The sequence below is a fragment of the Amycolatopsis sp. CA-161197 genome, from assembly GCF_050942255.1.
GTDB lineage: Bacteria > Actinomycetota > Actinomycetes > Mycobacteriales > Pseudonocardiaceae > Amycolatopsis.
Genome location: NZ_CP192059.1, coordinates 1,973,562 through 2,202,155, shown reverse-complemented (window position 1 = coordinate 2,202,155; position 228,594 = coordinate 1,973,562). Strand labels below are relative to the sequence as shown.

Sequence of the window (228,594 nt, the reverse complement as noted above, 5' to 3'; positions counted from 1 at the left end):
TGTCCGAAGTGGACCCCGTGTCGATCGAGCAGACGCAGCGGGTCGGGATGGACCGGGCGCTGGACCTGTACCACTGGTTCGACATGTACTCGCCGGAACTGCAGCTGGACTGAGGCGTCGTCGATGCCGGCTGCCGTCACCCGCTTCTTGCGGAACAGCGGCGCGCCGGGATCGACGATCGCCCGCTCGTTCTTCCGGGCCCAGGCCGCCGCGGATCAACGGCATCGGCGTCAGTCATCTGACGCCGATGCCGTTCGGCCAGAACTCAGAAGCCCGCCGGAACGTGCGGCACGTAGTGCTCCTCCAGCCGCGCCATCTCCTTCTCCGTCAGGCCCAGCTCCACGGCCGCCACGGCGTCCGCGACGTGCCCGGGCTTCGTCGCACCGAAGATCGGCGCCGTGACGGCCGGCTTGTGCAGCATCCAAGCCAAGGCGACCTGCGCGCGGGAAACACCGCGATCGGCAGCGATCTCCGCCACCGCGGAAGAAACCCGGCGGTCGGCTTCCTCCGCCTGTGAGTAGAGCTTCTCCGCGAACCGGTCGTTTTCGCTGCGCTTGGTCGACTCGTCCCAATCGCGCGTCAGCCGCCCGCGGGCCAGCGGGCTCCACGGCAGCACGCCGACGCCCTGGTCGAAGCAGAACGGGTGCATCTCGCGCTCTTCCTCGCGCTGGATGAGGTTGTACTGGTCCTGCATGGAGACGAAGCGGGTCCAGCCGCCGAGGTCGGCGACGTACTGGGCCTGCGCGAACTGCCACGCCCACATCGACGAGGCGCCGAGGTAGCGGACCTTGCCGGCGCGCACGAGGTCGTGCAGGGCCTCCATGGTTTCCTCGATCGGGGTGTTCTCGTCGTAGCGGTGGATCTGGTACAGGTCCACGTAATCCGTGCCGAGGCGGCGCAGGCTGGCGTCGATCTGGGTCATGATGGCGCCGCGCGAGAGGCCGGCGCCATTGGGGCCGGGGCCCATGCGGTTGAAGACCTTGGTGGCGATCACGATCTCGTCGCGCCGGGTGAACTCGCCGAGGAGCTTGCCGGTGATCTCTTCGCTGGAGCCGTCGGAATAGGTGTTGGCGGTGTCGAACGTGCTGATGCCCGCTTCCACCGCCTCACGGAAGAACGGGCGCGAATCGTCGAGACCGAGGGACCACTCGTGGCGGCCGCGATCCGGCACGCCGTAGCTCATGCAGCCGAGGATCACCCTTGAGACCTGCAGGCCGGTCGAGCCCAGCCGGACGTATTCCATCGAAGGCCGCTCCTGTTCTCATCCAAGACATCGAACGCCGACCACCCTAGCGACGCCCCGCGACGCCGTGGCGTCTTTCCACACTGGACAGTCGTCACGTTGCTCGTTGACGGCAACGTTGGTAAGCCGTATTACCAGGTCGCGCGCCCAAGATCCTCGTGCCAAGCTTTCCGGCGTGACCGGAGCCTCCGAATCCGAGATCGTACTGACCCCCCTCGACGAGCCGGCCCTGCACCGGCTGCTCGAGGCCGCGGTCGCCGACGCCCACCCCCTCGAGGTGATGCCTCCGGTGGAGGGCCCGCCGGGCTGGACGCCCGAGCGGCGCGAGGCGTTTCTCGCCTTCCACCGGCGCCGCTGCCTCGACCCGGACACCGCGATCGAAACCACGTGGCTCGTCGAGGTCGACGGCCGCGCGGCCGGTGCGGCGCGCCTGCAGCCCGTGCACGGGCCCACGGCCGTCGAGGTCGAGGCCGGCGTGTGGCTGGGCCGCTCGGTGCGCGGGCTCGGCATCGGCAAGCGCGTGACGGAAGTGCTGCTCGAAGCCGCGCGCGACGGTGGCGCGGCGAGGTTCATCGCCTCGACCACCGTGGACAACGCCGCCGCCCGCCGCCTGCTCACCGGCGCCGGCGCAGACCTCGACGTGCACGGCGCCGACGTGGACGCCCGCCTCGACCTCTGACCGGCCGACCCGGCAAGACGAGCCGTGGCCCGCCTCCCGGATGCGACGGACTTGCCGCAGACTGACCCGTCCAGAGCGGTCCTGCGGCAAGCGTGACCTACCGCCGAACCTCGCTCACCTGCACCGGACGCCCTTCCCGCCGCGACAGTTCGCAAGCCTCCGCGATGTAGAACGCCTCCAGCGCGTCGCCCACGCCCGCGGGGCTGGGCGCCCGGCCGGCGGCGACGTCCAGGAAGGCCGCGAGCTCGGCGGCGTAGGCCGGGCGGAAGCGTTCCATGAAGCCGGGGTAGGCGGGGCCCGGCAGAGGGGCCACGCCGGGCTCCACGGAGTGCAGTGGTGCGCGGTCGTCGAGGCCCACCACGACGCCTGAGCGCGAGCCGAGGGCTTCGAGGCGCACGTCGTAGCCCGCGCCGTTGTAGCGGGTCAGCGAAACGGTGGCGAGGGTGCCGTCGTCGAGGGTCAGGAGGACCGCGGCGGTGTCGACGTCGCCGGCGTCGACGAAGAACTGCTCGCCGCGGTTGGCGCCCAGTGCGAAGACCTGGACGACCTCGCGGCCGGTGACCCAGCGGACGATGTCGAAGTCGTGCACGCCGCAGTCGCGGAAGAGACCACCGGAGTGGGGGACGTAGGCAGCGGGCGGGGGTTCCGGGTCCAGGGTGGTGGCGCGGACGGTGTGGAGCCAGCCGAGCGAGCCATCCAGCACAGCAGCGCGCGCGGCCCGGTAGCCGGCGTCGAAGCGGCGTTGGAAGCCGATCTGGACGGGCACCGGCGAGCCCGCGATGTGGTCGATGACCGCCAGGGTCCCGGTGATGTCGGCGGCCACCGGCTTTTCGCAGAACACCGGCAGGCCCGCGTCGACGGCCTTCATGATCAGGCCGGGGTGGGCGTCGGTGGCCGCGGTGACGACGAGGGCGTCCAAACCGGAAGAGAACAGCTCGGAGATCCCGGAAGCGGCCTCGACGCCGAGTTTCGCGGCCGCGGCCTGGGCGCGCGCGGTGTCGACGTCGGCGACGACCACCGAGGAGACCTCGTCGAAGCCCTTGAGCGTTTCGGCGTGGGCGGTGCCGATCCGGCCGGTGCCCGCCAGTCCCAACCTCATCGTGGAAGCCTCCTGCTCGTGGTCGAGAACGAATCAGTGCGTGGGAAAACCGAGGTCGACGCCGTGGGGCTGCCGCGGCCAGCGTGAGGTCACGGCTTTCGTGCGGGTGTAGAAGCGCACGCCCTCGGCGCCGTGCACGTGCGTGTCGCCGAAGAGCGAGTCCTTCCAGCCGCCGAAGGAGTAGTAGGCCATCGGCACGGGGATGGGCACGTTGATGCCGACCATCCCGACGGTCACCCGGCGCTCGAACTCGCGCGCCGCCAGGCCGTCGGTGGTGAAGACGGCGGTGCCGTTACCGTACGGGTTGGCGTTGACCAGCTCCAGCGCCGCCTCGAACGTCTCCGCACGCACCACCGACAGCACCGGGCCGAAGATCTCGTCGGTGTACACGGTCATGTCCGGCGTCACGTGGTCGAGCAGCGTCGGGCCGACCCAGAAGCCGTCTTCCCGCGCCGCGAGACCACGGCCGTCGACGACCACCGAAGCGCCCGCCTGTTCACCGGCGTCCACATAGGACACGATCCGGTCCCGCGCGGCAGCGGTGACGACCGGACCCATCTGCGACGAAGCGTCGACCCCAGGTCCCGTGACAAGAGAACGGGTCCGGGAAGCGATGGCCGAGACCAGCTCATCGGCCGTGTCCCCCACGGCGACGACCACCGAGATCGCCATGCACCGCTCCCCCGCGCTGCCGTACCCGGCGGACACAGCGGCGTCGGCGGCACCGTCGACGTCGGCATCCGGCAGCACGACCATGTGGTTCTTCGCGCCACCCAGCGCCTGCACGCGTTTGCCCGCCGCCGTCGCGGTCTCGTACACGTGCCGCGCGATCGGCGTCGAGCCCACGAAGGACACGCCGGCGACGTCCGGATGCGTCAGCAGCGAGTTCACCGCCTCGGCGTCACCCTGCACCACGTTGAGCACACCCGGCGGCAACCCGGCCTCGGAGAACAGCTCCGCCAGCCGCACCGACGCCGACGGATCGCGATCCGAAGGCTTGATCACGAACGTGTTCCCGCACGCGATCGCCACCGGGAACATCCACATCGGCACCATCACCGGGAAGTTGAACGGCGTGATCCCGGCGACCACGCCCAGCGGCTGACGCAGTGAATACGCGTCGATCCCGCGCGAAACCTGCTCGGAGTGCTCACCCTTGAGGACCTGCGCGATGCCGCACGCGAACTCCACGACCTCCAGCCCGCGCTGCACCTCACCCGCGGCGTCGGAGAGCACTTTGCCGTGCTCGGCGGTGATCAGCGCGGCCAGCTCGTCGCGATGGGCGTCCACCAGCTGGCGGAACGCGAACATGATCTTCGTGCGCTGCGCCAGCGAGCTCTCGGCCCAGTCTCGCGAAGCCTTCAGCGCCGACGCCACCGCAGTGTCCACATCGGATGAATCGGCGAGCACGACCTGCCGCGCCACCTCGCCGGTGGCCGGCTGGAAGACTTCGCCACGACGGGTCGAGACGCCGGCCGTGCGGGCGCCGTCGATCCAGTGCCGGACGAGTTCGGTCACGAGAGAGCTCCTAGCGAACGGCGGTGGTCGAGCGGACCACCAGCGAGGGGTGCAACAGGTGCCGGACCGGCGTCGTGCGCTCGCCGCGCACGCGCTCCAGCAGCGCTTCGAACGCCAGCCGGCCCATCTCGGTGCGCGGCTGGTCCACAGTGGTCAGTGAGACGTGCCGCAGCGAGGCCAGCGACGTGTTGTCATAGCCGACCACGGACACGTCGCCGGGAACGCGAAACCCGTTGTCCTCCAGCGCGGAGATCGCGCCCACGGCGTTGAAGTCGTTACCGGCCACCAACGCGGTCGGCACCTCGGCCCGGTCGTACGTGCTCAGCAGCTCCAGCACCGCCTTCTCGCCCGCGGTGTCCGTGTGCTCGCTGCGCACCACGATCGGCTCCAGCCCGTGCGCCGTCATCGTCCGCCGGAACCCCCGGCGACGTGCTGCGGCACCGGCCGCTCCCCCGCCGTCGAGGTGCGCGATCCGGCGATGCCCCAGGCCCACGAGGTGCTCGACGGCCAGCGCCGACCCCGCCTCACCGTCGTCGTTCACCGTGTCCACGCCGGCCGCCCGCGAAGTCCGCGACACGAGCACCACCGGGCATTGCCGCGCCGCCGCCTCGATCGCCGACGCGGGCACGACCGGCGACAGCAGGATCAGCCCCGCCGGCCGGAAGGACAGCAGGCTGCGCAACGCGGCGCTCTCCCGCGAGGGCACGCGGCCACCGGTGTTGAGGATGAGATCGAACCCGGCCGCCTGCGCCGCCGCGTCGAGACCCTCGACCACGTCGGCGAAAAACGCGTTGCGCAGGTCGTTCACCATCACGCCGAGCACGGTCGACGTGCGGCTCGCGAGCGAGCGGGCCATCACGTGCGGCGAGTAGCCCAGCTCGTCGGCCGCCTTCAGCACGGCTTCGCGGCGCAGCGCCGAAACATTGGGCGCGCCCCGCATCACGAGGGACACGAGCGCCCGGGAAACCCCCGCCCGCGCGGCGACATCCTCCATGGTGGGCTTCACGATTCGCTTGCCTCTCCGCCGGAACCGGCCGGAAACCGGCCCTTGACTCGGGTGTGGCCGACGCTACAAGCTTAGAGCGCTCTAATCAATAGAGCGCTCCAACGCGCACCGAACGGGCCAACGCCAAGGGTCACCGCACGGAGAGGGTTCCCATGACCGCCACCATCCGCATCGCCGCCGCACCGATCTCCTGGGGGGTGTGCGAAGTGCCGGGCTGGGGCCGGGTCCTCGACGCGCCGACCGTGCTCGGGGAGATGGCGGAGCTCGGCATCACCGCCACCGAGCTCGGCCCGCCCGGGTACCTCCCGCGCGACCCGGCCGAGCTGAAGAAGCTCCTCGGCGGTCACGGTCTCAACCTCATCGGCGGATTCCTCGCGGTGGTGCTGCACGAGAACCCGGAGGCCGCCCTCGCCGAAGCCGAGGACTCCGCCGCGCTCTTCGCCGCGTGCGGAGCCGAGGTGCTCGTGCTCGCCGCCGCGACCGGCCTCGACGGCTACGACGAACGGCCCGCCCTCACCGACTCCGAGTGGGCCACCCTGATCACCACCGCCGGCCGCATCCGCGACGTCGCGGCCGGCCACGGCCTCAAGACCGTCCTGCACCCCCACGTCGGCACCCACGCCGAGACGCAGGCCGAGGTCGAACGGTTCCTCGCCGACTCCGACCTGCCGCTGTGCCTCGACACCGGGCACCTGCTGATCGGCGGCACCGATCCCGTCGAGCTGGCGCGGCGGTACCCGGACCGGATCGGGCACCTGCACCTCAAGGACGTGCGCGGTGAGCTGGCCGAAGCCGTCCGCAAGGGCACCGTCGGGTACACCGAGGCCGTGGGCAAAGGTCTGTACGTCCCGCTGGGTGAGGGTGACGTGGACATCGAAGCCATGGTTCGCTTCGTGCACGAAGCAGGCTACGACGGCTGGTACGTGCTGGAGCAGGACACGGCGCTCGACGAGCGCAGCCCCGTGGACCTGCCGAAGCGGGACGTGGCGGCGAGCCTGGCCTGCCTCGGGGCGATCGTCGGCCGCCTGGCCGGCTGAGTAGACAACGAGGAAGACGAAGCGAGGAGAGACGACGATGTCCCATCGCTTGAGGCGCACGGTTTCGAGGCACACGGTGCCGAAACCGCGCTCGAGGGCCGCCCGGGTAGTGGCGGGGCTGCTGGCCACCGGCCTGCTGCTCTCGGCGTGCACCGGGCCCGCGGCCGAGCCGAAGGCCACGGCCCCCGCCGCGGCGCCGGTGGAGTCCGGACCTCTCAAGGTCGCCGTGATCACCCACGGCACCGCGGGCGACGCGTTCTGGAACGTGGTCAAGAACGGCGCCGAGCAGGCGGGCAAGGACCTGGGTGTGCAGGTCGAGTACGCCTCCGACGGTGACCCGGGCGCGCAGGCCAAGCTGATCGACAACGCCGTCGCCCAGCAGATCGGGGGCCTGGTCGTCTCGATGGCCAACCCCGAGGCCCTGCAGCCCTCGATCGAGGCGGCGGTGCGCGCCGGGATCCCGGTGATCACCATCAACTCCGGCGAGGACAAGAGCGCGGCGTACGGCGCGCTCACCCACGTCGGCCAGAACGAGTCCATCGCGGGCCAGGAAGCCGGGAAGAAGTTCAAGGACCTCGGCAAGAAGAAGCTGCTCTGCGTGATCCACGAGGCCGGCAACGTCGGCCAGGCGCAACGCTGCGACGGCGCGAAGAGCGGCTTCGGCGGCGACGTGCAGACGCTGCAGGTGGACATCTCCAACCCCACCGACGCCGAGTCGCGCATCCGCGGTGCCGTGCAGACCGACCCGTCGATCGACGCGGTGCTGACCCTGAACTCGCAGGTCGCCGCCCGCGCCGTGAGCGCGATCAAGTCGGTGGGCTCGCAGGCGCAGGTCGGCACGTTCGACCTGAACTCCGACGTGGTGGCCGCCATCAAGTCGGGTGACGTGCTCTTCGCCGTCGACCAGCAGCAGTACGAGCAGGGTTACCTGCCGGTCATGTTCCTCAAGCTCTACCGCGACAACGCGAACATCGTCGGCGGCGGCAAGCCGGTGCTCACCGGCCCCGACCTGGTCGACAAATCCACTGTGGACAAGGTCGGCCAGTACGTGCAAAGGGGCACCCGATGACCACCACCACGCTCGACGAACGGCTCGTGAAGCCGACGCTCATGGACCGGCTGGTGGTCCGGCCGGAGATCGGCGCCCTGCTCGGCGCCGCTGTCGTCTTCCTCTTCTTCTCCCTCGTCACCGAAAAGTTCTTCAGCGCCAGCGGCGCCGCGACCTGGCTCGACGACGCGGCGACGCTCGGCATCATGGCCGTGGCCGTCTCGCTGCTCATGATCGGCGGCGAGTTCGACCTCTCGGCCGGTGTGATGACGGCGTCGACCTCGCTGGTCACCGCCATCCTCGCGACCGAGGTGGGCTGGAACGTGTGGCTCGCCCTCCTGGCCTCGCTGGTGTTCGCGCTCGTCGTGGGCGCGTTCAACGGCTGGCTCGTGATGAAAACGGGCCTGCCGAGCTTCATCGTCACGCTCGGCACGTTCCTCGCGTTGCAGGGCCTCAACCTCGGCGTGACGCGGCTGGTCACCGGCACCGTGCAGGTCTCGGGCATGCGCTCGACCGACGGTTACGCGTCGGCCGGATTCGTGTTCGCCTCGACGGTGAACATCGGGGGCACGCCGTTCCAGATCTCCATCGTGTGGTGGATCGGCGTCACGGCGGTCGCCGCGTGGCTGCTGTCGCGTACGCGGTTCGGCAACTGGATCTTCGCCGTCGGCGGCTCGGCGGCCAGCTCGCGCGCGGTCGGCGTGCCGGTGGTGCGCACGAAGATCCTGCTGTTCATGGGCACGGCGCTGGCCGCGTGGCTCGTCGGCTCGATCAACATCCTGCGGTTCGCGAGCGTGCAAGCCAACCAGGGCATCGGGCTGGAGTTCCAGTACATCATCGCCGCGGTGATCGGCGGCTGCCTGCTCACCGGTGGCTACGGCTCGGCCGTGGGCGCCGCGATCGGCGCCCTCATCTTCGGCATGGCGCGCCAGGGCATCGTGTTCGCCGGCTGGGACAGCGACTGGTTCATGCTGTTCCTCGGGATCATGCTGCTGGCCGCGGTCCTGGTCAACAACGCCTTCCGGCGACGCGCGGAAAGGGTCCGGCGATGAACGCTCCCCTGATCGAGGTCAAGGACGTCGGCAAGATGTACGGCAGCGTCGTGGCGCTCCGGGATGTGTCCACTGTGGTCAACGCCGGTGAGGTCACCTGCGTGCTCGGCGACAACGGCGCCGGCAAGTCCACGCTGATCAAGATCCTCGCCGGCGTGCACCAGCACGACCGCGGCGAGTTCCTGGTCGAGGGCGAGCCCGTGCGGTTCACCTCGCCGCGCGAGGCGCTGGACCGCGGCATCGCCACGGTGTACCAGGACCTCGCCGTGGTGCCGCTGATGAGCGTGTGGCGCAACTTCTTTCTCGGCTCCGAGCCGACGGTAGGCGTCGGGCCGTTCCGCATGCTCGACCGGAAGAAGGGCCGCGAGACCACCAAGAAGGCGCTCGCGAACATGGGCATCGACCTGCGCGACGTCGAGCAGCCCGTGGGCACCCTCTCCGGCGGTGAACGCCAGTGCGTGGCCATCGCGCGGGCCGTGCACTTCGGCGCGAAGGTGCTGATCCTCGACGAGCCCACCGCGGCGCTCGGCGTGAAGCAGGCCGGTGTGGTGCTCAAGTACGTGGCACAGGCGCGCGACCGCGGCCTCGGCGTCGTGCTGATCACCCACAACCCGCACCACGCCTACCCGGTGGCCGACCGGTTCCTGCTGCTCAAGCGAGGTGCCGCGCTCGGGTCGTACGAGAAGTCCGAGATCGACATCGCGGAGCTCACGCGGCAGATGGCGGGTGGTGCCGAGCTGGAGGCCCTGGAACACGAGCTGCGCGCGGTGGAGACGTGAGTCTCGAAGCGCTGACCATCGGCCGGGTCGGGGTGGACCTCTACCCCGAGCAGAGCGGCGTGCCGCTGGCCGAGGTCGCCACGTTCGCCAAGTCGCTCGGCGGCACCGCGACCAACGTCGCGGTCGCCGCCGCGCGGCTCGGCCGCCGCACCGCCGTGCTCACGAAGGTGGGGCCCGACGGGTTCGGCGACTACGTGCGCCAGGCGCTCACGGGCTTCGGTGTCTCACCCGAGCACGTGGGCACGTCGCCGGAGCTGCAGACGCCGGTCGTGTTCTGCGAGCTGAACCCGCCGGCCGACCCGCCGCTGCTGTTCTACCGCTCCCCCATCGCGCCCGACCTCACGCTGACCGACGCCGACGTGCCGTGGGATGTCGTGCGCGAAGTGCCGCTGCTGTGGGTCACGGGCACGGGCGTGTCCACGGAGCCGGCGCGCACGACGCAGCGCAAGATCCTCGAAGCCCGCGGGCGGCGCCGGCACACCGTCGTCGACCTCGACTACCGGCCGATGTTCTGGCCGGACGTCGAGACCGCGCGCGAGGAGATCGGCTGGATGCTCGACCACGTGACGGTCGCCGTCGGCAACCGCGCGGAGGTCGAGGTGGCCGTGGGCACGGCGGACCCGGAAGAGGCCGCCGACCGGATGCTGGGGCGCGGCGTGCGCCTCGCGGTGATCAAGAAGGGTGCGGAAGGCGTGCTCGTCGCGACCCCGGAAGGCCGCGCGACGGTGAAGCCGCAGCGCGTCGAGGTGGTGTGCGGCCTCGGCGCGGGCGACGGCTTCGGCGGTGCCCTCGTGCACGGGCTGCTGTCGGGCTGGGAACCGGTGCGCCTCGCGGAGTACGCGAACGCGGCCGGCGCGCTGGTCGCGGCGCGGCTCGCGTGCGCCGACGCGATGCCGACCGCCGCGGAGATCGAGGAGCTGTTGTGACACTGATGCTGTCCGACGAACGCTGGAGCGAGCTGCTGCGCGTGCGGGCCACCGACCCGGGCGCGGTGCGGCGGGCGTACGCGTCGCGGCGGCGGCGCGAGAACCTGTTGTCGGACAAGGGAACCCTGTTCCTCGTGGCCGCCGACCACCCGGCGCGCGGAGCGCTGGGTGTGGGCGGCGATCCCCTCGCGATGGCCGACCGCCGGTCGCTGCTCGAACGGCTGCTCGTGGCGCTGGCCAACCCGTCCGTCGACGGGTTGCTCGCCACCCCCGACGTCGTCGAGGAGCTGCTGCTGCTCGACGCGTTGCACGACAAGGTCGTGATCGGCTCGATGAACCGCGGCGGCCTGGCCGGCGCCGACTGGGAGATCGACGACCGCTTCACCGGCTACCACGCCGCGTCGCTCGTCGACTGCCGGCTCGACGGCGGCAAGATGCTGCTGCGGCTCGTCGACGACGATCCCGGCACCGTCCCCACGCTGCAGGCCTGCGCCGACGCCGTCACGGAGCTCGCGTCTTACGGCCTCATGGCCATGGTCGAGCCCCTGCCGTACGCCCGCGCCGAAGGCCGGCTCGTGCTGCAGAAGGACGCGGCGGCGCTGGCCCGGGCCGTCACGGTGGCGTCGGGCATCGGCGTCACGTCGGCGCACACCTGGCTCAAGCTGCCCTCGACCGACGACACCGCCGTGCTCGGCGCCACGACGCTGCCGGTGGTGATCCTCGGCGGGGTGCCGTCCGGCGATCCGGCCGCCGACCTGGCGTCGTGGGGCCGCACGCTGCGCCACGACGTGGTGCGCGGCCTCGTCGTGGGCCGTACCCTGCTCTACCCGCCCGACGGCGACGTCGGGTCCGCCGTGGCAGCTGCCGCGAAGATCCTGGAGGCCGCGAAGTGAGCGCACTGCACCGTCCACACGGGACACTGGCCGACGACTCCGACCCGATTCTCCTGACGCCCGAAGGGGCCGGGTGGAACCACACCGGCCTGCGGGTGCTCAAGGTCGGCCGCCGGCTGCCCCGGATGATCGAGACCGGCGAGTTCGAGGCCTTCGTGCTGCCGCTGTCCGGCTCCCTCAGCGTGCGGGTCGACGACGAGGAATTCGAGCTCGAAGGCCGCGATTCGGTGTTCTCGCGCGTCACGGACTTCGTGTACGTGCCCCGCGACGCCGAGGTGGTGCTGACCTCACCCACCGGCGCCGAGGTGGCGATGCCGATGGCCCGCTGCGAAAACCGGCTGGAGCCGAGGTACGGCGCGGCCGAGGACGTGCCCGTGGAGGTCCGCGGCTCGGGCCAGGCAACGCGCCAGGTCACCAACTTCGGCGTGCCCGGCGTGTGGGACCACGCGGACAAGCTCAACGCGTGCGAGCTCATCACCCCCGACGGCAACTGGTCCTCGTACCCGCCGCACAAGCACGACGAGGCCGGCGAGTGCGAGGTCGTGAACGAGGAGATCTACTACTTCCGCATCGCCGGGCGCGACGGCGTCACGCCCTCGCGCGAGGGCTTCGGCCTGCACCGCACCTACACGGCCGACGGTTCGCTGGATGAAGACGTAGCCGTGCGCGACGGGGACGTGTTCCTCATCCCGCGCGGCTACCACGGCCCGTGCGTCGCGGCGCCGGGTTACCCGATGTACTACTTGAACGTGCTGGCCGGGCCCGCGGAAGAACGTTCGATGGCGTTCTGCGACGACCCCGCGCACGGCTGGGTCCGCGACACGTGGGCCACGCAGGAGCCGGACCCGCGCTGTCCGGTCACCGATTACGAGGGACGCGCGCGATGAAGCTGACGACGGCGCAGGCGGTGGTGCGCTGGCTGCTGGCGCAACGGTCCGAGACGCTCGACGGGCGCGAGGTGCCGCTGTTCCCCGGCGTCTTCGCGATCTTCGGCCACGGCAACGTCCTCGGCCTCGGCACGGCGCTGGAAGAGCGCCGCGACGAGATCCCCGTGTGGCGCGGGCACACCGAGCAGGGCATGGCGCTCGCGGCCGTCGGCTACGCGAAGGCGACGCAACGGCGCCAGGTCGGCGTCGTGACCTCGTCGATCGGTCCGGGCGCGCTCAACATGGTGACGGCCGCGGGCGTCGCGCACGCCAACCGGCTGCCGGTGCTGCTGCTGCCGGGCGACACGTTCGTCAGCCGCGCGCCCGACCCGGTGCTGCAGCAGATCGAGCCCTTCCACGACGGCACGGCGACCGTGAACGACGCGTTCCGCGCCGTGAGCCGCTACTTCGACCGGATCACGCGTCCGGAGCAGCTGCTCGCGACGTTGCCGCAGGTCGCGCGGGTGCTCACCGACCCGGCCGACTGCGGGCCGGTGACGCTCGCGCTGCCGCAGGACGTCCAGGCCGATACCTTCGACTTCCCGCCTTCGCTGTTCGAGCCTGTGACGCACCGGCTGCCACGCCCGCGCCCGGACCGGCGCGCGGTGACCGAGGCGGCGGGCGTGCTGCGCGCGGCCCGGCGTCCGCTGCTGGTGCTGGGTGGCGGCGTGCGCTACTCGGGAGCGGGCCGCCGTGCGCTGGAGTTCGCCGAGCGGCACGGGATTCCCGTCACGGAAACCACGGCCGGGCGGACGCTGGTGGCGCACACCCACCCGCTGTACGCGGGGCCGCTGGGCATCACCGGGTCGTCTTCGGCGAACGCCGTGGCCGCGTCGGCCGATGTCGTGTTCGCCGTCGGTACCCGGCTGCAGGACTTCACCACGGCGTCGTGGACGGTGTTCTCACCGGAGATGCGGCTGGTCACGCTCAACGCGGCCGCGTTCGACGCGGTGAAGCACGGCGCGCTGGCCGTCATCGGCGACGCCTACGCCGGGCTCGACGATCTGGGGGGACAGCTGGAAAGCTGGCGCGTCGATCCACAGTGGACTTCCCAGGCCGCCGAGGAACGCGTCAAGTGGGACCAGCACATCGACTCCTTGCGTTCTGCCGCCTCGGAGATCCCCAGCTACGCGCAGGTCGTCGGCGTGGTCAACGACCTGTCCGAGCCCCGCGACTACGTGATGACGGCGTCCGGCGGGCTGCCCGGTGAGCTGATCGGCGGCTGGCGCGGCTCGGGCGAGGTGAGCATGGACGTGGAGTACGGCTTCTCGTGCATGGGTTACGAGCTCTCCGGCGCGTGGGGCGCCGCGATCGCCCACGACGGCGGTCTCGTGACGACCCTGCTCGGCGACGGCTCGTACCTGATGCTCAACTCCGACCTGTTTTCCGCCGCGTTCGCGGGCCACCCGCTCGTCGCGGTGGTCTGCGACAACGACGGGTACGCCGTGATCGCGCGCCTGCAGCAGGGCCAGGGCGGCAAGCCGTTCAACAACTTCTACGCCGACTGCCGCACCTCCCACGCCGAGCCGCCGCGCGTGGACTTCGCGCGCCACGCGGAATCGCTGGGCTGCCTCGTTTTCGAGGCCTCGTCGGTCGACGATCTGCGCGACGCGTATGCCAAGGCGCGCGCGGCCGCCGTCGCCGAGCGCCGGCCCGCGGTGGTCGTGGTGCGCACGCTGCCCGCGGCCTGGACGGAAGCCGGCGCGTGGTGGGAGGTCGGCGTGCCCGAGCACCTGGCCGGCCGCCCGGACTTCGACGCCGCGAAGCCCGGGCAGGTCCGCTATCTGAGCCGCTGAGCCGCTAGGCCCAGAGCTTCGCCAACGCGTCGACATCGAGCACCGTGGCGAACTTCGGGAAGATCTGGCCGGTGAGGAACTCGTGGGTGCCGGGCTCCGGGTCGGCGCTGGCGTCGTCGAGCACGAGGATGCGGTAGTCGCGGTCCATCGCCTCGCGCACGGTGCTGAGCACCACGCCGCTGGTGCTGATGCCGGCGAGCACGAGCGTGTCGACGTCGCGGCCGCGCAGCTGCGTGTCGAGGTCGGTGGTGGTGAACGCGCCGACGCGGACCTTGCGCACCGAGACGTCCTGCGGCTGCGGGCTGAGCCGCTCGTCGATCTGGGTGGCCGGGGCGTCGGCGTGCATCACCGCACGGGTTTCGGGCGAAACCATGCGGGCGAACACGCTGGTGGCCGGGATGGCGTCGAACTCGGCGTCGTCGAAACCGACGCGGACCCAGCCGACGTGCCCGCCGTGGGCGCGGACGTCGGCGATGGCGGTGTCGACGCGATCGACCAGCGCCTGGTCGTCGGCGACGCGGCTCACGATGCCGGCCTGGTAGTCCATGACGAGCAGGGCGGTGCGGGCCGGGTCGAGCTGTTCGGTCATTTCCGGGTGCCTTTCGGGATGGGTGGATCGCGCCAGCGTCCGGTCGAGGACGTTGACGAGCAGGAAGACGACGCTCGCGATCACCAGGAACCACGCCAGGTGATGGAGGCCGCCGGTGTCGGCCCGTTGGCCGAAGAATCCGCCTTGGGCGGCGGAGGACACGATGGCGCCGAGGTAGCCGAAGGTGCGCAGCAGACCCGCCGACGCGCCCACGTTCTCCGGATTCGCCTGCCGGTACACGGCGTGCTGCAGCGCGAGGCTGTTGAGCCCCTGCGGGATGCCGAAGATCAGCACGATGCCGACGATCGTCCACAACGGACTGGCCGGCACCAGCGTCAGCAAGAGCACGCACGCGACGAGCTGGGCGACCGACGCGACGACCAGCTTGCCGCGCAAGCCCTGCCGGCGTCCGGTGATCGCCGAGACGACGATGCCGGTTGCGAACATCGGCAGCGTGACCAGGCCGGTGGTGCTCGCCGACAGGCCGCGGCCGTCCTCGAGCCACTGGGTGAAGCCGTAGATGAAGCTGTAGGACACGACGTACGCAAGCAGGGCGCGGCCGTAGGTGAGCAGCAGCGGGACGTTGCCGCCGAGCACCCGCAGGTCGATGAACGGCTTGGGGTGGCGCAGCTCGTGCACCGTGAAGGCCGAGGCGGCGAGCACGGTGATCACGAGCAGGTACCACGAGCCGGCGTGCGGGTTCATGAGGAACAGCAGGAGCGCGACCAGCGTCGTCGCGAACAGGGCCATGCCGGGGACGTCGAGGTTCAGCGTGCCCGGGGCGCGTTCGTCGCGCGGGAACCGCAGCCGGCCGAGCACGAACGCCACGATCGCGATGGGGATGTTGACCGCCAGCGTGGTGCGCCAGCCGCCGAGGCCGATCAGGAGCCCGCCCAGCAGCGGGCCGATCACGGCGATGGTCTGCGTGGCGATCGCGAGGATGGTGAGCACGCCGGCAGGGCTGTCCTTGCCGGTGCGGCGGCCTTCGTCGCGGATGAGCCGCATCGCCGCGGGGTAGCCGGCGCAGGTGCCGAAGCCGAGGATCACGCGGGCGACGATCAGCACCGCCAGGTTCGGCGCCAGGGCGCCGATCACGCCCGCGACCCCGACCAGGGCCGTCGCGGGGAGGAACAGCCGGCGTGGGCCGTAGATGTCGATGAGACGCCCGACCACGGGCTGGCCGACCGCCGTCGCGAGGTAGAGCGCGGAGATCAGCCACGCCGTCTGCGAGGGCGGCGCGCCGAACGCGGCGCCGATCGGCACCAGCGCGACGGAGACGATCGTGGAGTTGATCGGGTTCAGGATCGCACCCGAGACGAGAGGCGCGATGAGCTTGCGGTTGAACCCGTCTTCCGCGCCGAAGCGCTGGCGCGGCTTCACGGGTGCGCTCATTCTTCGACCACGCGCTCCAGCAAGGTCAGCGCCTGGTCCAGCACCCGGCGCTCGGCCTCGGTGAAGCGCTGCTCGAACGCCTTGGCCAGCCACTCTTCCCGGCTCGCGCGGGCCCCCTGGGCGACCGCGCGGCCCTCGTCGGTCAGGAAGAGCAGCTGGCGGCGGGCGTCTTCGGCGTCGGCCTCGCGCCGGATCAGGCCTTGCTCGTGCAGGGCCGCGACCGTCTTGGCCATCGACTGCGGCCGGACCCGCTCCGCGCCGGCCAGCTGGCTGGCCGACGACGGTTCGGAAATCGCCAGCCGAGCCAGCGCCGACGCCTGCGGCGCACTCAGTCCACGGACGGACGACGCGTCCTGCAACCGGCGCCGCAGCCGGCCGAAGACGATCCGCAGCCGCTGGGCCACGGCGTCGGGAGAGGTCTGTTCGTTCACGATAGACAGCCTATACTGATCAGCCTTGGCTGTCGAATTTCTTGATCTACGCCAGCCCCGCGGCTGTCGCGCGCAGGAGCAGGCCGAGCCGAGGTTCGAAGTCGAGGGCGACATGCCCCCAGTCCGGTTCCTGCTCGTAGAGCGTCGCCAGCGTCGGGGTCGGGTGCGAGGCCTGCCACAGGGCGGCCGCGAGAGAGATCGCGGTGGTGATGAGGTTCCGGAGCTGATCGGCGGTCATGGTGCTCGCCCGCTCCAACGCGGTGACGATCCCGGCAGCGGCGGCGAAGGCGTTGGTCTTGTAGGCACGAGCCCGTTCGATGTCGACGTCGCCTTCGAGGTGCATGGCGACGTGACCGAGCAGGTCGCAGAACACCGACAGCGGCGAGAGGGTGTCCGCGAGGACGGCCGCGACCCGGTCCGGCCCCAGCCCGGTTCGGTCGAGGACGGCAGCGGCGACGGCGTCGCGCCACTGTCCCCAGCCACGTTCGGCCAGCTCCAGCAGCAGTTCCTCCTTGTTCGCGTAGTAGCGCCGCACCCCGGTCCGGTGCAGGCCGGCCCGTTCGGTGACCGCGGCGATGGTGACGAACCGCACCCCGCCGAGTTCGAGAGCGACTGATTCGGCAGCGCCGAGCAGGTCCTCGGCCCGCTGCGCCTTGTCTTCGGCCGATCGGGCTCGTTCACGCATGGATCAATTTTAGCGCATCATGGGGTGCGCTAACGCCGTGCGCGGTGCTACGGTCGGCATAGCGCATCACGAGGTGCGTTATGAGTCTTCCTTGAACGAAAGAGGACCTTTCCGTGCGAGCAGTGCAGATCACCGCGTTCGGCGAGCCGAGCGTCCTGTCGGTCGCCGAGTTGCCGGATCCGGTGCCCGGGCCGGGCCAGATCACCATCGACGTCAGCCATGCCGCGGTGGGGCTGATCGACGTGTTCATGCGCCAAGGGCTGTTCGGCGACCGGCCGGGCCTGCCGCGGCCCCCGTTCGTCCCCGGCCTGGAGGTCGCCGGGACGGTCCGCGAACTGGGCGAGGGGGTCACCGGGTTCGCCATCGGGGAACCGGTTGTCTCGATGTCGGCGACCGGTGCGGGCGGGTACGCGTCGATCTCCGTCGCGGACACCGCGCTCGTGGCCTCGACGCAGCGCTACGGCATCGACCCCGCGGTCGCGGTCGCGGTCGTGCCGAACGCGGCGATGGCCCACGTGGCGCTCACCCGAGTCGCTCACCTCGCCGAGGGAGAGAGCGTCCTGGTCCAGGGTGCGCTGGGCGGGTTCTCCGCGGCGTTCCCCGGCATCGCGCGCCGGCTCGGTGCCGCCCGCGTCGTGGGCACCGTCCGCCGCGGCAAGCTCGCCGCGGCCGCCGTGACCAAGCTGCCCTACGACACCATCGTCGACTCCGCCGATCTGTCCGGCGCGCTGGGCGAGGAGAAGTTCGACGTCATCGTCGACCCGGTCGGCGGCGACGTCCGGACACACAGCCTGGCTCTGCTCAAGGCGGGCGGCAGGCTGATCGTGGCGGGCAACGCCGGCGGCGACTGGAGTCACCAGGTCGACACCAACCAGCTGTGGCTGACGGGCACCACGGTCGCCGGCTTCAACGCGGGCGCCTACCTGCCCGCCCACCCGCAGGTCGTCCGGCCGGCATTGGAGGCGGCACTGGCGGCGGTCGCCGCCGGCCTCGGTGAGACCGAGATCGACGTGCTCCCGTTCGCCGAGGCCGTCACCGCACACGAGCGGATGGAACGTCGTGAGCCGGTCGGCCGGATCGTCCTGGTGCCGGGCGACTGACACGCCCGGCCACCCCGCGCGAGGACTCCGGCCGAGCGAGACTCAGCGCGGCCTGATGGCCGAGATCATCGGGAGCACCGCCTTGGCCTGCATGGCGGTCATGTGGTCGAGACCGTCGAGGAGTTCCACCTTCCAGCCGTCCCGCTCGAGGGCCGCGCGGTTTCTCACGAGGGGACCCGCGATGTCGACCGTGACGCCACCCCAGCGTTCGCCGTATTCGATGCGGTCCTCGGCGCCCGCGAAGCACAGGCGGGGACACGTCAGGTGGACGGCGTGGTCGTCGAAGCCTTGCAGGGCTTCATAAAGCGTGACGAACTGGCGGGTCTGCGCCGTGGACATCGTGAAGCCGACGGAGTCCCAGTCGCCCGGCGTCGCGTCGCCGCCTTCGGTGCGGGGCATCGCGTGCGTCGCCCGGGTGACGGCGAGCATCGCGTCGTACGGGCCGTCGAGCGGCGGGTAGCCACCCATCACCAGCGCGGTGAGGCGGTCGGTGCGCAGGGCCAGCTGAAGGCCGGCGAGGGCGAGCCAGGAGTAGCCGTAGTAGGCGAAGCGTTCGGCGTCCACGGCGGATGCGATCGCCAGCAGGTCGGCCGAGATTCCTTCCGGTGTAAGGGTTTCCGGGCGAGGGTGGGCGAGGGTGTGGCCTTCGTAGTCGAAGGCGATCACGCGGAAGCCGGCGAGGCCGTCGATGAGCGAGCGACCCAGCGCGGGGTCGCCGCCCCACTGACGCACGGACTCGGCCTGCTCGCCTTCCAGCGGGCGTGGGTTCACGGGCAGCAGCAACGCCGGTCCGTCGCCGTGCACCTCGACGTCGATCGTGGTTCCGCCGGGCAGCGTGACCATGTCGGCCCCATCTCTTTACGTTGTAAGCGATTGGCGCCGACGATACTTTACGTCGTATCGAGTTGTCGAGTTGTCGAGCTCAGAGGCCGAGGTACCGGCGGATCTCCTGCACGGCGGCGCGTCCGGCGCGGTTGGCGCCGACGGTGCTGGCCGAGGGCCCGTAGCCCACGAGGTGCAGGCGCGGCTCGGCGACCACGCGTGTGCCGTCCATGCGGATGCCGCCGCCGGGCGCACGCAGGTGCAGGGGCGCCAGGTGGTCGATCGAGGCGCGGAAGCCGGTGGCCCAGAGAATGGTGTCCGCGGGTTCGAACGTGCCGTCGGCCCAGACGACGCCCTCGGGCACGAGGTGGTCGAACATCGGCTTGCGGTCGAGGTACCCGGCGGCCTCCGCGGCCCGTACCTCGGGCGTCACGGCGAGGTCGGTGACGCTCACGACGCTCTGCGGCGGCAGCCCCTCGCGCACGCGCCGCTCCACCTTCGCGACGGCCTGGCGGCCCCACTCCTCGCTGAACTCCTCGTCGCGCCACACCGGCGGGCGGCGGGTGACCCAGGTCGTCGACCTCGCGACGGGCCCGATCTCCATCAGCAGCTGGACCGCCGAGATGCCGCCGCCGACCACGACCACGCGACGCCCACGGAACGCCTCGGCGCCGGGGTAGTCGGCGGTGTGCAACTGGCGGCCGGCGAAGCGCTCCTGGCCCGGGTAGTGGGGCCAGAAGGGGCGGTCCCACGTGCCGGTCGCGCTGATCACGGCGCGCGCGGCCCACGTCTCGGCGGGGGTCTCGACCAGCAGGCGTTCGCCGTCCTCGCGGATCGCCGTGACGTCGACCGGGCGGTGCACGGGCAGGTCGAACGTCTTCTCGAAGCGGCCGAAGTACTCGGACACGACCTCACTGGCGGGCCGGGCCGGGTCGGGCGTGCCGAACGCCATGCCCGGGAGGTCGTGGATGCCGTTGACCTTGCCGACGACCAGCGAGGGCCAGCGGTACTGCCACGCGCCGCCGGGGCGTTTGCCGTGGTCGAGGACCACGAAGCCGGTCTCGTTGGCGAGACCCGAACGGCGCAGGTGGTACGCCGCCGACAGCCCCGCCTGTCCCGCCCCGATCACCACGACGTCCGTCTCGTGATCCGCACTCATACAACGTTCAACAACCGCGGGGAACGCGTATTTCGAGCGGTGACTCACACGGCGACGCGGTTGCGCCCGGCGTCCTTGGCTCGGTAGAGGGCGGCGTCGGCGGAGCGCAGCACCTGGTCGAGCGTGTCGCCCGCGTCGGGGTAGCCGGCGACGCCGATGGACACCGACAGGCCGCTGACCTGCACCGTCCCGCCGACCACCACGCTCAGCTCCCCCACCGCGACCCGCACGCGCTCGGCGATGGCGAGCACGGACGTGCCGCCGGTGGCCGGCAGCAGCACCACGAACTCCTCGCCGCCGAAGCGCCCGACGGTGTCGCTCTGGCGCACGGCCTCCGCGATCGCCACGGCGACGGCGGCCAGGACCTCGTCGCCGGTGAGGTGGCCGTAGGTGTCGTTGATGCGCTTGAAGTGGTCGAGGTCGATCATCAGCACGGCGAACTCACTGCCGGGGCCCCGTCGGCGGGCGCGGGTGAACTCGCGCGTGGCGAGGTCGTGCCAGCCGGCAGTGTTGAGCAGGCCGGTCTTCTCGTCCGTGACGGCGGCGACCTGCAGTTGCTGTTTCAGAAGCAGGTAGCGATGCAGCAGAAGCAGCGGCGCCACCACGAAGACGACGAGCACGGGCTGCGCCACGAGCGCGAGCGCGGCGAGGCCGCCGAGGCACAGCGTGGCGATCTCGAAGGCGTTGTCCTCCCACGTGCCGATGAGGTCCGCGGCCTGGCGGCTGCCCGTGTAGAGGTAGATGCCGGCGGCGACCAGCGCCATGTTGACCAGCTCGAACACCGCGGCCGCCGCGACGAGGGCGAGTACGCCGTGCCACGTGTCGAGGTGCGCGTCGTTGAGGTGGTCGATGGTCAGCACGGAGGACGCCGCGAAGCAGCTGAGCATCGCCCACGCCGTGCTGGCGAGGAACCGGTGCGCAGGCCGCGTGCGGACGCTTCGCCAGACTCGCAACCACAGGTGCAGGTAGAGGACGAGCGCCAGCAGCGCCACCCACGCCGGCGGCAACAGGAAGGCGCCCGCGAGGTACCAGACAGAGGTGACGTTGATGTGCGTCTGGCCGCTCATCCACCGCCGCAGCCGCTCGATCCGCCGCGACATCTCCGCCTGCGCGATCCCGAGCACGACGAGCGTCGCGAACCACCCGAACTGCACCGCGCCGCCGAAGTTCGTCGCGAACCCGACCGCCACGGCCACCACGGCGGCCACCTCGCACACCACGGCGTACGCGATCCACCTCCGCCGCGCCACCACCCACATCCCCCACCGCGACGGCAGGCCGTCCCACTCCCGCCACGCCGCCAGCGCACCCCGCACGCCGCGGGGTCCCGCTCCCAGCATCGTGACGCCCCTTCGGCCGACGAGGTGGCCCAGGGTAGCCGGTCAACCCTCCGCCGTCGCCGGACCGGGGGAAATCCCGGAGCCCTTCTGCCCCACGGTCATGGCTGGGGTAGAGCGGGTGGGCAAATTCCGGTTCGTCAGGTGTGCTCGCAGCCCGCCGCCCCTGGTTGTCCACAGCCGAGTCGAGTTGTGGACAACCAGGCGCTCTGTGCCGCTCCGGGCCGGTTTCATCGGGGTGGGCCGATAAAATGGACATGGGCACGCCCCCGGGGAGGGCGGGGCTTTGTCCGCCGGGCCGGGTTAGGGGCGCGGAGCAGGCGCGGGTGTCAGCGGCGGCGCAGGGCTCGGATGATCATGAAGACCGCGAACAGCACCGCGGCGCCCGCGGCGACCGGGATGACGCGTTTGGCCACGGACTTGCCCGCGTAGTCCAGGAGGTCGATGGCTTCGGTTTCGCCGGTCGAGCCCCCGGAGGGGACGCTGCGGAGCTGGGGCTTGGCCGTTGAGCCGGCTTCGGCGCTGTCGGCGGCGGACTGTTCGGCGAGGTCGCTCTTGGCGGTCGCCTCGGCGGCCGGGGCGGTCGCCGCCTGGGTGGTCGATACCGAGCCCGAGCCGGCGGACGCGGCGGCTGGGCCGGGCGTGGCGCCGGCGCCGGAGTCCGCTCGCAGTGAGTCGGCCAGGTTGCCCGCGAAGGTGTCCAGCAGCTTGCCGCCCACCTCCGAGATCAGGCCGCGGCCGAACTGCGCCGGGCGGCCCGTGATGGCGATGTCGCTGGCCACGTCGCCGTGGGTGCCGCCGTCGTCGGTCGCGCGCAGGGTGACCGTGACGGTCGCCGCCGCGGTGCCGCCGCCGCGGGCGTCCTTGCCGGAGGCCTTGATGACGACCTTGCGGGCCGCTTCGTCCTTTTCGAGGAACTCGCCGGATCCCTTGTACAGCAAGGAGATCGGGCCCAGCTTGACCTTCACCGTACCCGTGAAGGAGTCGCCCTCCACCTTGGTGAGCGCGGCCCCCGGCATGCACGGGGCGACGCGCTCGGGGTCGATGACGGCCTGCCACACCTCCTCGAGAGGCGCGGGGACGGTGAATTCGTGGTCGAGCCGCACGGGCCGACCTCCTCTCCTTCGAACCGCAGAACCAAAAGCCAAGAACCGATGAGGCCCACCTTACGACCGTGACGGCCGAAAGGTGGGCCTCGTCGACAATCAGCCTCCGACCGCGGCCGTGAGGGCACGGCCCGTGAGCACCCGCGCGAGGTGCTGCCGGTACTCGACGTCGGAGTTGCCGTCGGCGGCCGGGCTAGTGCCGTCGGCGGCGTGCGCGGCGGCCGCGCGGATCACGTCGGCGTTCGCCGAGGCGCCCACCAGCGCTTGCTCCACCGCGACGGCCCGCACCGGCGTCGAGCCCATGTTCGTGAGCGCCACCCGGGCCTCCTCGATCACGCCGCCCTCGGTGCGGACGGTGGCCGCGACCGCGACGATCGACCAAGCCTGCGCGACGCGGTTGAACTTCTCGTAGTGCGCGCTCCAGCCCGTGTGCTTGGGCAGGCGAACCTCCACGAGCAGCTCGTCGGGCGCCAGCACAGTGGTGAAGAAGTCCTGGAAGAACTCTCCCGCGCCCACCGTGCGCCGGCCGTTCGGTCCGGCGATCACCAGCGAGCCGTCGAGCGCCACCGCCACAGCCGGCAGGTCACCCGCCGGATCGGCGTGCGCGAGCGAGCCGCCGAACGTGCCGCGGTGGCGCACCTGCGGGTCGGCCACCTTGTCGGTCGCCTCCTTGGCCAGCGCCGCGTGCTCGGCGACGAGGGCATCGCGCTGCACGTCGTAGTGCGTGGTCATCGCGCCGATCACGATGGCGTCGCCGTCTTCGCGGACACCGCGCATCTCCGCGATGTTGCGCAGGTCCACCAGGGTGGTCGGCGCGGCGAGCCGCATCCGCAGCACCGGCAGCAGGCTCTGCCCGCCCGCCAGCACCTTGGCGTCCTCGCCCGCGGCGGCGAGCGCCTGCACCGCTTCGTCCACACTGGACGGAGCCACGTACTCGAACGGGGCCGGGATCACTGGGCACCTCCGGAAGCGTCGATCGAACCGAGGCCGCCGCCGGCCTCCGAGCCGGCTCCCCCGGCTCCCGTGGTTCCGTGCTGGATGGCGTGCCACACGCGCATCGGCGTCAGCGGCATTTCGATGTCGTTCACGCCGAAGTGGCGCACGGCGTCGACCACCGCGTTGACCACCGCCGGTGTCGAGGCGATCGTGCCCGCCTCGCCGACGCCCTTGGCGCCGAGCGGGTTCGTCGTCGACGGCGTTTCGGTGCGCGCCGTGGTGAACGACGGCAGGTCCGCCGACGAGGGCAGCAGGTAGTCGGCCAACGTGCCGGTGGTGAGCGTGCCGCTCTCGTCGTGCACGGCCTCCTCGAACAGCGCCTGCGCGATGCCCTGCGCGAGCCCGCCGTGCACCTGGCCGTCGACGATCAGCGGGTTCACGACCACGCCGACGTCGTCCACGCACACGTACGAGCGCAGCTTGATCCGGCCCGTCTCCGTGTCCACCTCGGCGGCACACAGGTGCGTGCCGTGCGGGAAGGAGAAGTTCTCCGGGTCGAACGTCGCGTCGGAGTCGAGCGAGGGCTCGATTCCGTCGGGCAGGTCGTGGGCCGCGAACACGGCCAAGGCGACATCCTGGATCGTCGTCGACTGATCTGTGCCCTTGACCGTGAACTTGCCACCTCCGAACTCCAGGTCGTCCTCGGCGCATTCGAGCATGTGCGCGGCGATCGGCTTCGCCTTCGCCACGACCTTCTCGGCCGCCTTCACGACGGCGATGCCCCCGACGACGAGAGACCGCGAGCCGTAGGTGTCCATGCCCTTGTGGGACGACTGCGTGTCGCCGTGCAGCACCTCGATGTCCTCGAACGGCACACCCAGCTGGTCGGCCACGATCTGGCTCCACGCCGTCTCGTGCCCCTGGCCGTGGGCCGAGGCTCCGGTGGTCACCTCGATCTTTCCCGTGGGCAGCACCCGCAGCTGCGCGTACTCCCAGCCGCCCGCCCCGTAGTCCAGCGAGCCGAGCACCCGCGACGGCGCCAGGCCGCACATCTCCGTGAACGTGGAGATGCCGATGCCGAGCTGCACCGGGTCACCCGATTCGCGCCGCCGCTGCTGCTCGCGCCGCAGGCCGTCGTAGTCGAAGAGCTCCTTGGCCTTCGCGGTGGCGGCCTCGTAGTTGCCCGAGTCGTAGGTCAGCCCGGCCACCGTGGTGAACGGGAACTCCTCGTGCTTGATCCAGTTCTTCTCGCGCAGCTCCATCGGGTCCATGCCGAGCTCGTCTGCGAGCTCGTCCATGATCCGCTCGATGGCGTAGGTCGCCTCCGGCCGGCCGGCGCCGCGGTAGGCGTCGGTGAGCGTGGTCGTGGTGAACACGTTGGTGCAAGCGAAGTGGTAGGCGGGGAACTTGTAGATCGCGTTGAACATGAACGCGCCCAGGATCGGCACACCCGGGCCGACGAGCCCGTTGTAGGCACCCAGGTTCGCGATCAGCTCGACCTTCAGGCCGGTGACCGTGCCGTCGGCGTTCGCGGAGATCGTGATGTCCTGGATCTGATCGCGGCCGTGGTGGGCGGTGAGGATCGACTCGGAGCGCGACTCGTTCCACTTCACCGGTTTCCCGAGCTTCTGCGCCACCAGGACGGCCATCATCTCTTCGGGCAGCACGGCGATCTTGCCGCCGAAGCCGCCGCCGACGTCAGGCGCGATCACGCGCACCTTGTGCTCCGGGAGCCCCAGTGTCAGCGCCGTCATCACCCGCAGGATGTGCGGGACCTGCGTGGCAGACCACATCGTCAGCTGCGCGCCCGTCGGATCGACGACACACGCCCGCGGCTCCATGAACGCGGGAATGAGCCGCTGCTGGCGGAAGCGGCGCTTGACCACGATCTCGGACGAGGCGATGGCGTCCTCGACATTGCCGCCGGTACCCGCCTCGGCCGAGTCGAACGCCCAGAACGCGTTCTTGTTGGTGCCCAGGTCCTCGTGCACGAGCTGCGCGCCCTCGGCGAGCGCGGCCTCCATGTCGAGCACCACGGGCAGCTCGTCGTACTCGACCTCGATGCCTTCGAGCGCGTCGTGGGCTTCGCTGGAGCTGCGCGCCACGACCACGGCGATGCCCTCACCGGCGAAGTTCACCTGGCCATCGGCCAGCACGGGCCGGCGCGGCGCCTTCATGTCCGTCGTGATCGGCCACGCGCACGGCATGCCGATCGAACCGTCCGGATCCAGGTCCTTGGCGGTGTAGACGGCGATGACACCCGGCGAATCCTTGGCCGCCGAAGTGTCGAGGGAGGTGATCTTCGCGTGCGCCATGGGGCTGCGCAGCACGGCGAGGTGCAGCATGCCCGGGAGCGCGATGTTGTCGGTCCAGCGGGTGCGGCCGGTGATGAGCCGCTCGTCCTCCTTGCGGCGACGGGACTTCCCGACTTCGGGTTCGATCGTGGCAGTCATCACTCACCACCCACACCGACGTGCTTGATCTGTTCGGCCTCGGGTCCGGCGCCCGGGCTCATGTGCTTCGCAGCGTCGCGCACGGCGCGCACGATGTTCTGGTAACCCGTGCAGCGGCACAGGTTGCCTTCGAGTCCTTCACGGACGGCCTGTTCGTCTGGATCGGGGTTGTCGGCCAGCAGGTCGATGGACTGCATGATCATGCCCGGCGTGCAGAACCCGCACTGCAGGGCGTGGTTGTCGTGGAACGCCTGTTGCACCGGGTGGAGCCGCCCGTCGCGGGCGAGTCCTTCGACGGTGGTGACCTCGCTGCCGTCGGCCTGGACCGCGAGCACTGAGCAGGACTTCACGCTGTGGCCGTCGAGATGGACGGTGCACGCGCCGCAGTTGCTCGTGTCGCAGCCGACGACCGTGCCCACTTTCCCGACGCGTTCCCGCAGGTAATGGACGAGAAGTGTGCGGGGCTCCACCTCATCGGTGTACTTCGTGCCGTCGACGGTGACGGTGATGCGCATCAAAGGCCTCCAAGAGCAAATGCCCGCCTGACCCGGGTGGGGCCGGCGGGCCGGTTCGGGAACGGCCAAGGTCGATCGTGATCGGCCTCACATGGGAGCCTGCTACTCCTTACGCGCGCGGACAAGTCCGGATGTCGTACATCCGGGCCCTGCTCCCGCATCTGCACGCTTATGTGCAGGGCCATTCCGCAGATGCGGACCTCCGTCCGGGTGATTTTTCCACCCGGCGGCAAAACTCACCCGAGTCTCAGGTGGACGGTCACACCATGGTCGACTTCCGCCTGGACGTGGGGATTTCCGGTCAATCCCCCACTGCTCGCCGCAGTCGCTCGAGGATGGACGGGTTTTTCACCGCATTGTCGGGTCTACAGTGGATCGAATTCCGCAAGTGCGGTTTATCCCGCGTTCTTCCTCCGCAAATGCGGACTCATCAAAAAGTCCCGCACACCGTGGCGTGCGGGACTTTCTGAAAAACACTCAGTTGTGGATCCGGCCGGACAAAGCGGCCAATCGTCGTCCGGTTCCGCTCCAGCGCAGCGAAATGATCTCCGCCGCGATCGACACCGCCGTCTCCTCGGGCGTGCGCGCGCCCAGGTCGAGGCCGATCGGCGACGAAAGCCGTTCCAGCTCGGCTTCCGTGATGCCGGCTTCGCGAAGGCGGACGAAGCGATCGTCGTGGGTCTTGCGGGAGCCCATGGCGCCGACGTAGCCGACGTCGAGGCGCAGCGCGATCTCCAGCAGCGGCACGTCGAACTTCGGGTCGTGCGTGAGCACGGCGATCGCGGTGCGGCTGTCGATGCGGCCGGCCTCGGCCTCGGCGGCGAGGTAGCGGTGGGGCCAGTCGACCACGACCTCGTGCGCGTCGGGGAACCGGCTGCTGGTGGCGAACACGGGCCGCGCGTCGCACACCGTGACCTGGTAGCCGAGGTAGGCGCCCATGCGCGCCATGGCGGCGGCGAAGTCGATGGCGCCGAACACGAGCAGCCGCGGCGGCGGTTCGAACGAGTTCACGAACACGGCCATGCCTTCGCCGCGGCGCTGGCCGTCCGGCCCGTAGCGCAGGGTGCCGGTGCGACCGCTGGCCAGGAGGCCGCGCGCGTCGTCGGCCACGGCGTCGTCCATGCGCGAAGAGCCGAGCGAGCCCTCGACGCGGTCGGGCCACACGATCATGCGCTCGCCGACCAGGCCGGGCGTCTCGTGCTCGACGATCGTCACGATGGCGACGGGCTCGCCGCTGCGCACCGAGGCCACGACCTGGTCCAGCTCCGGCATCGACTCGCGGTCGAGGTGCTCCACGTAGATGTCGATGATCCCGCCGCAGGTCAGGCCCACGGCGAAGGCGTCGTCGTCGGTCACGCCGTAGCGCTGCAGCACGGGCTTGCGGTCGGTGACCACTTCCTGGGCCAGCTCGTAGACCGCGCCCTCGACGCACCCGCCGGACACGCTGCCGGCGACGGTGCCGTCCGGCGCCACCACCATCGACGCGCCCGGTGACCGCGGCGCCGACGAGAACGTGGCCACCACCGTGCCCAGGCCCACCGTCTCGCCCGCCAGCCAGCGGCGGTACACGTCGTCCAGTACGTCACGCATCGGCAATCTCCCCGAGCAGTCGTTCCAAAGTCGCCAGGCTGTGCCCGGCCAGCAACCGGTCGATGTGGGGCAGGGCGGCCACGATGCCGGACTGAACCGGAGCGTACCCCTCCCGCCCTGCGTGCGGATTCACCCAGAATACGGCGTGCGCGAGCCGGCGCAGTCTGCCGAGCTGCTCGGACAGCAGCGCGACGTCGCCGCGTTCCCAGCCGTCGGAGAACACGGTGACCACGGAGCGGCGCGCGATTCCGCGCTGGCCCCAGCGGTCGAGGAACACCCGCAGCGTCTCGCCGAGGCGCGTGCCGCCGGCGAAATCGGGCACCGCGTTGCCGGCCGCGAGCATGGCCTGCTCCGGGTCGCGCTGCCGCAGCTGGCGCGACACCCGCGTCATGCGCGTGCCGAGCGTGAAGACCTCGACGCTCGACGGTGCGGACCTGGTGAGCACGTGGGCGAAGCGCAGCAACGCGTCGGCATAGGGGCTCATCGAACCCGAGACGTCGATGAGCAGCACCGTCTTCCGCGGGCGGGTGCCGCGGCGGCTGCGGACGAGGCGCACGGGTTCGCCGCCGTCGGCGAGCATGGCGCGCAGCGTGCGGGCGGGGTCCAGCCGGCCGCGGTGGGCGGGGTGTCGGCGTGCCGCGCGGCGTTGCGGCGGAACCGGTTTGAGCGTGGCCAGGAGCTCGCGCAGGTGCTCACGCTCGGTTTTGGTGAGCTCAGCGAGATCACGGTGGCGCAGCACTTCGTGGTCACTCGCGGCGACCTTCAGGGTGTCGGGCTCTTCCTCGCCTTCGCCGCTGCCACCGCTGTCGGAGGTCAACGGCGCGATGCGGGCACGCTTCTGCGCGGGGACGGATTGGGTGCCGCGGCGGGTCTCGTCGCCCTCGAACCAGCGCGCGAAGGCTTCCTCGTAGCGCGGCAGGTCGTCGGGATCGGAACACAACGTGAGCCGGCCGGCCCAGTACAGCTGCGTGGGCTCCGCGATGTCCACCTCCGCGACGGCGGCCAGATACGCCTGCACGCGCCGCGCATCGCACGCGACGCCCGCCTCACGCAGAGCCGCCGCGAACCCGGCGAACCCGGCCAGCGGATCGGCGACCTCGGTGTCCATGCCCCCATTGTGCAACGCTTTCGCCCGCGGCGGCGCTTTCGGTGACGCGCGAGCGCGCACGCCGCCCCTCCCCCGGGACGACGCACGCACTCGGCGGCTCCACACAGCGACCACCCAAGGTAGCGGGAGGGCGGGCGCGCGGAGACTTATCGGGAAAAGATCGAGAAGGTGAGGTGGTGGATTCCGGGCACGGTTTCGCGCTTCGGTGCCGCTGTCGGTGTGCGGTCAGCGCGCGCCTGGGCCGGTTCGTTGTCCGGGTTCGGCGCCGCGGTTCAGTGCCAGGTCAGAGCACGGGGGAAGACCGCTGCTGCGCGATCGATCTCGGTCATCCACACGGTCTTCCTCCTCTCGGCTGCTTCTGTCGCGGTGATGGGAAAATCATGACTCGCGGCCGATGGTCCGGTCAACGCAATTAACATCGAGTCCACAGTGGACGGTTATGGATCGACCGACCACCGCACCACGTTCGCGGAACGACGGCGCCACCGAAAGCCGTTGTTCGCTTTGCGCGATCATCACGCCGCAGCGCCACTCACCACGGCAAGCGACCGACCCCGCGCAGGCACTGCGCCGCGCAAGACCACCCGAGACGTCGCAGGAGGACCGCGCCACGCTCGCGGGACCACGCCGCGACGGAAAACCGCTGTTCGGCGCGCGATCATCACCTCGCGGCACCACGCATCACGGCAGACGGCCGAACCCACGCAAACACTGCGCCGCGCAAGAGGACCCGCTGCTTCGCAACAGAACGGCGCCACGCTCGCGGAACCACGCCGCCACGCAAAGCCGCTGTTCGGCGCGCGATCATCACCACTCGGCACCACTCACCGCGGCACGCGACAACGGCACCGCGCAAACGCTGCGCCGCGCAAGACGACCCGAGGGTTCGCACGAGAACGGCACCACGCTCGCGGAACCACGCCGCCACGGAAAACCGCTGTTCGCCGCGCGATCATCACCACGCGCCACCACTCACCGCGGCACGCGACAACGGCACCGCGCAAACGCTGCGCCGAAGGAGGCAACCCGAGGTACAGCAGGAGCACAGCGCCGCAGTCGCGGACCAGCTGCGCCCCGCAAGCCGCTGTTCGCCGTGCACGGGCATAGCCACCGGCGCCACTCACCCGCGACCGCGCTCGAACGCCGCGCCGAAGGAGCCGCCCCGAGACGGCGGGGATCCAGGCCCGGCGCCGTGAGGGGTCGTCGGCGCGGCGGCAGGATGCGGTCGTGCGCGAGTCGGCGTCGCCCGGGTTGAGTGCCGGGTCAGGAGAAGAGCGTGTCCAGTTTGGCGCGGACGCGGTCCATGTCCTCGCTGTACTTGAGGACGGCGCCGAGGGTGCGGGCGGCGGTGGCGGCGTCGAGCTCGTCGCGGTCGAGGGCGAGGAGGGCGCGGGCCCAGTCGAGGGATTCGGCCACGCCCGGGGGCTTGAGGAGGTCCATGGCGCGGAGGCGGTGGACGGCGTCGGCGACCTGGCGGGCGAGGGTTTCGCCGATGCCGGGGATGCGGCGGCGCAGGATGGTGATCTCGCGGGCGAGGTCGGGGTGCTCGAGCCAGTGGTAGAGGCAGCGGCGTTTGAGGGCGTCGTGGACCTCGCGTGTGCGGTTGGAAGTGAGCACGACGAGCGGCGGCTGCTCGGCGCGGACCTCGCCGTATTCGGGGATCGTGACGGTGTACTCGTCGAGCAGCTGGAGCAGGAACGCTTCGAACTCGTCATCGGCGCGGTCGATCTCGTCGACGAGCAGTACGCACGGCGCGGTGGTCAGCGCCTGCAGCAGCGGGCGCGCGAGCAGGAACCGCTCGGTGTAGAGCGAGCGCTCGGCGGTGTCGGCGTCGAGGCGGCCGCCGTCGGCGGCTTCGAGGGCGCGCAGGTGCAGGAGCTGGCGGGGGAAGTCCCATTCGTAGAGGGCTTGCGCGGCGTCGATGCCCTCGTGGCACTGCAGGCGCACGAGCGGCAGGTCGAGCGCGGCCGAGAGAGCCAGCGCCAGCGACGTCTTGCCAGTCCCGGGTTCGCCCTCACAGAACAACGGGCGGCGCAGGCGCAGGGCGAGGAACCCGGCGGTCGCCAGACCCTCGTCGGCGAGGTACCCGGTGGCGTCGAGCGCGGCGGTGAGCTCTTCGGGCGAGGCGAGGGACTCGGTCACGCTCCCGATCGTAGGGCTCCCGGGCGGGGTTGCGCCGGTCATCCCGCCGTCTTCGGGGTCCGCCCCAGGTCAGCGGGCCGGTCGACGTCCTGCCCACTGCCCAGATCCCCGCACTCGACGAGCACGACGTCCGCCCGGCCCCGCAACCAGTCCCGCGCCCCGCGGTCCCCCTGCGCCGACGCGGCGACCTCGCCCCACCACCGCCGCCCGAACAGCACGGGATGCCCGGGTACGCCGTCGTAGGCCGCGCGAACCACGGCCGTCGGCGAAGCTTTCGCCATTACGCGCGCCAACGCCGCCGCCGGCACCCACGGCAGGTCGACCAGGTGCACGAGCACCGCCACAGGTGCGGTTTCGCCGTCCGGGAACTGCCTCGCCAGCGCCGCCAGCCCCGCCTTCAGCGAGGCACCCATGCCGCCCTCCCAGCCGTCGGCATAGATCGCCTGGCTCGGGTCGGGCAGCAGCTTCGTCACGTCCTCGGCCGCCGCCCCGACCGCCACCCGCACCGGGCCACACCCGGCCTCGGTCAGCGTCCGCAACGCCCGCCGCACCAACGGCTCCCCGTCCAGCTCGACCAGCGCCTTCGGCCCCCCGAACCGCCGCCCCGCCCCGGCGGCGAGCAACAACCCGGCCACGCGCGGAGCCGCACCAGCTGCCGACCCACGCACCGCGGCTGGCGACTCGTGCGCCGCGGCCTGCCTCCGACCCGGCCCAACCGCACCGAATTCGGAGGGACCCGCCACGGACCCCGCCGACATCGCATCGCCAGCGCTCGAACCGGCTCCCGCCACCCGCGGCGTGTCAGCCGAATCGGCTCGTGGCACGCCCGCGGCCGGTGACTCGCGCGCCGCGAGTTGAGCCTGCGCCCCATCCGGCGCAACCACACCGGCACGCGACCTGCCCACTGCAGACCCAGCAGGCGCCGCATCCGCAGCGCCCGAACTTGCTGCGGGCACAGCCGGCGTGCCAGCCGAGCCAGCCCCCGCCGCGGCCGGCGCCGTATCGGACGGAACCACGCCGACACCCAACCGGCCCACTGCAAACCCAGCCGGCGCCCCATCCGCAGCGCCCGAACTCGCTGCGGACACGCGCGGCGTGTCAGCCGAGCCAGCTCTCAGCACACCGGCCGCGGCCGGCGCCCCATCCGGCGCAACCACACCGGCACGCGGCCGGCCCACCGCAGACCCGGCGAGCGTCGCCGCGGCGGCCGATTCGCGCGGCGCGGCGGGCGGGCCGGTCGGCCGTTCGCGCGCCGCAGGGCGGGCGAAGCGGGGGTCAGCCACGGGTGGCCTGCGCGGGGCTGGAGCCGGCGAGGTCGGCGGCGATGGCGTGGGCCGTGGCGAGCAGGGGTGGGACCAGGTCTTCGCGGACGGAGTGGGCGGGGGTGCGGCTGGCGTGCGTGGAGATGTTCACTGCGGCGACCGCGCGGCCCTGGCGGTTGCGGATCGGCGCGGCGACCGAGCGCAGGCCCTCCTCGAGCTCCTGGTCGACCATGGCCCAGCCCTGCTCGGCGACGTGGGCGAGCTCGGCCTCGAGGGTAAGGCGGTCGGTGAGGGTGTGGGACGTGAGGCGGTCGAGGTCGGTGATCAGGAAGTACGCCTCGAGCTCCGCCGCCGACATGTCGGCGAGCAGCACGTGACCCATGGACGTGGCGTAGGCCGGGAAGCGCGTGCCGACGTTGATGCTCACGGTCATGATGCGCGAGACGGCCACGCGCGCGACGTAGACGATGTCCGGCGGCTCCAGCACCGACACGGAGCTGGATTCCCGCACCTGCGCGGAAAGCCGCTCCAGGTGCGGTTGCGCGACCTCCGACAGCGACAGGCTCGACAGGTACGCGTACCCCAGGTCGAGCACGCGCGCGGTCAGCGAGAAGTACTTGCCGTCCGTGCGGACGTATCCGAGGTCCACGAGCGTGAGCAGGAACCGGCGCGCGGCGGCGCGCGTGAGGCCCGTGATCCGCGCGACGTCGCTGAGCGTGGGGTGCGGTGCCTGGGCGCTGAAGGCCTTGATCACCGCCAGCCCGCGCTCCAGCGACTGCACGTGGTGTGCGCCGCGTTCGGCCGGTTCGTCGGAGTCCATGCCGCGAACCCTATCCGGCGTCGGGGACCTGCGCGGTGGGCTCGCCCAGTTCGGCCAGCGTGCGCTGGGCGATGGCCATCGCCGTGTTCGCCGCGGGCACGCCCGCGTACACGCCGGTGTGCATCAGCACCTCGCGGATCTCCGCGGCGGTGAGGCCGTTGCGGACGGCCGCGCGCACGTGCATGGCCAGCTCGTCGTGGCAGTGCAACGCGGTGAGCGCCGCCAGCGTGATGCAGCTGCGCGTCTTGCGGTCCAGGCCGTCGCGCGTCCAGATCGAGCCCCACGCCGCTTCGGTGATGTACTCCTGGAACGGCTTGCTGAACTCCGTGGTCCGCGCCACCGACGCGTCCACGTGCTCGTCGCCCAGCACCTCGCGGCGCACCTTCATGCCCGCTTCGAAACGTTCGCCCGGAACGTCGGCCATCACACTGCCTCCGTGATCTGCTCGAGGATCAGCCGCGTGAACTCCGCCGGCTGCTCGTAGTTGCCCAGGTGCGCGGCCGAAGCGACGACCTCGAACCGCGCGCCCGGAATACCTTCGGCGACGAGCCGGCCGTGGGTGTCGGGTGGAGTCGCGGGGTCGTCGGCGCCGGAGATCACCAGCGTCGGCGTGGTGATCTTCGGCAGGTCGGCGAGCTGGTCCATGCGCTCGATCACGCCGCAGCAGGCCGCGTACCCCTCGTCCGGGCAGTCGGCCACCATCGCGCGCAGGAACGCCACCTCGTCCGGGTGCGACTGCGCGTACGACGGCGTGACCCAGCGCCCCACCCCGGCCTCGGCGATGGCGCCGGTGCCCTCGGCCCGCACCACCTTCGCGCGGTCCGCCCACATCTGCGGAGGGCCGAGCTTCGCCGACGTGCAGCACAACGTGAGGCTCCGCAACCGCTCGGCTGCGTTGACGCCCAGCCACATCCCGGTCATCCCGCCCAGCGAAAGCCCGACGAGGTGCGCCCGCTCCACGCCCAGATCGTCCAGCAGCGCCAGCACGTCACCGCCGAGGTCGGCCAGCTCGTACGGACCGTCCGGCACGGGCGAAGCGCCGTGGCCGCGCGTGTCGTACCGCACGACCCGGTAGCCGCGCTCGACGAGCGGCGCCACCTGCGGGTCCCACATGCGGTGGTCGCTGCCGATCGAGTTCGAGAACACCACCACCGGGCCGTCGTCCGGGCCCTCGACGACCCGGTGCACCGCCACGCCGCTCACGCCTGTACCTCCAAAGTGGACAGTTTATCGATCAGAGCGCGAAGAAGACCGTCTCGCCCTCGCCCTGCAGCCGCACGTCGAAGCGGTAACCGTCTTCGGTCTTCTTCGCCACGAGCGTGTCGCGGCGTTCGGCCGGCACGCTCGCCAGCACCGCGTCGCCCGAGTTGTCCTGGTCCTCGAAGTAGATCCGCGTGACGACCCGGTTGAGCAGCCCGCGCGCGAACACCGACACGTCGATGTGGCGCGCCTGCTCACCCTGCTCACCGGGCAGGACACCCGGCAGGAGCGTGAGGATGCGGTACTCGCCGTTCTCGTCGGTGGGGCACCGGCCGAACGCGCGGAAGCCCGACTCGCTGCGGCCCCGCGGGTCGTCCGGGTGGTCGAACCCGCCCTGCGGGTCGGCCTGCCAGGTCTCGATCAAGGCGTCGGGCACGACCTCGCCCGCGCCGTCGGTGACGGTGCCGCGGATCCAGAACGCGCCTTCGGTGCCCTCGGGCACCACGAACGGCCCGTCTTCCCACGGCAACCCGATCGACAGGTACGGGCCGACGGTCTGCGACGGCGTCGTGAGCAGCTCGCCCATCAGTCCTCGTCCTCCTCGTCCTCGAACACCGACTGCTCACGGCCGCGCACGACGATGTCGAAGTCGAACGCCAGTGCCCACTCCGGCACCGTGCGCTCCAGGTTGAAGCGCGAGATCATCCGCTGCCGCGCCTTCTCGTCGGGGATCGAGTTGAAGATCGGGTCCTGCGAGAACAGCGGGTCTTCCGGGAAGTACATCTGCGTGACCAGCCGCTGCGTGAACGCCGAGCCGAACACGGAGAAGTGGATGTGCGCGGGGCGCCAGGCGTTGTCGTGGTTCTTCCACGGGTATGCGCCAGGCTTGATGGTGGTGAACTCGTAGCGCCCGTCATCGTCGGTCAGCGCGCGGCCGAGCCCGGAGAAGTTCGGGTCGATCGGCGAGGGCCAGCGGTCGCCGGTGTGGCGGTAGCGGCCGCCCGCGTTGGCCTGCCAGATCTCGACGAGCGAGTTGCGGATCGGCCGGCCGTCGCCGTCGAGCAGCCGGCCGGTGACGATGATGCGCTGGCCCTGCGGCTCGCCGTCGTGCTGGCGGGTCAGGTCGTTGTCGAGCTCGCCGAGGCGGCCCGGGCCGAGCAGCGGCCCGGTGACTTCGGTGAGCATCTGCGGGAGCAGCACCAGCGGCTGCGACGGGTGGCGCAGCGTCGTGGAGCGGTACCCCGCGAAGTCCAGTGGGGCGTTGGCGTCCTCCGGCTCCCGCGGGTAGCGGGGCAGGCGGAGATCGGTGGGAGCGGCCACGTTTCCTCCTATCCGGTCGGTGGTTTCAGAGCAGGGGTGTCACTGGCGTTCGAGGACGACGGCGAGCCCCTGGCCCACGCCGATGCAGATCGCGGCGACGCCGTAGCGCCCGCCCGTCTGCTGCAGCCGGTAGGCGAGCGTGCCGAGGATCCGGCCGCCCGACGCGCCGAGCGGGTGCCCGATCGCAATGGCCCCGCCGTGGACGTTCATGAGCTCGGGGTCGAGCTCCTTCCACTCCTTGAGGCACGCCAGCGACTGGGCGGCGAACGCCTCGTTGAGCTCCACGGCCGCGACGTCGCCCCAGCCGATGCCGGCGCGCTCCAGCGCGATCTCGGCCGCGCGGACCGGGCCGACGCCGAAGATGTTGGGCTCGACACCCGCCGCACCGCGGCCGGCGATCCGGGCCAGCGGCACCTTGCCGAGCCGCTTGCCGGCGGCCTCGTCGCCCAGCAGCACCGCCGATGCGCCGTCGTTGATCGGCGAGGAGTTGCCGGCCGTGACCGTGCCGCCGTCGCGCTTGAACGCGGGCTTCAGCTTGGCCAGCTTCTCCATCGTGGAGTCGGGCCGGATGCCCTCGTCCCGGGTCAGCTCGACGCCCTCGACCGGCACCACGTGGTTGTCGTAGAAGCCCTCGTCCCACGCGCGGGCGGCGTTGACGTGGCTGCGCACCGCGAACTCGTCCTGCTCCTCGCGGGTGATGCCGTAACGCTCGGCGAGGTATTCGGTGGAGTCGCCGTTGGAGATCACGTACTCCTGCGGCATGGCCGGGTTCACCATGCGCCAGCCCAGCGCGGAGTTGTACAGCGTCTGGTTGGCAGCCGGGAACGCCTTGTCCGGCTTGGCCATCACCAGCGGCGCGCGGCTCATCGACTCCACACCGCCGGCGGCGATCAGCGACGCGTCGCCCACCTGGATCGTGCGGCTGGCCTGCATCACGGCGTCGAGACCCGAGCCGCACAGGCGGTTGAGCGTGCCGCCCGGCACGGTCACCGGCCAGCCCGCGAGCAGCGTCGCCATGCGCGCCACGTTGCGGTTGTCCTCACCGGCGCCGTTGGCGTCGCCGAGCAGCACCTCGTCCACAGTGGACGGATCGAGGTCGTTGCGCTCGGCCAGCGACTTCAGCACGGTGGCGGCGAGGTCGTCGGGGCGCACCTTCGCCAGCGCGCCGCCGTGGCGGCCGAAGGGGGTGCGGATCGCGTCGAACAGGAATACGTCGCTCATTCGCCGGCCTTCTTCAGGGATCGGAGCAGGGTCAGTTCTTCGTCCGTGGGCGCCGGGGTGGTCTTGAGCTCCGCCGCCACCTTCAGTTTCCACCCTGTCGCCGCGATCGCCTGCTCGACCTCGATGCCGGGGTGCAACTCGGTCAGCGTGAGCTCGGCGGTCTCCGGGTCGGGCCGCATGAGGCCGAGGTCGGTGACCACCAGCGTCGGGCCCGCGCCACGGAGGCCGAGCTTCTCGCGGTCGCCCTTGCCCGTGCCGTGGCCGAACGAGGTGATGAAGTCGACCTTGTCCACGAACGCGCGCGGGCTCTGCCGCAGCACGATGAACACCTCCTTGCAGGAGGCGGCGATCTCGGGCGCGCCACCTGCACCGGGGAGGCGGACCTTCGGGTCGTGGTAGTCGGACCCGATCACGGTGGTGTTGATGTTGCCGAACTTGTCGAGCTGCGCGGCACCGAGGAAGCCGACGTCGATGCGGCCGGGCTGCAGCCAGTAGTTGAACACCTCGGGCACGCTCACCACGGCGTCGGCGGTGTCGGCCAGCTCGCCGTCGCCGATCGAGAGCGGCAGCCGGGTCGGCTTCGCACCCAGGCAGCCGGATTCGTAGATCAGCGTGAGGTTCGGCGCGTGCGTGCGCCGCGCCAGGTTGGCGGCGGTGCTCGGCAGGCCGATGCCCACGAAGCAGGACATGCCCTCGCCGAGCGCGCGCGCCGCGGCGATGCTCATCATCTCGTCGGAGGTGTACTCGCTCATGCCTTCACCCCGGTCAGCTCGTTCAGCCACTTGGTGAACTCGTCGCGGTCGCGCCCGATCGGGTCCCACGCCTGGTAAGCGGAGTTGTCACGCTCGTAGTAGCCCGCCGCGTACGACGGCTTCGCGCCACCCGGCACCTCGGCGACGGCGGTGACGGCCCACGTCGGCAGCACCAGCGCGCCCGGCTTCGGCTCCAGCTCGTCGACGACCTCTTCCACGGTGACCAGCGACCGCTTCGCCGCCAGCACCGCTTCCTTCTGCACGCCGGCGATGCCCCACAGCTGCACGTTGCCCGCGCGGTCGGCGCGCTGGGCGTGCACGATCGTGACGTCGGGGTTCAGCGCCGGGACGGCTGTGAGCTGCTCACCGGTGAACGGGCAGGTGATCGGCTTGATCGTGTCCGTCTGCGCCGGCAGGTCCGTGCCCGTGTAGCCGCGCAGCACCGCGAACGGCAGGCCCGAGGCGCCGGCGACATAGCGGTTGGCCATGCCCGCGTGGCTGTGCTCCTCGATCTCCAGCGGCACCGGCCAGCTGTGCTGCACGGCGTCGCGGAACCGGTGCAGCGAGCCGACACCCGGGTTGCCACCCCACGAGAAGATCAGCTTGCTCGCGCACCCGGCGCCGATCAGCTGGTCGTACACGATGTCGGGGGTCATCCGCACCAGCGTGAGGTTCTTGCGCCCCTGCCGGATGATCTCGTGCCCGGCCTCGACCGGGATGAGGTGCGTGAACCCCTCCAGCGCGACGGTGTCCCCGTCGTGCACCAGCTCGGCGACCGCCTCGCCGAGCGACAGCACCCTAGCCATCGCGAGCCTTTCCGTCCTGGATCTCGACCGCGCGCCTGCTGACACTCGAAAGTGTTCGCATCGCGCACACAAGTTCTTCATATGAACATAGCACGAACCGGCGTCCCGTGGCGAGGCCCCGAAACCCGCCGGAAAACGCCCGGAAACACGGAAAGGCCCCTCCCCCAACGACTTCGGGGAGGGGCCTTCGGCAGGAAATTCAGCCGACCGTGATCAACCGCGACCCGTGCGCCGGCACCGCGGTCGCCGTCCACGAACCCGAGAACGACCCCAGATCCGCCCGCGCCACCAGGTCACGCACCGCGCGCGAACCCGACAGCCCCAGCGACGACCAGCTCACCGGGATGTTCGCCGCCGAAGAACCCAGGTTGTAGACCGCCACCGCCTGCTTCCCGCCGGGCAGCTGCTTCTTCCACACCTGCAGCGTTCCGCCGGCCACCTGCGCCGGGTACGTGCCCGACCGGTCGACGGAGATCACCTCGGGGTTCGTGAGGATGCGCACAGCCGAGTCGTCCAGGAAGTACACGTCACCACCCACGTACAGCGGCGACGACGCCATCGACCAGAACGTCATCACGCTCTGCCGCTCGGCGTCGTCGAGCCCGTCCTGGATCCCGCTGCCGGTGTTGTTCGAGATCGGCATCGAGTCCAGGTCCGGCCGGTAGCCGGCGTCGAACACACCCTGCCACGCCGGCAGGTCGTCCCAGCGCTTCTTCACCGAGCTGTCCCACGAAGACACCGTGCCGCAGTAGCACTCCACATCGGTGTCCACACGCACGCTGTTCGCGTACGGCGCCAGCCCCGGCCCTGCCTCGCGCGGCACCGGCCACGCGCTGGCCGTGAGCCACATCGCGCGCCCGGAGTGGTCGATCGCCTTCGACCACGCGGCGATGTCGGGCACGTTGTCCGCCGTCGTTCCGTCCACCTTCAGGAAGTCCACGCCCCACGAAGCGAACTTCGCCACCACGGAGTCGTAGTACTTCTGCGCACACGGGTTGCTGTAGTCGACCTTCCAGTTGCCGCCCCACATGTTCGACGGCGTGAGCGGCAGCACCACGATGTCGCGCGTGTGGCAGGAGGTGCCGACGATGGGCGCGTTCTTGTCGTAGACCTCCTTGTCGAGCCCGGTCGCCGCGTACAGGCCGATCTTCAGGCCCTTGCCGTGTACGTACGACGCCAGCGGCGCGATGCCGTTCGGGAACCGGCCGGGGTCGGGGTCGGCGATCCCGTTGGCGTCGCTGTGGAACACCCAGTCGAAGTTCGCGTTCCAGCCCGCGTCGAGGTTGATGTTCGTGTAGCCGGCGGACTTGAGCTTCGCCGACACGGCGTCGGCCGCGTCGCGGATGTGCGAGTCGACCAGCCAGCTCGTGCCGTACGTCGGGCGGGTGGACGACTGGACGCTCCAGCTGCTCCAGCCCATGAACGGCGCCACGAACGTGGTCTTGGCCTGCGCCGCGGGCGCGGCGAGGGTCCCGGTCAGGACGAGGACGGCGGCTACCGTCCACAGTCGACGGAGTGTGGACTTCATCGGTCACGCTCCCGGTGGGGTGGGGGTTACTCCTTCATCCCGCTCGCCGCGATGCCGCGGACGATGAACCGTTGCGCCACCAGGAACATCGCCACGAGCGGGGCGATGGTCACGAGCGCGCCGGCGAACAGGGCGGGCAGGTTGATCGTCTGCGCGGTGAGGAAGGTCGAGAGCGCGATCTGGGCCGTCCACGACGACGGGTCCTGCCCGATGACCAGCGGCCACAGGAAGGAGTTCCAGCTCTCGATGAACATCAGCGCGCCGAGCGAGGCGATCATGCTGCCGGAGTTGGGCAGCACGAGCCGGCGGTACACGCCGAGGTAACCGAGCCCGTCGAGCCGGCCCGCCTCCTCGATCTCCGCCGGGAACCGCAGGTAGAAGTTGCGGAAGAGGATCACCGTGAACGCGCTGAACAGGTTCGGCGCGATGATGCCCCACTCCGTGTTCACCCCGCCCATCGCGCCGACGACCACGAACGTCGGCACGAACGTGACCGACTGCGGGATCATCAGCGTCACCAGCACGTAGGTGAACACCGCGCGGCGGCCGGGCACGTTGATGCGGGCCAGCGCGTAGCCCGCCATCGAGCCGAACATCGTGCCCACCGGCGCCGTGATGATGGCGATGACGAACGAGTTGAGCAGCGCGTGGCCCATCGGCACCGACGCGTCGGCGAACAGGTCGCCGAAGTTCACCCACGAAAGCGGGTCCGGCAGCCACGACCACTCGGGCGAGGCGACCTGCGCGCGCGTCATCAACGCGTTGCGCACCATGATGTAGAACGGCAGCAGGAAGATCACCACGAGCACGGTGGCCAGCGCGTACTTCGGCACCCGTCCCCAGCCGCCCGGGCGGCGTTCCCGGACCTTCGCGGGCGCTGCTGAGACACTTCCGGTCAGCACGGCCATGTCAGTCCTTCTTCCCGAAGCCCACGAACTTCCCCTGCAGCAACGTGATCGCCACGATGATCACCGTCAGCAGGAACGCGCCCGCGGAACCGACGCCGTAGTTCTGGTCGCCCAGCGCGGAGTCGTAGAGGTACACCAGCGGCGGCTTCACCGGCGCGGTGGCGGTGCCGGAAAGACCAGTGCCGAACAGGTTGTAGAACTCGTCGAACGCCTGGAACGCCGCGATGAGGATGAGCAGCAGCACCGCCACCGACGTGTTCCGCAGCTGCGGCAACGTGATGTAGCGGAAGGCCTGCCACTTCGACGTGCCGTCGAGCTCACCCGCTTCGTAGAGCGACGGCGAGATCGCCTGCAGGCCCGCGAGGAACAGGATCATGTACAGCCCGACCTGCAGCCACAACCGCAGCGTGACCACCGCGACCCAGTACACCGGCGGGCTCGTCTCCGACAGCCACGCCACGGGATCGGCGCCGAACAGGCCGCCGATCACGTTCGCGACACCCGAGGGCAGGCCGTTGAACAGCGCCATCTTCCACACGAGCGCAGCGACCACGTAGGACACCGCGCCGGGGATGAGGAACACCGTGCGGAAGAACGCCTTGCCGCGGCGGATGCTGTTGACCAGCACGGCCAGCCCCAGCGACGCGACGAACGTGACCGGCACGATGAACACCGTGAACAGCGCGATGATCAGCAGCGAGTCACGGAACGCGGGATCGGACAACAGGAACGTGTAGTTGTCGAAGCCGATCCAGTTGCCCAGCGAGATCGTGCCGCGCGCGTCGTTGAAGGAGAGCAGGAAGCTCCACGCGATCGCGACGTACTTGAACACGCCGAGCCCGATCACCACGGGCGCGGTGAGCACCGTGAACGCGCCGACCGCGCGCCAGTCCACCTTCCGGCGGCGCCGCTTGGCGGGCGCCGCCGGAGTCCGGGTGGACGGCGACAGGACTGAAGGGGACGAGACGGCCATGTCAGGCGAGCTGCTTGTCGACTTCGGCCTGGGCGCGCTTCGCCGCGTCGCCGAGCTCGGCGGCGGGATCGGCCTGACCGTTGGCGATCTTCGTGGCGGCCTGGAGGAACAGCGTCGCCGACGCCTTGTTCCACAGACCCGAGTACGACAGCCCGTTCTGCTGCGAGATCGTCACGGCGTCCTTGGCCGCGCCGGACGAGAACTCGGTGGTCTGCGCCGCGACCTCCTTGCGGGCGGGGATGTGGAACCCGTACTTGACGCACCAGTCCTTCTGCAGGTCGGCCTGCTGGATCCACAGCCAGTTGATGAACTTCTTGGCGGCGTCGAGGTTCTTGCTCTTCGCGTTGGCCAGCTGGTACCAGCCGCCGACGCGCGCGACCTGGCGGCCCGCGTCGCCGAACTTCGGCCACGGCACCACGCCGAAGTCGTCGCCGAGCGCCTTCTTGATGTCCGGCAGCGACCACAGGCCGCCCCACTGCATCGCGGTGGCGTTGTCCGAGAACGCGCCGGGGTCGGACCAGTCGGTGGGGTAACCCTGCAGCAGGCCGCCGGTGTCGTGCAGCTGCTTGAGGCCCGCGATCGCGGCGACGGCCTCGGGGCTGGCGAACGCGATCTTCTTGCCACTGGCGTCGAAGAAGTCGGCGCCCGAGGACCACAGCAGGAGGGTGGCGGCCTCACCGACGCCGTCGGTGCCGACGTAGAGGCCCTTCTGCTTGCCCGTGGTGAGCTTGCGCGTCGCGTCGAGCAGCTCGGCGAACGTCGTCGGCGGCTTGACGCCGGCCGCGGCCAGCACGCTCTTGCGGTAGTACAGCATCATGACGTCGTCGATCGTCTTGACGCCGTAGATCTTGCCCTCGACGGTCGCGGTGTCCAGCGCGGCCTGGGAGAAGTCGCTCTTCACCGGGTCGACGATGTCGTCGAGCGGGGCCAGCAAGCCGTTCTTCACGTTCTGGTAGCGGAAGTCGCCGATCTCGAAGAGGTCGGGCGCGTCCGCGGTGAGCATGGCGGAGTTGAGCTTCGTCTCGTAGTCACCGGCGATCCAGCTGACCTTGATCGCGATGTCCGGGTTGGCCTTGGTGAACTCCTGCGCGTAGCGCTGCACCGCCTGCTGCGTGCCCGATTCGCCGTAGGCGTGGTACCACTGGTTGAGCGTGACCTTCGCCCCGCCCGCAGCACCGGCGTTCTTGTTCAACGGGTCGGAGGTGCAGCCCGCCAGGGCGGCTCCCCCGGCGAACAGCACGGAGCCGACGAGGAAGCTCCTGCGCGACAGGTTTGGGGACGGGGCCATGACTTCTCCTCACAAACGGTCGGACACGAAAAGACTCTGAACGGCGACAGCGGCGGCGCCCCGTGCCCATTCCTCGAACGGCAGCGGCCGGATCACCAGGCCGCACCGCGCGGCACTGCCGAAGGCCTGCTCCGCGAACGTGCGGCGGATCTGGTCCTCGAACAGGTCGTAGGTGGCCACGCCCTCGCCCGAGACGACGACCCGTTCCGGGCCGAAGAGGTTGACCAGCGCGGCGAGACCGAGCCCGATCGCGTGGCCCGCGGTCGCGAAGACGGCCCGCAGCGGCTCGTCCCCGGCCCGCGCCCGCGCGACGGCCTCGTCCAGCGTCAGCGCCGGATCCCCCGCGACCCGGCGCGCACTCGCGACGATCGCCTCGGTCGACGCGATCGCCTCCACACAGCCCGTGCCGCCACAGTGGCAGGCCGGGCCGTCGGCTCCCATGCCGGCGACCGGGACGTGCCCGATCTCGCCGGCCACCCCGTGCGCGCCGCCGACGAGCCGGCCGTCGAGCACGAGGGCGCTTCCTATGCCGGTACCCACGGTGACCAGCGCGAACGACGCGGCGCCGACGCCTTCGCCGAACCACTGCTCGGCCACGGTGAGCGCCTTGACGTCGTTCTCGAGCGTGGTCGCCAGGCCCGTGCTGTCCTCCAGCAGCTCGGCCAGCGGCACGTCCCGCCAGCCGAGGAACGGTGAGTAGCGCACGACGCCGGTGTCGCGGTCGACGTCGCCGGAGATCGCGACGCCCAGGCAGTAGGCCCGGTCGCGGAAGCTGGTGGCTCCGTCGGGCGCCGAGCCGGCCAGCAGCTCGGCGACGAGGTCGACGAGCGCGCGCACCACGTGGTCCACGTCGTGGCTGGTCAGCGGGTGGTGCTTGGCCACGCGGATCTGGGCCTGCAGATCGGTGACCACGCCGATCAGGTCGTCGCCGGTGATCTTGACGCCGATGAAGTACTCGCGGTCGGGCCGGATGGCCAGCGGGCTGGCGGGCCGGCCGGCGCCGGGCGCGGTGCGTTCGGCGGAGGCGAGCTCTTCGAGGTAACCGGCTTCGATGAACGGGCGCGCGGCCTTCGTGACGGCGGCGGAGGAGAGGCCCGTGCGGCGGGCGACGTCCACGCGGCTGACCGGACCCTGGGTCAGCACCGTGGTGAACACGGTGGCCGCGGCGGGACTCGTGATCGGCGCCCTTGCCGGTGCACTGCGTGGCATGCGCGGAACCGTACGACGGATAAATTAACTTCGTCAAGAATTTATTTTTCCGCTGGTCATCCCTACGCTCTGACCCATGTCCGTGGAATTCGACGTCGCTCACCGACTGTGGCTGCTCAGGACCCGGGAGTCGGCGTACGCGCTGCGGCTCGACGAAGCCGGCCGGCCGCGGCACGTGCACTGGGGCCCGCCGCTCACGCTGGAGCAGGCGACGCAGATCGCGCGCCGGCGCAACCCCGTGGACTCGAGCTTCGACGAGCTCGGCGACGACCGGGCGGAGCTGGCGACCGAGGGCGGCGCGTTCTTCGGCGTCGCCGGGTTGTCGGTGCGGTTCGCGGACGGGACGCAGGCGCTCGAGTGGGAGTTCACCGGCCACGACGCTTCGGCCGACACGCTGGTCGTCCGGCTGCGCGACCGGCACTACCCGCTGGAAGCCGAGCTGCACTACCGCGTGTGCGGCGAAGTCGTCGAGCGGCACGCGGTCCTGCGCAACACCGGAACCGAGCCGATCTGCTTGCTGCGCACGGATTCCGCGGCCTGGACACTCCCCCGTCGCGACGCCTACCGCGTCTCCCACACCACGGGCGCGTGGAGCGCGGAAGCCGCTCTGCTGCGGGAAAACCTGCCCGTCGGCGAGACGACCTTGACGAGCCGGCGCGGGGTTTCCAGCCACCAGGCCCAACCCTGGGTGATGCTCGACGACGGCACCGCCACCGAAACGCGCGGCGAGGTCTGGAGCACGGCGCTGGTGTGGAGCGGCAGCTGGCGGATCACCGTCGAGCGCTCCCACACCGGGCGCGTGGCGTGGACCGGCGGGTTCGGGCACGAGGGCGTGCAGTGGTCGCTGAATCCGGGCGAGACCTGGGAAACGCCCGTGTTCGCCGGGTTGTACGCGCCCGACGGCTTCGGCGGGACGAGCCGGCGGTGGCACGAGTACGTGCGCGCGTTCGTCCAGCCACACCCCGAAGAGCTGCGCCCGGTCGTCTACAACTCGTGGGAGGCCACGGGCTGGGACGTCGACGAGCCGGGACAGCTCAAGCTCGCCGCGATCGCCGCCGAGGTGGGCGCGGAGCTGTTCGTGGTCGACGACGGCTGGTTCGGCGCGCGCACGGGTGACACCTCGGGTCTCGGCGACTGGACCGTGAACCGCGAACGCTTCCCCGACGGCCTCGGCCCCCTCGTGGCCGAGGTGCACCGGCTCGGTATGGGCTTCGGGCTGTGGGTCGAGCCGGAGATGGTCAACCCCGACAGCGACCTCTACCGCGCGCACCCGGACTGGGTGCTGCACATGCCGCACCGCGCGCGGACCACGCTGCGCAACCAGCTCGTGCTCGACTTCGGCCGGGCCGAGGTCGCCGACTGGGCGCACAAGTGGCTGCACCGGCTGGTCGCCGAGCACGGCATCGACTACCTCAAGTGGGACATGAACCGCGCGTTCACGGAGGCCGGTCCGGGTCGCGTCTGGGTCGACCACGTGCGCGCGGTCTACGGCGTGCTCGACCGGCTGCGCGCCGACCACCCGGCGCTGCGGATCCAGGCCTGCGCGGGCGGCGGCGGGCGCACGGACCTGGGGATCCTCGCGCGCACCGACGAGATCTGGGCTTCGGACAACACCGACGCGGCCGATCGCGTCAAGATCCAGCACGGCTTCTCCCAGGTCCTGCCCGCGGGCGCGATGGCCGCGTGGGTCACCGACAGCCCCAACCCGCTGACCGGGCGCGAGGCACCGCTCGAGTTCCGCTTCCACGTCGCGATGGCCGGCGTGCTCGGCCTCGGCGGTGATCTCACGAGGTGGACCGACGACGAACTGCGCCGCACCGCCGAGCTCGTGGCTGTGTACAAGCAGATCCGGCCCGTCGTGCAGCACGGCTCGGCGTACCGGCTCGCGGATCCGGCCGTCTCCCCGCTCACCGCGGTGCAGTTCGTGCTCGGCGACGACGTCGTGGTGCTCTTCGCCCGGCGCCCGCACGACCACGGCTGGCCGATCGTCACCCCGGTGCTCCAGGGCCTCGACCCGGCCGCGCGATACCGCGATGCGGAAACCGGCTGCGTGCACCACGGTGCGGTGCTGCTGACGCACGGCCTGCCGCTGGAGTTCGCCGGCACGGGGCCCGCGAGCAGGCTCGTCCGGCTGCGCCGCGAACCTCGCTAGAGGGGCGGTTCGCCCACTAGGCTGCCCGACGTGCCCGATCGCCCTCTCATCGCCGTGACGCGCTGGATTCCCGACGACGCGGTGAAGGTGCTCGCCGACGCGGGAGAAGTGCGGGTGTCCGAACTCGACCGTCCGCTCACGCCCGAGGAGCTGCGGTCGTTCGTGGCCGGGGCGTCGGCGATCGTCTCGATGCTGCACGACCGGATCGACGCGTCCGTGGCCGAAGCCGCCGGGCCGCAGCTGGCCGTGGTGGCGAACGTGGCCGTGGGCTACGACAACGTCGACGTGCCGGCGCTGGCCGAGCGCGAGGTGAAGGTGACCAACACCCCCGGCGTGCTCACCGACGCGACGGCGGACCTGGCCTTCGGGCTGCTGCTGGCCGTCACACGCCGGCTCGGCGAGGGCGAACGGCTGCTGCGCGCGCGGCAGCCGTGGTCGTTCCACCTGGGGTTCCTGCTCGGTTCGGGGCTGCAGGGCAAGACGCTCGGCATCGTCGGCCTCGGGCAGATCGGCCGCGCGATGGCCACGCGCGCCGCGGCGTTCGGGCTGCGGACCGTCTACTCGGGACGGTCGGCGAAACCGGACTTCGACGGCGAGTTCGTATCGTTCGACGAGTTGCTGCGGCGTTCGGACTTCATCTCGCTGCACTGTCCGCTCACGCCGGAGACGCGCCACCTGATCGACGCGGCGGCGCTGCGGGCCATGAAGCGCACGGCGTACCTCGTGAACACCACCCGCGGCCCGGTCGTCGACGAGGCGGCGCTGGCCGACGCGCTGGAGGCCGGCGAGATCGCGGGCGCCGCGCTGGACGTGTTCGAGCGCGAGCCCGACGTCGAGCCGCGGCTGCTGGAGCGCGACGACGTCGTGGTCATGCCGCACCTGGGCTCGGCGACCGTGGAGACGCGCACCGCGATGGCCGTGCTGGCCGCCCGAAACGTGACCTCGGTACTCGCCGGAGAAGCACCGCTGACGGAGGTAGCTCTGTGACTCGTGTCGTCATCGCCCCGGACAAGTTCAAGGGCAGCCTCACCGCGGTCGCCGCCGCCGAGGCCATCGCCCTCGGAGTGCGCGACGCGCTGCCCGACGCCGACATCGCCGCCTGCCCCGTCGCCGACGGGGGCGAAGGCACGCTCGAAGTGCTGGAGAACGCGGGCGGCGAGCTCGTGCGGCTCTCGGTGCGCGGTCCGCTGGAGGACCACGTCGACGCGAGGTACGTGGTGCTCGACGGCACGGCCTACATCGAGTCGGCACGCGCGTGCGGCATCGAGTTCGTGGACCCGACGCCGGAGACGGCGCTGGCCGCGCACACGTGGGGCGTCGGCGAACTGCTCGCGGACGCGCTGTCCCGCGGCGCTTCCCGGCTCGTGCTGACGGTCGGCGGCACCGCGAGCACCGACGGCGGCGCCGGCATGCTCGCCGCGCTGGGCGCCGGGGTCTTCGACGCGTTCGACGCCCCCATCGGCCTCGGCGGCGGCACGCTCTCGCGCGTCGCGAAGGTCGAGCTGGGCCCGGCGCGCGAACGGCTGGGCTCGGTTCCGCTCACGGTCGCGACGGACGTGACCAACCCGCTCGTCGGCCCGAACGGCGCCGCGGCGGTCTTCGGCCCGCAGAAGGGCGCGCGGCCGCACGAGGTGACGGAGCTGGACACGGCTCTCGGCCGCTGGGCTCAGGCCCTGGTCAACGCGGGCGCGCCGGACATTTCGGCGGTCCCCGGCGCGGGTGCCGGCGGCGGCGTCGCGGGCGGCGCCATCGCCGGCCTGGGCGCCACGGTCGCGTCGGGCTTCGACCTCATCGCCGGTCTCACCGGCGTGGACACGGCCCTGGCCGGCGCCGACCTCGTGATCACGGGCGAAGGGTCACTCGACTCCCAGAGCCTGTCCGGCAAGGCCCCCGCCGGCATCGCCGCCCGGGCCGGACGTGCGGGCGTCCCACTCATGGTCCTGGCCGGACGCATCCAGCTCGACGCCGCCGCGCTCGCCAGCCTGGGCGTCGTCGGCAGCAGCGCGCTCATCGACCACGCACCCTCACTGGACCACGCGCGCACCCACGCGGCCGAACTCCTACGCGCCCGCGCCGGCGACCTGGTCCGCACCTGGGTGGCCCGCTGACGGGATGGGGTCCGCGAACGACCACGCTGATCGGACCGGGTCCGAACCCGACCACAGCGCGAGATCGCGCCGGTTTCCGGATTGTGCGGTGCGATCGGCCCCGGCCGATCCGACCGCACAATCCGGAAGCCGGCTCAAAGGCGATCTCGCACGCCCCGGCGGAGCCGGGGCCAAGGATTCAGCTTTGCTGAGGAAGCACGGCAAAGGCCACGTCGCCGGTTTCGTCCTGCTGGACGTCGAGGACCTTGTCGTCCAGGAGGGCGGCGGCCTGGGGTTCGAGGAAGACCTTCGCGCCGGCGTCGGTGCCCACGACGCGGTCGCCGTCCTGGGGAGAGGGGGCGACGGAAAGCGCGAGCTGCGCGCCCTCGCCTTCCTGCACGCTCTGGAGGGCGAACCGCAGCCCGCTCTCCTCGGCGCCCTGTTGAGCCGTCAGCGCGGAGATCGCCTCGGCAGCGGCTTCGGTCACGGTCAGCATCTTCGGCCTTCCCTTCGTCGCGGTCGGATGCGATTGGGTTTTCACGCTAGGGGCGCCCGTTCGGCAGCGCAGCGTGAGCGGCGCACCTGCCGAGCAGGCGTGGGACCGGTCACAAACAGGTTTGAAAACCAGGCGTTCTGCCCACGCGCGGGCGGGGGTGCGCGCGGACACGCGAGAACACGGAATAGCCAGGGAGGCCCGCGGGCTGAACTACGTGAGCGGAGTCCCTGTCAGCGGGATCACAAGTGTTCATCGGCTTCATCAGGTTCACAAGTTTGTGAAGCAGAGGTAGCGTCACGATCATGACCACCACCAGGTGGACGCCCCGGCCGCCGCTCTTCCACCGGGACCCGCAGCGTCACCACGAGGACCACGAGCTCGGCGGACACGCCGCCTGGTACCTCGTCGCCGGTGGCGTCACCACGGGTCTGCAGGCCGTGCTCTTCCTGGTGCTGCGCCCCGAGCTCGGCTCGCAGTGGGCGAACCTGGTGGCCATCGCGCTCACCACGGTCGGCAACACCGAGTTCCACCGCCGCGTCACCTTCGCCGGGCGCGCGAGCAAGGCCGGCAAGCGCCACCTGCAGGACTTCCTCACCTTCGTCTTCTACGCCGGATACGGCTCGATCGTCCTGGCCACGCTCGACGCGGTGGTCAGCCACCCGACGGCCTGGGAGGAAACCGCGAGCCTGCTGGCGGCCAGCTTCGTCGGCGGCGTAGTGCGGTTCGCCGTGCTGCGGTGGTGGGTCTTCGCCCACGCCAAGCCCGAAGCGCCTGCCGCGGACCACGACTAACGTCCGGGATCGTGTCGGAAGAGAAGCTCGACCCGCCCCACCGAGAACCTCCCGGAATCGGCCCCCACAGCGGCGGCACTGAACCGGACTACCGGTTCACCCTCGCCAACGAGCGGACGTTCCTCGCCTGGCTGCGCACCGCCCTGGGTCTGCTCGCGGGCGGCGTCGCGGTCCACCAGCTGGTGCCCCGGCCCGCCGTCATGAGCTCGGTGCTCGCCGGGCTGTGCGTGGTGCTCGCGGCGATCCTCGCGGCCGGCGCCTACCCGCGCTGGCGGCGGGTGCAGATCGCCATGCGCGCCGGGCAGCCGCTGGCCCGCAGCGCGATGGTCCTGGTGCTCACCGCGGGCGTGTTCGTGCTGATGGCGGCCGCCGTGGTCCTCGTGATCGTGTCGTGAGCCGGCCCTTCGCCAACGGCGCCCAGCCCGAACGCACCGGCCTGGCCTGGCGCCGCACCGCGCTGTCGGCCGCCGCGTGCGCGGTGCTGCTGATGGGTGCTTCGCTGCGCCACGACGGGCCGTTGGACCTCATCCCGGCGGTGTTCGCGGCCCTCACCGCGCTGGCGCTCGCGGCGATCGGCCGACACCGGGAGCGATCACTCCGCACCGACCCCGAGCCGCCCGCATTGAAACCCGTTCTACCCGCTGTGGTGGCCACCCTCTGTTGTGCTACGGCGTTGTCACTCCTGGTGACGTACTGAGTGGACAGTCCGCACATCCTGCGAGCAGCGAATCGTACTGTGCGTTGACTGGTCTCGTTTTTATCAAGACCACTGCTGCTAACGGGGTATTCGTAGTTGAAATCTGGACTGTCGGCCCGCGAGCCGCATAAGGTTACGGAGCGTCGCAACGGGAGCGGCAACTACCCGATCATCCGGAGTAGCTGCGACCGCAACATCACAGAGTGTTGACCCCAAGACCAGCGACGGTCGCAGGGTCGCCGGGGAGACGACCATGACAGCACCGTCGAAGACGTCCCGCACCGAAGCAGCCGCCGACGAAGCCGACGTCCCAGGCTACGTCACGCCCGAGACGCTGCCGAGGCCCGCGGGACGCCTGACGAAGGAAGATCTCGACCCGCTCGTGGTCGCCGCCGGTCGGGGGGACCAGCGCGCGATCACCGAGCTGCTGCACGTGTTGCGGCCTGTGGTCGCCCGCTACTGCCGGGCGCGCATGGGCGGGCGCGACCTGTCCTACCTCTCGGCCGACGACGTGGCCCAGGACGTGAGCATGGCCGTCCTCAAGGCACTGCCCGACTACCAGGACCGCGGCGGTTCGTTCCTCTACCTCGTGCACGCCATCGCGGCGAACAAGGTCGCCGACGCCTACCGGGCCGTCGCGCGGGACCGGTCCGAGCCGGTGCCCGAGCTGCCGGAGCGGCCGCTGTCGGGTGGCGGCAACGAGCCCGAGTCGTATGCGCTGCGGCTCGACCTCGGCTCCCGCCTGCAGGAGATGCTCACCCGCCTCGCTCCGCTGCAGCAGGAGATCCTGACCCTGCGCATCATCGTCGGCCTCAGCGCCAACGAGACCGCCGAGACGCTCGGCATCTCCGCCGGCAACGTCCGCGTGACCCAGCACCGCGCCCTGACCAAGCTGCGCGACATGGTCCAGGGCGAAGAGTTCTAGAGCTCCAGCCCGTACACGCGCTTCGCCGTGTACTCGAAGACGTCGAGCCGTTCCGGGTCCGTCAGCGGACCCGTGAGCGACATGGCCGCGTCGAGCACCACCTCGTAGGCCGCCGCCAGTTCGCACACCGGCCAGTCGGAGCCGAACAGCACGCGTTCGGTACCGAACGACGTGAAGACGTGGTCGGCGTAGCGGCGCAGGTGCCCGATCTGCCACTGCTGCCAGTCGGCCTCCGTGACGAGCCCGGAGAGCTTGCACGCCACGTTGTCCCGCGCGCCGAGCGACGCGATCCCGTCAGCCCACGGCTGCCACTCCCCCGCCGCGATGGCCGGCTTCGCCGCGTGGTCGAGCACGAGCCGCAGCTCCGGCAGCTGCTCGGCCACCTTCCGCGCCGCCGCGACCTGCGCGGGCGCCACCAGCAGGTCGTACACCAGCCCCGCCGCGCCGACGGCCGCCAAGCCGCGCAGCACGTCCGGGCGCAGCAGCCATTCGGGGTCCGGCTCGTTCTCGACCTGGTGGCGGATGCCCACGAGCGGGCCGAGCTCCTTCAGCCGCGCCAGCCGGTCGGCGACGTCGGGCGCCGTCAGGTCCACCCAGCCCACCACACCGGCGATCACCGGCTCGGCCGCGGCCGTGGCCAGGAACTCCTCCGTCTCGCTCTGGTCGGAGAGCGTCTGCACCAGCACGGTGGCGTGCACGCCGGCCGCGTGCGTGACCGTGCGCAGATCGTCCACTGTGTACGGACGACGGATCGGGTCCATCGCCGCGCCGCCGAGCCACGGGTAGTCGCGGCGGGCGGGGTCCCACAGGTGGTGGTGGGCGTCGATCACTGCGGTCCTCCAGACGTCACGGGCCGGCCGACGGCGTCTGCGCGCAGCAGACCGGCGTCGACGAGGTCGGTCCACACTACGGCGGGCACGACCTTGGCCGCGCGGCGCGCGTTCACCGCGACCTGCCCCGCGTCGTGCGCCCCGACGACCACCGACACCACGGCCGGGTGTGAAGCCGGCAGCGCGAGCGCGGCCTCCGGCAGCTCGACGCCGTGGCGGGCGCAGATCTCCGCGATCCGCCGCGCCTTCTCGACGAGTTCCGCCGGCGCGGCCGCGTAGTCGTAGATCGCACCCGGTTCCGCGGTGGCGAGGATGCCCGCGTTGAACACGCCGCCCGCGACCACGCCGACGCCGCGGTCGAGGCACAGCGGCAACAGGTCGTCGAGCGCCGGCTGGTTGAGCAGTGTGTAGCGCCCGGCCATGAGCACGTGGTCGAGGTCGAAGCGGCGGACGAACTCGGTGAGCATCGGCGTCTGGTTCATCCCGGCGCCCACCGCGCCGACCACGCCCTGGTCTCGCAGCTGGAGCAACGCCGGGAAGGCGCCGGTCACGGCCTCGGTGAAATGGTCGTCCGGGTCGTGCACGTACACGATGTCCACGCGGTCGAGGCCGAGCCGGGCCAGGCTGTCTTCCAGCGACCGCAGCACGCCGTCGCGGCTGAAGTCCCAGCGCCGCCGGTAGGTGGCCGGCACGTCGAAGCCCTGGTCGTCGCGCTCGCCCGGCGCCGCGGCGTGGGGTTCGAGCACCCGGCCGACCTTGGTGGAGAGCACGTACTCGTCGCGCGGATACGACGCCAGTGCCGCGCCCAGCCGCCGTTCGGAGAGCCCCAGCCCGTAGTGCGGGGCGGTGTCGAAGTAGCGGATGCCCTCGTCCCACGCGCGCCGCACGGTCGCGGCCGCCGTGTCGTCGTCGATCGCCTGGTAGAGGTTGCCGAGCTGCGCGCCACCGAGCCCGAGCGGGGAGAGCTTCACGTTCACTCCTTCACCGGAAGTTCCCAGACGAGCCCCAGGGCCGTCGAAGTATCGGACCGGCTGTCGTCCGTGTCGAGCAGCCGGTTGATGCGGATCTGCCACTCGATGTCGGCGGGATCGTCGGCGAGCGCGGCCTTCATGGCGTCGAAGTCGTCGACCTCGACGAAGTGGAACAGGTCGAGCCCGCTGCGCCAGATCCGCCACGTGCGCACGCCGGCGCGGCGCAGCGCGGTGTCGAGCTCGGGAGGGATCACGGCGTGCACGGACTCGTACGTGGCCTCTTGACCCGGTTTGAGCCGAGTGCGCAGAGCAACACTTTGAGGGGCCGAGCCGTGGGTCATGTCTCCTCCTGACAAGTTACGTGGCACTCTGTGTTCAGAACACCGAAACATCCGAGGTCTCTTGAGGGAGGGCGGTCTCGATGCCCGTCACCGATGTCGCGATCGACAAGATCAAGGACATGATCATCTCGGGGGAGCTCGCGCCGGGCGACCGGCTGCCCAAGGAAGCCGAGCTCGCCCAGCGGCTGGGGCTCTCGCGCAGCTCCCTGCGCGAGGCCGTGAAGGCGTTGTGCCTGATCAGGGTGCTCGACGTGCGCCAGGGCGACGGCACGTACGTGACCAGCCTCGAGCCGAACCTGCTGCTCGACGCCATGACGTTCGTGGTCGACTTCCACCGCGACGACACCGTGCTCGACTTCCTGGCCGTGCGCCGGATCCTCGAGCCGGCCGCCACGGCGCTGGCCGCGCTGCACATGAGCGAGGACGACATCACCGAGCTCGGCGCGCTGCTCGACGAGCTGGCCGACGCGCCGACGGTGGAGGCCCTCGTGGCCAACGACCTGCAGTTCCACCGCAAGATCGCCGACGGTTCGGGCAACCCCGTGCTGTGCTCGCTGCTCGACAGCCTCTCGGGCCCCACGGCGCGGGCGCGGATCTGGCGCGGCCTCACGCAGGAAGGCGCGGTCGCGCGCACGCGGGAGCAGCACACGGCCATCTACGAGGCCATCGCCGCCCGTGAGCCGGAGCTGGCCCGGTCGTGGGCGACCGTGCACGTCGCGGGCGTCGAGCAGTGGCTGCGCAGCACGCTCACGCAGACCGAGACGGAAGAGCCGGGCGAGCCCGCGGCCGCCGCCTCCTGAACGACGCCGAAGTTCCGTGAAGGGCCCCTCGAAGGACATCGAATCCGTCGCGGGACCCTTCACGAAACGGCGAGAAGGTCGGATGATCACGGCCCAGCCGCCGATCAGGTCTGCGGCTTTCCGCCGGCGTAGCGGCTGATGATCAGGGCGATCAGGATGATGCCGCCGTAGATCGCCTTCAGCCATTCCGCGGGCACCTGCGCGATGCGCAGCAGGCTGTCCACCGACTGCAGGAGCAGCACGCCGGTCAGGGCGCCGACGAGCGTGCCCTTGCCGCCGTCGAGCGAGACGCCGCCGATCACCGCCGCGGCGAAGACCTGCAGGATCAGGCCGTCACCCTGGTCGGCGCCGAGCGCGCCCACGTAACCGGTGTAGGCCAGGCCGCCGATCGCGGCCAGCACACCCGCGACGATGAACACCGCCCACGAGATCCGGTCCACCCGGATGCCCGCGGCGCGTGCGGCTTCGCGGTTGCCGCCGATCGCGTACAGCGAGCGGCCGACGCGGTGGTAGCGCAGGCCGAGCCCGAAGAGCAGGAACAGCACCGCCGCGAGCCACACCGACATCGGCAGCCCGGCGAACGTCGTCGTCGCCAACGCCGTGAACGCGTCGAGCTGGTCGAACAGCGTCTTGCCGTTGGTGGAGCCGATCTGCGTGCCGCGCAGCACCGTGAGCATCGCCAGCGTGACGATGAACGCGTTGAGCTTGAGCTTCACGATCAGGAAGCCGTTCACCAACCCGATCAGCGCGCCGACCACGGGGATCGCGAGCAGGCCCAGCGCCGCCGGCCAGCCCGTGCCGAAACCCGACGACGTCGCCGGGATCACCAGCATCGCGCCGATCGCGGGCGCGATGCCCATCGTCGATTCCAGCGACAGGTCGAACTTCCCGGTCAGCAGCACCAGCGACTCGCCCAGCACCACCAGCGACAGCGCGGCGGCGGCCGAGAGGATGCTGATCACGTTGTCGAACGTGAAGAACGAGTCGCTGATCAGCCCGCCGATCACGAACACGACCACGAGCGCCGGCAGCAGCGCCAGCTCGCGCAGCCACAGCGACTTCCGCCGTTTCGGGGGCGCCGCGGGCAGCGCCGTCTGCGGATCGCTCATCAGCTCAGTCATGGAGCCCGACTCCTTCGATGTCGGCCACGAGGTCTCCGTCGGACCAGCCGGCCTGGTGTTCGGCGACGACGGCACCGGCGCGCAGCACCAGCACCCGGTCGGCCAGGCGCAGGTCGTCGAGCTCGTCGCTCACGATCAGCACGGCCTTGCCTTCGGCCCGCACCCGGTCGACGACCGCGAGCAGGGCCTCCTTCGACTTCACGTCCACGCCGGCCGTGGGGTTGATCAGCACGACCACCCGCGGGTCGCTCTCCAGCGCCCGGGCCAGCACGACCTTCTGCTGGTTGCCGCCCGACAGGTCGGCCACCGGCTGTTCCGGCCCGGCCGCCACGATGTCGTACGACTTCAGCGCGCGGGCCCCGCGGTCGTGGCGCGCCTTGGGCGACGCGAACCCGGCCGGGCCCATGCGGTCGAGCACGGACAGCGTGGCGTTGTCCATGATCGAGTGCTCCAGCACCAGACCCTCGTGGTGGCGATCGCGCGGCACGCAACCGATGCCGGCGTGCACCGCGGCCGGGATGTCGCCCGGGGGCAACGGTTTCCCGTCCACGGACACGGTTCCCGCCGAAGGCGAGCGCAGCCCGTAGACGGTCTCGGCCACCTGGTGCTTGCCGCTCGCGTTGCTCCCGGCCAGCCCCACGACCTCACCGCGGTGCACCCGCAGCGACACGTCGTGGAAGCCGTCGCCGGACAGCGCGTCGACGGTGAGCACCTCGGCAGCGTCCACGGCCAGCGGGTCGCGGCTCGCCGCGTCGCGCACGGACAGCCCGCCCTGCTCGCCGGTCATGGCGTCGACCAGCTGCGGCCGGCTGACGTCGGAGACGGGCGCGGTGAGCACGTGCTTCGCGTCGCGCAGCACCGTGACGGCCTGGCACACCTCGTACACCTCGTGCAGGTGGTGGGAGATGAACAGGAACGTCACACCGCTGCGCTGCATCTGGCGCATGCGCTCGAAGAGCCGCTCGATGGCCTGGCTGTCGAGCTGGGCCGTCGGCTCGTCGAGCACGATGAACCGCGCGCCGTAGCTCAGCGCGCGGGCGATCTCCACGAACTGGCGGTCCTCCACCGAAAGCTCACCCGCCGGCGTGTCCACGTCCACGGCCACGTCCCACGAGTCGAGCAGCTCGCGGGCCTGCCGGCGCAGCTTGCGCCAGCCGATGGCGAAGCCGCCGCGCGCCTGCCGGTTGAGGAACAAGTTCTCGGCCACCGTCAGCTGGGGCACCACCATGGCGTGCTGGTACACGCACGCCACGTGGGCCTTCCAGTCGTCCTGTTTGGACAGCGGCGGCGCGGGCACGCCGCCGAACTCGACGCTGCCGGTGTCCGGAAGGGACAGTCCGGTGAGGATCGACACGAGCGTGGACTTGCCCGCCCCGTTGCGGCCGACCAGCGCGTGCGACTCGCCGGCGTGCACGGTCAGGCTCACGTCGTGCAGGGCCACGGTGGGCCCGTAACGCTTGCCGACGCCGTGGGCACTCACCACCGGCGCGGCCGTCTCGGGGGCGGGCGCGCTCACAGGTTGTTACCCCACAACGCCTTGTCGTCCACGTTGTCCTTGGTCACGACCGGGGCCGGCAGCTGGTCCTCGAGGATGCCGGGGCTGATCTCGACGATCGTGGAACCGTGGTCGGTCGGGCCGGGCTGGAACTTCTCCCCCGCCATGGCCTTCTTGAGCCAGTACATGCCGTACTTCGCGTAGGCGTCGGCCGGCTGCGACACGGTGGCGTCGAGCTCGCCCGCGCGGATCGCCGCGAGCTCCTGCGGGATGCCGTCGTTGCTCACCAGCACCACGTGGCGCGGGTCGCTCGTCGGGAAGAACAGGTTCTTGCGCTTGAGCGCCTGCTCGGTCGGCGCGAGGTACACGCCACCGGCCTGCATGTAGACGCCCTTGATGTCGGGGTTCGCGGTGAGCAGGCTGTCGAGGCCCGAGGACGCCTTGTCGGCCTTCCACTCCGCCGCGATCTCCAGCACCTTGATGTCCGGGTACTTCGACTTCATGCAGTCGCGGAACGCGGCCGAGCGGTCGCGGCCGTTGACCGAGGCGAGGTCACCCATCACCTGCACGACCTTGCCGCTCTTCACGCGCTTGCCGATCTCGTCGCACGCCTTGGTGCCGTAGGCCTTGTTGTCGGCGCGCACGACCATGGCGACCTTGCCGCTCTCGGGCGCGACGTCGACCGCGACCACCGGCACGCCCTTGTTCTCGGCCTGCTTCAGCCCGGCGACCACCGCGGCGGAGTCGATCGGCGTCACGACCAGGCCCTTGACGCCCTGGTTGAGCAGGGTGCCGATGTCGGTGATGAGCTTCGCCGGGTCGTTGTCGGCGTTCACTGTCGGCAACGCGTCGAGGCCGGTCTCCTTGGCCATTTGCGGCACGTAGTTGTTGTAGGCCTGCCAGAACGGCGAGGTCAGCAGCGGCAGCGTGGCCCCGACCTTCCCGCCGGTGTCGCCACCGCCGCCCGCCGAGGCGGCCGGTTTGTCCTTCGTGGACCCGCACGCGGTCAGGACCAAACCACACGCGGCCGCCGCGGCGGCGAGCCGGATCACCTTCGTACGCACCGCATCCTCCTTGATGACATGCAAACGAGCACTAGTTCTGCACAGGTCCCCGCGGGCGCAGGCCGTGCATGCCGCCGTCGACCGCGAGCGCGGTACCGGTGGTCGACGCGGACAGCGGGCTGGCGAGGTAGGTGATGGCGCCCGCGACCTCGTCGGCGGTCACGAGCCGGCCCATCGGCTGGCGCGCGGCCAGTGCCGCGCGTTCGGCGGCCGGGTCGGCCGCCGCGTCGAGCAGACGCCCGACCCACGGCGTGTCCGCGGTGCCGGGGCACACGCAGTTCACGCGGATGCCCTCGGGCAGGTGGTCGGTGGCCATCGCGAGCGTCAGCGACAGCACCGCGCCCTTCGTCGCGGAGTACAGCGCACGCTGCGGCAGGCCCGCCCACGCGGCGATGGAGCACGTGTTGACCACGGCCGCCGAAGGCGAGGCCTTCAGGTGCGGCAGCGCGGCACGCGTGACCCGGACCATGCCGACCACGTTCACGTCGTAGACGCGGTGCCACTCGTCGTCGCTGTTGTCCGCCACGTCGCCGGCCGCGCCGATGCCGGCGTTGTTGACCAGCACGTCGATCCGTCCGAAACGCTCGGCGACGGCGTCGATCGCGGCGCGGACCTCGGCGTCGGCCGTGACGTCGCAGCGGAAGCCGGCCAGCGGCTCGGGCACGTCGTCGGTCTTGAGGTCCAGCACGGCCACCTGCGCGCCGCGTTCGGCGAGCAGCGTGGCCGTGGCCAGGCCGATCCCCGAAGCGCCGCCGGTGACCACGGCGACCAGGCCGTCGAACTCGCTCACTGGGCGTTCTCCGTCCACTCTGGACCGTCCGGGAAGCGGAAGCGGCGCAGGGTCGCGTCGTGCATCCGCGCGGAGAACCCGGGTGCGGTCGGGGCCAGGTACCGGCCGTCGCGCACGACGGCCGGGTCGGTGAAGTGCTCGTGCAGGTGGTCGACCCACTCGATGGTGCGGTCGGTGTCGTCGCCGGAGACGGCCACGAAGTCGAACATCGACAGGTGCCGCACCAGCTCGCACAGCCCGACGCCGCCGGCGTGCGGGCACACCGGAACGCCGAACTTGGCCGCCAGCAACAGGATCGCGAGGTTCTCGTTGACCCCGCCGACGCGCGCGGCGTCGAGCTGCAGCACGTCGATCGCGCCGGCCTGCAGCAGCTGCTTGAACACCACGCGGTTCTGCACGTGCTCGCCGGTCGCGACCTTGATCGGCGCCAGCGCCTTCGCGATGGCCGCGTGGCCGAGGATGTCGTCGGGCGAGGTCGGTTCTTCGATCCAGTACGGGTCGAACGGCGCGAGCTCCGTCATCCAGGACACGGCCGTGGCCACGTCCCAGCGCTGGTTGGCATCCACGGCGACGCGGATGTCCGCGCCCACCGTCTCGCGCGCCAGCTTCATGCGGCGCACGTCGTCCTCGAGGTTGCCGCCGACCTTCAGCTTGATCATCTCGAAGCCGTCGGCCACGGCCTGCTCGGCCAGGCGCACCAGCTTCGCGTCGGAGTAGCCGAGCCAGCCCGGCGAGGTGCTGTACGCGCGGTAGCCCTCGGCTTCGAGCTTCGCGATCCGCTCCGCGCGACCGGGTTCGGCGGCGCGCAGGATGTCGAGCGCCTCCTGCTCGGTGAGCGCGTCGGACAGGTACCGGAAGTCCACGAGCGACACCAGCTCTTCCGGCGTCATGCGCGCCGCGAACTTCCACAGCGGCAGGTCGGCCCGGCGCGCGGCGAGGTCCCACGCGGCGTTCACGACCGCGCCGATCGCCATGTGGGCCACGCCCTTTTCCGGGCCCAGCCAGCGGAACTGCGAGTCGCCGATGAGGTCGCGCGACAGCTGGCCGAGTGCCTTCGCGTCCTCGGGAACGTCGCGGCCGACGACGTGCGGCGCGAGCGCGCGGATCGCGGCGGCCTGCACATCGTTGCCGCGGCCGATGGTGAAGGCGAGCCCGTAGCCGTCGGGGCCGAGGTCGGTGTGGAGCTCGACGTAGGCGGCCGAGTAGTCGGGGTCGGGGTTCATGGCGTCCGAGCCGTCGAGCTCCCGCGAGGTCGGGAACCGGACGTCGAGCACCTCCATGCCGATGATCTTCGCCATGTCAGGCCTGCCTCAACGTCTGGCGCTGGCGGCCGAGGCCGTCGATCTCCAGCTCGACGACGTCACCCTCGCGCAGGTACGGCTTCGGTTCCGGCTGCCCGAGCGCGACGCCCTCGGGGGTGCCGGTGTTGATCAGGTCGCCGGGGCGCAGCACCATGAACTGGCTCAGGTAGTGGATGATCTCAGCGACGGTGAAGACCATGTCCTTCGTCGAGGAGTCCTGCACCTTCTTGCCGTTCACCCACGTGCGCAGGCCGAGGTCCTGCGGGTCGGGCACCTCGTCGGCGGTCACGAACGCCGGGCCGAGCGGGTTGAACGTCTCGCAGTTCTTGCCCTTGTCCCACTGGCCGCCGCGGTGCAGCTGGAACTCGCGCTCGGAGACGTCGTTGGACACGACGTAGCCGGCGACGTACTCCAGCGCTTCCTCGACGCTGTCGAGGTACCGGGCCTGCTTGCCGATCACGACGCCGAGCTCGACCTCCCAGTCGGTGCTGGTGGAACGGCGCGGGATGAGCACGTCGTCGTCCGGGCCGACGATCACGTCGGGGGCCTTCATGAACAGCACGGGCTCCGTCGGCACGGCGGCGCCGGTTTCCTCGGCGTGCCGGCGGTAGTTCATGCCGATGCAGAGGACCTTGCCGGGCGAGGCCAGCGGCGGGCCGACGCGCAGGCTCGCGGTTTCCGCGCCGGCGGCAGGCAGCTCGCCGGCTTCGAGCGCGGCGGCGACGCGGGCGAGGCCGTCGGCCGCGAGAAACGCGCCGTCGACGTCGGCCGTGAGGCCGGAGAGGTCGTACAAGGTGCCGTCACCGGCACGCACGAACGGTCGCTCTTCTCCCGCGGCTCCGAGACGCACAAGCTGCACGGACGTTCCCCTCTCACCACAGCCACATCAAGACATCCGATGTATAGCGCATGGGCCGCGCGGGATCCAGAGGCCTGGAGGATTTGTTGCCAAAATTGATCGGATCACCGTGGTGGCGCCTCGCGACGCACCAGCACCGATCGTGCCCCGGCCCGGCCCGGCCGCACTCCGGAGCGGGACCGCTTTCGTCGGATCTTTCCGCGCGCGAACCGGCAAGGGGCGAACACCCCGTGGTCTCCCGGTGTTTTCCTTGCCACACCGCGGCTTCGGTACCGATTCCGCCGAACCCGTTGAAAACGCCGCCGGGTCGTGACTTGATGGCTTCCGACCCAACGACGCAGTGAACGAGGTGGGGATGTCCAAGCGGATCCTGATCTGCTGCGACGGCACGTGGGACTCGGCGGACCTGGCCGACGGCGGCGTGCCCGCCCCGAGCAACGTCACGCGGCTCGCACTGGCCACCGCGCCGGCCGACGAAGCCGGCACGGAGCAACGGGTCTTCTACCAGTCGGGTATCGGTACCACGCGGCAGCGGCTGGTCGGCGGCGCGTTCGGCGTCGGGCTCTCGCGCAACGTCCGCGAGGTCTACACCTATCTCGTGCGCACCTACGAACCCGGCGACGAGATCTTCTTCGTGGGCTTCAGCCGCGGCGCGTACACCGTGCGCAGCGTGGCCGGCTTCATCCGCAACTGCGGCCTGCTGCGCCGCCAGCACCTCGGCCTCGTCAAGCGCGCGTACGGCCTCTACCGCGACCGCAGCGACAAGTCCCACCCGCACAACACCGAGGCCACGCTCTTCCGGCGCACCTATTCGCACGAGCCGCGGATCCGGTTCATCGGCGTGTGGGACACGGTGGGCGCGCTCGGCGTGCCGCTCACCGGATTCTGGCCGATCGACGTGTTCAACCGCCGCTTCCAGTTCCACGACACCGCGCTGAGCTCCACCGTGGACGCCGCGTTCCAGGCGCTCTCCATCGACGAGCACCGCAAACCGTTCGTGCCCTCGATCTGGGCGCCGCCCACCACCCCGGGCACGAACCAGATCGAGCAGGTCTGGTTCGCCGGCTGCCACTCCGACGTCGGCGGCGGCGGGCACACCCAGCACAGCCTCTCCGACATCCCCCTGCGCTGGCTCGCAGGCCACGCCGCCCTCAACGGCCTTGGGCTCCTGCCGGACTTCCCCGGCGACCCCGACGCCCTGGGCCCGATGTTCCCGTCCCGCACGGGCTTCTACCGCCTGCTGCCCTCGGTGACCCGCGGGATCGGCACCACGGACCCGAAGCACGAGTTCGTAGCCTCCAGCGCGGTCACGCGCCACAAGCTGTCGGCGGACTACGCGCCGCCGAACCTGGTGGGGTACCTGGCGCTGGACGGGCCGGTCATGCCGGTGGAGGCCTGAGCCTCACCCGACGTCGGCCAGGTTGCCCGACTTCAGCTCTTCGTCGCTCACCTTCATGCGCCCGTCCACCAAGCGCTGCAAGGCATCCCCGTCGTCCCACTGGTTCACGTTCATCGCGGCGTGCACGTCGCCCTCGGTGCCGACCCAGAAGGCCGTGAAGTCGCGCGCCGCGAGGTCGCCGCGGACGACGAGGCGGTCGCGGTCGAGGTCGGCGAGGCCGCGGTACTCCATGCCGAGGTCGTACTGGTCGGAGAAGAAGTACGGCGAATCCAGGTACGGCTCGTTCTCCCCCAGCAGGTTGCCGGCCACGTGGGCGCCCTGCGTGCGCGCGTTGGCCCAGTGCTCGACGCGCACGCGGTGGCCGTAGCGCGGGTGGAAGTGCGACGCGATGTCGCCCACGGCGTAGACGTCCGGGGCGGCGGTGCGCAGGCCGGCGTCGACCGCGACGCCGCCGTCGTCCGAGAGCTCGAGGCCCGCCGTGTGGGCGAGTTCCACGCGCGGGGCGGCGCCGACGGCCACGAGGACCACGTCGGCCAGCAGTTCTTCACCGCTCTGCAGCCGAACGCCGCGCACGCCGCTCGGGTCGCCCGTCACCTCCGCGACGCGCTCGCCCAGGCGCCAGTGCACGCCGTGTTCTTCGTGCAGGGTGTGGAAAACCCCGGCCACCTCGGGACCGAGGACCTTGCCGAGAGGCAGGCGCCCCGGCGCGACCACGGTCACGTCCGCGTCGTGCGAGCGCGCGGCCGCCGCGGCCTCGGTGCCGATCCAGCCGGCGCCGATGACCACCACGCGCCGGGCGTCGACGAAGGCCGAGCGCAGGCTGAGCGAGTCGTCCAGCGTGCGCAGCGTGTAGAGGCCCGGGAAGTTGCCGCCGGGCGCGGTCAGCGGACGCGGCCGGGAACCCGTCGCGAGCACGAGCCGGTCGAAGCGGTGCTCGCCGCCGGCGTCGTCCAGGACCAGGCGCGCGCCGAGCTCCAGGCGGGTAGCCGTGAGGCCGGAGGCGAGCCGGATGTCGTGGGCGGCGTAGAAGCCCTCTTCGTGCACCCAATCGGGTTCGTCGGTGGTGCCCAGCAGCACACCCTTCGACAGCGGCGGCAGCTCGTACGGCCGGTGCGGATCGGAACCCATCAGCAGCACGTCGCCGCCGAAGCCCTTCTCACGCACCGCGGCGGCGGCCGAGGCCCCCGCCAGACCGGCCCCGACGATCACGATCTTGCTCGGCTGTGCCATCCCGGCCATCCCGACCTCCCGAGTCCCCGCCACCTGCCGCCCGGACGCTACTCCCGTTGCCCGGACGGCACATCCCAGGTGAACCCGCCCGGAGAACCCGTCGGTAGGCAATTCGGGTGAACCCGCGTAAGAGCCGCGTGAGGCGCCGGTCCCACCCCCGCACGAAGCATGACCGCAACGCGGAATCGGGAGGGCGAGAGCCGTGACAGACCGGGACGAGTGGTCCATCGGCTGCCGGGATCTGGCGGGCAGGCGCAGGGACGTGACGGTGTTCGTGAGCAGCGACGACAAGATCGTGCTCGTCGCGCCACCAGGCGAAGCGGCCGTACTCGGCCCCCTCGACGTCGGCCGCCTACGCGCCGCCCTGCGCGACGCCGTCGTGGCCGTGGCGCAACACCCGGAGTGATCGTGTTTTTTGCTGTGTTGTCTGCCTCGGCTCCGCCGAGGCGTGCGAGATCGCCTTTGAGCCGGTGTTGGGATCGGGCGGTCTGACCGGCCGGGGGCCGATCGCACCGCCCGATCCCAACACCGGCGCGATCTCGCTCCATGGTTGCCTTGCGGACCTCGGCGAGCCCTTGCGGTGTCGCCACGGCAGATCACCCGGTCCCCACCACCGGTGACCTCACCGAACCCTCCTGTACTTCTGCCTCGACCCCGCCGAGATGCGCGAAACCGCCCTTGAGCCGGTGCCGGCATCTCACCTCGCGGCGGCGAGCCGCTCGGTCGCCGCCACGGCAGTCCGCCCGGTCCCCACCTCCGGTGACCTCACCGAACCCTCCTGTACTTCTGCCTCGGCCTCGCCGAGATGCGCGAAACCGCCCTTGAGCCGGTGCCGGCATCTCACCTCGCGGCGGCGAGCCGCTCGGTCGCCGCCACGGCAGACCACCCAGTCCCCACCCACCAGTGACCTCACCCAACCCTCCTGTACTTCTGCCCCAGCCCCGCCGAGACGCGCGAAACCGCCCTTGAGCCAGCGTTGGGGTCCCGCCCCGCGGCGGCGAGCCCCTGCGGTGTCGCGATGGCAGTCCGCCCGGTCCCCACCACCCGTGACCTCACCGAACCCTCCCTGTACTTCTGCCCCAGCCCCGCCGAGACGCGCGAAACCGCCCTTGAGCCGATGCCGGCATCTCACCTCGCGGCGGCGAGCCGCCGGCTCGCCGCTACGGTGGACCGCCCGGGCCCCACCACCGGTGTCTACCCCGGCCCGCCGAGACGCGCGAGGCCGTCCTTGGGCCAGCGTCGGGGTCTCGCCCTGGGGCTGCCGGGGGAGCTTGGCGAGCCGCTCGGTCGCCGCCACGATGGAGCGCCCGGGCCCCACTGCGTTCGCCTTCACCGAACCCTCCTGTGTTTCTGTCTCGACTCCATCGAGACGCGCGAAACCGCGTTTGAACCGGTGTTGGGGTCTCGCCCTGCGGCTGCCCTACAGGGCTTGGCGAGCCGCTCGGTCGTCGCCGCGGTGGAGCGCCCGGGCCCCACCACCCGCGACCTCACCGAACCCGCCTGTACTTCTGCCTCGGCCCCGCCGAGGCGCGCGAGATCGCCTTCTCGCCCCCTGCTTGCTTGTCAGAGCTTGGCCGGCCGCCTGGTCGCCACCGATCCCTCCCCCGCCTCGATCCGGCCGCGCAGGCCGGGCGTTTCACCGAGCCGCCTTCGCGCCGGCCAGACCTTCGGCTCTCCTTGCCCCGCAACGAAGTTCGAGGCCGAGAACCTCGCGCGATGCCGGAAGCCCCGCCGGAAGCCCGGCACGCTGCCGCGACTGCCCGCACCGACCTCACGCGCCGCCACCGCCGCCCGGCTACGCTGGCTCCGCCGGGCCCAGGCGACCACTGACGCCCGGCCCTGACGCAACCACAGCGCGAGATCGCGCCGGTGTGGGGATCGAGCGGTGCGATCGGCCGCCAGGCCGATCAGACCGCTCGATCCCCACACCGGCTCAAAGGCGATCTCGCCGCCCCGGCGAAGCCGGGGCAGACAACACAGCCGCGGTGAAAGGACACGAAGTGGACGTCGCCGAGGCCTGCGCCGAGGGCGTCCGCCGGCGGCGGGTCGCGCTGCGGTGGAGCGCGCACGCCGCGTGGGTGCTCGTGCTCGCGGTGGCGACGGAGCTGCGCGTGGGCCGGTTCGGGTTCCACCCGTCGGACCAGGGCTTCATCCTCGCGCAGGCGTGGCGGGTGCTGCAGGGCGAGGTGCCGCACGCCGACATCATCTCCGCGCGGCCGCTCGGGTCGGCGATCCTGCACGTGGTCGACTTCGCGCTGCCCGGGCCGCTGCTCTTCGCATCGAGCTGCCTGGCGATGGTGCAGATCGCGCTGACGACGATCGCGTTCGCCGTGCTCGTGACGCGGCGGCCGGTGCTGTCGTGGGGGCCCGGCCTGACGGCACTGGTCGCGGCGGCGGCCCTGCTGAACCTCAACGGTTTCCCGCTCATGGCGTGGCACACCGTCGACGGGATCACGCTCACCGCGTGCGGCGCGTGGGCCCTGGATTCGGGGCTGCGCAAGGGAAATCCGTACGCGCGGCTCGGCGGTCTGGCGTTGCTGGGCGCGGCGGTGTTCGTGAAGCAGAGCTTCGTCCTCGCCGCGGTGATCGGACTGGTCTGGACCTTGTGCTACCCGAACCGGCTGCGGCGCCTGCCGGCCGACGTGCCGGCGCTCGGCGCGTTCGCGATCGCCTACGTGGCTTGGGTGACTATCGGCGGCGGCTTCGGCGACATGGTCGGCCAGCTGACCGGTGGCGTCCCCGCGTACGGCGAACGCCTGCTCGGCCTGTGGCTGGACGACCCGCAGGTGCTGCTGCGCCCGCCGGTGCGGGAGCTCACGTTCTTCGCCGCGATCGCTGTGGTGCTACTGGTGCTCCGGCTCGCCGGCGAACGGCTCGGCGCGGCCGGGCGCGTGGCGTCGTGGCTGCTCGCGTTCGGCGGCGCGGCCGCGGTGGTGTGGACGGTGGTCGACGGACGGTTCACGGCTTCGTCGCGCTGGGCCGACGTGCTGTGGTGGATCCTCGCCGTCGCCGTCGTGGTTCACGCGACCGTACGGCGCAAGATTTCCTGGGCCGCGCTGCTCGTGCTCGCGACGGGCTTCATGACCAGCCTCTCCTGGGGCAACGACACCCCGACGCTGCTCACCGGCTCGCTCGCGCTCACGGCGTTGCTGCTGCTGGGTTTCGTGCTGCCGGACCTCGCGCCGGTGCTGCGCCGCACGTGGCTGACCACGACGGCGGGCGTGGCCGCGGTGGCAGTGTGCGGCTGGGCGGTCGTGGCGCACCACGACGAAGCCGCGTACCTCGACCTGTCGCACGACCAGCTCACCGCCGACCTCGGCACGGTCAGCCCGGCCCTGCGCGGCATCCGCACGAATCCCTCGACCTACACCTACGTCGCCCAGATCCGCGACTGCCTCCGGCGCTACCCGGCTTCGCGCGTCGCGGTGCTGCCCGACAACCCGTTCGCCTACCCGGTTTTCGGCCTGCGCAACCCGTTTCCGCTGGAGTGGCCGCTGCCGTTGGAGATCGTCGGTGACGCGCCGCAGCGCATGCTCGCCACCGCGGCGGACCTCGATCGTGAGGGCGACTACCTGGTGCTGTTCGAGACCGTACCGAGCAAGACGCTGGCTCAGGGCGGGCCGGTGCCCGCGCAGGTCGCGGCCGATGCCGCGATCGTCGACTACCTGGGCCTGGAGAACGCGTTGCGCGCGCGGCTGACCGGACAACCGGTGGCGTGCGGGAGTTTCGTCGGCAAGTGGGCGCGCTGAGGTTCAGTCCAGCAGCGTGTCGTCGGGCGAGCCGGCCGCCAGCGTCGCGAGGACCTCGAGCGCGGCCGCGAGGGTTTCCTTGGGGGGCGCGGAAACCGCGAGCCGCACGGCGTTCGGGGCGTGACCCGGCAGCACCGCGAACGAGGCCGCCGGCGACAACGCGATGCCGTGCCGGGCGGCCGCAGCCACGAACGTCTCCGCACGCCACTGCTCCGGCAGCTCCCACCAGCGGTGGTACGCCGCCGGATCGCCGACGACCGCGAACCCGGCGAGACGCTCGTCGAGGATGGCGGCGCGTTCGGCCGCGTCGGCGCGTTTCGCGGTCTCGACCTCGGCCAGCGCGCCGCCGGTGATCCAGCGCGTGGCGGCCTCCATCGCGAACCGCGTCGAACCCCAGCCACCCGAACGGACGGCGCCCGCGAGCCGCGCGGTCCAGGCCGACGGCGCCACCACGAACCCCGCGGTGAGACCGGGCGCCACCCGTTTCGACAGGCTGTCGACGAACACCGTGCGCTCGGGCGCGAGTGCGGCCAGCGGTTCGACGTCCGGGCGCAGGAACGTGTAGATGCCGTCCTCGATCACCGGCAGGTCGAGGCGCCGCACGGTGTCCGCCAGCTCGGCGCGGCGCGTGGGCGGCATCGTCGGCCCGAGGGGGTTGTGGAGCGTCGGCTGCACGTACAACGCGCGCACGGGCGCCGCTGCGTGGGCGGCTTCGAGCGCGGCCGGGACGAGGCCGTCGGCGTCGGTTTCGATGGGCACCAGCTCGGCGCCCAGCCGCGTGGCCAGCGCTTTCACCACCGGGTAAGTCAGCGCTTCGACCGCGAGCCGCTCCCCCAGCGGGACGAACGCGGAGATCGCCGCCGCGATGCCCTGGCGGCCGTTGCCCGTCACCAGGATCGTCGCCGGGTCGGGTGTCCAGCCACCGCGGGACACCATCCCGGCCGCGGCTTCCCGCACCGCTTTCGTCCCCGCGGCGCCGACGGGGTGCAGGGCGTCGGTGAACACGTCGGCGCGAAGCAGCGGCTCCAGCGCGTACGCGAGCTTCGCGGATTGGCTCGGCAGTACGGCGAAGTTGAGCTCGAGATCCACGCGCGCGTCGCCGGGTTCGGCGAGCGCGGGCTCGGGCGCCGGGCGCGCGGCCCGCACGAACGTGCCCCGGCCGACCTCCCCGACGGCCAGGCCGCGGCGGGTCAGCTCGCCGTAGACGCGGGCGGCGGTGGAGCCGGCGATGCCGCGGTCGCGCGCGAACCTGCGTTGCGGCGGGAGGCGGTCGCCCGGCCTCAGCCGGCCCGCTTCGATGTCGGCGGCGAGCTCGTCCGCGACGACCCGGTAGTCGTCCATCGTCACCTTCGCTTACGCCGTGAACCGCAGAGAACCCCGTCCGCATGATGACACCGGCTGGTCACGTTCGGCGAATGCGACCCAGGGAACTCCCCGAATGAGGGTCACTAGGTTAGCCTAACCTGTGTGGACCAGACGATCGCGGAAGCACCGAGCCTGACCGAACCCCGTCTGCACGCCGAGGCGCTGACCCTGGCCTACGACGGGCGCACCGTCGCCGAAGACCTCGGCGTGGTCATCCCGGACAAGTCGTTCACGGTCATCGTCGGCCCCAACGCGTGCGGCAAGACCACGCTCCTGCGCGCGCTCGCGCGGATGCTCAAGCCCCGCAAGGGCTCCGTCTACCTCGACGGCTCGGTGATCTCCAGCTACGGCGCCAAGGAGGTCGCGCGCCGCCTCGGCCTGCTGCCGCAGAGCTCCGTCGCGCCCGACGGCATCACCGTCGCCGACCTCGTCTCCCGCGGCCGCTACCCCCACCAGCGCCTGCTGCGCCAGTGGTCCCGCGACGACGCCGCCGTGGTCGCCGAGTCCATGGCCGCCACCGGCGTCTCGGACCTGGCCGAGCGCCTCGTCGACGAGCTGTCCGGCGGGCAGCGCCAGCGCGTGTGGATGGCGATGGCCCTCGCCCAGCAGACCGACCTGCTGCTGCTGGACGAACCCACGACCTACCTCGACATCGCGCACCAGATGGACATCCTCGACCTCTGCGCCCAGCTGCACGCCGACCAGGGCCGCACGCTGGTCGCCGTGCTCCACGACCTCAACCACGCCGCCCGCTACGCCACCCACATGATCGCCATGCGCGACGGCCAGGTCCTCGCCACCGGCACCCCGGAGGAGGTCGTGACGGAGGACAACGTGGAGAAGATCTTCGAACTGCCGTGCCGCGTCATGCCCTGCCCCGAAACCGGCACCCCGCTGGTGATCCCGAAGGCGGGCCGGCGCGCCGCGTAGTCGTCCGGCCCGGGCGAGCAGTTCGGCGCGCCGCTTGCTCGGTGTTGTTCCTCTCGGGCCGGAGACGCGCTCTTCCGGCCGAACGATGTCGAGCACAGGCAGGCGGGCGGCCGGCTGAGGCCATCGCCGCGACAGGTGGCCGCCGGAGAACCGGCCGCGGCACCACCGATTTCTACGTCGCGACCACACACCCCACCCTCGGTTAGATTGGTGCCGGAGGTGCCATGACCCGCGAACTCTGGACCGCAGTCGACGACTACCTGGCCGAAGCCCTGATCCCCGCCGACCCGGTGCTCGACGCCGCCCTCGCCGAGTCGGGTGCGGCGGGCCTGCCGGCCATCGCCGTGTCGCCCACGCAGGGCAAGCTGCTTCACCTGCTGGCCCTCACCGCCGGCGCGCGCTCGATCCTCGAGATCGGCACGCTCGGCGGCTACAGCACGATCTGGCTCGCCCGCGCCCTGCCGCCCGGCGGCACACTGGTGACCTGCGAATACGAACCGAAGCACGCCGCCGTGGCGCGCGCGAACCTCGACCGCGCCGGCTTCGGGCCCGAGGTGGCCGACATCCGCGTCGGCGCCGCGCTCGACACCCTGCCCACGCTGACCGGTCCGTTCGACTTCGTCTTCATCGACGCCGACAAGGCCAACCTCGCGCCCTACGTCGCCGAAGCCGTGCGGCTGTCGCGGCCGGGCACCACGATCGTAGTCGACAACGTCGTCCGCGACGGGGCCGTGCTCGAAGCCGCCAGCACCGACCCGTCCGTGCGGGGCGTGCGCGAGATGTTCGCGGCCCTCACCGGCGACGACCGGCTCGAAGCGACTGCCATCCAGACGGTGGGCGACAAGGGTTACGACGGTTTCGTCCTCGCCCGCGTGCGCTGACCTGATCGTCCGCCGACGGCACCCGCCACGGACGATCAGCGCCCCGGCGTCTCCTTCGCCAGGGGCGGGGCGAACCGCGGCTCGACCCCACCCTCGATCGGCTTCCCCTGCTCGGCCTGCACCATGAACGTCCGCCAGATGTCCGCGGGCACGGTCGAGCCCATCAGCTTCTTGCCCTGCGCGTCGAACAGCCGCCGCTCGTCGTCGGAGCCGACCCAGACGGCCGTGGCCAGCTGTGGGGTGTAGCCGATCGCCCAGGCGTCCTGGTTGTCCGACGAGTTGCCGTGCTGGAACTCGCCCGTGCGCAGGGCGGCGGGGCGGCCGTCGGGCAGGAACGTCTGCAGCACGTTCGTCACCTCGGCGGCGATCTTCGCGCTCACGCCGGCGTCGTCGGAGAACGCGGGGTGCGGCTCGTTGTCGTGCTGCCACACGACGCTGCCGTCCTGGGTGAGCACCTTGTCCACGAGGTGTGGCGCCACGCGCATGCCGTCGGCCGCGAAAGTCCCGTACGCGCCGGCCAAGTCCAAGGGCCGCAACGGATACCGCCCGACTGCGATGCCCGAACCGATCAGGAACCCGTCCTTCTCGCGCAGGGTCGGCGAGCCGTCGACCGCCTCCGGGATGCCGGCATCGCGCGCCGCCGCGCTCACCGCGTCGGCGCCGACGCGTTTGGCCAGCCCGATGTACGGCGTGTCGGCGCCCGAGGTCATGGCTGTGCGCAAGGTGCAGGTGGACGGGCACTTGCGCGGGTACTCGAAGTTCTCCCCGAGGAAGTCGATCGTGCCCGGCGCGGCCACCGGTTCGTCGGGCGAGACACCGGCGCGCAGGCCCGCGGTGAGCGTGAACGGGTAGAACGCCGAACCCGCCGCGTGTTCCGTGCCGGCGTAGTCGCGGACGCCGTTGTCGCCGCCGTCGTACGCGCGCACCGCCCCCGTCGCCGGATCGACCGACACGAGCGCGCCGCGGAACTCCTTCGGCTCGCCCTTCAGGCGGTCGGCCAGAGTCGAGCGCGCGGACGCCTGCGCCTTGCGGTCGAGCGTGGTCTGCACGACCAGATTCCCTTGCTGCAGACGGGAAAGCGAGAACCCGTCCTGTTCGAGCTCGCTGAGCACCTGCTGCTTCACGTGGTACTCGTCGTAGGTCACGCTCGCGCGGGTCTCCGACGGCGGCAGGATTTCCTTGCCGGGATAGGCCATCGCGGCGGCGTCCGCGGGTTTGACGTAACCGCGTTGCACGAGCTTGTCGCGCACGTACGTCCAGCGTTTCGCCGCGTGCGCGTCGCCCGAAACGGCCGGGTCGTGCACCGACGGCGACTGGATCATCCCGGCCAGGAACGCGGCTTCACTCCAGGTCATGGAGTCGTCGAGCGGACGGCCGAAGAACGCGTTCATCGCCGCGGCCGGGCCGAAGGTGCCGCGGCCGAAGGAGATGATGTTCACGTAGCTGGTGAAGATCTGTTCCTTGCTCTGCTGCTGCGTGATTTTCGTGGCGAGCACCAGCTCCTGCAGCTTGCGCCCGAGCGTCGCGTCGTCGTCGCCGGTCGATTTCTTGATGTACTGCTGGGTGATCCCCGAACCGCCGCCGACGCCGGTGAGGAACGCGCGGCCGATCCCGGTGGGATCGAAGCCCGCGTTGTCCCAGAACGTCGGGTCTTCGGTGGCGATGATCGCGTCACGCAGCTTCGCGGGCACCTTGTCGTAGGGCACGAAGGAGCGGTCGCCGTCGGCCGGCAGCACCTTGAGCAGCTCGCTGCCGTCGGAGTACTTCAGCTCCACGGTCTTGTCGAGCGAGGCGAGCACGTCCTGCGGGCTGCGGACGTCCATCAGCAGGTAGGCGACCCAGAACGCGATCAGCGGCAGGCCGACGAAGACGCCGAAGCAGCAGTACGCGATGCGCCTGATCTTGCGCCACCGGCGGCGGCGACGGGCACGGGGATCGTCGGGCTGCTCGTTCGTGACACTGCTGGTGGCTCCATCCGTCTCGGCATCCGTGTCGGGTCGCACGATGGGACGACGGCCGGACGGGTGAAAAGGTTGTGCGGTTCGGTGAGAAATTCACGGCGGGTCACGACAGGAAGGCACGCAGCAGCGAAGCCGTGCCCTCGATGTGCTCGGCCATCGCGTGGCGCGCGGCCACGGGATCGCCGGCGAGGATGGCGTCGACGATCGCCTCGTGCTGGGCGTTGGAATGCTCCAGGTTCGGCTCGATCAGCGGGATGCGGTCGAGCAGCTGGTTCACGCGCGTGCGGGCGTCGGCCATCGCCGTGGTGAGCGAGCTCGACGCCGTGACCTCGGCGATCGCGAGGTGCAGGCGCGAGTCCTTGCGCCGGTAGTCGACGAGGTCGGCGGCCGCGGCCTCGGCGAGCGTGGTCTTGAGGTGCTGCCGGTCGGCCGGGCTGAGCGTCCGCGCGGCGGCCGCCTCGGCGGCGCCGGTCTCGAGCACGTGACGCAGGCACAGCGCGTCTTCGAAGGCGGCTGCGTCGATTTCGCTGGGTTTGCTCTGCGCGGGTTCGGGCAGGTTCTCGTTCACGAACGTGCCGCCGTAACGCCCTCGTCGTGACTCCACGTAACCCGCGTCGGCCAGCGCGCGGATGGCCTCCCTGAGCGTCACCCGGCTCACGCCGAGGCGCTCGGCCAGCTCGCGCTCCGAGGGCAGCCGCTCCCCCGCGCCGACCACGCCGAGGCGGATGGCCTGCAGCAGGCGTTCGACGGTCTCCTCGAACGCGTTGCCCGCGCGCACCGGCCGGAACAGCGCCTCGTTCGCGCTAGCCACCGACGTCTCCACGAGGGCGAGTCTAAGCCCGGTCGATTGCAGAGACGTCTTTGCAAATAATCCTCTGCGGTGTAGTTTGTGTCCCATGAGCTCTTCCGACCGCACCGAACGGATCCTCGACGCACGCACCCTGCGCGCGCTCGCCCACCCGCTGCGGATGCGGCTGCTCGGCCTGCTGGAACAGGACGGCCCCGCCACGGCCACCGGCCTGGGCAAGCGCGTCGGCGAGAGCTCCGGCACCACGTCCTGGCACCTGCGCCAGCTCGCCGACGCCGGCCTCGTCGCGGAGGACCCCGACCGGGGCTCGAAGCGCGAACGCTGGTGGAAGGCCGCCCAGGACTACACCACCATCCGCACCGGCGACTTCGTCCGCGACCCGGAGCTGGCCGGCCCGATCGCGACGGTGCTGCACCAGCTGGTCGTGCAGCGCCACCAGGAGGAAGCGCAGTTCGTCGCCGAGCTACCCCGTTGGCTGGACCGGTGGGAACACAACGCCACCATGACCAGCGAACACCTCTCCCTGACCCCCGAAGAAACCCGCCGGATGAGCGACGAGATCACCGCCGTGGTCAACCGCTACCGCCGCCCTGGCCGCCCCGGCGACGACACCGTCGTCACCCACTGGGCCGCCTTCCCGCGTACCGCCCACCCCGAAGAACCCACCGACACCCTGGGGACGCCATGATTCCGCACCACTTCACGGAGCACTTCGTCGCCGCACGCCAGTCCGAACTCCGCGCTGCGGCGTCCCACCACCGCACCGCCACCGCCGCGGCTCGCACCCTGCCCGCCGCCGCCACCACCGCCCGCCAGCGCCTCGGCTGGCTACTGGTCCACACGGGCCTGCGTCTGGTGACCAACCGGGGTCAGGGGCCGCAGATCACCTTGCCGGCTTGAGGATCCTGTTCGGGCTTTGGTCCACTAAGGACTTCCGAATCCTCGCTCGGGCGCCAGTCCGCCAAGCAACTATCCGCCCTGCGCTCGGCCTTGCGCCTTCCCCGCACGACAGGTCCATTCGCCCAGCGAATGACCCGCCGTACACAACCCACGACCCCACCGACGACCACCCAGCCGCGGCGGGACCCTTCGCGAAGCGCAAGGCATTTGCGGACAAGACCCACCACGCGCCACCACTCACATTGGTGCGAGCGGAACCCGTCGCTCAACGAAGGTCCCCACACCCACGCACGCCGCCTCCCCCGGTCGCGACGGAACCCTTCGCCCAGCGAAGAGACCATCCCACCTTCTCTGCCGCTCCCGCCGTACCCACGTCGAGCGACTCGGGACCCTTCGCCCAGCGAAGACGCCTGTGCCCACCGGATCCACCGCAAACACCAACACGATGGGACGGTTCGTCTTGCGAAGGCCCCACCACCATCGAATGGCCACACCAGCAGCATGCAACCGTTCGCCCGGCGAAAGGCGCATGAGCGTCAGACCCACGGCCCACAACGGCTCACGCCAGCGGGCCCCTTCGCGCAGTGAAAGGACCGCTCGCACGGCAAGCCGACTACGACCTCAGCGCGAACAGCCCAGCCAGTGACCCCGAAACGCAACATGGGACCGTTCGCCCTGCGAAAGGCTCGCGGGCGCCAGCCACCAACCACCACCACTCGCGCCAGCGCAGTGAGACCGTTCGCCCAGCGAAAGGTCCGTGGGTGCCAGACCCGCGACGCACCACACTCGCGCCAGCTCGGCGGGGCCCTTCGCCCAGCGAAAGGACCACTCGCGAGCGGCAACTGCGAGCAGTGACCGAAAAAGCAAGATGGGACCGTTCACCCTCCGAACGGTCCCACCCCAATACCACACCCCGAGCGCCTCAGCACTCGATGACGTTCACCGCCAGCCCGCCGCGGGCGGTTTCCTTGTACTTCACCGACATGTCGGCGCCGGTCTCGCGCATGGTTTTGATGGCCTTGTCCAGCGTGACCACGTGGCTGCCGTCGCCGCGCATGGCCATGCGGGCGGCGTGGATGGCCTTCGAGGCGCCGACGGCGTTGCGTTCGATGCACGGGATCTGCACCAGCCCGCCGACCGGGTCGCAGGTCAGACCCAGGTGGTGCTCGACGCCGATCTCGGCGGCGTTCTCCACCTGGGCCGGCGAGCCGCCGAGTACCTCGGTCAGCCCGGCCGCCGCCATGGCCGAGGCCGAGCCGACTTCGCCCTGGCAGCCGACCTCCGCGCCCGAGATGGAGCCCGTCTGCTTCAAGATCGAGCCCAGAGCGCCGGCCGTCAGGAGGAAGGTCACGATGCCATCGTCCGAGGAGCCGCGGATGAACCGCTGGTAGTAGTGCAGCACGGCGGGAATGATCCCCGCGGCACCGTTCGTCGGCGCCGTGACCACACGCCCGCCGGCGGCGTTCTCCTCGTTGACCGCCAGCGCGTACAGGCTGACCCAGTCCATGGCGTACAACGGATCCCCGACGCCGTCCTCGGCGATCAGCTTGTCGTGCAACGCCTTGGCGCGCCGCGGGACCTTCAGGCCGCCCGGGAGCACGCCCTCGTGGGCGATGCCGGCCGAGACGCACGCGGCCATCACGTCCCAGATCTCCAACAGCCCGGCCCGAACCTCAGCGGCGGAACGCCACGACAGCTCGTTGGCCAGCATGATCTCGCTGATCGGCAGCCCCGTCGCCGCGCAGTGGCCGAGCAGGTCGGCGCCCGTGCGGAACGGGTAGGGCACCGGCGTCGAGTCCTCGACGAACACCGCGTCCGTCTCGTACGACTCGTCGCGCACGAAACCGCCGCCCACGGAGTAGTACGTCCGCGACCGCAGCTCCGAATCACCGGCGAAGGCCCGGAACACCATCCCGTTCGGGTGCGCCGGCAGCGACTTGCGCCGGTGCATCGTCAAGTCGACATCCTCGTCGAACGCGATCTCCCGCACGCCGCCCAGCAGCAACCGCCCCGACGCCCGTATATCGGCGACCCGCGAAGGCACCGTCTCCGTGTCGACCGACTCCGGACGTTCCCCCGACAACCCCAGCAGCACGGCCTTGTCACTGCCGTGCCCGAACCCCGTCGCTCCGAGCGAGCCGAACAGCGCCGCCTGCACCCGCGTGACGCGGTCCAGCAGCCCCTCGTCGACGAGACCGTCCACAAAGGTCCGCGCGGCCCGCATCGGGCCGACCGTGTGGGAGCTCGACGGCCCGATGCCGATGGAGAACAGATCGAAGACGCTGATCGCCATTGACCCGCCCCTTCCCTCTAGTGCCTGGCCAGCAGTGAGCTGGCTTCCTGCGCCGCCGGGCCCTGTTCGGCCAGGTGCGCGAGGTTCTCCGGCAGCTCCTCGCCGCGGTGGGCCTTGGTCTGCGCGTAGAGGCGTCCGGCGCGGTAGGACGAGCGCACGAGCGGTCCCGCCATCACGCCACTGAACCCGAGCGCCTCGGCCGCCTGGGAATGCTCCACGAACTCCTCCGGCTTCACCCACCGGTCCACCGGATGATGCCGCGGCGAGGGACGCAGGTACTGCGTGATCGTCAGGATCTCGCAACCCGCCTCGAACAGATCCCGCATCGCCGGCTCGACCTCGTCGGGCGTCTCACCCATCCCGAGGATCAGGTTCGACTTCGTCACCAACCCGGCCTCACGGGCCTTCGTGATGACTTCCAGCGAACGGGCGTAGCGGAACCCGGGGCGGATGCGCTTGAAGATCCGCGGCACCGTCTCCACGTTGTGCGCCAGGACCTCCGGCCGTGACCCGAACACCTCGGCCAGCTGCGCAGGATCCGCGTTGAAGTCCGGGATGAGCAGCTCGACACCGGTGCCCGGGTTCAGCTCGTGGATCTGCCGCACCGTCTCCGCATACAGCCAGGCCCCGCCGTCGTCGAGGTCGTCGCGCGCGACACCCGTGACCGTCGAGTACCGCAAACCCATCGCCTGCACCGACTCCGCCACCTTGCGCGGCTCAGTGCGGTCCAGCTCGGCGGGCTTGCCGGTATCGATCTGGCAGAAGTCACACCGGCGCGTGCACTGGTCCCCACCGATCAGGAACGTCGCCTCACGGTCTTCCCAGCACTCGTAGATATTGGGACAGCCCGCCTCCTCGCAGACAGTGTGCAGACCCTCCCGCCGCACCAAGCCCTTCAGCTCGGTGAACTCCGGCCCCATCCGCACCTTCGTCCTGATCCACGACGGCTTCTTCTCAATCGGCGTCTCGCTGTTGCGGACCTCCAGCCGCAGCAACTTCCGCCCCTCGGGCTGCGCGCTCATCGCGACAGGTCCGAGTACAGCGGGTGCTTCTTCGCCAGCAGCTCCACGCGCCCGCGCAGCGTCTGCGCCACGGACTCGTCGAAGTCCGGCTTCAGCGCTTCGGCGATCACGTCGGCGACCTCGGCGAAGTCCTCCGCGCCGAACCCGCGTGTGGCCAGCGCCGGCGTGCCGATGCGCAGGCCGGAGGTGATCATCGGCGGCCGCGGGTCGAACGGGACCGCGTTGCGGTTCACGGTGATCCCCACGGAGTGCAGCCGGTCCTCGGCCTGCTGACCGTCCAAAGCGGACTGCACGAGGTCCACGAGCACCAGGTGCACGTCGGTGCCACCGGTCAGCACGCGCACGCCCGCCTCGGCGCAGTCCGAACGCGACAGCCGGTCGGCCAGGATCCGCGAACCTTCGAGGGTCCGCTCCTGCCGCTCGCGGAACTCGTCGCTCGCCGCGATCTTCAACGCCACGGCCTTGGCCGCGATCACGTGCTCCAGCGGCCCACCCTGCTGGCCGGGGAACACCGCCGAGTTGATCTTCTTCGCCAGCTCCTCACGGCACAGGATCAGGCCGCCGCGCGGGCCGCCCAGCGTCTTGTGCGTGGTCGTGGTGACGATGTCCGCGTGCGGCACCGGCGACGGGTGCAGCCCCGCGGCCACCAGGCCCGCGAAGTGCGCCATGTCCACCATCAGGCGAGCGTCGACCAGGTCGGCGATCCGGCGGAACTCCGCGAAGTCGAGCTGACGCGGGTAGGCCGACCAGCCCGCGATGATCAGCTTCGGCTGGTGCTCCACGGCCAGCCGCTCGATCTCGGCGAGGTCGACGATCCCGGTCTCTTTGTCGACGTGGTAGGCGACGACGTTGTAGAGCTTGCCCGAGAAGTTGATCTTCATCCCGTGCGTGAGGTGGCCGCCGTGGGCCAGGTCGAGGCCGAGGATCGTGTCGCCCGGCTTCAGCACGGCGAACATCGCCGCCGCGTTGGCCTGGGCGCCCGAGTGCGGCTGCACGTTGGCGTGCTCGGCGCCGAACAGCGCCTTCGCGCGGTCGATCGCCAGCTGCTCGACGACGTCGACGTACTCGCAGCCACCGTAGTAGCGGCGGCCGGGGTAGCCCTCCGCGTACTTGTTGGTCAGCACCGAACCCTGCGCCTCGAGCACACCGACAGGCGCGAAGTTCTCCGACGCGATCATCTCCAGCGTCGACTGCTGACGGTCCAGCTCCGCGGCCACCGCGGCGGCGACCTCGGGGTCCACATCGGACAGGTGGGCGTCGAAAGTCGTCATTCAGTTCTCCTGGGTGAGCGCGGCGTACGCGGCGGCGTCGAGCAGCTCCGGGACGTCGCCCGTGAGCCGCACCTTCAGGAGCCATCCTTCGGTGTAGGGGTCGGAGTTCACGATCTCGGGGGTGTCCGATGTGGTCTCGTTCACCTCGACGACCTCGCCGCTCACCGGCGAGTACAGCTCACTCACGGACTTCGTCGACTCGACCTCGCCGAACACCTCGCCCGCGGTCACCGTGCCGCCCACGGCGGGCAGCTGCACGAACACGATGTCACCGAGCGACTCGGCGGCGAAGGCGGTGATGCCCACGGTCGCGACGCCGTCGACGACCGACAGCCACTCGTGTTCCTTGGTGTAGGACAGGTTCTGGGGGATGCTCACGGTAAACGGGCCTCTCAGGCTCGGGAGTAGAAGGGCAGGGCGACGACCTCCACGGGCTCGATCCTGCCCCTGATGTCGACGGAAAGCTTCGTACCAGGCTCGGCGTACGCCCGATCGACGTACGCCATCGCGATGGGGTAACCCAGCGTCGGCGAAAGCGCACCACTGGTCACTTCGCCCACCGAAACGCCGTCGGAGACCACGTTGTACCCGTGCCTCGGCGCGCGGCGTCCGGTGGCCCGCAGCCCGACACGCACCCGCGGAACGTCGGCCTTGGCCAGCTCCGCCAGCGCGGCCCGGCCCACGAAGTCGCCCGGCTTCTCGAACTTCACCACGCGCCCCAGGCCGGCGGCGAACGGGTTGAGCTCCCGCGTGAGCTCGTTGCCGTACAACGGCATCCCGGCCTCGAGCCGCAGCGTGTCGCGGCACGCCAGCCCACACGGCACGAGCCCGAACGCCTCACCGGCGTCGGTCAGCGCCCGCCACAACGCCGGCGCCTCGGCGGCGGGCACGAACAGTTCGAAGCCGTCCTCACCCGTGTACCCCGTGCGGGCCAGGAGCACGTCGTGCCCCTTCACCACGGCGGGCACGCTCGCGTAGTACTTGAGCGCGCCCAGGTCCGCGTCGGTCACCGCTGCCAGCACGTCGACCGCGCGCGGGCCCTGCACGGCGATCAGCGCCGTGTCGGCGGACCGGTTCTCCACCACGGCGTCGAACCCGGCCACGCGCTCGGCCAGCGCCTCGGCGACCACGTCGGCGTTGCCGGCGTTGGCCACGACCAGGTACTCCTCGTCGGCCAGCCGGTAGACGACCAGGTCGTCGAGCACGCCGCCGTCGGCGTCGCAGATCATCGTGTAGCGGGCGCGGCCCGGCTTCACGCCGGTGAGGTTGCCGACCAGCGCGTAGTCGAGCACGTCGGCGGCCTGCGCGCCGCGGACGTGGATCTCGGCCATGTGCGACAGGTCGAACAGCCCGGCCGCCTCGCGCACGGCCTTGTGCTCGGCCAGCTCACTGGCGTAGCGGACCGGCATCGACCAGCCCGCGAAGTCGGTGAACAGCGCGCCCAGTCCCTTGTGGACGGCGTGCAGTGAGGTCTCTTTAGCTGCATTCGTTTCAACCACGGGGCGCTCAGCCTTCGTACGCGTTGAGGGGCGGGCAGGAGCAGACGAGGTTGCGGTCTCCGCGCGCCCCGTCGATCCGGCGCACCGGCGGCCAGTACTTGTTCTTGCGCGACACACCCGCCGGGTACACGGCCAGCTCACGGTCGTAGTCGTGCGTCCACTCGCCCACCAGCGTCTCCGCCGTGTGCGGGGCGGCGCGCAGCGGGCTCGTCTCCGCGGTCCAGCGCCCGGAGGCGACCTGGTCGATCTCATGGCGGATGGCGATCATGGCGGCGCAGAAGCGGTCGATCTCGCCGAGGTCCTCGCTCTCGGTGGGCTCCACCATGAGCGTGCCCGCGACCGGGAACGACATCGTCGGCGCGTGGAAGCCGTAGTCGATGAGCCGCTTCGCGACGTCGTCAACGGTCACGCCGGTGTCCTTGGTGATGCCGCGCAGGTCGAGGATGCACTCGTGCGCGACCAGGCCGTCCTGTCCGGTGTAGAGCACCGGGTAGTGCGGCGACAGGCGGGCGGCGACGTAGTTGGCCGCGAGCACCGCGACCTTCGTGGCCGCCGTGAGGCCGGGCGCGCCCATCATGCGCACGTACGCCCACGAGATCGGCAGGATCGACGCCGAGCCGTAGGGCGCGCCGCTGATCGGGCCGACGCCGGTGGCCGGGCCCGCCGCGTCGAGCAGCGGGTGGTTCGGCAGGTACGGCGCGAGGTGCGCGCGCACCGCGACCGGGCCGACGCCGGGGCCGCCACCGCCGTGGGGGATGCAGAACGTCTTGTGCAGGTTCAGGTGCGACACGTCGCCGCCGAACTCACCCGGCTTCGCCAGGCCCAGCAGCGCGTTGAGGTTCGCGCCGTCGACGTACACCTGGCCACCGCCGTCGTGCACGATCTTGGCGAGCCGCTCGATGCCGTGCTCGTACACGCCGTGCGTGGACGGGTAGGTGACCATGATCGCCGCGAGCGTCTCGCGGTTCGCGTCGACCTTGGCCTGCAGGTCTTCGAGGTCGACGTTGCCCTCGTCGGTGCACTTCACCACGACCACGCGCATGCCGGCGAGCACGGCCGAGGCCGCGTTGGTGCCGTGCGCGGACGACGGGATCAGGCAGACGTCGCGCTCGGGCTGGCCGTTGGCGTGGTGGTAGCCGCGGATGGCGAGCAGACCGGCGAGCTCACCCTGGCTGCCGGCGTTGGGCTGCAGGGAAACCTGGTCGTAGCCGGTCACCTCGGCGAGCCAGCCCGACAGCTGGGCCACGAGCCGGTGGTAGCCCTCGGCGTCCTCGGCCGGTGCGAACGGGTGGATGCCCGCGAACTCGCGCCAGCTGATCGGCTCCATCTCGGTGGTGGCGTTGAGCTTCATCGTGCACGAGCCCAGCGGGATCATGCCGCGGTCGAGCGCGTAGTCCAGGTCGGCGAGCTTGCGCAGGTAACGCAGCATCGACGTCTCGGAGCGGTGCGTGCTGAACACCTCGTGGGCCATGAAGCCGCTCTCGCGCACGATGCCGCTCGGCAGCGCGGTGGCGGTGGCCCACTCGGCGTCCACGCCGAACGCGCGCAGCACCTGCGCGAGGATGTCCGGCCGGGTGACCTCGTCGCAGGCCACACGCACATGGTCGGCGTCGACGTGCCCGAGGTTGATGCCCGCCTCGCGCGCGGCCGCGTGAACCTCGGCGGCGCGGCCGGGAACGTGCGCGACGACCGTGTCGAAGAACGCCTCGTGCACGACCTCCACGCCACCTTCGCGCAGCGCTGCGGCGAAGCCCGCCGCCAGCTCGTGCACGCGGGTCGCGATGGCCTTCAGGCCGTCCGGGCCGTGGTACACGGCGTACATCGCGGCGAGCACGGCCGGCAGCACCTGCGCGGTGCAGATGTTCGACGTCGCCTTCTCACGGCGGATGTGCTGCTCGCGCGTCTGCAGCGCGAGCCGGTAGGCCATGTTGCCGTCGGCGTCCACGGACACGCCCACCAGGCGGCCCGGCAGCGAACGCTCGAGCCCGGCGCGCACGGCCAGGTAACCCGCGTGCGGGCCGCCGTAGCCCAGCGGCACACCGAAGCGCTGCGTCGAACCCGCGGCGACGTCGGCGCCGAACTCGCCCGGCGAGGTGATCAGCGTGAGCGCGAGCAGGTCGGCAGCCACCGTGTACAGGGCGCCCGCGGCCTTCGCGGCCTCGGAAATGGCATGGTAGAAGCCGCGGCCCCGCAGCACACCGGATGCGCCGGGGTACTGCACGACGACGCCGAAGAACTCCTCGGGCAGCCCGGTGAGCAGGTCGCGCACCTGCACGTCGATGCCCAGCGCGGCGGCTCGCGTGCGCACGACGGCGATGGTCTGCGGCAGGCATTCGGCGTCGAGGACGATCACATTGGACTTCGACTTCGACGAGCGGCGCATCAGCGTCATGGCCTCGGCGACGGCGGTCGACTCGTCGAGCATCGACGCGTTGGCCGTGGTCAGGCCGGTGAGGTCGGCGACCATCGTCTGGAAGTTCAGCAGCGCTTCGAGCCGGCCCTGCGAGATCTCCGGCTGGTACGGCGTGTAGGCGGTGTACCACGCGGGGTTCTCGAGCACGTTGCGGCGGATCACGCCCGGCGTGACGGTGTCGGAGTAGCCGAGGCCGATCATCTGCGTCATCGGGCGGTTGAGCGCCGCGAGCGCGCGCAGCTCGGCGGTGGCTTCCTCTTCGGACGCGGCCTCGGGCAGATCCAGGTCACCGGTGGTGCGGATGGCGGACGGGACGGCCGCCTCCACGAGGGCGTCCAGGCTTCCGTAACCGCATTCGGCGAGCATCTTGGCCCGCTCGGCCTCAGCGGGGCCGATGTGGCGGGCGTCGAACGGTGTGGAGGTGATGGGAGCTCCTCGGGCCGGGCACCGGGCGCAGCGGTGCGCTGGGAACTCCCCCTCTGTCATGGGCACCTGAGAGTTTCACCGCGCAGCGCGGCTTTCACCTTGGGTGAGGCGCGGGTGCGCCTGCTTTCCAGAGTGGCCTCGCGCGAAGCGGTAGTGGGTACCTGAGAGATTCCGGGGAGTTTGCTCCTTCGGTGCCCCACCGGTCTCATGGGGGCTCTCCCGCTCCTGCTCGAACGGCCCGGTATTCATGTTTGTGTGCTGGCGGCCACGTTACCTGCCGCTTTGCGCGCCAGTCTACCTCGGACGGTTCACGCCACACCCGCCGAGCCGCGGGGAGAAGGTGCGCAGGTGACGGGTCTGCGAGGGAAGCGTCACGGGGACCTTCGTGATCTTCGACGGACCGGCCAGCAGCGCGCACAGGTCGGCACAGCGAGTGAGCAGCACGGCCAGGTCGCGCAGCTCGTCGTCGCCGGTTCCGAGGCAGGACTGGGCGCACAGCGACAGCAACCGCGCGGCCTCGCCGCACATCGACTTCACCGACATGCGGACCATCGCGACCTCGGCGGCCATGCCGGAGCACCGGTCCAGCGTGTCGGCGCACAGCCGTGACATCGACGCCGCCGCGAGCATCACCGGTCCCATCGTGGCCAGCTCGCTGCCGGGTTCGGCTCGCCGCGCCAGCGCCTTTTCGCACCGCGTCCGGCACAGGTCGCAGAGGTCGGCGACCTCCTGCAGCATCGGAGACGCTTCACGGATCGGCATGGCACCCTCCCGGACCGGCGACCGGACCGGTCGCCACGGTTCCGGTCTACCCACCGCGAAACCGGACGGGGGGCGTCGCCACCGGAACAGGCGGAAGATCAACCCGTCCCGGTGAAACGTTGTGCCCGAGTTCCTAAAGTGGAGTGACGTACGCGCCCGAAATGCCACCGTCCACGAGGAACTGCGACGCGGTGATGAAGCTGGCGTCGTCACTGGCCAGGAAGGCCACCGCGGCTGCGATCTCCTCCGGCTCGGCGAACCGGCCGACGGGCACGTGCACCAGCCGCCGCGCGGCACGTTCCGGGTCCTTCGCGAAGAGCTCCTTCAGCAGCGGCGTGTTCACCGGCCCCGGGCACAGCGCGTTGACGCGGATGTTCTCCCGAGCGAACTGCACGCCCAGCTCGCGGCTCATCGCGAGCACCCCGCCCTTCGACGCGGTGTAGGAGATCTGCGAGGTCGCCGCGCCCATCACGGCCACGAACGACGCCGTGTTGATGATCGAGCCCTTGCCCTGACGCTGCATGTGCGGCAGCGCGGCCTTGCAGCACAGGTACACCGAGGTCAGGTTCACGCGCTGCACGCGCTCCCACGCCTCGAAGTCCGTGGTGAGGATCGAGTCGTCCTCGGGCGGCGAGATGCCGGCGTTGTTGAACGCCACGTCGACCGCGCCGAACTGGTCCACAGCCGTCTGGAACAGGGCCTCCACCTGCTCGGGGTCGGTCACGTCGGCCTGCACGAACAGGCCCCCGACCTCGTCGGCCGCCGCCTTGCCCTGCTCGGGCGTGAGGTCGCCGATCACGACCTTCGCGCCCTCGCTCGCCAGCCGGCGCGCCGACGCGAGGCCGATGCCGCTGGCCCCGCCCGTGATCACGGCGACACGGCCGTCGAAACGCTGCACCATCTCTCTCAATCCTCCGTGCTCAGGAAAACGTTCTTCGTCTCGGTGAAGGCCGTCGACGCGTCCGGCCCCAGCTCACGGCCGAGACCCGACTGCTTGAACCCGCCGAACGGGGTCCAGTACCGCACCGACGAGTGCGAGTTCACCGAAAGGTTCCCCGACTCCACCCCGCGCGCGACGCGGAAGGCCCGCCCGACGTCGCGTGTCCAGATCGATCCGGAGAGGCCGTAGTCGGTGTGGTTGGCCATGCGGATGGCGTCGGCCTCGTCGTCGAACGGGACCACGGCCACGACCGGGCCGAAGATCTCGTCGGCGGCCAGCGGGTCGGCGAGGCTCGCCGGCGTGACGACGGTGGGCGCGAACCAGTAACCCGGCCCCTCGGGCGCGCTGCCGCGAAACGCAACAGGTGTCGCGTCAGTGACGTACGACGAGACCTTCGCGTGGTGCGCGGCGGAGATCAGCGGGCCCATCTCCGTGGCATCCTCACCGGGATCGCCGACGACCACGCCCTGCACGGCCGGCTCCAGCAGCTCCATGAACCGCTCGTGGACGCTGCGCTGCACCAGGATCAGCGAACGCGCGCAGCAGTCCTGGCCGGCGTTGTCGAACACCCCGTACGGCGCCGTCGCGGCGGCCTTCTCCAGGTCGGCGTCGGCGAACACGACGTTGGCGTTCTTGCCGCCCAGCTCCAGCGTCACGCGCTTCACCTGCGCCGCGCAGCCGGCCATGATCTGCTTGCCGACCTCGGTGGAGCCGGTGAAGACGACCTTGCGCACCAGCGCGTGGTCCACGAACCGCTGCCCCACCACCGAACCCTTGCCCGGCAGGACCTGGAACACGTCCTCGGGGATGCCTGCCTCGCGCGCGAGCTCGCCGAGGCGGATCGCGGTGAGCGGCGTGAGCTCCGCGGGCTTGAGCACCACGGTGTTGCCGGCCGCGAGCGCCGGCGCGAAGCCCCAGCCCGCGATGGGCATCGGGAAGTTCCAGGGCACGATCACGCCGACCACGCCGAGCGGCTCGTGGAAGGTCACGTTCACTCCTCCGGGCACCGGGATCTGTTGCCCGATCAGGCGTTCCGGCGCCGCGGAGTAGTAGTTCAGGACGTCGCGGACGTTGCCTGCTTCCCATCGCGCGTTGCCGATCGTGTGGCCGGAGTTGGTCACCTCGAGGCGCGCGAGGTTCTCGAGGTCGGCCTCGACGGCGTCGGCGAAGCGGCGCAGCAGTCGCGCGCGATCGCCGGGGGCGACGGCCCGCCAGGCTCCGAACGCGGCGTGGGCGCGGGCGATCGCCGCGTCGGTCTCTTCGGCGCTCGTGAGCGCGACCGACCGCACCACCTGCTCGGTGGCGGGGTTGATCACGTCGAACGTCTGCGTCACTTGCGCTCCTCTGCTGCTTCGAGTGCTGCCACGACCAAGGCCCGGAACAGGCGCACGTCATCGGTGTCCTGCTCGGGATGCCACTGCACCCCGAGCACGAACTCGCCGCCGGGCAGCTCGGCCGCCTCGACGGTGCCGTCGGCGGCGTGCCCGGATGCGACCAGGCCTTCGCCGAGCCGGTCGATGGCCTGGTGGTGGTAGCAGTGGCCCTTCGTCTCGGGCCCGAGCAACGCGGCGGCGCGCGTGCCGTCGACGAGGGTGATGCTGCTGGTGCCGAACGTCGCGGGCGCCGGCTGGTGCGCGGTGTCGCCGAGAGACTCGGGCAGGTGCTGGGTGAGGGTGCCGCCGAGGGCGACGCTGATCACCTGCAGCCCGCGGCACACGCCGAGCACGGGTTTGCGCGCCGCGCGGGCCGCCTCGAACAGGCCGAACTCGAAGGCGTCGCGGGCCGGGCGCGTGTACGTGGCGGGGTGGGGCTCGGCACCGTACTTCCCCGGCTCGACGTCGGCGCCACCGGTGAGCACGAGCCCGTCCACGCGGTCGACGAGGCTCGCGTACGCGTCGGTCAAGGGCGGCAGCAGCACGGGAATCCCGCCGGCGGCCACCACGCAGTCGGTGTAAACGCGGTGCAGCAGCGTGGCTTCCGTGTCCCACGCGAGGAACTTGGCCTGCTCGACGTAGGTGGTGAGCCCGATGACGGGTTTGTGCTCAGAGACGTTCGAAGCCACGGATGAGCTCCCAATCGGTCACGGCCTTCTCGAACGCCTCCCGCTCCACGCGGGCGGCGTTGAGGTAGTGGTCCACCACATCGTCGCCGAAGGCCTCGCGCGCGATGCGGCTGCCCGCCAGCACGTCCGCGGCTTCACCCAAGGTGGTGGGCACGGTCGGCTTGTCGGACCCGTACGCGTTGCCCGCGAACTCGGGCTCCAGGGGCAGCTCGTTCTCGATGCCGTGCAGGCCGGCGGCGATCAGCGCGGCGACGGCGAGGTACGGGTTCACGTCGCCGCCCGGCACGCGGTTCTCCACGCGCAGCGAGTCGCCGTGACCCACCACGCGCAGCGCGCACGTGCGGTTGTCCGTGCCCCACGCGACGGCCGTCGGGGCGAAACTGCCGCGCACGAACCGTTTGTAGGAGTTGATGTTCGGGGCGAAGAAGTAGGTCAGCTCGCGCAGCGCGGCCAGCTGGCCGGCGAGGAAGTGCTCCATGAGCTTCGAGAAGCCGTGGTCGCCGTCGCCGGGCAGGACCGCGTTGCCGTCGGTGCCGCGCAGGCTGAGGTGGATGTGGCAGGAGTTGCCTTCGCGCTCGTTGTACTTCGCCATGAACGTGAGGCTCTTGCCCTCCTGCGCGGCGATCTCCTTGGCGCCGTTCTTGTAGACGCTGTGGTTGTCGCACGTGGTGAGCGCCTCCGCGTAGCGGAACGCGATCTCCTGCTGGCCGGGGTTGCACTCGCCCTTGGCCGACTCGGGGTACAGGCCGGCGCCCGCCATCTCGTTGCGGATGCGGCGCAGCAGCGGCTCGACGCGCGCGGTGCCGAGCATCGAGTAGTCCACGTTGTACTGGTTCGACGGCTTGATGCCCTGGTAACGCTTGTCCCACGCGGCTTCGTAGCTGTCGTCGAACACGATGAACTCGAGCTCGGTGCCCACGAACGCCTGCAGGTTCCGGTCTTCGAGACGCTCCAGCTGTCGCCGCAGCACCTGTCGCGGCGACACCGCGACGGGCCCGCCGCCGTCCACGCGCTCGACGTCGGCGAGCACCAGCGCCGTGCCCTCCTGCCACGGGACGAGGCGCAGGGTGGTGAAGTCGGGGCGCAGCACGAAGTCGCCGTAGCCCGCGTCCCAGCTCGAGATGGCGTACCCGTCGACCGTGTTCATGTCGACGTCGACGGCGAGCAGGTAGTTGCACGCCTCGGTGGCGTGGCCGACGACCTCTTCGAGGAAGTACTCGGCCGAGCAGCGTTTGCCCTGGAGCCGGCCCTGCATGTCGGTGATCGCGACCAGCACCGTGTCGATCGTGCCCGCCGCGACCCGCTCACGGAGCGCGTCGAGCGTGAGCAACCCTCGCCTGCCAACCATGGCACCGCCCCAAAGGTTTGGAAGGGATCCTTTGCGGGTTCTTCCTACCGGCCGGTGCTCGCGCGGTCAATCCGGTCAAAGGTATTCTTGGGGCCCTTTGAGTAAGCACTGCGTAAGAGCCTCGTATGTCCGGCTTGCCCGGCTGAGAAGAATCTGTGAATCGTGGGGGTGCGGGACCAAACGCGCCGTCTCGGGCGTTGAACGGGACAAGAGAGGTGAGAGGGATGACAGAAGCATTCACGCAGTCCACGATCAGCCGGCAGCAGGCGCGGCCGCAGCTCCCGACCATGCCCACGGGCTGGCCGATCGGCTCCTACGAGTCCTACGAGCAGGCACAGAAGGCGGTCGACCACCTCGCGGGCACCGACTTCCCCATCAGCGACGTCACCATCGTCGGCATCCAGCCGATGCTCGTGGAGCGCATCGCGGGCCGCATGAGCTGGAGCAAGGTCCTCAGCAGCGCCGCCATGTCCGGCGCGGTGTTCGGCCTGTTCCTGGGCCTGGTGCTCAGCCTGCTCAACCCCGCCGCGGGCCTGCTGTCCATCGTCATCGGCCTCGTCGCGGGCGTCGCCTTCAACCTGCTGTTCGGCGCCCTGGGCTACGCGGCCAACCGCAACAAGCGCGGCTTCGTCTCGCAAAGCCAGCTCGTCGCCCAGCGCTACGACGTCCTGTCGCAGCCCCGCAACGCCGAAAAGGGCCGCGCCCTCCTCGCGGACCTGGCCGCCCGCTCGGCCTTCGGCCACTGACGTAACCCCCGAAACTCGGGCGCCTGGGTCTCGAACCCCGGGCGCCCGAGTTCTTTTTTGCCTCCGTGCTGCCGGGTCCGGCGGGGACTGCTCAGGACGCGGATCGCACGCCTCGCCCGCTTGCCGCCTCTTACTCCCCACCGGTTCGGCAGCATCAGCCTCAGGCACCCCGGGGCACCGTTTGTCAGGATGAGCCGATCCTCGCACCCCGGCGGTTCTGGCAGACACCGGTTTTGCGGTGGCCATGACCGGACCACGACGTAGACGGAACCGGGGGAGCAGCCCCGACCTCTGCTCCCCCGGTCCCTCGCACGCTCTACCGACTCGGCGGAGCAGGGCTGGTCGGCGAAGTCGGCTTCGCCGGCGCCGACGACGTCGGCTTGGCCGGTGCGCTGGAAGGGGCACTCGACGAAGGCGCCGGCTTCGGGATCGCCGCGGCGAACGGCACCCCGGCCTCCTCGCGGCAATACCCGAGGTAGCCGTTGTACCCATCCCGGTTTCCATTGCCGTCCTGCACGCCCTGCACGAGCTGCGGCCGCGGGAACCGGTTGTCCTCGCCGATCTTCGAGCGGGTGCCGGTGTCCTGTTCGCAGCCGTAGCGCGTGACGGTCAGCGGGCGGCCCTGGTCGTCGTACAGGTAGACGTCCGTGAGCGGCTTGCCGGAGGCGTCGAAGGCGTAGACGTTGTCGACGTCCTCGTTGCCGTACCGCAGCTGCTGGTTGCCGTAGGTGTCCGTGGACGGCGACGAGTACGACGTCGTGTCCGGGTAGTACGTGCGGTGCGTGATCAGGTCGATCGCCGCGCCGAAGCCGCCGAACGCGCCGCCGATGACGAAGGCCGACACCGGCACCGCGATCCACAGCAGCCGCCGGTCGCCGCCGACCTTCGGGCCGGCCCAGACCACCGCCGCGGCGGCCGCGATGAGGAACGGCAGCAGCAGCACCGCGTACGAGTGCCGCACCATCAGCAGCAGGCCGAACCCGACCAGCGCCACCGCGCACACCACCCACCACGCGGGCTTCAGCGAGCGCAGGTACCCCACCGCCTTGTCGCCCTCGCGGTTCGCGCGCCACGACCGCACCGACTCCCGCGTCCGCACGACCTCGGGCAGCTCCAGCACGGCCGAAACCCCGCGGTTGAACAGGAAAATCAAGCTCAACGCGAACACCGGCGCCAGGAGCAGCAGCCCCAGCAACCCGTCCGGGTCCAGGCTCACCGCCGCCGCGAACGCGAACAACGCGAGCCCGGCGGCGCAGAACACCAAGCCCCACAAGGCAAAACGAGCCGCGAACAAGCTCGGGGCCTTCGCCGGAGCCAGCACGGCCGTCGCCCCTTCGGCCCCCGCGGGCGCCGGCGGATAACCCCCGGACGCGCGCAGCTCGGCCGCGTAGCTCTCCGGCGAGCCCAGCCGTTCGATGAGCTGCTCGACGCGCGCGTCGGCCCCCAGCTCCGTTTCCATCTCGGCCAGGTGCGGCCGGACGTCCTCCAGGATCTCCTCGATCTCCCCCGCGGGCAGATCGGCGAGCGCGGTGCGGACCCTCGCCAGGTACACGCGCACCGCGGTGGGCTTCTCCGTACTCATGCGGCCTCTCCCAGTAACCCGTTCATCGTCGACGCGAAACTCGCCCACGTCTTCCCCGACTCCTGCAGCCGCGCTCTCCCCGGCTCGTTCAGGCTGTAGTACTTGCGGTGCGGGCCCTCTTCGCTCGGCACGACGTACGACGTCAGCAGCCCGGCCTTGTACAGCCGGCGCAACGTGCCGTAAACGGAAGCGTCCCCCACTTCCTCCAGGCCGGCCACGCGAAGTCTTCGGAGCACGTCGTAGCCGTACCCGTCGTCTTCGCGAAGCACGGCCAGCACCGCCAGGTCCAGCACTCCCTTGAGCAGCTGACTGATCTCCACGGCACCCTCCAGTCTTGCGCTTGGAACGGTACCACGCATTGCGCAGTAGTGTGCACGGCGGACGGCCGTTCGGCGGAAACCGCCCGCGCGGAAAGGTGAAGATCAGACCGGAACGCCCAGCTCACGCCGGGTTTCGCGCCGCACGTCGGCCACCAGAGCCGAGCGCCGCCACGCGCGCGTCACCTCGACGAGCCACGCGGCCTCTGCACTCACGTCGGCGGCCACGGCCCGGCTCAGGGGCGCGTCGGCGTCGTCGGGCTGGAACCGGTGGTCGGCTTCGCGCGCGACGAGGGCGGCGGCGAGCGTGGCGGCGTCGACGGTCGCGGCCACCCGGCGCGTCGGCACACCGTCGCGGCGGGCGCGGTCCACCACGCGCGCGGGCAGGTCCGGGTCGAAGTACGGCCGCAGCGCGAGGTGCCCGTCACGGATCTCGATCACGCGCCGGTACAGCGCGAACTCCGCCCCACGCCCCAGACCACGAGCCGGATCCAGGGCGATGCCCGGCACGGCGTCGCGCAGCACCGTCCACAGTGGCTCGATCCGACGGTAACCGCGGTACGCGCGCAGCCACCGGAACGGCGTGGCGAGCGAAGGCCCCCACACCGACAACGTCGAGCCCGCCACGGCGAGCACCACACACGCCGCCCCCAGTACCGCGGCCGGCAGGTCCTCCGTCGCCTCCACGCGGCCATCCGAGACGAGCGCGGCCACGTCGTCGAGGTCCCACAGCGTCCACGCGACCGCGGCGACCACGCCCGCGAAGATCAGCCACAACCCCGTGCGAAGCGAACCCGCGCGGGCGCGCATGGCGAAGCGCGCGAAGAAGACGGCGACGAGCGTCAGGCTCAGCACCCCGTATACGACGAACACCAGCTCATACGCGATCAAGAACGGTCGCCGTTCAACGGCGACGACCGTCTCGTCACCCGCACGGTCCGGGCCCGCCAGGATGAACAGCACGATCTCCACGGCGATCACGAACCACGACAGGACCGCGTGCCGGCCCAGGCGCGCGTCGGCGCCGAAGCGCATCGAGCGCGTGAACGCGACCGTGAACCCGATCGCGCCGAACTTCGCGAGGTCGCCGGCCAGCGGCGCGTACTCGGCGTACCAGCGGTGGTGGCCGGCCAGCTCGTCCATCGCCGGCATGCCGTCGGTGATGCCGAGCGCGATGCAGATGCCGAAGCCGGCGAGGAACCACAACGTGCGAGCCGGCTGGTCGCGCCCGGCCTCGAGCAGCTTCATTCCGAAGCCGGCGAACCCGAGCACACAGGCCAGGTACGCCAGCGTCTCGGTCACGGGTTCCGGCGGCGCGGGCGGCCGCCGAACATGTCGTCCATGCGGGCCATGCCGCTGTCCGCCACCGGCCGAGGTCCCTGCACCTTCGCCACGCGCTGGGCGAGCAACGACGCCACGAGCTCGGCTTCCTGCTCCTCCACCGCCGAATACGTGGTCCGCCCCAGCACCCGGCGGACCAGCTCCGGCGAGAGGCTGGGCATCAACGCACGGCTCACGGCGACGTCGATGGCCGCGCCTTCAGCGCCCGCGTCGGACCCGACGTGCCCGCAGAGCAGGTGGCCCACCTCGTGCAGCAGGATGTGGCGCCGGTGCAGGGCCGTGGTGTTGGTGGGATAGAGGATGTAGTCGGCTCGCGCGGTGCTCATCAGCAGGCCGCAGGGCCCGCCGGACGGCGCGTTGACCGGCATCAGCTCGATGGGCCGGCCGCGACCGGCGGCGATGCCCGCCACGAACTCGGCGGCGTCGAAGGGCTCGGGCAGCGCCGGCGCCTCGGCCAGACGACGGCAGCGTCGCCAGAGCTCGCGCCGCCCGTCCGCCACCCCTCAGTCCTCCTTCTTCACGCCGCTTCGCGCGGCCTCCCTCCGGGCGATCGCGTCGATCATGTCGCTGATCGTGTCGAGCCCGTCGGGCGAGAGCGTGATGGCCCGCAGTGCCACGTCGCGGACACCGGCGTCGCGCAAGGCGCCGAGCAACGCCAGCTCTTCCGCGATCTTCACGCTCTGCTCGTCGTCGAAGAAGTATGCCGGAGGAACACCGAAAAACTGCGCGAGCGCCTCGAGATGACGCTTCGTGGGGTTGTCGCGACGCCCGGTGCGCAGCTGCCAGAGGTACGTGGTGGAGAAGCTCTCCCCCGTCGCCTCACGACACGCGCGGGCGACTTCCTCGTGGCTGTACTGGTCGCGGTCGGGCCGGCGCACGACGTGGAACAGCTGGTCGATCTTGTCGGCCAGCGACGATCTGTCCGGCTCCGTCATGCTGCTCCTCTTCCGCCCCGTTCATTCTAGTTGATCGCCTCGACAGACGCATCAACGCGAGCTGCGGGGCCGCGGCTGGCACTTCGGGCAGGAGTAGGACGAGCGGTTCATGAACGGTTCCCGCCGGATCGCCGTTCCGCACCGGCGGCACGGTAGTCCTTCCTGGCCGTATGCGTCGAGCGATCGGGAAAAGTACCCGGATTGCCCGTTCACGTTGACGTACAAGGCATCGAAGGACGTGCCGCCCACAGCGAGCGCCGCGCTCATCACCTCGCCGGCGGCGGCCAGCAGCGCGCTGCCCTGGGCGTTGGTGAGCTTGTCGGTGGGCCGGGTGCCGTGCAACTTGGTGCGCCACAAGGCTTCGTCGGCGTAAATGTTGCCGACGCCGGACACGAGGGTCTGGTCCAGCAGCGCGCGCTTGACCTCGGTGCGCCGCGAGCGCAACGCCTTCACGGCGGCCGCCGGGTCGAACCGCGCGTCCATCGGGTCGCGGGCGATGTGAGCGATGGTGGCGGGCAGCAGGTCGCCCTCGACGTCGGCCAGATCGTCGAGCGCGAGGCCGCCGAAGGTGCGCTGGTCCACGAACCGCAGCTCCGGACCGTCGTCGTCGAAGCGGACGCGCACGCGCAGGTGTTTCTCGTCGGGCGTGCCCTCGGGCTGCACCAGCATCTGGCCGCTCATGCCGAGGTGTGCGAGCACGGCCTCACCGTGCGACAGCTCCAGCCACAGGTACTTGCCCCGCCGGCGCGCGGCTTCGATCACGACCCCGGCCAGCCGGCCGGTGAAGTCTTCCGCGCCGAGGGCGTGCCTGCGGATCGCGCGCGGGTGCAGGACCTCGACCTTGCTGACGGTGCGACCGGCCACGTGGGCCTCGAGGCCGGCGCGCACGACCTCGACCTCGGGAAGTTCGGGCATGGCGTCCATTCTGCCCGTCGGGTACGACAGTTCCGGACCGGTCGGGCGTCAGCCTTCGGACTTGGCGGAGCCTTCGGAGCCGTCGCCCAGCTCTTCGGACAGGGCGCGCCACGCCGTTTCGGCGGCCTTCTGCTCGGCTTCCTTCTTCGTGGTGCCGGAACCGTTGCCCAGCGGACGGCCCGCGACGAGCACCGTGGCGGTGAACTCCTTGCGGTGGTCCGGACCGGTGTCCTCCACGCGGTACTCGGGCACGCCGAGACCGGAGGAAGCCGTGAGCTCCTGCAGGCTGGTCTTCCAGTCGAGACCGGCCCCGCGCAGGGGTGCCTCGGCCAGCAGGCCGTCGAAGAGGTGGTGCACGAGCTTGCGCGCGACCTCGATGCCGTGGGCCAGGTACGTGGCACCGATCACGGCTTCGAGACCGTCGGCGAGGATGCTCGCCTTGTCCCGGCCGCCGGTGAGCTCTTCGCCCTTGCCCAGCAACAGGTGCGCCCCGAGCCCGCCCTCGCCCAGCCCGCGGGCGACACCCGCCAGCGCGTGCATGTTGACGACGCTGGCGCGCAGCTTCGCGAGCTGGCCTTCCGGCAGGTCCGGGTGCGTGGTGTACAGGTGGTCCGTGACGACCAGGCCGAGCACCGCGTCGCCGAGGAACTCCAGCCTCTCGTTGGGCGGGAGCCCACCGTTCTCGTACGCGTACGAACGGTGGGTCAGCGAAAGCCGAAGGAGCTCGGGGTCGAATTCGACCCCGAGCGCCTCGAGCAGTGTCGTGGGATCGGCCGCGGGTCCCCCGGCGGACTTACCCCCCATGGTCGGCTGCCCGATCAGGCGGGCTCGACGACCTGGCGGCCGTTGTGCTGGCCGCACGTCGGGCACGCGATGTGCTGCAGCTTCGGCTGACGGCAGGCGCGGTTGGAGCAGGGCACCAGCTGAACCGGAGCCGCCTTCCACTGGCTGCGGCGCGCGCGCGTGTTGGATCGCGACATCTTCCGCTTCGGGACGGCCACGAGTAGATCTCCTTCAGACTGTCTGCCCGCGTTCACGAGCCGAACTGACTTCTCCCGGATCGAGCTGGACGCTCGTCAGGCTTGCTCTCCGGAGCCGTGCGCAGGCTTTTCGCCCGCGTTCTCGTCGAATCGCTCGACCAGCGCGGCCCACCGAGGGTCTATCTTCTCATGCCCGTGTCCGGGCTCGAGATCGGCCCACTTGACGCCGCATTCGGTGCAGAGTCCGGCGCAGTCCTCCTCGCACAGCGGCACGAGGGGAAGCGCCAGGACCACGGCGTCGCGGACGATCGGTTCGAGGTCGATCCGGTCATCGACCAGCCGCGGGATCTCGTCCTCGTCGGTGGTCTCCTCGGTGGCCGAACCCGGGTAGGCGAACAGCTCGGTGAGGTCGACCTCGATCTCCTCGGTGAGGGGGTCGAGGCAGCGCGAGCACGTGCCGGTGGCGGTGGCGCTCGCGGTGCCGCTGACCAGCACACCCTCGACCACGGATTCGAGGAGCAGGTCGAGCTCGAGGACGGAACCGGCCTCGAGCGAGATGACGTCGGGCACACCGAGGGTGGCCTCGAGGGGCACGCTCCGGCGCACCTCGCGGCTCAGGCCGGCGTGGCGGCCGAGCTCACGGGTGTCGACGACCCACGGGCTCTTGTCGTCGAGCTGGGCGGGGCGGGTGTTCTGGGCAGGGTTCTCTGACATCGCATACCAGGGTACGCAGGGTGCGCCAGTGCTTTCGCGCTGGTGCCGAGCGTCACTCTTCCCGACGGCGCGCGGGCGGTCAGACCTGGTAGTCGTACAGCGTCGGGCGGCCGCTGTTGCCGCCAAGGTTCACCGGCGAACGCAGGTGGTTGCGGCCCGAGTCGACGGTGCGCAGCGTGGTCGCGAGCAGCTCCGAGAACTCGGCGAGCTTGCCGTCCACGTACGCGTCGCAGTCGGCGCGCTGGCGGTCGGCCTCGGCGTGCGCCTCGTCGACGATGCGAGCCGACTCGGCGTGCGCGGCCTGGACCACCTCGGTCTGCGAGACGAGCCGCGCCTGCTCGGCACGGGCGTCCTCGATGGCGCGCTCGTAGGCGTCGCGGCCGGCCTGGATCATGCGCTCGGACTCGGCGCGGGAGCGGTCGGTGAGGTTCTGGTACTCGGCCTGGCCGGCGGCGACCATGCGCTCGGCCTCGTTGTGGGCGTCGCCCATCATTTGCTCGGCGCGGGCGCGCGCGTCCGCGAGGATCCGCTCGGCCTCCGACGCGGCGTCGGACACCGTGCGCTCGGCCTCTTCGTTGGCCCCGGCCACCGTCTCGCCGGCTTCCTTGCGGGCGGCGTGCAGCAGGTCGTCACGCTTGTCGAGCACGTCCTGGGCGTCGTCGACCTCGCCGGGCAGCGCGTCGCGGACGTCGTCGAGCAGCTCGAGGACGTCGCCGCGCGGCACGACGCAGCTGGACGTCATGGGCACCCCGCGGGCCTCTTCGACGATCGTGACGAGCTCGTCGAGTGCCTCGAAAACCCGGTACACGGCCACTCCCTCAAGCAGTAATCCCCGTTCGCTACCGATCAGTCTGCCCGCTTCCCGGCCTGAACCGGTGAACGCGCGCCGGACTGGGCGTGTCCTCTTGCGAACGGCTCATGACACAGCGTGCCGCCCCACCCGGCGCGGGTGGGGCGGCACGGGGACGGGCCGGGATTTTCAGGAGTTGAGGTCGATGCGCTTGAAGGTGGCGTAGCGGTCCGGCGTGTAGGCCAGCTCGCCGCCCTTGCCCTTGATCACGCGGTCGTTGGTGCCCACCGGGAACAGCTGGTAGTAGCCCGCGGAGCAGGCCGGCAGCACGCCCTCGCGGTTCTCGTAGGTCTGGCCGGTCGCGCCGTTGCGCACCTGGTTCACGACCGACTTCGCGGCCGAGGACAAGGTGGAGTAGCCGATCTTCGCCAGGCCCGAGAGGTTGCCGCAGGAGCCGGTGTTGCCGCCGCCACCGTTGACGTCGATGACCTTGAAGGTCGCGTAGTGGTCACCGGTGTAGAAGTACTCGCCGCCCTGGCCGGTGATGATCCGGCGCGTGCCGCGGTTGCTCGCACCGGGAGTGGGCACGGTGTACTCGTGGTAGTAGCTCGAAGCGCAGGACGGCAGGATGCCTTCGCGGTTGTCGAAGACGACGCCGTCGTTCTTCGGGTACGGGAAGGGCCCGCCCTTCTGGATCAGGTTGTAGGTCGTCGTCGCCTCCGCGGGGAGCGAGGACAGCGACGTGTGCGAGAAGCCCGACAGGTTGCCGCAGGAGTTCTGCAGCACGGACGCCGGCGCCGCCGGGGCAGCGGGTGCCGCGACCGCGGCGGTGCCCAGCCCGAGGAATCCGACCAGCAGCGCGAACAGGACGGTCGCTAAGCGCGAACGGTGGTTGGCCATTTTCGGACCGTAACCCGATCGGATGGTCGCGAGGCGGCCGTCAAGTGAACAGCTTCGAGCGTTCCCGGAAGTCCCGACGATGGTCGCAACCCGTTCGGGCGAATGCGCCGGGTGACCGTGCGAAAACGCTCGGATCTTGTTCTCGACCAGGCGGATCCTGTTCGGGGCCGGACGAACCTTGTGCGGGAGTGCACCGGATCGTGTTCGGGAACGCGCAGCCCTTGTTCCAGGACGCGCCTGCGCTTGTTCACGAGCGCACCGAACCTTGATCGAGTTCGGACATCCCGTGTGCGGGACCGCACTCAGCCCTGGTGCGGGAACACCTTGCGCAGCCGTTCGAACACCACCGGCGGCACGAGCCGCTCGACGTCGCCGCCGAGCGCCGCGACCTCCTTCACCAGCGAGCTGGAGACGAAGCCGTAGGCCGGGTTGTTGGCCATCAGCAGCGTCTCGAGGCCGGTGAGCTCCCGGTTCATCTGGGCCATCTGCAGTTCGTAGTCGAAGTCGCTGACCGAGCGCAGGCCCTTCGCGACGGCCGCGATGTCGTTCTCGCGGCAGTAGTCCACGAGCAGGCCCTGCCACGAGTCCACGCGCACGTTCGGGAGGGGTGCGGTGATCTCGCGCAGCATCTCCAGCCGTTCCTCGACGTCGAAGAGGCCCTTCTTGCTCTTGTTCACCCCCACCGCGACCACGACCTCGTCGAAGAGGAGGGAGGCCCGCTCGATGATGTCGAGGTGCCCGTTGGTGGCCGGATCGTAGGAACCGGGACAGACCGCACGCCGCATGCGCGGACGCTACCAAGGCGCGACGCTGCGCGCGCACTTCGTGAGTACTGCGTCACACCTGTGCTCGGCGCGCGTACTCGGCCCAGTGCAGGGCGGTGTCGCCGTACTTCTTGTCGCGCGTGGGCGTGTAGGCGCCGGGCCAGTCGGGCGCGCCGTCGCGGGCGGCGCGTTCGATCACCACGAGGGCACCGTCGGCGAGCCAGCCACCTTCGTCGAGCGCGGCCAGCACGGAGCCCAGCGCGGCGGCGTCCACGGCGTAAGGCGGATCGGCCAGCACCACGTCGAACTGCGCCGGCGCGGGCGCGGCGACCACGGCCTCCACGGGCGCGGCCCGGACGGTGCCGCCCAGGCCCAGCGCGCCGACGTTGCCGCGCAGCACGTCGGCCGCGCGGCGGTCGGCCTCGACGAACCACGCGTCGGCGGCACCGCGGGAGAGGGCTTCGAGGCCGAGGGCGCCGGATCCGGCGTACAGGTCGAGCACGCGGGTGCCGTCGAGCTCACCGGCCACCTCGAGCGCGTTGAACAGGGCTTCGCGCACGCGTTCGGACGTCGGGCGGGTCCCCTTGGGCGGCACCTTGAGCCGCCGGCCGCCCGCCTTTCCCGCCACGATCCTCGTCACCTCGCCATCTTCGCCGAACGTCGCGGTGTGGCGTTGGGCAGGACTTGCTGAACCTCGCGCGCGCGGGCGCGTACAGTCGTTCTTCGCCCTCGTGAGGCATCGAGTCGTTTAGGAGCGTTGCGTGTCGGAACCCCGGGTGAGACGGGCGGAGATCGCCGTCGAGCAGGCCCACGTGGATCGGGTCTACACCCGGCTCGCCGAGCTGCGGGTACAGGCCGAGGCGATGCGCACGAAGGGCTACGAGCTGGGGCAAGGCGCCCAGCGCGAGGCGATTTTCGAACAGGCCTCGATGCTTTTCGAACGCGACATGATGGTCTTCCACGCCAACCAGACCCTCCAGACGCTCGACGCCGAGTACGAGGGCCTCGTCTTCGGCCGGCTCGACCACCTCGACCGCGACCACATCTACGTCGGCCGCCTCGGCATCCGCGACAACGAGTTCGACAACCTCGTCACCGACTGGCGCGCGCCCGCCGCCGCCGCGTTCTACCAGGCCACGGCCGAGGAGCCGATGGACGTGGTGCGCCGCCGCGTCATCCGCTGCTCCGGCCAGACCGTGCTCGACGTCGACGACGATGTGCTGATCCCCGACGCCGTCCCCGAGGACATGCAGATCGTCGGCGAGGGCGCGCTGATGGCCGCACTCGGCCGTTCCCGCGGCGAGAAGATGCGCGACATCGTCGCCACGATCCAGAAGGAACAGGACGAGGTCATCCGCGCGCCGTGGCGCGGCGTCACCGAGATCACGGGTGGCCCGGGCACGGGCAAGACGGCCGTCGCCCTGCACCGCGCCGCGTACCTGCTGTACCGCCACCGCCGCCAGCTCGGCGGCGCCGGCGTGCTCGTGATCGGGCCGTCCGGGGTGTTCACCACGTACATCTCGCGGGTGTTGCCGTCGATGGGCGAGACGAACGTGGAGCTGCGTGCCCTCGGCGAAGTGCTCGACGGCCTCAATGCCACGCGCCAGGACACCTCTGAGCTGGCCGCGATCAAGGGCTCGCTGCGCATGCGGAAGGTGCTGCTGCGCGCCTTGCGCGACACGCCGCCGGAATCGCCGCAGGAGATGCGCATCGTCTACCGCGGCGAGGTGCTCAAGCTCTCGGCGCGCGAGCTGGACAAGGTCCGCCGCAAGGCCCACACCCAGGGCGCGCCCCCCAACCGCGCGCGCGTGCGCACGGCCGAGCTGCTGCTGGGCGCGCTCGCCGACAAGGCCGACGAGTACGCGAAGGCCGACGGCAAGCAGCTCGACCGCGCGGAGCTGATCAACGACCTCGGCGAGCGCATCGAGTTCCACCGCTTCCTCGTCGTCTGGTGGCCGGTCCTGTACCCGGCGCAGATCCTCAAGTGGCTCGGCGACGAGAAGCGCCTCGCCGCAGCCGCGAAGGGCGTGCTCAACCGCCACGAGATCTCCCTGCTCGCCGCCGACTTCGCCGACCGTTCGCGCGGCTGGTCCGTCGCCGACGTCGCCCTGCTCGACGAGCTGCGCGTCCTCGTCGGCCCCGAGCCCAAACGCCGCCGGCGCCAGACCGTCCTCGAGGCCGAGCCCGAACGCGGCACCACCGGCGGCGGCACCCACCGGCCCGAGCACTACGACGAGTACTCCCACGTCGTCGTCGACGAGTCCCAGGACCTCTCCCCCATGCAGTGGCGCATGGTCGGCCGCCGTGGCAAGTACGCCAGCTGGACCGTCGTCGGCGACCCGGTGCAGAGCTCCTGGCCCGACCCCGACGAGGCCGCCGCCGCGCGCGACCAGGCCTTCGGCGTGAAGACCACCCGCCGCCGCTTCACGCTGCGCACCAACTACCGCAACTCCGCGGAGATCTTCGACCTCGCCGCGAAGGTCGTCACCGGCCACGCCCAGGCCGACGAGCTCCCCCGCGCCGTCCGCACCACCGGCATCGAACCCGAGGTCCGCCCCGTCGAGGCCGGCGCCCTGGAAGGCGCGACGCAGGCCGCGGTCAAGGAACTCCTCGGCTCCGTCGAAGGCACCGTGGGCGTCATCACGGCCATGGACCGCGTCCCCGAGGTCACCGCCTGGTTCACCAACGAGACCGACGAACGCCTCAAGGTCGTCGGCAGCCTCGACTCCAAGGGCCTCGAGTACGACGCCGTCGTCCTCGTCGAGCCCATGGACCTCGTCACCGAGTCCTCCACAGGCCGCCGGGTCCTCTACGTCGCCCTCACCCGGGCGACCCAGCACCTCATCGTGCTGGCCTCCAACCCGGACTGGCTGCCCACCACCTGATCCCTCGCCCGTCGCCCCTCAACGGCGACGGGCGTCTGGCCAGTCATCTCCGGTCTTGGCCACGCGACTCCGTCTGTCGCCCCTCACCGGCGACGCCCCGCCTTGCTCGATATCTCCGGCCTTGGCCGCACCTGACTCAGCACGTTTGCCTCTCAACGGCGAGACCTCGGCAGGCTCGGCATCTCCGGTCTTGACCACCTGACCGAGTTGACCGCGCCCTCAGGCTCTGCGGCCCGCCCTCCCCGACTCGTCCGCGGGTTCGCCACTGATCGGCGATGGCCTCGCCTGCCGCAGCGACCAAGACACGCACCCATGACATGCACCACCAGCCCTCAGGCTGAGGCGACGCACCCGAGTTGCCCGTGGCCGCAACCCCGGCCCCGGCCCGACCAGGGATTCGCCGCCGAGTGGCGAAGCCGTCGCCGCCTGGTGGCGAAGCGCCGATGTGTCCGATCTCGACCCGTTGCGGCCGGCCGACTCTGACTCGACGGGAAGGGAACAGCCGTCTTGTGCGTTACTGCTCAACGTGAGTTCTCTGCCTGACGTGCCGCTGTCCGTGCTCGACCTCTCCCCCGTCTCGGACGGGCACGGGGTCGGCGAAGCGCTGCGCAACACCATCGACCTCGCCCGTCACGCCGAGCGGCTGGGGTACCACCGCTATTGGCTCGCCGAGCACCACAACATGCCGGGCATCGCCAGTTCGGCCACGGTGGTGCTGATCGGGACCGTCGCCGACGCCACGGAGTCGATTCGCGTGGGGTCGGGCGGCATCATGCTGCCCAACCACGCGCCGCTCGTGGTGGCCGAGCAGTTCGGCACGCTGGAGGCGCTGCACCCGAACCGCATCGACCTCGGCATCGGGCGCGCGCCCGGCACCGACCAGCGCACGGCGCTCGCGCTGCGCGGCCCCGGTGGGCTGTCCGCCGAGAACTTCCCCGAGCAGCTGATGGAGCTGCTCGAGTACTTCGAGAGCGACCCGGCGCGCGGCGTCAACGCCGTGACCGCCGAAGGCAACAAGCCGCCGCTGTGGCTGCTGGGCTCGTCCGGCTTCAGCGCGCAGCTGGCCGGCCGCCTCGGTGTGCCGTTCTCCTTCGCGCACCACTTCGCGGCCGAGAACACGTTGCCGGCCGTGCAGCTCTACCGGGAGAACTTCCGTCCTTCCGAGACGCTGGCGGAGCCGTACGTGATGCTCGGCGTGTCCGTGGTCGCCGCGGAGACCGACGAGCGCGCGCAGTTCCTGGCCGGCCCCAGCGGGCTGACGTTCCTCAGCCTGCGCCGCGGCCGCCCGATCGCGCTGCCGACGCCCGAGGAAGCCGCCGAATACCCGTACACGGAGATGGACCGCGCGTTCCTCGCCGACCGGTTCGGCTCGAGCATCATCGGCTCGCCCGAGACCGTCCGAAAGGGACTCGACCAGCTCCTCGCCGACACGGGCGCCGACGAGCTCATGGTCACCACGATGGTCCACGGGCACGAAGACCGCGTGCGCTCCTACGAGATCGTCGCGGACCTCAAGAACTGACGGCACGCAGAAGAGAGATCCCGGCCGGGGTGGCCGGGATTTTTCTTTTCCGCTCCCCGCAGCCAATTCCGCGTCGTCACCCAACGGCAACGCGGACCGGCGCCGTGCACGACACCACTCTGTCTTGTATCATTAACTTGATACAAGACAGGGGGATCACACCATGAACCTCGGCTCCGCGGTCGGCGTCGCGATCGCTTGCGGCCTGCTCGGCCTGGCCATCCTGTTCGTGCTCTGGCCGGGCCAACGCCAGGGCGCGCGCCTGCTCGCCAAATGGGGCTTGCCCGACGCGACCCCGGACCAGCTGTCCGTGGCCGTGCTCTACCTGCGCCGCCGCAGGTTCTGGTATCCGTGGCTCTTCGTGGGCCTCCCGTTCATCCCGGGCGCAGCGGACTTCGCGAACGCCAACGACCTCAGCTCGATCATGCCCGTGCTCCTCCTCGGCGGGTTGATCGCCGAAGTGCTCGCGCAACGCCCATCGCCAAGCACGCGACGCGAGGCCGTGCTGGCACCGCGCGGCATCCTCGACTTCGCGCCCCTGTGGGCGATCATCGTCACCGCGCTGGCCGCGCTCGCCGCCGCGATCCACCTCGCCGTGATCGGCGAATGGCGGCTTTTCGGCATCACCGTCGCGGCCACCGCCGTCGCGTGGGGCGTGGTGCTCCTCGCCGTCCGACGGCCGGCCGCGGGAGATCCCGACGTCGACCTCGCGCTGCGTTGCCGCAGCGCGCGCGTCGCACTCGGGCTCGCCACCGGCATGTGCGCCACGACCGCCTGGCCCGGCGGCAACCTGCCGTCGTTCCTCGCTTTCGTCGTCACGCTCGCCGCGTTCATAGCGATCGCCACGCCGCCGCGGAAACTGCCCGCGCCCGCATCGGCGAAGTAGAAGATGCCGTTGCGAGTGACCGTCGACGCCGACAACGGCGTCGCGCCCTGGCGTCAGGTCCACGACCAGATCGTCCGCGCGATCGGCACCGGCGCCCTGCCGGTCGACGCCCGGCTGCCGCCGATCCGTCAGCTCGCCCGAGACCTCGGGCTCGCGTCCGGCACGATCGCCCGGGTCTACCGCGAACTCGAGGCCGCCGGCTGGGTGACCACGGCTCGGGCGAAGGGAACAGTCGTCACCGGTTCGGCCGAGCGGCCGGACCGCGCGTCACTGCTCCGCGACGCTGCCACCGAGTACGCCCAGCGCGTTCGAGAGCTGGGCGTCGGTCCGGAGGAAGCCGTCGACGCCGCGCGTGCCGCCCTGAGCGACGTTCCGCAGGACCAGCAGTGAGCCTCCAGACCCCGGCCGGCGAGCGTTTCGCCATTTCGCAGACCATCCCCGGTACGGCTCGGGCACACCTCCTTCTGGCCGTACACACACGTGGTCGCGCACCGGGGCGAAGATCACCGCCGAAGCGGAATCCGCCCGTGGGCAAACGGGTTCAGTCCTGCAGCAGCACCCTCCCCACCGCGGCGATCACGGGCTCGAGAACCTCGAGATCCGTGCCCACGCACTCCGTGATCCCCGCGCCGATGACGTCCATTTCGGACAGTGCATCGATCGCCCGGACAAGCTCGCTGACCGTCAGCCCACCGGGCTCCGGGTAGTTGACGCCGCCGAACGACGCCGGGTCCAGCACGTCGAGGTCGAGGTGCAAGTACACCTGCTCGGCGCCGGACTCGCGCAGCGTCGCGACGGCATTGTCGGTGCGCACAGCCAAACCCTGACTGACGGCCTCTTCCTCCGCGGCGTCGAACGCCCGCGTTCCGAACAAGGCCACCCGGCCGGCTTCGACCGCCGGGCTCGCCGCGAACTGCTCGTCGCCTTCGCCGAGCAGCGACCGCAGCACCATGCCGTGGAACGCGGCCGACGGCGACGACGAGGCCGTGTTCAGATCGGGGTGCGCATCGAACCAGGCGACGCCGAGCGCCGGTCCGTAGCGGTACCTCGCGACGCCGATCGGCACGAGCTCGACCCCGCAGTCGCCGCCGATCGTCAGGACCGGGCCGCCGGGTGCTTCGAGCGCGGCGAGCTGTGCCCCGCGGTTCGTGCCCGTGAGCACGGCCCGGTTGGCGACGCCCGACACCGCGTCGGAAGTTCCTGGGTCCTGGTGGATGTGGTGCACCGGCAGGCCGAGGACGTGCCCGGCCAGCTCGGAAAGCGCGAGGCAGCCCTCGACCAGTCCCCGTGCCCGGGGGCCGATCGCGCCCTGCCACTGCGGCACCGCGTTGATCAGCATGCGCCCGACGTTAGCGCGGCGACGGCCGGCAAGACGAGCCCGAGACGGCGCGAACGGTCCATTCGCGCCGTGATGGCACGAATGGACCGTTCGCGACGGTCGAGAGTGGCGCGGCGGCGCGCTACTCGAGCACGATGAGGAGGTCCCCGCCCTCGACCTGCTGAACGGAGGTGATCGCCAACCGCCCGACCTTGCCCGCCGCCGAAGCGGTGATCGAAGCTTCCATCTTCATCGCCTCGATCGTCGCCACGGTCGCGCCGGCCTCGACCTGATCGCCTTCCGCCACCTGCAGCGTCACCACACCGGCGAAGGGTGCGGCGATCTGCTTCGGGTTGCCCTTCTCGGCCTTTTCGGTCGCGGGGATGTCCGAGGCGATGGCACGGTCGCGGATCTGGATCGGCCGGAGCTGGCCGTTGAGCGTCGACATCACCGTGCGCACACCGCGCTCGTCGGCCTCACCGATGGCTTCGAGCTCGATGAGCAGCCGGACGCCGGGCTCCAGGTCGACCGCGTACTCCTCACCCGGGCGCAGACCGTAGAAGAAGTCCTTGCTGGACAGCACACTCGTGTCGCTATAGGCCTCGCGGTGGGCCTCGAACTCCTTCGTCGGACCGGGGAAGAGCAGCCGGTTCAAGGCGCCGCGCCGGTTGTCGGTGAGGTCCTTGCGGTCCTCTTCGGACAGTTCCGCCACGGGCTTGGCCGCCGAACGGCCCTCGAGAGCCTTGGTGCGGAACGGCTCCGGCCAGCCGCCCGGCGGGTCGCCGAGCTCGCCGCGCAGGAAGCCGATCACGGAGTCCGGGATGTCGAACTTATTGGGCTCGGCCTCGAAGTCCGCGGGTGAGACGCCGGCACCGACGAGGTGCAGCGCGAGGTCACCGACCACCTTGGACGAAGGCGTGACCTTCACGAGGTGGCCGAGGATCTTGTCGGCCGCGGCGTACATGGCCTCGATGTCCTCGAAGCGGTCGCCGAGGCCCAGCGCGATGGCCTGCGTGCGCAGGTTGGAGAGCTGGCCGCCCGGGATCTCGTGGTGGTACACGCGCCCAGTGGGCGACGCGAGGCCGGCCTCGAACGGCGCGTAGATCTTGCGCACGCTCTCCCAGTAAGGCTCGAGGTCACCGATCGCCTGCAGGTCGAGGCCCGTGGTGCGGTCGGAGTGGTCGGTCGCCGCGACGATCGAGCCGAGAGACGGCTGCGACGTCGTACCGGCCATGGACGACACGGCGCCGTCGACCGCGTCCGCGCCGGCCTGGATGGCGGCGAGATAGGTGGCCAGCTGGCCACCCGCGGTGTCGTGCGTGTGGATGTGCACGGGGAGGTCGAACTCCCTGCGCAGCGCCGTCACGAGCTTCGCGGCGGCCGGTGCGCGGAGCAGGCCCGCCATGTCCTTGATGGCCAGGATGTGCGCGCCGGCACCGACGATCTGCTCGGCCAGCTTGAGGTAGTAGTCGAGCGTGTAGAGGTTTTCGTTGGGATCGGACAGATCGGAGGTGTAGCAGAGCGCCACTTCGGCGACAGCGGTGCCGGTTTCGCGCACGGCTTCGATGGCCGGCCGCATCTGCTCGACGTCGTTGAGGGCGTCGAAGATGCGGAAGATGTCGATGCCGGTGGCGGTCGCTTCCTCGATGAACGCGTGCGTCACCTCGGTGGGATACGGCGTGTAGCCCACGGTGTTGCGGCCGCGCAGCAGCATCTGCAGGCAGATGTTGGGCACGGCCTTGCGCAGCTGCTCGAGGCGCTCCCACGGGTCCTCGGCCAGGAAGCGCAGGGCGACGTCGTAGGTGGCGCCGCCCCAGCACTCGAGGGAAAGCAGCTGTGGCACGGTCGCGGCGACGACCGGGGCCACGGCCAGCAGGTCCTTCGTGCGCACGCGCGTCGCGAGCAGCGACTGGTGGGCGTCGCGGAAGGTCGTGTCCGTGACGCCGAGCATCGGCGAATGCCGCAGCCAGCGGGCGAAGCCGGCCGGACCCAGCTCGGTGAGCTTCTGCTTCGAGCCGTCCGGCGGTGTCACGTCAGCGGGCAGCTTCGGCAGCTTCGCCGACGCGTCGAGGGTGCGCGGGCGCTCGCCGTGGGGACGGTTCACCGTCTGGTCGGCCAGGTAGGTGAGCAGGCGCGTGCCGCGGTCCGCCGAGTGGCGGGCGGTGAGCAGATGCGGGCGTTCCTCGATGAACGACGTGGTGACGCGGCCTTCGCGGAAGTCCGGGTCGTCGAGCACCGCCTGGAGGAACGGGATGTTCGTGGAGACACCGCGGATGCGGAACTCCGCGACGGCGCGGCGGGCGCGGCCCACGGCGGTCTTGAAGTCGCGGCCGCGGCAGGTGAGCTTCACCAGCAGCGAGTCGAAGTGCGCGCTGATCTCCGTGCCGGAGAACGCGGTGCCGCCGTCGAGCCGGATGCCGGAGCCGCCCGGGGAACGGTAGGCGCTGATCATGCCGGTGTCGGGGCGGAAGCCGTTGGCCGGGTCTTCCGTGGTGATGCGGCACTGCAGCGCGGCTCCGCGCAGGTAGATCTTGTCCTGCGAGAGGCCGAGGTCGGCCAGCGTCTCGCCGGAGGCGATGCGCAGCTGGGACTGCACGAGGTCGACGTCGGTGACCTCCTCGGTCACCGTGTGCTCGACCTGGATCCGCGGGTTCATCTCGATGAACACGTGGTTGCCCTCGCGGTCGAGGAGGAACTCGACGGTGCCGGCGTTGCGGTAGCCGATCTGGCGCGCGAAGCGCACGGCGTCGGCGCAGATGCGGTCGCGCAGCTCGGGGTCGAGGTTCGGCGCGGGCGCGAGCTCGACCACCTTCTGGTGGCGACGCTGCACGGAGCAGTCGCGCTCGTAGAGGTGGATGACGTTGCCTTCGCCGTCGGCGAGGATCTGCACCTCGATGTGCCGCGGTTCGACCACGGCCTTCTCGAGGAACACCGTCGGGTCGCCGAACGCCGACTCGGCCTCGCGGGCCGCGGCTTCGATGGATTCGCGCAGCATCGCGGGGTCCTCGACGCGCCGCATGCCGCGGCCGCCACCGCCGGCGACGGCCTTGACGAACACCGGAAAACCGAGGTCGTCGGCCGCGGCCACCAGGGCGTCGACATCGCTGGAAGGCTCCGACGAGCCGAGCACCGGCACGCCGGCCTCGCGCGCGGCCTTCACGGCGCGCGCCTTGTTGCCCGTGAGCTCGAGGATTTCGGCGCTCGGGCCGACGAAAGTGATCCCCGCCTGCTCACAGGCGAGCGCCAGGTCCGGATTCTCCGACAGGAAGCCATAACCCGGGTAGACCGCGTCGGCACCCGCCTTCTTGGCGGCCTTGACGATCTCCTCGACGGAGAGATAGGCGCGCACCGGGTGGCCGGGCTCCCCGATCTCGTAGGCCTCGTCGGCCTTCAGCCGATGGAGCGAGTTGCGGTCTTCGTGCGGGAACACGGCAACCGTGCCCGCCCCCAGTTCGTAGCCTGCGCGGAACGCTCGGATCGCGATCTCACCGCGGTTGGCCACCAGCACCTTGCGGAACATGCCCGGTCCTTCCCGTTTCGGATCGGTAGTGAAGGCACGTTACCCGGTTCTTCTCGCCCTCCGGGAGCCGAAGTCCAAGTGATGGACATCATGCGCACCGACCTGCGTGCATGATGCGGGGATCTCGGGCTCGCCGCAACAGTCAGGACGTCGGTGCGGCCAGGGTGCAGAGCAAACGGTTGGCAGTGCCGGAAGGCACGTTTTTCAGCACGTCCGGCGTCGCTGCCTGCACCAACGCCTTGTCGACATCGGCCGGCGCGGCGTCCGGGTGCAGGGATCGGTAGACGGCGGCGGCGCCCGCGACGACCGCCGCGGCCATCGACGTGCCCGATAACGTGCCGACGTCCGACGAGCCCGCGATCGGCGCCGGGATGTCCACGCCCGGCGCGTAGAGGTCGACGGGCGTCCCGAAGTCTGAGAAAGTCGCCACCTGGTCCTGCACGTCGCTCGCCGCGACGGTGAGCGCAGCCGGGACCCTCGCCGGCGAAACCTGGCTGTCGTCTTCGCCTCCTTCGCCCGCGGGGACGACGGTGGGCATCACCGCGGCGAGGCCGGCGACAGCGTTGTCCAGTTGCTCGTTGGCGACGCCGCCGATGCCGAGAACGGCGACGGCCGGCTGGTGGGCGTTCTGGGCAACCCAGTTGATGCCGGCGATGATGTTGTCGGTGGAGCCGCCGCCGTCCTTGTCGAGAACGCGGACCGGGAAGATCTGCGCGGCCTTGGCGACGCCGTAGCTGCGGCCGGCGACGATGCCGGCGACGCGGGTGCCGTGACCGTTGGTGTCGGAGGTGTCGGCGCCGGCCGTCAGGAAGTCCTTGCCCGGCTGGACGCGGCCCTGGAAGTCGGGGTGCTTGGCGTCGACGCCGCTGTCGATCACGTAGACGGTGACGTCGGCGGCGTCGGATTCGTAGCGGTACTTCTGGTCGAGACCCGTCCGCTGGTCGATCCGGTCGAGCGCCCAGCTCGGGGGGTTGACCTGCGTGCCGCCGGCCGCGAGCGCGGGTGAGTTTCCCGCCGCCACCAGCAAGAACGCCATTGTCGCCGAAAAAAGACCACGAGCCGTTCGGTTCCGCATTCCTGCGTCGTATCCCGCGCGCGGGCCGACGGCAACTCGACGTCACACGATGGGCTGGTCCGTGTTTGGGCTCGAAATCCGGTTGCCCGCTGGCCGGTGCGCGGCGAAAGTGATCATGGAGCGAACCAGGGGGAACGATGAGCGCCAACGCGTACGTCGCCGTTGTCCTCTACGAGGCAACGAGCGATTCGCCCACGTACGATCCGCTGTACCGCGAAGACTTCGTGCTCGTGTACGCCGAGAGCGAAGAAGCCGCGCGCGAAGCTGTGTCCCGGCGCGTCGAAGGCGAGACGGGTAGCCACCGCAACGAACAGGGCGAGCTGATCACGTTGCGCTGCAAGCGGGTGGTCGACGTCGCGCGTGCCCTCGAGGACGACCTCACGCGCGACGCCGACCTGTACACCCGGCACTTCCGCGATTTCGCCGCCTATCGGCGATTCGAACCGCTGATGGCGGACTAGGCCTTGGCCACGTGGTCGCTGACGGACATCGTCGGCAGGTAGGCGAGGGCGTCGAAGGCCTGGACTACGTCGACCTGGGTGAACATGTGGGCGTGGCGGATGCTCGTCGGGCCTGCCACGCCCTCCGCGCGGTTGGCGCGCAGGTCGACGAGGCAGGCGTCGGAGCCGGCGAGGGTGGCTTCGACGCTGTCGTCGGCCAGCGGCGGCAGCTCTTCGGGGTGGACGCGGAAGCCGAGGCGTTCGCCTTCGTCCGGGGTGAGGCCGCTGGTGGTCCCGGTGCCGGCGGTGACGCCGAGGGTGAAGTAGTCGTCGCCGAACTCGGCGGCCAGGTGCGTGCCGGCCGAGGGGAAGACCATCCCGGGCGCGGCGGCGAAGGGGACGCGCTGGAGGTGTCCGTTGTGGACCATCACGACGATCTTCGTGCCTTCGCCGTGTAGGCGGCGAAGCAGCTTCACGGTCGACGCCATGTACGTATCGCGCGAAGAACTCTGCATCGACGGCGCGACGCCGGCCATCATCGCCGCGAGCTCGCGCAGGTACATGTCGATGCGCAGGGCGCCGAGGGCGTGGTGCTCGGCGATGGCGTGAGCGTCCCGGTCGCGTCGCTGCGAGTAGACGGGCGCCAGCGATTTCAGGTGGGACAGGAGTGCGGTGAAGGCCGCCGTCGCGGCGTCGCGCGCGGGGGCGGCCATCGCCGCGTAACGGCCAGGGGCGACGGCGCTGCTCACCGACGCGTACGGCTCCGAAGCGGTGCGACCTGCCTCGACCAGCGAGACGACGTCGGGGGCGACCTCCTCGAGGTAGCGCTGCACGGCCTTCAGCGCGGGCACGGGTGAGCCGCCGGAGCTGGGGACGTCGAGGCCGGCGTAGCGGACGCCGCCGTGGCCGCGGAGCCAGGTGAGCATGTCGTGCGCCTCGGGTGAGTCGCCGAGGGAGAAGGTGAAGCCGTCTCGCCCGATTTCGGCGACGTCCCCGGGGGCGCCGCGAAGCCAGCCGTCGACGAGCTCACCTTCGGCGAACCCCGACTCGAACCCCAGAACGGTGAAACCGCGTTCCTCGACGAGGTGACGCAGCAGCCGGTTGCGCAGCTCGCCGAACTCGCGGATGTGGTGGTTGTTCTCCCCGATGGCGACGATGCGCGCGTCTCCGATCAGGTCGGCGATCGGCGAGACGTCTTCGGGCAAAAAGGGGGTGCGGAAGTCGAGGTCTGGCATACTGGGCACACTAACGCAACTGGAGTAGCACTTGGCAAGCGAAATGGCCGGAACCCGCCGACCGGGTGGGCGCACGGAGCGCACGCGCCTCGCCGTGCTGCAGGCGACGCTCGACCTGCTCGCGGAGCAGGGCTTCACGAACCTGACGGTGGACGCGGTCGCCGACCGTTCGGGCGTGCACAAGACCACGATCTACCGCCGCTGGGAGTCGACGGACGGGCTCGTGGCCGCCGCGCTGCGCCTGGGCACCGAACAGCCGTGGACGGCGCCCGACACCGGCACGCTCGCGGGCGACCTGGCGGAGACGCTGCTGGAACTCGTCCAGTACTTCACCGAGCCCGGCCTGCGCGAACTGCCGACGGCGTCGGTGCTGGCGGCCTTCCACTCCCCGCGCGCGGCGGAGGCACTGCACGCCTTCTACGAGGACCGGCACGGGCGCTCGGCCGTGATGGTCACGCGGGCCATCGCACGGGGCGAGGCGCCGGCCGGAACCGACGCGGCGGAGGTGGTGCGCGTGGCGAGCGGGCCGATCTTCTACCGGCTGTTCATCTCGCGGGAACCGGTGACGGCGGCTGACGCGCACGTGGCGGCGGCGGCAGCTGCGGCGGCGGCGCGGGCCGGGGTGTTTGTGCGGGATTCGGCAGGGGGCGCGGAGTCGGAAGCCTCACCCTCGCACGGCGGAGATCCAGTGGCGTAGGCGGAATCTTGTGCGGGATTCGGTGGGCGGGAAGCGCGGAATTCGGGGCCTGGCCACTGTCTGCGGAGCCAAAGCGGAGGAGGACTGCCGAGGTTTCCCGCGGAAGTCGGTGGGGCGCGGAATTTGCCGCTCGACCTGGGTGTCGCCGGTGAGTGGCGATGAGTTGGGGGCCGCAATGATCGTCTCTTCATCGCGGTTGGAGGTCCAAAGACGCCATGCGGAGCCGACGGCGATCGTAGGCTCGGCCAGTGCCCGGTGATCACGAGATCTACAGAGACCACGCCGACGTGTATGCGCGCTTTGCCGAGCACAGCGCCGCCAATTCCCTCTACGACCGGCCGGCGATCTTGCGTCTTGCGGGGGACGTCGCGGGCAAGCGGGTATTGGAGCTCGGCTGCGCAGGCGGCGGTCTGACGGCTCGGCGCGCCGAGCGGGGTGCCGATGTGCTGGCCCTGGACCGTGAGCCGCGGCTGGTGGCGTTGACGCGGGAGAGGCTGGGCCCGCGAGCTCAGGTCGAGGTCGCCGATCTCGAGCAACCTCTGACGATGGTGGCGGACGGCAGCGTCGACGTGGTCGTGGCCTCGCTCGTGCTCCATTACGTCGAGCATTGGTCGCCGTTGCTCGACGAGTTGCGGCGGTGTCTGAAGCCGGGCGGGGCGCTCGTCTTCTCGGTGCACCATCCGATCACCGGGTGGTTCCGGTCGGATCGGACCGACTACCACCGCACCGAGCTGGTCAGCGAGCAGTGGGACTGGGACGGGCAGCGGGTGACCGCCCGCCTGTTCCGGCGCCCGCTGTCCGCGATCTTCGGGCTGCTGCGGGATGCCCGGTTCGCGATCGACGTGGTCGACGAGCCGCGGCCCGAGCGCGGGGCGGGCGTGGATCCCCAGATGTTCGAGGTGTTGAGCACGAAGCCGGTGTTTCTGTTCGTGCGAGCGGTGAAGTCCTGACCGGGGTGAAACCGCAGTCGCCGTTGAGGGACGAAAGGGTCAGCGGCGGGGAGAGGTGCGGTAGCGGACTTCCTCGATGGTGACCGTGCCGTTCGCGAGGGATTCGACCTTGGTACGGCCGTCGAGGGTCCAGCCGGTGCGTTCGTAGAAGGTGCGGGCGCGGGTGTTGCCGGCGAGGACCCAGAGGGTGGCCGTGGGGAAGTCGCCGGCCAGGGCGGTGAGGGCGCGCGCGTGGAGGGCGCGGCCGAAGCCCTGGCTCCAGCACTCGGGCAGCAGGTAGATCGCCGCGAGTTCGCCGGTGTCGGGGGTGGCGTCGTCGTCGCGGCTCGGGCCGGTGGCCGCGAAGCCGGCGATGGTGCCGTCGGGGGTTTCGGCGACGAGGACGGTGTGGCCTTGTGCCGGGGAGGCCAGGCTTTCCGCCCAGAACGGTTCGCGGTGGGAGGCCGAGAGGCCGGCGAGGAAGTCGGCCGGGAGGAGGCCGGCGTAGGCGGCCTGCCAGGAGCCGACGTGGACGCGGGCGATGCCAGGGGCGTCCGCGACGAGGGCCGGGCGGATGGTGGCAGCCGAGCCAGGTGTGGTCGCCAGGTCGGAAGTCGCAGAGCCCGACGAAGCGGCCCCGGAGCCAGAATCAGAGCCCGAACGAGAACCCCACATCTCAAGGCCGGAATCGGCCGAAGGCTCCGAAGCAGTCAACTCTTCTCCAAGTACTCCGCGCGTTCCATGTCCACCACATCGGACACCATCTGGGCCAGGCCAGGGTACGAAGAGAGCGTCGGGTCGCGCAGCACGATTTCCTGGGATTGGGCGCGCGCCTCGGTGATCACGTCTTCGTCGCGCAGGAGCGACAGGAGTTTCAGGCCCGAGCGTTTGCCGGACTGGGCTGCGCCGAGGATGTCGCCCTCGCGGCGGAGTTCGAGGTCCAGGCGGGAGAGTTCGAAGCCGTCGGTGGTGGATTCGACGGCGGCGAGGCGTTCGCGGGTCGACGTGCCGTCCAGGGTCTCCGTCACGAGCAGGCACAGGCCCGGCACGCTGCCCCGGCCGACGCGGCCGCGCAGCTGGTGCAGCTGGCTCACGCCGAAGCGGTCGGCGTCGAGGATGACCATGGCGGTGGCGTTGGGGACGTTCACGCCGACCTCGACGACCGTGGTCGCCACGAGGACGTCGATCTGGCCGGCGCCGAAGGCCCGCATCACGGCGTCCTTCTCGTCCGCGGGCATGCGGCCGTGCAAGGCGGCGATGCGAAGGCCCTTCAACGGCCCGCCCACCAGCTCCGGCGCGACGTCCAGCACGGCGAGCGGCGGGCGCTTGTCGCTCTTGTCCGACGGGGGCTCGTCGCCGATGCGCGGGCACACGACGTACGCCTGGTGCCCCTTCGAGACCTCCTCGCGCACGCGCTCCCACGCCCGGTCGAGCCACGCGGGCTTCTCCGCCACCGGCACCACGCTCGTCTTGATCGGCGAACGCCCAACGGGCATCTCGCGCAGCGCGGACGTCTCCAGGTCGCCGTACACGGTCATCGCGACCGTGCGCGGGATCGGCGTCGCGGTCATCACCAGCACGTGCGGCGACGTGGAGTCCGAGCCGCGCGAACGCAGGGCGTCGCGCTGCTCCACGCCGAAGCGGTGCTGCTCGTCGACCACGACGAACCCGAGGTCGGCGAACTGCACGGTGTCCTGGATCAGCGCGTGCGTGCCGACGACGATGCCTGCCTCGCCGCTCACCGTCTCCAGCAGCGACTTCTTGCGTTCCTTCGCGCCCATCGAGCCGGTGAGCAACGTCACGCGCGTGGCCTTCTCCGCGGCCCCCAGCTCCCCCGCCATGCCGAGCTCGCCGAGCATCTCCCGCAGCGAACGCGCGTGCTGCGCCGCCAGCACCTCGGTGGGCGCGAGCATCGCCGACTGCCGACCCGAATCGACGATCTGCAGCATCGCCCGCAGCGCGACCACCGTCTTGCCCGAGCCCACCTCGCCCTGCAGCAGGCGGTTCATCGGGTGCTCGGTCGCGAGGTCCGCGGCGATCTCGTCGCCGATCGCGCGCTGGCCGGCGGTGAGGTCGAACGGCAGGCGCTTGTCGAACGCGTCGAGCAGCCCGCCGTCGGTGTGCGGGCTGGCCTTGGCCGGACGCGACACCGCGGAATGGCGCCGCTGCGCGAAAATCAGCTGCACGGCCATGGCCTCGTCCCATTTGAGACGGTGGCGCGAGGTCTCCAGGTGCGCCCAGTCCTCGGGCCGGTGGATGCCGCGCAGCGCCCGTTCGAGACCGGGCAGCCCGTGCTGCTTCAGCACTTCGGCGGGCATCGGGTCGGAGTCGATCTCCAGCACGTCGAGGACCTGCCGCACGCACTTCGCGATCGACCACGTCGGCATGCCCTGCGCCGCCGGGTACACGGGGATGATCTCGGCCAGGAAGTTGTCGACGGCCTCGGCTTCGCGTTCGGCGTCGAGCAGCTCGTACTCCGGGTTGGCCAGCTGCAGCGTGTCGCGGAACGCCGTGACCTTGCCCGCGAACAGGCCGGTCTTGCCCGGCGCCAGCTCCTTCTCCCGCCACGCCTGGTTGAAGAACGCGCAGGCCAGCCGGCGTTTCCCGTCGGTGATGACCATGTCGAGGATCGTGCCGCTGCGCGACTTCATGCGGCGCTTGCTGATCTTCTCGATCCGCGCCAGCACGGTCGCGTGTTCACCCAGCTCCAGGCCGGCGATGTCGGTGAGCTCGCCGCGCTCGGCGTAGCGGCGCGGGTAGTGGCGCAGCAGGTCGGAGACGGTCTCGATGTCGAGCGCACCCGACAGCGCTTTCGCTGTCTTCGCGCCCAGCAGCAGCGGCAGCTTTTCGCGCAGCCCGGCCATTTCTATTCGACCCCCATCAGCAGCACGGCTCCGGCCTGGCCACTGGCATAACTCGTCAACTCCACTTCGGGGTGCTCCAGCCGCAGCTGCTCGGCGAGCTCCGCGGTCACGCCGGGCGGGGCGGCGGCCCCGCTCAGCACGGTGACCAGCTCGCCGCCGAGCGTCAGCATCCGGTTGAGCACGCTCATCGCGGCCGCGACGAGGTTCGTCTCCGAGGCCGGCGCCGGTTCGATCAGCACCACCTCGTCGTCGACCAGGCCGATCACGTCGCCGGACTGGGCCCGGCCCACCCAGGTTAGCGACTCCTCGCCCGCGATCCGCACCTCGCCACGCCTGGTCGCCGCGGCGGCCTCGGCCATGGCCACGACGTCGTCGTTGACGCGGCGGCCCCCATCGTGCACCGCGAGCGCGGCCAGCACCTGCACCGGTGACGTGCACGGGATCACCACGACGTCGCGGTCGCCGGCCATCGCGTGGCCCGCCGCCGCGTCGGCCGCGGCCGTGAGGTCGAGACCGCCCGGCAGCACGGTCACGTGCCGGCCCGCGGCCTCGTTGAACAGCCCGATCATGTCCTCGACGCCGGGTTTCCCGCCGTCGGGCACGGCCAGCACGGCGACGCCCTCGGCCCGCAGCAGCTCGGCCAGCCCGCCGCCGTTGACCACGGCCACCACCGACCGGTCCAGCCCGCCGCCCGGCTCGATCGGCGTGGGCGTGAGCAGCGGTTCGACGCGGATCCGGCGCGGCCGGCCCAGCTCCAGGCCCGCCTCGATGGCCGCGCCGATGTCGGCGCAGTGGACGTGCACGGCGTGGCTGCCCGCACCGTCGCCGGCCACCGTGACGCTGTCGCCGAAGCCGCTCAGCTCCTTGCGCAACGCCGGCAGCCGCGCCTCCTCGACGCCGTCGAGCAGGTACATGACCTCCCACGCGTACGGCGCGGGCTCGGCGGCACCGGGCGCCTCGACGGTGGTCGTGAGCTCGCGTTCAGGCTGCGTGACGGTGCCGCTGATCACGCCGGCCAGCGCGTCGAGCACGGCGACGAGCCCTCGGCCCCCCGCGTCGACGACCCCCGCTTTCGCGAGGGCCGGCAGTTGTTTCGGCGTCTCCTCCAGCGCGGCCGCGGCGGCCGCGGCGACGGTGGCGGCGACCTCGGCCAGCGGCCGCGTGTCCTCCTGGACGGCCGCGGCCACGACGTGCAGGACGGTCAGCATCGTCCCCGCGACGGGCCGGCTCACCGCGCCCGTCGCGATCCGGTCGGCGTGCGCCAGTGCGGCCGCGAGACCAGCGCCGTCGAGGTCGCCGCCGTCGGCCGCCCAGTCGGCGATCCCCCGCACGACCTGGGAGATGATCACGCCGGAGTTGCCGCGCGCGGCGGCCACGGCACCCTTCGCCAGCACGGTCAGCGCCTCGGCCACGTCGGCCGGCTCCGCCGCGGCCAACGCGTCGCGCGCGCCCGTCAACGTGTGCAGGAGGTTCGAACCCGTGTCGGAGTCCGCGACGGGGTACACGTTGATGCCGTTGATCGCCGGGCGCAGCACCTCCAGGCTGCGCACGCACGCCGCCGACCAGGCCGACACCGCTGCCACGTCCAGCACCCGCACCCCGTAACCTCCTCGCTGGTCCCCGCGAGCGTATCGACCCCGCGGCGACCCGCCCGAGACGAGTAGTTACTATGGACGAGTTGCCCAGCTGGTCTGGGCGCCATTCTTTGTCCCATATCCAGAGGAGTTCGACGTGGCTGCCGTGTGCGACGTCTGTGGCAAGGGACCCGGCTTCGGCAAGTCGGTCTCGCACTCCCACCGGCGTACCAACCGCCGGTGGAACCCGAACATCCAGACTGTGCACGCCAAGATCGGCGTGTCCCAGCGCAAGCGCCTCAACGTGTGCACCTCGTGCATCAAGGCGGGCAAGGTCGTCCGAGGGTAGGCGATTGAACGAAGGGTGGCGAGTGCTCGCGAAGGGCGCTCGCCATTTTCGTATCGCCGAGTGTCTTCTGGGGGTCGAACCCCCAGACCCCCGCCAGGGGGCAAGCCCCCTGGACCCCCACCCGTGGTTGCCTCTGGACGGCGAGTGCTCACCGAGCACTCGCCATTTTTGTCACCGCAAGAAGTCGGTCAGCACCGGGCGCAGCGATTCGGGTGCGTTGAGCACGCCGTGGTCCTGCCCGGGAATCGACTCGTAGCGGGCGTGCGGCACGGTCTCGGCGACGGCCCGGGCCGCGGCGCCCATCCACGCTTCACCGGCGCCGCCCGACATCACGAGCACGGGGACGGCGATGGCGGCCAGGCGGTCCACGGGCAGCTGCGCGCCAGGACCGGTCACGGCGATGTCATACGACAGCGTGTGCGCGTAGCCGGCGAACCAGTCCCACACCGGCTGGCCCTTCATCGCCGCCACGCCTTCGGGCGGAACCGACACGCCTTCGGTCAGAAAGAGTTCCACGGCGCCGTCGCGGTCGCCGGCGGCGATCAACGCGCTGATCCGGTCCGCGAGGTCCGCACCAGGGCGTGGCCTCTGAGCGTCCACGATGAACGGTGGCTCGTACACGGCCAGCTTCGTGATCGGCAGCCCCCGCGCCGCTGCTTCGAGCGCCAGGATCGCCCCTGACGAATGGCCGAACATCGCCGCCGAGCCACCGACCGCGTCGATCACGGCCGACAGGTCGTCGAGCTCGCGTTCCACCGAGTACACGGGCGCGTCTCCGCTCTCACCTCGGCCTCGCCGATCAACGGCAACACCCTGGAACCCGGCTTCGGCCAGCACGACGGCGAGCGCCGCCACGGTCGTCCGGTCGTTCACGGCACCGCCGACGAGCAGCACCGGCGACCCCGCGCCGTAGGTGTCGAACGCAATCGGCGTGCCGTCGGCGGAAGTGACGGTGGTGGTCATGGCTGTCCTCCTGGGTGTCGTACTCACCTTGGAGGTCGGAGCCACCGGCCGCGACCGGACACGCTCAGGGAAGCTTCCACTCCACCGGCGCCGCGCCCTGGTCGGCCAGCAGCTGGTTCGCGCGGCTGAACGGCCGCGAGCCGAAGAAACCGTTGTGCGCCGAAAGCGGGCTCGGGTGCGCCGACTCGATGCACGGGATGTCGCCCAGCATCGGCCGCAGGTTGCGGGCGTTGCGGCCCCACAGGATGGCCACCATCGGCTCATCGCGGGCCGCGAGCGCCTTGATCGCCTGCTCGGTCACCTGCTCCCACCCCTTGCCCTGGTGGGAGTTCGGCTTGCCGGGCTGCACCGTGAGCGCGCGGTTGAGCAGCAGGATGCCCTGGTCGGCCCACGGCGTGAGGTCGCCGTTGGTCGGCAACGGGTGCCCGAGATCCTCGGCGTACTCCTTGTAGATGTTGACGAGGCTCTTCGGCAGCGGCCGCACGTCGGGCGCCACCGAGAAGCTCAGGCCGACGGCGTGGCCCGGCGTCGGGTACGGGTCCTGGCCGACGATCAGCACCCGCACGTCGTGGAACGGCTGCTTGAACGCCCGCAGCACGTGCTCGCCCGCCGGCAGGTAAGTTCGGCCCGCCGCGATCTCCGCGCGGAGGAACTCTCCCATCGCGCTGACCTGCGGGGCCACGGGCTCCAGGGCCTGCGCCCAGCCGGCTTCGACGATCTCGTGCAGCGGTCGTGCGGTCACGGCCCGCGAGCCTAGCGCGGTGCGAGCGGGGTCACCGTGGCGGGTCGAGGCGCCGCAGCTCTTCGCGGAAACGCGCGCCGCGGCGCACGTACGAGTCGACCACCATGGCGATCTGCTCGGCGGAGAACGACTTGTTCGGCCGCACCTTCGCCGGCACGCCGAGCGCGATCTCGCCCGGGCCCACGTGCGAGTTGTACGACAGCACCGCGCCCGCGCCGACCATCCCGCCGTCCTCGACCACGGTTCCGTTCAGCACCACCGATCCCGACGCGATGAGGCACCCGGTGCCGATCACCGCGCCCTCGACGTGCACGGCGTGGCCGATGGCCGACGACGGCCCGAGGATCGTCGGGTGCTTCTTCGTGCAATGGAGCACGCAGCCGTCCTGCACGTTGGAGCGTTCGCCGATCTCGATGTAGCCGTGGTCGCCGCGCAGCACCGTCTGCGGCCACACGGAAGCGCGCGGGCCGATGCGGACGTCGCCGATCACGGTGGCGTCGGGGTGGACGTAGGCGTCCGGGTGGATCGAGGGTTCGAGGTCACCGAGCGCGTAGATCGCCAAAGCCGTCTCCCGTTGGTCACACGAGGTTCTTGCCGAAACACCGGTTGTCGGGCTCGTCCTTGTACACGCCGAAACCCGGAATCTCCGTATAGCCCGACGAACGGTAGAGGGCGATCGCCTCGGGCTGTTCGGTACCCGTCTCCAGCACGGCCCGCAGCCGCCCCGCCGCGACCGCCGTGCGTTCCAGCTCCGCCAGCATCGCGCGCGCGAAACCCTTGCCCCGCGCGGATTCCACGACGTACATCCGCTTCAGCTCCACGTCGCCGGGACCGAACGCGGGCGCCGGCCCGTCGTGCGCGCGCCACGCGCCGGAGGCCACGGGCACGTCGTCGAGGTAGCCGACGAGGAACAGTCCGCGCGGGGGCGCGAACTGCGAAGGGTCCATCGGCGTCGAGTCTTCGCTGCCGTAGCGGCGCACGTACTCGAGCTGCACTTCCGCCATCAGCTTGGTCGCGTCGGGGTGGTCGTAGGCGACCGCTCGGATCTCCACGGGCGACAGCCTAGTGCTGCTGCCAGTGCTCCCAGCCGCCTTCGTGGCCGTACTCCTTGCCGTCCACCGTCACCCCGGACCCCGGCATCGTCACCGCGCCGATCTTGCGCCAGCCCTCGGGCAGCTCGTCGAACGGCGGGAACGTCGCCGCCAGCGCGTGGTCCTCACCACCGGTGAGCACCCAGCGCAGTGGGTCGGCGCCGAGCGCGGTGCCGACTTCCTGCAGCCGCGTGGAGATCTCGAGGTCCGCGGTGAGCACGTCGAGCCCGACGTCCGACGCCGCGGCGATGTGTCCCAGGTCGGCGAGCAGCCCGTCGGAGATGTCGATCATCGACGTCGCGCCGGCCAGCGCGGCCTGCGGACCGGCCGGGTACGGCGGTTCCGGGCAGCGCTGCGCGTTCACGACCCCGACCGGCGAACGGAACCCTCGCCGCAGTACGGCCAATCCCGCCGCCGCCCAGCCGAGCCGCCCGCAGACGGCGAGGACGTCGCCGGGCCGGGCGCCCGAGCGCGTCACGGGTTCACGATCTTCGAGGTCCCCCAACGCGGTGACACTGATCACGATCTGGTCGGCGCTCACCATGTCGCCGCCGGACACCCCGACGCCACCGCGGGTCGCCTCGGCCCACATGCCGTTCATGATCTCCGTCACGACCTGGGCGGGAGTGTCCGGTGGACACGCGAAGCCCACCAGGACCGTGGTCGGTTTCGCGCCCATGGCGGCGACGTCCGACAGGTTCACCGCCACGGCCTTGCGCCCCACCTGCTCGGGGCTCGACCAGTCGAGGCGGAAGTGCACGCCCTGGACCAGCACGTCCGTGGTCGCCACCACGCGGCCGTCGGGGGCAGCCACCACGGCCGCGTCGTCGCCGGGGCCGAGCAGCGTGCTCGCCGGCTGGCGACGCCCGCCGGTGACCGCCTGGATCAGCGCGAACTCGCCCGTCCCGGCCACCGAGCCATCGTCCGGTGACACCGGTCACCTCCACTTTCTCTCCGTGTGCGAAGCCTCGACCACCGACAGTCGGACCCCCTAGGTTTTTCCCGGGGCTGGCGATACCTTGCCTACACCGTTCCTACCTCGACTCCATCGCTACCGACGAAAGGGCACGCCGTGGTCCACGCATACATCCTCATCCAGACCGAGGTCGGCAAGGCGGCCGCGGTGGCGGCGGAGATCTCCGGGGTGCCCGGCGTCACCAGCTCGGAGGATGTGACCGGCCCGTACGACGTGATCGTGCGCGCGACCGCGGACACCGTGGACCAGCTGGGCCAGCTCGTGGTCGCGAAGGTGCAGAACGTGGAAGGCATCACGCGGACCCTGACCTGCCCGGTGGTCCACCTCTGAGACGTGGTGCACTTCGGGGGTGGCAGATTCCGACACCGGCGCACCCCCGCGGGCGGTCCTCGTGGTCGCGGCCGTGCTCGTGGTCGCGCTGGCCGTGGTGGTCGCCGTCTTCGCGGTGACGAAAAAATCGGCGCTCAGCGGCGAGGGCATCGCGAGTGGACCGCTCCCCCTCGTCGCCGTTCCGGCCCCGCAGGCCACCACGCAGGCGTGCACGACGGTCATCGACGCGCTGCCCGCAACCTTGAAATCGAACGGCAAGGACCTCGCCCGGCGCACGCTCGCCCAGCCCGCGCCGAAGGCCACCCTCGCCTGGGGTGACGGTGACGCGATCGTGCTGCGGTGCGGGCTCGACCGGCCGCCGGAGCTCACCCCCACCGCGCAGCTGCGCGTGGTCAACGGCGTGCAGTGGCTGCAGGTCACCGAAGACGCCGCGGCCACCTGGTACGTGGTGGACCGCGACGTCTACATCGCGTTGACCGTCCCCGACTCGGCCGGGACCGGGCCGCTGCAGACCGTGTCGGACACGGTCAACGCGAAGCTGCCGGTCAAACCTTTGAAGTTCTGACCGTCCGGCCGGCGATCTCCTCCAGCGAGTCGCCCGTGGTGCGTGGCCCCAGAACGGCGACGTCGACGATCAGCACCACCATCGCGACCGCCACCACGGCGAACATCCTGGTGGCGCCCTGCGCCTGCAGGATCGGCAGCAGGATGAACGGCATCGCCGCGGTGGCCAGGCGCGAAAGCGCGTAGGCCGAACCCGCGGCCGTGCCGCGCAGCGATGTCGGGAACAGCTCGCCCTGGTAGGTGTGGAAAGCGTTGGAGAACACGTTGCTGGCGGCGGTGTAGCAGAAGCCGAACACCGCGATCGCCACCCCGGAGGTCGAGAAGCCGAACGCGAGCCCGAACACGGCCATCGCCGCGGCGCTCGCGACGATCAGCCACTTGCGCTCGATGCGTTCGATGATCGGGATCGACAGCGCGGAGCCGATCGGGTAGCCGAGGAACGTGAGCGCGCTGAACGTCAGCGAGTTCACGAGGCTGAACCCCTTGGCGGCCAGCACGATCGGCACGAGCGAGCCGAAGCCGTAGTAGCCGAACGCCTGCAGCAGCTGGAAGATGTAGAGCATTGTCGTGCGCCGCGCCCACGGCTTGCGCAGGAGCGCGGAGAAACGCACGGGTTCCGGCGCAGGCGGTTCGGGCGCGGGTTCCGGGAGCGGTTGCGGCGCGGAGGCTTCGAGCTTGCGCACGATCTCGTCGGCTTCCGCCTCCCGCCCGCGAGCGGCGAGCCAGCGGGGCGACTCCGGCAGCGTGAACCGCAGGCCCCAGACGACGGCCGCGCCGAGCGCGCCGATCACGAACAGCCAGCGCCAGCCGTCGATGCCGAGCGGCGCATGGCCGGCCAGCGCGCGGGCGAGGAAGCCTGCGGCGGGCACGCCGCAGAAGCCGAGCGTGTACGCCCAGGCGGTGGCGCGGCCGCGGGCGCGAGCGGGCAGCAGGTCGGCGAGGTAGGCGTCGGCGACGGGCAGCTCCGCACCGATGCCGATGCCGGCGATGAAGCGGCAGACGACGAGCATCCAGACATCGGTGCTGAACGCGCCGAGCAGCGTGAAGACCGAGTACAGGCCGAGCGTCAGCAGGAACGCGCGCCGCCGGCCGAGCTGGTCGGCGAGCTTGCCCAGGCAGACGGCACCGACGAACGCCCCGACGAACGCCGACGCGAGCACGTACTTCAGCGCTTCGGCCGTGACGCCGAACTCGTGCGTGAGCACGGTGCTGATCGTGGCCGCGAGGAACAGGTCGTAGAGGTCGAAGAACGTCGCCACCCCCACCACGGCGACGAAGTACCGGTGCCGGCGGGTGACCGGGAGCCGGTCGAGCCGGGATGCGATCTGCACGCGTTGCCTCCTGCCCTGGCCTGGGCGTGCCGCGCGCGGGCCACGTCGGCGTCACCCGGTGCCACCGGATGATCACTGTAGTGGGTGACGTCGTTCGCCGGGCGGCGACCACGGCGGGGCCGACCACTTCGCGCGGGCGCGGCAATTCTTCCCGGGCGGTGAATTCATCACACCGAAACACCGGAAACATCAAGTTGTTCTGGAGGACATCGTCGCGAAATGCCGCGCCTATGAAATTCTCAGGAAAGCTGGACCGGAATGTCAGGAGGTTTCAGTTCCTGCGACGTGTGCACTGCCGCCCGACCCGGGCTTCTGCGGGCTCGGAACGGACGGCAGCACACGTTTGTCGTTGTACCCCTTGGTCATTCGACCGGTGGTGTGCCGAGTGGAATCGTCATGCACCGCCGGGCGAGCACGCGGGACCGCGACTGCCCCGAGATTACCACGGTGGTCGGGGTGCGCGGTTCCGCCGAATTCCGCATCGGAAAGGAATCACCAGTGCCGCCGATCACAGTGATCTTCGTCGTCTCGGGACTCGCCGTCTGGCTGAATGGCCTGGCGTTTCTCGGGATCGGCGCCAAACCCGTCGAGGACGGCCCGAATCCGCTGACCACGGTCGGCTGGGTGACCCTGCTCGCCGGCGTCGTGGACGTCCTGCAGGCCGCCGTGATCATCGCGACGGCGCCGCCCGCGACGGGCGTCCCGTTGGCCGGAATCGTCACGTTCTACGGCACGTTCTTCACCGCGCTGGGGGTGGCGCTCGTACGAGGGCTGGACCTCCGGCCGATCGGCAACCTGGCCGTGGCGGTGGCCGTGGTGCCGCTGCTGTGGTGGAAGTTCTTCGACGGCAGCTGGATGCTGCACTCGATCCTCGTGGTGTGGCTGGTCGCGTTCCTCGCCGTGGCGGCCACGACCTACGGCAAGCTGCCCGGCAAGGTGCTGGGCGGGATCCTCGTCGTCACGTCGCTCTACACGTTCCTGACGCCGGCGGCGCTGCTCGCGCTGGGTAAGTCGATCCCCTGATCACGTGACCACACAGGGTCACCCGAGCGGGTGACCCTGTGTGGGGTCAGCGAAGGCCCGTGCCGCGCGCGATGGCGGTGTCGATGAGGGTCGACAGGAGCGTGCTGTAGTCGACGCCCGTGACCTCCCACATCTTCGGGTAGGCGGACTTCGTGGTGAAGCCGGGCATGGTGTTGACTTCGTTGATCACGAGGTCGCCGGCTGCGGTGACGAAGAAGTCGACGCGCGCGAGGCCCTGGCAGTCGAGCGCGCGGAACGCCTCGACGGCCATGGCACGCAGGCGGTCGGTGAGGGCGTCGTCGAGCTTGGCCGGGATGTCCAGCTCGGCGTCTTCACCGAGGTACTTGGTCTCGAAGTCGTACCAGGCGTCCGCGCCCTCGGCGAGCACGCGGATCTCCGCCGGCAGCGACGCTTCCACGCGGCCGTCGGGGAACTCCAGCACACCACACTCGACCTCACGCCCGACCACGGCGGCCTCCACGAGCACCTTCGGGTCGGTGCGGCGGGCCAGCTCGATGGCGGCGTCCACATCGGACCAGTCGGTGACGCGCGAGATGCCCACGGACGAGCCCGCACGCGAGGGCTTCACGAAAACGGGCAGCCCCAGGCGTTCCCGGTCGTCCTGGGCCAAAGTGGACTGTCCACGACGGAGCGCCGCGTACGTGCCCACCGGCAGCCCCTCGGCGGCGAGCAGCTTCTTGGCGTACTCCTTGTCCATGGCGGCGGCGCTGGCCAGCACGCCCGGGCCGACGTAGGGGATGTCGGCCATCTCGAGCAGGCCCTGGATGGTGCCGTCCTCGCCGAACGCGCCGTGCAGCACGGGGAAGACCACGTCGACGGTGCCGAGCACCTCGGTCGCCTGCCCGGGGTCGACCGTGCGCAGCTCGCGGCTGGTCGCGTCGCCCGCCAGCACGAGCGCGCGGCCGGACTCCACGGTCGGCAGCTCGCGGCCCTGGATGCTCAGCTCCTTCGGGTCGCCGGTGCCGAGCACCCAGCCACCCTGCGGGGTGATGCCCACGGGGAGCACCTCGTAGCGCTCCGGATCCAGGTTCGCGATCACGCTGCCCGCCGACAGGCACGAGATGGTGTGCTCGCTGCTGCGCCCGCCGAACACGACCGCCACGCGGATCTTCTCAGCACTCATGGTCGCTCACCGTACCGGGTGACCACGGCGAACGGCGCGCACCCGGCGTTGCGACGGATCCCCGGGTCCGTCCGCCGGAGGGGGTGGTGGGGGCGGGTTGGGGATGATCAGGTGGTCGGTGGTGGGTCCAGTGGCTGCGGCGGCTGCAGCGGCTGTCGCGGCCGAGTGGTGACAGACGCCTCGCGCCGGATTGCCCGAGCGGACCGGTCGCACTGCACGGCAGGCACCGCGGGACGGCTCGCGCTGCGTCCGGGTCACACAACCAGGAACCTTCGAACGGCGCCGAATCGCCGCGGGTCGGCTGCGGTTTGGTCATAACCGAGAGCATCCGGCACGGCGCAACCGGACCATTCGCGCAACACGTCGCTGATCGTCGGAAGAGACAAGCGCGGCCTCGCAGTCAGCGAAGCTCCCCGCGGCGGCGCCGTCGCGAGGGCGTCGCGAGTGAAGGCCCCGTCGCTGGGTGTGGCGGCGTAGGTGTCGCTGGACCGGTCGCGCGGTGCGGTGGCAGGCGAGGCGACGCGGCGCCGCACGACCGGTCAGCGAAGCAGACCCACCAAAGCCGGCAGCGCGGTCACCAACGCCTCCTGCGAACAGCCCGCGTACCCCAGCGCCACCCCGTGCACCGTGGGTGTGCCGGCGAAGTGGCGGGCCAGGCCGTCCAGGCGGATGCCGTGGTGTTCGGCCTCGGTCAGGCAGTGGGTTTCCTGGGCGGCGGACGCGAAGGGGACCACGAGGTGGGCGCCGGCGTCGTCGCCGAGGATGGGGATGGAGGCGGAGGTGAGGGCGGCGGAGAGCAGCGAGCGGCGTTCGGCGAGTTCGCGGCGGAGTTTGCGCAGGTGGCGGCCCAGGTCGCCGTGGCGGGCGAGTTCCACCAGCACGCGCTGGCCGGCCGGGGAGGGGCGGGTGCCGGTGAGGTCGCGGTAGGCGAGGACGGCTTCGGTGACCGAGGCGGGCGCGACGAGCCAGCCGGCACCGAGGGTGGGCGTGAGGATCTTGCTCGTGGTCCCCAGGTGGACGACGACGTCGGGCGCGAGGGCGGCGAGCATGGGCAGCGGGGCGACGTCGAAGCGCAGCTCCCCGTCGTAGTCGTCCTCGATGACGAGCATGCCGTCGGCGCGGGCGCGTTCCACGAGCTCCACGCGGCGCGCCGCGCTCATGCGGCTGCCCATCGGGTACTGGTGCGCCGGAGAGCAGTAGACCGCCCGCGCGCCGGCGGGGATGGCGTCGGGGCGCAGGCCCTCCTCGTCGACGGGCACGCCGACCACGGTCAGCCCGGCGGACCGGAACGCCTGCACGGCCCGCTGGTACCCCGGCTCCTCGAACGCCACGACCGCGCCGCGCCGCAGCACCGCGGCCGCGAGCTCCACGACGGCGGCCGTCGTGCCGCCCGTCGCCAGGACCGAGCCGGCGGCAAGACCGCGGTGCCGCAACAGGTGTTCCGAAACGGCCGCGCGGTACTCGGGCAGGCCGGCGCGGTGGGCGCGCACCAACGGCTCCGGGTCGGCCGCCGCCCGCCAGGCGCGGCGCCAGGCCGCGCGGTCCAGACCGGCCGCCCACGGCGTGCCCGGCGTCAGATCCAGCACGGGCGCCGCCTCGGGTTCCGGCGCGAGCGGTCCCGCCGGGGACACCGACGTGGCCGCGCGCGTCGGCGGTGTCGTCACGTACGTGCCGGAGCCGTGGCGCCCGGCGATCCAGCCTTCGGCGTGCAGCTGCTCGTACGCGGCCGAAGTCACGGTGCGCGAAACGCCGAGCCGCTCGGCCAGCGCGCGCGTGGACGGCAACCGGTCGCCGCCGCGCAGGTGCCCGCTCGCGGCGGCCTCGCGCAGGGCGTCGGCCAGCTGCACGGCCAGCGGCGTGCTCGCCTCGCGGTCGAGGCTGACCGGCAGCGCGGTGTCGGCGTACGACAACGAAGACCTCCAAGCGGCGAAAGTGGACTTCCCAAGTGTAGAAGAAGTGGCCGTTCAACACGTCCACTCACCCGCGCAACACTGCGAACATGACCAGCCTCTCGCCGACCCCCCGCACCACGCTCGGCCGCAAGAAGAACCGCGCGGCCACCGACCGCGCGACGCTGCACGCCGTGCTCGACGAGGCCCTGATCTGCCACCTCGGCCTCGTCCGCGACGGCACACCGCTCGTGCTGCCCACCGGCTACGGCCGTGACGGCGACACGCTCTACCTGCATGGTTCCACGGGCGCGGCCAGTCTGCGCACCGCCGCGCAGGATTTGGACGTCTGCGTCACCGTCACGGCGCCGATCAAACACAGCTCGACGGCTGTTTTGGATTGAGGCTGTCTACGCCCGCTCGGTCAACAACCACTCCATGAACTACCGCAGCGCCGTCATCCTCGGCCGCGCGCGCCTCATCACCGACCAGGACGAGAAACTCCACGCCCTGCGCGTACTCACCGACCACCTCTCCCCCGGCTCGTGGGACCACGCACGCGGGGTGAACGCGAAGGAGTTCGCCGCCGTCTCCGTCCTCGCGCTCGACCTCACCGAAGCCTCGGTGAAGCTGCGTGCCGAAGGCCCCGACGACGAGCCGGAAGACGTCAGCGCCAACACCGCCTGGGCCGGCGTCCTCCCGGTCAGGACCGTCTTCGGCGAGCCCGAACCGTCCGCCGACCTGGCCGACGGCTGGCAGATACCCGAGCACGTCGCCGGACGCGTCAGCGCGCCAGAGGCAGCCACACGGTGAACACGGTCCGGCCCGGCCGGCTCGCCACGTCGACCGTGCCGCCGTGTTCCACCACCAGCGACTGCACCACGGACAGGCCCAGACCGGTGCCGCCGGCCGACCGAGTGCGCGAGTTGTCGACGCGGAAGAACCGGTCGAAGATCCGCTGCTGATCCTCCGGCGCGATCCCCGGCCCGGCGTCCTCGACCCGGATCACCGCGCGAGAATCCACCACGGAGACCGACACCTCCACCCGAGTCCCCGAAGGCGTGTGCACAGCGGCATTCGCCAGCAGGTTGTCGAAGATCTGCCGCAACCGCACGGGATCCGCGTCGACGAAAACCGGCGAGGGAGCCAGCGAAACCGAAAGCGGATGCGCCGGCCGCCCCACCCGGAACGCATCCGCCGCGGCTGAAACGATCGGGACGACGTCCACCCGTTCGGGCCGCACCGGGGGCTCCGCGTCGTGGGCGTCGAGGCGCGCGAGCAGCAAAAGATCGTCGACGAGCACGCTCATCCGGGCCGTCTCCTCGCGGATCTTCGCCAGGTGCGCCTCGCGTTCCTCGGGTTCGTTCGCCGCCGCGTAGCGGAAAAGGTCGGCGTAGCCCCGGATCGACGTGAGCGGCGTGCGCAGCTCGTGCGACGCGTCGGCCACGAAACGGCGAAGGCGCTCGTTGGCGGCCGTCCGCGCGGCGAGCGACGACTCGATGTGCGTGAGCATCACGTTGAACGCCGTCCGCAGCTCCGCCACCTCGGCGCCGCCGCCCTCACCCGTCGCCCGCACCGGCAGGTTCGCGGTCGCCGTGAGGTCGTGCGACGCGATGTCGTGCGCCGTGCCCGCCATGTCCGACAACGGTCGAAGGCCGCGGCGCAGCACGAGGCGTCCCACCACTACGAGAATCGCCAGCGCGATGAGGAACGCGATCACCTCGGCCAGCACCAGCTGCCGCACCGTGCTGTCCAGGTCCGCCTGCGGCGCCGCGCTCAGCAGCACCGTTCCGCTGCCGGCGGAATCCGTCGCGACCGGGCAGGCGCGGACGCGGTAGGGCCCGTCGCCGTGGAGGTACACCGTGCGGAACACGTCGCCGCCCGTCGCGTCGGAAGCGACGTCGGCGAGCGGCGTGATGTCCGTCGGCAGGTTGCTGCCGGGCTGCGGCGTCGCCACGCCACGGTCGACCTCGAACACCGCCGAGAACCACGAGTAGACGGTTTCGGGGTTGCCGTGGGAGCTGCGCAGTCCCGGCACCTGCGCGACCTGGCTCGTCTTGAGCTGCTCGTCGAGGCGGCGGCCGAGGTAGCCGTGCATGAACCCGACCGTGACGGTCCCCACGATCGCGAAAACCACCAGCGCCAGCGCGCCGAGCCCGAACGCCAGCCGCGTGCCGAGCCGCGACGCGCGCCACGCGGCGTACCAGCGGCGAGCCCAGCGCCGCAGCCGCTTCACCGGCCCGCCCGCACGACGTAGCCGACGCCGCGCACGGTGTGGATCAGCGGCTCGGCGCCGTCGTCGAGCTTGCGGCGCAGGTGCGAGATCACCAGCTCGACCACATTGGACCGGCCGCCGAAGTCGTACTCCCACACGTGGTCGAGGATCTGCGCCTTCGTGAGCACGGCCGGCGAGCGGCGCATGAGGTACCGCAGGAGCTCGTACTCCGTCGGCGTCAGGTCCGCCAGCCGTTCGCCGCGGCGGACCTCGCGGGTGTCCTCGTCGAGCGTCAGGTCCGCCACACGCAACACGGCGGTGCGCGGAGCGGGCGGCAAAAAACTGCTCCGGCGCAGCACCGCCCGCAGCCGCGCCATCAGCTCCTCGACGGAGAACGGCTTCACGAGGTAGTCGTCGCCGCCGCCGCGCGTGAGGCCGGCGATGCGGTCGGCCGTCGCGTCTTTCGCCGTCAGGAAGACCACGGGCACGGCGTTGCCGTGTTCGCGCAGGCGGTCGAGCACGGTGAAGCCGTCGAGGTCGGGCAGCATCAGGTCGAGCACCACGATGTCGGGCCCGAACTCCGCCGCGCGGGTCAGCGCGGCCGCGCCCGATCCCGCGGTCACGGCCTGCCAGCCCTCGTAGCGGGCCACGGTCGCGACGAGATCGGCGATGTGCGGTTCGTCGTCGACGACGAGCAGCCGCACCGGGTTCGGGTTGTCCACGCCACCATCCTCCGTGACCACCGCGCGGGCGCGCGAGCGGAGCGCCCGGCCGACAGCCAGTCGACAGGTTCCGCCCAGATCCGCCACAGGTTCCGCGGCGACGCTGGCGTTCGTGACACCCGAGCCGAAGGGATTCCCCGTGAGTGTCCTGACCCCGATCGCCGTCCCGCCCCGTCCGGCGGTGGCGCCCCGTGTGGTCGCCAAGGCGTGGATCTTCGCGTTCCTGGCGGCCAACGTGGTGCTCGCCACGGTGTTCTTCGCCCACGGCGACCTGTCGGACGACCCGTTGATCAGCGCCGGGCGCCTCGCCGGCATCTACGCGGCGCAGGCCATGGCCGTGCAACTGCTGCTCGTCGCGCGCCTGCCGTGGCTCGACCGCCGGCTCGGCATGGACCGGCTCACGTCGTGGCACCGCTGGACGGGCTTCAGCCTGCTGTGGCTGCTGGTCGCCCACGTGGTGCTGGTGGTCGTCGGCTACTCCGCCCTCGAGCGCACCAACGCGGCCGACGAGTTGGTTCAGCTGGCCAATACCACCGAGGGGATCCTGCGGGCGATCGTCGCGTTCGTGCTCATCCTCGTGGTCGGCGCGGCGTCCGCTCGTTTCGCGCGCAAACGGATGGCCTACGAGACGTGGCACTTCGTGCACCTCTACACCTACGCCGCGGTGGTCCTGGCGTTCACGCACCAGATCGCCGTCGGGCAGTCGTTCGCGAGCCACCCGGCCGCCCGCGCGTACTGGTGGACGCTGTGGCTGGGCGCGGGTCTCGCGGTGCTGGCCGGGCGCGTGCTCCTGCCGTTGCGACGCAACCTGCGGCACCGGTTGCGGGTGGTCGCCGTGGTGCCCGAGTCGCCCGACACCGTGTCGGTCTACATGACCGGGCGCGACCTCGACCGGCTGCCGGCGCGCGCGGGGCAGTTCTTCCTGTGGCGTTTCCTCACGCGGGACCGCTGGTGGCAGGCCAACCCGTTCTCCCTCTCGGCCGCGCCCGACGGCCGCACGCTGCGGCTTACCGCCAAGGCCGTCGGCAGCTCCAGCGCGAACCTGCGGTCGCTGCCGATCGGCACGCGCGTGTTCGCCGAAGGCCCGTACGGCGCCTTCACCACCATCCACCAGCAACGACCGAACGCCCTGCTGGTCGCCGGCGGCGTCGGCATCACGCCGATCCGTGCGTTGCTCGAAGACGTGAGCGGGCACGTCGTGCTGCTCTACCGCGTGCGAACCCCGGCCGACGCCGTGCTTCTGCCCGAGCTGCACGCGCTGGCCAAGACCCGCGGCGCGATCGTGCACGTCCTCAGTGGACCGTCGGATCTGCGCGGCCCGCACGGTCCCGTGCTGGGTCCCGCCGCGCTGCACGCGCTGGTGCCGGACCTCGGCGACCGCGACGTGTTCGTCTGCGGTCCGCCCGGGATGACGTCGGCCGTGCTGCGCAGCCTGCGGGAGCTGCGCGTGCCCGGCACCCAGGTCCACGCCGAACGCTTCAGCCTGGCCGCGTGAGGAGCTTCCGATGAAGAAGACGATTTTCGTGGTCGCACTGTCGATCGCCGGGTTCGTGGCCGTGTGGCGGTTCGACCCGACGCCGGCGACGAGCAGCGCCGCCGCGAGTGCCCCCGCTCCGACAACGAGCACCGCACCGTCCACTTCGGGCGGTTCCGGCGCCGTGACCACGCAGGGCAGCGCCGAGTCGACCGAGTTCGGCACCGTGCAGGTGCAGGTGTCCTTCTCCGGCAGCCGGATCAGCGACGTCACCCTCGTGCAGCAGCCGGACAGCGGCCGCGGTGTCGACGCGATCCCGCTGCTGCGCGAGGAAGCCCTGCAGGCGCAGAGCGCGGACATCGACACCGTCTCGGGCGCGACGCAGACGAGCGAGTCGTACATCAAGTCGCTGCAGGCGGCGCTCGACGCGAAGGGCTCCTGATGGCCACGCACCTGGAGCACGTGATGGGCCTGCCGGTGTCGCTCGATCTTCGCGACGAAGGCGACTTCACCGGCGCCATCGCCGACGCGTTCCGGTGGCTGCGCGAGGTCGACGCCCGCTTCAGCCCGTTCCGCGCCGGCAGCGAGGTCTGCCGGTACGACCGTGGCGAAACCACCGAGCTCAGCGCGGACCTCGACGAAGTGCTCGGCCTCTGCGCGTACTACGAGGACCTCTCCGGCGGCGCCTTCTCCGCTCGCCTGCCCGGCCGTGGCCTGGACCCGTGCGCGGTCGTGAAGGGCTGGGCCGTGCAGCGCGCAGCCGATCGCCTCCACGCGGCGGGCGCGCGCCGGTTCTGCCTCAACGCCGGCGGCGACGTCGTCACCGCGGGCGAGCCCGAGCCCGGACGGCCGTGGCGCGTCGGCATCCGCCACCCCGAGCAGGCCGAAGCGGTCTGCGCCGTGGTCGCTTCCCGCGACGGCGCCGTCGCCACCTCGGCCGCCTACGAACGCGGCGCCCACGTGCTCGACGGCCGCACCGGCCTGCCCGCCACCGGGCTGCTGAGCGTCACCGTCGTCGCCGAAGACCTCACCCACGCCGACGCGCTGGCCACCGCCGCGTTCGCACTAGGCACCGACGGCATCGACTGGGCCGCTGACCAACCCGGCTGCGGCGTGCTGATCGTCGACGCCCAGCGGCGCGTCCACCGCTCCCCCGGCCTCGCGCTCGCCTGAGTCGAGTGTCCACAGTGCACTCGGTGGGATTCTGACCGGCGCCCGCGTGATGTCGTTGTCACCGACTGTTCACGGTGGCGGTGAAACGCGGACCGGCGAGCCGCGTCGTACTGAACGTGCTGCGGTTGACGACGGTAACCGGTGTGGTGTGCGTGGTGGTCGCGCCGTTCTTGTCGGGGGGCGCGACGAGAGCGAGCGGCGTGGGGCTGCTGTGGTTCGTCGCGGGGGCGGTCGTCGCCGCGGTGCTGGGGCTGGCGCGTTCGCGCAAGGTGCGGATCGCCGCGGCGGTCCTCGGGATCGCCACCGCCGTGGCCGCCGTGGTGCGGCTGGTGCTCGACGTGCGAGGTGGCGTGCCCGGCCTGGACACCCCGGTGCTCGCCGTGGGCACGGTGGGGGTGGCGGTCGGGCTGTTGGACTCCACGTCGTGGCGGATCCGGCCCGCCGGCGTGCTGGTGGCGATCGTCGTGCTGGCCGCGGGGGTGGCGGGCCCGTTCGCCGCGGACCGGGCCGCCACCGCGAGCACGACCCGCGGTGTGCCGGACCTGACGCCCGAACCGGTGGCCGAAAAGCCCGGCGGCCGGCAGTGGTCCTGGCAGCCGCCGTCCGACGTGAGCGCGATGGTGGCCGCGGGACACGGGGTCGTCGTCGCGGCCGCGGACGGTTCGGTGACGGCGCTCGACGGGCTCGACGGCAGCCGCGACTGGTCCTACGCCCGGCCTGGCGCCCGCGTCCACGCGCTGCTCGTGTCGGCCGACCGGCGCACGGTCGTGGCCGCTTTCGCGTCGAAGACCGACAGCAGCAACGACCTCGTGGTCGTCCTCGACGCCGGCACCGGCACCGCGCGCTTCGACCGCGTGGTGCCGTCGGTCCTGGTCGAGACCGGGGAGATCCTGGTGGGCACCAAGACCTTGACCGTCCGCGACGACGCGTACACCGGCTACGACCTCCAGACCGGCGATGAGCGCTGGCAGTGGTCCGCGCCGGCCGGGTGCCAGAACCCGTACACCTTGCCCGCGCAAGCCCGGACGGTGGTGCTCGCCGCGCTGGAGTGCGGGCGTTCGGCGGGACTCGTCGCGCTCGACGAAGTGACCGGTCACGAACGCTGGCGCCACGTGGTCGAGACCACCGGGCCCGACAGCGAACGGCTCGACATCTCCCCCGCCACCACCACCGACGGCGCCGTCGTGTGGCTGCGGCTTCTCGGCCGCACGACGGTTCCCGGCTCGGTCGTCAACGGGCTCTTCGACACCGAGACCGGCCGGCTGCTGGCCCGGCCGGACGCGTCGCGCTGGGTGCGCATGGACGTCGGTCCGATTCCCGTGATCGAGCAGGAAAAGACGTCCGCCAAAGCCCTCGATCCCGCCACCGGCACCACGCACCCAATCGACCTCGGCGCCTGTCCCGTGCGCTCGGCCGACGCCACCACCCGGCACACCTACCTGCGCGCGTGCCAGGACACCGGCCGTGACGTGACCCTTCTCGTGCAGGGCTTCGACGGCAGCGCGCCGACCAGTCGGGTGGTGCGAATGGACGGCTCGGGCTCGCTGTCGAGCCTGCGGCTCGTGCCGGCGCCGGGCGCGATCGTCCTGGCGCGCAGCACGTACGGCGGCACACCCGCGCCCGTCGTCGGCTTCCCCAGCTGACGTCGGCGAAACCGCCTCGCGCGAGACCGGGCCTTTCGGGCAGACTGCGGCCAGACCGACCGAGCAAGGGGAGCAGATGCCGTCCACCGTCGAGAACACCACCTTCGACTGCGCGGATCCGTATGCGCTGGCCCAGTTCTGGAGCGTCGTCCTCGACCGGCCGGTCGCCGAGGAGGACGAGCCGGGCGACCCGGAGGTCGGCATCGAGCTCGACCACGGTGGCGCACTGCTGTTCATCCGCGTGCCCGAGGCGAAGACCGTGAAGAACCGCGTGCACCTGTGCCTCACGCCCGAAGGCCCGCGCGACGCCGAGGTCGAGCGCCTGCTCGCCGCCGGGGCGACGATGTTCGACGACCAGCGCAACGCCGACGGCACCGGCTGGGCCGTGCTGCACGACCCGGAAGGCAACGAGTTCTGCGTGCTGCGCAGCAAGGCCGAGAAGGCGGCGAAGTGACCGACTCGTTCGAGCTCAACCGCGCCAACTGGGACGAGCGCGCGGCGGTGCACGCGAAGTCCGAGTACTACGGCTTCGAGCGGTTCCGCACGGACCCCGGGTACCTCAGCGACGTCGTGCGGTTCGACCTCCCGCGCCTCGGCGACGTCTCCGGGCTGCGCGGCGTGCACCTGCAGTGCCACATCGGCACGGACACGCTTTCCTTGTCCCGCCTGGGCGCGCGGATGTCCGGCCTCGACCTCTCCCCCGGCTCGCTGGCCGAAGCACGCCGGCTCGCGGACAGCGTCGGCGCGGAGATCGACTACCACGAGGCCAACACCTACGACGCCGTCGACGTGTTCGGCGAAGGCGCGTTCGACCTCGTCTACACCGGCGTCGGCGCGCTGTGCTGGCTGCCGCGGATCGCCGAGTGGGCCACGGTCGTGGCGCGGTTGCTGAAGCCAGGCGGGCGGTTGTTCCTGCGCGAAAGCCACCCGATGCTGTGGGGCCTCGACGACGAAGCCGAGCGCGCGTGGCCGAAATACGACTACTTCGAGCACGAGAAACTGCTCGTGTGGGACGACGACACCACCTACGTCGACACCGACAGTCCCCTCAAGAAGACCACCACGCACTCGTGGAACCATTCACTGGGCGAAATCATCACGGCGCTGCTGGACAACGGCCTCACGCTCACTGCGTTCACCGAACACGACACCGTGCCGTGGAACGCGCTGCCGAACGAAATGCACCAGGTCGACGGCGGCGAATGGCGGCTGCGCGAGAACCCGCGGCGCCTCGCGGCGAGCTACACGCTGCAGGCGGCGAAGGTTTCCTAGAGTGCGGGCATGACTCGTGCTCTTGTCGCCGTCGCCGCGCTGGGCGGCACCATCTCCATGGCCCCCGGCCGCTCGATCGAAGCCGGGGTGGTGCCGCGGCTGACCGCCGAGGACCTGCTCGGCGACCTCGGCACCGACCTGCCGATGGACGTCACGGCGGCCACGCTCGCCGGCATCTCCAGCGCGTCGATGGACTACGAGACGCTGCTGCGGACCCGCGAATGGGGCCTGGAACAGGTGGCAGCGGGCGCGGCGGGACTCGTCGTGGTGCAGGGCACGGACACCCTCGAGGAGACGGCGTACTTCTTCGAGCTGACCTGGCCCCACGACGTGCCGGTGGTCGTCACCGGGGCCATGCGCAACCCGAGCCTGCCCAGCGCGGACGGTCCCGCGAACCTCCTGGCCGCGCTGACCGTCGCGGCCGAACCCCGCAGCCGCGGCCGCGGTGCGCTGGTGGCGTTCAACGACGACGTGCACTCGGCCCGCTGGGTGCGCAAGGCGCACGCGAGCCACCTCGAAGCGTTTTCCTCGAACCCGGCGGGACCGCTCGGGCTCCTCGCGGAACGCTCAGTGCACTACTTCCACCCGGCCGGCGGACGTCCGGCCGCGCTTGCGGTGGAAAACGCCGACTTCTCGGGGCTGGTTCCGTTGCTGGAAGCGGGCATCGCGGACTCCGGCGAACTGCTCAAGCTGGTCCTCGGCGGCGGCGCGCGCGGGGTGGTCATCGCGGCCAGCGGCGTCGGCCACGTTTCGCGCGGGACCGCGGACGTGATCACCGACGCGCAGGTGCCGATCGTCATCGCCTCCCGCACCGGCGCGGGCACGACGTTCCGCGGCACCTACGGGTTCCACGGCTCCGAGTCGAGCCTGATCCGCCTCGGCGCGACGATGGCGGGCTGGCTCGACCCGCGCAAAGCCCGCGTCCTGCTTCAGGTCCTGCTCGCCACCGGCGCCTCGCGCGAACGCGTCGAGCAGGAGTTCCGCCTGCGCGGCGACCTGGACCGCTGAGCGTCAGTCCCGGACCGGACCACCGAGCGGATCCAGGTGGTACGGCCGCATCGCGCGCGGCCCGTCGCGGTAGACGTGGACGCTGATCGCCGGGTCCGGCCCGTCGTTGCGCACCTCGTGCACGTACCCGGGCCCGAAGACCCGCGACTGCCCGGCGGCCAGCGCGTGCACCTCGGTGACCGCGCGGTCGTCGGGCGAACGGCGCGCGACGGTCTCGGTCAGCCGCCCCGAGACGACCGTGAACGCGCCAGTCGAGAACTCGTGGTCGTGCAGGTCGGTGTGCTGGCCGGGCAGCCAGCTCAGCAGCCAGACCTCCTGACCTTCAGTGCGTTCCACGAGCGCGGAGAAGCGCTCGTCGGGGTCGTAGCGCAGGAGCTTCGCCCAGCGTTCGCGGTCGGCGGCCACCTCGAGGGCGACGCGCACGGGGTGGCGCAGGGCGGGGTTCTCGGGACGCAGCAGGGTGTTGTCCGGGACGGCGAACATGGTCGTTCCTCGCGGGAGAAAAGGGGAAAGCTGGGCCGGGGCTGGGTTCACCGACAACAGCGACACGACGGCATGACCGGGCGGAGGTCACAGGACCCCGGCCGCACAGTCATCAGGCACATCGTCACGCCGACAGCGAACCAGCGCCGGACCCGCCGGTCAACCGTTTCCCAGCCCCTGGGAGATCAGCTCCACTCGTGCTTCTGCGAGCGCCCCAGCAGCTCCGCGCCGGCCTGGCGCGGGTCCACACCCTCGTGGCAGACGCGGTGCATCGCGTCGGTGATCGGCATGTCCACGCCCAGGCTGCGCGCCAGCTCGCGGATCGACGAGCACGACGCGACACCTTCCGCGACCTGCCCGCCGGTGGCGGCCTGCGCCTGCTCCAGCGTGTCGCCACGACCGAGGCGTTCGCCGAAGGTGCGGTTGCGCGACAGCGGCGAGGAGCACGTGGCCACCAGGTCGCCGACACCCGCGAGACCGGCGAATGTGAGCGGGTCGGCGCCGAGCTTCGTGCCCAGGCGCGCCATCTCGGCGAGGCCGCGGGTGATCAGCGTCGCCATCGTGTTGGCGCCGAGGCCGAGCCCCGCGGCCATGCCGCAGCTCAACGCGATCACGTTCTTGCACGCGCCGCCGAGCTCGCAGCCCACGACGTCGGTGTTGGTGTACGGGCGGAAGTACTGGTTCGAGCTCGCCCGCTGGATCGCCACCGCGCGCTCGTGGTCCGCGCACGCCACCACGGCCGCGGCCGGCTGCGCGGCGGCGATCTCCCGGGCCAGGTTCGGCCCGGAGACGACCACGATCTCGCCCGCGTCCACCTTCGCCAGCTCGGCGATCACCTCGCTCATCCGCTTGAGCGTGCCCAGCTCCACGCCCTTGGCCAGGCTCACGAGGATGGCCTCGGGCGGCAGCAGCGGCTGCCACGCCGTGAGGTTCGCGCGCAGGCTCTGGCTGGGCACGCCGAGCACCACGGCCTGCGCGCCGTCGAGCGCGGCCGCCGGATCGGCCGTCGCCGTGATGCGCTCGGGCAGCCGGGTGCCGGGCAGGTAGGACTCGTTGGAGTGGCGCGTCGTGATCTCCTCGGCGACCGACTCGCGACGCGCCCACATGGTCACGTCGCGGCCGGCGTCGCCGAGGACCTTGGCGAACGCCGTGCCCCACGAGCCGGCGCCGAGCATCGTCACCCGCTGGACGTCGGTGGCGAAGGCGGCCATCAGGCGCCGTCCTCCGGCTTCTTCACGGGCGGCTCCTCGTGGCGGATCTCGCCCAGCAGCCGCGTGACCTCGTCCATCATCAGCTTGGTGACCTCACGCAGCGTGGCGGCGCTGCGGGGGTTGGCGTTCTCGTAGGCCGACAGGTCCAGCGGGTCGCCGATCAGGTGCGTCACGGTCTTGCGCGGGAACGGCGTGAACTTCTTCGTGTAGCCGTTGTAGATCTGGCTGGTGCCCCAGCGGGCGATCGGGATCACCGGCGCGTCGTTCTGCAGCGCCAGCCGCGCGACGCCGGTGAACGACTCCTTGGGCCAGCCGGCCGGGTCCTTCGTGATCGTGCCCTCGGGGTAGATCACGACGATCTTGCCCTCACGCAGCGCCTCGTGCGCGGCCCGCAGGCTGTCGCCCGCCGCGCTGGAGTTGCGCGACACCGGGATCTGGCCCGACGCGGTCGCGATCTTCCCGAGCACCGGGACCTTGAGCAGGCTGTCCTTGAGGAAGAACCGCGGCACGCGCTTCTGGCGGTGCACGAACACGGCGTCCACCACCGGGTCGAGGTGGGAGATGTGGTTCAGCACGAGCACCGCCGGGCCCTCGCGCGGAATCTTCTCCGCGCCGAGGTACGACCGCTTCCCGATCCGGGTCAGCGGGTAGAACACGAACGCGGCCAACCCCACCCAGAAGCCGCCCTTCTCACGCCGTGCCAAGTCTCCTCCTCCGAACGATCCACTCGGGCAGATCCTGCCGCGCCGGGGTTCACGCAGTCCAGGGAGGGTGCGCTCACCACCCACCACGGAGCTTTCGGGTAAAGATGGACAGGTGGACGTGGACCTGGTCGTGCCGTTGAAACACCCCCGCGTGGGCAAGTCGCGCCTGCGTGGCGCGGTCGGCGAGGCGGAGCACGCCGAGCTGGTGCTGGCGCTGGCGTACGACACGCTGGCGGCGGTCACCTCGGCGGCCGGCGTGCGGCGCGTGCTGGTCGTCGCCGCGGATCCGGCGGCGGTGTCCGAACTGGCCGGTCTGGGCGTGGAGCTGGTGACCGAACCGGGCGACGGCGGGCTGAACGAAGCCCTGCGTCACGGTGCGGCTCTGCTGCGCGACGGCGAGCCGGGCGGAATCGTCGGCGCCCTGCAGGCCGACCTGCCGGCCTTGCGCGCGGGTGATTTCGCCGACGCGCTGGCCGAGGCGGCGGGGCGGCGCGCGTTCGTCGCCGACCACCAGGGCACGGGCACCACGCTGCTGCTGTCGGCTCCCGGCGCGCCGCTCGACCCGCGGTTCGGCGCCGGTTCCGCCCAGCGGCACACCGATTCCGGCGCCGTCCCGCTGGCCGGCGCGATGGTGTCGTTGCGCAGCGACGTGGACACTTCGGACGATCTCGAACACGTGCGCGCGCTGGGCGTCGGCAAACGCACGGCGGCACTGCTGCCCGACGGAACCGTCCCATTGGGTTGAAGGTGTTCATTTGACCTTCACCGCGGTCTGCGCAAACTGCTGCTTCGTAGTGAACAATGGGCGTCGTGAGCACAGACGACGCCAGCACATCCGCCCGGAACGGACAGCCCGCCCGGCGGCGCAGGGCCAGCGCGGCGAAAGCTGAGGCGCCTGGAAGCCCCGCACGACACACCAGCGCAGCGAAGAAGACGCCGCCGAGCAAGAGCGTCGCTTCCGCGGACGCGGTGACGACGGCCGCCCGCGCGACCGCGGCCAAGGCGGGCACCAACGCCGCCGGCAAGGCCAAGACCGCCAAGAGCGAGCCGAAAACCGCGCCGGTGAAAACCTCACGGGCCCGCAAGACCACCGCGGCCACGGCCGTGGCCACGCCGGAGACCACCCGGCCCACGGCCCGGCGCACCACGGCCGCGGTCGACGCCTCGGGCGACGATTTCCGCGGCGTGCCCTCGGCTCCGCCCGCCGTCACCTCCGCCGCGCCGACCGCCGTCGAAACGCTGCCCGACGACCGGTACTTCAACCGCGAGCTGTCCTGGCTCGACTTCAACGCGCGGGTGCTCGCCCTCGCCGAGGACGAGTCGCAGCCACTGCTGGAGCGGGCGAAGTTCCTGGCCATCTTCGCGTCCAATTTGGACGAGTTCTACATGGTCCGCGTGGCCGGGCTGAAGCGCCGCGACGACACCGGCCTGTCCGTGCGCAGCGCCGACGGCCTCACGCCGCGCGAGCAGCTCGACTACATCGCCAAGCGCAACCAGGACCTGGTGGAGCGCCACATCGGCGCGTTCGAGAACCACCTGCGCCCGGAGCTCGCGAAGCAGGACATCCAGCTCGTCGGCTGGGCGGACCTCGCCGGTGCCGACCAGTTGCGCCTGTCGAGTTACTTCTCCGAGCAGATCTTCCCGGTGCTCACACCGCTGGCCGTCGACCCGGCACACCCGTTCCCGTACATCTCGGGCCTGTCGCTCAACCTCGCGGTGACGGTGCGCGACCCGCAGGGCGGCACGGAGCGCTTCGCCCGCGTGAAGGTGCCGAGCAACGTGCCGCGCCTCATGCGCGTGGAGACCGAACGCACCAGCCGCACGGCCACGTTCCTGCCGCTGGAGGAGCTCATCGCCGCGCACCTGGGCGAGCTGTTCACCGGCATGGAGGTGACGGAGCACCACGTGTTCCGCGTCACCCGCAACGCCGACTTCGAGGTCGAGGAAGACCGCGACGAGGACCTGCTGCAGGCCCTCGAGCGCGAGCTGGCACAGCGGCGCTTCGGTCCGCCCGTGCGGCTCGAGGTCGCCGAGGACATGAGCGAGCACATGCTCGAACTGCTGCTGCGCGAGCTCGAGGTGGACCCGGCCGACGTCGTCGAGGTGCCGGGCCTGCTCGACCTGACGTGTCTGCACCAGCTGTCCGGTGTGGACCGCAAGGAGCTGAAGGACCGGCCGTTCGTGCCGGCGACGCACCCGGCGTTCGGCGAGCGCGAGACGCCCAAGAGCGTGTTCGCGACCCTGCGCGAGGGCGACGTGCTGGTGCACCACCCCTACGACTCGTTCTCCACGAGCGTGCAGCGCTTCATCGAGCAGGCCGCGGCCGACTCGAAGGTGCTGGCGATCAAGCAGACGCTCTACCGCACGTCGGGCGACTCCCCGATCGTCGACGCGCTGATCGACGCCGCCGAGGCCGGCAAGCAGGTCGTGGCGCTGGTCGAGATCAAGGCGCGGTTCGACGAGCAGGCCAACATCACGTGGGCGCGCACGCTGGAGCGCGCGGGCGTGCACGTGGTCTACGGCCTCGTCGGGCTCAAGACCCACTGCAAGGTGTCGATGATCGTGCGCCAGGAAGGCGCGACCATCCGGCGCTACTGCCACATCGGCACCGGCAACTACAACCCGAAGACCGCGCGCCTGTACGAGGACATCGGCCTGTTCACGGCCGACCCGAGCATCGGCGCCGACGTGACGGACCTGTTCAACGTGCTCACCGGCTACTCCCGGCAGGACACCTACCGCACGATCCTCACGTCGCCCCACGGCATCCGCCGCGGCATCGTGCGCGCGATCGGTGAGGAGATCGAGCTCGCGCGCGCCGGGCAGGACGCCGGGATCCGTATCAAGTGCAACTCGCTCGTCGACGAGCAGGTGATCGACGCGCTCTACCACGCTTCGCAGGCCGGCGTGCCCGTCGACGTGGTGGTGCGCGGGATCTGCGCGCTCAAGCCGGGTGTCGAGGGGCTGTCGGAGAACATCCGCGTTCGCTCGATCCTGGGCCGGTTCCTGGAGCACTCGCGGGTGTTCCACTTCCGCGCGGGCGGCACGCACTGGATCGGCAGCGCCGACATGATGCACCGCAACCTCGACCGACGCATCGAAGCGCTGGTGCGCGTGAAGGACACGAAGCTCACGCAGCAGCTCGACGCCGTGCTCGACTCGGCACTCGATCCGACCACGCGCTGCTGGGTCCTCACGGCCAGCGGCGAGTGGCAGCCCTCACCCGGCGCCGGTTCGCAGGTGCGCGACCACCAGGTGGAGCTCGCGAAGCTGCACGGGGCCGCCGGATGAGCGTGGACGTCCGCGCAGCCGGTGCGGTGTTGTGGCGCCGCGCCGGCGACGGGTTCGAGGTAGCCCTGGTGCACCGACCGCGGTACGACGACTGGTCGTTGCCCAAGGGCAAGGTCGATTCAGGGGAAACCCTCGCCGCCACCGCGGTGCGGGAGGTGTGGGAGGAGACCGGCTACCGCGTGGTGCTGGGGCGCCACGTCGCGCAGAGCGCGTACGACGTGCCCGCTCGCAGCGGCGGTGGCGTGCTGAAGAAGACCGTCGACTACTTCAGCGGCGAAGCCGTCTCGGGGACTTTCCTGGCCAACGCCGAGGTCGACGAGCTGCGCTGGCTCGACCCGGTCGACGCCGAGCGGCTCCTCACGCGCGACACGGACGTGCGCGTGCTGCGCGAGTTCTGCACGCTGCCGGTGTCGTTGATCACCGTGCTGCTCGTCCGCCACGCCAAGGCGGGCAAACGCGACGACTGGACCGGCGACGACGACCTGCGTCCCCTGTCCGACGCCGGCCAGCGCCAGGCCGAAGCCCTGCGGGCCTTGCTGCCCTGCTTCGGCCCGGACCGCGTTTTCTCGGCCCCGCGGCTTCGCTGCGTGCAGACCGTGCGCGGCGTCGCGGAGGACCTCGGCGTCGACGTGCGCCACGAGAACCTCCTGTCGGAAGAGGGCTACTGGCCCGACCCGGTCCTCGGCATCGCCCGCCTCCTCGCCATCGCCGGCGGCGGGGGCACCCCCTTGATCGCCAGCCAGGGCGGCGTGATCCCGGACCTGATCAGCGCCCTGGCCGACCGCGACGGCACCGAGCTCGCCGCCGCCCGCGGCGGCGTCGTCCCCAGCAAGAAGGGCTCCCTCTGGGTCCTTTCCTTCCTCCCGCCCGCCGGCGACGTCGGCCCGCGCCTCGCAACCGCGGACTACTACCCGACGCCGTTGCCCGCACCCGCCCCTTCGCGGCACTGACGCAGTTCTTCTGTTCAGGCCTCCCCGCCGGCTGTGCCAGTCGCCGGGGAGGCCTTCCGCGTTTCGGGAATGGCGGTGTTCGAATGCGCTCGAAAAGTGGTGGGCTCGCTATTCGCGGGTGCCGGCGATTCTATAGAGATGGCTATGTCGGGGTGGCCGACTATGGGTACACAAGTCCGCCCGAACGGCCGATCAAGGGCTCCGGGGTGGGGGAAATTTTCACGTCGCGTTGGGGCGCGGATCTCGTCGGCAGTGGCGCTCAGGAGTGCTGTGGGCTGCCTGTTGGGGTTCTGCCGAAGCCTCCGTTGTTCTCTGGCCCTCGCCGCCCCGGGGAGGCTCCCAGGCCTGGGACTCCTGCTGCGGCAACGGTCTCGGCTGAGCCTTCCACCGATTCGCGCTGGGGCGTGAATCCGCAGCTCCAGGCCACTTCTGGCGGTTGGGTCTCCGATGCGTTGCCCCGCAGCCGATCCACCCGACTCCGCCGCCGCTCCGGCTCCCAGCCGCGCGCGATCCTCGCAACGACGAACGTGGGACAGAGTTCATCCGGCCGCCCCACCGCTCCGGCCAGGCCCGTGGGAACGCCGCGCTACACCCGCTTTGCCTGGCCCCAGCAGCCTTCCTACCGGCGCGGGTGCGACACCCTCGCGCCCCCCAGCAGACCGCCCCTCAGCCACGCGCCTGATCACCCCAGCCATTCCGAGCACCGCGACCAACCTGCGACAGATGCTGGAGGATCGGTGGGGCCTCACCGCCCCATCGACCTCGCACGGACCGAGATCTCGAACCTGCAGGTGGCACACCATTTCCTGCACACCACCACCTGCGACCTCAGGTCGTCCCGGCACAGCCCACTCCCTCGACAGATACGAGAGGCCCTCTACGGCACCCCACCGCCCGGCCACACCATCCGCAACCCGACGTCGGCCCGGAGCACGAACACGCGGGTGGCACACCACTTCCCGCCCACCGCACCACCACCGACCCGCGTCGCCCCCACACAGCCCAATCCCCAACAGACGCGAGAGGACCGGCTCGGCAAGCCACCGTCCGACCACACCATCCACGACCCCAAGTCGGCCCGCAGGGCGAACACGCAGCTAGCGCGCCACTTCCCGCCCACCACACCACCACCGACCCGCGTCACCCCCACACAGCCCAATCCCCAACAGACGCGAGAGAACCGGCTCGGCAAGCCACCGTCCGACCACACCACCCGCGACCCCAAGTCGGCCCGCAGGGCGAACACGCAGGTAGCGCACCACATAACTGCCGGCCCAGGCCCACCCGGCACAACCACCCCTCAATAGATACGTGAGGACCGGTGCGGCACCCCGCCACTCGGCCACGCCCTTTCACAACCCGGTCTGAGCCTGATGCTCGAAGATGCAGATGGCACACCACTTCTCTCGCGCCACACCACCGCCGGCCCCAGGTCGTCCCGGCACAGCCCACTCCCTCGACAAATACGGGAGCCGTCGATCGGCCACGTCGTTCGCAACCCTGCCTGAGCCTCAAGCGCGAACATGCAGGTAGCACACCATTTTCGAGGCATCCCGCCTCGGGCATCCTGCCGATCAAGAGTGTGGGGAACACGTCGCCGAGCCCCGTCGTGATCTTCCGCGCATGTCCGCCGCACATCTCCTGGACATGGTCCCCGCCTCGGCGTCCCGCCGTGTGGCAGAGCGGCCGGCCCGAGCCCGAGGCCTCACTCTGCTGATGTTGACTGCCTGTCCCGCGTTCCTGGGTGCGGCGCTCGGGCAGTGAGCAGGGCCTAGTGCCGCAACGGTCTACCGCAGCAACTGCGGCGTGATTGTTTGCCCGGCATTGCGATGCTTGCGCGGCAGCCGTCTCGCCGGAGCCCGCAGGACTAGCCCGCCGCCCCACCCTGTCGCACCGGCGTGCGGGCGGCCGCCCTGTTCGCCGTGGGCTCTCGACTTATGCGGCAGCGCGTTCTTGTCCACTGTTCTGCGCTGCGACAGCCAGAGGCCGTGCAGGCCCCGTCATTCCCGTGCAGGGCAGTGATCCCGCAGGCCAGAGGCGCGCAGTGGCACCGCCGCGGGCCGCAGCCGGGCGACCAAGCCAGGCAATAGAAGCGCGGTTCCCTGCCCCAGCCGAGCATTCCCCGACTGATCACGCCCGCCACCCACCTACCCCACACATGCGGCAGGGCCCCCTCCCAATCAGGAAGGGGGCCCTGCCGTGAAGTGCACGTCCCGACGTAACCGCCGGGGTGGTGTTACTTCTTCTTCGCAGCGCTTGTGCGCTTGGCGGCCGGCTTGGCAGCGGCCTTCTTCGCAGCAGGCTTGGCAGCGGCTGGCTTCGCGGCAGCAGCCTTGGTCGCCGTGGCCTTGGCGGCCGGCTTCGCGGCGGCAGCCTTGGTGGTGGCGGCCTTCGCGCGCGTCGTGGCGGGCTTGGCGGCGGCGGTCTTCGTCGCGGCAGCCGGCTTCGCGGCGGCGGCGCGGGTGCGCGGCGTGGTGGTGCGCGTGGTGGCCGGGCGGGTCGCCGTGGTGCGCGAGGCAGCCGCACGCGTGCCGGTCGCCGCGGTCGCGCGCGTGGTGGTCGCGCGGGAAGCGGTGGCAGCCGTGGCGGTGGTGGTGCGCTTGACGGCGGTGGCCTTGGGCAGCTTCTTCGTGCCGGAGATGACGTCCTTGAACGTCGTGCCCGCACGGAAGGCCGGCACGTTGGTCTTCTTCACCCGCACCGTCTCACCCGTGCGCGGGTTACGCGCGGTCCGGGCGGCACGGGCACGCTTCTCGAACACACCGAACCCGGTGATGTTCACCTTCTCGCCCTTGTTGACCGTCCGGATGATGATGTCGACGAGACCGTCGACGGCCTCCGAAGCAACCTTTTTGTCGCCCAGACGCTCCGACAGCGCCTCGATCAGCTGGGCCTTGTTGGCCATTCCAGTCCTCCAAGAAGAACTCTTCGTCCACGGCCACGTCGGCCGAACTCTTCAATAGTATTACCCATAACGCGGAGAAGTCCAAACGGGACCCTTGGTTTTTCCGTTGGCGTGTCTGCGGTCTGCCCTTTCGAAGGGCTCGGGAACGGTCGGAATAGGCATCACTTTATTCGCTCTTGTGTTCGATTGTTCGCGTGGAGTGGGGCCCTACCAGCGGTTTTGGCCCAGTCGCCACCGCCACCGCGTGCTTCTCCAGTGGCGGAAGGCGATCTTGCCCGGGGCCCGGGAGTGTCCTTTGCGGACTGACGAACGGCGGCCCGACGATCGTCGCGAATCCGGGTCCTCGACGGCCCGGCGGGGCCGGCCGGGCGCCCCGGGAAGGGTCGGAACCCCTGCCGCGGCGGGGTTCGGCGGCCCCGCAGCGGCGACGGCCGTTGGGCGGCAAAGGACTCGGCCGGCGGACCGGAGCCGGCCCCGAAACCCGACAAAGCAGAACCCCCAAGAGCGGCAACGGGTGCGCCGCACAGGTCCGGTCGCGTGACGACTCGGCCAAGCGTGTGACCGGCGAAGGCCCCGGACCGGCGTTCCGTGTGACGCAAGGGCAGGCGGCATTCCGCCGAGCGGGTGGCGGCGCGGTGAACGACGGTTCGGCCACCCGAAGCCGTGCCCGGGACCGGCATCGGGCCCGGCGAGTGACCTGAAGCACCCGGCCCGCCCAGTGAGGGAAAGGCCCCTTCGACACCGAGCCCGAGGACCCCGCGAGCACACGAAAAAGCGCCCCGGCCAGAAGCGCGGACTAGCCGCGCCGGCCGGAGCGCCGTCAGGGATCAGCAGGTCAGAGCCAGGATACAGTGTCCACTCAGGACTGTCAGGCAGGAGCCGTGGTCCGGGCGAGCGCAAAGTACCGCTCGTCGCTGTAGGGCCCGGGCGTGCCGGTGGCCGGGTCCCAGATCGTCCGCGACAGCTGGAAGAGATCCCCCAAGTACACGTGCAGCGCCACGGACCGCTCGGCGGTCCGGTTGGCCACCGAATGGATCACGCGCTCGTCCATCGGCAGCACGGACCCGGCCGCCGTGTCGGTCTCCCCCACGCCCGTGAGGCCCGAGCCGTCCGCGCGGTAGAAGGTGTTGGTCTCCCGCCCCTCGAGCACGGCGATGCACGCCGGGATGAGGTGGTCGTGCGGCGGGTACTCCGTCCGGGGCCCGATCTCGACCCGCAGCAACGTCAGCGTCGGCTCGGCGTGGAGCACGTGCTCGTCGACGCCGGAGCCCGGCAGCCGGCGGAGGACCTCGGCGGCGGACGCGGCGACCTCCCGCTGCAGCCGCAACAGCGCGGCTGCCGGGTCCGGGGCGCCGCCGGCGCGTCGGGCGGCGAGGATCAGGTCGCTGAGTTCGGTCATGGAGGGCTCCGTCCACCTGGGAGGGTCGCGGCCGGTCGGGCCGCGAAGTGGGGACAGGGTGCCATCGGCGGGTGTCGTGCGCTCGTGAAGGCGACGGCCGGATTCTCAGCCGGCTCAGATGATCGGCACAGGTTCGGGCGGCCGACCGCCCGTTTGGTGAACGGCCGTTCGGCGGCACCGCCGAAAAAAGAAGGCCGCCTCTCCCGGAGGAGAGACGGCCTGAGGTGGAGAGTGGTGGGAGTCAGCGGGGGCGGAGCGTCAAAGCCGTTCCTGGAGCGCGTCCGCCGCGGCGAGCAGATCGGCGGCCCAGCGCGCGCCCGGTTTGCGGCCGATGCGTTCGATGGGCCCGGAAACCGACACCGCCGCGACGACCGTGCCCGACGAATCCCGCACGGGCGCCGAGACGCTCGCCACGCCGGGTTCGCGTTCGGCGACGCTCTGCGCCCAGCCGCGGCGGCGCACTTCCAGCAGGGTGCGTTCGCCGTACACGGCTTCGGCGAGGATGGTGCGCTGCGTGTGCGGATCCGACCACGCGGCGAGGACCTTCGCGCCCGAGCCCGCCGTCATCGGCAGGCGCGAGCCGATCGGCACGGTGTCGCGCAGGCCACTCGGCGGCTCGGCCGTGGAGACGCACACGCGCTGCACGCCGTCCCTCCGGTACAGCTGCACGCTTTCGCCCGTGATGTCGCGCAGCTTCGGCAGCACCGAGCTCGCCGCGTCGAGCAACGGGTCGGTCGAGCCGCCCGCCAGCTCGGCGAGCGCGGTGCCCGGGCGCCAGCGGCCGTCCGGTCCCCGGCGCAGCAACCGATGCACTTCGAGACCGACGGCGAGACGGTGCGCCGTCGCCCTCGGTAGTCCCGTGCGTGTGCAGAGTTCCGCCAGCCCACAGGGGTCTTCGGCGACGGCCTGCAGCACCGCCACGGCTTTGTCCAGTACTCCGATACCGCTATGCTGTCCCACGACGCGATACTAACTTCCCGAAGTTTGGGAAGTCCAGAATCTGGGAAAAACGAACTCGAGCTGCGCGCGTGACGTGGCTCGCCCCGCCTTCGGACGTCGCCCGAGTTCCTTGCTCCCGGCCAACCCCTTGGAAGGAGCCGGAGATGACCAGCCCGACCGGCAAGGCCCGCACGCTGGCGGAGAAGGTGTGGGATAGCCACCTCGTGCGCCGAGGCGAAGGTGCCGAACCGGACCTGCTCTACATCGACCTCCACCTGGTGCACGAAGTCACGAGCCCGCAGGCGTTCGACGGCCTCCGGCTGGCCGGGCGGCCCGTGCGCCGCCCCGACCTCACCATCGCGACCGAGGACCACAACGTCCCCACCGTCGACATCGACCTCCCGATCGCGGACCCGGTGTCGCGCACCCAGGTCGACACCCTTCGCCGCAACTGCAAGGAGTTCGGTATCCGGCTGCACCCGATGGGTGACGCCGAGCAGGGCATCGTGCACGTCATCGGCCCGCAGCTGGGGCTCACACAGCCTGGTACGACCGTGGTGTGCGGCGACAGTCACACCTCCACGCACGGCGCGTTCGGCGCGATGGCGTTCGGCATCGGCACCTCGGAGGTCGAGCACGTGCTCGCCACCCAGACGCTGCCGCTGCGCAAGTTCAAGACGATGGCGATCACCGTCGACGGCGAACTGAAGCCGGGCGTCACGGCGAAGGACATCATCCTCGCCGTCATCGCCAAGATCGGCACCGGCGGCGGGCAGGGCTACGTGCTCGAGTACCGCGGCAAGGCCATCGAGGCGCTGTCGATGGAAGCACGCATGACGGTGTGCAACATGTCGATCGAGGCGGGCGCGCGCGCCGGCATGATCGCCCCGGACGAGACGACGTTCGAGTACCTCAAGGGCCGTCCGCACGCGCCGCAGGGCGCCGACTGGGACGCCGCCGTGGCCGCGTGGCGCGAGCTGCGCACCGACGAGGGTGCCGAGTTCGACGCCGAGGTGCACCTCGACGCCGACGAGCTCACCCCGTTCGTGACCTGGGGCACCAACCCGGGCCAGGGCCTGCCGCTGGGCGCCTCGGTGCCCGACCCGGCCCAGATCGTCGACGAGAACGAGCGCGCCTCGGCCGAGAAGGCCCTGTCCTATATGGACCTGACCCCGGGCACGCCGCTGCGCGAGATCGCGGTGGACACCGTCTTCCTCGGTTCGTGCACCAACGGCCGCATCGAGGACCTGCGGGCGGCCGCCGAGGTGCTGCGCGGGCGCAAGGTCGCCGAGTCCGTGCGGATGCTCGTGGTCCCCGGCTCGATGCGCGTGCGCCAGGCGGCCATCGACGAGGGCCTGGACAAGGTGTTCACCGAGGCCGGCGCCGAGTGGCGGCAGGCGGGCTGCTCGATGTGCCTGGGCATGAACCCGGACCAGCTCGCCCCCGGCGAGCGCAGCGCGTCGACCTCCAACCGCAACTTCGAGGGCCGGCAGGGCAAGGGCGGGCGCACGCACCTGGTGTCGCCGCTCGTGGCCGCCGCCACGGCCGTGCGGGGGACGCTCTCGTCCCCGGCCGACCTGGCCACCGTCTGACCCTTCCCGAGACAGGAGCTCCCACCATGGAACCGTTCACCCAGCACACCGGCATCGGGGTGCCGCTGCGCAGGTCCAACGTGGACACTGACCAGATCATCCCGGCCGTCTACCTCAAGCGCGTGACCCGCACCGGCTTCGAGGACGGCCTGTTCGCCGCCTGGCGCACCCAGGACGACTTCATCCTCAACCAGGAGCCCTTCGACCGCGGCAGCGTCCTGGTCGCCGGCCCGGACTTCGGCACCGGCTCGTCGCGCGAGCACGCCGTGTGGGCGCTGATGGACTACGGCTTCCGCGCCGTGATCGCCTCCCGCTTCGCGGACATCTTCCGCGGCAACTCCGGCAAGGGCGGTCTGGTGGCCGCCCAGTGCGAGCAGTCGGACGTCGAACTGCTGTGGAAGCTGCTCGAGAACGAGCCCGGCACGGAGGTCACGGTCGACCTCGAGACCAAGACCGTGCGGGCCAAGGACTTCACCGCGCCGTTCCAGATCGACGACTACGTGCGCTGGCGCCTGCTCGAGGGGCTCGACGACATCGGCCTCACCCTGCGCCACGCCGAAGAGATCACCGAGTTCGAATCGGCCCGGCCCTCCTGGAAGCCGGTGACCACCCCGATCCCGGCCTCCTAGCCCTCGTCCGGGGCACGGATTCCCTGCTCGGAAAGGGAATCCGTGCCCCGGCGAAAGGTTGCTTCGCCCACGCCAAACGGCACCTCCCCCGGCCCCGGAAGGGTCTCTCGGGAGGCGGAACCACTCCCCGGGCAAGGGAAAATTCCGCGTGCCGTTTGGAATTTGTGCTGCGTTGGTAATACCGTGTGCGCTAAGTCGGCCGACGTGGCCGTGGACGAAGAGTTCTTCTTGGAGGACTGGAATGGCCAACAAGGCCCAGCTGATCGAGGCGCTGTCGGAGCGTCTGGGCGACAAAAAGGTTGCTTCGGAGGCCGTCGACGGTCTCGTCGACATCATCATCCGGACGGTCAACAAGGGCGAGAAGGTGAACATCACCGGGTTCGGTGTGTTCGAGAAGCGTGCCCGTGCCGCCCGGACCGCGCGTAACCCGCGCACGGGTGAGACGGTGCGGGTGAAGAAGACCAACGTGCCGGCCTTCCGTGCGGGCACGACGTTCAAGGACGTCATCTCCGGCACGAAGAAGCTGCCCAAGGCCACCGCCGTCAAGCGCACCACCACGGCGACCGCCTCGCGCGCCACCACGACCACGCGGGCGGCCGCCTCGCGCACCACGGCCACCCGCCCCGCCGCGACGCGCTCCACCACCACCCGCACCCGCGCGACGGCCGCGAAGCCCGCCGCCACCACGAAGACCACCGCCGCCAAGCCGGCCACGACGCGCGCCAAGGCCGCCACCACCAAGGCCGCGGCCGCCAAGCCCGCCGCCAAGGCCACCGCGACCAAGGCCGCCGCCAAGCCGGCCGCGAAGAAGGCCGCTGCCAAGCCGGCCGCCAAGCGCACCAGCGCTGCGAAGAAGAAGTAACACCACCCCGGCGGTTACGTCGGGACGTGCACTTCACGGCAGGGCCCCCTCCTTGATTGGGAGAGGGCCCTGCCGCATGTCCGGGCTCTCTCGCCTCGCCGGCGGTTACGGCCGAAACCATCTGTCCACCAACGGACTCCCTCCCCGAACTGACCTGAAGTCACTCCAGTTCACGACACTCGCCCTTGGACGGGCCCATCTCGCCGCCGGCGTGGGCCTTTGCCTTACCTCTCCTGCCACACGTCACCGCGTCCCAGGACGAGGCTCCTTCTCCACCGGCACCGGCCCCGCCTCGCCTCGCATCGGCCCACCACACGGCATCGCGGCCCGAACAAGACACCCTCACCGCCCGCGCCGGCCTCACCGTGTCGGACATCGGCCCACCGCACCGCATCGCAGCCCGAACAGAACTCCCTCACCGCGCACGCCGCCTCGCCCGCCGCATCGCAACGCAGCCCGAACAAGACACCCTCACCGCCCTCACCGCCCACGCCGGCCTCACCGTGCCATCACAGCGCCGGACTCAGCTGCCCCACCTCGCTACCCCGCCGAACCTCAGGTCGGCCTGCGCTACGGCCCGCGGACCTCTGGCCTGCGCCTCGCCGGTCAAGCTCAGACCTCACCAGCCCACCCACTTCCCTTCCTCCGCGACGAATCCTCGCCTCATCGAGTAGATCCGCGACACATTCCCCCACGCTCGTCTCGCAGCCCATCAACAGCGATCCGACTCAGGCGCCTCTTCCGCGATAACCACTCCGCACTCAATACCCGCGCCGATCCAGCTCTCCCCCGCGCCGCCAAATCAACGTATCGAAATCGCCTTCACTCGCAATGGTTCGATGCGCCAATCAGTTCCACTCAGCGAGGCATCACCATTACCCGAAGGCTCCGCCAACACCATCCCCCACCATCAGCGAAACGATCTCCGCCGCCCCTCACACCCATCGCCATTCACCGTCGCGACCGTCTCCTCAACGCTCTCTCCCGCACCCGGAGCACAGCATCGCCCCGTCTCCCAACTCGCTTCCTGCGCAGACCCCCGACCCGCCACCGTCACCGCCACCGGCAGGACTCCCACTCCCCCGTCTCCTACCGCATTGGCCAGCCCACTCAGCAGACTTCACACGCAACGCCCCCGGACCGCCCATGGCCAGTCGCCGGCAACACCGCCACACCAGCCCTGACCCGGCACCAGCATCGCCCGGCTCAATCGGCCTTCTTCGCGCGCGAGACACCCCCAACACCACCGCCCCTCCCGGCAGCGCCGGGAGGGGCGGCCAGAAGCCCGCTCCCACGCATCAGCGAACAGCGTCGGCGCTCCCCCTCAGCCACTTCCCCCGCAGAACGCCTACGCCGCCACCATCACCACAGCAGCGCGGCCACCCCGCTCCCCTCCATCACCCAGCTTCGACCGGCCCCGTTTGCACGGCCTCGCACGCCGATTGCCCACGCCAAACACCGGCAGCACCGCCTCCTCCGAGTCCCCGCTCCACACATCAGCGGCCCGTCGACGAACCCACCGGCCCGCTCGTACTCAAGTCACCCCTGCGACACCACCTATCCCGGGTCCCTGCCCACAGCACTGGCACTCAGCACCGACCCGTCGACCGGCACTCGTCCAGCCGAGCCGCCCAGCCCCAGTTGCCAGCCCCAGTTGCCGGCTCCGGCTCCGGCTCCGGCCAGGACCCTTCACCAGAAACAACAGCGACCCCGAAGGCCGCCGCTCCCCCAGATCAATAACTCGAAGCTGCGCCCAGAACCTGCCCCGCTACCCGAGTCACGCCGGTCGCAGAACAAGCTCCGGCGGTCCCCCTGAGCGCAGTTCCGGCGCCCGCACGACCCACCACGTACATCGCCACCCCCCGCCACGCCGCCGCGGTCAGCCCCTCCGAACCCAAAGACGCGGGCCACCACCCCACCGCCACAAACAATCCCGTGTAGACACCCACCCACACAGACCCGCAGGCCCCACTCAAACCCTGAAACCAACCCCAGAAATGCCAAAAACCCAGGTTCCGCAACTGCGGAACCTGGGTGGCGACTATCTGTACCCCCGATGGGATTCGAACCCACGCTACCGGCGTGAGAGGCCGGCGTCCTAGGCCGCTAGACGACGGGGGCTTAGGATCTTTCCCCGTTTCCGGGGAGCTATTCTGTTTTCTTGCTGGAGAGAACTTACCAGAGCCGATTTCTCGCTCTGCAGGGGGGTCACTCTCCGCAGCTGGGGTACCAGGACTCGAACCTAGACTAACTGGACCAGAACCAGTCGTGCTGCCAATTACACCATACCCCAGTGAGGCGCTTTCCCGGCTCGGCCGGTTCAGCACCGCACGGAGAGAAATACTAGAGCACGCTGCCGCGCACCTGCGCAGCGGGGGTCCCCGCCGCGCGCTGGGTGGGGACGCCGACGGTCGCGTACTCGGAAACCAGCAGCTCAGGCAGCTCGTCGAGGGTTGTGACCGTGTGTACACCGGCAGGTGCGCGTTCGCCGGTACGACCGGTCCCGTCGCGGTCGAGCCAGACGGCGCCGAGGCCGGCGTCGTACGCGCCGATCGCGTCGGTGTCGAGCTTGTCGCCGACGTGCACGGTCTGCGCCGGGTCACAGCCCAGGCCCAGGCACACCGAGTGGAACATCACAGGGTCGGGCTTCGCGACGCCGATCTCGCCGGCGATGGCCACGTGGTCGAAGAACGGCGCCAGCCCGAGGTCCGCGATCTTGCGCCGCTGGTGCGCGCCCGAGGCGTTCGTCACTGCCGCGAGCAGCAGGCCCGCCGCGCGCAGCCACTCGAGGCAGGGCAGCACGTCGTCGAACAGTTGCCACGACGTGGCGAGAATGTCGCGCCGGCGCGCCTCGAATGCGGTCACCTGCGCCGAGTCCGCGGAGATACCGAGCTCGGCGAGGAAGCATTCGGTGCGACGGTGGTGCATCACCTCGTACCCGAGTTTTCCGGCGACGACCAGCGCCACGTGCTCCTCGGTGATCAAGTCCCACAACGGCCAGAGGTCGCTGCGGCCGGTGAGCGCGCGGAGGCTGACGCGGATCGCCGCGGTGCAGTCGATCAACGTGTCATCGATGTCGAGGCAGACCAGACGCAGTTCCGGAGGCGCCCACGGTTCGGGTCCGACAGGTGCCGGAGGGGCGGTTCGCGAAGGGGTCGGGGGTGCCACGGCGAAATCCACCCAGTGAGGCTAGGGCACTCGCCGCGTTCGCAACGCGGCCAAAAAGGTGATTGCCGCTCCACTGATCCGGCGCACCGCGTCTACTCCCAGTGCGTGGAAAGTGTTGATCCGGTTACGACACGGGAATCCGGCCAACCGGGTGAGTGAACCGATTCGTGCGATGCCAGTGAAACGGTTCAAGCGGCCACCTTGCCACGAAACCGCGCGCGAACGCGCGACCTCCCCACGCGCGCGAGTCCTCTTTGGACAGTCGACGCCGGGGCACATCGACCACTTGACGTGAGACCCGGCGCGGGTGCATCCTGAGGTTATTCAACGGGTGATGAAAAGAGGAGATGAGTCAGATGACCGAGCACACGCGCTGCGTGGTCGTCGGCGGCGGACCTGCGGGCATGGTCGCCGGCCTGATCCTGGCGAGGGCGGGCGTCGAGGTGACCGTGCTGGAGAAGCACGCCGATTTCCTGCGCGACTTCCGCGGCGACACGGTCCACCCGTCCACCCTCACGCTGCTCGACGAGCTCGGCCTGGGCGAGAAGTTCGACGCCATCCCGCACAGCGAGTTGCGGGAAGCCGGCTTCCCCACTCAGGACGGCGGTCTCATGAAGCTCGCCGATCTGTCGCTGTTGAACGTTCCACACCCCTACATCGCGATGGTCCCGCAATGGGACCTGCTCAACCTGCTCGCCGAATCGGCGCAGAAGGAACCGACGTTCACCCTCCGCCTCGAGACGGAGATGACCGGCCTGCTCCGCTCGCGCGGCCGCGTCACCGGCGTGCGCTACCGCACGGCCGACGGCACCGAAGGCGAGCTGGAGTCCGACCTCGTCATCGCCGCCGACGGGCGCTGGTCGCTCGCGCGCCGGGCGGCCGGCCTGGAGCCGCGCGAGTTCGATTGCCCCTTCGACGTCTGGTGGTTCCGCCTTTCCCGCCACGAAGACGAAGCAGGCTCGATGCTCATGCCGCGCATGAACCACCGGCGGTTCGCCGTGCCGTTGCCCCGCAACGGCTACTACCAAATCGCTTACCTCGCGCCGAAGGGCGAAGACCTGCGCGCCGCCGGCATCGAGCACTTCCGCCGCAACGTCGTCGAGGTCTGCCCCGAGTTCGACGACCGCATCGACGAACTGGAGACGATGGACGACATCAAGTTCCTCGACGTCCGCCTCAACCGCCTGCACCGCTGGCACGCCGACGGCCTCCTCTGCATCGGCGACGCGGCCCACGCGATGTCGCCCGTCGGCGGCGTCGGCATCAACCTCGCCGTCCAGGACGCCGTCGCCGCCGCAACCCTCCTGGCCGACCCCCTTCTCCGCGGCCCCGCCTCGCAAGCCGACCTCGCGAAGGTCCGCACCCGCCGCCTGCTCCCGACGATCGCCGTCCAGACCCTGCAACGGCTCCTCCACCGCGCCGTGATGCGCCCCGTCATGGCCGGCCACCGCGACGGCCCGCCTCCCCAGCTCATCGCCCTCTTCGCGCGCTTCCCGAAACTCGCCTACATCCCCGCGCGCCTGCTGGGCCTGGGCTTCCGCCCCGAACACGCCCCGGCCTTCGCCCGGCGCGCGATGGAACCGGCCGGGAAGAAATAGCCGTTCGGAGGCAACTGCTACACGACCTCGCCACGTCGACCAAGCCACGCAACGAGTCCGCCCCCAACCGCCTGGCCCACAACCACAACCCAAGTGCCGCCGCGCATCACGATGCGTGGCGGCACTCCCGTGCGCACCCCCGTCGGCTTCGCGACGCCGAACACCAGCTCACTGAACCGCCACCACACAACGGCAAGGCCGATCCACTCCACGCCCCAACGGCGACGTGCACCCGCCGACGCCAACTTCCGCGTCGCCACAAAACGGCGACACCAATCCAGCCGCCCCGCTTCCACTCACTGCCAGAGCCATCGCCAGTGCGCGGCTACTGCTCCCCGACCGTGCCGTGAAGCTCAATCGCCACGCCGACACCAAACTCGGCGCCGCTTCCCATCGCCAACCAAGGTGTCGCCACCAAGCGGCAACGTCCAGCCATACCGCCCATCGCAGCTCGACCGCCGAGCGCAACACGCCTTTCCCGAGCCGACCAGGGCGTCGCCACCAAACCGCAATGTCCAGCCAAACCACCCATCGCAGCTCAATGGCCGAGCAGAGCACACCCTTCCCCAGCCGACCGGGCGTCGCCACCAAGCGGCAACACCGGCCACACCGCCCATCGCGACCCGACCGCCGAGCACAGCACAGCATTCCCCAGCCGACCAGGGCGTCGCCGCCGAACGGCAACACCGGCCCGGCCCACGCAGCGAGGTGCGATCACCAGATCGTCACCAAGCTCGGCGACATCCCGGCTCAATCGTCCAACGCCTCCGAGCGAGCGTCTCGCTTTCCCGAAGAGCACAGTGACGCCGCTGAGCGGCAACGCCGTCGCGACCTCGACGCGAAGCTGAGTCGCCGAGCAACTCCCAGCCCAGCGACCACTGTCCCCCGCCTGGCCAAGCTGTCGCCGCGGAGCGGCCACGCCCAACCCGACCGCGCCGCGGAGCTCAGCTGTTCTACGGTTCCCAACTCGGCGACCATTTCTTCTGCCGGCCAGGCTGTCGCCGCTGAGGAGCAACGCCCAAACTCCACTCCGCTGCGAGGCTCGGGTGACCAGCGACTCTCAGCCCAACTACCTTTTTTGCCCCGGCCAAGATGTCGCCACTGAGCGGCAACGCCCACCCCCACCCCCGCCGCGCGGCTTGGTCACCGGGCGACTCCCAGCGCCCGCTTTCCCCACCCGCCAAGCCGTCGCCGTTGAGTGGCGACACCCGCTGTTGCCACGGCCACCCGCCGAAAACCGGTAGCCCACCTGCCGATCCACCCGTTCGCCACTCAGCGGCAACAGCACCAACCCACGGCACGGGGCCAGGACAACGTCGCCACCCAACGACGAAAGCCGAACCGAACACGAGCCGGTGACCTCAGTCACCACCCCAGAAATACGGAGGCCCACCGGCCGTCGCCATTCAGGGGCGAACGGCCGGCGGGCCTCGGGTCGAACCGAAGTCAGATGTCCTGGACCGGGTTGGTCAGGGTGCCGATGCCTTCGATGGTGATCGAGACCGAGTCGCCGTCGACGATCGGGCCGACGCCCTCGGGGGTGCCGGTCAGGATGATGTCGCCGGGCAGCAACGTCATGACGCCCGAGACGAACTCGACCAGCTCCGGCACGTTGTGCACGAGGTCGGACGTGCGGCCGTCCTGCTTGACGTCGCCGTTGACCTCGCTGCGCAGAGCCAGGTCCGACGGATCGATCGACGTCTCGATCCACGGGCCGAGCGGGCAGAACGTGTCGAAGCCCTTCGCGCGGCCCCACTGGCCGTCGGACTTCTGGAGCTCGCGGGCGCTCACGTCGTTGGCCACCGTGTAGCCGAGGATCGCGCTCGCCGCGCGGTCGGCGGACACGTTCTTCACCGGCTGGCCGATGACGATCGCCAGCTCGCCCTCGAAGTCGATGCGACCGACGTCACGCGGGCGGCGGATCGGCACGTTCGGGCCGATGACCGTGGTCGACGGCTTGATGAACAGCATCGGCGCCGCGGGCACCTCGTTGCCGAACTCGGCCGCGTGCTTCGCGTAGTTCCGGCCGACGGCGATGACCTTCGACGGCAGGATCGGCGCGAGCAGGCGGACGTCGGCGAGCGGCCAGCGCTTGCCGGTGAAGTTCGGCTGGCCGAAAGGGTGCTCGGCGATCTCCAGGACTTGGGCGTCGTCGCCCTCGCCCTCGATCGAAGCGAACGCGACACCACCACTGGGATGAGCAATACGGGCTAGACGCACCCGGTCAGTCTACGTACGCCGTCGCCGAGACGCTCGCCCCCGGCGGCGCGAACGGTCACTTCGCGCCGCCCCGGAGCGAATGGGCCTCTCGTGCCGGCCGCGACCTGCGGATCGATCGCCGCGAGGTGCACGAGAGGTCCGTTCGCCCGCTTTCTCACCGGAAATCCTCGACGTCCACGCCGCCGATGCGTCAACCTGACCGCACAGCCATCGACGCAGCCCACCCGACACCGCCCATCGACACAGCCCACCGACGAACCCGGCAGAAAGGAGCCGCCGATCTCAGACGCGAGCCGTGAGGCTCTTGTGGACGAGCGCGTCGCACATCGCCATCCAGCTCGCCTCCACGATGTTCCGGTGCACACCGACAGTGGTCCATTCCCGCTCACCGTCGCTGGATTCGAGCAGGACACGGGTCACCGCGTGGGTGCCCGGGTTGGACGGCAGGATGCGCACCTTGTAGTCGGACAGCTCCACCGCGTCCAACCAGGACAGGTGGGGGCTGAGCGCTTCCCGCAGGGCGGCGTCCATCGCGTGCACCGGGCCGTTGCCCTCGGCCGTCGCGATGACGCGTTGCCCGTTCACGTGGACCTTCACCGTCGCCTCCGAAACGACCTCGCCGTCGAACCGGTGGTCGAGGACGACGCGGTAGGACTCCAGGTGGAACGGCGGCGTCACCGGCTCCTCACCGGACACGTCCTCGACTTCACGGCGCAGCAACAACTCCAGCGACGCATCGGCGGCCTCGAAGGACCAACCCTCCGCTTCGAGGTCCTTCACCTTGCGCACCGCGTTCGTCAGCGCTTCGGGCCGGCCGGCAAGGTCGACCCCGAGTTCACGTCCCTTGAGCTCGAGGCTGGCCCTGCCGGCCATCTCCGTGACCAGTACCCGCATGCCGTTGCCGACTGAAGATGGATCGATGTGGTTGTACAGCAACGGATCCACCTTGATCGCGCTCGCGTGCAGCCCCGCCTTGTGGGCGAAGGCCGACGACCCGACGTAGGCCTGGTGGGTGTCGGGTGCGAGGTTCGCGATTTCGGCAAGCGCATGGGAGACGCGGGTGAGCTCGGCGGCACCTCCGATCGGGAGGACCTCCATTCCGAGCTTGGTCACGAGGTTTCCCGTCACGGCGAACAAGTCGGCGTTGCCGGCCCGCTCCCCGTAACCGTTCGCGGTGCACTGGACGTGCGTCGCGCCGGCCTGCACCGCAGCGATGGAGTTCGCCACGGCGCAGGAAGTGTCGTCCTGGCAATGGATTCCCAAGCGGAACCCGGTCTTGTCCTTGACCTCGCGCACGGTTTCGGCGAGGCCGAGTGGCAGCTGGCCGCCGTTGGTGTCGCAGAGCACGAGGACGTCCGCGCCGGCACTGGCGCCGGCGTCGAGCACTCGCAGCGCGGTGTCGGGTGAGAAGGCGTACCCGTCGAAGAAGTGCTCAGCGTCGAGGAACACGCGCCGGCCCTCGCCGGTGAGGAACGCGACGGTGTCGCGGACCATGGCGCACGCCTCGTCGACGTCGACGCGCAGCGCGCGTTCGATGTGTCGGAGGTCGGATTTCGCCACCAAGGTGACCACGGGCGCTTCGGCGTCCAATAGTGCGCGGACCTGCGGATCCTCGGACGCGCGGGTGCCCGCCTTGCGCGTCGACCCGAAGGCGACGAGCGCGGCGTGCTTCAGCTCCAGCTCGCCCTTCGCCGCCCGCGCGAAGAACTCCGTGTCCTTCGGCAACGCACCCGGCCAGCCGCCCTCGATGAAGCCCACGCCGAGCTCGTCGAGCAGCCTGGCGACGGCGAGCTTGTCGGTGACGGAGTACGTGATGCCTTCGCGCTGGGCGCCGTCGCGCAGGGTCGTGTCGTAGAGGTGGAAGGCGTCACCGAGGGGCGTTTCGGCGGGCTCCGTGCGGGTCACGGTGTCTCCTTGTGGCGGGGCAGAACCTGTTTCTGGCAACAAAAAAACCTCCCGCATGGGTGCGAGAGGTTGCGCGCCGGAAGCTCTTGTGGAGCGTCTATCCGGCGCGCTCGGCGATAATGATCGAGATGGCGGTCATGGTTTGCATGATGCCACAGCTCCGCCCGGCATCCAAGTGCCGGGCGGAGCTTCCCACTTCCTGGGAGCCGATCAACGGGGCAGACCGGCCAGGTACGCGCCGAATGCTTGCACCGCCGAAGCGTTTCGTGGGCCCTCCACCAGAGCCGCGTACGGCAGGGCGAAGAAGCGGCCCTGCTTCACGGCCGGGATGTCACGCGGGCCGGGCTGCGAACGGAGGAAGTTCTCCTTGTCGGCGACGGTGCCGACCTCGCCGCCGTAGTCGTTGATGAGGATGACATCGGGCGCGCGCTGCACGACGGCCTCCCAGCTGACCGTGGTCCAGCTGTCGTCGACGTCAGAGAAGATGTTGGTGCCGCCCGCTTTGGTGATGATCTCGTCGGGGCCGGCGTTCCGGGCGGCCGTGAACGGCTGGTCGCGGCCGTCGTCGTAGAGGAACACCTTGGGCCGTTGCCCCTGAGCGGCGACGGCCTTCGTGACGGCCGCGACCTGGTCGCTGTACTGCTTCACCAGCTTCTCCGCGCGGTCGCTGACACCGAAGATCTTGCCGAGATTGCGCAGGTCGGTGTATAGCGCGTCGAGCGGAGGCATGATGCCGCGCTGCTTGCCGACGCCGTTGCGGCAGGCTTCGGTGAGCTGGTAGCTCTGGATGCCGAGCTGCGTGAGCGTGTCGGGGGTGAAGCCCGTGCTCTCGGAGAACCCGTAGTTCCACCCCGCGAACACCAGGTCGGCGCCGGCGCCCTGCACGACTTCGCGGTTGATCTTCTCGGCGATCTTGGGCACCTTCGTGAAATCGGCTTTCCACGGCGAAGACGCAACACCGCCCGACTGTCCTTTGTCGACGACGTAACCGGCCATCCGGTCGTCGAGTCCGAGGGCGAACATCAGCTCGGTGATGCCGATGTCGTTGGTGACCACTCGCGACGGTGGCTTTCGGACCGTGAGCGGCTGACCGCAATTGGTCACCGTCACCGGGTACCCCGCCGGCGCGGCGCCACTGTCCCCTTCGGACACCTGGGCGCCACAGCCGGTCACGGAGAGCGTGGCCACCAGGACCATCGCGACCGTCTTACGCATGACTGTCCTCCTCGGACTCGAGCCGGTCGAACAACAGCTGGGGCCGGCCGGTCGCCGGGTGCGTCACCACGTGGGCGCGCACGCCGAACACCTCGGCCAGCAGATCGGGGGGCAGCACCTGCGCGGGCGTTCCGCTCGCGACGAGGCGACCGCCGTCGAGGACGTGCACGGTGTCGCACGTCGCGGCGGCGAGGTTGAGGTCGTGGAGGGCGGCCAGCACCGTCGGGCCGCTTCGCCGCACGAGGGCGAGGATCTCCAGCTGGTGGCGGATGTCGAGGTGGTTGGTGGGCTCGTCGAGCACGAGGATCCGCGGCTCCTGCGCGAGGGCGCGCGCAATGAGGACGCGTTGCCGTTCACCACCCGAAAGCGTCAGGACGCCGCGGTCGGCGAAGTCCGCCAGGCCGACCTGCTCGAGGGCGGCCGTGCACACGCGCCGGTCTGCGGCGGTCATGCGGTCGAGCAGGCCGTGGTGCGGCAGCCGGCTCATGGCGACGACCTCCGCGACGGTGAAGTCGAACTCCGTGTGGGATTCCTGCGCGACGGCAGCGATTGCCCGCGCCCGGTCACGCGGTTGAAGTCCCCCGATCGGCCGGCCGTCGAGCAGCACCGCGCCATGTGAAGGCCTGAGCACGTGGTAGACCGCGCGCAGAGTGGTGGATTTTCCGCTGCCGTTCGGACCGAGTAAACCGACGAACCGTCCTTGCGCGGCTTCGAGGGTGACGTCTTCGACGATCGTGCGACCGGCCACCTCGACGCTGACACCGCGGAGCGAGAGGTCCATTCACGCACCTCCGAACACGTAGGCGCGCCGCCGCATCAGCAGCAGGAACGCGGGGACGCCGACGGCCGCCGTCAGCACGCCGATCGGCAGTTCCTCGGGCGCGGCGAGCACCCGTGCGGCAACGTCCACCCACACGAGGAAAACCGCGCCGGCGAGCGGTGCCACGGCGAGCACTCGCCGGTGATCGGCGCCGACCACGAGCCGGACGAGGTGCGGCAGGATCAGTCCGACGAAGCCGATCGCCCCGCTGACGGCCACGAGCACACCCGTCATGGCCGCGCAGACGACGAACAGGACGGCCCGCAGCTTGGCGACGTCGACGCCGAGGGTCGTCGCCGCTTCGTCGCCCATGGCCAACGCGTTGAGCCGGCCGGCCAGGGCCAGAAGGAGAACGATGCCCGCGACCACAACGGCCGCCGCGATGGGCAGCGAGCCCCAGTTGGCGCCGGCGAGGCTGCCCAGGAGCCAGAACAGGGCGGAACGCGCGGCCTCGCCGTTGGGCGCCTGGAAGACGAGCACCGTCGTGACAGCGAAGAACCCGTAGGACAACGCCGTGCCGGTGAGCACGAGCCGCAGCGGCGTGAGGCCTTGCCGCGTGCGGGCCACGAGGTAGACGATCACCGTCGCGGCGAGCGCGGCCAGGAACGCGCCCGCCGACAGCGCATAGATGCCCAACGAGGCGAACACCCCGAACAATGTCACCGCAGCCGCGCCCACGGATGCCCCGGACGAAATGCCGAGCACGAACGGCTCCGCGAGCGCGTTCCGCACCATCGCCTGGATCGCGACGCCCACCGTCGCCAACCCCGCGCCCACCACGACCGCGAGCACCACCCGCGGCAGCCGGATGTCCCAGATGATCCGGTACTGGCCGACGTCGTCCGCGCGGATCGTGCCGCCGAAGAGGCCGGCGCGCAGAAATTCCCACGTGTGGGTGATCGGCACGGCTACCGTCCCGATACCGACTGCCAGGACAATGGAGAGCAGCAAAACCACGATCAGACCGACCACGATGGGCCCGACGCGTCTGCGCTTCGGTGGCTCGGGTGTGGTCCGCTGGAGCTTTCCGTCGCGCGAGGGGCCGCTTCCACCAGCGGATTTGTGCCGGGGACGCGATTCGCCACTGAACGGCAACGGCCGGAGTGGCGCGTCCAGAGCTCCAGCTGGCGGACCTGACGCTTCGGCGTCGAGCCTGGCTGGCGACGAACTAGCTGCGGCTTTGTCGCCACGACCGGACTCGCCGCTGAACGGCGACGCCAGTGGCGACTCCAGCGCGGGCGAGCTACCCGGGGCGGGAACGCCAAGCGAGGATTCGCCATCGGGCGGCGACAATGGCGGCTTGACCAGAGCCGAGTCGGCCAAGACGGAGCCGCCGCGCAAAGATTCGCCGCCCACTGACGACGCCTCGCGCGACGCGCTCGGGGATCCGGCCAGTGGACTCGGCTCGGCGACGTCCGATCCGGCCGGAGTCGAATCATCGGCGGCTCGGTCGGCATAGTCGGATTCGCCGCTGAACGGCGATACCGATGACGACCCCGGCAACGGCGAGCTGACGGGGCCGGGCGCTACTGGCGAGGATTCGCCATCTGCTGGCAACGCTCGGGGCGCCGAGTCCGGGCTCCCGGTGAGTGGATCAGACTCGCGTGCGCCGGATCCCGCGAGCGGCGAATCGGGGACAGTCCTGTCGCCGCGTTCGGAGTGGCCGTCGAGTGGCGACACCGGTGTCGGCCCCGTCGGGGGCGAGTCGGTCAGGCCCGGGCCGGCGGGTGAGGAATCGCCGTACAGCGGCGATTCCGGAGGCGATCCCTCGGAAGCCGCCGGGAAGGACGGCGAGGAGTCCGGACCGTCGGACGACGAGAACTTCGGAGGTGGCACCGGCAGGACCCGATCTGCTCAAGGGTCCACACAACGAAGACGGCAGCCACGCCAAGGAACGGAGGGGGTGTCGTCTCCCGTAGACCGCGACGGGAGGGACGAGGGTGATGCGAGAACCACCGCCGGTGTCGGGCTCGCCCGCGGTCTGCGAAGAGTGCAGACTGCGGGCCTACCGTTGCGGGTCAGCGCCGGATTTCGACCGGCTTCCGCGGCGGGGGTTCCTTACGAGAACGTCAGCTGACGGAGCGCACGTTCGACGAGACGAGCGCGGCCAGCCGGTCGCCGATCGCCTGGGTGGTGCCGGGCGACGCCTGGTCGCGCGTGGCCAGGTCGAAGGCGACGGACGCCTCGATGCGGCGCGCGGCCTCCTTGTGGCCCAGGTGGTCGAGCAGGAGCGACACCGACAGCACGGCGGCCGTCGGGTCAGCGAGACCCTGGCCGGCGATGTCGGGCGCGCTGCCGTGGACCGGCTCGAACATGCTCGGGTTGCGGCGCGTGATGTCGAGGTTGCCGCTGGCCGCGAGACCGATGCCGCCGGTGACGGCGGCCGCCAGGTCGGTGATGATGTCGCCGAAGAGGTTGTCGGTGACGATCACGTCGAAGCGCGACGGGTCCGTGACCAGGTGGATCGTGGCGGCGTCGACGTGGGAGTACGCGACCGTGACGTCGGGGTGCTCCAGCGAGACCTCCTCGACGATCCGCGACCACAGCGACCCGGCGTACTCGAGCACGTTGGTCTTGTGCACCAGCGTGAGGTGCTTGCGCGGCCGCTCTTCGGCGCGGTTGAACGCGTCGGCGACGACGCGGCGGACGCCGAACGCCGTGTTGACGCTGACCTCCGTGGCGACCTCGTGCTCGGTGTCCTTGCGCAGCAGGCCACCGTTGTTGGTGTACGGGCCTTCGGTGCCTTCGCGCACCACGACCATGTCGACCTCGCCGGCGTCGGCCAGCGGGCCGCGCACGCCCGGGTACAGGCGCGCCGGGCGCAGGTTCACGTGGTGGTCGAGCTCGAAGCGCAGGCGCAGCAGCAGGCCGCGCTCGAGGATGCCGCTGGGCACCGTCGGGTCGCCGACCGCGCCGAGCAGGATCGCGTCGTGCTGACGCAGCTCGCCGAGCACCGACTCGGGGAGCAGCTCCCCCGTCGAGTGCCACCTCGCGGCACCGAGGTCGTAGTTCGTGATCTCCGCCGTCGGTGCTACTTCACCGAGCACCTTGAGCGCCTCGGAGACCACCTCGGGCCCGATCCCGTCACCTGGGATCACCGCGAGCCGCATCCACACACCTCCGTAGACCAGGCCACCGAACGCACCGATGGCCCATCCGCAAGAAAACGCCAGCAGCGGAAGGTTACCGGCCGTAGACAAGACGCCGTAGCCGCACCACCCTTATGCCGCATCCTCCCGCAGGGTGAGACACCTGAACGGGTGAAAGACAAAGGGGGCCTCCCGGGTCACAACGACCCGGAAAGCCCCCTATCACCGCTATTCGGGGAACTTGGCCGGCGAGACACGCCTTCCCCGATCGGAGGACCCCGTCACCCCGTCTGGCCGGGTGACGGGGCCTCACCTCACGGCCGCGTCACCGCCGACTCGATCCGCACGACATCCGCGCGCGAGCCGGCCGCGTTGTGGTGCTCGATCGCCAGCAGGCCCTTCGGCTGGTCGCCGGCGACGGCCGCCGCGTTGCGGTTGACGACCAGCTGCGTGCCGGGCTTGGCGACGTAGCCGAGGGCCGCGTCACCGCCGCCCTGCACCGAGAACGCCGGCGCCAGCGCGTCGAACGAGATCGGCGTGCCGACGAAGTCGATCAGCCCGTCGGTGCTGCCCGGCGCGACGTAGTAGCCCGCCGTGCCGACGGTGTAGCTGATCCGGTGCGACGCCTCGTTCGGGTCGATGCCCAGCGCGGCGATGCTGACCGGCAGCACGATCACGTTGGTGTCGAACACGTTGGTGTCCACGTCGCCGAGCTGACCGTTGACGGCCTGCAGGTCCACCGTCGGGTTGCCTGCCTGTGTCAGCGACACCGTGGCCGCCAGGAGCACGTCGGTTCCCGTCGCCTTCGTCACGAAGGTCTCGAAGTCCGGCGTGCCGTCGCCGGTCGTGTCGAAGTCGACGAACGGGATCGTGTTGCTGCCCAGGTTCGCGAAGTCGCCCCAGGTGGTGAGGCCGAACGCGAGCATGGCGTTCTCCGGTTCGCCCTGCGCCTTGGCGAGCGGGGCCGTCGACGCCGCGCCGATGTAGCGCAGGTCGCCGCCCTTCGCGGTGCCGTTGAGCGTGCAGTCGGACGAGACGCCCTCGCCGCACTCAGGCAGCTGCGCCGACTCCGCCTGCAGTTCCAGCACGCTGACCAGCGAGCGGTAGCGCTGCGCGCCGGTGCCCTGGTCGATGCCCTTGCCACTCAGGTTCAGCACGGCCTGGGTCTGGCTGCCGCCGAAGCGCACGCCGGCCGGCGTCGTGATGGCCGAGACCGGTTTCGGCGCCGAGTACACGGCCACCCGCAGCGGCACCGTGGCGCCGTTCTTCGGGGTGAACGCGACGCGGCCCGAAGCGTCGGCCACGAACTGGCGGGCGAGCCCGGCCTGCGTGGCCTCCATGGTCGGGTCCACGACCTTGCGCAGCGCCTTCGGGTCGGTGATCTTCAGCGTCACCTTCACCGTCGCGACCCCGCGCGGATTGAGCTTCACCGAGCTCTTGTCCACTGTGTACTGCACGCCGGGCAGCGAGTTCACGGCCTCGTACGCCACCGCGTACTCCACCGGCGCGGTGCCCTTGTTGACGACCTTGATCGTCTTCTTGAGCGTGACCGGTCCCGCCGCCTCGACGGTGCCGAACGTGACGCTCACCGCGCCCGGGTCGTCCTGCACGTAGGCGAGGACCTGGTTGTCCAGCGCGGCCTTGGCGTCGATGCGACCGGTCCCGACGCGCTGCGGCGCGTAGGTGTGGCCGGCGCCGTCGGTGATGTCGTGCGCGGCCGAGCCCACGACGTCGGCCTTGACCTCCTCGACGTTCCAGTCGGGGTGCGCCTGGCGGACCAGCGCGGTGATGCCCGCGGTGTGCGGGGTGGCCATCGACGTGCCCGAGATGGAGAGCCGGCCGTTGCCGCTGCCGCGGAACGCCGACGTGATCGTGTCACCGGGCGCCGTGACGTCCGGCTTTACCGACGGACCACGGCCACCACGCGAGGTGAACGAGCTCGGGGTGTCCACAATGGTCTTGTCCGTGGTCTGCAGGCTGGCCCGGCCGGCGCCGAAGAAGCGAACCGAGAGCGTGCCCGCGGTCAGGCCCGAGCGCAACGCCGTGGTGGCCTTGCCGGTGAGCTGGAACATCGGCACACCCGCGTTGCCCGCGATGCCGGCGGCCGGGTGCTCCAAAGTGGACGAAAGCAGCACGCCCTTGGCCCCGGCGGCCTGCGCGTTGTTGGCGCGCGCGGCGGAACCACAGGCGCGGGTGGCGTCGTTGTCGTCCCACTCCAGCCACGTGATCTTGCCCGCGACCTTGGCCTTGTCCTCGGCGGAGAAGGCGGCGCAGCCCGCGTTGTTGGCCGCGGAGATCGGCACGACGGGCGCGGTGAGGTCGAGCGTGTCGTAGCCGGTGTAGTCCTGGCTGTACTGGCCCGGCTGCTGCCCCGGCGTCGGGGCCGTGACGTCGAGGGCGTCCTTCAGCTCGCCGGCGTCGCGGCTGCTGGCGACGGTGAGGGCCTCGGGCGTGTTGCCCGGCGAGCCCGCGACGTCGTTGAGGTCGCCGCCGTTGCCGGCCGCGAGGACCGGCAGGACGCCGTTCTGGGCGAGTTTGCGCACGAACAGCGAGTCGGGGTCGTCCGGCGCGCCGAAGTCGCTGCCCAGCGACAGGTTGACGATGTCGAGGTGGTCGGTGAAGTCACCGTCGCCGTCGGGGTCGAGCGCCCAGTCGAGCGCCTGCGACGTGATGTTCGTGGAGCCGGTGCAGCCGAACACCTTGATCGCGTAGAGCAGGGCCTTGGGCGCGGTGCCCGGGCCGATGCGCATAGCGTCGAGCTGCTTCTTGTTCAGCTTCTTGTAGTTGCCGGTGAACGTGGTGCCGTCGGCGTTCACGCCGAAGCCCGCGATCGTGCCGGCCACGTGCGTGCCGTGTTCGCCGCATGCGATGGGGTTGAGGTCCGGCTTCGGCGTCGGCGAGCCGGTCTTGCCCTCGGCGTCGTAGTCGTCGCCGGCGAGGTCCGTACCACCCACGACCTTGGCGCTCGGGAACAGCGGCGACGGCTTGGTCCGGTCCACTCCCTGGTAGGCCGCCGGCGTGCCCGGGCCGCCGAAGTCGGCGTGGGTGTAGTCGATGCCGTCGTCGATGACGCCGACGCGGATGCCGTCACCGAACTTGCCGGTCTGCTGCCAGCTGGCGAGGGTGTTGGTGAGCTGCTCGGCGCTGGCGTTGTTCTTCGTCTTCGGCACGACCGTGCGCACCGAAACGACGTCGGGACGCTTCGCGAGCTCACGGATCTTCGCCGCGTCGGCCGTCACCACGGCGCCCGCGACGGCGTTCGACGTCTGCGTGACCAGCTTCGTGCCCGCGTCGGCCTTCTTGAGCTGCCCGACGACGGAGTCCACCGCGGCGGCGACGTCCGCCTTCGCGGCGCGCGCGGCCTGTTTGGCCTTCTCCTTGGCGGTGCCCTTGCCCTGCTCGGCGTTGAACGCGTCGACGGCCGGCTTCATCGCCAGCTCCACGAACGCGGTGATCTTGCCCCGCGCGGCGTCGAGCCGCGGCGAGATCTTGCCCTGCAACCCCGCGGCGGAGACCTTGGCCGGCGCGACCGGGTCGGCGAGCGGCGCACCCTGCGCGGACGCGCCCGACGCGGCGGAGACGGCCGCGGCCAGGACCACCGCGGACACGGCAGCCGTGGAACGCGCAGCCCACCCGGGCAACCGGGATCTGCTCATGAGTACCCAACCCCTTTACTCGAGGCCTGGATCGCGAACCTGCCTGGCGCTCCCCGATCAACCACCCCCGACAGGTGAGCACCGGCGCCGCACCGTGCTCTCACGGCGCGTGGTTCTGCCTCGCGGCACAGAACCTAGCTGCCCGATACACCTACTTTCGTGGCGAAAATGCTCCGTTATACGAATGTTGCCCGTCTGGGTGGACTCCACAAAGGAAAGCCCCTTCCCCCGCCACTCGGACGGGGAAAGGGGCTTTCGAAAAACAGGCGGGACTAGTTGAAGTCCACCGCGCGGATCGTGTGCGCACCCACGGTGGCGCCGATCGGCTCGAGAACGTTGCTGTCCACGTGGCGGTCGACGCGCAGCAGCATCACGGCGTCGGAACCGTCGGTGGTCTGGCTGATCTGCGCGGCCTCGATGTTGATGCCGGCCTCGCCGAGCAGCGTGCCGACGCGGCCCATCACGCCCGGGCGGTCCGGGTACTCGAGCAGCAGCACGTTGCCCTCGGCGCGCAGGTCGAAGTGCCGCCCGTTGACCTCGACGATCTTCTCGACCTCGTCCTTGCCCGTCACCGAACCGGAGACGGTGAGCACGGCGCCGTCCGCGTGGACCGCACGCACCGTGACGAGGCTGCGGAACTTCGGGCTCTCGCTCTCGGTGACGAGATCCACCTGCACGCCCAGCTCCTCCGCAAGCCGCGGCGCGTTGACGAACGTGACCTGGTCGTCGACGACACCGGCGAACACCCCGCGCAGCGCCGCGAGCTGCAGCACCGACGTGTCCTCACTGGACAGCTCGCCCTTGACCTCGACGGTCACCGACGTCGGCGCCTTCGGGCTCAGCGCCGTGAGCACCGTGCCCAGCTTCTGCGTGAGCGACAGGTACGGCCGCACGTGCTCGCCGACGGCGCCGCCGCCCGAGACGTTCACCGCGTCCGGCACGAAGTCGCCGCGCAGCGCCAGCAGCACGGAACGGGCGACGTCGGTGCCCGCGCGGTCCTGCGCCTCGGAGGTGGACGCGCCCAGGTGCGGGGTGACGACCACGTTGGGCAGCTCGAACAGCGGGCTGGCGGTGGTGGGCTCGGTGACGAACACGTCGATGCCAGCGCCGCCGACGTGGCCGCTGCGGATCGCGTCGGCCAGCGCCTCCTCGACGATCAGGCCACCGCGCGCGGCGTTGACGATGATCACGCCCGGCTTGGTCTTCTTGAGCGCCTCGGCGTCGATGAGGCCCTTGGTCTCCGGCGTCTTCGGCAGGTGGATGGAGATCGCGTCGGCGCGCGCCAGCAGCTCGTCGAGCGGCACGAGCTCGATGCCGAGCTGCGCGGCGCGGGCGGCCGAGACGTAGGGGTCGTACGCGATCAGCTTCGTGCCGAACGCGGCGAGACGCTGGCTGAACAGCTGCCCGATCTTGCCGAGGCCGACGACACCGATGGTCTTGCCGTTGAGCTCCACGCCCGAGAACGAGCTGCGCTTCCACTCGCCGCCCCGCAGGCTCTGGTCGGCGGCCGGCACCCGGCGGGCGACGGCCAGCAGCAGCGCCACGGCGTGCTCGGCCGCGGAGACGATGTTCGACGTCGGGGCGTTGACCACCAGCACGCCACGCTCGGTGGCGGCGGGCACCTCGACGTTGTCCAGCCCGACGCCGGCGCGGGCGACGACCTTCAGCTGCGTGGTGTGGCCGAGCACCTCGGCGTCGACCTTCGTGGCGGATCGCACCAGGAGCGCGTCGGCACTCTTCACCGCCTCGAACAGCGCGGGACGGTCCGTACCGTCCACATGCCGGACCTCTACCTCGTCACCGAACACACTCAGCACGGAAGGCGCGAGCTTCTCCGCGATGAGGACGACGGGTTTGCTGGGCTTGGTCACGATGCGGCTCCCACTATCTGGTCACGAAATCGAGGACGCTCTCCTACGGCGCACGCCGTTGTGCCCGGATGGGCGGGAGTTTAGCCCGGTTGGGGGCCCCGGTGCTGCCCGCGTTGTTAACTCGCTCGTAATCCGCCGAAAACTCCGTCGCGGGGCCGGTCAGCGGGGTCGGGGTCTCGACCGGCCGTCGGGGTGGGGATTGGGTTTGCGGCAAGGAAAACGGTGCCGGGGTGGTGGCGGTCGGGGTGCGGTGGGTGGGGTTTTGTGCGTTCCACCTGGTGAGATGGGATGGAGTGGTGGGGTTGGGGCGATTGGGGTGAAAGGGATTTATCACGTCGTGGTGGTCGGGTGGGTGATGGGGAGGTTCATTCGTTCGGGGGACTGTGGGGTGGGGTAGGGGTGATGGGGACCCTCATCGCTTCGTGGGCACCGCGGTCTGGTGTGCCGGTGCGTGAAGGTCCCGTTCAGACCTTCCCGGCCGAGTGAAGGGGACCTTCATCGCTTCGCGCGCGGCGATCCGGCGCACCTGGCGCATGAAGGTCCCCCTCACTCGTTCTCGCCCCGGATGAAGGGGACCTTCATGCCGCCCCGAACTCCGACTGCAGTCGAGCGCGGGATGAAGGGTCCCTTCGTCGCTTAACGGCCGCACCGCCTCCGCAGCAATGGGTGAAGGGCCCCTTCACCGACTGCTCCTCACCCACGACCGGTCGCCGAAGGCGTGAAGAGGACCGTCATACCTTCGGCGGCGCGCTCCTGGCGCGACCGCCAATGAAGGGGACCTTCGCCAGCGGCTCGGCACCCACAGTGACCCAGCGGTAGGTGAAGGGGATCGTCACTCCTTCCGCGGCGCGGTTCTGGCCTACTGCAGATGAGGTCCCCTTCATCCACGGCTCGGCACCTACGGTGACCCCGGAAGGGGTGAAGGGGACCTTCACCCCTTCCGGGGCGCGGTCCTCGCCCAACTGCCGATGAAGGGGACCTTTATCCACAGCTCGGCACCCACAGTGACCCAGCAGTGGGTAAACGGGACCTTCGTTCCTTCCGCGGCGCGGTCCTCGCCCAATTGCCGATGAAGGGGACCTTCATCCGCAGCTCGATACCCACTGTGACCCACCAATGCATGACGGGGACCTTCATCCCTTTCCCACCCCAGCACCCACCACGCCCACGCCCGGCGGCCGGCGGCGTCGCCGTTGAGGGGCGAAAGCGGGTTGGGCGGGCGGTACAGTGGCGGGGCGCGGTGAGGGCCGCGTCCTGTCCGCGGAAAGGGCTGAGCCCACCCCCGAAGTCGAAGTGCGGTGTGTGCGCCTTCTTCCCTGCCCGGTGCCGGCGGACCACGGGCGAACCGAGGGAAGGAAGGACTCCCCCATGGCCGCGTTGCCCGTAAAACCCGATCTCGCCCAGCTGCGCAAGCGCGCGAAAGAGCTGGCGCGCGCGGAGTCGATCAAGTTGTCCGAGGCGCAGTTCCGCGTCGCGCGCGGGCACGGGTTTCCGAGTTGGCCGAAGTTGCAGGCGTATGTCCGGCGCGTCACCGAAGGCGGGCCGAATCTGCAGCACGCCTACCACGCCGACACCGAGTACTACAGCGAGCGCGCCCTCGGGCTGCTCGCGTCCGCCGAGGACGGGACGGCCGGGGCGCGCGAGGCGTTCGAGCGTCACCGGCAGCCGTTGACGCGCGAGGGCGCGCGGACGGTCGTCGCCAAGGAGCACGGGTTCGGGTCGTGGCGTGGGTTGCGCGAGCACGTCGCGGCGTTGGCGGACAGCGGGGAGCCGTTCGCGCGGGCGTTTCGCCTCCTCGAGGCGAGAGACGTCGACGGGCTGGCGGCGGTGGTCGACGAGTTCCCCGAGCTCGTCCACGCGCGCGGCACCAACGGCAACGATCTCCTCGGCATGGCCGGCGCCACCTGCGACGAACGGCTCACGCGCGTCCTGCTCGAACGCGGCGCCGATCCCGCGCGCGGCAACGCCCACGGCTGGACCCCGTTGCACCAGGCCGCTTACAGCAATCTGCCGCTGCTCGCCGACCTGCTGCTCGACGCCGGCGCACCCCTCGACGTGTCGGCGCGCGGCGACGGCGGGACTCCTCTCGTCGTCGCGCTGTTCTGGGGAAACCAGGCCGTGGCCGAAAAACTGGCGACGCGCGAGCGGTCCCCTCGCAACCTCCGCGTCGCAGCGGGTATCGGGGACGCCGAGCTGCTGGACGAGCTCGTCCGTCCGAACGGGACACTCGCGCCGGCGGCGGGTGCGCACCGTGAGTTCTACCGGCCCCACAGTGGTTTCCCGTCGTGGCGCCCCGGCGACGATCCCCGCGAGATCCTCGACGAGGCCGTCAGCTGGGCCGCGCGCAACGACCGCACCGAAGCCCTGCGCACCCTCGCCGAGCGCGGCGCCGACCTGGACGCCGACGTCTACCGAGGCACCGCCCTCACCTGGGCCGCGGCGCAGGGCAAAGTCGCCTCCGTACGGACATTGCTGGAGCTGGGCGCGGACGTGAACCGCGTCGGGACATTCGGCGGGCCGAGGCACGGCGTCGGCATCACCGCCCTGCACCTCGCGGCGCAGAACAACCGGCTCGACGTCATCGAGGTCCTCGTCGAGGCCGGCGCCGACCTCGACGCGCGCGACGGCCTCTGGAGCTCCACGCCCGAAGGCTGGGCCGACGCGTGCGACAGCCCCGCCGCACGCGCCCTGCTGGCGAAAGCCCGGTAGACAAGCGGAGTACGTAGTCCGTATCGTCGACGACACGAGACGGACTACGGACTCCGTTTCATCCACTGGGAGGACACCCATGACCACACCCCGGCAAGTCTTCGAACGGCTCTCCGAGGGCATCACCACCGGCCGGTTCGACGAGCTTTCCCGGCTCTACGCGGAGAACACCGTCGTTGAGCACCCCACCGCGATCCCCGTCCCCGGCCGCATCGAGGGGCGGGAAGCGGTGCACGAGCGGTTCGTGGGCGGACTAGGGGCGACGCTGCGGCTGTCGGCGAGCGACGTCGTCGTCCACGAGACGACGGACCCCGAAGTGATCGTCGCCGAGTACCGGTACACGGTGGAATCGTCACTCAGCGGCGAAAAGACCGAGACCGAGAACATCCAGGTGTTGCGCGTGCGCGACGGGCTGATCGTCCACAGCCGCGACTACCACGACTACCTGCGCATGGCCGCCGTCCAGGGCGCGGCGGCCGGACTCATCGACGCGTACGCCCAGGTCCCGCCCCGCGAACCCGGCCCGGTCCGGCCGCGGCCTGCGCACCTGGCCGACCGCAAGAGCCCGCTGGGCGTGTTCCAGCGGCTCTGCTTCGGCGTTTCCGACCAGCGCTGGTCCGAGCTGCCCGGCCTCTACGCCGACGTCACCGACGTCCGCCACCCGTTCCTGCCGGGCGCGCCCGCACTGAAGTCCCGCGAAGACCTGCGCACGCACTTCGCGCTGGCCGGGGAGATCGGCATCCGCATGCAGGCCACCGACCTCGTCACCTACCAGGGCACCGATCCCGAGGTGCTGATCGGCGAATTCGCCTACGAGGGGCAACTCGGCGCAACGCCGTTCCGCGTCAACAACATCTTCGCGATGCGCGTGCGCGACGGGGAGATCGTCGAGTCGCGCGACTACGGCGACCACCCGGCGCTCGCGGCCGCGGCCGGCCGGCTCCAGGAGCTGGTCGACAGCGTGACCGCCTAAGCCTCGATGTCCTCGGGCAGATCGAACTCGCCGTCGCGGACGCCCTTCACGAACGCGTCCCACTCCGACGGCGTGAACACGAGCACCACGCCGTCCGGTTTGGACGACTGGCGCATCGCGACGTACGTGACGCCGTCGGTGTGCGGCACGAACGCGTACTCCACGCAGTCCTCGAGCGTGACGCCTTCGGGCTCGGCCCTGATCCAAGGGGCGTCGGTGAGGTCCAGCTCGTGCCGGATGTGCGCCTTGTCGTCGACGGGCTGATCACTCATGCCACCAGCGTATCGACCCGCCACGGCGGGTCTCGCCGCTGAACGGCGAAACCACCGAAAAGGCCCCCTCACCTGCGAGCGAGGGGGCCTTTCCGGGAGATCACAAGACGATCAGGCGGTCTCGGTGATCGGCCGGTCCACCCACGACATGAGGGCACGCAGCTTCTTGCCGGTCTCCTCGATCGGGTGCTGGTTGCCCTGCTCCTCGAGCTTGATGAAGTTCGGGCGCCCGGCCTCGTCCTCGGCGACCCACTCGCGCGCGAAGGTGCCGTCCTGGATCTCGCCCAGGATCTTCTTCATCTCTTCCTTGACCGCCGGCGAGATCACGCGCGGGCCGCGGGTGAGGTCGCCGTACTCGGCCGTGTCGGAGATCGAGTAACGCTGGCGCGCGATGCCGCCCTCGTACATGAGGTCGACGATCAGCTTGAGCTCGTGCAGCACCTCGAAGTAGGCGATCTCCGGGGCGTAACCGGCCTCGGTCAGCACCTCGAAGCCCGTCTGCACCAGCGCCGACGCGCCACCGCAGAGCACGGCCTGCTCGCCGAAGAGGTCGGTCTCGGTCTCCTCGGTGAACGTCGTCTTGATGACGCCCGCGCGCGCACCGCCGATGGCGGCCGCGTACGACAGGGCCAGCGCCTGGGCGCCACCGGTCGCGTCCTGCTCCACCGCGATCAGGCAGGGCACGCCCTTGCCGTCCACGAACTGGCGGCGCACGAGGTGACCCGGGCCCTTCGGGGCGACCATGGCGACGTCGACGTTGCCCGGCGGCTTGATCAGGTCGTAGCGGATGTTGAAGCCGTGGCCGAAGAAGATCGCGTCGCCGTCCTTCAGGTTCGGCGCGATGTCCTCGGAGTAGATGAAGCGCTGCTTCGTGTCGGGCGCGAGGATCATGATCAGGTCGGCTTCGGCCGCCGCCTCGGCGACGTTCAGCACGCGCAGGCCCTGCTCCTCGGCCTTCGCCCGCGACTTCGACCCCTCCGGCAGGCCGATGCGGACGTCGACACCGGAGTCACGCAGGCTCAGCGAGTGGGCGTGGCCCTGGCTGCCGTAGCCGATCACGGCGACCTTGCGACCCTGGATGATCGAGAGGTCCGCGTCGTCGTCGTAGAAGATTTCCACTGCCATGGGGGTACTGCTTCCTTTCGGGTTACTGCTGAAAAATCGACTTCTCAAGAATCAGCGGGGCGAGGTGGCGGTGATCGAGCGGGCCCCGCGACCCACCGCGACCATGCCGGACTGCACGAGCTCACGGATGCCGTACGGCTCGAGCATGCGCAACAGTGCGCCGATCTTGTCCGATGTCCCGGTCGCCTCGACGGTGAGCGCCTCCGGGGACACGTCCACCACCTTGGCACGGAAGAGCTGGACGGTCTCGAGGACCTGGCTGCGCACGGTCGCGTCGGCCCGGACCTTCACGAGCAGCAGTTCACGCTGCACCGCGCTGGACTGTTCCAGCTCAACGATCTTGATCACGTTGACCAGCTTGTTGAGCTGTTTGGTCACCTGTTCGAGCGGTAGCTCTTCAACGGCGACCACGATCGTCATGCGGGACACCTCGGGGTTTTCCGTAGGCCCCACTGCGAGGGACTCGATGTTGAATCCGCGGCGGGAGAACAGGCCGGACACCCGGGCGAGCACGCCGGGCTTGTTCTCGACCAGCACGCTCAACGTGTGGACGGTCATCGGTCTTCTCCTTCCGCGGCGGCTTCGGCGGCTTCGAGGGTCTCGACGGCTTCCTGCGAAACCTCGTCGTCGTCGAACAGCGGCCGGATGCCGCGGACGGCCATGATTTCGTCGTTGCCGGTGCCCGCGGCCACCATCGGCCACACCTGGGCATCCTTCCCCACGACGAAATCGATCACGACGGGGCGGTCGTTGATCTCCATCGCGCGGCGGATCGTCGCGTCGACGTCCTCCTTGGTCTCACAGCGCAACCCGGCGCAGCCGAGGGCCTCGGCCAGCAGCGTGAAGTCGGGGATGCGGTGCTTGTGGGTACCGAGGTCGCTGTTGGAGTACCGCTCCGAGTAGAAGAGGCTCTGCCACTGCCGGATCATGCCGAGGTTGCCGTTGTTGATCACGGCGACCTTGATCGGCGCACCCTCGATGGCGCAGGTTGCGAGCTCCTGGTTGGTCATCTGGAAGCAGCCGTCGCCGTCGATCGCCCACACCTGCGTGTCGGGCAGGCCGAACTGCGCGCCCATGGCCGCCGGGACGGCGAAGCCCATGGTGCCGAGGCCACCGGAGTTGATCCACGTACGCGGCTTCTCGTACTTCACGAACTGCGCGGCCCACATCTGGTGCTGGCCGACGCCCGCGGTGAAGACCGCGTCGGGACCGGCGAGCTCGCCGATGCGCTCGATGACGTACTGCGGCGACAGCGAACCGTCGTCCGGCCACTCGTAGCCGGCCGGGTAGGTGTCGCGCCACGAGTCGACCTGCGTCCACCAGTCGGTGAGGTCCGGCCGCTGCCCGTGCTCGAACTCGGCCTTCACGGCGGCGATCAGCTCGCCGATGATCTCGTTGCAGTCGCCGACGATCGGCACGTCCGCCTTGCGGTTCTTGGAGATCTCGGCCGGGTCGATGTCGGCGTGGATCACCTTCGCGTCGGGCGCGAACGACGACGTCGCGCCGGTGACGCGGTCGTCGAAGCGGGCGCCGAGGGCGATCAGCAGGTCGGACCGCTGCATCGACGCGACCGCGGCGACGGAGCCGTGCATGCCGGGCATGCCGACGTGCTGGGGGTGCGAGTCGGGGAACGCGCCGCGCGCCATCAGCGTGGTGGCGACCGGGATGCCGGTCAGCTCGGCCAGCTCCAGCAGCTGCTGCGACGCCTCGGCCTTGATCACGCCGCCGCCGACGTAGAGGACGGGCCGGCGCGCGTTCGCGATGAGCTTCGCGGCTTCACGCACCTGCTTGCCGTGCGGGCGCAGCGTCGGGCGGTAACCCGGCAGGCGCATCTCCGGCGGCCAGGAGAACGAGGTCATCTCCTGCAGCACGTCCTTGGGAATGTCCACCAGCACCGGGCCGGGTCGGCCCGTGATCGCCAGGTGGAACGCCTCGGCGATGGTCCGCGGGATCTCCGCCGGATCGGTGACGAGGAAGTTGTGCTTGGTGATCGGCATGGTGATGCCGCAGATGTCGGCTTCCTGGAACGCGTCGGTGCCGATAAGCGCACGCGACTGCTGCCCCGTGATGGCGACGACCGGCACGGAGTCCATGTTGGCGTCGGCCAGCGGGGTGACGAGGTTCGTGGCGCCCGGGCCCGACGTCGCCATGCAGACGCCGACCTTGCCGGTCGCCTGGGCGTAACCGGTGGCGGCGTGCCCGGCGCCCTGCTCGTGGCGGACGAGGACGTGACGGACCTTGGTGGAGTCGAGCAGCGGGTCGTACGCCGGGAGGATGGTGCCCCCGGGAATGCCGAAGACGACTTCGGCGCCGACGGCCTCGAGCGAGCGGACGAGCGACTGCGCGCCCGTGACCCTTACCGGGGTTCCCGCCGGCGGCGCCGGCTTCGGACGTGCTCCGGGGACACCGGGCGCGGTCGGCCCGGGCTTCGCGTCGCTGCGCGACGTGGCACTGGTCATCGGTTCTGCCTCGTGGGTTCTCGGTGTCACTCGTTCGGGTTGTCTGTGGCCGTACAGCCGGTCGGAATCCGGTTCTACGCAACAAAAAACCCCCGCCGACCGTAAGGTCGCACGAGGGTCGCGCGTCGACGCAGCGGACTCTTCCTAAGCGTCGACGCGCTGAGGAAGTACGAGGCCGGTCTGCGTTGTCACGGCGCTGACGTTAGACCGGCGTCCGCGCGAGTGTCAACTCTGCGAGACGGCGGTTCCGCATGCTGGACCGCCAGTACTGCTCTGCGGGCGGCCCCACGACCCCGGCGCAAGCACGCCGGAGACGCGGTGCACCATTCATTGGTGGCCGAAAAAGAGCAGGACCAGCGCGCGGACGAAGGCCGGAAGGCCGTGTTCAAGATCCCCAGCACGGCGTACATGGCGATCGCGCTCCTGACCGTGTGTGTGACACCGATCGCACTCGGGGAGATCAACGGGCTGCAATGGCTGTACATCTTCCCGATCGCGCTGTTCGTCTTCGTCGTGCGCACGCGTACCGTCGCGACGCGCGAGGGCCTGGCCGTGCGGACGGTGTTCGGCAAGCGCGACCTCCCGTGGTCGGCTCTGAAGGGGCTCGCCATCACCGGCAGGGCGCGCGTGCGTGCCGTGCTGGGCGACGACACGCAGGTCACGTTGCCCACTGTGCGGACGCGCCACCTTCCGGTGCTCGCGCTCGTGAGCGAGGGGAAGATCAAGGACCCCTCGGGTGTGCTGAGTGACGAAGAGCTCAAGCCGGCCGCGGAAAAAGCCGCCGCGAAGCCGGCCGAGAAGGCCCCGGAGCAGGCTTCCGGCACCGCTCCCGCCGAGACCGGCGGTTCCGCGGCCGAACCCAGTGAGTAGAATTGGTAGGACCAGTTTGCGGAGCAGTCTCGTGACTCCGCCTGGACCAGCCTTCTGACCTGGGAGAATGCCGTGCCGCACCTCCGTTCCCGGACCACCACCCACGGCCGCAACGCGGCGGGCGCGCGCTCGCTCTGGCGCGCGACCGGGATGACCGACAGCGACTTCGGCAAGCCGATCGTCGCGATCGCCAACTCCTACACCCAGTTCGTGCCCGGCCACGTCCACCTCAAGGACCTCGGCGAGATCGTCGCCGAGGCCGTGAAGGAAGCCGGTGGCATCGCGCGCGAGTTCCACACGATCGCCGTCGACGACGGCATCGCGATGGGCCACTCGGGCATGCTCTACTCGCTGCCCTCACGCGAGATCATCGCGGACTCCGTGGAATACATGGTCAACGCGCACCAGGCCGACGCCCTCGTCTGCATCTCCAACTGCGACAAGATCACACCCGGCATGCTCAACGCCGCCATGCGCCTCAACATCCCCACCGTGTTCGTCTCCGGCGGACCGATGGAAGCCGGCAAGGCCGTGGTCGTCGGCGGCGTCGCCCAGGCCCCGACCGACCTGATCACCGCGATCGCCGCGTCGGCGAGCAGCGAGGTCGACGAGGACGGGCTGACCGAGGTCGAGCGTTCGGCCTGCCCGACCTGCGGGTCGTGCTCCGGCATGTTCACCGCGAACTCCATGAACTGCCTCACCGAGGCGCTGGGCCTGTCACTGCCCGGCAACGGCTCCACGCTGGCCACGCACGCCGCGCGCCGCGAACTGTTCTCCGGCGCCGGGCGCACGGTCATCGACCTGTGCAAGCGCTGGTACGGCGAGGACGACGCCTCCGCGCTGCCCCGCTCGATCGCCACCCGCGAGGCCTTCGAGAACGCGATGGCGCTGGACATGGCCATGGGCGGCTCGACCAACACCGTGCTGCACATCCTCGCCGCCGCCCAGGAAGGCGAGGTCGACTTCACCATCAGCGACATCGACGCCATCGGCCGCCGCGTGCCCTGCCTGTCGAAGGTCGCACCGAACTCCGACTACCACATGGAAGACGTCCACCGCGCCGGCGGCATCCCCGCCATCCTGGGCGAGCTGTACCGCGGTGGCCTGCTGAACACCGGCGTCCACTCGGTCCACTCCCCCGACCTCGACTCGTGGCTGAACGAGTGGGACATCCGCGCGGAGTCTCCGTCGGAGAAGGCGGTGGAGCTGTTCCACGCGGCGCCGGGCGGGGTGCGCACGACGAAGGCGTTCTCGACCGAGAATCGCTGGTCGTCGCTCGACACCGACGCCGCCGGCGGCTGCATCCGCGACGTCGAACACGCGTACACGAAGGACGGCGGCCTCGCGATCCTGCGCGGCAACCTCGCCGAGAACGGTGCCGTGATCAAGGCCGCCGGCATCGACGAGGACCTGTGGCGCTTCGAGGGCCCGGCGCGGGTGCTCGAGAGCCAGGAGGAGGCCGTGTCGGCGATCCTCAAGAAGGAGATCCAGCCGGGCGAGGTGCTGGTCATCCGCTACGAGGGCCCCGCCGGCGGGCCGGGCATGCAGGAGATGCTGCACCCCACCGCGTTCCTCAAGGGCTCGGGCCTGGGCAAGAAGTGCGCGCTGATCACGGACGGACGCTTCTCGGGCGGTTCGTCGGGCATCTCCGTCGGCCACATCTCCCCGGAGGCGGCGGCGGGCGGTCTGATCGGCCTGGTGGAGAACGGCGACCGCATCGTGCTGGACGTCCACGAGCGGCGCCTCGAGCTGCTGGTCGACGCCGAGATCCTGGCGGAGCGCCGGTCCAAGATGGAAGCGTCGGAGCGGCCCTGGCAGCCGAAGGAGCGTGAGCGCCCGATCACGGCGGCGCTGCGCGCGTACGCCCGGATGGCGACCTCAGCCGACACGGGTGCGGTGCGGGACCCGAACAAGTGAGTCTTCGCTCGCGATTCTGAGTGCGGGAGGGCCGTCCACCTGGAGTGGGCGGCCCTTTTCGTTTGTTGCTGCTAGTGGTTCTCGCCGGCGAGGGCCGTCCACCCGGTGCGGGTGAACGGCCCTTTCCGCTGTTGCCGCCGAGTGGCGAACCGCAGGTCAGCGCGTCAAAACGATGACCACGACCGACGCCGCCGCGGCCAGGAGCAGCGAGACGATGCCGAGGGGTAGCGGCCGCTTGCGCCACGGCGTGTTCTTCTCCAGGGAGATGCGCCCGGCGCCGGTGAAAATCAGGGCGAGGGCGACGATGCCGATGAGGAGCTCGAACTCCCAGCCGCGGCCGTCGCCCTCGAAGAAGCCGCCGTGGAACTTCGCGTAGACGGCGTTCGCGGCGACGCCCAGGATGCCGGCGGCCGCGAGCGGCGTGAAGAGGCCGACGAGCAGCAGCGCGCTGCCGCCGACCTCGACGATGCCGGTGATCCAGGACAGCAGCGTCGTCTGCTTGTGGTAGCCGAAAGTCTCGAGCACGTGCGCGAATCCCGTGATCCCGGGTCCGCCGAACGCGCCGAACAGGTGCTGCAGGCCGTGAGCCCCCACGATCACGGCCAGCCCGACGCGCAGGATCAGCAGACCGAGGCCGAGGCCGCCCTGGCGCACTTCGTCGTCGTTGTTGCTCGTCGAGTCCTCGACCCCGGACAGCAGGCCGGTCTGGTAGTCGTCCCCTTGACTGGTCACGCGCGAAGGGTAGGGGATACCGACCCCGGCCGCGAGCGAGCGCGCCGAGGTCAGGGGCCCCTTCGCGTCAGTATTCGCCGTGCACGATGTTGTCGGGCAGCTCGCCGCCCGCGTACCGCGCGATCTCGGCCGCGGCGACGGCATACGAGCGTCGCCGCACACCGGCAACGGCCCCGCCGACGTGCGGCGTGAGCAGCAAGCCCGGCGCGTGCCACAGCGGGTGGTCGGCCGGCAGCGGCTCGGGGTCCGTCACGTCGAGCGCGGCGCGCAGGCGGCCGGCGGTGAGCTCGGCGAGCAGCGCGTCGGTGCGCACTACTGGTCCCCTCGCGGCGTTGACGAGGACGGCGCCGTCGGGCATCGCGGCGAGGAACTCGGCGTCGACCATGCCCCGCGTCCGCGACGTAAGGGGGACCATCAGCACCACGATGTCGTGGTGCGGCAACAGTTCGGGCAGCTCGGCGACGCCGTGGACCCCGTCGCGCGCCGACATGCCGACCATCGTGCAGCGGACATCGAACGGCTCGAGCCGGCGCCGCAGCTGCCGTCCGAGGTCTCCGGCGCCGACGATGAGCGCGTGCTGGCCCTGGAGCGTCTCGGCGGAGCGGCGTTCCCAGTGGCGTTCGCGGTGGGCGTCGGCGAAGACGTCCAGCTTCCGGTACATCGACAGCAGGACGGCGACGACCCACTCGGCCGTGCTGCCGCCGTGGGCGCCGCGGCAGGTGGAGAGCAGGACGCCGTCGGGGAGCTTGCCGACCCAGTCCTCGGCGCCGGCGGAGAGCAGCTGCACGAGCTTGAGGTTGGGCAGTTCGCGCCACAGCTCGTCGCCCGCCGGGTGACGACCGGGGATGAGGACCTCCGCCTTCGCGGCTTCGGGCGGCACCGGGTCGCCCCACTGGTAGCGCACGGCCTGCACCTTGGGGAGCTCCGAGAGCGCCTCGACACCCTCGTCGTCGGGGACCAGCACAGTCAGCGTCATGATCGCCACGTTAGCCACTTACTCCGCGCTCACGCGGGGGCACCTAGGCTGGAGCATCATGCGTACCCGGTACCGGTGGTCGGCGCCGCTGGCCCTCCTCGCCTCGGGCGGACTCCTGCTGTCGGGCTGCGCGCGGTTCGACGACACCGCGGCCGGCCAGACGTTCAGCGCCGCCCCGGCGCCCAGCCCCGAATCGCCGCCTCAGGTCCAGGACCCGGGCGACCCGTCGGGCGACGGCCAAGGCGGCGTGGGCCGCGGTGGTCAGCAGCAGTCGCCCACGCCGATCCCGCCGCCGCAGGGGTGCAAGGACTTCGACAAGGCCGTGATCGCCACGTGCTTGGACACCGTCGCGGCCGTGGCCGGCCTGCCGGGTGATGGCTCGACGCCCGCGGCTCTCGCCGGTGAACGGAAATCGGGCCGCGTGGTCCTCGCCACCGCCGGCCGAGACGCAACGCCGTTCGCGCAGCTCGACGTCGTCGCCACGGGTGACGGCGGCCTCACCTCGCTGGCGCTGTCGCCGAGCTACGTCGAGGACCAGCTGGTGTTCGCCTACATCACCACGGCGACCGACAACCGCGTCGTGCGCTTCGCGAAGGGCCAGCCGCCGAAGCCGGTGCTCACGGGCATCCCGAAGGGCGCGACCGGCAACCGCGGCGCCCTCGTCGGCGACGGCCGCGGCTCCCTCCTCGTCGCGACGGGCGACGCGGGCAACCCCGCGTCCGCCGCCGACCCGAAGTCGCTGGCGGGCAAGGTCCTGCGCATCGACACGTCGGGAGCCCCGGCCGCCGGCAACCCGACCGCGGGCTCCGCCGTGTACGCCTCCGGCCTCCACGCCCCCGGCGGCCTCTGCACCTCCCCCGACGGCAAGCGCGTGTGGGTCACCGACCAGACCTCCGGTCCCGACGCGCTGTACCGCGTCCAGGCCGGCCAGGCCCTGTCGACGCCCGCGTGGACCTGGCAGGACAAGCCGGGCGTCCGCGGCTGCGCCGACTTCGCCGACCAGAACGGCATCCTCGGCATCGCGTCCTCCGTCGGCCTGCAGAACCTGCCGGTCAACCCGGACGGCGCCGTCACCGGAAAGCCGAGCGTCAGCCTCGACGGCAAGGGCAAACCCCCCACGACGTACGGCCGCCTCGCCGCCATGAGCATGATCAGCCCCCAACTGGCAGTCGCCGGCACCACCAACAAGGACGGCGGCAAACCCGTCTCCAGCGACGACCGCGTCGTCCTCATCACCATCGTCCAAACCGACGGCGGTCCGGGGAAGGACTGAGGCCCGGCTTCCGCCTGAGCTGGGTGTTTGTGGTTGTCGCCGTTGAGCGGCAACGGCTGGTGGCGGGCTCGTTCCCAGCCCGCTTGTTGCCTGAGCCGACAGCCCGTCGCCATCCACCAACGACCGGCCGGCCTCCGCACCACCTCTCGCTGATCCTTTCGCCGTTCGGCGGCGATGGGTCGCCGTACCTCGGCACCACCCTGGTCACCGCGCCTCGACCGCCGTGGTCGCCGCTCAGGGGCGAACCGCGGTCGCTGCTCAGGGACAGCGCCCTCGCCGTTCCGCGTCGAGCCGGCAGTCGCCGTTCATCGGCGAACTCCAGTTGCGGCTTCGCCGGCCAAGCGGCAGTCGCTATTCAGAGGCCAGCTCCCGGGTCTCACTTCTGGCGAAGTGGCAGTCGCCGCTTACCGGCGAATCACATCGCCGTTCACGACTGAAGCGGCAGTCGCCACCCGGCGGCCATTCCCCCACGAAGCAGCAGTCACCGTTCAGACGCGAATCGCTGTGCACCTCATACGCGAAGCAGCCGCAGTCGCCAGTCAGCGGCAAATCTCCATTGCCGCTTCCAGCGGACCACCAGTCGCCACTCAACGGCGAATACCGGGGGCCGCTCCAGACGAGCCACCGCTCGTCACTCAACGGCCAATCCCCGTTGCCGCTCGAGGCGAGCCGGCAGTCGCTGTTCAGCAGTGAATCGCGTTGTCGTTCAACCGCGAGCCAGCACTCGCCCCTCAACGGCTAATCCCCGTTGCCGCCCAAAGACGACTCGGCAGGCGCCGCTCAACGGCGAGGCCGCGCCGCCGTTCCCAGGCGTGCCGCCCGTCGCCGCTCAACGGCGAGGCTCCGTTACCGTTCCCGCGCGAGCCGCCAGTCGCCGTTCAGCGGCGAATCCCCGCTCTGGTTCCCGCGCAAGCCAGCTGTCGCCGTTCAGCGGCGGGCGCGTTTACGCCCCAGGCGAACAGGCCGTCGCCGTTGAGAGGCGACGGCGAGTTCGCCCCTTAGCGGCGATACCGCGGAGCCCGACTTTCCGCCCGCGCCGCCCGGATGTCCAGGATCGACGCGGCGATGGACACCAGCGCGGCGAGCAGCGCGACGTACCGGCCAACCCCCGGGTTGATCATCACGCCGGCGGTTTCCAGGAACGCCCGCTGGTCGCTGTCGAAGACCCAGTCCAGCGTCGTCCAGCCGATGACCATGAGCAGCAGCGCGGCGAGGCCCGCGACGAGCCACAGGTGCGGCAGGCCGCTGACCCGGGCCTTCCGGACCTGCCCGAAGAACACCACCACCAGTCCGACCAGCACGAGCACCAACGGCGGGAACCACGAAAAGAAGTCCGAATGCCAAGCCGAGCGCACAACGTCGTCGTGGGGCAGGGAGTTGAAGGCGTCGCGGACGTCGGCCGTGGCCGTGTCGGCGGTGAGGACCGTCCAAGGAAGGAACACCGCCACGAGCGCGAGCAGCCCGGCCCCCAGACCGAGCCACTCGCGCCACGTGACGCGTTTGATCGAGAACGCCACTCAGGAACCGACGCGCTCGATGATGAGCTCGCGCACGCGCTTGGCGTCGGCCTGGCCCTTGGTGGCCTTCATTACCGCGCCGACGATCGCGCCCGCCGCGGCGACCTTGCCGCCGCGGATCTTTTCGGCGACGTCCGGCTGTGCGGCCAGCGCCTCGTCGACGGCGGTGATCAGCGCGGAGTCGTCGGAAACGACCTTCAGCCCGCGCTTGTCCACCACCTCGCGCGGCGAACCCTCGCCCGCGAGCACGCCCTGGACGACCTCCTTGGCGAGCTTGTTCGTCAGCTCACCCGAGGACACGAGCGCGATCACCTCGGCCACCTGCACCGGCGTGATCGCCAGCTCGGAGAGCTCGACCTCGCGCGCGTTGGCCTCCTGCGCCAGCGTGTTGACCCACCAGCCGCGGGCCTCGTCCGGCTTCGCGCCGGCCTCGACCGTGGCCGCGACGAGGTCGACGGCGCCGACGTTCAGCAGGTCGCGCAGCGCTTCGTCCGACAGGTTCCACTCGGTCTGGATCCGCTTGCGCCGCTCGGCCGGCATCTCCGGCAGCGTCTTGCGCAGCTCCTCGACCCACTCACGCGACGGCGCGATCGGCACCAGGTCGGGCTCCGGGAAGTACCGGTAGTCCTCCGCGGTCTCCTTGGTGCGCCCGCCGGACGTGGTGCCGTCGGCCTCCTGGAAGTGCCGCGTCTCCTGCTTGATCGAGCCGCCGCCCGCGAGAATCGCCGCCTGGCGGGTCATCTCGTACCGAACGGCGCGCTCGACGCTGCGCAGCGAGTTGACGTTCTTCGTCTCCGTGCGCGTGCCGAACTCGGTGGCGTCCTTGTCCATCAGCGACACGTTCGCGTCGCAGCGAAGGGACCCCTGGTCCATGCGGACGTCGGACACGTCGAGCGCCCGCAACAGGTCACGGAGCGCCGAAACGTACGCGCGCGCCACCTCCGGCGCCCGCGCGCCGGTGCCCTCGATCGGCTTGGTGACGATCTCGATCAGCGGCACGCCCGCGCGGTTGTAGTCCAGCAGCGAGTAGTCCGCACCGTGGATCCGGCCGGTCGCGCCGCCCATGTGCAGCGACTTGCCGGTGTCCTCCTCCATGTGCGCGCGCTCGATCTCGACGCGCACGACCTCGCCGTCGTCGAGCGTGACGTCGAGGTAGCCGTTGAAGGCGATCGGCTCGTCGTACTGCGAGGTCTGGAAGTTCTTCGGCTGGTCCGGGTAGAAGTAGTTCTTCCGCGCGAAGCGGCACCACTCGGCGATCTCGCAGTTGAGCGCCAACCCGATGCGGATCGCGCCCTCCACGGCCTTGCCGTTCACCACGGGCAGCGCGCCGGGCAGGCCGAGGCAGGTGGGGCACGTCTTCGTGTTCGGCTCGCCGCCGAACTCGTTGGCGCAGCCGCAGAACATCTTCGTCTTCGTGTTGAGCTCGACGTGGACCTCGAGCCCGAGCACCGGGTCGAAGCGCTCGACGACGTCGGCGTAGTCCATCAACTCGGCCACGGCAGTCACTTCGTTCCTCCCAGCTCCGGGACCTTGTGCACGAGCGACCCGCCGGCGGCGGCGTCGCGTGCGGCCTCGTAGGCGGCGCCGACGCGGTAGAGCCGGTCGTCGGCGAGCGCCGGGGCCATGATCTGCAGGCCGACCGGCAGGCCATCCTCGTCGGACAGTCCACTCGGGACGCTCATCGCGGCGTTGCCCGCGAGGTTCGACGGGATGGTGCAGAGGTCGGCGAGGTACATCGCCATCGGGTCGTCCACGCGTTCGCCGATCTTGAACGCCGTGGTCGGCGTCGTCGGCGACACGAGCACGTCCACCTGCTCGAACGCGGACGTGAAGTCCTGCGTGATGAGCGTGCGCACCTTCTGGGCCGAGCCGTAGTAGGCGTCGTAGTAGCCCGACGAAAGCGCGTACGTGCCCAGCATGATCCGGCGCTTCACCTCGGCGCCGAAGCCCTTTTCGCGCGTCAGGGACATGACTTCTTCGGCGCTGTGTGTGCCGTCGTCGGCCACGCGCAGGCCGTAGCGCATCGCGTCGAACCGCGCGAGGTTCGACGACGCCTCGCTCGGCGCGATCAGGTAGTACGCGGGCAGCGCGTAGACGAAGTGCGGGCAGGAGACCTCGACCACTTCGGCGCCCAGCGCGCGAAGCTGCTCGACGGCTGCCTGGAACGACCGCAGTACACCGGCCTGGTAGCCGTCGCCGGCGAACTCCTTCACCACACCGACGCGCACGCCCTTGAGGTCGCCATTGGCCCCCTCGCGCGCCGCGGCGACGACCGGCGGGACCGGTGCGTCGATCGACGTCGAGTCCATCGGGTCGTAGCCGGCGATGACCTCGTGCAGCAGCGCGGCGTCGAGCACCGTCCGCGCGCACGGGCCGGCCTGGTCGAGCGACGACGAGAAGGCGACGAGGCCGTAGCGCGAAACGCCGCCGTACGTCGGCTTCACGCCGACGGTGCCGGTGACGGCGCCCGGCTGGCGGATCGAGCCGCCGGTGTCCGTGCCGATGGCCAGCGCGGCCTCGAACGCCGCGATCGACGCCGACGAGCCACCGCCCGAACCGCCCGGGATGCGGGCGTGGTCCCACGGGTTGTGCGTGGGGCCGAAGGCGGAGTTCTCCGTGGACGAGCCCATCGCGAACTCGTCCATGTTCGTCTTGCCGAGGATGACGACGCCCGCTTCGCGCAGCCTGCGCGTGACGGTCGCGTCGTACGGCGGGATCCACCCTTCCAACGTGCGCGAACCGCACGTGGTGGGGATGCCCTCGGTGGTCAGCACGTCCTTGAGCGCCAGGGGCACGCCCGCCAGCGACGACGCGGGCTGCTCCCCCGCGGCCAGCTTCTCGTCGACGGACTTGGCCGCGCCGAGCGCGCCTTCAGTGTCGACGTGCAGGAACGCGTGGACGTGGTCGTCGACCTCGGCGATCCGGTCCAGGTGCGCCTGGGTGACCTCGACCGCGGAGACCTCGCGCGCGTGGATCTTCGCCGCCAGCTCGGCGGCGGTCAGCTTGACGAGTTCACTCACTGTTCTTCTCCCAGAATCCGCGGCACCCGGAACCGGCCCTCCTCGGCGGCCGGCGCGCCGGCCAGTGCCTGCTGCTGCGTCAGGCAGGGGCGGAGCTCGTCCTCGCGGAAGACGTTCGTCAGCGGCACGGAGTGCGAGGTCGGCGGGACGTCAGCCGCGGCGACCTGGCTCACCTTCGCCACCGAGTCCAGGATCTGGTCGAGCTGGCCCGCGAAGACGTCCAGCTCGTCATCGGTGACGGCCAGCCTGGCCAGCTTGGCGAGGTGCGCGACCTCGTCTCGGGAAATGTTGGGCACGCGGGTGACTCCCGGGGTGTGCTGTGCGGGTGCGGTCGGAAGCTGCAAGTCTATGGTGGCGGCGCCGGACGGCTCGACCGGGTTATGGCCGGACCTGCTGCGACCCGGGGTGTCCCGTTCGCCGGACAGCGGTCCCCAAGAAGTACCCGGTCTGTCACAATCGGCGCCCGGTTACCGCGTTCCGCGACAAGGCGGAACGCCTGAGGCGAGAGGGGCGTGTGGTGTCGTTCCTGCTGCGGGTCCAGCTTCCGGACTCCCCCGGCACCCTCGGCGCCGTCGCGACGGCGCTCGGCACCGTCGGCGCCGACATCCTCAGCGTCGACGTCGTGGAGCGCGGCGGCGGGGTCGCCATCGACGACCTCGTGGTCGAGCTCCCGTCAGGGCGCCTGCCGGACGCCCTCATCACCGCGGCCGAAAGCATCGAAGGCGTCGAGGTCGACGCCGTCCGGCCGTACGCCGGGATTCTCGACACCCACCGCGAGCTGGAGCTGGTGGAGGAGATCGCCGCGCAGCCGAAGTCCGGGCTGGACCTGCTGGCCGAGGGGGTGCCGAAGATCATCCGCGCCGGCTGGGCCGTCGTCGTGGAGCACCGGGAATCGGGCACGCGCCGGCTGGCCTCGTCGAGCGCGGCGCCGGAGAACCCGTTCACGGACCTGCCCTGGCTGCCGCTGGAGCGCGCCACCGTCCTCGACGGTGAAGAGGACTGGATCCCGGAGACGTGGAAGGAACTGGGCACGGAGCTCGCGGCGACGCCGCTGGGCAAGCCGGGCAAGGCTCTTCTCGTGGCCCGGCCCGGTGGGCCCAACTTCCGCGCCGCGGAGGTCGCCCGGCTGGCGCACTTCGCCGGCATCGTCGCCGTCGTCCTGGACGGCTGAGCGGAATCCTTCGCTGACCTGGGATTCGCCGCGGAACGGCGATGGCTTCGCGCGGCGAGCGACGGTCCTGCTGGCGCCGGCTTTCCGACCGTTCGACGGTGTCGCCGCTGAGAGGCAACGACACCTCAGCCGAGAAACGCCGACCAGTCACGCGTGAGCATGGCCGCCCGTCGACGACACCAACCGGCGGTGTCGCCATCTCTCGGCAACACCAAGAGCCGGCGAACCACAACCTCTCGGCGCTCAGGCCATTCGCCCGACTGCCGCCGACGCGCTGTCGAGAGCCTTATCACCTCGGCGATCCGCCACCACAATCAGGCAGGCGTCCGACCCTGCCCACGCGCCCGGTTCCAGTCCCGCCCAACTCGTCGCCACTCAGCGGCAAAAGACCCTGACCAGCCCAAACCCCCTACAAATCGTACTCATACGCGATCAAGCTGACATTCGGCAACGGCCGCCAATCCCGCTCCGGCAACCGCCGAAACCCGATGCGCTCGTACAGCCGATGAGCCGTCCGCATCCGATCGAGACTGCTCAGCACGACCTTCCCCAGCCCCAACTCGCGCGCCCGCTCCAGCACCGCCCGCGTGAGCGCCTCGCCGATCCCACGCCCCCGCGCGGAACCGGTGACGGCCAGCATCCGGAACTCCAGTTCACCCTCACGCGAGATCTCCGCGTACGAGGTGCCCGGTCGCACCACCGCGACCGTCCCGAGGACCGCGTCGCCCTCCGCAGCCACCAGCAGCTCGGCGTGCTCCGCCCGGTGGGCGACGTCGCGCAGCTCCTTCTCGTACCCGACCTCGTCGGAGAGCAGGCCGTCCAGGCGGTACGCCTCGACGGTCAGCTCCCCCACCGCCACGAACTCCTCGGCCCGTGGCGGCCTGATCTCAACGTCACCCATCCGACGGCTCCCCGTCCGCCTCCTCGCCGGCGCCGGTATCCAGGGCCACCTCGGCGGCCGCGTCCGGGCCCCGCTCCAGCAGCACGCGGAAACCGTCCTCGTCGAGCACCGGCACCTTCAGCTGCACGGCCTTCTCGTACTTCGACCCCGGGGCCTCGCCCGCCACGACGAACGCCGTCTTCTTCGACACCGACCCCGCCGCCTTGCCACCGCGGGCCATGATGGCTTCCTTGGCCTCGTCGCGGGAGAACCCGTCGAGCGAGCCCGTGACCACGATCGACAGCCCCTCGAGGTGGCGCGGGATCGAGTCGTCGCGTTCCTCTTCCATCCGCACGCCGGCGCGTCGCCATTTTTCGACGATCTCCCGGTGCCAGTCGACCTCGAACCACTCCTGCACGGCGTGCGCGATGGTCGGCCCGACGCCGTCGACGTCGGCGAGCTCCTCCTCACTCGCCTCCTCGACCCGCTGGATCGACCCGAACTCGCGCGCCAGCGCCTGCGCCGCCGTGGGCCCGACGTGGCGGATCGACAGCGCGACGATCACCTTCCACAAGGGACGGTCCTTCGCCGCGTCGAGGTTCGCGAGGAGCTTGTGCGCGTTGGCCGAGAGGTCGCCGGCCTTGGTGCGGAACAGTTCCACCTCGGACAATGCGTCCTCGCTGAGGTCGAACACGTCGCCCTCGTCGGCGACCACGCGCGCGTCGAGCAGCGCGACGGCCGCCTCGTACCCGAGCACCTCGATGTCGAACGCGCCGCGCCCGGCCAGGTGGAACAGCCGTTCCCGCAGCTGCGCGGGGCAGAAACGGGTGTTCGGGCAGCGGATGTCCTTGTCGCCTTCCTTCTGGTAGGCGAGTTCCGTGCCGCATTCCGGGCAGTGCGTGGGCATGACGAACTCGCGCTCGTTCCCCGTTCGCGCGTCGACGACCGGTCCCATCACCTCGGGGATGACGTCGCCCGCCTTGCGGATCACGATGCGGTCGCCGATCAGCACGCCCTTGCGCTTGACCTCTTCCGCGTTGTGCAGCGTCGCGCGCGCCACCGTCGAGCCCGCGACCTTCACCGGCTCCGTGACGGCGAACGGCGTGACGCGCCCCGTGCGCCCGACGCCCACCTGGATGTCGAGCAACGTCGTGATCGCCTCTTCCGGCGCGTACTTGTAGGCGATCGCCCACCGCGGCGCACGCGAAGTGGTGCCGAGCCGGCGTTGCAGCGCGACCTGGTCGACTTTGATCACCACGCCGTCGATCTCGTGTTCGGCATCGTGCCGGTGCTCGCCCCAGTACGCGATGTGGTCGGTGAGCTCCTTCGCCGTGTGCAGCACGCGCGTGTGCGGCGAAACGGGCAGGCCCCACGCCACGAGCGCGTCGTACGCGTGCGACTGCGTCACCGGCTCGAAGCCCTCGCGCTTGCCCAGACCGTGGCAGATCAGCCGCAGCCGGCGTTCCTTGGTGATGCGCGGGTCCTTCTGCCGCAACGACCCCGCGGCCGTGTTGCGCGGGTTCGCGTACGGCGGCTTCCCCGCTTCGACCATCTTCGCGTTGAGCTCCAGGAAGTCCTCGACGCGGAAGAAGACCTCGCCGCGCACCTCGATGAGCTTCGGCACGGGGAACTCGTCGGTGCCGGTGAGCTCGTCGGGGACATGCTCCAGCGTGCGGATGTTGAGCGTGACGTCCTCGCCCGTGCGGCCATCGCCGCGGGTGAGGCCGCGCGTGAGCTTGCCGTCCTCGTAGAGGAGGTTAATGGCCAGGCCGTCGATCTTCAGCTCGGCCAGGTACTCCGTGGAGCCGATCTCCTTCTCGACGCGCTCCACCCAGGTGAGGAACTCGTCGGTGTCGAAGACGTTGTCCAGGCTCAGCATGCGTTCGAGGTGGTCGTACGCGGTGAACTCGGTGGAGAACGTGCCGCCGACGTTCTGCGTCGGCGAATCCGGCGTGACCAGCGCCGGGTACTCGTCTTCGAGCCCCTGCAGCTCGCCGAGGAGCGCGTCGAACTGCCCGTCGGAGACGATGGGCGAGTCCAGCACGTAGTAACGGAACTGATGGCCGCGGACGTCCTCGGCGAGGGCGGCGTGGCGTTCGCGCACGTCGGCGGGAACGTCGGTGACGTCCTGCACCTCCGCTGCCGGTTCGGCGGGGGCGGCCAGCTGGTCGTGGGGAAGGTCGCTGCTCACGGGTGGTAACCCTAGCCGGAGGTGCCGACAGTTTCGTCCTCTTGGCCGTTCAGATCCCGGACCAGGTCACGGAGCTGCAGGAGGCTGATCGTGCCCTCCGGCTCCGCCTCCGCGGTCTCGACGCGGCGTAGCCGTTCGGCGGCGACACGCTCACCGAGCGTGGCATCCAGCGGGAGGAAGGTCATGGTGGTGCGCGCCGCCGGCTCCAGGTCGGCCAGCGCGGGGTGGTAGACGGCCACGTCGACCACGTCCTCGTCCACCTGCGCGACGACACGCACGTCGGCCAGCGAGATGCGGTGGTCGCCGAGGTTCACCGTGACCTCGGTCGGGTCAGGAACCGGCGGCACCGAGTCGTGGTGCTCCCAGATGGCGTCGTCCGGCGGGGCGGCGGCCTTCCAGGCATCGGTGAACGGCCGCAGCTCCGGGTCTTCCTGGCCGGTGACCACGAGCGCGTAGATGGCCTGATGGCCGCGTTCGAGCGAGAAGTGCAGCCGCGGGTGCAGAGCCTCGACCAGCACGCAGAGATCGTGCTCGACGCGGTGCGGTTCGCGGTCGCCCAGGGCCGCGTTGACCTCCGGGAGCAGCTCGAACCAGCCTTCCCAGAATTTCGCCGCGGCCGCCTCGACGTCCGACGGCACGGCCTGGGCCGGCCACGGCGTGCGCGGGTCGGGCGGCGCGGCTTTGCCGTTGGTGTCAACGCCGGTGCGGGCAGCGCGGCGGCGGAACAGGCCCATGGAACATCCCCCGTTGTCGATCGTTGCCCGCCACGCTACCGCGCGCTCACCACGTCTCGGGCGGCTCCACGAAGGCCTTGCCGAGGTCGCGGGTGAGGGCGAGGGCACGGCGCATCCACTCGTTCGTGGCGCCGGCCATCCCGCAGGTCGGCGTCGGGACGGCGCGTTCGGCCAGGATCGACCGGTTGAAACCGAGGCGGTCCACCAGCCTGAACGCGGGGTCGGCGACGTCCTTGAGCGTCGGGCGCGTACCGGGGTCCGTCGCCGGGACGAGGCCGAGGAACAGCGAGGTGCCGCTGTCCCACGTTTCGCCGATCGCGTCCAGCGTCTCGGCCGACGCCTTGCCGAGCAGCGTGACGTCGAACGCGATCGCGTCCGCGCCGGCCGCCCGGAGCAGCGCGAGCGGCGGCTTCGGCGCGCAACAGTGCACGACGACGGGCTGGTCCGTGATCGCCCGCACACCCTCGATCATGGTCGACAGGAGTTCCCGCGCCTCCGGCTCAGGCACCGCCGACACGTTCCCGTAGCCCGACGGCGTCGACAAACTCCCGGCAAGCACCGCCGGCAACGACGGCTCGTCGATCTGCACGACGATCGGTGCCCCGATCCGCGCCTTCAGCTCCGCGACGTGCTGGGCCAGGCCGTCCAGCAGCGAGGACGTGAAGTCCCGCAGCGCACCGCGGTCGGTGAGCACACGATGCCCGCGCGGCAGCTCGATGCCGGCACCGAGCGTCCACGGCCCGGCCACCTGCGTCTTGAACACCGGCGGCACAACGCCCGCTTTTTCACGCGCTTCCTGCACGGCATCGAGATCCCACTGCAGCAGGTCCCGCCCTCGCCGGTGATCGTGCCCGGGCCGCCCCGCGACGCGGTACCCGCTCGGCACCACCTCCACGGCCAGATCCACGAGCAACGCCGCGGTGCGACCGAGGATGTCGGCTCCCACGCCACGCCCCGGTAACTCCGGCAGGTGCGGGAAGTCGGGCAGCTCGCCGAACACGACGGCGGCCGCCTCGGCCGGGTCCGCCCCGGGCATCGAGCCGATCGCGGTGGCCGCGCCGTCGGGCCAAGCTCGTTCAGTCACGGGCGAATTCTCGCCGAACCCACCCCGATGCCTCCCACCGCCCTCGCCGGGGTCACCCGAGTGAGCCGGACATTCGCCGCATATCCCTTTGCCAGCACCGAATTCGCGGAGACAGCGATACTCTGGATGGCCATGACGAGCTCCTCGCCACCACCGCCGGGCCGGCACCCCGACGAGGTGAGTCCCACCCGGCTGCGCCGGTGGGACGACGAGCCGCGCATCCCCGAACGCCGCTACCCGGGCCGCTCCTTCGGCGGGACCCTGTTCACCGAAGCGGTCCTCATCGTCAGCCGACGCGCCGAGGTCGTCGAGACCACCGAGGAATACAGCGTCTTCGACCGCGACGGCACCCGCGTCGGCGGCGTGGCCGACGTCAGCCAAGGGTTCCTGCACAAGGCCGCGCGCCTGTTGCCGAAATACGACCAGTACGTCACCCACAAGTTCGAAGTCCGCGACGCCAACCACAGCACGGTGCTGAAAGTGGCGAGGCCGGCCAGGGACCTGCGCACCCGCTTCGTCGTCACCCGCGCCGACGAAACCCCGATCGGCGAAATCGTCCCTGCCCGCGCCCAGGGCGACACCCGCTTCACCTTCGTCGTCGACGGCCGCACCGTCGGCCGCGTCGCGGCCACCGGCAGCCAAGCGTGGGACGTGGCCATCAGGAACCACGCCGACACCGAGGTCGCCCGCGTCAGCCGCGCGCCGTCCGGGCCCTCGCCGATCGCTGGTGACACCTACCTCGTCGAAATCCCGCACCAGCTGCCCGAACCCCTGGCCAGCATGGTCGTCGCCACAACGCTCACGATCGACACGGCCCTCACCCGCCAGACCACCTGACCACGTGACCGTTGTCTCAGGCCGCCCAGGTGGACACCGCGCCGGTGACGGCCCAATGTGAGGCGAAAGGCCGGGACGCCGGAGTCCTGCCTGGACGGAGGTCGCCGTGGAGCCGTTGCCCGAAGACAGCAACCGGAACTGGACAGAACCCGGGGTCTACGAAGTGGCCGCCGGCGTTTACCGGATCCCCTTGCCGTTGCCGAACGACGCCCTCCGCGCAGTGAACGTCTACGCCGTGACCGATGGCACCACCCTCGCCCTCGTCGACTCCGGCTGGGCCCTCACCGAAGCGCGCCAGCTCCTGGCCGAGGCGCTCAAGGGCATCGGCGCCGAACTCGGTGACGTGCGCGAGTTCCTCGTCACCCACGTGCACCGCGACCACTACACCCAGGCTGTCGCCCTTCGGCGCGAATTCGGCAACAAGATCTCCTTGGGCCAGTTGGAGGAACCTTCGCTGAAGGTCACCGCCGACCCGGACCAGCTTCCGATGCACGCCCAGATCGAGCTCCTTCGCCACTCCGGCGCCGACGAAGTCATCGTCGCTCTGGGGCGAATGTTCGCCGACGTCCCCAGCCGCACCGACCTCGACCTGTGGGAGGACCCGGACGAGTGGCTCACCCCAGGCCGCCGCCAGGTCCTGCCGAACCGCCAGCTCGAAGTGGTCCACACCCCCGGCCACACCAGCGGCCACGTCGTTTTCCTCGACGACGCCGCGGGCCTGTTGTTCTCGGGCGACCACGTCCTGCCCCACATCACACCGTCGATCGGTTTCCAGCCGGTGCCGGCCGAGTTGCCGCTCAACGACTACCTCGACTCACTGCGCCTAGTCCGTGCCCTGCCTGACCAGCGCATGCTGCCGGCCCACGGCCCGGTCGCGGACAGCGTGCACAAACGCATCGACGAGCTGCTCGAACACCACCGCCAGCGCCTCGAGACGATGGCCGCCCAAGTCGACGCCGGAGCCAGCACCGCGTTCGAAACAGCCAGCCGGCTGGGCTGGACCCGACGTGGCCGCAAACTGTCCGAAATGGACGCGTTCAACCAGATGCTCGCCGTCCTCGAAACGGGCGCCCATCTCGACCTCCTGGTCTCGCAGAACAAGCTGACAGTCCAGCAGATCGACGGAGTTCGCCACTACCGGACGAGCTGATCTCCTGACAACAGCAGCGACAATGACGTCACCCACGCTGGAATACTGATCACCATGCCCGGTATCACCGTAAGGAAAGCCCGCCGCGACGACGTCGAAGCCATCGTACGCATGCTCGTCGACGACCAACTCGGCTCGACCAGGGACTCAGCCGACGACCTCGAGCCCTACCTGCGCGCCTTTGATGCCATCGACGCCGATCCGCAACAGCTTCTGGTCGTGGCAACGTCGAACGACGAACCCGTGGCGACGCTGCAACTGACGATCATCCCCGGTCTCGCTCGTCAGGGCGCCCTCCGCGGGCAGATCGAAGCGGTGCGGGTCCGCAGCGACCACCGAAGCGCCGGCGTCGGCGGAGACCTCGTCCAATGGGCCATCGACGAGTCGCGGCGGCGCGGATGTGCCCTGGTACAGCTCACCTCCGACACTTCCCGGATCGCAGCCCACCGGTTCTACGAACGACTCGGTTTCGTGGCCAGCCACACCGGTTTCAAGCTGCACCTCTGACCTTTCCTCCGACTGTCCATTCAGCACAGGTCTCCCCTGGCCGCCGCTACGCCCGACGACTCCACGTTGCCACAAATCCAACATGACGCCAAGAAAAGTGCGCGAACGGCCCGTTCGTGCCATTTTGATGACCACGCACCCACTGATGCGTATCGTCGCCGCCATGACCAAATCGAAGTCGGCGACCACAGTCACCGACGATTCCAACAGCCCCGAAACCGCCGATCTCGACTTCCTTCTCCGTGCCATGCAAGGGAGCCTCGAGATTTTCGAGCGCTTGCAGGCGGGGCAGCTCATGCAGGTGGCCAAGGACGCGGGTCACCAGATCGCCCGACTTCAAGCACTTCAACTCCACTGCCTCGCCGGGCTGCGCAGACGAAGATCGGACGCCCGAGAACTGGCGTCTGAAGTAGCGTTGACCTTGCACCTCACGGACAACCGCGCCGGCGCGATGATTTCCGCGGCGGAGGCGCTGGCGAGCCGACTTCCCAGGACCTTTCGCCTCATGGACAGCGGGTTCGTCGACCTGTATCGCGCCATGAAGGTCACTGAAGGCACCGTGTGGCTGTCCGACCATCACGCCCGGATCGTCGACACCCTGCTGGAAGACCGCCTGTCCGACAAGAACCCGACGCAGATCCGCAAAGCCACTGCGTACGCCGCGATGAAAACCGACCCCGAAGGCGCGGCGAACCGCGTCACGCAACGGCGCGCTGAACGCCGGGCCGTCCTGCACCACCAGTCCGAGGGCATCTCGCAGTTGTCCATCGACAATGCGCCCACGGAGAAGGCCACTGCCGCTTATCTCCGTATCGACAAAATCGCCCGGGCTCTCAAGACAAGCGACGAGAAGCGGACTCTCGACCAGCTGCGCGCGGACGTCGCGCTCGACCTCCTCCTGACCGACAAGGGCGGCGCCGCCGAGCAGGCCGAGGTTTACCTGTACGTCGATCTCCAGACGTACCTGGGGCTCAATGACAACCCAGCCGAGATGGCCGGGCACGGGCACGTTCCGGCCGAGGTTGCTCGGCACATCGCGACCGGCGCCGACACAACGCTGCGGCGGATCATCACCGACCCGCTCACCGGGCAGGTGATCGAAGTCGGCAAGTTCCGTTACCGGCCGACCATCGACGTCGAGGAGTTCGTACGGGTCCGGGATCGAGAGTGCCGTCAGCCCGGGTGCCCGCGGCCCGCGCACAACTGCCTGACTGAACCGACGCCGACGAAGGCCGATTCGGCAACCGACGCCGATGAGACGCTGAGCTATTGCATCCGCCACCGGCGACTCAAGAATCGAGTCGATTGGAAGTACAAGGTCATCGAGGACGGAAAGCTCGTCATCACGACGCCGACCGGCCAAACGGTCGAGAGCATCCCGCCGCCGCTGCATGAGCCTGACCAGCAGGTCAAGCAGCCCTTGGAGACGCGCAAGGGAGCTTGAGCGACGAGATCAACGCGTGCTGGAAATCTTCGCGCTGCCGAGGACGAGATCGCCCGCACCGGCGTCCGGCCGGTACAAGACCACGACCTGCCCCGGAGCAACACCCCGGAGCGGCTCGCGCAGCTGGACGCTGACGTGCTCGCCATTGGCCTCGGCCACGGCTTCGGCGATACCGCCGTGCGCTCGAACCTGCACGACGCATTCGGTCGGACCGTCAAGCGCGCGCCCGCCGGGCCAGATCGCCCGGTCGGCCTCGATCATGTCAACGCCGAGGCCGGTCGACGACCCGACCTTCACCGTGCCCGAAACAGGCTCGAGCGAAAGCACGTACCGGGGTCGCCCGTCAGTGGCAGGCGCGTCGATGCCGAGACCCTTGCGCTGGCCGACGGTGAATCCGTGCACGCCCGTGTGCTGTCCGAGAACGGCTCCGGTCTCCGCGTCGACGAGCTGACCCGGTCGCTGCCCCAGGCGGTTCTCAAGGAACTGCTTGGTGTCACCGTCGGGGATGAAGCAAATGTCGTGGCTGTCCGGCTTGTGAGCCACCGAAAGGCCACGCTGCTCCGCCTCGGCGCGGACGTCCGACTTCCACGAGTCGCCCAGCGGGAACATCGCGTGGCTGAGCTGTTCGGGTGTAAGGGAAGCCAGCACGTATGACTGGTCCTTGCCCTCGTCGGCGCTCCGGCGAAGCTCGAGCTCGCCATCAACCGTCGCCAGGCGCGCGTAGTGGCCAGTGGCCACCGCATCGAAGCCGAGCGCCATTGCCTTTTCCAGCAACGCCTCGAACTTGATCTTCTCGTTGCAAGTCACGCACGGGTTGGGCGTTCGGCCGGCCGCGTACTCACCGACGAACGTCTCGACGACCTCTTCGGTGAAACGCTCGGCGAAATCCCAGATGTAGAAGGGAATCCCGAGGATATCGGCTGCGCGGCGGGCGTCGTGTGAGTCTTCGATGGTGCAGCAGCCGCGCGAACCCGTCCGCAGTGTGCCTGGTTTCGCGGACAACGCCAGGTGCACGCCGACGACGTCGTGGCCCGCGTCAACCGCCCGCGCCGCGGCGACGGCCGAGTCGACTCCTCCGCTCATTGCAGCCAGTACCCGCATCGCTTACACCTCCTGCTTCTGGGTCTGCTTGCGCATGCCGGCAAGTCCTGCCTGCCGCGCCCGGGCGACGACCCCGCCGATCTCCCGCGCGAGCGCGGTCACGTCATCCAGTGTCGAAGTATGGCCCAGCGAGAAGCGCAAGGAGCCGCGCGCAGCCGCGGCGTCGGCGCCCATCGCCAGCAACACGTGGCTCGGCTGGGCGACGCCCGCCGTGCAGGCCGAGCCGGTGGAGCATTCGATTCCCTTGGCGTCCAGCAGCATCAGCAGGCTGTCGCCGGCACAGCCGGGGAACGTGAAGTGGGCATGGCCGGGCAGGCGCTCGCCGCGACCGCCGTTGAGGATCGCGTCGGGGACCTCACGCTGGACGGCTTCGATGAGTTCGTCGCGGAGCTTCTCGACGCGCGCGGCGTATTCGGCGCGGCCCTCGGCCGCCACGCGGACAGCGGTGGCGAAGCTGACGATGGCCGGGACATCGAGGGTGCCGGAGCGCACGCTGCGTTCCTGGCCGCCACCGTGCAGAACCGGGGTGCACTCGGTGTCGCGGCCGAGGAGGAGGGCGCCAACGCCGTATGGGCCGCCGAGCTTGTGGCCCGTCAAGGTGAGAGCGGAGGCGCCGCTGGCGGCGAAGTCGACCGGGACGGCGCCGACGGCCTGGACGGCGTCGGTGTGCAGCGGGATGCCGTGCTCGGCGCAGATGGCGGCGAGCTCGGCGATCGGGTTGATGGTGCCGACCTCGTTGTTGGCCCACATGACCGTTGCAAGGGCGACGGTCTCGGGCGAGGACTCGATCGCGGCGCGCAAGGTGGCCGGCGAGACGCGACCCTGGTCGTCGACTTCGAGCCAGGTGATCTCGGCGCCACACTGGGACTCGAGCCATTCGACGGTGTCGAGGACGGCGTGGTGTTCCACGACACTGCACAAGACACGGCGGCGACCGGGGTCGGCGTTCTGGCGGGCCCAGTAGATGCCCTTGACCGCGAGGTTGTCACTCTCCGTGCCGCCTCCAGTGAAGATCACTTCGGAGGGGCGGGCGCCCAGGGCTTCGGCAATGATCTCGCGGGACTCCTCCACAACGCGGCGTGCACGGCGGCCCGAAGAGTGCAACGCGGAGGCGTTGCCCACGGTGGACAAAGCCTCGGTCATCGCCGCTACGGCTTCGGGCAGCATCGGGGTGGTCGCCGCATGGTCGAGATAGGTCATCGCCACATCAGGGTAGTCCGCTCCAGCCCGTGACGAAGTCCACCCTGGGCCCGGAAGTGGCCTGTCACACCTTCCGCGGCCATCGGCTGGTCACTCGAACTCCCAGCAAAGCGAGCAGAACGAGGGCAACAGCGAGGATCGCCATCGCCGGCGACGGGTGAACGGCCGAGGCGACCACGGCCAGCAGGACGCCGCCGAGGCCGATGAGCAGGGCCGAGCCGACCCAGTCGGCCAGCTGCATCGCGGAGGTGTTGAAGCCGCGTTCGCCTTCTGGGGAGTAGCGGAGCAGGAGGACGGAGATCGCGGGCATGGCGATGCCCATCCCGGCGCCGCCGATGGCGCAGATCACGAAGGCCAGCCACGCGGGGCACCAGGGCTGGGCTATGAAGCCGAAGCCCACCAAGGCCACGGCGACCAGGGCGAAGCCGATGCGGAGCGTCGCCTCGCGGGACCAGTCCAGGAACCGTCCCTGAAGTCCGGAGGCAGCCGACCAGCCGAGGGCGGTGATCGTCAACGGCAAGCCGGCCAGAGCGGGGCCGTAGCCGTGGACGGCGCTCATCGTGAGGGGCAGGTAGGCCTCCATCCCGGCGTAGGCGCCGGAAAGCAAAGCGCGGGAGGCGACGACGGTGGGCAGGCCGGGGCGGAAGGTCAAAGTGCCCGCGGGGAGCAGCTTCCGAAGCGCCAACCCGAGCGCCACGAGGCCGACGGCGCCGTAGACGAGGGCGAGAGGCGACGGGTGCTGAGCGGCCCACGTCAAGGCGGCGACACCGAGCGCGGCGACGACGGCCGGGACGACGCCGGCGCGGCGCGCCTCCGCGGCCGGGACGTGATCGGGCAAGCCGCGAACGACGACGACCAGCAGCGCGACACTGACGGCGACCAGCGGAACCAGGCCGAGAAATACCCAGCGCCACCCGATGCTGACGGTGATCAGGCCGGCGACCGAAGGGCCGATCACGGCGGGCAGGACCCAGGCGGCGGCGTTCGCGGCGTAGATGACGGGGCGTTCGCGGTCGGTGAACGTCAGGGCGATGAGCAGGGACACCGCGACAAGCAGGAAGCCTGAGCCAAGACCCTGGAGGGCGCGGCCGGCCAGGAGCATGGGCATCGACGTTGCGGTGCCGGCCACCACGAGGCCGGCGGCGAACAGCGCCGGACCGGCCAGGAGCGCGGGTGCCGGGCCGCGACGGTCGCCCATGCGGCCGGACAGGACGGTCGCGACGACGCTGGCGATCAGGAACGTCGTGAACGGCCACGAGTACAGCGCGAGGCCGTGCAGTTCGGCGACGAGCGTGGGCATGGCCGTGGCGACGCCCATGCTTTCGAAGGCCACCAACGTGACCACGAGCAGCAAGCCGATCGTCGTGAGCCGGTGCTCGCGGCTCCACAGCACGCTTCTTCGGGGCTGGGCCTGGGCATCGACGGTTCGGCTCATGATCGACAGCCTGCAACCTCCAGCCCTGTGGAGGTCAAGCCGCTTTTCACGCGGTCCGGTGCACCGCCACCGGGTCGAGCCTCAGGTCGCGGGCGAGCGCGGCGGCTTCGCCGCGGGAGCTGACCTCGAGTTTCTCGAGGAGGTTGCGGACGTGGAACTTCACCGTGTGCTCGCTGAGCTGCAGCTGCGCGGCGATCTGACGGTTGCGCAGCCCCTGCGAAATGCCCGAAAGGACTTCGACCTCCCGCGCGTTGAGCCGGTCGAGCGGGCGCAGTTCGGGCGGCTCGACCGTGTCCAGCGGCAGGGCGGCGGTGATCGTCGCGCCCCAGCCCGGGACTGCGTCGACCTCCCAGCTGCCGCCGAGGGGCGTGATGCGTTCGGTGAGCCCCGGGTCGAGGACGACGTCGGGGATGTCTGGCGCGTCGTCGCGGACGGTGATGCGGAGGGCGGCGCCGTCGAGGCGCCACGAAGCGCGGATGCGGGTCGTGTCGGGGCGGTCGAGGGCCGCGATGACCAGGCCGCGCGTGACAGTGCGGGCCGTGTGGGCGATGTCCTGCCGCAGCTGGCGGTCGTCGGTGGGGGCGACGAGGTCGACGGCGACGTCGGCGTGGCCGACCACCGGCGAAAGCTGGTCGGCGAGCACGCCGAACGCGGCGCGAGCGGACTCCGCGGACAACGCCTGGTCACGGTCCGCAACCGCGCGCAGGTCCAGGAGCGCGCGAGCGGCCAGGTCGGTCGCCGTCTGGCGCGCGGCCGCGTCGCCGAGCCGGCCCGAGCGCAGGACGGCCAGGAGCGCGACAAGCGTGGCCGCGTGCGTCTGGCCGAGGTCGGTGACGGTCTGGGCGCGCGCGGACGCGGCGGCGAGGTTGCTGGCGAGGACGTCGGGACCGGGGTCGACGGCGCGTTGACCGGCGTCTGTGCTGGTCAGGTGCCAGAGACGGGCGGCGAGCCCCAAGGCCTCGGCGGACGGCTCGGCGACGGACGGCACCAGGGCGATCACCGCACCGTTGCCGACGGCGGGGCGGGAGGTGAGCAGGACCAGGCGACGTTCGACGCCGGCGAGCACACCATCGAGGACCACGGCCTCACCCGGGACGGCTCGCTCGGCGCGGTGGTCCAGCTCGGCGCTGGTCACGGCACCGGTGATGGTCGTGTCGCCGGTGACCTTGAACGGGCTGCGCGGGCAGTCGCCCGTCTGCATGGCGGCCGCGCGGTGCGGCAGCACGGCGGCGAGCTCCTGAGAGAAGCGCGGCAGCATCTCGGGCCGCGGTGCGGAGATGACACGCACGGCGACGTCGAGCACGTGGGCCGGGTTCGTCCAGGAGGCGTCCATGTGTCCACGGTAGGCGCGTACGAAGGGACCGGTCCTGCTCTTCCGGATAGTGAACGCTACTCGTCCGAGCGGTTCGGATCGCGACGCGGGACAGTTGACTCGAAGCAGGACGAACGACCGTCCCGAATCGAAGGAAAGTACGAGGAACCATGCGAGCCATCACCTTCGCCGCGTACGGCGGCCCGGACGTCCTGCAGCTCAGCGACGTCCCGCTGCCCGAACCCGGCCCCGGGCAGGTCCGCGTCGCCGTGCGGCGCGCGGGCGTGAACCCCATCGACTGGAAGATCCGCAGCGGCGCCATGGCCCAGGGCTCAGCGCCGAAGACCCCGCAGATCCCCGGCGCCGAGTTCTCCGGCGTCGTGGACGCGGTGGGCGACGGCGCGACGGTGGCCGTCGGCGACGAGGTCTTCGGATGGTCGACCACCGGCGCGTACGCGGAGTATGCGCTGGCCACGGCCATCGCCCGCAAGCCGGCCAGCCTGTCGTGGGAAGACGCAGCGGCGTTGCCCGTAGCCGGCGAAACGGCGTTGCGCGTCCTGCGGCTGCTGGACGTCAAGGCCGGCGACCTGCTGCTGATCCACGGCGCGAGCGGTACCGTCGGGCGCTTCGCGACGCAGGCGGCCGTCGCGCTCGGGGCGACCGTCATCGGCACGGCGGGGCAACGCAGCCTCGACGACGTGAAGTCGCTCGGCGCCATCCCCGTCCTCTACGGCGACGGCTGGCCGGAGCGCGTCCGCGAGGCGGCGGACCGGCCGGTGGACGCCGTGTTCGACGCGTCGGGTCACGGTGTGCTGCCGGAGTCCGTGGAGCTTCGCGGGTCGAAGGAGCGGGTGGTGACCATCGCGGACGGGGCGGCGTTCGAGCTCGGGCTGCCGTTCTCGGCCGGTGGCGCGGACGACCAGAAGCCCGAGGTGCTGGAGGAGATCCTCGAGTACGCGGGACGCGGGCTGCAGATCGCGCAGGGCAAGAGTTACCCGCTGGAGGACGCCGCGGCCGCGCAGCAGGAGAGCCAGGCGGGGCATCCGGGAGGGAAGATCACGATCGTCGTTTCCTGACGATCTGAGGGGTCGAACGTCTCAGCCGGACGGTGGTTCGGCTGAGACAAGCTCCACCTGATCGTGTGGAGGTCTTCGATCATCACGCCGGTTTCTTGGCATAATTGCCTGGTCAGAGAGTTTTGCCATTGAAAGGCGATGGTGTCGGGTCGGTTGGTGAGGTCTTCTCCGGAGGCTGGCCGGAGGGATGCTCGCCGACGTTGCCACTGAAGGGCGACGCGCGGGAGACGTCGTCCCCTGGCTCGGCGTTCTGTGGCTGACCGGAGAACCGCTCGCACGGGATTTGCCGCTCAGTGGCGACGGCCTGCGAACGGCGGCTGGGCGGCGTCCGCGAGGCGGCAACCAGAGTTCGGCGCATGGCGGCAAGTGCGTACCCGAGGTCGGTCGCACGTGATTGCCGGGGTTTCGCCGTTCAGCGGCGACGCCCAGGCGACGCGACCGCCGCGTCTGAGTAGACAGCGGTTCGCGGGTGTCGCCGTTCAGTGGCGACACCCGCGAACCTGCAGGTCAAGCATCAAAGCCGGCTCAGTGAACCGGCTGCGCCTCGGCCGTTTCGACGGACGCCTTGGCCGGAGGAGCCGTGGACACCCGACGGCGACCCTGGGCCGGGATCCGGACTGTCCCAAGCGCCGAGTGCACCGACGCCTCCGCAAGGGCGGCGAGCGAGCGGCGGTCTTCCGCACGCCCCGGGGCGATCTCAGGGCAGACATGCGCCTCGAGGACCAAGCCACGCAGCGAGGCCACTCGCCGCAGGGAGGCGATGAGGGACTCCGGTCCGATGAAGGCCGGCATGCTGGTCTCGCGGCCGTCGGCGAGGCGGTAGCGCAGGGCGATGGGGCGGACGGGCACGCCACCGTCGATGGCGGCTTGGAAGGTGGCCGTGGTGAAGCGGCCGGAAGCGAGGCCGCACCACGTGGTGCCTTCGGGGGTGACGTTGACGAGCGAGCCGGAGCGCAGGGCGTCGGCGAGCTCGGTCATGGTGTCGGGCAGCGTGCGGAGGCGTTCGCGGTTGAGGAAGATGCTGCCGCCGCGGCGGACGAGGGTGCCGAGGACCGGCCAGGAGCCGATTTCGACCTTCGCGAGGGCGCGCATCGGACGCAAGGCGTTGATGGCGACGATGTCCAGCCACGAGATGTGGTTGTTCACCACCAGCGCGCCGCGGCCGGCGGGGGGGGCCAGGAAGTCGGCACCGCCCCGGACGACCAGCTTCACGCCGAACGCGCGGAGCACCGCGCGGAAAATGGTCCGGACCAGGCGTTCCTGGCCCCGGCCGCGCAACACGAGCAGCAGGGGCGCGGTCAGGAGAGCCGCCAGGACCACGCCGATCGCCGAAGTGAAGCGAAGCACGCGACGCGGGAACGAGACCGTGGCAGCGCCTTCGGTGAGGCAGCCGTCGCCGCAGGGCGACGTCGGCATCCAGGCGTGGCTCATACCTGCACTCCGAGGAAGAACTTGAGGTAACGCTCGTCGATCTTGTGCAGGTCGAGCAGCACGAAGAAGTCGGCGACGCCGAAGTCCTCGTCGAGTGCCGGCGGGCCGCAGACCTCGGCGCCGAGCCGCACGTAGCCCTTGATCAGCGGCGGCAGCATGGCGCGGTCGGGGCGTGCGACAGAGTCGGAACCCCACGGGTGCAGCGGCGAAACGCGGCGGGTCTCGTCGGCGTAGTGCTTGGCGCGCAACACATCCCAGACGCCGGCGGCGTAGCTGCCGCCGTCGCTCAGTGGCACGGACGCGCAGCCGGCGAGGTAGCGGTGGCCGGAAAGCAGCATGTACCGCGCGATCCCCGCCCACACCAGGCTTACGACGGCGCCGCTGCGGTGGTCCGGGTGAACGCAGGAGCGGCCGGTCTCGACGAGCGTCGAGCGCAGGCCGGAAAGGGCCGTCAGGTCGAATTCGCTGTCGGAGTACAGACTGCCGGCCTGCGAAGCGCGCTCCGGCGGCAGCATGCGGTAGCAGCCGACGATGTCGCCGGTCTTGTCGTCGCGCACCACGAGGTGGTCGCAGAACTCGTCGAAGTAGTCGACGTCGAGACCGGGCTTCAGGGAATTGAGGTGGGCCCCCATCTCCTCGGCGAAAACCTGGTGCCGCAGCTTCTGCGCGGCGAGCACTTCTTCGTTCGCGTGGGCCACGAGCAGGGAGTACCTCGGCGCATCGGCCGGGAGCTCGACACCCGCCTGATCAGTGCTGACGAGGAGCTGAGACGACGTCATGAACACTGTGTACCTGCGACCTGGAAACCGCGGAGAGTGCCAATCGATGACCGATTAGTGCACGTTGAGTTAATTGCAGGTTCTCAGGCTTTTCTCAGGGTCCGACATAGGCCGAAGGCCGCTGAGCGGTACATCGCCCAGCGGCCTTCGGTGCGGGAAAACGTCAGCCCTTGCGCTTCTCCACGGCCTCCGTCAGCTGCGGCGCGACGTTGAACAGGTCGCCCACGATGCCGAAGTCGGCGATCTCGAAGATGGGCGCCTCGGCGTCCTTGTTGACGGCGATGATCGTCTTCGACGTCTGCATGCCGGCGCGGTGTTGGATCGCTCCGGAGATGCCGAGCGCGATGTACAGCTGCGGCGACACCGTCTTGCCGGTCTGGCCCACCTGGAACTGCGCCGGGTAGTAGCCGGAGTCGACGGCTGCGCGCGAAGCGCCGACAGCCGCGCCGAGCGAGTCGGCCAGCTTCTCGACGACGTCGAACTTCTCGGCCGAACCGACACCGCGGCCACCGGAGACGACGATCGACGCCTCGGTGAGCTCCGGACGGTCGCCACCGACGATCGGCTCGATGCCGGTCACCTTCGCGGACTTCGCCGCGTCCTGCGCCGGAATCTCGACGGTCTCCTCGGCGGCAGCACCGTCGGCGGCCTCGGCCTCGACGGCACCCGGACGCACCGAGATCACCGGCGTGCCCTTGGCAGCCTTGGACTTCACGGAGAACGCGCCACCGAAGATGGACTGGTCCACCGAACCGTCGGCGTTCACGCCCACCGCGTCGTAGAGCAGACCGGAGCCCAGCCGCACGGCGACGCGCGCGGCCACCTCCTTGCCCTCGGCGCTGGCGGCGACGAGCACGGCGGCCGGCGAAGCCTGCTCCGCGAGCTTCGTCAGCACGTCGACCTTCGGGGTCACCAGGTAGCTCGTGGCGTCGTCGCCCTCCGCGACGTAGACCTTCGCGGCACCGTGGCCGGCGAGCGCTTCCTTGGCCTTGGCCGCGGTGCCCGTGGGGCCCACGACGACGGCCGAGGGCTCACCGAGCGCGCGGGCGGCGGTCAGCAGCTCGAGCGTGACCTTCTTGACATCACCGTCGACGTGGTCGACGAGGACGAGTACTTCAGCCATTTTTCGTGATCCTCCTCGAAACCGTGTCTCAGATGAGCTTCTGCGCGACCAGGTACTCGGCGACCTTGGTGCCGCCGTCGCCCTCGTCCTCCACCTTCTCGCCCGCGGTGCGCGGTGGCTTCGGGGACGACTCGAGCACGGTGGACCACGCGTTGGCGAGGCCGACCTCGCCCGCGTCGATGCCGAGGTCGGCGACGGTGAACGTCTCGACCGGCTTCTTCTTGGCGGCCATGATGCCCTTGAACGACGGGTAGCGCGGCTCGTTGATCTTCTCGCCGACGCTCACGAGCGCGGGCAGGTTCGCCTCGAGGTGGGTGATGCCGTCCTCGGTCTCGCGGTCGGCCTTCACGCTGGAGCCCTCGACGGTCAGCTGGCGCACGTAGGTCAGTTGCGGCAGGCCGAGCAGCTCGGCGACGATCGCCGGCACGGCGGCGCCGCGGCCGTCGGACGCCTCGTTGCCGGCGATGATCAGGTCGTAACCCTCGACCTTGCCGATCGCGGCGGCCAGCACCTTTGCGGTGGCGATGGCGTCGGAGCCGTGCAGCGCCTCGTCGGAGACGTGGATGGCCTTGTCGGCGCCCATGGACAGCGCCTTGCGGATGGCGTCAGTGGCGCGGTCGGGGCCGACGGAGATCACGGTGACCTCGCCCTCGCCCGCCTCCTTGATCTTCAGCGCCTCTTCGACGGCCTTCTCGTTGATCTCGTCGAGCACGGCGTCTGCGGATTCGCGGTCAAGTGTGTTGTCGGCACCGGAGAGCTTCCGCTCCGAATAGGTGTCCGGTACCTGCTTGACCAGGACAACGATGTTCGTCATGGGTCTTCTTCGACCTCCCGGTTGGGGCCGGCTCTCGGCCGCGGGACAGTGCTCTACTGGCCGGTAGATTAGGGCCATTCAGGCGACGGGACCCGCCGAGGTGACGGCATTCACCTGGATGAGCAATCTTTTGAGACCATCGTCCCGATAGTCCGCCGGTTAACCCGTCCAGCACACCGCTCGCCCGATCGGACCAACGGTGGGCTACTGGCAGTAGGCCGACAGGCGTTAACCTCCCCGACCATGCCCGCGCACATCGCCGTAGTCACGGACTCGACCTCGTGCCTGCCCGACAAACTCGCCGCCCGTTGGGGCATCGGCGTGGTGCAGGTTCAGCTGCACGTCGGGGATCAGACGGACGACGAACACCGGTTCGACCGCAACGAGCTCATCGCCGCCATGAAAACCGGCCACAGCGTCACCACCTCGCCGCCCGACCCGGGTGCGTTCTTCTGGACGTACCAGGACGCCGCCGCACGCGGCGCGTCCGCCATCGTCAGCCTGCACATCTCCGGCCGCCTTTCGGAGACCGTGCAGGCGGCCCGCGAGGCGGCGCAGCAGGTCCGGATTCCCGTGCACATCATCGACAGCGGAACGGCCAGCATGAGCCTCGGTTACGCAGCGGTGTCGGCCGCGCGCGTCGCCGGCGCCGGGGGCCAGCTCGCGCGCGTGCTGGAAGCCGCCGAGCGCCGCGTTCGCGCCGCCACCGAGCTGATTTACGTGGACACGCTCGAATACCTCCGGCGCACGGGACGCGTCGGAGCCGCCCAGTCGTTGGTGGGTACGGCGTTCTCGATCAAGCCGTTGCTCACCGTGCGTAACGGTGAAGTGTCGCCGCTGGCGCGCGTTCCCGGCACGAAACGCGCGATGAACCGTCTGGTGGACCTCGCGGTGAAGGCCGCGGGCGACCAGCGCGTGGACATCGCGGTGACGCGCTTCGGCTCCGACGAAACCGAGGTCGTGCGGCGCCTGAGGGACCGCATCCCCGGGATCACGGACGTCGTGGTCGGCGACGCGAGCACAGTGATCGGCGCGCACGTCGGCCCGGGCGCGCTGAGCATCACCGTGTCGCCGAGCTGACCCGCTTCCGTCCCGGCACGAGCAGCACGACGAGCGGCACCAGCACGCCCAGCGCGAGCGTTGACAGGATCATTACTCGGTCGACCGTCGCGAAGTGGCCGACGTGCCCGAGGTGGTAGACGAAGTGCGGCACGGCGAACAGCAGCGCCGCGACGGCCGCCAGGCGCGCGACGGCTGTGGTGCCGATCACGGCGGCGCCGATCAGCGTCGCGGCCAGCGCCAGGTTGAGGGCGCCGAAGTCGCGGATGAGGTGTTCGTCGAACGCTCCGTCCATGCTGACCCAGCCGTGTCGGAAGCCGGGAAAGTCCTGGTAGAAGCCCAGGGGCGACAGGAGTGGCCACAGCCCCGTCGCCGCCGTGACGACGCCGAGCAGCACCAGCAGCACGCGCGTGAGGGTCCGTTGCATGGGGCTGGAACGAGACGGCGGTCAGGAACGTGACACGCGCTAGGGTCGCGCAGGTGACCAACGCAGCCACCCGGGCCGAGGCACTTCACCTCACCGGCGAACGGACCGTCCCCGGCATCCCCGAGGAGAATTACTGGTTCCGTCGCCACGAAGCCGCCTACTTCGCCCTGCTCCCCCACTGCGCCGGCGCGACCGTGCTGGAGGCGGGCTGCGGTGAGGGTTACGGCGCGGGTCTGATCGCGAAGACGGCGCGACGCGTGCTGGCGCTGGACTACGACGTGCCGACGACGGAGCACGTCGCGCGCCGGTACCCGGAGGTCGCGGTGGCACGCGCGAACCTGGCGTATTTGCCGTTGAGGGGCGAATCCGTGGACGTGGTCGCGAACTTCCAGGTGATCGAGCACCTGTGGGACCAGGACGGGTTCCTCGCCGAGTGCTTCCGCGTGCTGCGGCCGGGCGGGAAACTGCTGGTCACGACGCCGAACCGGCTCACGTTCACGCCGGACTCCGACACGCCGCTGAACCCGTTCCACACGCGGGAGCTCGCACCGTCCGAATTGGACGGTCTGCTGCGCGCCGCCGGGTTCGTCGTCCAAACGCTACAGGGGTTGCATCACGGGGACCGGCTGCAGGATCTGGAACGCGCGTACGGCGGCTCGATCATCGACGCGCAGCTCGAAGTGGTGATGGGCTCGCTGCCCGGGCAGGCCGTGTGGCCGGCGGGGTTGCTCGCCGACGTCGCGGCGATCGGGGCGGAGGACTTCTCCGTCCGCGGTGCTGACCTGGACGCGAGCCTCGATCTGGTCGCGGTGGCGGTGCGCCCGTGACTCCGTCCTCTTCGGAAGGCACTTTTTGCCTCGTCCTGCACAGCCACCTGCCCTGGTTGCCGCACCACGGCAGCTGGCCCGTCGGCGAGGAGTGGCTCTACCAGGCCTGGGCGCATTCGTACCTGCCGGTCGTCGACCTGCTGCAGCGTTTCGCCGCTGAGGGGCGACGTGATGTCCTGACGCTCGGCATGACGCCCGTGCTCGCGGCGCAGCTCGACGATCCGTACGCGATCCGCGCGTGCCACGACTGGCTCGGCCATTGGCAGCTGCGCGCGCAGCACGCGTCGACGCTGTGGGGCGGCGACCCGCTCCTGCGCGACCTTGCCGCGGCCGAGCACCAGACGGCCGCGCGCGCGACGGAGGAGCTGGAGACGCGCTGGCGCCACGGGTTCTCGCCGATCCTGCGGTCGCTTGTGGACAGTGACACGATCGAGCTGCTGGGGGGACCGCTCGCGCACCCGTTCCAGCCGTTGCTGGACGAGGACGTCCGCTCGTTCGCCCTGCGCGAAGGCCTGGCCGATACGCAGCTGCGCGCCGGGCGGCGGCCGGAGGGCATCTGGGCTCCGGAATGCGGCTACGAGCCCGGCATGGAGCGCGGTTACGCGGCGGCCGGCGTGCAGCGGTTCCTGGTCGACGGGCCGTCGCTGCACGGCGACACGTCGGCGGCGCGAACGGTCGGCTCCTCGGACGTGGTGTGTTTCGGGCGCGACCTCGAAGTGACGTACCGCGTCTGGTCGCCGAAAGCCGGCTACCCCGGCCACGCGGCGTACCGCGATTTCCACACGTGGGCGCACGAAGTGGGGTTGAAGGCTTCGCGCGTCACCGGCAAGCAAGTGCCGCCGCACGAGAAGGCGCCGTACGACCCGGCGCTGGCGGCCGGTGTGCTCGGTACGCACGTGAAGGACTTCGTCGACACGGTCGTCGCGCGGCTGCGTTCGCTGCGGGAGCAGCACGGGCGCGAGTCGTTGGTGGTCGCGGCGTACGACACGGAGCTGTTCGGGCACTGGTGGCACGAGGGTCCCGCGTGGCTCGAGGGGGTTCTGCGCGCGTTGCCCGAGGCGGGCGTGCGCGTGACGACGCTGAAGGGCGCGCTGGAGGCCGGCCACGTGGGGGCGCCGATCGACCTGCCGGCGTCGTCGTGGGGCTCGGGCAAGGACTGGCGCGTGTGGGACGGCGAGCAGGTGGCCGACATGGTGCAGGACAACACCGCGTTGCAGAAACGCTTGCTGGACCTCGTTTCCGGGCACTTCGGGGAGCACGGGGGGACCGCTCGCGACACCGTGGCCGACCAGGCCGTCGCGGAGGCGATGCTGGCGTTGTCGAGCGATTGGGCGTTCATGGTCACCAAGGACTCCGCCGCGGACTACGCGCGCCGGCGCGCCCGCGTGCACACCTCGCGGTTCGACGAGCTCGCCGGGCTGCTGCGCTCGGGCGACCGTGCCCGCGCGCACGAGCTCGCGGCGGAGTACCGCCGCGCCGATGGACCGTTCGGACAGCTGGACGCACGACAGCTGCTGCCACACAAGTGAAAGGGACACCGAGGAATGAGCATTCGCGACATCCCGCTGAAGACGCTCTCGGGTGAGGACACCACCCTGGGCGCGCTCGGCGGCAAGGCGCTGCTGGTGGTCAACGTCGCCTCGAAGTGCGGCCTGACCCCGCAGTACACCGGCCTGGAGCGGCTGCAGGAACGCTACGGCGACAAGGGTTTCTCCGTCGTCGGGTTCCCGTGCAACCAGTTCGCCGGCCAGGAGCCCGGGACGGCCGACGAGATCCAGACGTTCTGCTCCACCACCTACGGCGTCACCTTCCCGCTGTTCGAGAAGGTTGAGGTGAACGGCGACGACCGTCACCCGCTGTACTCCACGCTCACCCAGACTGCGGACGCCGAGGGTGAAGCGGGCGACGTGCAGTGGAACTTCGAGAAGTTCCTGATCAACTCCGACGGTGAGGTCGTGGGCCGGTTCCGTCCGCGGACCGAGCCCGAGGACGACACCGTGGTGAAGGCGATCGAGGCTGTGCTGCCTGCCTGATTTTGACGGTCGGCGAAGGGCGGGGACTCCGTTGGGGTTCCCGCCCTTTTTCCGTGTCGCCGTTCAGTGGTGAAACGTCTCTAGCTGGGGTTTTGCTGCTCCTGGGCGGCTTCGACGGCCGGGGACGAGCCGCGGGCGATGACGGCGCGGTTGCGAGCCGCCGCAACATCCGCGTCGAGTTTGGTCAAGCGGCGGTCGTAGGTGAGGAGGCCGTTGACCTCGTTTTCGACGTCCGTGGTCTGGGTGTAGATCGCCCCTGAGAGGCCCAGTTCGTCCACGAGGGACTCGAGTCGGGCGCTGAGCTCCGAGTAACGGCACGTGAGGTGATCGGCGTCAGCGGTCATCTCGTACGCGTTGGGCGGGCCGGGCCAGCGGTGGTCGTCGAGGACGAGACCGAGGCCACCGTACTCACCGTCGACGAGCGCGCGGTGGTCCTCCACGCGCGGCTCGCCGGGGCCGACGTACGTGTGGTCGTCGTAGACGTCGCCGGCACCCACGTCGGTGCGGGAGAAGCAGCAGTTGACGCCGCTGTTGGCCACGACGAGGCGAGTCGGGTCGAGTTCCTTCACCATCTCGGCGATCCGCGCGGTGTCGAACTCGCCCCAGCCCTCGTTGAACGGCACCCACGCGACGATCGACGGCACGTTGCGCAGCTGCCGCACCATTTCCCTCAGCTCTGCCTCGAAGCGTTGCTTGCCCTCGGGCACCGGGTCCGGCGCCGGCCCGGGCGGCCCGTCGAACGACACCACCAGCGACGGCATGTCCTGCCACACGAGCAGCCCCATCCGGTCGGCCCAGTGGTACCAGCGCGCGGGCTCGACCTTCACGTGCTTGCGCACGAAGTTGAAGCCGAGCTCTTTCGTCTTTTCGAGGTCGAACCGCAGGGCGTCGTCGGTGGGCGCGGTGTAGCCGCCGTCGGGCCAATAGCCCTGGTCGAGCGGGCCGTGGAGGAACGTGATCCGCCCGTTGAGGGCGATGCGGGGTCGGCCGGCGGAGTCCGGGACGAGCTCCACGGTGCGCAGGCCGCCATAGCTGGTGACCTCGTCGAGCACCTCGCCGTGGTGGTCGAGCAGGCGCACGGTGAGGTCGTAGAGATACGGGTCGTCGGGAGTCCACCAGTGGGGCTCCGGGACGTCCGCCCGCAGCCGCGTGCCGGCCGCTCCGCGGACGCTGACGATCTCGTCGCCGCTGGGTGGCGAAACGCTCAGCTCGACCTGAGCGCCACCCTTGACCTGCGGAAACACGGTGAAGCCCGCGAGGTCCGGAGTGATCTCCAGGTCCTCGATGCGATCGGAGGGCACCGGTTCGAGCCACACCGGTTGCCAGATCCCGGACGTCGGCGTGTAGCAAATGCCGCCCGGCGCGTTGCGCTGCTTTCCGAGCGGGAACGGCGAGATGTCGGTGCGGTCCTCGGCGCGAACGGTCAGTTCCTGCGGCCCGGACACACGCAGCGCATCGGTGACATCCGCCTGGAACGCCGTGTAGCCACCCTCGTGGGTGACCACGAGCTGGTTGTTCACCCAGACCTTCGCCGTCTGGTCGACCGCGCCGAAGTGCAGCAGCACCCGTTCGCCACGCCAGTCGTCCGGGACCACGAACAACCGCCGGTACCAGAGGACCTCGTCGCGCCGGTTGATCCCGGAGAGGGCCGATTCCGGCGCGAAGGGGACCAAGATGCGCTCGCCGTAGCCGACGGGCCGGGGTTCCTCGGGCGAAGACGGCCACCCTGCGTAGTCCCAGACGCCGTTGAGGTTCAGCCACCGCGGCCGCCTCAGCTGCGGTCTGGGGTAGTCGGAGAGCACGTCGGAGGGGCTGACGAGGTCGGTCCACGGCGTCGTCAGGGGCGGGTCCGCACGCTGCCACTCGGGCTGGCTGGAAGTCATCACCTCCGATGGTGACAGAGTTCGAAGGCGGCGACAGCCGGGCCGCCCGGCGGAAGCGACTGGCGAGTAACCTCTGGCCATGCGCGTGCTGATGTTGTCGTGGGAGTACCCGCCCGTGGTCATCGGCGGGCTCGCCCGGCACGTGCACGCGCTGGCCCGACACCTCGCCCAGCAGGGCCACGACGTGGTCGTTCTCTGCCGTCACCAGGCCGGCACCGACGCGTCGACGCACCCGCGCAGCGACCGCGACGTCGAGGGCGTGCGGCTGATCCGCGTGGCCGAGGACCCGATGCACCTGACGTTCGAGCGCGACCTCGTCGCCTGGACGCTCGCCATGGGCCACGCCATGATCCGCGCCGCGCAGGACCTGCTGCGCACGTGGCAGCCCGACGTCGTCCACGCGCACGACTGGCTCGTGACCCACCCGGCGATCGCCATCGCCGAGGCCGCGCGGGTGCCGCTCGTCGGCACCGTGCACGCGACCGAGGCGGGCCGGCATTCCGGCTGGCTTTCGCACCCGCTCAACCAGCAGGTGCACTCCGTCGAGTGGTGGCTGGCCAACCGCGCCGACGCGGTCATCACGTGCTCGCAGGCGATGCGCAAGGAAGTGGCGCACCTGTTCGAGATCGAGGCCGCCGACGTCACCGTGATCCACAACGGCATCGAAGAACGCAGCTGGCGCGTCTCGGCCGCCGAGGTGGCGAAGATGCGCGAACGGCACAGCCCCGACGGCGCGCCGTTCCTGCTGTTCTTCGGCCGGCTGGAGTGGGAGAAGGGCGTGCAGGACCTGCTGGCCGCGCTCCCCCGCATCCGTCGCCAGTTCCCGGGCACGCGCGTGGTCGTCGCCGGTAAGGGGCGACACCACGACGAGCTGGTCGCCCAGGCGCGCAAGCTACGGATTCGCCGCGCGGTGGACTTCGTCGGTCACCTGCCCGACCGTGACCTGCGGGCGCTGCTGGCCGCGGCGGACGCGGTGGTGCTGCCGAGCCGGTACGAGCCGTTCGGGATCGTCGCCCTGGAGGCCGCGGCCGCGAAGGCGCCGCTCGTCGCGTCGACGGCGGGTGGACTCGGCGAGGTGGTCGTCGACGGGGAGACAGGGCTGGCGTTCGAACCGGGCGACGTCGCGGGGCTGGCCACGGCGGTCACGACCGTCCTGGGTGACGCCGTCGCCGCGACCCGGCGCGCGCGAGCGGCCCAGTCGCGCCTCGCGGCGGACTTCGACTGGGGACGCATCGCCGAGGCGACCGCGGAGGTCTACCGGCGCGCGCGCATGGGTGAACCGATCGAGCTGGGACGCCCGAAGATCGCGACGGGCAACGCGTTCGAACTCTGAATCGGCCCGCCGTCAGAAGTGGCAGGGCCAGACGCACGCGGCGTACGCGTGCGCTTTCGAGTGCGCCGAAACCGCCGGCGCCGCGGTGAGAGCAACTGCGAAAACGGCGAGTAAAGCAGCGACGACGGCTCTGGATCTGCCGGTCACGACGGCTCCTTGGATTTTCGGTGGGGTGCTCGAAGCATCCGTTGGTCGTCGCGCGCGAAACAATAGCGGAAGCAGTACGTAGGCCTACCCGAAAGCGGCGAGTGACCGGTTCGTCCGGCTGCGTCGCGGGAATGTGGAACGCATGGTGTCGCCGCTCATCGACCACGCGGCCGGGCTCGTTCCGGCCGTCGTCGGGATGCGTTGTGCGCCAGTCTTTTGCCGTTTTTCGACCCATGGATTGTTCAACAATCCGCGTTCCGCCCTGCCTGGGCCGGTGACGAGACCGTGGTGAGGACGTTGTTCTTCGATCGAATCGACGCCGGACGGCGACTCGGGCGGATCCTGGCCAGGCAGCCGTGGGTCGAACCTGTCGTGCTCGGGTTGCCCCGTGGGGGCGTGCCGGTGGCGGCCGAGGTCGCCAAGGTGCTCGGGGCTCCGCTGGACGTCGTGGTCGCTCGGAAGATCGGGGCGCCTGGGCGGCGAGAGTTCGGCGTCGGCGCGGTGACGGCTGAGGGGCCGCCCTACTACTCGACGCCGGCGTTGCGCGCGTTCGGGCTCACGCCGAAGGCGATGGAGCCGGCGTGTGCGCTCGAGCGGGCCGAGGCGCGTCGCCGTTTGGCGGCCTATCGCGACGGGCGCCCGGAAGTCGCGGTGGCCGGCCACGACGTGATCGTGGTCGACGACGGACTAGCGACCGGCGTCACCGCGATGGCCGCCGTCCGCGACCTTCGCGACGCGCGACGCGTGGTGCTGGCCGTACCGGTGTGCGCGCCGGACGCCGTCGCGGAGTTCGAGGGCGAGGTGGACCAGTTCATCGCCGTCGCCGCGCCGAGGCGATTCAGTGCCGTGGGTCGTTGGTACGTCGACTTCACCCAGGTGTCGGACGCGACCGTGATGCGGCTCCTCGGGAAGGGATGAAGGGGACCTTCATCCCACTATCCACAACGGACAGTGACGATCGCCGCCGAACGGCGAAAATCCCTGGCACGATCGGCGGTTCAGGGCGCAAGGTATGCGTGCGTCGCCACCCCGGCGATGGGCCGACGTCGACAATGAGGAGAAGCCCGATCATGGACGTCTGGTTCACCGCCGACACCCACTTCGACCACCAGCTCGTGGCCGGCCTGCGCGGGTTCGAGTCACCGCCCGAGCACGATGAGTTCGTGGTCGAGCGGTGGAACGCCACCGTCCGGCCGGGCGACCAGGTGTGGCACTTGGGTGACGTCGGCATGGGTCGGCTGGCGCGATTCTCCGACACGCTTCGGCAGCTGAACGGCGAGATCCACCTCATCACCGGCAACCACGACGAGCCGTGGCCCGGACTGCGCCAAGCGCATCGGCACCAACGCGCATGGCTGGAGCATTTCGCCACGGTGCAAGCGTTTGCGCGCCGCCGGATCGCGGGGCAGAACGTCCTGCTCAGCCATTTCCCCTACGAAGGCGACCATGTCGGCGAGGACCGCGGGTCGCAGTACCGCCTGCCCGACGAAGGGCTGTGGCTGCTGCACGGTCACGTCCACAGCGCGTGGCGCAAGCGGGGCCGGCAGCTGAACGTCGGAATGGACGTGAACGACCTTCGCCCCCTTCACCTCGACGCCATCACCACGGAGTTGGCCGAGCTCGGAAGTCCGGCCGAAACCGGCCTCTGACCAGCGAAATCCTGCTGTCGGTGATCTGTTGCCACTCAGTGGCGACGAGGCTCAGGGCACGCGGCCGGTCAGGATCGTCACGCGCACCGGTTCGCTGAACGGCGCGTGAGGCTCGATCGCCGAGCGGATGCGGTTCTCGAAGGCCGGCCGTTCGCCGCTGGGTGGTAAATCGTCCTCACCCATGGCCGAGTAGACGCCGCCGATGATCTCGTCGGCGGTGAGGTCGCCCGTGTAGTCAATGGTGCGGAGGCCGACGTCGTAGCCGGCGCCGGTCAGTGCGGCGCGGTAGCGGTCCTGGCTGGCGTCGTCCGTTCCGCAGGTCGCCGTGAGGGGGTGGCCGAACCAGTCGGACAGCACGTTGAGCAGCGCTCGCGACCAGTCGCTGTCTTGGAGCCAAAGTGGCGAACCGTTGGTGACCACCGCGATGCCGCCGCCCGGCCGGAGCATGGGCTTCACGGCGGCGAACAACGTCGGGTGGTCCATCCAGTGCAGCGCTTGCCCGATCGTGACGGCGCCGAGCCCGTCGAGCAGGGAACTCAGCGCGGTGACGTCGGTGTCGCCGCCCAGGAGCCACGACGCGTTGGTCACGCTCGCGTCGGCCGCGGCGCGGCGGGCGCGCGAAAGCATGTCGGGTGAGGGGTCCATGCCCGCGACCGCGCGGACCCGCGCGGCCATCGGCAAAGCGAGCTGTCCCGTGCCACACCCGAGGTCGAGGACCACGTCGTCCCCGGCCAGGGCGAACTCGGCGGCGATCGCATCGAACACCGCCGTCGGGTAGCCGCGGCGATAGCGGTGGTAGAACTCCGTGACTTCTCCGCTGAATCCCAGGCTCATGACTGGATCCTGGCGGCACGTCAGGGAGAAATCACGCGCGTTCGCTCACGGCCGAGGATCAGAAGATCGGGAACTCCTTGCCGTATTCGGATTCCGGGCGCTTGCCGAAGATCCAGCGTTCGCTTTCCGCGATCGGGCGGTCGTTGATGCTCGCCTCGCGGCGGCGCATGAGGCCTTCGTCGCTGAACTCCCACAGCTCGTTGCCGTAGCTGCGGAACCACTGGCCCTCGGCGTTGTGCGACTCGTACTGGAACCGCACGCCGATGCGGTTGCCGCGGAAGCCCCACAGTTCCTTGCGCAGCGCGTAGTCGAGCTCGCGCTCCCACTTCTGGGTCAGGAACTTGACGATCTCCGCGCGGCCGACGACATACTGGTCGCGGTTTCGCCACACGGAGTCCTCGGTGTAGGCGAGGGAGACCTTCTCAGGGTCGCGCGTGTTCCAGGCGTCCTCGGCGGCCTGGACTTTCTGGCGGGCGGTGTTCTCGTCGAACGGCGGGAACGGCGGACGCGGTGTCATGGCGGGCTCCTGCGCGGATCACGGGAGAACGTGCGTTCTCCCTGGTTCGGCTAGCATAGAGAACGTTGATTCTCCACACCAGAGGGACACGACGTGAACACCGCGGAAGCGACCGAACGGCTACTCGAGGCCGCCGAAGACCTGTTTTATGCCCAGGGCGTGCAGTCCGTGGGCATGGACGCCGTGCGCAGCCGCTCCGGCGTCTCGCTCAAGCGGCTCTATCAGGTGTTCCCGTCCAAGGACGACCTCGTGGCCGCCTACCTGAACACGCGCGACGAACGCTGGCGCCGGTCGCTGCGCGACTTCGTGGCCGCCCGGGGCGACGACCCGCTGGCCGTTTTCGACTGGCTGCACGAGTGGTTCAGCGAGCCCGACTTCCGGGGCTGCGCGTTCGTGAACTCCTTCGGCGAGTTCGGGACGCTCGCACCCGGCGTCGCCGCGGCCATCCACCACCACAAGGACGAAGTGCGCGTGTACCTGCGCCGGCTGGTCGCCGACGACGACCTCGCCGACCAGCTTTTCTCCCTCATGGAGGGGGCCACGGTGCTCGCCGCGATCAAGGGTGACCCCGGCGAGGCCGGCACGGCCCGCGCGGCGGCGGCGACGCTGTTGGCCGCGCGGCGATAACCCGCGGCCCTGAATTCGCCGATGAACGACCAATCAGACTGTCGGGGATTCGTCGCCGCACAGTCAGTCGGGCGTCGTGATTTGGCTGTTGAACGGCCGGCTGCGCCATCTTGACGTCACCTCAAGCGGCCAGCCGCGCCGCCGCGACTTCGCCGTTGAACGGCCAATCGCACCGTCGGGACTTCACCACTGAACGGCCAATCGCACCGTCGGGACTTCACCACTGAACGGCCAATCGCGCCATCGGGACTTCACCACTGAACGGCCAATCGCGCCATCGGGACTTCACCACTGAACGGCCAATCGCGCCATCGGGACTTCGCCACTGAGAGACCAATCGGGCGTCGTCATGTCGCCACTGAACGGCCAATCGCGCCGTCATGACGTCGCTGAGCAGCAGGGCGTCGGGGATTCGCCGTTGGGCGGCGATGCGGGCGTCGCGAATTCGCCGCTGAACGGCCGGCCGGGCCGTCGCCACTAAATGGCAACCGGCGCCGTCGTCGACAAATCGCCACCCAACGGCGAGCCGTACCTGCCCCGACGCGGTCGGAAGGGTACGCGCGGCGATCGTCCGGCGCGGCGAAACAGCGACCCAAGAGCGTGTCGCCGAATAACGGCGACAGAGCCATAGCCGCCCACGGGCGAAAGGCCAAAAAGCGCCGCCCACCAGCACATAGCCACTGGATGGCAACAGACGAAAACCCGGGTCCGGTGGCGGGGAGCCTCCGCCACCGGACCCGTCTCGCCGCACCGTCCCAAAAGCAGTGCGGGGAAACCGGCCGCCCCCGGTCAGGTCAGGGGCGGCCGGAGCGTGGTCACCGCGCGCCGCACAGGTGGCGGGCGTAGGCGCTCGTCGTGAGGAAGCTGGGGAGCTTTTCGCCGAGGGCGGTCTCGGTGAAGATGGCGCGGGCGTCGTCGAGGCGGTGGCCGGCGGGCAGGTCGGCGCGGACCGACTCGAACTCGTCGTCCAGGAACTCGACAGCCAGCTCGCGAGTAAGCGCGGTGCCGTCCGCGAACTTCGTGCCGTTGCGGATCCACTGCCACACCTGGCACCGGGCGATCTCGGCCGTCGCGGCGTCTTCCATGAGGTTGTGGATCGCGGCGGCGCCCGTGCCGCGCAGCCAGGAGTCGATGTAGCGCAGGGCGACGTTGATGTTGGCGCGAACGCCGGCCTCCGTCACTTCGCCACCGGCGGAAGCGACGTCGAGCAGGTCTGCGGCGGTGACGTCGACGTCTTCACGCAGCCGGCCCAGCTGGTTGGGCCAGCCACCCAGCACGCTGTCGAAGACTTCGCGGCAGACGGGAACCAGGCCGGGGTGCGCGACCCACGAGCCGTCGAACCCGTCGCCCGCCTCGCGTTCCTTGTCCTGGCGGACCTTCTCGAACGCCGTCGCGTTGGCGTCAGGATCCTTGCTCGGGATGAACGCCGCCATCCCGCCGATCGCGTGCGCGCCGCGGCGGTGGCACGTGCGGACCAGGAGTTCGGTGTAGGCGCGCATGAAGGGGACCGTCATCGTGACCTGCGCGCGGTCCGGCAGCACGAAGTCGGCGCCGTGCTCGGAGAAGTTCTTGATGACGCTGAAGATGTAGTCCCAGCGTCCCGCGTTGAGGCCGGCGGCGTGCTCACGCAGCTCGAAGAGGATCTCGTCCATTTCGAACGCCGCGGTGATCGTCTCGATCAGCACCGTCGCCCGGACCGTGCCGCGCGGGATGCCGAGTTCGTTCTGCGCGAACAGGAAAACGTCGTTCCACAGGCGCGCCTCGAGGTGGTTCTCGAGCTTCGGCAGGTAGAAGTACGGGCCGCTGCCGCGGGCGATCAGCTGGCGCGCGTTGTGGAAGAAGTACAGCCCGAAGTCGACCAGGCTCGCCGACAGGGGGCGACCGTCGATGCGGATGTGCTTCTCCACCAGGTGCCAGCCGCGCGGGCGGGCGACGATCGTCGCCGGGTCCTCGCCGATCGTGTAGCGCTTGCCCGACTCGGTGGTGAAGTCGATGTTGCGGCGGATGGCGTCGAACAGGTTCAGCTGGCCGTCGACGATGTTGTGCCACGTCGGCGAAGTCGCGTCCTCGAAGTCCGCGAGCCAGACCTTCGCGCCGGAGTTCAGAGCGTTGACGGTCATCTTGCGGTCGGTCGGGCTGGTGATCTCCACGCGGCGGTCCTCGAGACCGGGCGCCGGCGGCGCGATGTGCCAGCTGTCGTCGGCACGGATGCGCCGCGTCTCCGGCAGGAAGTCCAGCTGCTCCTCCCCCGACTGCACGCGCTCGCGACGACGGCGGCGCTCGTCGAGCAGCTCGCGGCGGCGTCCGGCGAAGGCGTTGTCGAGCTTGGCCACGAACTCCAGCGCGGCCGGGGTGAGGATCTCGGCGAACCGGTCACCGGCAGGACCGGTGATTTCGATGCGGTAGTTCAGCTTGTCGGCCATCTCGTACCTCCGCGAGGGAAAGAAGGGGGTGCGGGCCGGCGACCGAGTCGCCGGCCCGCGGAGAACGTCAGTGGAACTGGTCTTCTTCGGTCGAACCCTTGAGCGCGGTGGTCGAGCTCTCCGGGTTCAGGGCCGTGGACACCAGGTCGAAGAACCCGGTGCCGACCTCGCGCTGGTGCTTGGTCGCGGTGTAGCCGCGCTCCTCGGAGGCGAACTCGCGCTCCTGCAGGCCGACGTAGGCGGTCATGCCCTCACGGGCGTAGCCGTGGGCCAGGTCGAACATCGAGTAGTTCAGCGCGTGGAAGCCGGCGAGGGTGATGAACTGGAACTTGTAGCCCATGGCGCCGAGCTCGCGCTGGAACCGCGCGATGGTGTCGTCGTCGAGGTGCTTCTTCCAGTTGAACGACGGCGAGCAGTTGTAGGCCAGCATCTGGTCCGGGTACTCGGCCTTGATCGCCTCGGCGTACTTGCGGGCGATCTCGAGGTCCGGAGTGGACGTTTCCATCCACAGCAGGTCGGCGTACTGCGCGTAAGCCAGGCCGCGGTCGATGCAGGGCTCGATGCCGTTGTTGACCTCGTAGAAACCCTCGGCCGTGCGACCGCCGGTCAGGTACTTCTGGTCACGCTCGTCGACGTCGCTGGTCAGCAGCGTCGCGGCCTGCGCGTCGGTGCGGGCGACGACGAGGGTCGGCACGTTCAGCACGTCCGCGGCGAGGCGGGCGGCGTTGAGCGTGCGCTCGTGCTGCTTGGTCGGGATCAGCACCTTGCCGCCGAGGTGGCCGCACTTCTTCTCGGACGCGAGCTGGTCCTCCCAGTGCACGCCCGCGGCGCCGGCGGCGATCATGCCCTTCATCAGCTCGAACGCGTTCAGCGGGCCGCCGAAGCCGGCCTCGGCGTCGGCGACGATCGGCGCGAACCAGTCGATGTCGGTGTTGCCTTCGGCCCAGTTGATCTGGTCGGCGCGGCCCAGCGCGTTGTTGATGCGGCGGACGACGGCCGGGACCGAGTTGGCCGGGTAGAGGCTCTGGTCCGGGTAGGTCTGGCCGGCCAGGTTGGCGTCGGCCGCGACCTGCCAGCCGGACAGGTAGATCGCCTTGAGACCCGCGCGGACCTGCTGCACGGCCTGGTTACCGGTCAGCGCGCCCAGCGAGTGGACGTAGTCCTCGGTGTGCAGGAGCTCCCACAGCCGCTCCGCGCCACGACGGGCAAGCGTGTGCTCCTCGACGACCGAACCGCGAAGCTTCACCACGTCGGCGGCGGAATAGGTCCGCTGGACGCCCGCCCAGCGGGGGTCGGTCTTCCACTGCTCGGCCAGCTCGGCCGCCGCCTGGTCGAGCTGCTTGGCCTGCTCGGTCATCGGACTCTCCCGTGTTGCGAAGTTTGCGATTGCTCGCCTTGCCTGGTTACGACCCTGACACGAGCACGAAAAGGCGGTCTATAGCTCCAATTTGCCAATTTGTGTGAAGGATGCGTAGCATCTTGCAAAGCTTGCGAATCATCAGTTGGCAAGCTGGGTGAAAATCCACGGCCTTGATCGTTCACGTAATCGTTCAGGGCCGGAAACCTTCCGGCCGATCGGAGGAGCGATGGACAAAACTTTCGCCGGGGCGCGGCTACGGCATCTCCGTGAGAGCCGTTCGATGAGCCAGGCCGACCTCGCTCGTGTGCTCGAGATCTCACCCAGCTACCTGAATCAGATCGAGCACAACTCACGGCCGTTGACGGTGCCGGTGCTGCTGCGGATCACGCAGGCGTTCGGCGTCGACACGGAGTTCTTCGCCAACAACGACACGTCTCGCCTGGTCGCAGACGTGAAGGAGGCGCTGCTCGACGAGGTCGTCGGCGTCGAGGTGACCAGTAGCGAGCTCAACGAGCTGGCGTCCAACCTGCCCTCGATCGCCCAGGCGCTGGTGAAGCTGCATCGCAGTTACCGCAACGCAGTGGAGAGCACGGTCGCGTTGACCACGGAAAACGGCCTCGGCCTGCACGGCAGCGCCGCCGCGCCGTTGCCGCACGAAGAGGTGCGCGACTTCTTCTACGAGCGGGAGAACTACGTCGCTGAGCTCGACGAGCGCGCCGAACGCATGGCCGCGGAGATCCCGTTGCGCCGAGGCTCGGCGCTGACGTCGCTGAAGGATCGCCTCTGGCAGCGCTACGGAGTGGAGGTGACGAGCGAAGGGCTCAACGAAGCCGCAGGTCAGCAGCACCGCTACGAGCCGGCGACGCGCGTGTTGCGGCTCGCGCCGAGCTTGCGCGTGGGGCAACAGGCGTTCCGGATGGCTTCGCAGATCGCGTTGCTGGAGTACGACGACCTGATCACCGAGCTGGCCGACTCGTGGGCGTTTTCGGGGCCGGCCGCGCGGACGTTGGCACGCGTGGGCCTGGCGAACTACTTCGCCGGCGCGCTGATCCTGCCGTATGGCCCGTTTCTGGCCACGGCGGAGAAGTTCCGCTACGACATCGAGCGGCTGTGCGACCACTTCGGCGTCGGCTTCGAGACGGTGTGCCACCGGCTGTCGACGCTTCAGCGGCCGAAGCAGCGGGGCATCCCGTTCTCGTTCGTGCGCGTGGACCGGGCGGGGAACATGTCGAAACGCCAGTCGGCCGCGGGGTTCCACTTCTCGCGCGTCGGTGGCGCGTGTCCGTTGTGGAACATCTACGAGGCGTTCGCTTCGCCTGGCAAGATCCTGACACAGATCGCGGCCCTGCCCGACGGCAAACGCTACTTCTGGGTCGCGCGCACGGTCTCGCGCAACATCGGCGGCTTCGGCAGCCCGGGCAAGACGTTCACCGTCGGCCTCGGCTGCGAACTGCGCCACGCGGGCCGGCTCGTGTACTCCACCGGCCTCGACCTGGACGAGCCCGCCGCGGCGACGCCGATCGGGATGGGGTGCAAAGTCTGTGAACGCCCGGCGTGCTCGCAGCGCGCGTTCCCCGCGATCGGCAAGCCGCTGACCGTCGACGAGAACACGAGCACGTTCGTCCCGTACCCGGCGGTCCCGAAGAGTTCTTGAGCTGCGGAGGCGGAGGTAGGCGTCGGAAGCGGGCATCGGCACGCCGCGATGTGGCCGATGAAAGGCCGCGGCCGGGCTCGTCCGAAACGTTCACGACTGCGCAAATCAGGCCGTACCCCCGACACTCGGTGATGGCTGACCGCAAGCTGCCGCCCGCACCGCCTCGGGCGTCGCGATGAGCGGGAAGTAGATTCAACGATCGTGCAACGGATCGATACCGTCAGTGCCCAGATGGTGGAACAGGCCGCCGAGCGGCTCACGGGTGTGGTCACCCGGACGCCGCTCGAGCCGAACGCCCGGCTGTCGTCCCGCGTGGACGCGCGGGTGTGGCTCAAGCGGGAGGACCAGCAGACGGTCCGCTCGTACAAGATCCGCGGCGCCTACAACTTCATCGTGCAGCTCGACGAAGCCACCCGCTCGCGCGGCGTCGTGTGCGCGAGCGCCGGCAACCACGCGCAGGGCGTGGCGTACGCGTGTCGCCGGTTGGGGGCGAATGGCCGCGTGTACGTGCCGGGCACCACGCCTCGGCAGAAGCGCGAGCGCATCGCGACGCTGGGCGGCGCGCACATCGAGGTGATCGTCGTCGGCGAGACGTACGAGGACGCGTTCGCCGCCGCCAACGACGACGCCCAGCGCACGGGCGCGACGCTCGTGCCCGCGTTCGACGACCCGCGCACCGTCGCCGGCCAGGGCACCGTGGCGCTGGAGGTCGTGGATCAGCTCGGTTTTGTCCCGGACGTGCTCGTGGTGCCCGTCGGCGGCGGTGGCCTGCTGGCCGGCATCGCGACGTGGGTGCGCGAGCGGCACCCGGAGATCCGCGTCGTGGGTGTCGAGCCGGCCGGCGCGATGTGCATGGCCGCGGCCCTGGAGGCCGGCGAGCCGGTGCGGATCGACGCGGTGGACTCGTTCGTGGACGGCGCCGCGGTCCGTGAGGCCGGCGGCGTGACCTACCCGCTCGTGCGCGACAGCGGCGCCGCGCTCACGTCCGTGCCCGAGGGCGCCGTGTGCACGGAGATGCTGGCGATGTACCAGGCCGACGGCGTGATCGCCGAGCCCGCGGGCGCCCTGGCCTCGGCCGCGCTCGGGACGACGGTGCTGGTCGAACCCGAGCAGACGGTGGTCTGCATCGTCTCGGGCGGCAACAACGACGTCAGCCGCTACAGCGAAATCCTCGAACGCTCGCTGATGCACGAAGGGCTGAAGCACTACTTCCTCGTCAGCTTCCCCCAGGAACCGGGCGCGCTGCGGCGGTTCCTCGACGAGATCCTCGGACCGGAGGATGACGTCACGCGCTTCGAGTACGTGAAGCGCAACAACCGCGAGCTCGGGCCGGCGCTGATCGGCATCGAGATCCCGCGGCCGGCCGAGCTGCCCGGCCTGCTCAAGCGGCTGGAGGCGAGTCCGCTGCAGGTCGAGCAGGTGGAGCCTGGGAGCCCGCTGTTCCACTTCTTGCTCTGACGTTTCCGCTGGTCAGCAGCATTCGCCGCTGAACGGCAACGGGTTCAGGCCAGTTCCGCGCTGCCTTCGCGATAGATCTTGGCGGAGGCGATGCGGCCGTTGCGAAGGTGGTAGAAGCCGGCGATCGGGAACGTGTGCTCGTCGCCGGCGTGGGTGAGCCGCTCCGTCAGCTGGGCGGCCACGCGGTCGCCGTCGATCAGGATCTCGTCGACAGTCAGCGTCGGCAGGAGCCGGGTCATGGCGCTCTCGAAGAGGTCGGCCAGCTCGGCGCGG

203 protein-coding genes, 2 tRNA genes, 1 pseudogene and 2 riboswitches (2 of these 208 running past the window's edge) are annotated in these 228,594 nt (G+C 70.6%); of the genes and pseudogenes, 74 read left to right on the top strand and 132 right to left on the bottom strand.

Annotated features, from left to right (window positions below):
• Positions 1 to 113 carry the final stretch of an asparagine synthase (glutamine-hydrolyzing) gene (asnB, locus tag ACQPXB_RS10600; protein WP_432851170.1) on the top strand. It extends 1,726 nt beyond the left edge of the window, so only the last 113 of its 1,839 coding nucleotides appear in the window; the start codon falls outside the window, past its left edge; the stop codon is at positions 111 to 113.
• Between the two features lie 152 nt (positions 114 to 265).
• Here asnB and ACQPXB_RS10595 read toward each other — a convergent pair whose 3' ends face one another.
• Positions 266 to 1,243: an aldo/keto reductase gene (locus ACQPXB_RS10595; RefSeq protein ID WP_432851168.1), complete on the bottom strand. Its 978-nt coding sequence runs from the start codon at positions 1,241 to 1,243 to the stop codon at positions 266 to 268.
• A gap of 175 nt (positions 1,244 to 1,418) precedes the next feature.
• On the opposite strand from ACQPXB_RS10595, the gene ACQPXB_RS10590 reads away from it, so the two are divergent.
• Complete coding sequence (locus ACQPXB_RS10590) at positions 1,419 to 1,922, top strand: N-acetyltransferase family protein (RefSeq protein ID WP_432851167.1); 504 nt, start codon at positions 1,419 to 1,421, stop codon at positions 1,920 to 1,922.
• 97 nt (positions 1,923 to 2,019) lie between these two features.
• On the opposite strand, the gene ACQPXB_RS10585 is transcribed toward ACQPXB_RS10590, so the two are convergent.
• The 3 genes from ACQPXB_RS10585 to ACQPXB_RS10575 are packed head-to-tail and all read right to left on the bottom strand — an operon-like array spanning position 2,020 to position 5,533.
• Positions 2,020 to 3,021 (bottom strand): Gfo/Idh/MocA family protein, encoded by a 1,002-nt coding sequence (locus ACQPXB_RS10585; RefSeq protein ID WP_366580798.1) that lies wholly within the window; start codon positions 3,019 to 3,021, stop codon positions 2,020 to 2,022.
• Positions 3,022 to 3,054: 33 nt separating this feature from the next.
• A complete protein-coding gene (locus tag ACQPXB_RS10580; RefSeq protein ID WP_432851166.1) occupies positions 3,055 to 4,539 on the bottom strand; it encodes a CoA-acylating methylmalonate-semialdehyde dehydrogenase in 1,485 nt (494 codons plus the stop codon).
• A 10-nt stretch (positions 4,540 to 4,549) separates the two neighbouring features.
• Positions 4,550 to 5,533, bottom strand: coding sequence for a LacI family DNA-binding transcriptional regulator (locus ACQPXB_RS10575; RefSeq protein WP_386948259.1), 984 nt, complete (start codon positions 5,531 to 5,533; stop codon positions 4,550 to 4,552).
• Between the two features lie 164 nt (positions 5,534 to 5,697).
• Here ACQPXB_RS10575 and ACQPXB_RS10570 point away from each other — a divergent pair, with 164 nt between their 5' ends.
• From ACQPXB_RS10570 to iolD, 8 genes are read left to right on the top strand one after another with little or no spacing between them, the layout of a single operon-like run.
• The gene (locus tag ACQPXB_RS10570; RefSeq protein ID WP_386948262.1) at positions 5,698 to 6,582 is read left to right on the top strand and encodes a sugar phosphate isomerase/epimerase family protein; all 885 of its coding nucleotides are present in this window, start codon (positions 5,698 to 5,700) and stop codon (positions 6,580 to 6,582) included.
• 37 nt (positions 6,583 to 6,619) lie between these two features.
• Positions 6,620 to 7,651 (top strand): substrate-binding domain-containing protein, encoded by a 1,032-nt coding sequence (locus ACQPXB_RS10565; protein ID WP_366580792.1) that lies wholly within the window; start codon positions 6,620 to 6,622, stop codon positions 7,649 to 7,651.
• Positions 7,648 to 8,682: an ABC transporter permease gene (locus tag ACQPXB_RS10560; protein ID WP_366580790.1), complete on the top strand. Its 1,035-nt coding sequence runs from the start codon at positions 7,648 to 7,650 to the stop codon at positions 8,680 to 8,682. The genes ACQPXB_RS10565 and ACQPXB_RS10560 overlap by 4 nt, the downstream gene beginning before the upstream one ends.
• Entirely contained in the window at positions 8,679 to 9,461 is a 783-nt protein-coding gene (locus ACQPXB_RS10555; protein WP_432851162.1) for an ATP-binding cassette domain-containing protein, read from the top strand. Before ACQPXB_RS10560 ends, ACQPXB_RS10555 begins: the two co-directional genes overlap by 4 nt.
• Positions 9,458 to 10,387 carry a 5-dehydro-2-deoxygluconokinase gene (iolC, locus tag ACQPXB_RS10550; RefSeq protein WP_366580787.1) on the top strand — a complete coding sequence of 310 codons (930 nt, stop codon included), beginning with the start codon at positions 9,458 to 9,460 and terminating at the stop codon, positions 10,385 to 10,387. Before ACQPXB_RS10555 ends, iolC begins: the two co-directional genes overlap by 4 nt.
• Before the next feature lie 5 nt (positions 10,388 to 10,392).
• A complete protein-coding gene (locus tag ACQPXB_RS10545) occupies positions 10,393 to 11,280 on the top strand; it encodes a Cgl0159 family (beta/alpha)8-fold protein (protein WP_366581110.1) in 888 nt (295 codons plus the stop codon).
• Entirely contained in the window at positions 11,277 to 12,167 is an 891-nt protein-coding gene (gene iolB, locus ACQPXB_RS10540; RefSeq protein ID WP_386948272.1) for a 5-deoxy-glucuronate isomerase, read from the top strand. Before ACQPXB_RS10545 ends, iolB begins: the two co-directional genes overlap by 4 nt.
• On the top strand, positions 12,164 to 14,002 hold the full coding sequence (gene iolD, locus ACQPXB_RS10535) for a 3D-(3,5/4)-trihydroxycyclohexane-1,2-dione acylhydrolase (decyclizing) (protein WP_432851159.1): 1,839 nt from the start codon (positions 12,164 to 12,166) through the stop codon (positions 14,000 to 14,002). Before iolB ends, iolD begins: the two co-directional genes overlap by 4 nt.
• A gap of 4 nt (positions 14,003 to 14,006) precedes the next feature.
• Here the strand turns inward: iolD and ACQPXB_RS10530 are convergent, their stop codons facing one another.
• From ACQPXB_RS10530 to ACQPXB_RS10520, 3 genes are read right to left on the bottom strand one after another with little or no spacing between them, the layout of a single operon-like run.
• On the bottom strand, positions 14,007 to 15,983 hold the full coding sequence (locus ACQPXB_RS10530) for an MFS transporter (protein ID WP_432851157.1): 1,977 nt from the start codon (positions 15,981 to 15,983) through the stop codon (positions 14,007 to 14,009).
• The gene (locus tag ACQPXB_RS10525; protein ID WP_366580779.1) at positions 15,980 to 16,414 is read right to left on the bottom strand and encodes a MarR family winged helix-turn-helix transcriptional regulator; all 435 of its coding nucleotides are present in this window, start codon (positions 16,412 to 16,414) and stop codon (positions 15,980 to 15,982) included. Before ACQPXB_RS10525 ends, ACQPXB_RS10530 begins: the two co-directional genes overlap by 4 nt.
• Before the next feature lie 46 nt (positions 16,415 to 16,460).
• The gene (locus ACQPXB_RS10520; protein ID WP_366580777.1) at positions 16,461 to 17,099 is read right to left on the bottom strand and encodes a hypothetical protein; all 639 of its coding nucleotides are present in this window, start codon (positions 17,097 to 17,099) and stop codon (positions 16,461 to 16,463) included.
• A 113-nt stretch (positions 17,100 to 17,212) separates the two neighbouring features.
• On the opposite strand from ACQPXB_RS10520, the gene ACQPXB_RS10515 reads away from it, so the two are divergent.
• Entirely contained in the window at positions 17,213 to 18,199 is a 987-nt protein-coding gene (locus ACQPXB_RS10515; RefSeq protein WP_432851155.1) for a quinone oxidoreductase family protein, read from the top strand.
• A gap of 42 nt (positions 18,200 to 18,241) precedes the next feature.
• On the opposite strand, the gene ACQPXB_RS10510 is transcribed toward ACQPXB_RS10515, so the two are convergent.
• From ACQPXB_RS10510 to ACQPXB_RS10395, 24 genes are all read right to left on the bottom strand, one after another.
• Positions 18,242 to 19,042 (bottom strand): alpha/beta fold hydrolase, encoded by an 801-nt coding sequence (locus ACQPXB_RS10510; RefSeq protein WP_432851153.1) that lies wholly within the window; start codon positions 19,040 to 19,042, stop codon positions 18,242 to 18,244.
• Positions 19,043 to 19,121: 79 nt separating this feature from the next.
• On the bottom strand, positions 19,122 to 20,180 hold the full coding sequence (locus ACQPXB_RS10505) for an NAD(P)-binding domain-containing protein (RefSeq protein WP_366580771.1): 1,059 nt from the start codon (positions 20,178 to 20,180) through the stop codon (positions 19,122 to 19,124).
• Between the two features lie 44 nt (positions 20,181 to 20,224).
• Positions 20,225 to 21,439 carry a diguanylate cyclase gene (locus tag ACQPXB_RS10500; protein ID WP_432856527.1) on the bottom strand — a complete coding sequence of 405 codons (1,215 nt, stop codon included), beginning with the start codon at positions 21,437 to 21,439 and terminating at the stop codon, positions 20,225 to 20,227.
• A gap of 407 nt (positions 21,440 to 21,846) precedes the next feature.
• Complete coding sequence (locus ACQPXB_RS10495; RefSeq protein ID WP_432851150.1) at positions 21,847 to 22,623, bottom strand: SRPBCC domain-containing protein; 777 nt, start codon at positions 22,621 to 22,623, stop codon at positions 21,847 to 21,849.
• A 99-nt stretch (positions 22,624 to 22,722) separates the two neighbouring features.
• Positions 22,723 to 23,577, bottom strand: a complete 855-nt coding sequence (locus tag ACQPXB_RS10490; RefSeq protein WP_366580765.1) for an FAD binding domain-containing protein — start codon at positions 23,575 to 23,577, stop codon at positions 22,723 to 22,725.
• Entirely contained in the window at positions 23,574 to 26,012 is a 2,439-nt protein-coding gene (locus ACQPXB_RS10485; RefSeq protein WP_432851148.1) for a xanthine dehydrogenase family protein molybdopterin-binding subunit, read from the bottom strand. The genes ACQPXB_RS10490 and ACQPXB_RS10485 overlap by 4 nt, the downstream gene beginning before the upstream one ends.
• Positions 26,012 to 26,527 (bottom strand): (2Fe-2S)-binding protein, encoded by a 516-nt coding sequence (locus ACQPXB_RS10480; RefSeq protein WP_366580761.1) that lies wholly within the window; start codon positions 26,525 to 26,527, stop codon positions 26,012 to 26,014. The genes ACQPXB_RS10485 and ACQPXB_RS10480 overlap by 1 nt, the downstream gene beginning before the upstream one ends.
• A gap of 477 nt (positions 26,528 to 27,004) precedes the next feature.
• A complete protein-coding gene (locus tag ACQPXB_RS10475) occupies positions 27,005 to 28,117 on the bottom strand; it encodes an XdhC family protein (protein ID WP_432851146.1) in 1,113 nt (370 codons plus the stop codon).
• Positions 28,110 to 29,225: a vWA domain-containing protein gene (locus ACQPXB_RS10470; protein WP_366580757.1), complete on the bottom strand. Its 1,116-nt coding sequence runs from the start codon at positions 29,223 to 29,225 to the stop codon at positions 28,110 to 28,112. Before ACQPXB_RS10470 ends, ACQPXB_RS10475 begins: the two co-directional genes overlap by 8 nt.
• 1,263 nt (positions 29,226 to 30,488) lie before the next feature.
• Positions 30,489 to 31,409, bottom strand: coding sequence for an AAA family ATPase (locus tag ACQPXB_RS10465; RefSeq protein ID WP_366580755.1), 921 nt, complete (start codon positions 31,407 to 31,409; stop codon positions 30,489 to 30,491).
• Positions 31,406 to 32,002, bottom strand: coding sequence for a nucleotidyltransferase family protein (locus tag ACQPXB_RS10460; protein ID WP_432851143.1), 597 nt, complete (start codon positions 32,000 to 32,002; stop codon positions 31,406 to 31,408). Before ACQPXB_RS10460 ends, ACQPXB_RS10465 begins: the two co-directional genes overlap by 4 nt.
• 640 nt (positions 32,003 to 32,642) lie before the next feature.
• Positions 32,643 to 33,449, bottom strand: coding sequence for an IclR family transcriptional regulator domain-containing protein (locus tag ACQPXB_RS10455; protein ID WP_366580751.1), 807 nt, complete (start codon positions 33,447 to 33,449; stop codon positions 32,643 to 32,645).
• A gap of 10 nt (positions 33,450 to 33,459) precedes the next feature.
• Positions 33,460 to 33,873 (bottom strand): 4-carboxymuconolactone decarboxylase, encoded by a 414-nt coding sequence (gene pcaC / locus ACQPXB_RS10450; protein ID WP_366580749.1) that lies wholly within the window; start codon positions 33,871 to 33,873, stop codon positions 33,460 to 33,462.
• Positions 33,873 to 34,652, bottom strand: coding sequence for a 3-oxoadipate enol-lactonase (pcaD, locus tag ACQPXB_RS10445; protein WP_386948300.1), 780 nt, complete (start codon positions 34,650 to 34,652; stop codon positions 33,873 to 33,875). The genes pcaC and pcaD overlap by 1 nt, the downstream gene beginning before the upstream one ends.
• 31 nt (positions 34,653 to 34,683) lie before the next feature.
• Positions 34,684 to 35,235, bottom strand: a complete 552-nt coding sequence (gene pcaG, locus ACQPXB_RS10440) for a protocatechuate 3,4-dioxygenase subunit alpha (RefSeq protein WP_364065682.1) — start codon at positions 35,233 to 35,235, stop codon at positions 34,684 to 34,686.
• Positions 35,235 to 35,969, bottom strand: coding sequence for a protocatechuate 3,4-dioxygenase subunit beta (pcaH, locus tag ACQPXB_RS10435; RefSeq protein ID WP_366580745.1), 735 nt, complete (start codon positions 35,967 to 35,969; stop codon positions 35,235 to 35,237). Before pcaH ends, pcaG begins: the two co-directional genes overlap by 1 nt.
• A gap of 39 nt (positions 35,970 to 36,008) precedes the next feature.
• Positions 36,009 to 37,190 (bottom strand): thiolase family protein, encoded by a 1,182-nt coding sequence (locus tag ACQPXB_RS10430; protein WP_432851140.1) that lies wholly within the window; start codon positions 37,188 to 37,190, stop codon positions 36,009 to 36,011.
• Complete coding sequence (locus tag ACQPXB_RS10425; RefSeq protein WP_432851138.1) at positions 37,187 to 37,942, bottom strand: CoA-transferase subunit beta; 756 nt, start codon at positions 37,940 to 37,942, stop codon at positions 37,187 to 37,189. The genes ACQPXB_RS10430 and ACQPXB_RS10425 overlap by 4 nt, the downstream gene beginning before the upstream one ends.
• The gene (locus tag ACQPXB_RS10420; protein WP_366580739.1) at positions 37,939 to 38,748 is read right to left on the bottom strand and encodes a CoA transferase subunit A; all 810 of its coding nucleotides are present in this window, start codon (positions 38,746 to 38,748) and stop codon (positions 37,939 to 37,941) included. Before ACQPXB_RS10420 ends, ACQPXB_RS10425 begins: the two co-directional genes overlap by 4 nt.
• Positions 38,749 to 38,947: 199 nt before the next feature.
• The gene (locus ACQPXB_RS10415; RefSeq protein WP_432851135.1) at positions 38,948 to 40,276 is read right to left on the bottom strand and encodes a glycoside hydrolase family 27 protein; all 1,329 of its coding nucleotides are present in this window, start codon (positions 40,274 to 40,276) and stop codon (positions 38,948 to 38,950) included.
• A gap of 26 nt (positions 40,277 to 40,302) precedes the next feature.
• Positions 40,303 to 41,184 (bottom strand): carbohydrate ABC transporter permease, encoded by an 882-nt coding sequence (locus tag ACQPXB_RS10410; protein ID WP_366580735.1) that lies wholly within the window; start codon positions 41,182 to 41,184, stop codon positions 40,303 to 40,305.
• Between the two features lies 1 nt (position 41,185).
• Positions 41,186 to 42,157 carry a carbohydrate ABC transporter permease gene (locus ACQPXB_RS10405; protein ID WP_366580733.1) on the bottom strand — a complete coding sequence of 324 codons (972 nt, stop codon included), beginning with the start codon at positions 42,155 to 42,157 and terminating at the stop codon, positions 41,186 to 41,188.
• Position 42,158: 1 nt separating this feature from the next.
• Positions 42,159 to 43,445, bottom strand: coding sequence for an ABC transporter substrate-binding protein (locus ACQPXB_RS10400; protein ID WP_432851132.1), 1,287 nt, complete (start codon positions 43,443 to 43,445; stop codon positions 42,159 to 42,161).
• 9 nt (positions 43,446 to 43,454) lie between these two features.
• Positions 43,455 to 44,654, bottom strand: coding sequence for an ROK family protein (locus tag ACQPXB_RS10395; RefSeq protein ID WP_366580729.1), 1,200 nt, complete (start codon positions 44,652 to 44,654; stop codon positions 43,455 to 43,457).
• A 76-nt stretch (positions 44,655 to 44,730) separates the two neighbouring features.
• Between ACQPXB_RS10395 and ACQPXB_RS10390 the strand changes: the two genes are divergently transcribed.
• Genes ACQPXB_RS10390 through ACQPXB_RS10380 form a run of 3 tightly spaced genes read left to right on the top strand, consistent with a single transcriptional unit; the run spans position 44,731 to position 48,914 of the window.
• Positions 44,731 to 46,806 (top strand): alpha-galactosidase, encoded by a 2,076-nt coding sequence (locus ACQPXB_RS10390; RefSeq protein WP_432851130.1) that lies wholly within the window; start codon positions 44,731 to 44,733, stop codon positions 46,804 to 46,806.
• 30 nt (positions 46,807 to 46,836) lie between these two features.
• Positions 46,837 to 47,793 (top strand): 2-hydroxyacid dehydrogenase, encoded by a 957-nt coding sequence (locus ACQPXB_RS10385; RefSeq protein WP_432851128.1) that lies wholly within the window; start codon positions 46,837 to 46,839, stop codon positions 47,791 to 47,793.
• Positions 47,790 to 48,914, top strand: coding sequence for a glycerate kinase (locus ACQPXB_RS10380; protein WP_386948319.1), 1,125 nt, complete (start codon positions 47,790 to 47,792; stop codon positions 48,912 to 48,914). Before ACQPXB_RS10385 ends, ACQPXB_RS10380 begins: the two co-directional genes overlap by 4 nt.
• Positions 48,915 to 49,092: 178 nt before the next feature.
• Here the strand turns inward: ACQPXB_RS10380 and ACQPXB_RS10375 are convergent, their stop codons facing one another.
• A complete protein-coding gene (locus ACQPXB_RS10375; RefSeq protein ID WP_285969590.1) occupies positions 49,093 to 49,389 on the bottom strand; it encodes a HesB/IscA family protein in 297 nt (98 codons plus the stop codon).
• A 302-nt stretch (positions 49,390 to 49,691) separates the two neighbouring features.
• Here ACQPXB_RS10375 and ACQPXB_RS10370 point away from each other — a divergent pair, with 302 nt between their 5' ends.
• The 4 genes from ACQPXB_RS10370 (at position 49,692) to shbA (ending at position 51,802) form a co-directional block, all read left to right on the top strand.
• Positions 49,692 to 50,180: a GtrA family protein gene (locus ACQPXB_RS10370; RefSeq protein ID WP_432851125.1), complete on the top strand. Its 489-nt coding sequence runs from the start codon at positions 49,692 to 49,694 to the stop codon at positions 50,178 to 50,180.
• Positions 50,181 to 50,191: 11 nt separating this feature from the next.
• Positions 50,192 to 50,575: a YidH family protein gene (locus ACQPXB_RS10365; protein WP_432851123.1), complete on the top strand. Its 384-nt coding sequence runs from the start codon at positions 50,192 to 50,194 to the stop codon at positions 50,573 to 50,575.
• A complete protein-coding gene (locus tag ACQPXB_RS10360; protein ID WP_432851121.1) occupies positions 50,572 to 50,877 on the top strand; it encodes a DUF202 domain-containing protein in 306 nt (101 codons plus the stop codon). Before ACQPXB_RS10365 ends, ACQPXB_RS10360 begins: the two co-directional genes overlap by 4 nt.
• A gap of 253 nt (positions 50,878 to 51,130) precedes the next feature.
• On the top strand, positions 51,131 to 51,802 hold the full coding sequence (shbA, locus tag ACQPXB_RS10355) for an RNA polymerase sigma factor ShbA (RefSeq protein ID WP_366580715.1): 672 nt from the start codon (positions 51,131 to 51,133) through the stop codon (positions 51,800 to 51,802).
• On the opposite strand, the gene ACQPXB_RS10350 is transcribed toward shbA, so the two are convergent.
• The 3 genes from ACQPXB_RS10350 to ACQPXB_RS10340 are packed head-to-tail and all read right to left on the bottom strand — an operon-like array spanning position 51,799 to position 53,944.
• A complete protein-coding gene (locus ACQPXB_RS10350) occupies positions 51,799 to 52,632 on the bottom strand; it encodes an amidohydrolase family protein (protein ID WP_432851119.1) in 834 nt (277 codons plus the stop codon). The genes shbA and ACQPXB_RS10350 overlap by 4 nt on opposite strands.
• Positions 52,629 to 53,609 carry an aldo/keto reductase gene (locus tag ACQPXB_RS10345; RefSeq protein ID WP_432851117.1) on the bottom strand — a complete coding sequence of 327 codons (981 nt, stop codon included), beginning with the start codon at positions 53,607 to 53,609 and terminating at the stop codon, positions 52,629 to 52,631. The genes ACQPXB_RS10350 and ACQPXB_RS10345 overlap by 4 nt, the downstream gene beginning before the upstream one ends.
• The gene (locus ACQPXB_RS10340) at positions 53,606 to 53,944 is read right to left on the bottom strand and encodes an L-rhamnose mutarotase (RefSeq protein ID WP_366580709.1); all 339 of its coding nucleotides are present in this window, start codon (positions 53,942 to 53,944) and stop codon (positions 53,606 to 53,608) included. Before ACQPXB_RS10340 ends, ACQPXB_RS10345 begins: the two co-directional genes overlap by 4 nt.
• 80 nt (positions 53,945 to 54,024) lie before the next feature.
• Here ACQPXB_RS10340 and ACQPXB_RS10335 point away from each other — a divergent pair, with 80 nt between their 5' ends.
• Complete coding sequence (locus ACQPXB_RS10335; RefSeq protein ID WP_386948332.1) at positions 54,025 to 54,744, top strand: FadR/GntR family transcriptional regulator; 720 nt, start codon at positions 54,025 to 54,027, stop codon at positions 54,742 to 54,744.
• A 104-nt stretch (positions 54,745 to 54,848) separates the two neighbouring features.
• Here the strand turns inward: ACQPXB_RS10335 and ACQPXB_RS10330 are convergent, their stop codons facing one another.
• From ACQPXB_RS10330 to ACQPXB_RS10305, 6 genes are read right to left on the bottom strand one after another with little or no spacing between them, the layout of a single operon-like run.
• Positions 54,849 to 55,865 carry an ABC transporter permease gene (locus ACQPXB_RS10330; RefSeq protein WP_360599787.1) on the bottom strand — a complete coding sequence of 339 codons (1,017 nt, stop codon included), beginning with the start codon at positions 55,863 to 55,865 and terminating at the stop codon, positions 54,849 to 54,851.
• Entirely contained in the window at positions 55,858 to 57,381 is a 1,524-nt protein-coding gene (locus tag ACQPXB_RS10325) for a sugar ABC transporter ATP-binding protein (protein WP_366580705.1), read from the bottom strand. Before ACQPXB_RS10325 ends, ACQPXB_RS10330 begins: the two co-directional genes overlap by 8 nt.
• Positions 57,378 to 58,424 carry a sugar ABC transporter substrate-binding protein gene (locus tag ACQPXB_RS10320; protein WP_386948336.1) on the bottom strand — a complete coding sequence of 349 codons (1,047 nt, stop codon included), beginning with the start codon at positions 58,422 to 58,424 and terminating at the stop codon, positions 57,378 to 57,380. Before ACQPXB_RS10320 ends, ACQPXB_RS10325 begins: the two co-directional genes overlap by 4 nt.
• Before the next feature lie 31 nt (positions 58,425 to 58,455).
• The gene (locus ACQPXB_RS10315) at positions 58,456 to 59,214 is read right to left on the bottom strand and encodes an SDR family NAD(P)-dependent oxidoreductase (protein WP_386948338.1); all 759 of its coding nucleotides are present in this window, start codon (positions 59,212 to 59,214) and stop codon (positions 58,456 to 58,458) included.
• Positions 59,211 to 60,512 carry an enolase C-terminal domain-like protein gene (locus ACQPXB_RS10310; protein WP_432851112.1) on the bottom strand — a complete coding sequence of 434 codons (1,302 nt, stop codon included), beginning with the start codon at positions 60,510 to 60,512 and terminating at the stop codon, positions 59,211 to 59,213. Before ACQPXB_RS10310 ends, ACQPXB_RS10315 begins: the two co-directional genes overlap by 4 nt.
• Position 60,513: 1 nt before the next feature.
• Positions 60,514 to 61,374 carry a fumarylacetoacetate hydrolase family protein gene (locus tag ACQPXB_RS10305; protein ID WP_366580699.1) on the bottom strand — a complete coding sequence of 287 codons (861 nt, stop codon included), beginning with the start codon at positions 61,372 to 61,374 and terminating at the stop codon, positions 60,514 to 60,516.
• Between the two features lie 355 nt (positions 61,375 to 61,729).
• On the opposite strand from ACQPXB_RS10305, the gene ACQPXB_RS10300 reads away from it, so the two are divergent.
• The gene (locus ACQPXB_RS10300; protein WP_432851110.1) at positions 61,730 to 62,773 is read left to right on the top strand and encodes a DUF2235 domain-containing protein; all 1,044 of its coding nucleotides are present in this window, start codon (positions 61,730 to 61,732) and stop codon (positions 62,771 to 62,773) included.
• 3 nt (positions 62,774 to 62,776) lie between these two features.
• Here the strand turns inward: ACQPXB_RS10300 and ACQPXB_RS10295 are convergent, their stop codons facing one another.
• Positions 62,777 to 64,003, bottom strand: coding sequence for an NAD(P)/FAD-dependent oxidoreductase (locus ACQPXB_RS10295; protein WP_366580695.1), 1,227 nt, complete (start codon positions 64,001 to 64,003; stop codon positions 62,777 to 62,779).
• A 202-nt stretch (positions 64,004 to 64,205) separates the two neighbouring features.
• Here ACQPXB_RS10295 and ACQPXB_RS10290 point away from each other — a divergent pair, with 202 nt between their 5' ends.
• Both ACQPXB_RS10290 and ACQPXB_RS10285 read left to right on the top strand, forming a co-directional pair.
• Entirely contained in the window at positions 64,206 to 64,409 is a 204-nt protein-coding gene (locus tag ACQPXB_RS10290; protein ID WP_220237697.1) for a hypothetical protein, read from the top strand.
• Positions 64,410 to 66,003: 1,594 nt separating this feature from the next.
• Complete coding sequence (locus ACQPXB_RS10285) at positions 66,004 to 67,752, top strand: hypothetical protein (RefSeq protein ID WP_432851108.1); 1,749 nt, start codon at positions 66,004 to 66,006, stop codon at positions 67,750 to 67,752.
• A 3-nt stretch (positions 67,753 to 67,755) separates the two neighbouring features.
• Here ACQPXB_RS10285 and ACQPXB_RS10280 read toward each other — a convergent pair whose 3' ends face one another.
• A complete protein-coding gene (locus ACQPXB_RS10280) occupies positions 67,756 to 69,093 on the bottom strand; it encodes a PLP-dependent aminotransferase family protein (RefSeq protein WP_386948346.1) in 1,338 nt (445 codons plus the stop codon).
• A gap of 126 nt (positions 69,094 to 69,219) precedes the next feature.
• On the opposite strand from ACQPXB_RS10280, the gene ACQPXB_RS10275 reads away from it, so the two are divergent.
• Positions 69,220 to 70,047 carry an ABC transporter ATP-binding protein gene (locus tag ACQPXB_RS10275; protein ID WP_366580689.1) on the top strand — a complete coding sequence of 276 codons (828 nt, stop codon included), beginning with the start codon at positions 69,220 to 69,222 and terminating at the stop codon, positions 70,045 to 70,047.
• 224 nt (positions 70,048 to 70,271) lie between these two features.
• Complete coding sequence (locus ACQPXB_RS10270) at positions 70,272 to 70,928, top strand: O-methyltransferase (RefSeq protein WP_366580687.1); 657 nt, start codon at positions 70,272 to 70,274, stop codon at positions 70,926 to 70,928.
• Between the two features lie 35 nt (positions 70,929 to 70,963).
• On the opposite strand, the gene ACQPXB_RS10265 is transcribed toward ACQPXB_RS10270, so the two are convergent.
• Positions 70,964 to 72,931: a transglycosylase domain-containing protein gene (locus ACQPXB_RS10265; protein ID WP_386948353.1), complete on the bottom strand. Its 1,968-nt coding sequence runs from the start codon at positions 72,929 to 72,931 to the stop codon at positions 70,964 to 70,966.
• Positions 72,932 to 72,992: 61 nt separating this feature from the next.
• Positions 72,993 to 73,700, bottom strand: a complete 708-nt coding sequence (locus tag ACQPXB_RS10260) for a FadR/GntR family transcriptional regulator (RefSeq protein ID WP_432856524.1) — start codon at positions 73,698 to 73,700, stop codon at positions 72,993 to 72,995.
• An 85-nt stretch (positions 73,701 to 73,785) separates the two neighbouring features.
• Here ACQPXB_RS10260 and ACQPXB_RS10255 point away from each other — a divergent pair, with 85 nt between their 5' ends.
• Positions 73,786 to 74,385, top strand: a complete 600-nt coding sequence (locus ACQPXB_RS10255) for an ArsR/SmtB family transcription factor (RefSeq protein ID WP_366580683.1) — start codon at positions 73,786 to 73,788, stop codon at positions 74,383 to 74,385.
• Positions 74,382 to 74,597 (top strand): hypothetical protein, encoded by a 216-nt coding sequence (locus tag ACQPXB_RS10250; RefSeq protein ID WP_366580681.1) that lies wholly within the window; start codon positions 74,382 to 74,384, stop codon positions 74,595 to 74,597. The genes ACQPXB_RS10255 and ACQPXB_RS10250 overlap by 4 nt, the downstream gene beginning before the upstream one ends.
• 922 nt (positions 74,598 to 75,519) lie before the next feature.
• Here the strand turns inward: ACQPXB_RS10250 and ACQPXB_RS10245 are convergent.
• From ACQPXB_RS10245 to ACQPXB_RS10195, 11 genes are all read right to left on the bottom strand, one after another.
• Positions 75,520 to 76,890 (bottom strand): L-serine ammonia-lyase, encoded by a 1,371-nt coding sequence (locus tag ACQPXB_RS10245; protein ID WP_432851104.1) that lies wholly within the window; start codon positions 76,888 to 76,890, stop codon positions 75,520 to 75,522.
• A 17-nt stretch (positions 76,891 to 76,907) separates the two neighbouring features.
• Positions 76,908 to 77,912, bottom strand: a complete 1,005-nt coding sequence (gene lipA / locus ACQPXB_RS10240; protein WP_432851102.1) for a lipoyl synthase — start codon at positions 77,910 to 77,912, stop codon at positions 76,908 to 76,910.
• The gene (glyA, locus tag ACQPXB_RS10235) at positions 77,909 to 79,183 is read right to left on the bottom strand and encodes a serine hydroxymethyltransferase (protein WP_432851100.1); all 1,275 of its coding nucleotides are present in this window, start codon (positions 79,181 to 79,183) and stop codon (positions 77,909 to 77,911) included. The genes lipA and glyA overlap by 4 nt, the downstream gene beginning before the upstream one ends.
• Positions 79,184 to 79,561, bottom strand: a complete 378-nt coding sequence (gene gcvH / locus ACQPXB_RS10230; RefSeq protein ID WP_360606771.1) for a glycine cleavage system protein GcvH — start codon at positions 79,559 to 79,561, stop codon at positions 79,184 to 79,186.
• Positions 79,562 to 79,575: 14 nt separating this feature from the next.
• Positions 79,576 to 80,682: a glycine cleavage system aminomethyltransferase GcvT gene (gene gcvT, locus ACQPXB_RS10225; RefSeq protein ID WP_386948369.1), complete on the bottom strand. Its 1,107-nt coding sequence runs from the start codon at positions 80,680 to 80,682 to the stop codon at positions 79,576 to 79,578.
• A gap of 7 nt (positions 80,683 to 80,689) precedes the next feature.
• Positions 80,690 to 83,521 carry an aminomethyl-transferring glycine dehydrogenase gene (gcvP, locus tag ACQPXB_RS10220; RefSeq protein WP_432856521.1) on the bottom strand — a complete coding sequence of 944 codons (2,832 nt, stop codon included), beginning with the start codon at positions 83,519 to 83,521 and terminating at the stop codon, positions 80,690 to 80,692.
• A 138-nt stretch (positions 83,522 to 83,659) separates the two neighbouring features.
• Positions 83,660 to 83,753, bottom strand: a riboswitch (glycine riboswitch).
• Positions 83,754 to 83,815: 62 nt separating this feature from the next.
• Entirely contained in the window at positions 83,816 to 84,283 is a 468-nt protein-coding gene (locus ACQPXB_RS10215) for a hypothetical protein (protein WP_432851097.1), read from the bottom strand.
• A gap of 133 nt (positions 84,284 to 84,416) precedes the next feature.
• Entirely contained in the window at positions 84,417 to 85,184 is a 768-nt protein-coding gene (locus ACQPXB_RS10210; protein WP_366580668.1) for a 3-oxoacyl-ACP reductase, read from the bottom strand.
• Between the two features lie 5 nt (positions 85,185 to 85,189).
• A complete protein-coding gene (locus ACQPXB_RS10205; protein WP_432851095.1) occupies positions 85,190 to 86,557 on the bottom strand; it encodes an aldehyde dehydrogenase family protein in 1,368 nt (455 codons plus the stop codon).
• Positions 86,554 to 87,285, bottom strand: a complete 732-nt coding sequence (locus ACQPXB_RS10200) for a gamma-glutamyl-gamma-aminobutyrate hydrolase family protein (protein ID WP_432851093.1) — start codon at positions 87,283 to 87,285, stop codon at positions 86,554 to 86,556. Before ACQPXB_RS10200 ends, ACQPXB_RS10205 begins: the two co-directional genes overlap by 4 nt.
• The gene (locus ACQPXB_RS10195; protein WP_366580662.1) at positions 87,266 to 88,633 is read right to left on the bottom strand and encodes a glutamine synthetase family protein; all 1,368 of its coding nucleotides are present in this window, start codon (positions 88,631 to 88,633) and stop codon (positions 87,266 to 87,268) included. Before ACQPXB_RS10195 ends, ACQPXB_RS10200 begins: the two co-directional genes overlap by 20 nt.
• Positions 88,634 to 88,857: 224 nt before the next feature.
• On the opposite strand from ACQPXB_RS10195, the gene ACQPXB_RS10190 reads away from it, so the two are divergent.
• Positions 88,858 to 89,379 carry a general stress protein gene (locus ACQPXB_RS10190; RefSeq protein ID WP_364067775.1) on the top strand — a complete coding sequence of 174 codons (522 nt, stop codon included), beginning with the start codon at positions 88,858 to 88,860 and terminating at the stop codon, positions 89,377 to 89,379.
• A gap of 316 nt (positions 89,380 to 89,695) precedes the next feature.
• Here the strand turns inward: ACQPXB_RS10190 and ACQPXB_RS10185 are convergent, their stop codons facing one another.
• The 13 genes from ACQPXB_RS10185 to rsmD form a co-directional block, all read right to left on the bottom strand.
• Positions 89,696 to 90,961, bottom strand: coding sequence for a DUF1700 domain-containing protein (locus ACQPXB_RS10185; RefSeq protein WP_432851090.1), 1,266 nt, complete (start codon positions 90,959 to 90,961; stop codon positions 89,696 to 89,698).
• A complete protein-coding gene (locus tag ACQPXB_RS10180; RefSeq protein ID WP_220237677.1) occupies positions 90,958 to 91,281 on the bottom strand; it encodes a PadR family transcriptional regulator in 324 nt (107 codons plus the stop codon). Before ACQPXB_RS10180 ends, ACQPXB_RS10185 begins: the two co-directional genes overlap by 4 nt.
• Positions 91,282 to 91,383: 102 nt before the next feature.
• Positions 91,384 to 92,580: an MAB_1171c family putative transporter gene (locus tag ACQPXB_RS10175; RefSeq protein ID WP_432851088.1), complete on the bottom strand. Its 1,197-nt coding sequence runs from the start codon at positions 92,578 to 92,580 to the stop codon at positions 91,384 to 91,386.
• Positions 92,577 to 93,119: a hypothetical protein gene (locus tag ACQPXB_RS10170; protein ID WP_366580656.1), complete on the bottom strand. Its 543-nt coding sequence runs from the start codon at positions 93,117 to 93,119 to the stop codon at positions 92,577 to 92,579. Before ACQPXB_RS10170 ends, ACQPXB_RS10175 begins: the two co-directional genes overlap by 4 nt.
• Positions 93,120 to 93,122: 3 nt before the next feature.
• The gene (locus ACQPXB_RS10165) at positions 93,123 to 93,554 is read right to left on the bottom strand and encodes a helix-turn-helix domain-containing protein (protein ID WP_366580654.1); all 432 of its coding nucleotides are present in this window, start codon (positions 93,552 to 93,554) and stop codon (positions 93,123 to 93,125) included.
• A 51-nt stretch (positions 93,555 to 93,605) separates the two neighbouring features.
• Complete coding sequence (gene mutM, locus ACQPXB_RS10160) at positions 93,606 to 94,469, bottom strand: bifunctional DNA-formamidopyrimidine glycosylase/DNA-(apurinic or apyrimidinic site) lyase (RefSeq protein ID WP_432851085.1); 864 nt, start codon at positions 94,467 to 94,469, stop codon at positions 93,606 to 93,608.
• Between the two features lie 48 nt (positions 94,470 to 94,517).
• Entirely contained in the window at positions 94,518 to 95,273 is a 756-nt protein-coding gene (gene rnc, locus ACQPXB_RS10155; protein ID WP_432851083.1) for a ribonuclease III, read from the bottom strand.
• Positions 95,274 to 95,287: 14 nt separating this feature from the next.
• Entirely contained in the window at positions 95,288 to 95,470 is a 183-nt protein-coding gene (rpmF, locus tag ACQPXB_RS10150; protein ID WP_220237671.1) for a 50S ribosomal protein L32, read from the bottom strand.
• A 75-nt stretch (positions 95,471 to 95,545) separates the two neighbouring features.
• Complete coding sequence (locus ACQPXB_RS10145) at positions 95,546 to 96,163, bottom strand: YceD family protein (protein WP_366580649.1); 618 nt, start codon at positions 96,161 to 96,163, stop codon at positions 95,546 to 95,548.
• Positions 96,164 to 96,242: 79 nt separating this feature from the next.
• Positions 96,243 to 96,971 carry a DivIVA domain-containing protein gene (locus tag ACQPXB_RS10140; RefSeq protein ID WP_366580647.1) on the bottom strand — a complete coding sequence of 243 codons (729 nt, stop codon included), beginning with the start codon at positions 96,969 to 96,971 and terminating at the stop codon, positions 96,243 to 96,245.
• A 171-nt stretch (positions 96,972 to 97,142) separates the two neighbouring features.
• Positions 97,143 to 97,853 (bottom strand): ribonuclease domain-containing protein, encoded by a 711-nt coding sequence (locus ACQPXB_RS10135; protein ID WP_366580646.1) that lies wholly within the window; start codon positions 97,851 to 97,853, stop codon positions 97,143 to 97,145.
• A 302-nt stretch (positions 97,854 to 98,155) separates the two neighbouring features.
• Entirely contained in the window at positions 98,156 to 98,638 is a 483-nt protein-coding gene (coaD, locus tag ACQPXB_RS10130) for a pantetheine-phosphate adenylyltransferase (protein ID WP_366580644.1), read from the bottom strand.
• A 52-nt stretch (positions 98,639 to 98,690) separates the two neighbouring features.
• On the bottom strand, positions 98,691 to 99,257 hold the full coding sequence (gene rsmD / locus ACQPXB_RS10125; protein ID WP_366580642.1) for a 16S rRNA (guanine(966)-N(2))-methyltransferase RsmD: 567 nt from the start codon (positions 99,255 to 99,257) through the stop codon (positions 98,691 to 98,693).
• A gap of 121 nt (positions 99,258 to 99,378) precedes the next feature.
• On the opposite strand from rsmD, the gene ACQPXB_RS10120 reads away from it, so the two are divergent.
• The 4 genes from ACQPXB_RS10120 (at position 99,379) to ACQPXB_RS10105 (ending at position 104,300) form a co-directional block, all read left to right on the top strand.
• Positions 99,379 to 101,502, top strand: a complete 2,124-nt coding sequence (locus ACQPXB_RS10120) for a HelD family protein (protein WP_366580640.1) — start codon at positions 99,379 to 99,381, stop codon at positions 101,500 to 101,502.
• A 526-nt stretch (positions 101,503 to 102,028) separates the two neighbouring features.
• On the top strand, positions 102,029 to 103,024 hold the full coding sequence (locus ACQPXB_RS10115; protein ID WP_432851079.1) for an LLM class flavin-dependent oxidoreductase: 996 nt from the start codon (positions 102,029 to 102,031) through the stop codon (positions 103,022 to 103,024).
• A gap of 163 nt (positions 103,025 to 103,187) precedes the next feature.
• Entirely contained in the window at positions 103,188 to 103,910 is a 723-nt protein-coding gene (locus ACQPXB_RS10110; RefSeq protein WP_432851077.1) for a hypothetical protein, read from the top strand.
• 3 nt (positions 103,911 to 103,913) lie between these two features.
• Positions 103,914 to 104,300, top strand: a complete 387-nt coding sequence (locus ACQPXB_RS10105) for a GntR family transcriptional regulator (protein WP_432851075.1) — start codon at positions 103,914 to 103,916, stop codon at positions 104,298 to 104,300.
• A gap of 151 nt (positions 104,301 to 104,451) precedes the next feature.
• On the opposite strand, the gene ACQPXB_RS10100 is transcribed toward ACQPXB_RS10105, so the two are convergent.
• The 3 genes from ACQPXB_RS10100 to ACQPXB_RS10090 form a co-directional block, all read right to left on the bottom strand.
• Positions 104,452 to 105,249 carry an arginase family protein gene (locus ACQPXB_RS10100; protein WP_432851073.1) on the bottom strand — a complete coding sequence of 266 codons (798 nt, stop codon included), beginning with the start codon at positions 105,247 to 105,249 and terminating at the stop codon, positions 104,452 to 104,454.
• A gap of 121 nt (positions 105,250 to 105,370) precedes the next feature.
• Positions 105,371 to 108,748 (bottom strand): pyruvate carboxylase, encoded by a 3,378-nt coding sequence (locus tag ACQPXB_RS10095; protein WP_432851071.1) that lies wholly within the window; start codon positions 108,746 to 108,748, stop codon positions 105,371 to 105,373.
• Between the two features lie 142 nt (positions 108,749 to 108,890).
• A complete protein-coding gene (locus tag ACQPXB_RS10090; RefSeq protein ID WP_432851069.1) occupies positions 108,891 to 109,823 on the bottom strand; it encodes a S8 family peptidase in 933 nt (310 codons plus the stop codon).
• Positions 109,824 to 109,960: 137 nt separating this feature from the next.
• Here ACQPXB_RS10090 and ACQPXB_RS10085 point away from each other — a divergent pair, with 137 nt between their 5' ends.
• Complete coding sequence (locus ACQPXB_RS10085) at positions 109,961 to 110,284, top strand: DUF4288 domain-containing protein (RefSeq protein ID WP_432851067.1); 324 nt, start codon at positions 109,961 to 109,963, stop codon at positions 110,282 to 110,284.
• Here the strand turns inward: ACQPXB_RS10085 and ACQPXB_RS10080 are convergent.
• The gene (locus ACQPXB_RS10080; protein WP_432851065.1) at positions 110,281 to 111,498 is read right to left on the bottom strand and encodes an erythromycin esterase family protein; all 1,218 of its coding nucleotides are present in this window, start codon (positions 111,496 to 111,498) and stop codon (positions 110,281 to 110,283) included. The two genes, ACQPXB_RS10085 and ACQPXB_RS10080, sit on opposite strands and share 4 nt — an antisense overlap.
• A 31-nt stretch (positions 111,499 to 111,529) precedes the next feature.
• Between ACQPXB_RS10080 and ACQPXB_RS10075 the strand changes: the two genes are divergently transcribed.
• Together ACQPXB_RS10075 and ACQPXB_RS10070 are read left to right on the top strand one after the other, a co-directional pair.
• Positions 111,530 to 112,195 (top strand): TetR/AcrR family transcriptional regulator, encoded by a 666-nt coding sequence (locus tag ACQPXB_RS10075; RefSeq protein ID WP_432851063.1) that lies wholly within the window; start codon positions 111,530 to 111,532, stop codon positions 112,193 to 112,195.
• A gap of 248 nt (positions 112,196 to 112,443) precedes the next feature.
• Positions 112,444 to 113,145 (top strand): class I SAM-dependent methyltransferase, encoded by a 702-nt coding sequence (locus tag ACQPXB_RS10070; RefSeq protein ID WP_432851061.1) that lies wholly within the window; start codon positions 112,444 to 112,446, stop codon positions 113,143 to 113,145.
• A gap of 39 nt (positions 113,146 to 113,184) precedes the next feature.
• Here the strand turns inward: ACQPXB_RS10070 and ACQPXB_RS10065 are convergent, their stop codons facing one another.
• From ACQPXB_RS10065 to ACQPXB_RS10055, 3 genes are read right to left on the bottom strand one after another with little or no spacing between them, the layout of a single operon-like run.
• Positions 113,185 to 113,838, bottom strand: coding sequence for an N-acetyltransferase family protein (locus ACQPXB_RS10065; RefSeq protein WP_432851059.1), 654 nt, complete (start codon positions 113,836 to 113,838; stop codon positions 113,185 to 113,187).
• Positions 113,835 to 115,988, bottom strand: coding sequence for an ATP-dependent DNA helicase RecG (recG, locus tag ACQPXB_RS10060; protein WP_366580616.1), 2,154 nt, complete (start codon positions 115,986 to 115,988; stop codon positions 113,835 to 113,837). The genes ACQPXB_RS10065 and recG overlap by 4 nt, the downstream gene beginning before the upstream one ends.
• Positions 115,989 to 115,990: 2 nt before the next feature.
• Positions 115,991 to 117,586, bottom strand: a complete 1,596-nt coding sequence (locus tag ACQPXB_RS10055; protein ID WP_386948422.1) for a DAK2 domain-containing protein — start codon at positions 117,584 to 117,586, stop codon at positions 115,991 to 115,993.
• Between the two features lie 133 nt (positions 117,587 to 117,719).
• Here ACQPXB_RS10055 and rpmB point away from each other — a divergent pair, with 133 nt between their 5' ends.
• Entirely contained in the window at positions 117,720 to 117,911 is a 192-nt protein-coding gene (gene rpmB / locus ACQPXB_RS10050) for a 50S ribosomal protein L28 (RefSeq protein WP_091623274.1), read from the top strand.
• A 171-nt stretch (positions 117,912 to 118,082) separates the two neighbouring features.
• On the opposite strand, the gene ACQPXB_RS10045 is transcribed toward rpmB, so the two are convergent.
• From ACQPXB_RS10045 to ACQPXB_RS10025, 5 genes are all read right to left on the bottom strand, one after another.
• A complete protein-coding gene (locus ACQPXB_RS10045) occupies positions 118,083 to 118,874 on the bottom strand; it encodes an alpha/beta fold hydrolase (RefSeq protein WP_432851056.1) in 792 nt (263 codons plus the stop codon).
• A gap of 64 nt (positions 118,875 to 118,938) precedes the next feature.
• Positions 118,939 to 119,616, bottom strand: a complete 678-nt coding sequence (locus ACQPXB_RS10040) for a uracil-DNA glycosylase (RefSeq protein ID WP_366580609.1) — start codon at positions 119,614 to 119,616, stop codon at positions 118,939 to 118,941.
• A 31-nt stretch (positions 119,617 to 119,647) separates the two neighbouring features.
• Entirely contained in the window at positions 119,648 to 120,178 is a 531-nt protein-coding gene (locus ACQPXB_RS10035; RefSeq protein WP_366580607.1) for a gamma carbonic anhydrase family protein, read from the bottom strand.
• Between the two features lie 16 nt (positions 120,179 to 120,194).
• Positions 120,195 to 120,620 carry a GNAT family N-acetyltransferase gene (locus ACQPXB_RS10030; RefSeq protein WP_432856518.1) on the bottom strand — a complete coding sequence of 142 codons (426 nt, stop codon included), beginning with the start codon at positions 120,618 to 120,620 and terminating at the stop codon, positions 120,195 to 120,197.
• A gap of 58 nt (positions 120,621 to 120,678) precedes the next feature.
• Positions 120,679 to 121,641 (bottom strand): thiamine-phosphate kinase, encoded by a 963-nt coding sequence (locus ACQPXB_RS10025; protein ID WP_366580603.1) that lies wholly within the window; start codon positions 121,639 to 121,641, stop codon positions 120,679 to 120,681.
• Positions 121,642 to 121,779: 138 nt separating this feature from the next.
• On the opposite strand from ACQPXB_RS10025, the gene ACQPXB_RS10020 reads away from it, so the two are divergent.
• Together ACQPXB_RS10020 and ACQPXB_RS10015 are read left to right on the top strand one after the other, a co-directional pair.
• On the top strand, positions 121,780 to 122,013 hold the full coding sequence (locus ACQPXB_RS10020) for an Lrp/AsnC family transcriptional regulator (protein ID WP_285969653.1): 234 nt from the start codon (positions 121,780 to 121,782) through the stop codon (positions 122,011 to 122,013).
• 19 nt (positions 122,014 to 122,032) lie between these two features.
• On the top strand, positions 122,033 to 122,578 hold the full coding sequence (locus ACQPXB_RS10015; RefSeq protein WP_366580601.1) for a DUF3515 domain-containing protein: 546 nt from the start codon (positions 122,033 to 122,035) through the stop codon (positions 122,576 to 122,578).
• Here ACQPXB_RS10015 and ACQPXB_RS10010 read toward each other — a convergent pair.
• Entirely contained in the window at positions 122,559 to 123,908 is a 1,350-nt protein-coding gene (locus tag ACQPXB_RS10010; protein ID WP_386948437.1) for an MFS transporter, read from the bottom strand. The genes ACQPXB_RS10015 and ACQPXB_RS10010 overlap by 20 nt on opposite strands.
• Before the next feature lie 498 nt (positions 123,909 to 124,406).
• Between ACQPXB_RS10010 and ACQPXB_RS10005 the strand changes: the two genes are divergently transcribed.
• A complete protein-coding gene (locus ACQPXB_RS10005) occupies positions 124,407 to 124,931 on the top strand; it encodes a hypothetical protein (protein WP_366580597.1) in 525 nt (174 codons plus the stop codon).
• Positions 124,932 to 124,977: 46 nt separating this feature from the next.
• Here ACQPXB_RS10005 and ACQPXB_RS10000 read toward each other — a convergent pair whose 3' ends face one another.
• Together ACQPXB_RS10000 and ACQPXB_RS09995 are read right to left on the bottom strand one after the other, a co-directional pair.
• Positions 124,978 to 126,075, bottom strand: coding sequence for a D-alanine--D-alanine ligase family protein (locus ACQPXB_RS10000; RefSeq protein ID WP_366580596.1), 1,098 nt, complete (start codon positions 126,073 to 126,075; stop codon positions 124,978 to 124,980).
• A gap of 539 nt (positions 126,076 to 126,614) precedes the next feature.
• Entirely contained in the window at positions 126,615 to 127,985 is a 1,371-nt protein-coding gene (locus ACQPXB_RS09995) for a PLP-dependent aminotransferase family protein (RefSeq protein WP_366580595.1), read from the bottom strand.
• 89 nt (positions 127,986 to 128,074) lie between these two features.
• Here ACQPXB_RS09995 and ACQPXB_RS09990 point away from each other — a divergent pair.
• Positions 128,075 to 128,777: pseudogene (locus ACQPXB_RS09990) on the top strand (pyridoxamine 5'-phosphate oxidase family protein).
• Here the strand turns inward: ACQPXB_RS09990 and ACQPXB_RS09985 are convergent.
• Both ACQPXB_RS09985 and ACQPXB_RS09980 read right to left on the bottom strand, forming a co-directional pair.
• Positions 128,749 to 130,200 (bottom strand): sensor histidine kinase, encoded by a 1,452-nt coding sequence (locus ACQPXB_RS09985; protein WP_366580591.1) that lies wholly within the window; start codon positions 130,198 to 130,200, stop codon positions 128,749 to 128,751. The pseudogene ACQPXB_RS09990 and the gene ACQPXB_RS09985 overlap by 29 nt on opposite strands.
• Positions 130,197 to 130,901: a response regulator transcription factor gene (locus tag ACQPXB_RS09980; protein ID WP_432851051.1), complete on the bottom strand. Its 705-nt coding sequence runs from the start codon at positions 130,899 to 130,901 to the stop codon at positions 130,197 to 130,199. Before ACQPXB_RS09980 ends, ACQPXB_RS09985 begins: the two co-directional genes overlap by 4 nt.
• 139 nt (positions 130,902 to 131,040) lie before the next feature.
• Here ACQPXB_RS09980 and ACQPXB_RS09975 point away from each other — a divergent pair, with 139 nt between their 5' ends.
• From ACQPXB_RS09975 to ACQPXB_RS09945, 7 genes are all read left to right on the top strand, one after another.
• Positions 131,041 to 132,396: a ferredoxin reductase family protein gene (locus ACQPXB_RS09975; protein ID WP_432851049.1), complete on the top strand. Its 1,356-nt coding sequence runs from the start codon at positions 131,041 to 131,043 to the stop codon at positions 132,394 to 132,396.
• Between the two features lie 10 nt (positions 132,397 to 132,406).
• Positions 132,407 to 132,817, top strand: coding sequence for an FMN-binding protein (locus ACQPXB_RS09970; RefSeq protein WP_366580585.1), 411 nt, complete (start codon positions 132,407 to 132,409; stop codon positions 132,815 to 132,817).
• On the top strand, positions 132,817 to 133,548 hold the full coding sequence (locus ACQPXB_RS09965; RefSeq protein WP_432851047.1) for an FAD:protein FMN transferase: 732 nt from the start codon (positions 132,817 to 132,819) through the stop codon (positions 133,546 to 133,548). The genes ACQPXB_RS09970 and ACQPXB_RS09965 overlap by 1 nt, the downstream gene beginning before the upstream one ends.
• A gap of 125 nt (positions 133,549 to 133,673) precedes the next feature.
• Positions 133,674 to 135,191 carry a PQQ-binding-like beta-propeller repeat protein gene (locus tag ACQPXB_RS09960; RefSeq protein ID WP_366580582.1) on the top strand — a complete coding sequence of 506 codons (1,518 nt, stop codon included), beginning with the start codon at positions 133,674 to 133,676 and terminating at the stop codon, positions 135,189 to 135,191.
• A 76-nt stretch (positions 135,192 to 135,267) separates the two neighbouring features.
• Entirely contained in the window at positions 135,268 to 135,645 is a 378-nt protein-coding gene (locus ACQPXB_RS09955; RefSeq protein ID WP_366580580.1) for a VOC family protein, read from the top strand.
• Complete coding sequence (locus tag ACQPXB_RS09950; RefSeq protein WP_432851045.1) at positions 135,642 to 136,463, top strand: class I SAM-dependent methyltransferase; 822 nt, start codon at positions 135,642 to 135,644, stop codon at positions 136,461 to 136,463. Before ACQPXB_RS09955 ends, ACQPXB_RS09950 begins: the two co-directional genes overlap by 4 nt.
• 9 nt (positions 136,464 to 136,472) lie before the next feature.
• Complete coding sequence (locus ACQPXB_RS09945; RefSeq protein ID WP_366590561.1) at positions 136,473 to 137,471, top strand: asparaginase; 999 nt, start codon at positions 136,473 to 136,475, stop codon at positions 137,469 to 137,471.
• Between the two features lie 3 nt (positions 137,472 to 137,474).
• Here ACQPXB_RS09945 and ACQPXB_RS09940 read toward each other — a convergent pair whose 3' ends face one another.
• From ACQPXB_RS09940 to ACQPXB_RS09930, 3 genes are all read right to left on the bottom strand, one after another.
• A complete protein-coding gene (locus ACQPXB_RS09940) occupies positions 137,475 to 137,954 on the bottom strand; it encodes a cysteine dioxygenase (protein WP_366590559.1) in 480 nt (159 codons plus the stop codon).
• Positions 137,955 to 138,139: 185 nt separating this feature from the next.
• Complete coding sequence (locus ACQPXB_RS09935; protein ID WP_366590557.1) at positions 138,140 to 139,165, bottom strand: NAD(P)H-dependent glycerol-3-phosphate dehydrogenase; 1,026 nt, start codon at positions 139,163 to 139,165, stop codon at positions 138,140 to 138,142.
• Entirely contained in the window at positions 139,165 to 139,869 is a 705-nt protein-coding gene (locus ACQPXB_RS09930; protein ID WP_386948469.1) for a lysophospholipid acyltransferase family protein, read from the bottom strand. The genes ACQPXB_RS09935 and ACQPXB_RS09930 overlap by 1 nt, the downstream gene beginning before the upstream one ends.
• 112 nt (positions 139,870 to 139,981) lie before the next feature.
• Between ACQPXB_RS09930 and cofC the strand changes: the two genes are divergently transcribed.
• From cofC to ACQPXB_RS09915, 3 genes are read left to right on the top strand one after another with little or no spacing between them, the layout of a single operon-like run.
• Positions 139,982 to 140,614, top strand: a complete 633-nt coding sequence (cofC, locus tag ACQPXB_RS09925; protein ID WP_432851041.1) for a 2-phospho-L-lactate guanylyltransferase — start codon at positions 139,982 to 139,984, stop codon at positions 140,612 to 140,614.
• 56 nt (positions 140,615 to 140,670) lie between these two features.
• On the top strand, positions 140,671 to 143,160 hold the full coding sequence (locus ACQPXB_RS09920) for an RNA degradosome polyphosphate kinase (RefSeq protein WP_366590550.1): 2,490 nt from the start codon (positions 140,671 to 140,673) through the stop codon (positions 143,158 to 143,160).
• Positions 143,157 to 144,110 carry an NUDIX hydrolase gene (locus ACQPXB_RS09915; protein WP_432851039.1) on the top strand — a complete coding sequence of 318 codons (954 nt, stop codon included), beginning with the start codon at positions 143,157 to 143,159 and terminating at the stop codon, positions 144,108 to 144,110. Before ACQPXB_RS09920 ends, ACQPXB_RS09915 begins: the two co-directional genes overlap by 4 nt.
• Before the next feature lie 2,236 nt (positions 144,111 to 146,346).
• Here ACQPXB_RS09915 and ACQPXB_RS09910 read toward each other — a convergent pair.
• The 3 genes from ACQPXB_RS09910 to ACQPXB_RS09900 all read right to left on the bottom strand — a co-directional run bounded on the left by ACQPXB_RS09910 (position 146,347) and on the right by ACQPXB_RS09900 (position 149,374).
• Positions 146,347 to 147,015, bottom strand: a complete 669-nt coding sequence (locus ACQPXB_RS09910) for an HU family DNA-binding protein (protein ID WP_386948476.1) — start codon at positions 147,013 to 147,015, stop codon at positions 146,347 to 146,349.
• Between the two features lie 868 nt (positions 147,016 to 147,883).
• Positions 147,884 to 148,414, bottom strand: a complete 531-nt coding sequence (locus tag ACQPXB_RS09905) for a hypothetical protein (protein WP_366590602.1) — start codon at positions 148,412 to 148,414, stop codon at positions 147,884 to 147,886.
• Between the two features lie 258 nt (positions 148,415 to 148,672).
• Entirely contained in the window at positions 148,673 to 149,374 is a 702-nt protein-coding gene (locus tag ACQPXB_RS09900; protein ID WP_220237623.1) for an IclR family transcriptional regulator, read from the bottom strand.
• Positions 149,375 to 149,517: 143 nt separating this feature from the next.
• On the opposite strand from ACQPXB_RS09900, the gene leuC reads away from it, so the two are divergent.
• From leuC to ACQPXB_RS09885, 3 genes are all read left to right on the top strand, one after another.
• The gene (gene leuC / locus ACQPXB_RS09895) at positions 149,518 to 150,945 is read left to right on the top strand and encodes a 3-isopropylmalate dehydratase large subunit (RefSeq protein WP_366590597.1); all 1,428 of its coding nucleotides are present in this window, start codon (positions 149,518 to 149,520) and stop codon (positions 150,943 to 150,945) included.
• Between the two features lie 26 nt (positions 150,946 to 150,971).
• Positions 150,972 to 151,574: a 3-isopropylmalate dehydratase small subunit gene (gene leuD, locus ACQPXB_RS09890; RefSeq protein ID WP_366590595.1), complete on the top strand. Its 603-nt coding sequence runs from the start codon at positions 150,972 to 150,974 to the stop codon at positions 151,572 to 151,574.
• Positions 151,575 to 151,815: 241 nt separating this feature from the next.
• Positions 151,816 to 152,436: an HU family DNA-binding protein gene (locus tag ACQPXB_RS09885; protein WP_386948483.1), complete on the top strand. Its 621-nt coding sequence runs from the start codon at positions 151,816 to 151,818 to the stop codon at positions 152,434 to 152,436.
• 2,048 nt (positions 152,437 to 154,484) lie between these two features.
• On the opposite strand, the gene ACQPXB_RS09880 is transcribed toward ACQPXB_RS09885, so the two are convergent.
• The 3 genes from ACQPXB_RS09880 to ACQPXB_RS09870 form a co-directional block, all read right to left on the bottom strand.
• Positions 154,485 to 154,557: transfer RNA gene (locus tag ACQPXB_RS09880), tRNA-Glu, on the bottom strand.
• A 100-nt stretch (positions 154,558 to 154,657) separates the two neighbouring features.
• Positions 154,658 to 154,729 (bottom strand) — tRNA-Gln (locus ACQPXB_RS09875).
• A gap of 50 nt (positions 154,730 to 154,779) precedes the next feature.
• A complete protein-coding gene (locus ACQPXB_RS09870) occupies positions 154,780 to 155,616 on the bottom strand; it encodes an HAD family hydrolase (protein WP_432851035.1) in 837 nt (278 codons plus the stop codon).
• A 344-nt stretch (positions 155,617 to 155,960) separates the two neighbouring features.
• On the opposite strand from ACQPXB_RS09870, the gene ACQPXB_RS09865 reads away from it, so the two are divergent.
• Positions 155,961 to 157,202 (top strand): FAD-dependent oxidoreductase, encoded by a 1,242-nt coding sequence (locus tag ACQPXB_RS09865; protein ID WP_432851033.1) that lies wholly within the window; start codon positions 155,961 to 155,963, stop codon positions 157,200 to 157,202.
• A gap of 1,446 nt (positions 157,203 to 158,648) precedes the next feature.
• Here the strand turns inward: ACQPXB_RS09865 and ACQPXB_RS09860 are convergent.
• The 8 genes from ACQPXB_RS09860 to serA all read right to left on the bottom strand — a co-directional run bounded on the left by ACQPXB_RS09860 (position 158,649) and on the right by serA (position 171,978).
• Entirely contained in the window at positions 158,649 to 159,422 is a 774-nt protein-coding gene (locus ACQPXB_RS09860; protein WP_432851031.1) for a fumarylacetoacetate hydrolase family protein, read from the bottom strand.
• Positions 159,423 to 159,704: 282 nt separating this feature from the next.
• Positions 159,705 to 161,327: a citramalate synthase gene (gene cimA / locus ACQPXB_RS09855; protein WP_432851029.1), complete on the bottom strand. Its 1,623-nt coding sequence runs from the start codon at positions 161,325 to 161,327 to the stop codon at positions 159,705 to 159,707.
• A 210-nt stretch (positions 161,328 to 161,537) separates the two neighbouring features.
• Positions 161,538 to 162,542: an ABC transporter substrate-binding protein gene (locus ACQPXB_RS09850; protein ID WP_432851027.1), complete on the bottom strand. Its 1,005-nt coding sequence runs from the start codon at positions 162,540 to 162,542 to the stop codon at positions 161,538 to 161,540.
• The gene (locus ACQPXB_RS09845; protein ID WP_432851025.1) at positions 162,535 to 163,323 is read right to left on the bottom strand and encodes an ABC transporter ATP-binding protein; all 789 of its coding nucleotides are present in this window, start codon (positions 163,321 to 163,323) and stop codon (positions 162,535 to 162,537) included. The genes ACQPXB_RS09850 and ACQPXB_RS09845 overlap by 8 nt, the downstream gene beginning before the upstream one ends.
• Positions 163,324 to 164,337 (bottom strand): FecCD family ABC transporter permease, encoded by a 1,014-nt coding sequence (locus ACQPXB_RS09840; RefSeq protein WP_432856515.1) that lies wholly within the window; start codon positions 164,335 to 164,337, stop codon positions 163,324 to 163,326.
• 964 nt (positions 164,338 to 165,301) lie between these two features.
• Positions 165,302 to 165,430: riboswitch (cobalamin riboswitch) on the bottom strand.
• Between the two features lies 1 nt (position 165,431).
• Positions 165,432 to 166,472, bottom strand: coding sequence for a 3-isopropylmalate dehydrogenase (locus ACQPXB_RS09835; protein WP_366579334.1), 1,041 nt, complete (start codon positions 166,470 to 166,472; stop codon positions 165,432 to 165,434).
• Between the two features lie 293 nt (positions 166,473 to 166,765).
• Entirely contained in the window at positions 166,766 to 170,107 is a 3,342-nt protein-coding gene (locus ACQPXB_RS09830; RefSeq protein WP_432851022.1) for a S8 family serine peptidase, read from the bottom strand.
• Between the two features lie 272 nt (positions 170,108 to 170,379).
• Positions 170,380 to 171,978 carry a phosphoglycerate dehydrogenase gene (gene serA, locus ACQPXB_RS09825; RefSeq protein WP_366579330.1) on the bottom strand — a complete coding sequence of 533 codons (1,599 nt, stop codon included), beginning with the start codon at positions 171,976 to 171,978 and terminating at the stop codon, positions 170,380 to 170,382.
• 1,368 nt (positions 171,979 to 173,346) lie between these two features.
• On the opposite strand from serA, the gene ACQPXB_RS09820 reads away from it, so the two are divergent.
• Positions 173,347 to 174,687 (top strand): ankyrin repeat domain-containing protein, encoded by a 1,341-nt coding sequence (locus tag ACQPXB_RS09820; RefSeq protein ID WP_432851020.1) that lies wholly within the window; start codon positions 173,347 to 173,349, stop codon positions 174,685 to 174,687.
• Positions 174,688 to 174,766: 79 nt separating this feature from the next.
• The gene (locus ACQPXB_RS09815; RefSeq protein WP_432851018.1) at positions 174,767 to 175,660 is read left to right on the top strand and encodes a nuclear transport factor 2 family protein; all 894 of its coding nucleotides are present in this window, start codon (positions 174,767 to 174,769) and stop codon (positions 175,658 to 175,660) included.
• Here ACQPXB_RS09815 and ACQPXB_RS09810 read toward each other — a convergent pair.
• The 4 genes from ACQPXB_RS09810 to ACQPXB_RS09795 all read right to left on the bottom strand — a co-directional run bounded on the left by ACQPXB_RS09810 (position 175,657) and on the right by ACQPXB_RS09795 (position 179,516).
• Positions 175,657 to 175,932 (bottom strand): DUF397 domain-containing protein, encoded by a 276-nt coding sequence (locus tag ACQPXB_RS09810; RefSeq protein ID WP_432851016.1) that lies wholly within the window; start codon positions 175,930 to 175,932, stop codon positions 175,657 to 175,659. The two genes, ACQPXB_RS09815 and ACQPXB_RS09810, sit on opposite strands and share 4 nt — an antisense overlap.
• Before the next feature lie 111 nt (positions 175,933 to 176,043).
• Positions 176,044 to 177,057, bottom strand: coding sequence for a ketol-acid reductoisomerase (gene ilvC, locus ACQPXB_RS09805; RefSeq protein WP_285969689.1), 1,014 nt, complete (start codon positions 177,055 to 177,057; stop codon positions 176,044 to 176,046).
• Positions 177,058 to 177,108: 51 nt separating this feature from the next.
• The gene (gene ilvN, locus ACQPXB_RS09800) at positions 177,109 to 177,615 is read right to left on the bottom strand and encodes an acetolactate synthase small subunit (protein WP_220237608.1); all 507 of its coding nucleotides are present in this window, start codon (positions 177,613 to 177,615) and stop codon (positions 177,109 to 177,111) included.
• A complete protein-coding gene (locus tag ACQPXB_RS09795; protein WP_366579323.1) occupies positions 177,612 to 179,516 on the bottom strand; it encodes an acetolactate synthase large subunit in 1,905 nt (634 codons plus the stop codon). Before ACQPXB_RS09795 ends, ilvN begins: the two co-directional genes overlap by 4 nt.
• Positions 179,517 to 179,849: 333 nt before the next feature.
• Between ACQPXB_RS09795 and ACQPXB_RS09790 the strand changes: the two genes are divergently transcribed.
• Positions 179,850 to 180,386 carry a PH domain-containing protein gene (locus ACQPXB_RS09790; protein ID WP_432851013.1) on the top strand — a complete coding sequence of 179 codons (537 nt, stop codon included), beginning with the start codon at positions 179,850 to 179,852 and terminating at the stop codon, positions 180,384 to 180,386.
• Positions 180,387 to 180,458: 72 nt separating this feature from the next.
• Complete coding sequence (ilvD, locus tag ACQPXB_RS09785; protein ID WP_432851011.1) at positions 180,459 to 182,303, top strand: dihydroxy-acid dehydratase; 1,845 nt, start codon at positions 180,459 to 180,461, stop codon at positions 182,301 to 182,303.
• A 156-nt stretch (positions 182,304 to 182,459) separates the two neighbouring features.
• Here ilvD and ACQPXB_RS09780 read toward each other — a convergent pair whose 3' ends face one another.
• Both ACQPXB_RS09780 and ACQPXB_RS09775 read right to left on the bottom strand, forming a co-directional pair.
• Positions 182,460 to 183,035, bottom strand: a complete 576-nt coding sequence (locus ACQPXB_RS09780) for a DoxX family protein (protein WP_366579317.1) — start codon at positions 183,033 to 183,035, stop codon at positions 182,460 to 182,462.
• 67 nt (positions 183,036 to 183,102) lie between these two features.
• Positions 183,103 to 184,011 (bottom strand): 2-hydroxyacid dehydrogenase, encoded by a 909-nt coding sequence (locus ACQPXB_RS09775; protein WP_432851009.1) that lies wholly within the window; start codon positions 184,009 to 184,011, stop codon positions 183,103 to 183,105.
• Between the two features lie 58 nt (positions 184,012 to 184,069).
• Here ACQPXB_RS09775 and ACQPXB_RS09770 point away from each other — a divergent pair, with 58 nt between their 5' ends.
• Positions 184,070 to 185,284 (top strand): PQQ-dependent sugar dehydrogenase, encoded by a 1,215-nt coding sequence (locus ACQPXB_RS09770; RefSeq protein WP_432851007.1) that lies wholly within the window; start codon positions 184,070 to 184,072, stop codon positions 185,282 to 185,284.
• 998 nt (positions 185,285 to 186,282) lie between these two features.
• Here the strand turns inward: ACQPXB_RS09770 and ACQPXB_RS09765 are convergent.
• From ACQPXB_RS09765 to gatC, 4 genes are read right to left on the bottom strand one after another with little or no spacing between them, the layout of a single operon-like run.
• The gene (locus tag ACQPXB_RS09765; protein ID WP_432851005.1) at positions 186,283 to 186,801 is read right to left on the bottom strand and encodes a hypothetical protein; all 519 of its coding nucleotides are present in this window, start codon (positions 186,799 to 186,801) and stop codon (positions 186,283 to 186,285) included.
• The gene (gatB, locus tag ACQPXB_RS09760) at positions 186,802 to 188,307 is read right to left on the bottom strand and encodes an Asp-tRNA(Asn)/Glu-tRNA(Gln) amidotransferase subunit GatB (protein ID WP_432851003.1); all 1,506 of its coding nucleotides are present in this window, start codon (positions 188,305 to 188,307) and stop codon (positions 186,802 to 186,804) included.
• On the bottom strand, positions 188,304 to 189,821 hold the full coding sequence (gatA, locus tag ACQPXB_RS09755; protein ID WP_432851001.1) for an Asp-tRNA(Asn)/Glu-tRNA(Gln) amidotransferase subunit GatA: 1,518 nt from the start codon (positions 189,819 to 189,821) through the stop codon (positions 188,304 to 188,306). The genes gatB and gatA overlap by 4 nt, the downstream gene beginning before the upstream one ends.
• Positions 189,818 to 190,117, bottom strand: a complete 300-nt coding sequence (gene gatC / locus ACQPXB_RS09750; RefSeq protein WP_364055905.1) for an Asp-tRNA(Asn)/Glu-tRNA(Gln) amidotransferase subunit GatC — start codon at positions 190,115 to 190,117, stop codon at positions 189,818 to 189,820. The genes gatA and gatC overlap by 4 nt, the downstream gene beginning before the upstream one ends.
• Positions 190,118 to 190,338: 221 nt before the next feature.
• Here gatC and ACQPXB_RS09745 point away from each other — a divergent pair, with 221 nt between their 5' ends.
• Positions 190,339 to 190,992, top strand: coding sequence for an amino acid-binding protein (locus ACQPXB_RS09745; protein WP_285969701.1), 654 nt, complete (start codon positions 190,339 to 190,341; stop codon positions 190,990 to 190,992).
• 409 nt (positions 190,993 to 191,401) lie between these two features.
• On the opposite strand, the gene ACQPXB_RS09740 is transcribed toward ACQPXB_RS09745, so the two are convergent.
• The 4 genes from ACQPXB_RS09740 to ACQPXB_RS09725 are packed head-to-tail and all read right to left on the bottom strand — an operon-like array spanning position 191,402 to position 195,881.
• Positions 191,402 to 191,893 (bottom strand): GNAT family N-acetyltransferase, encoded by a 492-nt coding sequence (locus ACQPXB_RS09740; RefSeq protein ID WP_432850998.1) that lies wholly within the window; start codon positions 191,891 to 191,893, stop codon positions 191,402 to 191,404.
• A complete protein-coding gene (gene ligA / locus ACQPXB_RS09735; RefSeq protein ID WP_432850996.1) occupies positions 191,886 to 194,063 on the bottom strand; it encodes an NAD-dependent DNA ligase LigA in 2,178 nt (725 codons plus the stop codon). The genes ACQPXB_RS09740 and ligA overlap by 8 nt, the downstream gene beginning before the upstream one ends.
• A gap of 11 nt (positions 194,064 to 194,074) precedes the next feature.
• Positions 194,075 to 194,797, bottom strand: a complete 723-nt coding sequence (locus ACQPXB_RS09730) for a hypothetical protein (protein WP_432850994.1) — start codon at positions 194,795 to 194,797, stop codon at positions 194,075 to 194,077.
• 46 nt (positions 194,798 to 194,843) lie between these two features.
• Entirely contained in the window at positions 194,844 to 195,881 is a 1,038-nt protein-coding gene (locus ACQPXB_RS09725) for a methionine synthase (RefSeq protein ID WP_386948542.1), read from the bottom strand.
• A gap of 132 nt (positions 195,882 to 196,013) precedes the next feature.
• On the opposite strand from ACQPXB_RS09725, the gene ACQPXB_RS09720 reads away from it, so the two are divergent.
• The 4 genes from ACQPXB_RS09720 (at position 196,014) to ACQPXB_RS09705 (ending at position 199,819) form a co-directional block, all read left to right on the top strand.
• Positions 196,014 to 196,718, top strand: coding sequence for a scramblase (locus tag ACQPXB_RS09720; RefSeq protein ID WP_432850992.1), 705 nt, complete (start codon positions 196,014 to 196,016; stop codon positions 196,716 to 196,718).
• A 106-nt stretch (positions 196,719 to 196,824) separates the two neighbouring features.
• Positions 196,825 to 197,868 carry an MBL fold metallo-hydrolase gene (locus ACQPXB_RS09715; RefSeq protein WP_432850990.1) on the top strand — a complete coding sequence of 348 codons (1,044 nt, stop codon included), beginning with the start codon at positions 196,825 to 196,827 and terminating at the stop codon, positions 197,866 to 197,868.
• A 54-nt stretch (positions 197,869 to 197,922) separates the two neighbouring features.
• Positions 197,923 to 198,375, top strand: a complete 453-nt coding sequence (locus ACQPXB_RS09710) for an N-acetyltransferase family protein (RefSeq protein ID WP_432850988.1) — start codon at positions 197,923 to 197,925, stop codon at positions 198,373 to 198,375.
• Between the two features lie 163 nt (positions 198,376 to 198,538).
• Positions 198,539 to 199,819 (top strand): DUF222 domain-containing protein, encoded by a 1,281-nt coding sequence (locus tag ACQPXB_RS09705; RefSeq protein ID WP_432850986.1) that lies wholly within the window; start codon positions 198,539 to 198,541, stop codon positions 199,817 to 199,819.
• Between the two features lie 9 nt (positions 199,820 to 199,828).
• Here ACQPXB_RS09705 and mnmA read toward each other — a convergent pair whose 3' ends face one another.
• From mnmA to ACQPXB_RS09685, 4 genes are all read right to left on the bottom strand, one after another.
• Positions 199,829 to 200,920 carry a tRNA 2-thiouridine(34) synthase MnmA gene (gene mnmA, locus ACQPXB_RS09700; RefSeq protein WP_432850984.1) on the bottom strand — a complete coding sequence of 364 codons (1,092 nt, stop codon included), beginning with the start codon at positions 200,918 to 200,920 and terminating at the stop codon, positions 199,829 to 199,831.
• A gap of 3 nt (positions 200,921 to 200,923) precedes the next feature.
• On the bottom strand, positions 200,924 to 202,120 hold the full coding sequence (locus tag ACQPXB_RS09695; protein ID WP_432850982.1) for a cysteine desulfurase family protein: 1,197 nt from the start codon (positions 202,118 to 202,120) through the stop codon (positions 200,924 to 200,926).
• Between the two features lie 64 nt (positions 202,121 to 202,184).
• On the bottom strand, positions 202,185 to 203,555 hold the full coding sequence (locus tag ACQPXB_RS09690) for an MFS transporter (protein ID WP_432850980.1): 1,371 nt from the start codon (positions 203,553 to 203,555) through the stop codon (positions 202,185 to 202,187).
• 46 nt (positions 203,556 to 203,601) lie between these two features.
• Positions 203,602 to 204,888: a helix-turn-helix transcriptional regulator gene (locus ACQPXB_RS09685; RefSeq protein WP_432850978.1), complete on the bottom strand. Its 1,287-nt coding sequence runs from the start codon at positions 204,886 to 204,888 to the stop codon at positions 203,602 to 203,604.
• A gap of 149 nt (positions 204,889 to 205,037) precedes the next feature.
• On the opposite strand from ACQPXB_RS09685, the gene ACQPXB_RS09680 reads away from it, so the two are divergent.
• Positions 205,038 to 205,943, top strand: a complete 906-nt coding sequence (locus ACQPXB_RS09680; RefSeq protein ID WP_432850976.1) for an NADP-dependent oxidoreductase — start codon at positions 205,038 to 205,040, stop codon at positions 205,941 to 205,943.
• Positions 205,944 to 206,468: 525 nt separating this feature from the next.
• Here the strand turns inward: ACQPXB_RS09680 and ACQPXB_RS09675 are convergent.
• From ACQPXB_RS09675 to ACQPXB_RS09660, 4 genes are all read right to left on the bottom strand, one after another.
• Positions 206,469 to 207,374, bottom strand: coding sequence for a lysophospholipid acyltransferase family protein (locus tag ACQPXB_RS09675; protein ID WP_432850974.1), 906 nt, complete (start codon positions 207,372 to 207,374; stop codon positions 206,469 to 206,471).
• Complete coding sequence (locus ACQPXB_RS09670) at positions 207,371 to 208,153, bottom strand: GNAT family N-acetyltransferase (RefSeq protein ID WP_432850972.1); 783 nt, start codon at positions 208,151 to 208,153, stop codon at positions 207,371 to 207,373. Before ACQPXB_RS09670 ends, ACQPXB_RS09675 begins: the two co-directional genes overlap by 4 nt.
• A 163-nt stretch (positions 208,154 to 208,316) precedes the next feature.
• Positions 208,317 to 209,276: an electron transfer flavoprotein subunit alpha/FixB family protein gene (locus ACQPXB_RS09665; RefSeq protein ID WP_366579280.1), complete on the bottom strand. Its 960-nt coding sequence runs from the start codon at positions 209,274 to 209,276 to the stop codon at positions 208,317 to 208,319.
• A 28-nt stretch (positions 209,277 to 209,304) separates the two neighbouring features.
• Positions 209,305 to 210,090 carry an electron transfer flavoprotein subunit beta/FixA family protein gene (locus tag ACQPXB_RS09660; protein WP_366579278.1) on the bottom strand — a complete coding sequence of 262 codons (786 nt, stop codon included), beginning with the start codon at positions 210,088 to 210,090 and terminating at the stop codon, positions 209,305 to 209,307.
• A 243-nt stretch (positions 210,091 to 210,333) separates the two neighbouring features.
• Between ACQPXB_RS09660 and ACQPXB_RS09655 the strand changes: the two genes are divergently transcribed.
• Positions 210,334 to 211,170, top strand: coding sequence for a DegV family protein (locus tag ACQPXB_RS09655; protein WP_366579276.1), 837 nt, complete (start codon positions 210,334 to 210,336; stop codon positions 211,168 to 211,170).
• On the opposite strand, the gene ACQPXB_RS09650 is transcribed toward ACQPXB_RS09655, so the two are convergent.
• Entirely contained in the window at positions 211,151 to 211,576 is a 426-nt protein-coding gene (locus ACQPXB_RS09650) for a hypothetical protein (RefSeq protein WP_432850969.1), read from the bottom strand. The genes ACQPXB_RS09655 and ACQPXB_RS09650 overlap by 20 nt on opposite strands.
• A 53-nt stretch (positions 211,577 to 211,629) precedes the next feature.
• On the opposite strand from ACQPXB_RS09650, the gene ACQPXB_RS09645 reads away from it, so the two are divergent.
• Genes ACQPXB_RS09645 through ACQPXB_RS09635 form a run of 3 tightly spaced genes read left to right on the top strand, consistent with a single transcriptional unit; the run spans position 211,630 to position 214,436 of the window.
• Positions 211,630 to 212,403: a methyltransferase domain-containing protein gene (locus tag ACQPXB_RS09645; protein WP_432850967.1), complete on the top strand. Its 774-nt coding sequence runs from the start codon at positions 211,630 to 211,632 to the stop codon at positions 212,401 to 212,403.
• Positions 212,400 to 213,932, top strand: coding sequence for a 1,4-alpha-glucan branching protein domain-containing protein (locus ACQPXB_RS09640; RefSeq protein WP_432850965.1), 1,533 nt, complete (start codon positions 212,400 to 212,402; stop codon positions 213,930 to 213,932). The genes ACQPXB_RS09645 and ACQPXB_RS09640 overlap by 4 nt, the downstream gene beginning before the upstream one ends.
• A gap of 15 nt (positions 213,933 to 213,947) precedes the next feature.
• Positions 213,948 to 214,436, top strand: coding sequence for a glutathione peroxidase (locus tag ACQPXB_RS09635; RefSeq protein WP_386948591.1), 489 nt, complete (start codon positions 213,948 to 213,950; stop codon positions 214,434 to 214,436).
• An 80-nt stretch (positions 214,437 to 214,516) separates the two neighbouring features.
• On the opposite strand, the gene ACQPXB_RS09630 is transcribed toward ACQPXB_RS09635, so the two are convergent.
• The gene (locus ACQPXB_RS09630; RefSeq protein ID WP_432850963.1) at positions 214,517 to 216,319 is read right to left on the bottom strand and encodes a glycoside hydrolase family 2 protein; all 1,803 of its coding nucleotides are present in this window, start codon (positions 216,317 to 216,319) and stop codon (positions 214,517 to 214,519) included.
• Between the two features lie 79 nt (positions 216,320 to 216,398).
• Between ACQPXB_RS09630 and ACQPXB_RS09625 the strand changes: the two genes are divergently transcribed.
• From ACQPXB_RS09625 to ACQPXB_RS09615, 3 genes are all read left to right on the top strand, one after another.
• Entirely contained in the window at positions 216,399 to 217,652 is a 1,254-nt protein-coding gene (locus ACQPXB_RS09625; protein WP_386948597.1) for a glycosyltransferase family 4 protein, read from the top strand.
• A 444-nt stretch (positions 217,653 to 218,096) separates the two neighbouring features.
• Positions 218,097 to 218,717: a phosphoribosyltransferase gene (locus ACQPXB_RS09620; RefSeq protein ID WP_432850960.1), complete on the top strand. Its 621-nt coding sequence runs from the start codon at positions 218,097 to 218,099 to the stop codon at positions 218,715 to 218,717.
• A 152-nt stretch (positions 218,718 to 218,869) separates the two neighbouring features.
• The gene (locus ACQPXB_RS09615) at positions 218,870 to 219,448 is read left to right on the top strand and encodes a metallophosphoesterase family protein (protein ID WP_432850958.1); all 579 of its coding nucleotides are present in this window, start codon (positions 218,870 to 218,872) and stop codon (positions 219,446 to 219,448) included.
• 51 nt (positions 219,449 to 219,499) lie between these two features.
• On the opposite strand, the gene ACQPXB_RS09610 is transcribed toward ACQPXB_RS09615, so the two are convergent.
• Both ACQPXB_RS09610 and ACQPXB_RS09605 read right to left on the bottom strand, forming a co-directional pair.
• Entirely contained in the window at positions 219,500 to 220,282 is a 783-nt protein-coding gene (locus ACQPXB_RS09610; protein WP_432850956.1) for a class I SAM-dependent methyltransferase, read from the bottom strand.
• Positions 220,283 to 220,340: 58 nt separating this feature from the next.
• Complete coding sequence (locus tag ACQPXB_RS09605) at positions 220,341 to 220,799, bottom strand: nuclear transport factor 2 family protein (protein ID WP_366579256.1); 459 nt, start codon at positions 220,797 to 220,799, stop codon at positions 220,341 to 220,343.
• Between the two features lie 93 nt (positions 220,800 to 220,892).
• On the opposite strand from ACQPXB_RS09605, the gene ACQPXB_RS09600 reads away from it, so the two are divergent.
• Entirely contained in the window at positions 220,893 to 221,426 is a 534-nt protein-coding gene (locus ACQPXB_RS09600; RefSeq protein WP_432850954.1) for a TetR/AcrR family transcriptional regulator, read from the top strand.
• 815 nt (positions 221,427 to 222,241) lie between these two features.
• On the opposite strand, the gene aceB is transcribed toward ACQPXB_RS09600, so the two are convergent.
• The gene (aceB, locus tag ACQPXB_RS09595) at positions 222,242 to 223,849 is read right to left on the bottom strand and encodes a malate synthase A (protein WP_432850952.1); all 1,608 of its coding nucleotides are present in this window, start codon (positions 223,847 to 223,849) and stop codon (positions 222,242 to 222,244) included.
• 67 nt (positions 223,850 to 223,916) lie between these two features.
• Complete coding sequence (gene aceA, locus ACQPXB_RS09590; RefSeq protein WP_285969732.1) at positions 223,917 to 225,206, bottom strand: isocitrate lyase; 1,290 nt, start codon at positions 225,204 to 225,206, stop codon at positions 223,917 to 223,919.
• A 229-nt stretch (positions 225,207 to 225,435) separates the two neighbouring features.
• On the opposite strand from aceA, the gene ACQPXB_RS09585 reads away from it, so the two are divergent.
• A complete protein-coding gene (locus ACQPXB_RS09585) occupies positions 225,436 to 226,863 on the top strand; it encodes a short-chain fatty acyl-CoA regulator family protein (RefSeq protein WP_366579249.1) in 1,428 nt (475 codons plus the stop codon).
• Positions 226,864 to 227,064: 201 nt separating this feature from the next.
• Positions 227,065 to 228,321 (top strand): threonine ammonia-lyase IlvA, encoded by a 1,257-nt coding sequence (gene ilvA, locus ACQPXB_RS09580; RefSeq protein WP_432850949.1) that lies wholly within the window; start codon positions 227,065 to 227,067, stop codon positions 228,319 to 228,321.
• Between the two features lie 44 nt (positions 228,322 to 228,365).
• On the opposite strand, the gene ACQPXB_RS09575 is transcribed toward ilvA, so the two are convergent.
• Positions 228,366 to 228,594 carry the 3' portion of a nuclear transport factor 2 family protein gene (locus ACQPXB_RS09575; RefSeq protein ID WP_386948617.1) on the bottom strand. Its footprint extends 116 nt past the window's final position, so the window shows 229 of its 345 coding nt (coding positions 117-345); its start codon lies beyond the right edge, outside the window; it ends in the stop codon at positions 228,366 to 228,368.

Excerpts from the sequence above, each read along its gene's own strand:
- ACQPXB_RS10595 (WP_432851168.1), bottom strand. The coding sequence starts at position 1,243 with ATGGAATACGTCCGGCTGGGCTCGACCGGCCTGCAGGTCTCAAGGGTG.
- ACQPXB_RS10585 (WP_366580798.1), bottom strand. The coding sequence starts at position 3,021 with ATGAGGTTGGGACTGGCGGGCACCGGCCGGATCGGCACCGCCCACGCC.
- ACQPXB_RS10575 (WP_386948259.1), bottom strand. The coding sequence starts at position 5,533 with ATGGAGGATGTCGCCGCGCGGGCGGGGGTTTCCCGGGCGCTCGTGTCC.
- ACQPXB_RS10570 (WP_386948262.1), top strand. The coding sequence starts at position 5,698 with ATGACCGCCACCATCCGCATCGCCGCCGCACCGATCTCCTGGGGGGTG.
- ACQPXB_RS10565 (WP_366580792.1), top strand. The coding sequence starts at position 6,620 with ATGTCCCATCGCTTGAGGCGCACGGTTTCGAGGCACACGGTGCCGAAA.
- ACQPXB_RS10560 (WP_366580790.1), top strand. The coding sequence starts at position 7,648 with ATGACCACCACCACGCTCGACGAACGGCTCGTGAAGCCGACGCTCATG.
- ACQPXB_RS10555 (WP_432851162.1), top strand. The coding sequence starts at position 8,679 with ATGAACGCTCCCCTGATCGAGGTCAAGGACGTCGGCAAGATGTACGGC.
- ACQPXB_RS10545 (WP_366581110.1), top strand. The coding sequence starts at position 10,393 with ATGCTGTCCGACGAACGCTGGAGCGAGCTGCTGCGCGTGCGGGCCACC.
- iolD (WP_432851159.1), top strand. The coding sequence starts at position 12,164 with ATGAAGCTGACGACGGCGCAGGCGGTGGTGCGCTGGCTGCTGGCGCAA.
- ACQPXB_RS10530 (WP_432851157.1), bottom strand. The coding sequence starts at position 15,983 with ATGAGCGCACCCGTGAAGCCGCGCCAGCGCTTCGGCGCGGAAGACGGG.
- ACQPXB_RS10520 (WP_366580777.1), bottom strand. The coding sequence starts at position 17,099 with ATGCGTGAACGAGCCCGATCGGCCGAAGACAAGGCGCAGCGGGCCGAG.
- ACQPXB_RS10510 (WP_432851153.1), bottom strand. The coding sequence starts at position 19,042 with ATGGTCACGCTGCCCGGCGGAACCACGATCGACGTCGAGGTGCACGGC.
- ACQPXB_RS10505 (WP_366580771.1), bottom strand. The coding sequence starts at position 20,180 with ATGAGTGCGGATCACGAGACGGACGTCGTGGTGATCGGGGCGGGACAG.
- ACQPXB_RS10500 (WP_432856527.1), bottom strand. The coding sequence starts at position 21,439 with ATGTGGGTGGTGGCGCGGCGGAGGTGGATCGCGTACGCCGTGGTGTGC.
- ACQPXB_RS10485 (WP_432851148.1), bottom strand. The coding sequence starts at position 26,012 with ATGACTGCCACGATCGAACCCGAAGTCGGGAAGTCCCGTCGCCGCAAG.
- ACQPXB_RS10480 (WP_366580761.1), bottom strand. The coding sequence starts at position 26,527 with ATGCGCATCACCGTCACCGTCGACGGCACGAAGTACACCGATGAGGTG.
- ACQPXB_RS10475 (WP_432851146.1), bottom strand. The coding sequence starts at position 28,117 with ATGCGTGACGTACTGGACGACGTGTACCGCCGCTGGCTGGCGGGCGAG.
- ACQPXB_RS10470 (WP_366580757.1), bottom strand. The coding sequence starts at position 29,225 with ATGGACACCGAGGTCGCCGATCCGCTGGCCGGGTTCGCCGGGTTCGCG.
- ACQPXB_RS10465 (WP_366580755.1), bottom strand. The coding sequence starts at position 31,409 with ATGACCGGCGCAACCCCGCCCGGGAGCCCTACGATCGGGAGCGTGACC.
- ACQPXB_RS10455 (WP_366580751.1), bottom strand. The coding sequence starts at position 33,449 with ATGGACTCCGACGAACCGGCCGAACGCGGCGCACACCACGTGCAGTCG.
- pcaC (WP_366580749.1), bottom strand. The coding sequence starts at position 33,873 with ATGGCCGACGTTCCGGGCGAACGTTTCGAAGCGGGCATGAAGGTGCGC.
- pcaG (WP_364065682.1), bottom strand. The coding sequence starts at position 35,235 with ATGGGCGAGCTGCTCACGACGCCGTCGCAGACCGTCGGCCCGTACCTG.
- ACQPXB_RS10430 (WP_432851140.1), bottom strand. The coding sequence starts at position 37,190 with ATGAGCGACGTATTCCTGTTCGACGCGATCCGCACCCCCTTCGGCCGC.
- ACQPXB_RS10425 (WP_432851138.1), bottom strand. The coding sequence starts at position 37,942 with ATGAGCGAGTACACCTCCGACGAGATGATGAGCATCGCCGCGGCGCGC.
- ACQPXB_RS10420 (WP_366580739.1), bottom strand. The coding sequence starts at position 38,748 with ATGGCTAGGGTGCTGTCGCTCGGCGAGGCGGTCGCCGAGCTGGTGCAC.
- ACQPXB_RS10415 (WP_432851135.1), bottom strand. The coding sequence starts at position 40,276 with ATGAAGTCCACACTCCGTCGACTGTGGACGGTAGCCGCCGTCCTCGTC.
- ACQPXB_RS10410 (WP_366580735.1), bottom strand. The coding sequence starts at position 41,184 with ATGGCCGTGCTGACCGGAAGTGTCTCAGCAGCGCCCGCGAAGGTCCGG.
- ACQPXB_RS10405 (WP_366580733.1), bottom strand. The coding sequence starts at position 42,157 with ATGGCCGTCTCGTCCCCTTCAGTCCTGTCGCCGTCCACCCGGACTCCG.
- ACQPXB_RS10400 (WP_432851132.1), bottom strand. The coding sequence starts at position 43,445 with ATGGCCCCGTCCCCAAACCTGTCGCGCAGGAGCTTCCTCGTCGGCTCC.
- ACQPXB_RS10395 (WP_366580729.1), bottom strand. The coding sequence starts at position 44,654 with ATGCCACGCAGTGCACCGGCAAGGGCGCCGATCACGAGTCCCGCCGCG.
- ACQPXB_RS10390 (WP_432851130.1), top strand. The coding sequence starts at position 44,731 with ATGTCCGTGGAATTCGACGTCGCTCACCGACTGTGGCTGCTCAGGACC.
- ACQPXB_RS10375 (WP_285969590.1), bottom strand. The coding sequence starts at position 49,389 with ATGCTGACCGTGACCGAAGCCGCTGCCGAGGCGATCTCCGCGCTGACG.
- ACQPXB_RS10370 (WP_432851125.1), top strand. The coding sequence starts at position 49,692 with ATGACCACCACCAGGTGGACGCCCCGGCCGCCGCTCTTCCACCGGGAC.
- shbA (WP_366580715.1), top strand. The coding sequence starts at position 51,131 with ATGACAGCACCGTCGAAGACGTCCCGCACCGAAGCAGCCGCCGACGAA.
- ACQPXB_RS10340 (WP_366580709.1), bottom strand. The coding sequence starts at position 53,944 with ATGACCCACGGCTCGGCCCCTCAAAGTGTTGCTCTGCGCACTCGGCTC.
- ACQPXB_RS10335 (WP_386948332.1), top strand. The coding sequence starts at position 54,025 with ATGCCCGTCACCGATGTCGCGATCGACAAGATCAAGGACATGATCATC.
- ACQPXB_RS10330 (WP_360599787.1), bottom strand. The coding sequence starts at position 55,865 with ATGACTGAGCTGATGAGCGATCCGCAGACGGCGCTGCCCGCGGCGCCC.
- ACQPXB_RS10310 (WP_432851112.1), bottom strand. The coding sequence starts at position 60,512 with ATGGCGAAGATCATCGGCATGGAGGTGCTCGACGTCCGGTTCCCGACC.
- ACQPXB_RS10300 (WP_432851110.1), top strand. The coding sequence starts at position 61,730 with ATGTCCAAGCGGATCCTGATCTGCTGCGACGGCACGTGGGACTCGGCG.
- ACQPXB_RS10295 (WP_366580695.1), bottom strand. The coding sequence starts at position 64,003 with ATGGCACAGCCGAGCAAGATCGTGATCGTCGGGGCCGGTCTGGCGGGG.
- ACQPXB_RS10280 (WP_386948346.1), bottom strand. The coding sequence starts at position 69,093 with ATGGACGACTACCGGGTCGTCGCGGACGAGCTCGCCGCCGACATCGAA.
- ACQPXB_RS10270 (WP_366580687.1), top strand. The coding sequence starts at position 70,272 with ATGACCCGCGAACTCTGGACCGCAGTCGACGACTACCTGGCCGAAGCC.
- ACQPXB_RS10255 (WP_366580683.1), top strand. The coding sequence starts at position 73,786 with ATGAGCTCTTCCGACCGCACCGAACGGATCCTCGACGCACGCACCCTG.
- ACQPXB_RS10250 (WP_366580681.1), top strand. The coding sequence starts at position 74,382 with ATGATTCCGCACCACTTCACGGAGCACTTCGTCGCCGCACGCCAGTCC.
- ACQPXB_RS10245 (WP_432851104.1), bottom strand. The coding sequence starts at position 76,890 with ATGGCGATCAGCGTCTTCGATCTGTTCTCCATCGGCATCGGGCCGTCG.
- lipA (WP_432851102.1), bottom strand. The coding sequence starts at position 77,912 with ATGAGCGCGCAGCCCGAGGGGCGGAAGTTGCTGCGGCTGGAGGTCCGC.
- glyA (WP_432851100.1), bottom strand. The coding sequence starts at position 79,183 with ATGACGACTTTCGACGCCCACCTGTCCGATGTGGACCCCGAGGTCGCC.
- ACQPXB_RS10215 (WP_432851097.1), bottom strand. The coding sequence starts at position 84,283 with ATGCCGATCCGTGAAGCGTCTCCGATGCTGCAGGAGGTCGCCGACCTC.
- ACQPXB_RS10210 (WP_366580668.1), bottom strand. The coding sequence starts at position 85,184 with ATGGTGCAGCGTTTCGACGGCCGTGTCGCCGTGATCACGGGCGGGGCC.
- ACQPXB_RS10195 (WP_366580662.1), bottom strand. The coding sequence starts at position 88,633 with ATGGTTGGCAGGCGAGGGTTGCTCACGCTCGACGCGCTCCGTGAGCGG.
- ACQPXB_RS10190 (WP_364067775.1), top strand. The coding sequence starts at position 88,858 with ATGACAGAAGCATTCACGCAGTCCACGATCAGCCGGCAGCAGGCGCGG.
- ACQPXB_RS10185 (WP_432851090.1), bottom strand. The coding sequence starts at position 90,961 with ATGAGTACGGAGAAGCCCACCGCGGTGCGCGTGTACCTGGCGAGGGTC.
- ACQPXB_RS10165 (WP_366580654.1), bottom strand. The coding sequence starts at position 93,554 with ATGACGGAGCCGGACAGATCGTCGCTGGCCGACAAGATCGACCAGCTG.
- mutM (WP_432851085.1), bottom strand. The coding sequence starts at position 94,469 with ATGCCCGAACTTCCCGAGGTCGAGGTCGTGCGCGCCGGCCTCGAGGCC.
- rnc (WP_432851083.1), bottom strand. The coding sequence starts at position 95,273 with ATGGGGGGTAAGTCCGCCGGGGGACCCGCGGCCGATCCCACGACACTG.
- ACQPXB_RS10145 (WP_366580649.1), bottom strand. The coding sequence starts at position 96,163 with ATGTCAGAGAACCCTGCCCAGAACACCCGCCCCGCCCAGCTCGACGAC.
- ACQPXB_RS10135 (WP_366580646.1), bottom strand. The coding sequence starts at position 97,853 with ATGGCCAACCACCGTTCGCGCTTAGCGACCGTCCTGTTCGCGCTGCTG.
- coaD (WP_366580644.1), bottom strand. The coding sequence starts at position 98,638 with ATGCGGCGTGCGGTCTGTCCCGGTTCCTACGATCCGGCCACCAACGGG.
- ACQPXB_RS10110 (WP_432851077.1), top strand. The coding sequence starts at position 103,188 with ATGAACCTCGGCTCCGCGGTCGGCGTCGCGATCGCTTGCGGCCTGCTC.
- ACQPXB_RS10105 (WP_432851075.1), top strand. The coding sequence starts at position 103,914 with ATGCCGTTGCGAGTGACCGTCGACGCCGACAACGGCGTCGCGCCCTGG.
- ACQPXB_RS10100 (WP_432851073.1), bottom strand. The coding sequence starts at position 105,249 with ATGCTGATCAACGCGGTGCCGCAGTGGCAGGGCGCGATCGGCCCCCGG.
- ACQPXB_RS10095 (WP_432851071.1), bottom strand. The coding sequence starts at position 108,748 with ATGTTCCGCAAGGTGCTGGTGGCCAACCGCGGTGAGATCGCGATCCGA.
- ACQPXB_RS10090 (WP_432851069.1), bottom strand. The coding sequence starts at position 109,823 with ATGCGGAACCGAACGGCTCGTGGTCTTTTTTCGGCGACAATGGCGTTC.
- ACQPXB_RS10085 (WP_432851067.1), top strand. The coding sequence starts at position 109,961 with ATGAGCGCCAACGCGTACGTCGCCGTTGTCCTCTACGAGGCAACGAGC.
- ACQPXB_RS10080 (WP_432851065.1), bottom strand. The coding sequence starts at position 111,498 with ATGCCAGACCTCGACTTCCGCACCCCCTTTTTGCCCGAAGACGTCTCG.
- recG (WP_366580616.1), bottom strand. The coding sequence starts at position 115,988 with ATGGCCGGGCTGCGCGAAAAGCTGCCGCTGCTGCTGGGCGCGAAGACA.
- ACQPXB_RS10045 (WP_432851056.1), bottom strand. The coding sequence starts at position 118,874 with ATGACCACCACCGTCACTTCCGCCGACGGCACGCCGATTGCGTTCGAC.
- ACQPXB_RS10030 (WP_432856518.1), bottom strand. The coding sequence starts at position 120,620 with ATGGCGGAAGTGCAGCTCGAGTACGTGCGCCGCTACGGCAGCGAAGAC.
- ACQPXB_RS10000 (WP_366580596.1), bottom strand. The coding sequence starts at position 126,075 with ATGAGTGCTGAGAAGATCCGCGTGGCGGTCGTGTTCGGCGGGCGCAGC.
- ACQPXB_RS09970 (WP_366580585.1), top strand. The coding sequence starts at position 132,407 with ATGAAGAAGACGATTTTCGTGGTCGCACTGTCGATCGCCGGGTTCGTG.
- ACQPXB_RS09965 (WP_432851047.1), top strand. The coding sequence starts at position 132,817 with ATGGCCACGCACCTGGAGCACGTGATGGGCCTGCCGGTGTCGCTCGAT.
- ACQPXB_RS09955 (WP_366580580.1), top strand. The coding sequence starts at position 135,268 with ATGCCGTCCACCGTCGAGAACACCACCTTCGACTGCGCGGATCCGTAT.
- ACQPXB_RS09945 (WP_366590561.1), top strand. The coding sequence starts at position 136,473 with ATGACTCGTGCTCTTGTCGCCGTCGCCGCGCTGGGCGGCACCATCTCC.
- ACQPXB_RS09940 (WP_366590559.1), bottom strand. The coding sequence starts at position 137,954 with ATGTTCGCCGTCCCGGACAACACCCTGCTGCGTCCCGAGAACCCCGCC.
- ACQPXB_RS09935 (WP_366590557.1), bottom strand. The coding sequence starts at position 139,165 with ATGGCCGCCTTCGCCACCGACGTCCAGCGGGTGACGATGCTCGGCGCC.
- ACQPXB_RS09920 (WP_366590550.1), top strand. The coding sequence starts at position 140,671 with ATGGGCGTCGTGAGCACAGACGACGCCAGCACATCCGCCCGGAACGGA.
- ACQPXB_RS09915 (WP_432851039.1), top strand. The coding sequence starts at position 143,157 with ATGAGCGTGGACGTCCGCGCAGCCGGTGCGGTGTTGTGGCGCCGCGCC.
- ACQPXB_RS09910 (WP_386948476.1), bottom strand. The coding sequence starts at position 147,015 with ATGGCCAACAAGGCCCAGCTGATCGAGGCGCTGTCGGAGCGTCTGGGC.
- ACQPXB_RS09905 (WP_366590602.1), bottom strand. The coding sequence starts at position 148,414 with ATGACCGAACTCAGCGACCTGATCCTCGCCGCCCGACGCGCCGGCGGC.
- leuC (WP_366590597.1), top strand. The coding sequence starts at position 149,518 with ATGACCAGCCCGACCGGCAAGGCCCGCACGCTGGCGGAGAAGGTGTGG.
- leuD (WP_366590595.1), top strand. The coding sequence starts at position 150,972 with ATGGAACCGTTCACCCAGCACACCGGCATCGGGGTGCCGCTGCGCAGG.
- ACQPXB_RS09885 (WP_386948483.1), top strand. The coding sequence starts at position 151,816 with ATGGCCAACAAGGCCCAGCTGATCGAGGCGCTGTCGGAGCGTCTGGGC.
- ACQPXB_RS09865 (WP_432851033.1), top strand. The coding sequence starts at position 155,961 with ATGACCGAGCACACGCGCTGCGTGGTCGTCGGCGGCGGACCTGCGGGC.
- ACQPXB_RS09850 (WP_432851027.1), bottom strand. The coding sequence starts at position 162,542 with ATGCGTAAGACGGTCGCGATGGTCCTGGTGGCCACGCTCTCCGTGACC.
- ACQPXB_RS09845 (WP_432851025.1), bottom strand. The coding sequence starts at position 163,323 with ATGGACCTCTCGCTCCGCGGTGTCAGCGTCGAGGTGGCCGGTCGCACG.
- ACQPXB_RS09835 (WP_366579334.1), bottom strand. The coding sequence starts at position 166,472 with ATGCGGCTCGCGGTGATCCCAGGTGACGGGATCGGGCCCGAGGTGGTC.
- ACQPXB_RS09830 (WP_432851022.1), bottom strand. The coding sequence starts at position 170,107 with ATGAGCAGATCCCGGTTGCCCGGGTGGGCTGCGCGTTCCACGGCTGCC.
- ACQPXB_RS09820 (WP_432851020.1), top strand. The coding sequence starts at position 173,347 with ATGGCCGCGTTGCCCGTAAAACCCGATCTCGCCCAGCTGCGCAAGCGC.
- ACQPXB_RS09815 (WP_432851018.1), top strand. The coding sequence starts at position 174,767 with ATGACCACACCCCGGCAAGTCTTCGAACGGCTCTCCGAGGGCATCACC.
- ACQPXB_RS09810 (WP_432851016.1), bottom strand. The coding sequence starts at position 175,932 with ATGAGTGATCAGCCCGTCGACGACAAGGCGCACATCCGGCACGAGCTG.
- ilvC (WP_285969689.1), bottom strand. The coding sequence starts at position 177,057 with ATGGCAGTGGAAATCTTCTACGACGACGACGCGGACCTCTCGATCATC.
- ilvN (WP_220237608.1), bottom strand. The coding sequence starts at position 177,615 with ATGACCGTCCACACGTTGAGCGTGCTGGTCGAGAACAAGCCCGGCGTG.
- ACQPXB_RS09795 (WP_366579323.1), bottom strand. The coding sequence starts at position 179,516 with ATGACCAGTGCCACGTCGCGCAGCGACGCGAAGCCCGGGCCGACCGCG.
- ACQPXB_RS09775 (WP_432851009.1), bottom strand. The coding sequence starts at position 184,011 with ATGACGCTGACTGTGCTGGTCCCCGACGACGAGGGTGTCGAGGCGCTC.
- ACQPXB_RS09770 (WP_432851007.1), top strand. The coding sequence starts at position 184,070 with ATGCGTACCCGGTACCGGTGGTCGGCGCCGCTGGCCCTCCTCGCCTCG.
- ACQPXB_RS09740 (WP_432850998.1), bottom strand. The coding sequence starts at position 191,893 with ATGGGTGACGTTGAGATCAGGCCGCCACGGGCCGAGGAGTTCGTGGCG.
- ACQPXB_RS09730 (WP_432850994.1), bottom strand. The coding sequence starts at position 194,797 with ATGGGCCTGTTCCGCCGCCGCGCTGCCCGCACCGGCGTTGACACCAAC.
- ACQPXB_RS09720 (WP_432850992.1), top strand. The coding sequence starts at position 196,014 with ATGACGAGCTCCTCGCCACCACCGCCGGGCCGGCACCCCGACGAGGTG.
- ACQPXB_RS09710 (WP_432850988.1), top strand. The coding sequence starts at position 197,923 with ATGCCCGGTATCACCGTAAGGAAAGCCCGCCGCGACGACGTCGAAGCC.
- ACQPXB_RS09705 (WP_432850986.1), top strand. The coding sequence starts at position 198,539 with ATGACCAAATCGAAGTCGGCGACCACAGTCACCGACGATTCCAACAGC.
- mnmA (WP_432850984.1), bottom strand. The coding sequence starts at position 200,920 with ATGCGGGTACTGGCTGCAATGAGCGGAGGAGTCGACTCGGCCGTCGCC.
- ACQPXB_RS09695 (WP_432850982.1), bottom strand. The coding sequence starts at position 202,120 with ATGACCTATCTCGACCATGCGGCGACCACCCCGATGCTGCCCGAAGCC.
- ACQPXB_RS09690 (WP_432850980.1), bottom strand. The coding sequence starts at position 203,555 with ATGAGCCGAACCGTCGATGCCCAGGCCCAGCCCCGAAGAAGCGTGCTG.
- ACQPXB_RS09685 (WP_432850978.1), bottom strand. The coding sequence starts at position 204,888 with ATGGACGCCTCCTGGACGAACCCGGCCCACGTGCTCGACGTCGCCGTG.
- ACQPXB_RS09680 (WP_432850976.1), top strand. The coding sequence starts at position 205,038 with ATGCGAGCCATCACCTTCGCCGCGTACGGCGGCCCGGACGTCCTGCAG.
- ACQPXB_RS09675 (WP_432850974.1), bottom strand. The coding sequence starts at position 207,374 with ATGAGCCACGCCTGGATGCCGACGTCGCCCTGCGGCGACGGCTGCCTC.
- ACQPXB_RS09670 (WP_432850972.1), bottom strand. The coding sequence starts at position 208,153 with ATGACGTCGTCTCAGCTCCTCGTCAGCACTGATCAGGCGGGTGTCGAG.
- ACQPXB_RS09665 (WP_366579280.1), bottom strand. The coding sequence starts at position 209,276 with ATGGCTGAAGTACTCGTCCTCGTCGACCACGTCGACGGTGATGTCAAG.
- ACQPXB_RS09660 (WP_366579278.1), bottom strand. The coding sequence starts at position 210,090 with ATGACGAACATCGTTGTCCTGGTCAAGCAGGTACCGGACACCTATTCG.
- ACQPXB_RS09655 (WP_366579276.1), top strand. The coding sequence starts at position 210,334 with ATGCCCGCGCACATCGCCGTAGTCACGGACTCGACCTCGTGCCTGCCC.
- ACQPXB_RS09650 (WP_432850969.1), bottom strand. The coding sequence starts at position 211,576 with ATGCAACGGACCCTCACGCGCGTGCTGCTGGTGCTGCTCGGCGTCGTC.
- ACQPXB_RS09635 (WP_386948591.1), top strand. The coding sequence starts at position 213,948 with ATGAGCATTCGCGACATCCCGCTGAAGACGCTCTCGGGTGAGGACACC.
- ACQPXB_RS09630 (WP_432850963.1), bottom strand. The coding sequence starts at position 216,319 with ATGACTTCCAGCCAGCCCGAGTGGCAGCGTGCGGACCCGCCCCTGACG.
- ACQPXB_RS09625 (WP_386948597.1), top strand. The coding sequence starts at position 216,399 with ATGCGCGTGCTGATGTTGTCGTGGGAGTACCCGCCCGTGGTCATCGGC.
- ACQPXB_RS09615 (WP_432850958.1), top strand. The coding sequence starts at position 218,870 with ATGGACGTCTGGTTCACCGCCGACACCCACTTCGACCACCAGCTCGTG.
- ACQPXB_RS09610 (WP_432850956.1), bottom strand. The coding sequence starts at position 220,282 with ATGAGCCTGGGATTCAGCGGAGAAGTCACGGAGTTCTACCACCGCTAT.
- ACQPXB_RS09605 (WP_366579256.1), bottom strand. The coding sequence starts at position 220,799 with ATGACACCGCGTCCGCCGTTCCCGCCGTTCGACGAGAACACCGCCCGC.
- aceB (WP_432850952.1), bottom strand. The coding sequence starts at position 223,849 with ATGGCCGACAAGCTGAACTACCGCATCGAAATCACCGGTCCTGCCGGT.
- aceA (WP_285969732.1), bottom strand. The coding sequence starts at position 225,206 with ATGACCGAGCAGGCCAAGCAGCTCGACCAGGCGGCGGCCGAGCTGGCC.
- ACQPXB_RS09585 (WP_366579249.1), top strand. The coding sequence starts at position 225,436 with ATGGACAAAACTTTCGCCGGGGCGCGGCTACGGCATCTCCGTGAGAGC.